Source organism: Pseudonocardia sp. 2-7, assembly GCF_056341085.1.
In genome coordinates this window covers 4,264,101-4,494,786 of the sequence record NZ_CP094507.1, presented here as the reverse complement: position 1 = coordinate 4,494,786, position 230,686 = coordinate 4,264,101, and the positions used below count along the sequence as shown (strand labels likewise).

The window sequence follows — 230,686 nt, the reverse complement described above, 5'->3', positions numbered from 1 at the left end:
CGGAGGGCATCGAGGTCGGCATCCGCGGCCGCGACGGGAAGAACTACACCGGACGGGTCGCCTACAACTCCTGGGCGGTCATGCAGGACCGCGGCGAGACCGACCCGCAGCTGTGCCTCTACAACGACCTCTCGCTGATCCAGCTGAGCCCGGCGGCCGTCGCCGTCGCCGACCCGACGGTCCCCGGCTTCGGCGGCCCGACCGGGCTCGACACGGACGGCACCGAGCAGGGGGAGAAGGTCTACAGCTTCCAGCCCAACCAGCTCGTGGCGACGCCGTACAAGCAGGGCCTGAGCCTCGGGCAGCCGGAGGGGCCGCGCACGCACGTCGTCTCCACCACGCCGCCGGGGGTACCGGGCGACTCGGGCTCGGGCTACCTCGACGCGCGCGGCCGGGCGTTCGGGCTGCTGTCGAGCCTGATGCTGCCGACCAACACCAACGGGGTCACCGACATCGCCCGGGCACTGGCCTACGCCCAGCGCTACGGCGAGGTCGGCGCCCTGGAGGTCGTCCCCGGCCGGGTCCCGTTCACACCCGGTGTGCTGCCGCTGACCGAGCTGCCCAGCGGCCCGTCGCTGCCCGCGCTCCCGCTGCCCGACCTCACCCCGGCGCCGCTGCGCTGACCCGCTGACACGGCTCCCGGGACGGGCGTGCGGTGATCCGTACGCCCGTCGGTGTGCGGGTGGCCACTCCGGACGCGCCGGGTGACCGGTTCCCGGCGTCCACCCGGTTAGACTCCTCGCCAGATCCGACAGCTCGTCCCGGCTCGGCGCCCCTATCCCGGCGCTGCGCGCGGGATGGCCGTCCGGCACCGCGAGCAGGTCGACGTCAACCCGCGACGCCCGGTGCAACGGCAGGCGCGTCCGTGCGCCGCTCTCGTACCGCACCACCCGTGGAGTCTTCCCATGACGCTCGCCCAGGACCCGACCACCCGTTCCGCCCCCGACCGGCACGAGGTGTTCGGCGCGCACGAGGGCGGCAAGCTCGCGACCGGCCTGACCGCGCCGCTGGCCGACGAGCGCGACCTGTCGATCGCCTACACCCCCGGTGTCGCCGACGTCTGCCGGGCCATCGCCGACGACGCCTCGCTCGCCGCCCGTTACACCTGGGCGCACCGGCTGGTCGCCGTCGTCAGCGACGGCACCGCGGTGCTCGGTCTCGGCGACATCGGGCCGCGCGCGTCGCTGCCGGTGATGGAGGGCAAGTCGGCGCTGTTCAAGTCCTTCGCCGGGCTCGACTCGATCCCGCTCGTGCTCGACACCACGGATGTCGACGAGATCGTGGAGACCCTGGTCCGGCTGCGCCCGACCTTCGGCGCGGTCAACCTCGAGGACGTCGCCGCGCCGCGCTGCTTCGAGCTGGAGCGCCGCCTGGTCGAGGCGCTCGACTGCCCGGTCATGCACGACGACCAGCACGGCACCGCCGTCGTGCTGCTCGCCGCCCTCGACGGCGCCTGCCGGGTGCAGGGCCGCTCGCTGTCGGACCTGCGCATCGTGATCTCCGGGGCCGGCGCGGCGGGCATCGCCTGCGCACGCATCCTGCTGACCGCGGGTGCCTCGGACGTCGTGCTGCTCGACTCGCGCGGGGTCGTCGACGCCGGCCGCGGCGGGGAGAAGGCCGCGCTGGCCGCCGTCACCAACCCGCGCGCGGTCACCGGCGGGATCGCCGAGGCCCTGGCCGGTGCGGACGTGTTCGTCGGGCTCTCCAGCGCCACGCTGCCCGAGGAGCTGCTGGCCACGATGGCCCCGGAGTGCATGGTCTTCGCGCTGTCCAACCCCGACCCCGAGGTGCACCCGGACGTCGCGGCCCGGCACGCCGCGATCGTCGCGACCGGCCGCAGCGACTTCCCGAACCAGATCAACAACGTGCTGGCCTTCCCGGGGATCTTCCGCGGCGCGCTGGACGCGCACGCCCGCCGCATCACCGACGACATGAAGGTCGCGGCGGCCCGCGCCATCGCCGACGTCGTCGCCGACGAGCTGTCCCCGCAGAAGATCGTGCCCGGCCCGTTCGACCCGCGGGTGGCACCGGCCGTCGCCGCGGCGGTGGCCCGCGCCGCGGGCGACGCCGGCGTGACCGCAGGCTGACGAACGGCCATAACCCCGGTTACGAAACGTGTGCGACCGGGGTCTGCGCCGAACGGCACGGCGCGCTGTGAGCGGTCGAACACACACGGTCGGATCGGTTGCCACCGCTCGCCGAGCACGTCACACCCTTCACCCTCCGGCGACTACCTGTCACCACCCGTGAGTGACGGGCAGAGCAACGGCGTTGGGCCGAACGGTCCCGTCACTCGCTGTATCGGGTGGCTCGATCGGTCTACCCGCCCGGATCGCCCGGCACGGTGGCTCGTTGTTCCCCACGGAGCTGCCGAACGGAACGGAGGCGGGCGTGTCGGAGCAGGAATCGCGGGCGGGACACCGTCCGGGTGCATCGGTCGGGGACCCGGCCGGTGGACGCGCGGAGCAGGCACCGGGTGCCCGCCGTGACAGGGACCGGGACCCCGGTCTCGCCGGTGACCTCGCCCGGGCCTTCGCCGGTCCCGGTGGCACCCCGGCGGGCCGCGCCCGGCCCGCTCCCGAGAACGAGCCGCTCCTCGGCCGGGCGGAGGCCCTGAACCTCGCCGCCGCGCCGGACGCCGAGATCTCCGGCGCGGGCTTCGGGGAGCCGCCGTTCGGCAGCGCCCGCCGCCTCCCCGGTGCGCCACGCCCGGCCGGCCCGGCCCCGTCGGTCGCCGAGGCGGCCCCCGGCCCGGGGACCCCCGGGTCCGGGGCCGCGGGTGCCGACGGTGCCGACCACTCCGCGGTGCAGCTCCCGCCCTCGCCCGCGATGGTCTGCGACGCCGGGGGCGTCGTCGTCCACACCAACGCCGCGCTCCGCCGCCTCGCCGGCTCCGCCGACCCGACCGGCATGCGGCTCCCGCAGCTGCTCGTCGGCCCGGACTCCGACGCCCGTCTGGTCCGTGCCGACCGCCGCCTGGCCCGGGTCAAGGTCGTCCGCTGGAACCAGCCGGGTGACCGCACCGTCGTGCTGCTCACCCCGTTCCCCGACGCCGCGCCCGCGCCGTCGGACGAGGCCCCCGCGCTCGACCTCGAGCGCGCCACCCGCTCCGGCACCTGGACCTTCGACCTGCAGGCCGGGACGCTGACCCGCAGCGAGGGGCTCGTCGAGCTCTACCGCGCGCTCGGCGTGCGCCCCGACGGCCCCGACGGCCCCATCGAGGGCGAGCAGGTCGAGCGGGTCTGCCGGATGCTGCGCCGCGGCCCGGACGCCGCGCCGGAGCCCACCACCGCGCACAGCTCCGAGATCCGCCCCGAGGGCGGCGCGGTGCTGTCGTGCCGCACCCGGATCGACCGCACCCCCGGTGGTGCCCCGCTGCGCCTGATCGGGACCGTGCAGGACGTGTCCGACCGGCGCCGGGCAGAGTCCCGCGCGCAGCGCTCCGGGCAGCGGTTCGCCGACCTCGTCGCCACCATCACCACCGGCGTCGCGATGCTCGACGGCCGCGGCCGGATCGTCGACGCCAACCCGGCGCTCTGCCAGCTGCTCGACGCCGACCTGGAGACCCTGCGCGGCGTCCCGGCACGCAGCCTGTCCGCCGAGCCACAGTCCGACGGTCGCGGCGGCCTGCCGGACTGGCTGCGCGACCCGTCGCACCCCGAGCCGACCTACCGGATCGAGTCGCTGCCGCTGCTGCGCGCCGACGGGACCCGGGTCGACTGCGAGGTCGTGGTCAACGCCGCGCCCTCCGACGACGGCCGCCCCTTCTGGCTGCTCGTCGTCACCGACGTGGGGGAGCGCCGCCGCGCCGCCGACGTGCTCCGCGAGGCCGACACCGTCGACCCGCTGACCCGGCTGCCCAACCGGGCCGGGCTGCTGGAGCTCGCCGACCGGCTGCTGGCCGGGCCGGACGCCGGCCGGGTCGCCGTGGTCTGCGGCGACGTCGACGACTTCGCCCGCGTCAACACCGGCCTCGGCCACGACGCCGGCGACACCCTGCTCGTCGAGCTGGCCGGGCGGCTGCAGCGTGAGCTGCCGTACCACTGCACGGCCGGGCGGCTGTCGGCCGACGAGTTCGCGGTGGTCTGCGCCGACGTCGACGAGGTCGGCGGACCGCAGGCGCTCGCCGCCGTCGTCGCCGGGCTGCTGCGCGGCGACGTCACCGTGGCCGGCAGCCCGATCACGCTGACCGCCTCGGTCGGCGTCGCCGGTCGGGACGCCGCCGTGGCCGGCCCGCAGGCCGACGCCCGCGGCCCCCGCGGCGACGATCTGCTGCGCTCGGCCGAGGTCGCGGTGCGCGAGGCCAAGCAGCGCGGACGCGGCACGGTCGCCGTCGCCGAGCGGGGCGCCGTCGCCCCGGCGCGCCGCCAGCTGGAACTGGAGGCCGAGCTGCGCGCCGCGATCGAGGGCGACGCGCTGCGCCTGGAGTACCAGCCGGTCGTCGCGCCGGACGGCACCGTGCTGTCCGCCGAGGCGCTGCTGCGCTGGTCGCACCCGGTGCACGGCGAGGTCTCGCCCGGCGAGTTCCTGCCGGTCGCCCAGCGCGGCGGCCTGCAGCGCGAACTGGACCTGTGGGTGCTGCGCACCGCGGCCACCGAGGCCGCGACCTGGCCCCGTGCCGGACAGGCCGTCGCCGTCGCCGTGAACCTGGCCGGGCTGCTGCCGGCCGACCCGTCGTTCCTGGCCGACGTCACCGCCGTCGTCGAGGGCGCCGGGCTGCCGTGGAACCAGCTGGTGCTCGAGCTCGTCGAGACCAGCCTGGTCGCGCTGCCGCGCCCCGCGCTGGACGCGATGAGCGAGCTCGTGCACCGCGGCGTCCGCTTCGCCGTCGACGACTTCGGCACCGGCTACTCGTCGCTGGCCCGGCTCAAGGAGCTCCCGGCGCAGACGGTCAAGGTCGACCGCGCCTTCGTCACCGGCGTCGGCACCGACCCGGCCGACTTCGCGCTGGCCCGCGCCGTCGTCGAGGTCGCGCGCGCGATGGGCCGCAAGACCGTCGCCGAGGGCGTCGAGACCGCCGAGCAGTTCCACGTCCTGCGGGGCCTCGGGGTCGACGCGTTCCAGGGCTGGCTGTTCGCCCGCTCGCTGCGCCCCGACGACCTGCACCGGGTGCTGCGCGGCGGCGGCCTGCCCACCCCGGCGACGAGCGCGACCCCGGCCGACGGGACCCCGGGCGTCTGGTGAGCCGGTCGCGCCCGCCCGCCGCGGGCGCGACCGCCGTCGTCACCGCACGAACGCGCTCTGCCCCGTGATCGCCTTCCCGACGATCAGCGTGTTCATCTCCCGGGTGCCCTCGAAGGAGAACATCGCCTCGGCGTCGGCGAAGTACTTCGCGATCCGGTTCTCCAGCACCACCCCGTTGCCGCCCACGAGCTGACGCCCGAGCGCGACGGTCTCGCGCATCCGGGTCGCGCAGAACTCCTTCACCAGCGACGAGTGCGCGTCCGAGCCCCGGCCCTCGTCGAGCAGCTGGGCGTTGCGGACCGCCATCCCCAGCGAGGCGCTCACGTTGCCGAGCATCCGCACCAGCAGGTCCTGCATCAGCTGGAACCCGCCGATCGGGCGGCCGAACTGCTCCCGCTGGGCGGCGTAGGACAGCGCCAGCTCGTAGGCGGCCATCTGCACCCCGACCGCACCCCAGGCGGCGTTGGCCCGGGTGCGCTGCAGGACCAGGCCGGCGTCGCGGAAGGTGCCCGAGCCGCCGGAGAGCCGGTGCGACTCCGGCACCCGGACCCGGTCGAGCAGGATGTCGGCGTTCTGCACGATCCGCAGCGACTGCTTGCCCTCGATCTTCGTGATCGTCATGCCCTCCGACGGCGACGGCACGACGAACCCGCGGACCGCGCCGCCGGCGTCCGGGTCGGTGTCGCGGGCCCACACGATGATCAGGTCGGCGAAGGTGGCGTTGCCGATCCAGCGCTTCTCGCCGTCGAGGACCCACTCGTCGCCGTCGCGGGTGGCGGTGGTCTCCATGCCACCGGCCACGTCGGACCCGCCGTGCGGCTCGGTCAGCCCGAACGCACCGATCGAGTCCATCCGGGACATCGCGGGCAGCCAGCGCTCGCGCTGCTCGGGCGTGCCGCCGGCGTGGATCGAGCCCATCGCGAGGCCTGTGTGGACGCCGTAGAAGCTGTTGACCGACGGGTCCACCCGGGAGATCTCCGCGTGCAGGAACCCCAGGAACAGCCGCGACGCCGGCGGGTCGGCGTAGCCGGCCCCCGCGAGGTCGAGGCCCGCGAAGCCCTTCACGAGCTGCATCGGGAACTCGGCGCGGTCCCAGGCGTCGAGCACGACGGGGGCGACCTCGGCACGCAGGAACTCCCGCACCCGGCGCAGGTCGGCGCGCTCGGCGTCGGTGAGCAGGTCGGCGTAGTGGAACCAGTCCGCGACGTGCGGGTGGTCCGGGTCGAGGTCCAGTTCGGGCTTCGGCAGGCGCGTGGGCTCCTTCGGCATGGCCCCACTGTTGCGCCGCGGCGCACCCGCCGCACGGCAGAGCGGGCCCGCGGCAGTGGTCAGGGTCATGCCCGCGGCGTCGGTGCCGAACCGGACCGCAGGTCACGCGTGAGGGGGTCCCGTGACCTGCGGCCGACCGCTCGCCCGTCGCGCACGACCGGGTTAGTGTGCTGCGACCAAGCGGGGAGCAGGGGTCCCGCGCGACGGCAGGGGGAACCGCCGATGATCGAGTTCCGGGGCGTCACGAAGCGCTTCCCGGACGGGACGGTCGCGGTCGACGAGCTCGACCTCGTCGCCGAGCAGGGGCGGATCACGGTCTTCGTGGGACCGTCCGGCTGCGGCAAGACGACCTCCCTCCGCATGATCAACAGGATGATCGAGCCGACCGGCGGCGAGCTGCACGTCGACGGCCGGGACGTCCTGGCCGCCGACCCGGCGGAGCTGCGCCGCGGCATCGGCTACGTCATCCAACAGGCCGGGCTGTTCCCGCACCGCACGATCGTCGACAACATCGCGACCGTGCCGATGCTCGTCGGGAGCAGCAAGAAGGCCGCGCGGGACCGGGCGATGGAGCTGATGGAGATCGTCGGCCTCGACACCTCGATGGCCAGGCGCTACCCGGCGCAGCTGTCCGGCGGCCAGCAGCAGCGGGTCGGCGTCGCCCGTGCGCTCGCCGCGGACCCGCCGGTGCTGCTGATGGACGAGCCGTTCTCCGCGGTGGACCCGATCGTGCGGGAGAGCCTGCAGGACGAGCTGCTGCGGCTGCAGTCCGAGCTGGGCAAGACGATCGTGTTCGTCACCCACGACATCGACGAGGCGATCAAGCTCGGCGACCGGGTCGCGGTGTTCCGGGTCGGCGGGAAGCTGGCCCAGTACGACGAGCCGGGCGTGCTGCTGTCCCGCCCGGTCGACGACTTCGTGGACTCCTTCGTCGGGCGCGACCGCGGCTACCGCGGCCTCGGCTTCCTGAGCTCCGACGACATCCCGCTCGGCCCGCTGCCGGTGCTCTCGGTCGGCGACCCCCTGCCCGACGACGGCTGGTCGCTCGTCGTCGACGGCACCGGCCGGCCGCTGGGCTGGGTCGCCGCCGGCGACGGCCCGATCGGCGAGGACGACGTCGTCCCCGGCGGCTCGCTCTACACCGTCGGCTCCGGCTCGCTGCGCGGCGCGCTCGACGCGGCGCTGTCGTCGCCGTCCGGGCAGGGCGTCGCCGTCGACGCCGACGGCCGGGTCGCCGGGGCGGTCACCGCGGACGCCGTGCTGGCCGCCCTGCCCGCCGCCCGCGACGCCGCGTGAGGCCGCCGTCGTGACCTGGGTGCTCGGCAACCTCGACCCGGTGCTGCGCGCGCTGCGCCAGCACGTCGTCTACGCGCTCGTCCCGGTGCTGCTCGGGCTGGTGCTGGCGATCCCGCTGGGGCGGCTCGCCAACCTGAACCCGACCGTCCGCGCGGTCCTGACCAACGCCGCCGGGCTGCTCTACACGGTGCCGTCGCTCGCACTGTTCGTGTTCATGCCGGCCGTCCTCGGCACCCAGATCCTCGACCCGGTCAACGTCGTGGTCGCGCTGACGATCTACACCGTCGCGCTGCTCGTCCGCACCGTGTCCGACGCGCTGACCGCGGTCCCCGGCAACGTCGTCGACGCCGCGAACGCCATGGGCTACACGCCGCTGCGCCGCTTCGTCGGCGTCGAGCTGCCGCTCGCCGTCCCGGTGATCGTGGCCGGGCTGCGGGTGGCCGCGGTGTCCACGATCAGCCTGGTCACCGTCGGCGCCGTGATCGGCTTCGGCGGGCTCGGCCTGCTGTTCACCGAGGGCTTCAACCGCAGCAACGACGCCCAGATCGTCACCGGCATCGTGCTCGTCCTGCTGCTGGCGCTGGTCGTCGACTCCGCGCTGCTGCTCGCGGGGCGGCTGCTCACCCCGTGGCAGCGGGCCCGGACCCGGAAGGCGGGCGCGACCACGTGAACCTCTTCGGATGGCTGTTCACGCCCGAGAACTGGACCATGACCGGCGGCATCCTGGCGCGGCTCGCCGAGCACCTCGGCTACACCGCGCTGACCCTGCTGGTCTCGGTCGTCGTCGCGGTCCCGCTCGGCGCCTGGATCGGGCACACCGGCCGCGGCGGGTTCCTCGTCGTCGGGCTCGCGAACGGGCTGCGCGCGCTGCCCACGCTCGGGCTGCTCGTGCTGCTCGCGACGTTCCTGGGGCTGTCGCTGCTCGGCCCGCTCATCACACTGATCGTGCTGGCCGTCCCCGCCGTGCTCGCCGGCACCTACGCCGGGATCCGCAACGTCGACCCGGCCGTCGTCGACGCGGCCAGGGGGATGGGCATGCGCGGCCCCGAGGTGCTGTGGAAGGTCGAGCTGCCCAACGCCCTGCCGCTCATCATCGGCGGGCTGCGCAGCGCGACCCTGCAGGTCATCGCGACGGCGACGATCGCCGCCTACGTCTCCCTCGGCGGCCTCGGCCGGTTCATCATCGACGGCCTCGGCCAGCGCGACTTCTCAGTGATGATCGGCGGCTCGATCCTGGTGGCGCTGCTCGCGATCATCGCCGACCTGCTGCTCGGCGGGCTGCAGAAGCTGATCGTCTCGCCCGGCCTGCAGGCCACCGGCCGGACCGCCGCCCCGCGCCGGTTGCGCGCGGTCCCCACCCGACCCGAACCGGTCCGCGAAGCGGCCTGACCCTCCCCGAGAGGACCCACCATGAGACGCACCCGACTGCTCGCCGCCGTCGCGGCGACCGTCACCGCCGCGTTCGCGCTCTCCGCCTGCGGCGGCGGCTCCGACCCGCTCGCCGGCGGCGGGCAGCCCGCCGACACCGACCAGAACACGGTCGTCGTCGGTGCCGCGAACTTCACCGAGAGCCAGATCCTCGCGTCGGTGTTCGCCCAGGCGCTGCAGGCCAAGGGCGTCACCGTCGAGACCCGCCCGCCGATCGGGTCCCGCGAGGCCTACATCCCGGCGCTCAAGGACGGCTCGATCGACCTCATCCCCGAGTACTCCGGCACCCTGCTGCAGTACCTGGACAAGGCGGCGACCCAGACCGAGCCGGACCAGGTCTACACCGCCCTGCAGTCGACGCTCGGCACCGCCGACCCGAACCTCATCGTGCTCGACAAGGCCGAGGCCGAGAACAAGGACGCCGTCGTCGTCACGAAGGAGACCGCGGCGCAGCTGTCGGCCCCGACCATCGACGCGCTCGCCGCCCGCTGCGGCGAGCTCGTCTTCGGCGGGCCGCCGGAGTTCCAGACCCGCCCGGACGGCATCCCCGGCATCGAGAAGACCTACAACTGCACGTTCAAGAGCTACCGTTCGCTCGACGCCGGCGGCACTCTGACGGTCACGGCGCTCAAGAACGGTGACGTCCAGGCCGCCGACCTGTTCACCACCGACCCGGCGATCCCGGCGAACGAATTCGTGGTCCTTGACGATCCAAAGAGCAATTTTGCTGCGCAGAATGTTGTTCCGTTGATCAATAAGGCGAAGGCGACTCCGCAGGTAGTTGATGCACTTAATGCCGTGACGGCAAAACTGACAACGCAGGAGTTACTTGGGATGGGGGAGGCGGCGGGAGCGTCTGACAAGCCGTCAGTGGAAACTATTGCCCGGGACTGGCTCAAGCGGCAGGGACTCGTCTGACCGAGCCTCTCACTACGGAAGTCCCCGTACGGAGCTGGTGTTCCCTCGTTCGGGAACGTTGTAGTTGTAACCGCATCGACAGCGGCCTGGAAGGCTGCCACACGAGGTAGGTGATGTGATGTCAGCCTGAGATGTTCGTCCGCGAGGCCGACCGGGATGAGGCTCGACGCCTGGTAAGGACTACCACGACGGCGAAGTACCTGATCCCATTACGGCGGGTGGAGATCGTGCTCGCATCGCCGCAGCGCGACCGACGCCGTCGCGATTTCCGTTGCGAAGCCGCAATGCGGGGGGGGGCCTCCACCCAGCCGAGCACAGCTGATTCCGCTGAGCAGCAACGAGATCCGACGACTCTCGCCACCCTCGCCTCCGCACCGCTGACCTGCACGGACCGGGTCATGCACTGGTCGCGCTGGCGGCGGATACGCCAGCACCAAGCCCGCGCCTGCCAGTACCGGCGCCGCGGCGAACGACCACCAGACTGAACAACTGCCGTTGCAGTACTAGGCCAACCGCAACGCCCCCCCCGAAAGGATGCTTCGGCCCCGGAAGTCAAGTCTGTGGGTGCCGAACGTTGATTGAAAAGGAACTGACCACTCCTTCGGGGATGAATCGTGTTCGACGGTCCATCTCGGGTGCTAGGCTGATCAACATCAACCATGGGGGGCGACGATGAATCGTTGGGTAAGACACTTCACCGCGTTTGCGGTAGTTGCGATGTCACTTGTCGGCGCCTCCTTGATGTTGGCTCCCCCGGCGGAGGCAGCGCCCTGGGGGGCCTGCGGCGCAAGCACTCCAGAGTCCAAGTTGGTGCGGCAGTTCGCCGTGAATGCCCGCAGCAACTACTATCTTCGCTGCGGAAACGCTAATGTGGGCTACCGACACATCGTAGCCAGGCACCGAGTGGACTTCGAAAAGTTGGCGGCCGGGACATATATGAACTGGCGAGATGTCGCTGATCTTGCGATGGAGTCGATCGCGCGAGACCCTGATGTTGCTCGGCCGGCAGGAGATGGAAAGGGGTGCTTGAACCGAGTGATCTACCTCAAGAATCTTCGTACGAACCAAGTTGTCCGCCAGCAGAACTTTCGAATGTTCGTGGTCCTCTCCACTGGAGACGTCATTACTGCGTATCCTGATGTAAGGAACTGTCCTTGATGGTTGACGGGATCAGTGGGGTGGTAATTGCTGGACTGGAGTCCGATGGATTCGAGGTGGAGGCCGAGGGTGACGCTGGAGTCTTCAGCGTTATAGGGCGAGACGATCTCGCGTATCGTCGACCCGTGCAGCTCATTGTCCACGAGTCCGACATCTCGGAGTACTGCAGCTGCATGGTGCGGGATGGCTCGTATCCGTCCTCAGTGGAGGAGGCGGCGGGGTTGGCGGCACTGCACGTCCAGGAGATGTTGGGTGCGGGCCATGACAGAAACCGCAATACAGTGCGTCGCACGGGGTTCCGGCGGACTGGAGGCACCGTTGAATTGTTTGTCGATTCGGAGCCTGTGGAAATTGAATCGGATCAGTCTCTAGGTGTCAATACATGGGTGGCTGAACGCCCTGAGCGTACTTGAGTAGAAGCAGACTGTCTCGCCACTGTGGGAGATCAGGATGAATGTCACGAGCCTGCACCGCTACCCGGTCAAGTCGATGCTGGGGGAGGACCTCGCCGCGCTCGACCTGGACACCCACGGCGTCGTCGGCGACCGGGCGCTCGCGCTCACCGACCCCGACTCCGGTCTGGTGGCCACTGCCAAGCAGCCCCGGCACTGGCGGGCCCTGCTGCGCTGCGCCTCGTCCGGCGTCGGCGACGACGTCCGGGTCACCCTCCCCGACGGCCGCACCGTGGCCGCCGGGGCCGCCGCCGGGCCGCTGGCCGAGCTGCTCGGCCGCCCGGTCGTCGTCGCGCAGCAGCGGGCCGACGGCGCCGTCGTCGAACGGCCGGACCCGGAGGACGTGCTCGCGCACGGCCTCGACGCCGAGGTCGACGCGCCGACCCTGGAGATCGCCCAGGGCACACCCGGCGGCCGGTTCGTCGACCACTCACCGGTGCACCTGATCACCACGGCGACGCTCGACGCGCTCGGCGTCGAGGCGCTGCGCTACCGGCCCAACGTCGTGGTCGCGACGCCGCCGGGCACCGAGCCGTTCGTGGAGAACACCTGGCTCGGGCGACGGCTGACCCTCGGCGACGTCGTGCTGGTCGCGACGCTGCCGACCCCGCGCTGCTCGGTGCCGACGCTGGAGCACGGCGACCTGCCGCGCGCCCCGCACGCCCTGCGCGGCCCGGCCGACCGCAACCGCGTCGAGGTCGAGGGCTTCGGTGTCCTGCCCTGCGCGGGGCTCTACGCCCGCGTCGAGCACACCGGCACCCTGCGCACCGGGGACCGGCTCGAGATCTCCTGACCGCCCGGCCCCGTCCCACCCGTTCGTGAGGAGGGACGGGGCCGTGAGGCGGGGGGTCAGGTCAGGCGGCCGTAGACGTCGGTGACCAGCAGGACCGCGAACAGGACCGACGAGATCCCCAGGATCGCGTTCGACAGCCACCGCGAGCGCGCCTCGGGCGCCACCATGCGGGTGTTGAGCAGCAGGAGCAGCGTGACCGCCAGGAACGGCATGAAGAACGAGCCCAGCACGCCGTAGACCAGGGTCAGCGCGAACGGCCGCCCGATGAGCAGCAGCGCCATCGGCGGGAACGTCAGCCACAGCAGGTACCCGCGGAAGGGCAGCGAGCGCTCGGCGCGGGCCGCCTCGTAGGCCCCGGGCCGCCCGGGCCCGTCGCCGCGCTCGGGTCCCTCTCCGTCGCCGCGCCCGGGCGTCGCGACGGCGGCGTCCTCCTCCCCGGTGACGACGGCGTTCGTCACCTCCGGCCCGATCGCGGCCTTCTTCCCGTGCGGCAGCCGGATCGCCCGCACCCAGTCGGTGAACAGCAGTGACACGCCGTTCCACACGCCGAGCAGCGAGGTGAAGGTGACCGAGAGGAAGCCGACCAGGAACAGGATCCGCACCGGCTCGCCGTAGAGGGCGCCGAGCCGGTCGGCGAGGGTGAGCAGCCCGCTGTCGGACTCGGTGAGGTTCTCCCCGAACAGGATCGTGGACCCGACGACGAGCATCGAGACCACGAAGATGCCGGTCATGATGTAGCCGGTCGCGTTGTCCAGGCGCATCATCGACAGCCACTTCGGGCCCTTCCAGCCCTTCGCGAACAGCCAGTAGCCGTAGGCGGCCATGGTGATCGTCCCGCCGACGCCGCCGATCAGGCCGAGCACGTAGACCGTGGACCCCTCGGGCAGCCGCGGGACGAGCCCGTTCGCCAGCGCGGGCAGGTCCGGGCCGACCAGGATCGCGACGAACACGACCGTCGCGAACTTGATCAGCACGAGCACGGTCATGAACTTCTCGAACGCGTGGTAGCGCTGCACCCACACCAGCGCGAGCCCGACGACGCCCGCGATCGCCGCCCACCCGCCGACCGGCAGCCCGCCGAACAGCGCGTTCAGCGGCAGCCCGACCGCCGACATCGCGGTGGCGCCGTAGACGAAGCCCCACACCACGATGTAGACGCCGAAGAAGCCGGTCGCCCAGTAGCCCAGCCGCCGCCAGCCGTCGAGCATGGTCGCGCCGGAGCCGAGGTGCCAGCGGCCGACGGCCTCGCCGAGCGCGAGCTTGACCAGCGTGCCGACGACGGCGGCCCACAGCAGCACCGTCCCGAACGACGCCCCCGCCACCATCGTCGCGACGAGGTCGCCCGCGCCGACGCCGGTGGCCGCCGCGAGCAGGCCCGGCCCGATCGAGCGGATCCGCGCCGCGCCGGTGGGGGGTTCCAGGAAGTCCGTCTGCGGTCCGGGGGAGGCCATCGTCACAGTCTCCGATCACGACGTCGTGGGGGGATCGTGCGGGTTCGCCGAGCACGCTAGGCGAGCGGAGCAGCGCATTCCAGCGCGGAAGGGTCACGAACGGACGTATCGGACCCCCCGATCGCGGTGACGGGCTACGGCGCACGGCGCACCCGCCGTTGCAGGCGGTGCACGCCCGGCGCACCATGAACGGGTACCGGGACCGGCCGATAGATTGACCGCGGCGTCGGCCGGGTCACGGTCGCCGCACGCGCACGCACGGAGGGTGGGCATGGCGAACATCGACGAGATCCGGGCCGGGATCGGGCGGGCCAACCAGCAGGCCACCGAGAGCCTCGGCGCGCTGCGGCACGCCCGCCAGGCCATCGAGGAGGCCGGCGCCGCGTTCTCCCAGAACATCTACGGCACCGCCCAGAACGACGCCGACGACGCCCGCGCCCGCTTCGCCGCCGCGTCGGAGAAGATCGACGAGGTCGAGCAGGCCCTGCACATCGCCATGCAGTCCGCCGACGACGTCGCCTCGCGGCTCTGACCGCGCCCGCCCGCCCCTGATGGCACGTCGTCCGAACCGTCGCGAGCGGATCCGGTCCGCCTTCGACGGGTTCCACCGGGCGGCGTCGCGGGCCCTGGGTGCGGCGGAGGGCCGCCGCGACCGGGCTGCGGCCCGGCACGCCGAGGTCATGGCGGAGCTGTGGCTGCGCGAGACCGGGCACGACGCCGCGCGCCGCGACCCGGGGCTGGCCCGGGTGCTCGGCAACCCGCGGCTCGCGGGCGTCCTCGCCCGGGTCGCCGAGGACCGGGCGCACGTGTTCGACCGCTGGCAGGGCGACTCGCCGCAGACACTGTCGGAGATCGTCGCCGACGCCACCCCCGGCGCCGCCGGGGACGCCCCGGCGGACTGGAGGCCGGTCGCGGGCGCCGTCGAGCCGACCGGCCCGGTCCCGGAGATGTGGGTGCTGGGCACCGGCTCGGTGGAGGGCGGTGCCCCGTTCCGGGTCGCGGTCCCGCTGCTCGACGGCGCGCACCTGCAGGTGGTGTCGACGCCACGCTCCCGCGACCGGGCCGAGGCGATGGTCGAGCAGCTGGTCCTGCGCACCGTGCGGTACTTCCGGCCCGGCGCGGTGAACGTGCACGTCTGGGACGTCGGCCAGCTCGCAGGCGCCCTGCCGGGGCTGTACCCGCTGACCCGCACCGGGCTGCTGACCGTGCACGACCCGACCCGGCTGGGGCGGCTGCTGGACCAGCTCGCGGACCGGATCCGCCGGGTGCAGACCCGGGTGCTCGCCGACGGCGCCACCTCGCTGCGCGAGCTCGCCGACCGCACGGGGGAGCGGCCCGAGGCGTGGCTGGTGGCGGTGCTCGTCGGCAACGGCCGCGAGCTGCCCGAGGCCGAGCTGCGCCAGCTGCAGCGGGTGGCGCGCGGCGGTGTCGCGGCCGGGGTGCAGCTGGTGCTGCTCGACGTGCCGGCGGCCCTGCCGCGTCCGGTGGAGACCGTCGACTTCGGGGACCCGCCGGGCGTCGACCCGGCCGACGACCGGTCGCCGGTCCCGGTGCGGACCTCGGTGACCGGGCCGCACGTGCTCGTCGAGCCGGACCCGCCGGTACCGGCCGACGACGTCACCGCGGTGTGCGAGGCGATCGCCGCCGGGCACGAGCAGTGGCGCGGACGGCTGGGCGCGTTCAAGGACATGCTGCCCCGGCGGCGCGGCGAGGGCCGCTCGCACGACGGGCTCAAGGTCGTCGTCGGGCACGAGGACGGCATCCCCGCCGAGCTGAGCCTCGACGACCACTCCCCGCACGCGCTCGTCGGTGGGCCCAGCGGGTCGGGCAAGACGAACCTGCTGCTGGCCTGGATCGCCGGTCTCGCCGCGCACTACGGCCCGGACGAGGTCGAGCTGTACCTGCTCGACTTCAAGGAGGGGGTGTCGTTCACCCCGTTCGCCCCGGACCCCGACGGCCACCGCGCCGACCGGCTCCCGCAGGCCCGGCTGATCGGCGTCAACATCAACACCGACCGGGAGTTCGGGCTGGCACTGCTGCGCCACCTGTCCGAGGTCATGCGCAGCCGCGCCGAGGCCGCCCGCCGGCACGGCGCGACCAAGCTGGCCGAGCTCCGGGTGGAACGTCCCGACCTGCGGCTGCCGCGGATCGTCGCGGTCATCGACGAGTTCCAGTTCCTGTTCACCGGTCGCGACGCCGTCAGCGCCGAGGCGACCGCGCTGCTGGAGGACGTCGCCCGGCGCGGCCGCTCGCAGGGCGTGCACCTGGTCCTGGCCAGCCAGGACGTCTCCGGCATCGACGCGCTGTGGGGCCGCTCGGCGATCTTCGAGCAGTTCGTGCTGCGGATCGCGCTGCCCCGCGCGCGGCGGATCCTCGCCCAGGACAACGAGGCCGCGCTGGCGCTCCCGCGCTGGCACGCGATCGTCAACCACGACTCGGGCGTCGCGCACGGCAACCACGTGGTCCGGCTGCCCGAGGCGGGCGGTCCGGTGGTCCGCGACGTCCAGGTCACCGCGTTCACCGACTTCCCCGACACCCCGGAGCCGGTCGTCTTCGACGGCGCCCGCGCCCCCTCCCACGACGCACTGGCCGCCCGGCTGCCCGCCGACGGCGTGCCCCGCGCGCTGGTCGGGCAGTTCGTCGACGTGCACGGCAGCCCCGCGGCCGCCGAGCTGTCCGACGGCCCCGGCCGCAACCTCGGGGTGATCGGGCCCGACGCCCGCGTCGCGGTCCCGCTGCTGTGCTCGGCCGTCCGCTCGGTGGCGGCGTCGCTGCCCGACCCGGCCGGCGCGCAGATCCTGCTCGTGCCGCTGGCCCCGGACGCGGCGGCGGCCGCGGGCGCGCTCGCCCCGGACCTGCCCGGCACGGTGGAGAAGGTGTCCGCCGACGGGTTCGCCGCCCGCGTCGCCGAGCTGGCGGCGACGGTCCGCGCCCGGGCCGCGTCGGGCGGCGGTGGGGGACACGCGTCGCTGCTGGTCGTGGTGTTCGGCGCCGACGCGGCGGAGTCGATGCTGGACCGCACCGGCACCGAGGACCTGCGGGCGCTGCTGCGCCACGGGCCCGGGGTCGGGGTGCACGTGCTGGGCTGGTGGCAGGGCGCGCAGCGGCTGAAGACGCTGCTGGCCCCGCCGGGTGCGGCGATCGACGACCTGGGCGCCTGGGTGGCGACCGGCGTGCAGGGCACCGACCTGGTGCCGCTGCTGGGCGGACAGCCGCTGGACTGGACGCCGACGCCGGGGCGCGCGCTGTTCCTCGACCGCTCCCGGCACGGCCGCCCGCAGCTGGTCATCCTGACCGACGCGGGCGGGGGCGGCCCGGACAGCGTCGCCGGAGGTGGGGTGTGAGTGCCGTGGAGCGCTACCGCGCGGTGGTGGCCGAGCTGGCCGGCGCCGTCGTCGACCTGCGGGAACGCGACGCCCGGCGGGCCGAGGAGCTGCGCCGCGAGCTGCGCGGCACCGAGCGGGAGCTGCGCGACGCCGCGGACCGGCTCACCCTGGCCCGCGGCATGTTCGAGCTGCGCTGGGAGGCGGCGTTGCAGCTGATGTGGTCGGCCGAGGAGCCGGGGCGGCCCCGGCCGCGGCCCGACCTGCGGGCCGACCCCGACGAGCACGCCGCGCTGGAGGAGGCCGCCGACGAGGCCCTGCGCGAGCTGCGCTCCTCGGGCGACCGGCGGCTGTTCCGCCTGCGCCGCGACGACGACTGACCCCGCCCCGCACGCCGCACCCGTCCGGCCCGGCCCGGCCCGGCCGCGGGCCGGATACGCCGAGATGCAGCCCGGGGCCGCCCCGCGGGTGGCGGGCAGCCCCGAGCTGCATCTCGACGGTCGTGCCGGGGGTCCGGGGCCGGTGGTAGCCGTCCGCCCCTCCCCGGCGTACCGCGTGGGCGGCACCGGATGGTGGGCGGGCGGTCAGCCCAGCGGGACGACGCCCAGCAGCAGCGCGACCCCGAGCATCACCAGCGAGCAGAGCGCGGCCCGCCAGATCACCCTGCGGTGGTGGTCGGCCAGGTCGACCTTCGCGAGCGAGACGAGCAGCAGCAGCGCCGGGACCAGCGGGCTGGTCATGTGCACCGGCTGGCCGATGATCGAGGCGCGGGCCATCTCCACCGGGGCGATGCCGTAGTGGCCCGCGGCCTCGGTGAGGATGGGCAGGATGCCGAAGTAGAACGCGTCGTTGGTGAGGAAGAACGTCAGCGGCATGCTCAGCACACCGGTGATCACCGCGAACCAGGAGCCGACCGACGGCGGTACGGCCGAGACGATCCCGTTCGCCATCGCCGTCACCATGCCGGTGCCCGACAGGACCCCGACCAGGACCGCGGCGGCGAACACCATGGACACGACGCCGACGATCGAGGTGGCGTGCGAGGTCACCGCCCGGAGCTGGTCCTCGGGCTTCGGGAAGTTCACGACCAGGGCGATCGCGGCGGCCGCGACGAACACCAGCGACAGCGGCAGGACGTCCATGCCCAGCAGCACCAGCAGCGCGACGGTGAGCCCGAGGTTGAACCAGATCAGCTTCGGCCGCAACGTCGGACGGTTCGGGTCCAGCGTGCCCTCCAGCGCGCCCCCGGCGTCGGCTCCGTCGGCGGGGCCTCCGCCCGAACCGGTGGCCGGGCCGTCGGTGGCGGTGCCCCCGCCGACCAGGGCGGGCTCGCGCACCGCCACCATCTCGTCGGCGACGACCGACAGCGTGCGGCCCGAGACCAGCAGCCGCTTGCGCTCGGAACGGCCCAGCTGCCAGGCCAGCAGCAGCACGGTGGCGATGCCGGCCACCATGCCCGGGACCATCGGGTTGAACAGCTCCGAGGGCGACACGTTCAGCACCGTCGCGGCGCGGATCGTGGGGCCGCCCCAGGGCAGGATGTTGAGCACGCCGTTCGCGAGGTTGGCGACGACGGTCAGCACCACCGGGCTCAGCCCGAGCCGCAGGTAGATCGGCAGCAGCGCGGACACCGTGATGATGAAGGTGGTCGAGCCGTCGCCGTCGAGGGAGACGACACCGGCGAGCACCGCGGTCAGCACGACCAGGCGCACCGGGTCGTTGTCCACCGTGCGCAGCACGAAGCGGATGAGCGGGTCGAACAGCCCGACGTCGATCATCGTGCCGAAGAAGATGATCGCGAAGAACAGCAGCACGGCCGTCGGCGCGAAGTCGGAGAACGCCGACGAGATCGAGTCGACGACGCCGTCCTCACCCGGCTCGGACAGGCCGGTGCCGGTCGCCACGAGGGCGAAGGTCAGGGGGACGAGTACCAGCGCCAGCGTCGGCGCGAGCCGCTTCGCCAGGATCAGGTACATGAAGACCGCGATCATCGCGGACCCGAGAACGATGAGCATCGGTGCTCCTCCTCGACGGATGTGTCGAGGAGCAACGCTAGGTCCGGGGCCCGGCCCCGGTCCCGCTTGCGGACACAGCCCACGTAGTGGTCGCTGCGTGCCCTGTGGTCGTTGTGGTCACGGGGCTACTCGTCGTCGGCGTCGTCGCGCGCGAGGAAGCTCGACAGCCGCTCGACGGCGGTCTCGAACTGCGGGTTCGCGTCGACGAAGGCGCGGAGCCGGTCGGCCAGCCACTCGACGCTGACCTGCTCGTCGCCGCGCCGGTCGACGAGCTCCTCGATGCCGCGGTCGGTGAAGTACATGCCGGCGAGGATACGGCGGCCGCCGCTTGACCCGGACGCGACGGCATCGTTTCCGATGGGTCTCCCACCGCCCCGTGAGGAGATCCCATGTCCACCGCGCCGCCCGCCGCGACCGTCGCCCCGACCCCGGTGAGCGACCGCGCGCTCGCCCCCGACCTCGCCCGGGGCGCGATGCTGCTGCTGATCGCACTGGCCCACGCGCCCTGGTTCGCCTACACCTCCGAGCTGGGGGCCACGCTGCTCCACGCCGCGGACGGCGGACCCGCCGACCGGATCGCCCAGGTCGTGACCATCACCGCCGTCGACGGCCGCGCCTGGACGCTGTTCGGGTTCCTGTTCGCCTACGGCATCGGGCAGCTCCACGCCCGCCGGATCGCCGGCGGCGGCACCGACGCGCAGGCGCGGCGGCTGCTGCGCACCCGGCACTGGTGGCTGCTCGCCTTCGGCCTGCTGCACGCGGCCCTGCTGTGGCAGGGCGACATCCTCGGCACCTACGGCGTCCTGGGCCTGGTGCTGGTGCCGCTGTTCCTGCACCGCAGCGACCGCACCCTGCGGATCGGGGCCGGGGTCCTGGTCGGTCTCGCCGTGGCCGTCCCCGCGGTGACGGGCGTGCTGGCGCAGTTCACGGGTGGCGCGACGCCGACGTCCGCCGCGCAGCAGCTCGCCCTCGCCACCCCGGACTGGTTCGCGACGCTGCCGCTGCGGCTCGCGCTGTGGGTGTCGGCGATCCCCGGGGCGTTCGTGACGCTGGTGATGCCCGCCGCGGTGCTGCTCGGGCTGCTCGCCGCGCGGCACCGCGTGCTGGAGGAACCGGGCGCGCACCTGCCCCTGCTGCGCCGCACGGCCGTCGCCGGCATCGCCGTCGGCTGGTCGGCCGGGCTGGCCCAGGCCCTCGTGCACGTCGGCGTCGTCGCGCTGCCGGACCCGGGTGCGTTCGCCGGCCTGCACATCGCCACCGGGATCGTCGCCGCGCTCGGCTACGCGGCGGTGTTCGGCCTCGTCGCGCACCGGCTGGGAACCCGTCCGACGGCACCGCTGCCGGTCCGGGCCCTGGTCGCGCTCGGCCGTCGCTCGCTGAGCGGCTACCTGGCGCAGTCGCTGCTGTTCGTGCCGCTGCTCGCCGCGTGGGGCCTCGGGCTGGGCGCGCACCTGTCGGGCTGGTCGGCGTCGCTGGTCGCGGTCGGGGTGTGGCTGCTGACCGTCGTCGTCGCCTACCGGCTCGACCGGGCCGGCGTGCGGGGGCCCGCCGAGACGCTGCTGCGCCGCCTGACCTACGGGCCGTCGCCGCGGAGCGCTCGGTAGCGTCGACGGACCGCCGCGCCCGCGGCCCCGCCGTCCCCCGATCCGGAGTTCTCATGGCACTCACCCCTCCCGTGGCCCGCACCCTGCACGACGTCGGCCTGGCCGCCTGGTTCGGCGGCTCGCTGATGGGCGTCACCGGCCTCAACGGCGCACTGGACGCGGTCGGCGACCCGGCCGAGCGCGAACGGCTCGCCGGCGCGGGCTGGGGCGGGTGGGGCCGGATCGGCACCGCCGCGACGGCGGCGCACCTGCTGGGCGGGGCGGGCCTGCTGGCGCGCGACGCGGTCCGGCGGCGTGAGCCGGGGGTCGCGGCCGCGGCGGCGACCCGGACGGCGCTGACCGGTGCCGCGCTCGCCGCGAGCGCCTGGGCCGGGGCGCTGGGCCGCCGCGCCGCGACGCCGGAGGGCCCGGACGCCGCGCTGCGCCGCCGGATCCGGGTGGCGGAGTGGGCCGTGCCGGTCGTGACCGGCGCCGCGGTCGTCGCCGGGGCGCTGCGCCGCTCCTGACCCGTGGGACACGGACGGCCCGGCCGGGGAGATCCCCGACCGGGCCGTCGTCGTGCGTGGTGTTACCGGGCGAACGCCTTGTCGATCAGCTCGGCCTGCTCGACCTCGTGCACCTTCGACGAGCCGGCGGCCGGGGCCGCCATCCGGCGCCGGGACACCCGGGTGAAGCTGCCCTGCAGCTGGGGCAGCTTCTGCGGCAGCTCCAGGCCGTAGTACGGCCACGAGCCCTGGTTGGCCGGCTCCTCCTGGACCCAGCGGACGTCACCGGCGGCCTCGGGGTAGCGCTCGAGGACGGCGGCGATCTCCTCGGCCGGCATCGGGTAGAGCCGCTCGACGCGGACCAGCGCGGCCTCGTCCACCGTGGTGTCGCCGTTCTTGCGGCGCTTGTCGCGGGCCGCGGCCAGCTCCCAGTAGATCTTGCCGGAGCAGAACAGCACCCGCTTCACACCGGAGACGGTGTCGCCCTTGCCGGCGTGCTCCGGGTCGTCGATGACCGGGCGGAACCGGCCCTCGGTGAAGTCGGACAGCGGGCTGACGACCTGCTTGGCTCGCAGCATCCACTTCGGCGTGAAGACCACCAGCGGCCGGCGCACCCCGTCGAGGGTGTGCTGGCGCAGCAGGTGGAAGTAGTTCGCCGGGTCCGACGGCAGCGCGACGGTCATCGAGCCCTCGGCGCACAGCTGCAGGAAGCGCTCGATGCGCCCGGAGCTGTGGTCGGGGCCCTGGCCCTCCAGGCCGTGCGGCAGCAGCAGCGCGACGTCGGAGAGCTGGCCCCACTTTGCCTCGCCGGAGGAGATGAACTCGTCGATGATCGACTGGGCGCCGTTGACGAAGTCGCCGAACTGGCCCTCCCACATGACGAGCGCGTCGGAGTTGGCGACCGAGTAGCCGTACTCGAAGCCGACCGCGGCGAACTCCGAGAGCGCCGAGTCGTAGGGCAGGAACCGGCCCTGCCCCTCGGCCAGGTTGCGCAGCGGGAAGTACTCCGCACCGGTGTGCCGGTCGATCAGGACCGAGTGCCGCTGCACGAAGGTGCCGCGACGCGAGTCCTGACCGGACAGCCGGACCAGCCGGCCGTCCATCGCCAGCGAGCCGATGGCGAGCAGCTCGGCGAAGGCCCAGTCGACGTCGCCCTCGCGGGACATCTTCTCGCGCTTGCGCAGCACGGGCTCGACCCGCTTGTGCACGGCGAACCCCTCGGGGAGGTTGGCGTGCACGTCGCCGATCCGGTGGACGACCTCGAGCGGGACCGAGGTGTCGAGGTCGGACGGGACGAGCTGCTCGGACTCGATCGACGGCGAGATCACCGGCGGGGTCTTCTCGAGCTCGCGCACCTCGTTGAAGACGTGCTCGAGCTGGTTGGAGAAGTCCTTGAGCGCCTGCTCGGCCTCCTCCATGGTGATGTCACCACGGCCGATCAGCGACTCGGTGTAGATCTTCCGGACGCTTCGCTTGGCGTCGATGATGTCGTACATCGACGGCTGGGTCATCGAGGGATCGTCGCCCTCGTTGTGGCCCCGGCGCCGGTAGCAGATCATGTCGATCACGACGTCGTTGTTCCAGCGCTGGCGGTACTCCACGGCCAGCTTGGCGACCCAGACGCAGGCCTCCGGGTCGTCGCCGTTCACGTGGAAGACCGGCGCGCCGATCATCTTCGCGACGTCGGTGCAGTACTGCGAGGACCGCGAGTGCTCCGGCGCGGTGGTGAACCCGACCTGGTTGTTGACGACGACGTGCACGGTCCCGCCGGTGCGGTACCCGCGCAGCAGCGCGAGGTTCAGCGTCTCGGCCACGACGCCCTGACCGGCGAAGGCCGCGTCGCCGTGCATCAGCACCGGCAGCACGGTGAAGCCGCCGTCGCCCTTGTCGAGCAGGTCCTGCTTCGCGCGGACGATGCCCTCCAGCACCGGGTCCACGGCCTCCAGGTGCGACGGGTTCGCGGTCAGCGAGACCGCGGTCTCGCCGTCGCCGAACATGCGGAAGTACTTGCCCTCGGCACCGAGGTGGTACTTCACGTCGCCGGAACCGTGCGCCTGGCCCGGGTCGAGGTTGCCCTCGAACTCGCGGAAGATCTGGCTGATCGGCTTGCCGACGATGTTGGCCAGCACGTTGAGCCGGCCACGGTGCGGCATGCCGATGACGACCTCGTCGAGCTCGCGCTCGGCGGCCTTGTCCAGCACGGCGTCGAGCAGCGGGATGACGGTCTCGCCGCCCTCCAGCGAGAACCGCTTCTGCCCGACGTACTTGGTCTGCAGGAAGGTCTCGAAGGCCTCGGCCGCGTTCAGCCGGGACAGGATGTACTTCTGCTCCGAGGAGTCCGGCTTGACGTGCGCGACCTCGATGCGTTCCTCGAGCCACTTGCGCTGCTCGGGGTCGGCGATGTGCATGTACTCCGTGCCGATGGTGCGGCAGTAGGAGTTGCGCAGCAGGCCGAGCACGTCGCGCAGCTTCATGTGGCTCTGCCCGCCGAACCCGCCGACCGCGAAGTCGCGGTCGAGGTCCCACAGGGTCAGGCCGTGGCTGAGGACGTCGAGATCGGGGTGCCGGCGCTGGCGGTAGTTCAGCGGGTCCGTGTCGGCCATCAGGTGGCCACGGGTCCGGTAGGACTCGATCAGCTCCAGCACGCGGGCGGTCTTGTCGACCTCGCCCTCGGGGAAGTCCTGCACCCAGCGGACCGGCTCGTACGGCACCCGCAGCGAGGCGAAGATGTCGTCGTAGAAGCCGTCCTCGCCGAGGAGCAGCTGGTGGATCCGGCGCAGGAAGTCGCCGGACTCGGCGCCCTGGATGATCCGGTGGTCGTAGGTCGAGGTCAGCGTGATGATCTTGGAGATGCCGAGCTCGACGAGCCGCTCCTCCGACGCGCCCTGGAAGGCGGCCGGGTACTCCATCGCGCCGACGCCGACGATCGCGCCCTGGCCCACCGACAGCCGCGGCACCGAGTGGTTGGTGCCCAGCGTGCCGGGGTTGGTCAGGCTGATCGTGGTGCCCGCGAAGTCGTCGGCGGTCAGCTTGCCGTCACGGGCCTTGCGGACCATGCCCTCGTAGGCCTGCCAGAACTGCGCGAACGACATGTTCTCGCAGCCCTTGATCGACACGACGATCAGCGAGCGGCTGCCGTCCTTGCCCGGCATGTCCATCGCCAGGCCCAGGTTCACGTGCTCCGGCGTCGCGACCGAGGGCTTGCCGTCGGTCTCGGCGAAGTGCCGGTTCATGTTCGGGAAGTCGGTCAGCGCCCGGACCAGCGCGTAGCCGATCAGGTGGGTGAACGACAGCTTCCCGCCGCGGGTCCGCTTGAGGTGGTTGTTGATGACGATGCGGTTGTCGGCCAGCAGCTTGGCCGGGACCGCACGGACGCTGGTCGCGGTCGGCAGCGTGAGCGACGACGTCATGTTCTTGGCGATGGCGTTCGCGGCACCGCGCAGCGGGGTGGTGGTCGCGCCACCCCCGTCCTGCGCCGGCTTCGCGGCCTTGGAACCGCTGCCCGCGGCGGGCTTGGCCGATGTCCCGTTCGACGACGCCGGGGCCGGTGCGCTCGCGGTGCGCAGGCGCTCCTCGGCGGGCGGCGGCTCGGCCTTCGGGGTGACCGGCGGCGGGACGTCGCGGGAGGTGGCGGTGCCCTTGCCGCCTGCCTTCCCGCCGTTCGTCACGGCCTTCTGGGCCGGGGCGTCGCCGGAGCCGGCCGCGCCGGTCTCCGTGCCGCTCCCGCTGCCCTGGTCGTCCTCGGTGGCCGCGCCCCGGGTGACCCCACCCGAGGAGGCCGCCGGGGCGGACCCGTTGCCGGCGGAGGTGTCGGCCGGCACCTCGTTCCCGACGGACGACGAGGAGGCCTTCTCACCGTCCTTGCCGTAGTCGGCGAAGAACTCGTGCCAGGCCGGGTCCACGGCCGACGGGTCCTCCTGGAAGCGCTGGTACATCTCCTCGACGAGCCACTCGTTCGGACCGAAGTCGCTCGCCTGATGGGAGGTACTGCTCGATGACACTCTGCGTCAACCGCCTTGATAGCTGCTCGATTTGTCGCGACCGGCTACCAGGTTAGTCCCCTCGGCGCGAGACCGGGCAGTGTGCCGGGTCCCACTTCGTGATCGTTTCGTGATCGACCGCACGCGGACGGCGAGCGGCACGATTCAGAAGCCGGGCGGGGACCCGAGGACGCCGACCACCGCGGTCTGCGTCGCCGTCTCGGCGACGACCGTCCCGACCGGCGGGCCGACGCGGGCCGGGCGGCGGACGGTGTCGCGCTCGCCGGCGTACTGCCCGTCGACGGGGGAGATCAGCAGCTCGGTGCGGACCGGCCCGTCGTCGTGGACGAGGGTGGGGTGCCGCTCGCCGTCGAGGTTGTCGGTCTCGCCGAGGGAGACGGCCGGCATCCGGCGCAGCGCGGCGTAGAGCACCGCGCGCAGTTCGGCGGGGACCCGGCAGGTCCGCAGCGCGTCGACCGCGCTGGGGAACGGGCCGGTGTAGCCGCGGCCCGGCGGGCTGTCGGCGATCAGCCGGTCCAGCATCGCGGCCGGGTCGCGGGGCAGGCCCGCGAGGAACGCCTCGGTGGGGTTGGCCCACGAGCCGACCTTCGCGGCGGGCCGGTGGCCGTGGAGCGCGGCGTAGAAGTCGCCGTGCGGGGCGCGGAAGCGGCCGGTGGGCCACTGGTCGGCGATGTCGAAGCCGTCCTCGATCGCGGCGGCGCCGTCGCCGGACAGCCAGTGCACGCGGCCGGTCAGCTCGCGGTCGAGCAGCCAGTCCTGGGCCGGGTCGAGCGGGGTCCACTGCTGGAGCAGGTGCTCGCTGTAGTGGACGCAGAGCTCGTCGCGGGCGAAGCAGGTCCCCATCCACCAGGCGTGCGTCGCCGTGTGCCGGTACTGACCGGGGGAGATCGGCTCGTCGGAGGTCCGGATGGCGAGCTCCAGCAAGTCGGGCTCCTCGTCATGTCGCGAGTCCTGTCGCGGGTGCCCCGGCAGGGGTTGCCCGGGGCGCCGTGAACCGTGGATGACGTCACACATTCTCTACGCCCTGCCTACGAGCCGTGACGCGACCCCCCGGTACTGGGCCGAACGGCGCAATGCCGCAGGTCCCCTCGTCGGGGGGTGACGTGGTGCTCACGCGGCCGGGCCGCGGCCGGACAGCCGGAACCCGCGGTAGCCGTCGGCGGCGACGTCGGCGCAGGTCGCGGCGTAGCGGGCGAACCCGCCGGCGTAGGGCATGAACACGCTCGGCTTGCCCGGCACGTTCGCGCCCAGGTACCAGGACGACGCGGCCCGCGGCAGCAGTGTCGCGTCGGCGGCGGCCCGGTTGTGCTCGCCCCAGTCGCGCTCGGCGGCCGGGTCGGCCTCGATCCGGTCCCGGCCGGTCGCGCGCAGGTGTGCCAGGCAGCCGGCGATCCAGTCGACGTGCTGCTCGATCGAGGTCGGCATGTTCGTGAGCACCGACGGGCTGAACGGCCCGGTGACGGTGAACAGGTTCGGGAAGCCGGACACGGCCAGTCCCAGGTAGGTCCGGGGGCCCTCGCGCCAGGCGTCGCTCAGCGCGGTGCCGTCCGGGCCGACCGGGTCCAGCCGCAGCAGCGGACCGGTCAGCGCGTCGAAGCCGGTGGCGAACACCAGGTCGTCCAGCTCGTGCAGCGCGCCCGAACGCAGCCGCAGGCCACCCGGCTCGACGGCCTCGACCGGGTCGGCCCGGACGTCGACGAGCGTCACGTCGTCGCGGTTGTAGGTCTCGAAGTAGTGGGTGTCGATCGGCGGGCGCTTGGTGGCGAAGCCGTGGTCGTGCGGGAGCAGCGCCTCGGCGGTGGCCGGGTCCTCGACGACCTCCCGGATCCGGTCGCGGATGAACTCCGAGGCGGTGGCGTTGGCGGCCTCGTCGGCGAGCAGGTCCCGGTAGGCCGCGCGGAACCGCAGCCCGCCGCGCTCCCAGGCGGCCCGGTAGACGCGCTCGCGCTCGTCGTCGGGGTCGTCGAGGGCGGAGCGGTCGTCGATCGTGAACGGGTGCCCGTTGGTGGATCCGGCCTGGATCTCGCGGATGTGGTCGTAGTCGGCCTTGTAGGCGCGCGACTCGTCCTCGGTCAGCGGGCCGTTGCGGGCCGGGATCGAGTAGTTCGGGGTGCGCTGGAAGACGGTCAGGTGCGCGGCCTGCTCGGCCAGCACCGGGATCGCCTGGATCCCGGTCGAGCCGGTGCCGACGACGCCGACCCGCCGCCCGGCGACGTCGACGCCGCCGTGCGGCCAGCTGCCGGTGTGGAACCAGCGCCCGGCGAAGTCGTCCAGGCCCGGCAGGTCCGGCACGTTCGCCGCGGACAGGCAGCCGACCGCGGTGACGAGGAACCGGCAGCGCAGGTCGGGGCCGTCCTCGACGGACACGGTCCAGCCCCGGCCGTCGGCGTCGGCGCGGGCCCCGGTGACGGTGGTCGAGAGCCGGATGTCACGGCGGAGGTCGAACCGGTCGGCGACGTGGTCGAGGTAGGCCCTGATCTCCGGCTGGCGCGGGTAGCGCTCGGTCCAGGTCCACTCCTGCTCCAGTGCGGAGTCGAAGGAGTAGCAGTAGTAGTAGCTCTCCGAGTCGCACCGCGCGCCCGGGTAGCGGTTCCAGTACCAGGTCCCGCCGACGCCGTCGGCGCGTTCCAGCACGACGGCGGACATCCCGAGCCCGCGCAGACGGTGCAGCATGTAGAGCCCGGCGAACCCGGCTCCGACCACGACCGCGTCGAACTCCTCGGGGGCGACGTCCTGACCAACAGCGCTGTCGACCATGTCACCCAGATGAGCACGCCCGCGCGGGCCCGGCAAGCCCGGACCTAGGACATCCAGGTCTTGAGCTTCTCGAACGTGTGGTTCACGTCGTCGGTCATCGGGTTCACGTGCAGGTGGGTGATCCCGTTCTCCTGCAGCGCCGCGATCCGCTCGCGGACGTGGCCCTCGGAGCCGATCAGGGTGACCTTGTCGATGAAGTCGTCCGGGAGCGCGGCCATGGCCTCCTCCTTCTTCCCGTCCAGGTAGAGGTCCTGCACGGTCTTCGCCGCGTCGGCGTAGCCCTGCTTGGCGAAGACGGTGTTGTAGAAGTTCTTGCCGCGCGCGCCCATGCCGCCGATGTAGAGCGCGTAGAGGCCGCGGGCGGCCTGGCGGGCCGGTTCGAAGAACTCCTCCTCGAGCGCGACGATCCCGCCGCCGGTGATCTGCAGGGGGCCCAGCTCGGGGGCGCGCTTGGCGTAGCCGGCCTCGAGGGCGGGCCCGAAGACCTCCTGGATCTTCTCCGGCAGCACGACGTGCGGCAGCCAGCCGTTCGCGAGTTCGGCGGTCATCTGCAGGTTCTTCTCGCCCAGCGCGGCCACCCAGATCGGGATGTCGGCGCGCTTGGGGTGGTTGATGATCTTCAGCGGTTTGCCGAGGCCGGTTCCTCCGGGCAGCGGGATCGGGTAGAGCCCGTCGTTGGTGAGCTTCTCCTCCCGCTTCCAGACCTTGCGGCAGATCTCGATGATCTCCCGGGTGCGCCCGATCGGCTTGTCGTAGGCGACGCCGTGGAAGCCTTCGATGACCTGCGGGCCGGATGCGCCGAGGCCGAGGCTGAACCGGCCGTCGGACAGGGCGTCGAGGCCGGCCGCGGTCATCGCGGTCAGGGTCGGGGTGCGCGAGTAGATGGGCAGGATCGCCGAGCCGATCTCGAGCCGCTCGGTGCGTGCGGCGAGGTAGCCGAGCACGGAGACGGCGTCGAAGGAGTAGGCCTCGGCGGCCCAGACGACGTCGAGGCCGGCGCGTTCCATGTCGGTGACGGCGTCCGCGTTGCGGATCGGGTCGTCGCCGTAGGGGAGGACGGTGGAGAGCTTCACTCCCCGTTCAGTACTCACAAGTTACTCGTCGGTCAAGCCCGGACCGGGGCGGAACCCGAATCCCAACAGGGGGGTTAACCGCACTGCCCGCGGGGTACGGGTTCCGCGACAGTGGGACGCATGACGCTCGAGGCCGCACCCCCCCGCAGCACGTCCGCGAAGCGGACGCCCGCGCCGATCGTCGACGGGCAGCGCCCGCCCGGCGCGATGTTCCTGGTCGGACTGTTCGTCGTCCTCCCGACGCTCGCGCTGTTCGCTGCCGTCCCGCTCGCGTGGGGCTGGGGCCTCGGATGGGTCGACGTCGCGCTGTTCGTGGTGTTCTACCTGGTCAGCGGCCTGGGCGTGACGGTCGGTTTCCACCGCTACTTCACCCACGGCTCGTTCAAGGCGAACCGGCCGCTGCGGATCGCGCTGGCGATCGCCGGCAGCATCTCGCTGCAGGGCAGCGTGCTCGACTGGGTCGGCGACCACCGCCGGCACCACGCGTTCTCCGACAAGGAGGGCGACCCGCACTCGCCGTGGCTCTACGGCACCGGCGCGAAGGCGCTGGTCAAGGGCTTCTGGCACTCGCACATGGGCTGGATCTTCAACCGCGACCTCACGAACATGAAGCGGTTCGCCCCGGACCTGCTCACCGACCGCGACATGATGCGCGTGGAGAAGGCGTTCCCGTTGATCGTCGTGTTCAGCCTGGCGGGCCCGGCGCTCGTCGGCGGCCTGGTCACCATGTCCTGGTGGGGCGCGTTCACCGCGTTCTTCTGGGCCGGCCTGGTTCGCGTCGCGGTGCTGCACCACGTCACCTGGTCGATCAACTCGATCTGCCACATCTGGGGCGAGCGCCCCTTCGCCTCCCGTGACAAGTCCGCCAACGTCTGGTGGCTGGCGGTCCTGTCCTTCGGCGAGTCCTGGCACAACCTGCACCACGCCGACCCGACCTGCGCCCGGCACGGTGTGAAGAAGGGCCAGATCGACATCTCGGCCGTCGTCATCCGGGGCTTCGAGAAGCTCGGCTGGGCGACCGCGGTCCGCTGGCCCACCACGCGCCGCCTCGAGAAGCTCTCGAAGAAGCCGGCCGCCACCGCGGCCTGACCCCTCCGCGTCATACGTCCGACGCCCCCGGTGCCCCGTGCACCGGGGGCGTCGTCGTGTCCGGGGCCCTAGCGGCGACGCCGGGCCGGTCGCCGCCTCCCCGCCGTCGACGGGGGGCGCGGTGCCGGCGCGGCCGGGGGCTCGCTGCGGCGGGTCCGGGTGCTGTGCGCCGAGCGGCCGCGCACGATCCCGATGAACTCCTCCATGAGGTCGCTGTTCTCCGCGTCCGGCCAGGTCAGCGCGACGCCGGACCCCGGGGCGTCGACCAGCGGCCGGTAGGTGAGGTCCCGGCGGTGGTGCAGCCGGGCCAGCGACTGCGGGACGACCAGCACCCCGACCCCCGCGGCGACGATCTCGACCGCCTCGGCCGTCGTCGGCGGGGCGTACTCCGCGGCCCGGCCGGGCGGCCCGTCGGGCCAGTCGAGCGTGTCGTCGCCGGTGCGCAGGACGATCTCGTCGGTCAGGTCGGCGACGGTCACCTCGTCGGCCGCGGTCACCACGTGCTCCTTCGGGACGACCACCACGGTGGTCTCGGTGTAGAGCGGGATCGCGTGCAGCCCGGTCCGGTCGATCGGCAGCCGGGCGACGGCGGCGTCCACCGTGCCCGCGCGGACCAGGTCCGCGGCCTCGGCGGCGGTCACCGTGTGCAGCTCCAGGGGGACCCCGGGGCGGCGCTCGGCCCACATCCGGGTCCACTTGCCGGGCGTGACGCCCGGGACGTAGCCGAGGTGGAAGGACGTGGCGGTCACCGGTCGAGGCTAGCCGCATAGCCTGGTGACATGACGCGCCAGAGGTCCGCACAGACGATGAAGCCCGCGACCGCGGCGAAGAAGCTCGGCGTGCTCCTCGACGCCACCCCGGCCGACTTCCGTGAGGGGGTCGTCTCGCGCGACGAGCTCGACGCCCTGCAGGCCGACCCGCCGGAGTGGCTGCGCGAGCTGCGTACCACCGGGCCGCACCCGCGCCCGGTCGTCGCGGACCGGCTCGGGGTGTCGATCTCGGGGCTGGCCCGCGCCGGGATCACCGAGCCGCTGACCACCGAGCAGATCGCCGCGATCAAGTCCGAGGAGCCCGAGTGGCTCGCGCGCGAGCGCGCCACCCGCGCCGAGAGCCAGCGCGAGGCCGCGCGGTTGAAGGCGCAGCAGCAGAAGAAGTAGGTCGAGGACCGGAACCGTCCTCGTCCGCCGCCAGGCTCGCGGTATGACGAGCTACCTCCTGGTCCCCGGTTTCTGGATCGACGCGACGGTGTGGGACGCGGTCGCGGGCACGACGTGGCCGCGCTCGACCTCGGCCACGATCCCGGTGCGACCGCGGAGACCCGCGTCGACGAGGTGCTCACCGCACTCGGGGACGCGGGCGACCCGGTCGTCCTGGTCGCCCACAGCGGTGCAGGCCCCGTCTGCGCCGCGGTGGCCGAGCGCGCCCGGGGCCGGCTCGCGCACCTCGTGTTCGTCGACACCGGACCGCTGCCCGACGGTGTCGCACAGATCGACTTCACCCCGCCCGACGCGCAGGCCGCGACCCGGGCGACCCTCGCCGGGCACGGCGCGCTGCCGATGCCGGCCCGTGCCGAGCTCGACGCCGCCGGCAGCAGCACCGCCGGCGTCCCGGACGCCGTGTTCGACGACGTCCGTGCCCGCTCGGTGGCCGAGCCGCCGGGGGTGGTGCTCACCGGCGCGCGTCGCGGGACGCCCGACCCCTCGCTGCCCAAGACCGTCGTGGCCTGCAGCTTCGCTCCCGACGACGTCCGGGAGCTGATCGACGCGGGCGCACCCGGGTTCGCGGAGATGGGCGGTCCGGAGTGGACGATCGTCGCGCTCCCGACGGGGCACTGGCCGATGCTGTCCGAGCCCTCGGGGCTCGCGGGAGTGCTCGACGGGCTGGGGTGACCCGCTGCCTCGGTGCGTGCCGCCGGCACTCTGCCAGGGGTGCCGGGCCGCGGGTCGAACGCCGAGATGCAGCTCAGCGGGAGTTGTGGATCTCCCCAGCCCGCTGAGCTGCATCTCGGCGTCCGGAAAGCGTCGATAGGCGACTCAGGGTCGTGCGGGGGCGCGCCGCAAGCCTTCAGCTGCGTCTCGACGGAGGTGTGCGGCGAGGGCCCGGACACGACGACGCCCGGACCGGTGACCCGGCCCGGGCGTCGTGACGCGCTGCTACGCGACGATCAGACGTCGTAGCGGTCGGCCATCATGACCTTGTCCCACGCGGCGACGAAGTCACGGACGAACTTCTCCTTCGCGTCGTCGGAGGCGTAGACCTCGGCGACGGCGCGCAGCTCGGAGTTCGACCCGAAGACCAGGTCGGCACGGGTGCCGGTCCACTTCACGTTCCCGGAGGCGTCGACGGCCTCGAAGGAGTCGTCGTCACCGGCGACCGAACGCCACTGGACGTCGGAGCCCAGCAGGTTGGTGAAGAAGTCGTTGGTCAGCGTGCCGACCTTGTCGGTGAACACGCCGGCCGTCGACCCGCCGGTGTTGGCGCCCAGCACACGCAGGCCGCCGACCAGCACGGTCATCTCCGGGGCGGAGACGCCGAGCAGGTTCGCGCGGTCGACGAGCAGGAACTCGCCGGGCAGGGTGTGGCCCTTGCCGCGGTAGTTGCGGAAGCCGTCGGCGGTGGGCTCCAGGTAGGAGAACGACTCGACGTCGGTCTTCTCCTGGGTGGCGTCGGTGCGGCCCGGGACGAACGGGACGGTGATGTCGTGCCCGGCGTCCTTGGCGGCCTTCTCCACCGCGGCGGCACCGGCCAGCACGACCAGGTCCGCGAAGGAGATCTTCTTGCCGCCGGTGAGCGAGCCGTTGACGTCGGACCGGAGCGACTCCAGCGTCGAGACGACCTGGCGCAGCGTGTCGGGGTCGTTGACCTCCCACTGCAGCTGCGGCTCCAGGCGGATGCGGCCGCCGTTGGCGCCACCGCGCTTGTCGGACTGGCGGAACGACGAGGCCGCGGCCCAGGCGGTCTTGACCAGGTCGGTGACCGACAGACCGGACTCGAGGACCTTCGCCTTGATCGACGCGACGTCGTCGGCGTCCACCAGCGGGTGGTCGACGGCCGGGACCGGGTCCTGCCACAGGAGCTCCTCCTGCGGCACCCAGGCGCCGATGTAGCGCTCCTTCGGGCCCATGTCGCGGTGGGTCAGCTTGTACCAGGCGCGACGGTAGGTGTCCTCGAACTCGGACGGGTTGTCCAGCCAGCGGCGGGTGATCTCGCCGTAGGACGGGTCGACCCGCATCGCGACGTCGGTGACCAGCATCGTCGGCTTGCGGTTCGGGTAGCCGGGCTCCGGGTCGGGGATGATCTCCGGGGCGTCCTTGGCGATGAACTGCTTGGCACCCGCCGGGGACTCGGTCAGCTCCCACTCGTAGGCGTAGAGGTGCTTGAGGTAGTCGTGGCTCCACCGGTTCGGGGTCCGGGTCCAGATGACCTCGAGCCCGGAGGTGATGGCGTCACGGCCCTTGCCGGACCGGAAGTTCTGCTTCCAGCCCAGGCCCTGCTCGGTGATGTCGGCGGCCTCCGGCTCGGGGCCGACGTTGCCGTTCTCGTCCGGGTTGGCGGCGCCGTGGGTCTTGCCGAGGGTGTGGCCGCCGACGATCAGCGCGGCGGTCTCCTCGTCGTTCATCGCCATCCGGCCGAAGGTCTCGCGGATGTCGCGGGCCGCGGCGATCGGGTCACCGCTGGCGTCGGGGCCCTCCGGGTTGACGTAGATCAGACCCATGTGCGACGCGCCGAGCGGCTTCTCCAGCTCGCGGTGGGCGAAGTCCTTGCTGCCGCCGTAGCGCGCCTCGTTGCCCAGCCAGACGTTCTCCGAGCCCCAGTAGACGTCCTCGTCGGGCTCCCACACGTCGGCGCGGCCGCCGGCGAAGCCGAACATCGGGAAGCCGGAGATCTCGTGGGCGCGGTTGCCCGCGAAGACCATCAGGTCGGCCCAGGAGACCTTGCGGCCCCACTTCTGCTTGACCGGCCACAGCAGCCGGCGGGCCTTGTCGAGGTTGCCGTTGTCGGGCCAGCTGTTCAGCGGGGCGAAGCGCTGCATGCCGGCGCCGGCGCCGCCGCGGCCGTCGTAGGTCCGGTAGGTGCCGGCCGAGTGCCAGGCCATCCGGATGAAGAACCCGGCGTAGCTGCCGTGGTCGGCGGGCCACCAGTCCTGCGAGGTGGTGATGACGGCGTCGACGTCGCGGGCGAGCTCGTCCAGGTCGACGGTCGCGAACTCCTTCGCGTAGTCGAAGCCCTCGTCCATCGGGTCCGCGGCGGGAGCGTGCTTGCGGAGGATCTTCAGGTTGAGCTGGTTCGGCCACCAGCTCTGGTTGCCGCCACCCTCGGTGGGGTGCGCGATGCGGCCGGCGGCGACGGGGCAACCGCCGTCCTGCTCGCGGTTCATCTCGCTCTCGACGGTGGGGTGCTCGTCAGACACGGGACATCCTCTCGGGATCAGTGGATGAGCAGTCGGGGCACCGGCCCCAGTAGACGACCTCGGCCTCGTCGATCACGAAGCCGTTGTCGTCGGAGGCGGTGAGACAGGGTGCGGCGCCGACGGCGCAGTCGACGTCGGCGATGGCGCCACAGGACCGGCACACCACGTGGTGGTGGTTGTCGCCGACCCGCGCCTCGTACCGCGCGACGGAACCGGTGGGCTGGATCCTGCGGACCAGCCCGGAGGAGTGCAGCGCACGCAGGACGTCGTAGACGGCCTGGTGGGACACCTCCCCGAGGTCCTCCCGCACGACACGGATGATCGACTCCGTGTCCGCGTGCTGGTGGGAGTGCACCGCCTGCAGCACGGCCAGGCGAGGACGCGTCACGCGCAGCGACGCCGCGCGCAGCATGCCCTCGTAGTCCGATGCGTTCGACACGACGGCGAGACTGCCTGCTTTTCTTGAGTCGGTCAAGTTTCGGCGTGTCTCAGTATGAGACCGGCGCCACGTCAGACGGTGCTGCGCTCCCGGCCCGCCCAGAACGGTGCCCGGAGATCCTTCTTGAGGATCTTGCCGGTCGGGTTGCGGGGGAGCTCCGGCAGGACGTCGACGGTCTTCGGACACTTGAACGACGCCAGGTGGGCGCGCGCGTGAACGAGCAGCTCCTCGGGGTCGACGGTCGCCCCCGGCGCAGCCACCACGCAGGCCTTCGGGACCTCGCCCCACCGGTCGTCGGGCACTCCGATGACGGCGACGTCGCCGACGGTCGGGTGCTCGGCGAGCACCCGCTCGATCTCGGCCGGGTACACGTTCTCGCCGCCCGAGACGATCATGTCCTTGATCCGGTCGGTGACGTAGACGTAGCCGTCGGCGTCGATGTGGCCGCCGTCGCCGGACCGCAGCCATCCGTCCGGGGTGATCGCCGCCGCCGTCGCCTCCGGCTTGTCCCAGTAGCCGCTCATCAGCTGGTCGGTCCGCACCCAGATCTCCCCGGGCTCGTCCGTGCCGAGCCGCTCGCCCGTCGCCGGGTCGCGCACCTCGATCGTGCAGCCGGTGATCGGCCTGCCCGCCGACACCAGCCGGTGCTCGACGGCCGGGTCCCCGTGGTCCTCCGGGCCCAGTGAGCTGACCACGCCGCAGGCCTCGGTCATCCCGTAGACCTGGTGCAGCTTCGGGCCGAACAGCGCCAGCGACGCCCGCATCACCGGCAGCGGCATCGGCGAGGCGCCGTAGGAGATGGCCCGCAGCGACGTGTAGTCGCGGTCGGCCGCGCCCGGCACCTGCGTCATCGCGCCCATCAGCGCGGGCACCCAGAACGTGTGCGTGATGCCCTCTGCGGCGACCATGTCCAGCAGCGCCGCCGGGTCGGGCATCCGGGCCATCACGATCCGCGCGCCCTGGGCGAGCGCGAGGAAGGCGTAGCTGGTCCCGCCGACGTGGAACAGCGGCATCGCGACCTGCACGACGTCGGTCGGCGTCAGCTCGAAGTCCGCGGCGACGTGCGCGGCGTGCGCCAGCATCGCGCCGTGGGTGAGCATCGCGCCCTTCGGGAACCCGGTGGTGCCCGAGGTGTAGAGCTGTACGAAGCAGTCGCCGGGGCCGGCGTCGTAGGGGTCGGTGTCCGGCTCGTGCGCGGCGAGGAACGCCTCGTACTCGTCGGCGTCCCCGCCCACGTGGAGCACCCGCTCCACCGCGGTGAGCTTCTCCCGCAGCTGCCCGACCGCCCCGGCGAACTCCGGGCCGACCAGCAGCAGCCGCGCCCGGGCGTCGCCGATCACGTAGACGATCTCCGGCGGGGCGAGCCGGAAGTTCACGACCGCGTTCGCCGCCCCGATCCACGCGCACGCCAGCGACAGCTCCAGGCACGACGGGTGGTTGAGGTCCAGCACCGCGACCCGGTCGCCCGGGCCGATGCCCTCCGCGCGCAGGGCCGCCGCGAGCCTGCGCACCCGGACGTCGAGCTCGGACCAGGTGCGGCGGACGTCGCCGAAGCGCAGGGCCTCGTCGTCCGGGCGCCCGGTGGCGTGGGTGCGCAGCAGGGAGGACACGGTGCTGGTCGGGTCGATCACGGGGTGGCTCCTCGGGGCTCGTCGCTGAGCGTGTGACGCACGCCATTCAAGTCCGTTTCGTCGGTCTCGCGCCAGTGCCGACCGGATCGGTCCGATCCCGGGACCCCAGGTGCGCGCGGGAAGGCCGGGCGCAGGTCGAGGGGGCCGATGTCGTCGCGGTGGCGCACGACGAGGTCGCCACCGCGACGGAGGAGATCGCGGCCGGGGTGCCGTCGGCGACGTGGCCGGTCGACGACCAGTCGCCGGAACGCACGCGTTCCGTCGGTCGCTAGGGTGAGGGTGTGACCGTCCGACGAGCCACCACCGGCGGAGCGGTGCTGCGCCCCCGCGTCACCGAGGCGATCGTGTCCGCGACCTTCGCCGAGCTGGCCGCGTGCGGGTACGCCCGCCTGTCGATGGAGGCCGTCGCCCGGCGTGCGGGGGTGGGCAAGGCCGCGCTGTACCGCCGCTGGTCGTCGAAGCAGGAGATGCTGGCCGACCTGGTCCGTCAGGCCGTCGCCGACACGTTGCCCCCCGCTCCGTCGACCGGCGCGTTCCGCAGCGACCTGCGGGAGCTGCTCGGGGAGCTGCGTGACCAGGTGGCCGCCCCGGTGGTGGCGGACGTGGTCCCGACGCTGCTGGCCGAACTCCGCCACACCCCGGCCCTCGCCGAGGTGGTGCAGGCGGACGTGGCCGGCCCCCGGCGGGAGGTCGGCGTGGAGATGCTGCGGGCGGCGGTCGAGCGGGGGGACCTCCCGCCGTCGGTGGACGTCGATCTCGCGGTCGACCTCCTGATCGCTCCGCTGCTGTTCCGGGTGCTGGTCACCGGGGCGGCGTGCGACGACGCGTACCTGGACACCCTCGCCGCGGCGGTCGAGGCGGCGGTGCGCGCCACCGCGTAGCGGTCGTGGTCCCGGCCGCCGCCGTCGGGCCGGTCCCGCGCCGGGGCCGCCTCCCGGCGGGATCCCGGGCTGGGCGAGGATGGCCGGCAGGCGACGCCCCGGTGCGAACCGGGGCGCGACGCGAGAACGGCGGGAGGCCGGAGTGCAGGAGACCGCGTCCACGGACCCGGCGACGGCGGCCGGGAGCGGGCGGATCGTCGTCGAGGGTCTGGGCAAGAGGTTCGGCCCGGTCGAGGCCGTGCACGACCTGTCGTTCACCGTCGAGCCCGGCTCGGTGACCGGGTTCCTCGGACCCAACGGCTCGGGCAAGACGACGACGCTGCGGATGATCCTCGGCCTGGTCGTGCCCAGCACCGGGCGCGCGCTCGTCGACGGCGTCCCGTTCTCCGCGCTGACCTCGCCCGGCCGCGTCGTCGGCGCGGTCCTGGAGGTCCAGGGCGTGCACCCGCGGCGCACCGCGCGTGCGCACCTGCGCGCCGCGGCCGCCGCGATCGGCGTCCCCGACTCGCGGGTCGACGAGGTCCTCACGCTGGTCGGCCTGGCCGCCGCCGCGGACCGCTCGGCGGGCGGGTTCTCGCTCGGCATGAACCAGCGCCTGGCCCTGGCCGTCGCGCTGCTCGGCGACCCGCGCATCCTCGTGCTCGACGAGCCGGGCAACGGCCTCGACCCCGACGGCATCGCCTGGCTGCGCTCGTTCCTGCAGGCCTTCGCCGCGTCCGGGCGCAGTGTGCTCGTCTCCTCCCACCAGCTGGCCGAGATGGAGCTGACCGCGCAGCGCCTGGTCGTCATCGACCGTGGTGCCTGCCGGTTCGACGGCACCGTCGCCGAGCTGCGCGCCGGCCACGGCTCGCGGGTGCTCGTGCGCGCCGCGGACCCGGCCCGGCTGGCCGAGGCGCTCGCCACGGACGGGATCACCGAGATCGACCGCGTCGACGACGGCGTGCTGGCCGTCGGCGGGGCCGACGCGGTCCGCGTCGGGGACCTGGCGCTCGCCGCGGGCGTCGCCGTGTACGGCATGAGCGAGGAGCGGGCCGGGCTGGAACAGATGTTCCTGCGCCTGCTCGCCGGGGAGGAGCAGCGCTGATGGCGACCGTGAGCCTCGACCGCTTCCGCGCGGTCCTGACCGCCGAGGTCCGCAAGACCCTGTCCACCCGGGTGTGGTGGCTGCTGTTCCTGCCGGTGCTGCTGCTCGCGCTGGCCCAGAGCCTGCTCGGCAGCATCCTGCAGCTGCTCGTGCCGCAGGCCACCGAGACCTCGTCGATCCTGATGCTCGCCGGGCTGGCGTCGGCGCTGACCATGACCGCGATCGTCGGCGGCGCCTTCGGGACGCTGCTGGGCACCGGCGACTTCCGGCACCGCACCGTCACGCTGGCCTACCTGACCGGGTCCCGTGGCCAGGTGCTCGCGGCCAAGGCGCTGATCGCTGCCGTCGTCGCCGGGCTGTACGCGCTGTTCCTCGTCGTGGTCGGTCCGCTGCTCGGCGGTGCGGCGCTCGGCGGCCAGCAGCTGCCCGACCTCGGGCGGCTCGCCGGGCTGGGCGCGATCGGCATCCTGGTGTGCGCGCTGTGGGGGGTCCTCGGCGTCGCCGTCGGGACCCTGGTGACCAACCAGGCCGGGGCGATCGCGCTCACCGTCGGCTACCTGCTCATCGGGGAGAACCTGATCGCCGGGGCACTGCGCGCGGGCGACGGGTCCTCGCTCGGCGACCCGTCGGTGTTCGCCCGGCTGACGCCGTTCCTGCCCGGCAACGCCGGTGACCTCGCGATCTGGGAGCCGGTCGTGAGTTCGGCCGGGCTGGGGGCGCAGTCGCAGTTCGTCCTGGAGTTCCTGGCCGGGGTCAGCGCCCCGCCGCCCGGCTGGGTCGGGCTGCTGGTCCTGGCGGTCTGGACGGCCGCGGGGATCGCACTGGCCGCCGTCGTCGGGGCGCGGCGGGACATCACCTGAGACGAGCCGGCGGCCCCGGGCCCGGCGCTGCCGTGCGTAGGGGACGCCGCTCCCGAGCCGCCTCGCGCGGTGAGCACCGCCGTAGCCCTGTCGATCAGCGCATGAGCGTCGTCCTCCCGGCTCCCGGCCGCGCTCGTGTACTGATCGACGGCGCGGGTCCGGAGCGACGAGGTGGCGGCGCAGCGGCGGCGGTGGCCGGGAGTCCGGTGGGCGGTGCGGGGGAGGCCGTCGTCGACGGCGGGTGTCCGCCGGCCCCGCGCCGGGCGGCGTCGCCGGGCCGGTTGTCGGGGGGCGGGCATAGCCTGGCGACGTGCCCTCTCCCCACCCCTCCGCACGCCCCGGCTGGATCCGCAGACTGTCCACGGCATGCATGCGGCACCGCCGCGTCACCGTCGGTGCGCTCGTCGCGTCGATGCTCGGCGTCGGGCTGGAGGCGATCGGTCCGCTGCTGATCCGCGAGGGCGTGAACGGCGCGATCGGCGGGGACACCGGCGTGCTCGCGCCGGTCGTCGGCGGGCTCCTGGTGCTGGGCGTGCTGAAGTTCGTCGGTGCGTTCGTGCGCCGCTACCTCGGCGGCAAGATGGCGCTGAACGTGCAGCACGACCTGCGGCGCGCGGTGTTCGGCGCGGTACAGCGTATGGACGGCGTCCGCCAGGACCGGCTGCGCACCGGCCAGGTCGCCTCGCGGGCCATCTCCGACCTGCAGCTGGTGCAGGGCTTCCTGTCGATGGTGCCGCTGTCGGCGGGCACCGTCGTGCTGGTGGTCGTCGCGATCGTCGCGATGCTGTACCTGTCGCCGCTGCTCACCGTGGTCGCGCTGGTCATGCTGCCGCTGGCGTTCCTGGCCACCAACAGCATCCGGCGCAGGCTGTTCCCGGCCACCTGGTCCGCGCAGCAACGGGCCGCCGAGATCGCGCAGCAGGTCGAGGAGACCGTCACCGGCGTGCGCGTGGTGAAGGGATTCGGGCAGGAGGCCCGCGAGACCGCCACGCTGGAAGGACGGGCCCGCCGGCTCTACGGCGAGCGGCTGCGGGCCGCCGGGCTGACCGCGCGGCTCAACCCGATGCTGCTCGCGCTGCCCGGCCTGGGACAGGTCGCGGTGATCGGCGTCGGTGGCTGGATGGCCGCCCGCGGCACGATCGACCTCGGCACGTTCCTGGCGTTCACCACCTACGTCGGGATGCTCGTCGGGCCCGCCCGGCTGATCGGCGCGCTCGTGGTCACCGCGCAGCTGACCCGGGCCGGGGCGGAGCGTGTCTTCGAGATCGTCGACGCCGCACCGGGGATCGTCGACCCGGAGCGTCCGGCCGCGCTGCCCGAGGGCCCGCTGACCGTCGAGCTGGACGACGTCCGGTTCGGCTACGAGCCCGCGGGTTCCGGCCCGGACGGCGACGCCGCCCCCGATCCGGTCCTGGACGGGCTCTCCCTGCGCGTCGAACCCGGCGAGACCCTCGCCCTGGTCGGTCCGCCCGGCTCGGGCAAGTCGACGGTGGCCCTGCTGCTGCCCCGCTTCTACGACCCGCAGGCCGGGCGTCTCGCGATCGGCGGGGTGGACCTGCGCGACCTGCGGCTGCACGACCTGCGCGCCGAGCTGGGGGTGGTGTTCGAGGAGGCGTTCCTGTTCTCCGACAGCATCCGCAACAACATCGCCTACGGCCGGCCCGACGCCGGCGAGGACGAGATCCGCGCCGCCGCCGAGGCCGCGCAGGTGGCGTCGTTCGTGGAGGACCTGCCCGACGGCTACGACACCGAGGTCGGCGAGCGCGGCCTGACCCTGTCCGGCGGTCAGCGGCAGCGGATCGCGCTGGCCCGGGCGATGCTGACCCGGCCGCGGGTGCTCGTGCTCGACGACGCGACCTCCGCGGTCGACACCGCGACCGAGGCCGCGATCCACGAGACCCTGCACGAGCTGACCGCCGAGCGGACCACGCTGCTGGTCGCGCACCGGCGGTCCACCCTGGCGCTGGCCGACCGGATCGCGGTGCTGGACAAGGGCCGGGTCGTCGACACCGGCACCGAGGACGAGCTGCGCGGCCGGTGCGCGCTGTTCCGGGAGCTGCTCGCCACCGGCCCCGCCGACGAGCTCGGCGGCGGTACCCGCGAGCCCGCCGCCCACGAGGCGGCACCCGGCACCGGCACCGGCACCGGCACCGGCACCGGCACCGGCGTACTCGCCGATGCAGCGGCGGGCCCGGCCGTCACCCCGGAGCTGTGGCCGCGGGTCAGCATCGAGGAGGACCCGGACCGGGCCCTGACCCGCGACGGCGGCGGCGGCGCGGCCGGCTGGGCCGGTGGGATCAGCGCGACCCCCGAGCTGCTCGAGTCCGTCGCGAAGCTGCCCCCGGCGAAGGAGTCCCCCCGGCTGCGCGGCGACGACGACCCGACCGCCCCCGATCCCGCGTTCCGGCTGTCCTCGCTGCTGCGCCCCGTGCGGTGGCTGCTGGTGCTCGGCGTCGCGCTGATGACCGCGGACGCGCTGGCGACCCTGGCCCTGCCCAGCATCGCCCGGATCGCCGTCGACGACGGCATCGCCGACGGCGCCACCCGGGTCCTGCTGCTGGCGGCGCTGGCCGGGCTGCTGATCGTCGTGCTGGACGCGGTCGTCGTCGGGTTCCAGACGCTGGTCACCGCCCGGGCCGGGGAGAGCCTGCTCTACCTGCTGCGGCTGCGCAGCTACGCGCACCTGCAGCGGCTCGGCCTCGACTTCTACGAGCGCGAGCTGTCCGGCCGGATCATGACCCGGATGACCACCGACGTGGACGCGCTGTCCACGTTCCTGCAGACCGGGCTGGCGCAGGCGGTCGTCAGCCTCCTGACGATCGGCGGGGTCGCGACCGCGCTGGTGCTCACCGACCCGCAGCTCGCGCTGTACGCGCTGGGCTGGCTGCTGCCGCTGCTCGCGGTCGGCACCGTGGTGTTCCGCCGGTTCTCCTCCCGCGCCTACGCCGAGGCCCGCGAGCGGGTCAGCGTGGTCAACGCCGACCTGCAGGAGAACGTGTCCGGGGTGCGCATCGCGCAGGCCTACGTCCGCGAGGAGCTGAGCTACGACCGCTTCGGCGAGCGCTCCGACGCCTACCGCCGGTCGCGGCTGCGCGCGCAGCGCTACATCGCCACCTACTTCCCGTTCGTGGCGTTCCTGTCCGACATCGCCACGGCGGTCGTGCTGTTCGTCGGCGGGACCCGCATCGTCGGCGGGGACATCACCCCGGGCGTGCTCACCGCGTTCCTGCTGTACCTGACCCTGTTCTTCGGCCCGGTGCAGCAGCTGTCGCAGGTGTTCGACGGCTACCAGCAGGCCCGGGTCGGCCTGAACCGGATCTCGGAGCTGCTGCGCACGCCCACCTCCGTCCCGGACGAGCCCGAGCGGCCGGCCCCCGTGCCGCCGCGACTGCGCGGCGAGGTCGAGCTGGACCACGTGACGTTCCGCTACCCGGGGGTGGACGCCCCCGCCCTCGACGACGTGTCGCTGCGCGTCGGGGCGGGCGAGACCGTCGCGCTGGTGGGCGCGACCGGAGCCGGCAAGTCGACGCTGATCAAGCTGATCGCCCGGTTCTACGACACCGGCGACGGCCAGGTCCGCGTCGACGGCGTCGACGTGCGCCGCTTCCCGCTGGCCGGGTACCGCGCGCGGCTCGGGGTGGTCCCGCAGGAGGCGCACCTGTTCACCGGTGACGTCGCCTCGAACATCGCCTACGGCCGACCGGACGCCCCGCCGGAGCGGATCGAGGCCGCGGCCCGCGCGGTCGGGGCGCTGGGCCTGGTGCGGTCGCTGCCGCAGGGGTTCCGCACCCCGGTGGGGGAGCGGGGGCAGGGCCTGTCGGCGGGGCAGCGGCAGCTCGTCGCGCTGGCGCGGGCCGAGCTGGTCGACCCGGACGTCCTGATCTTCGACGAGGCGACCGCGGCACTGGACCCGGCCACCGAGGCCACCGTGCTGGCGGCGGGGGAACGGGTAGCGTCGCGGCGGACCGCGTTCGTCGTCGCCCACCGGCTGCAGACCGCGCGGCGGGCGGACCGGATCGTGGTGCTGTCCGGCGGTCGGATCGCCGAGGAGGGCACGCACGACGAGCTGGTCCGCGCGGGCGGTCGCTACGCGGCCCTGTGGCGCGCGGGAGAGCTGGAGCCCGAGCCGGACAGCCCGCTGGCCGCACAGACCTGAGCGCGGCCCGGGGGTCAGTCCCGCAGGTGCTCGGCCCGTGCGGCGACCGCGGCGCGGCGCGGGTCGTCCCGGTCCAGCAGGTCCAGCAGCAGCTCGTGCGCCTCCAGGTCGTCGGTCCCCAACGGGTGCACGACGAAGCGGTGCAGGAGCGCGACGTCGTCCGAGGCGAGCACGGCGTGCCGCAGCCCGACCGCGAGCTCGTCGCGCAGCTCGCGCACGGCGGGCGCGTCGGAGCGGGGCAGCAGCTCGCCGTGGCAGGAGTCGAGCGCGTCGGAGACCCGGCCGTCGCGCAGCGCCGCGCGGACCCGCAGGAAGTCGGCCTGGGGCCCGGCCGCCAGCCGGTAGGGGCGGGTGAGCAGCAGCTCCGCGCCCAGCGACGACCGCAGCCGGTGGATCTCGCCGCGGACGGTGGTCGGGTTGCCGTCCTCGCCGTAGAGCATCAGGGTCAGCTGCTCGCCGGAGAGCCCGTCGGGGTGCAGCGCCAGCGCGGTGAGGATCTCCGCCGGGCGCAGGGTGGCGGCGAACTCCTCGCCGTCGAGGGTGACGCGCGGACCGGCCCCGCCGGTGAAGCGCAGCTCCAGCGGGCGGGGCGCACCGGTCGGCGCCGTCGGGACGACGCGCCCGCGCCGCCGCGACGGCGGCACCAGCAGGTAGCCCTCGGTCAGCCTCTCGACGGCCATCTCCCGGCCGTCGCCGAGCTGCACCCGGTCGACGCCGTCGTCGAGCCGGATCCGCTCGGGGAACAGGCCGTAGGGCTCGCTGGCGATGACCCGGCCGCTCGCGGACAGCAGGGCGCCCTCGGAGCCGCGCAGCGCCGCGAGGTGCGGCATGTTCTTGACCCGCAGCCGCTCGTCGGCGATCGCCAGCCGCACCCGCAGCTGGTTCTCCGCGAGGTGCGCGGTCGCCGTCACCAGCTGCACCAGCGCGGGGTGCACGGTGTGCAGCGGCCCGGAGATGTCGATCGCGCCGATGGTGTCGCCGGTGTCGGGGTCGTGCACGGGGGCCGCGACGCAGGTCCAGTCGTGGTAGGTGCGGACGAGATGCTCGGCGGAGTGGATCCGGACCGGCTCGTCGACGGCCAGCGCCGTCCCCATCGCGTTGGTGCCGATCGTCTCCTCGGCCCAGCGGGTGCCCTCGACGAGTCCGACGTCGTCGGCGGAGTGCAGCAGGCCGTGCGCGCCGTCGCGCCACAGGACGGTGCCGTCGGCGTCGGTCACGAGCATCACGTGCATCGCCTCGTCGGCGATGCTCACGAGGGTGGAACGGAGCAGCGGCATCACCGCGTGCAGCGGGTGGCCGGTCCGGACCTCCTTCAGCTCGTCGGCGAGATAGATGAGCGGGGGGAGTCGGCCCTCCGGGTCGACGTGCGCGGCCAGGCTGCGCTGCCACGAGTCCGAGACGACCGGGCGGGGGGTGCCCGCCGAACCGCCGGCGCCGAGACCGTCGTCGTAGATGCGCCGCAGGCGATGTGCGTCGGCGACCATCTCCTCGGGGGACGTCCCGCCCTCGGCTCCGCTCACGTCGCCTCCCGTCACGGCTGGGGGCACGTCGTGCCCTGCTCCCACGTGATGTCCCGCGCCGGCGCGGGACCGTCCCGGAATCGGTGGACCGTCCCGGGGTCGTGAGCATACCCGCTGCTCGGGGGCTCGACCCCTCGTGACCGGGGCGGGATGCGACGTCGCTCGATCGCGCGCAACGCGGGGGCAACGTGGCGCTCCCTACGGTTTGCCGCATCGGGACGCCGGGTGGCGTTCCTGCGATGACGCAACAGATCCACCGGAGGACAGCGATGACGCTCGAAGCCGTTCGTGAGGCCACCGATCTGCGTGCCGGCCGCGGGGCCGACGGCGCGGATGTGATCCGCCGCGCGGCCCGGGTACTCGTCGTCGACTCCGAGCCGGTCGTCCGGCACGGGCTGCGCGCCCTGCTGACCGCCGAGCCCGACCTGGCTCCGGCCGGCGAGGCCGCCTCCCCGCGCGACGCCCTGATGGCCGCCGAGCGCGCCCGCCCCGACGCGATCATCGTCGACATCGAGTTCGCCCGCGACGAGCGGCCCGGCCTCGACCTGGTGCGCGCGCTGCTGGAGCGCTGCCGCGGGGTGAAGATCCTCGTGCTGACCGGCTGCCGTGACCGCGACTCGATGATGCGCACCGTCCGCCTGGGTGTCCACGGCTACCTGCGCAAGGGTGCCGACACCGCCGAGATCGTGCGGGCGCTGCGCACGGTCCTGCGCGGCGAGGGTGTCTTCGACCCGGGCACCGCGAGCGCCGGCCCGCTGCAGGTGCTGCGCGACACCGACCCGGCGCCGTCGCCCACGCCGGACCTCTGCAAGACCTCGCTGCTGACCGACCGCGAGAACCAGGTCCTGCGGCTGCTCGCCGTCGGCCTGTCCAACCGCGAGATCGGGACCCGGCTGCGGATCTCCGAGGCCACCGTGAAGTTCCACGTGCGGAACCTGCGCGACAAGCTCGAGGTCCGTCGTCGCACCGAGATCGTCTACACCGCCGCCCGCCAGGGCATCGTCTGATCCCGCCGGGCCGGGGCGAGGCACGCGCCCGCCCCGGTCCGTGCCCTCGGCCAGCGCACGCGCGACCGGCGCGGTCACCCGACGGGTGACCGCGCCGGTCGCGTTGCGTGGTCGACACCACCCCTTCCGGGGATGCGTTCACCCGGCGGCCACCTTCTCCTCACCCCACGGGAGAACGGGGGTGCTGGGATGCGGAGGAAACGGACGGTTCCGAACGGACCGGACCGGACCGCGTCATCCCACCACGACCCCAGGAGGACGACCGTGGCCCACAGCTGCCCCGGCGACGCCCCCCAGGCCGGCCCCCGCCGTGCCCTCCCGCTCCTCGACCGCGTGCGGCACGGACGTCAGGGCCTCACCTGCCGCTACCGGTGCGGCGACGCCTGCTCCCGGCCCGAGCCCAACCCGTCGTCGAACGCCTACTTCGGTGACGTCATGCAGGCCGTGCTCGACCGGCGCGGGATGCTCCGCGCCGGTGCGGTGATCGGCCTGGGCGCCGGGGCCGGTGTGGCCCTGGCCGGCACCGCCTCGGCGGCCGAGCCCGTCCCGGCCGCGCCGGCCCACCCGCTCGGTGCCGACGTGGCCGCGCCGGCGCAGGCCCGGCCCCCGCGCGGGCTGCAGTACGAGACGGTCGCGCCGAACCTCGACGACGCGATCCGCGTGCCGGTCGACTACGCGAGCAACGTCGTGATCCGCTGGGGCGACCCGATGTTCCCGGACGCGCCGGAGTTCGACTTCGAGAACCAGACCGCCGCCGCGCAGGCCCGCCAGTTCGGCTACAACAACGACTTCTGCGGGATCCTGCCGATCGACGGCCCCGGCCGCCGCTACGTCATGTTCTCCAACCACGAGTACACGCTCGAGCCGCTGATGTTCCGCGGGTACGACGAGGACGCCCCCACCCCCGAGCAGATCCGGATCGGCATGGCCGCGCACGGCGGCGGCGTCGTCGAGGTGACCCGCGACCTGCGCACCGGCGAGCTGCGCTACGACCGCGACGGGAAGCTCAACCGGCGCATCACCGCCGACACCGAGATGGTGCTCGACGGCCCGGCCGCCGGTGCCGAGGTGCTGCGCACGAAGGCCGACCCGACCGGGCGCAGCGTGAAGGGCATGATCGGCAACTGCGCCGGCGGCACCACCCCGTGGGGCACCTTCCTGTCCGGCGAGGAGAACTTCGACGGCTACTTCGCCTCCGGCCCGGTCACCGACGAGCGCGCGAAGCGCTACGGCATCTCCGAGGGGTCCTCGGAGCGCCGGTGGGAGACCGTCGACCCGCGCTGGGACCTCGCGCAGGAGCCGAACGAGGCCAACCGGTTCGGCTACATCGTCGAGATCGACCCGCACGACCCGCGCTCGAAGCCGGTCAAGCACACCGCGCTCGGCCGCTTCAAGCACGAGGGCGCCACCGTCGCGCTCACCCGGGACGGGCGCCCCGTCGTCTACATGGGCGACGACGAGCGCTTCGACTACGTCTACAAGTTCGTGTCGGACAAGCGGATGCGCCGTGGTCACAGCCGGGCCGCCCGCGAGCACAACGCCACCCTGCTGTCGTCGGGCACGCTCTACGTCGCGACGTTCACCGGGGACAGCCCGGCCGCGGAGATCACCGGCACCGGGGCGCTGCCGCGCGACGGCCGCTTCGACGGCTCCGGGCAGTGGAAGCCGCTGGCGTCGACCACGAAGTCCTACGTGGACGGCATGAGCGTCGCCGACGTCTTCGTGTTCACCCGGCTCGCCGCGGACAAGGTCGGCGCGACGAAGATGGACCGCCCGGAGGACGTGGAGCCCAACCCGCGCACCGGGAAGGTCTACATCGCCTGCACCAACAACTCCGACCGCGGCAAGGCGGGCGCCAAGGCCGGTCCGGACGAGGCGAACCCGCGCAACGCCAACCAGCACGGCCACGTCATCGAGCTGACCGAGACGCGCGACGACCCGGCGGCGACGACGTTCGCCTGGAACATCCTGCTGGTCTGCGGGAACCCCGACGACCCGTCGACCTACTTCGGCGGGTTCGACAAGTCCCAGGTCAGCCCGATCACCTCGCCGGACAACGTGGCGTTCGACCCCTACGGCAACCTGTGGGTCTCGACCGACTCCACCCAGGCACTGGAGATCAACGACGGCCTCTACGGCGTCGTGCTGGAGGGGCCGCAGCGCGGCTCGACCCGGCTGTTCGCCAGCGTCCCGGTCGGCTCGGAGTGCTGCGGGCCGGTCGTCACCGAGAACTTCGTGCTGGTCTCGGTGCAGCACCCGGGCGACGTCGACGACGCCTCACCAGAGAGGCCCGCGTCGCACTGGCCCGACGGCGGCGCCGCGCAGCCGCGTCCGGCCGTCGCCGCGATCCGGCACCTGAAGGACGGACGCCCGGCGAAGATCGGCGTCTGAGGCCACCGCCGCCCGGTCCGTGCTCCGCCGCGGACCGGGCTGCGGGTCAGGCGCAGCGGCCGAGGTCCGGCTCGCCGGACCCGGCGCGCTTGTCGAACGAGATGTGCACGTGGTCGTAGTGGTTCGCGGTGTCGCCCCCGCGGTCCTCCATCGTCGACCACCCGGAGCCGTCGTTCATGCGCTGCTCCCAGATCACGTACTTCACGCCGAGCTCGTCGGCGTTGGCCAGGGCGCAGTCGGCGATGCGGTCGCCCTTCTGCCCGCGCACCATGATGTCCAGGGCGTGTCCGGTCGGATGGTCGGAGGCGTTCGCCCGGTTCGCGACGCCGATCAGGTCGGTCTCGCCGTAGGCGCAGCCGAGGAACTCCGCGGCGTCGGACACCCAGTCCTTCACCCGGCCCAGGTCGTCGAGGTCGAGCCCGCACGACGGGTCGTTCAGCCCGCGGGCGGCGAGCTCGGCGGCGGCCCTGGCCTGCTCGGCGGCCTCCTGCGCCAGGCCCTGGGCCTTGCGGGCCGCGGCGAGGCTCGCGTCCGCGGCCGGGTCGAGCAGGCCCGCGTCGCGGACGATCTCGGCGCCGAACACGGGCGCGGAGCGGGGAGCGTCCGCGGCGGCCGCGGCCTCGGCGAACGGGCTACCGAGGTCGCCCTCGGACACGTCCTGTGCGGCCAGGCGCAGGTCGGCCTCGGCCGACCCGAGGCCGAGCCCGGTCACGGGCGTGACGACGGCGAGCGTGCCGCTCGCGACGGCGGCCGCGGTAGCGACGTGACGCAGACCGGGCCCCAGCCCGGCCTGCGCCCGATGTCGGTGTCGGGGCACGACGGTCTCTCCTCCGGCACGCGGACCGGCCGGGCTGCGGGGGAGCGTCGGGATCGGGGGATCCCGGCCCGTCGGGGGGTACCGGACCGCGTGTTCAGTGACAGGACGGTAGCGAATGTCCCGTGATGTCCGATCTTCGCGGACCGTTCGTGGCGGCGACCGCACCCGGCCGTGCGACGAGTGGCGCGGATCGGGCACCCCGGACGTCTTTACCCGACCGGACGTTCGGTGCAAAAGTAGCGCGGTCCGGGACACCGCCGTCCCGGGTCAGGGGAGGACGCATGACCGAGCAGCAGGCCGGGCCCGGCGCGGGCCCGACGAGTGCCGCCGACACGACCGGCTCCGCGCCCGCGCAGGTGCGCCGGGTCGCCGCGACGAGCGCGATCGGCACGACGATCGAGTGGTACGACTTCTTCATCTACGCCACGGCCGCGGCCCTGGTGTTCAACAGCCAGTTCTTCACCACGATGTCCGCGGCCTCGGGCACCCTGGCCGCGTTCGCGACCCTCGGGGTCGGCCTGGTGGCGCGTCCGCTCGGCGGCATCGTGTGGGGGCACTTCGGCGACCGCCTCGGCCGCAAGAAGATGCTGGTCTTCTCGCTGCTGCTGATGGGCGTGGCCACCGTCGGCGTCGGCCTGCTGCCCACCTACGGCCAGATCGGCGTCGCGGCGCCGGTGCTGCTCGTCGTGCTGCGCCTGCTGCAGGGCCTCTCGGCGGGCGGTGAGTGGGGCGGCGCCGCGCTGATGGCGGTCGAGCACGCCCCGCCCGGCAGGCGCGGGCGCTACGGCTCGTTCCCGCAGATCGGGGTGCCCGCCGGGCTGATCCTGGCCCAGCTGGTGTTCCTCGTCGTGTCCAACCTGACCACCCCCGAGCAGTTCGCCGCGTGGGGCTGGCGGATCCCGTTCCTGCTCTCGATCCTGCTGGTCGTCGTCGGGCTCGTGATCCGGCTGCGGGTCGAGGAGAGCCCGGTGTTCGCGATGTTGCGGCAGAACCGCGGCCGCAGCCGCGCCCCGATCCTGGAGGTGTTCCGGCACCGCCCGCGCGAGCTGGTGCTGGCCTCGGTCAGCTTCATCGCGAACAACGCGATCGGCTACATCTTCCTGGCCTACCTGCTCTCCTACGGCACCCAGGTGCTCGAGGTCCCGCGGAACACCATGATCGTCGTCGTGATCATCGGCTCGCTGAGCTGGCTGGTCAGCATCGTCGCCGGCGCGATCTGGTCCGACCGGGTGGGCCGCAAGCGCGCCTACCTGGTGGGCTCGGTGCTGCTCGTGGTGTGGCCGGTGCCGTTCTTCCTGCTGCTCGACACCACCGGGTTCGCCGCGATGGTCGTCGCGGTCGTCGTGCTCACGGTGGGGCTGGGCCTGTCCTACGGCCCGCAGTCCGCGTTGTTCGCGGAGATGTTCGAGGCCCGCTTCCGCTACAGCGGCGCCTCGTTCTCCTACGCCGTCGGCGCCGTGCTGGGCGGCGGGTTCGCACCGCTGATCGCCGCCGCGCTGCAGCAGGGCTACGGGACGTCGATGGCGGTCGCGGCGTACATGGTCGTCGTCGCCGTGATCTCGCTGGTCGCGGTGCTGCTCATCCGGGAGACGCACCGCCCGGACGCGCCGGCCCGGCTGTCCTGACGACGACGGCGCCCCGGACGTGGTGTCCGGGGCGCCGGGGCGGCCTAGATCGAGCGGTGCCGGCCGTTGCCGAGCGGGGCCGAGAGGTCCCGGGCCCGGCGACGCCCGGCCACGGTGCCCTCGGCGGGCCGCTCGTCGACGGTGCCGGGGCCGTCGGAGGACATCGAGCGGGCCTGCTCGGCCAGCTCGCGGGTCACGCAGGGCCAGGTGGCGCTGACTCCCGTCGCGTCCCGGCACTCACGGCAGAAGCCCTGCGCGTCGGGGGTGTGTTCCGCCAGGGTCCGCTCCAGCAGATCCGGCATCTCGGACAGGATGTTCGCGAGCGCCACGACTCACCTCCAGGTCGAATGCAGGCGACAGTAGTGGTCGGGTTCACCCGCCCCCGGCGGGGCGGGGGGCCCGTCGGCCGGTGTCCGCCGGTCCACTCAGGACCCGGCGTTCCCGCTGCTCGCGAGGAGTGTGCGGGATCGAGCCGAGGACCTCCGGCGGTCCAGTCGCCCGGTGTGACGCCGCCCCGTCGGCACAGGACTGCCCCGTCCGCTCGGTGAACCGTGTCACCGATCGGCGACCGGTTCCGGCGACACGACGACACGCACCACCGCTGCGCCGGACGTGTGATCGGGTCACTCCTCGGCGCCGCCGGAGGGCCCAGTGGGTCACCCCCGTCCGGACCCGAGGCGCTGCGGCGTCCGCGTCGCGCCCCGCGGCCGGCCCGCCCTCAGCCTGCCGGGACCTCCCGTTCGATCTCGTCGAGCCAGATCGTCGCCGACAGGTCCGAGGGTGCCCGCCAGTCCCCGCGGGGTGACAGCGCGCCGCCCGCGGACACCTTCGGCCCGTTCGGCAGCGCGGAGCGCTTGAACTGCGCGAACTGGAAGAACCGTCGCGCGAAGACCTGCAGCCAGCGCCGGATCTCGGCGGGGGAGTAGGCGGGCCGCTCGTCGTCGGGGAACCCGGGCGGCCACTGGCCCGCGGCGGCGTCGGACCAGGCGTGCCCGGCCAGGAACGCGATCTTCGACGGCCGGAAGCCGTGCCGCAGCGTGTACCAGAGCGTGAAGTCCTGCAGCGCGTACGGACCGACGGTGGCCTGGCTGGACTGCACCTCGGTCGTCCCGTCCGAGGGCACCAGCTCCGGGGTGATCTCGGTGTCGAGCACCGAGCGCAGCACCGCCGACACCCCGGGCGGGAACTGCTCGGAGGAGACCACCCAGCGGATGAGGTGCTGCATCAGCGTCTTCGGGACGCCGCCGTTGACGTTGTAGTGCGACATCTGGTCGCCGACGCCGTAGGTGGACCAGCCGAGCGCGATCTCCGACAGGTCCCCGGTGCCGAGCACGACCCCGCCGCGCTGGTTCGCCAGCCGGAACAGGTAGTCGGTGCGCAGCCCGGCCTGGACGTTCTCGAAGGTGACGTCGTAGACGGGCTCGCCCCGGCCGAAGGGGTGGTCGATCTCCGCCAGCATCGTCCGCGCGGTGCCGGTGATGTCGATCGTGGCGAAGGTGACGCCGAGGGCTTCGGACAGCGCGACGGCGTTGTTGCGGGTGTGGTCGGAGGTGGCGAAGCCGGGCATGGTGAAGGCGAGGATGTCGGTACGCGGGCGGCCGAGCCGGTCCATCGCCCGCGCCGCGACGATCAGGGCGTGGGTGGAGTCGAGCCCGCCGGACACGCCGATCACGACCTTCGGCTGGCCGATCGCCCGCAGTCGCTGCTCCAGCCCGGCGACCTGGATCGAGTAGGCCTCGAAGCAGTCCTGCTCCAGCCGCGCCGGGTCGGCGGGCACGAACGGGAAACGCTCCACGGTGCGGCGCAGGCCGATGTCGTGGCCGGGCGGGTCGAGCCGGAACGCCACCGTGCGGAAGGCGTCGGTGCGGGCGGCGTGGGTGCGGCGGTTGTCGTCGAAGGTGCCCTGGCGGCGGCGCTCGCCGGCGATCAGGTCCAGGTCGACGTCGGCGACCGCGTGCCGCGCGCCCTGCGGGAAGCGCCCGGACTCCGCGAGCAGCACACCGTTCTCGTAGATCATGGTCTGGCCGTCCCACGAGACGTCCGTGGTCGACTCGCCCTCACCCGCGGCGGCGTAGACGTAGGCGGCCAGGCAGCGCGCCGACGCCGAGCGCGACAGCAGGTGCCGGGTGTCGGCCCGGCCGACCGTGATCGGTGAGCCGGACAGGTTCGCCAGCACCGTCGCCCCGGCCAGCGCCGCCTCCGCCGACGGCGGGATCGGCACCCAGTAGTCCTCGCAGACCTCGGCGTGGAGCACGAAGCCGGGCAGGTCCTCGGCGGCGAAGAGCAGGTCCGTACCGAAGGGGACGTCGGTGGCGCCGAGCCGGATCGAGGCGCCGCGGACGTCGTCCCCGGGGGCGGTCTGGCGACGCTCGTAGAACTCGCGGTAGGTCGGCAGGTAGGACTTCGGGGCGACGCCCAGGATCCGGCCCCGGTGGATCACGATCGCGCAGTTGTAGAGGCGGTGGCGGTACCGCAGCGGTGCCCCGACCACGAGGACCGGCAGCAGGTCCGCGGTCGCCTCGACGAGGGAGAGCAGTCCGGTCTCGACGGTCTCCAGCAGCGTGTCCTGCATCAGGACGTCCTCGATGGAGTAGCCCGAGAGCGTCAGCTCGGGGAACACCACCAGCCCGACGCCGTCGTCGGCGCAGGTCCGGGCGGTCTCCAGCACGGCGGCGACGTTCGCGGCCGGGTCGGCCATCATGGTGTGCAGGGTCGCCGCGGCGGTGCGCAGGAAGTGGTGGCGGTAGACGGAGCGGAAGTCCACGCCGTCATTCTGACCGGTGGGTGCTCAGCTCCGCCGACCCGCCAGCATCCGCGCCGCCGCGCAGGCGACCCCGGTGGCGACGAGCAGCCCGAGCAGCACCGCCCAGCCCGCCCCGACCGACCCGCCGGCCAGCACGACCCCGAGCGAGCCCAGCCACGCCAGCGGCACCAGCAGCCACAGCGCCAGGCCGTGCAGCACCTTCGGGATCTCCCCGACGCCGGCCGCGATCACGATCCACACCACCCCGGCGAGCAGCCCGCCGACGAGCAGCAGGGTGCCGACTCCCTCCCAGACCACGTGTGTCTCCTTCCTAGGGGTCGGGCACCGGCAGCACGCGCTGCGGCACACCGGGCCCGTCGTCGATCGTGACACCCGCCGGCGTCGCGGGCGGGACCAGCGGCCCCAGCAGGTGCGCACCCAGCCAGTCCACCAGGTCCGGCAGCTGCGCGCGGACGGCGTTCTGGTTGTGTCCGCCACCCGGGTAGAGCCGGGTGTCGACGGTCACCGGTGGCGCGGCGGCCGCGCGGATCCGGTCCGCGGCGGCCCGCTCCTCGGGCTCGTCGGAGCCCGCGGTGACCAGCATCGCCAGGGGCGCGGGCCGCTCGCCCAGCAGCGCGACGACGTCGTTGGCCGCGGCGAGGTCGGGCCGCCCGGCGAACAGATCCCCGGTGACGACGTCGTCGGGGGTGCGGTCGTAGCCGCTCTGGCTGACCGCGAGCGCGTAGGTGCGCGGGTGGCGCAGCGCCAGGTTCATCGCGCAGTAGCCGCCCGAGGACCAGCCGGCCAGCGCCCAGGCGCCGCGGTCGGGCCGCACCCGCAGGTGCCGGGTCGTCCAGTCGACGAGGTCGGTGGTCAGGTAGGTGTCGTCGGCCGCGCCGTGCTGGGCGTCGACGCACTCCTGGTCGTGGCCGAACCGGGGTTCGCCGTTGATGTCGGGGACCACCAGCACGACCGGCGGGATGCGGTGCGCCGCGATCGCGGCGTCGAGCACGTCGGGCACCGTGAACAGCGCGGCCACCTCGCGGGGCTCTCCGGGGAACCCGGGCAGCCACTCGACGACCGGGAAGCGGGCCCGCGGGTGCTCGGTGTAGCCGGGCGGGAGGTAGACGTCGGCGTCGCGGTCGATGCCGGACACGGCCCCGTGCAGGGTCATGTGCAGCGTGGAGCCCAGCCCCTGCGCCGAGCGGGCGGCGACCAGCGGCATCGCCGCGTCGAGGCCCGCACCGTCCGGGCCGATGTCGGCGACCGAGCCCTCGCCGGGGTCGGGGGAGGACCCGATCAGCGAGCCGACGGTGGGGAAGAAGCCGCCGAGCAGGTTCGCCCCGGCCCCGGCGGCCGCGAGCACGGCCACGGCCGAGACGGCCACGAGCAGCGTCCGGGCCACCCGGCGCAGCCGGTGCCACACCCCACCGGTGAGGGCGAGCAGCAGCACCGCCGCCACCGTCGGCACGACCACCGCGGCGACGACGTCGAGGCGCAGCTCGGAGGCGTGGATCACGGCGCCGCCCCCGCGCGGACCCGGCTCACCGGCGCAGCAGCCGCAGCAGCGCCGGCGGGCGGCCGCCGAAGCCCTCGGCCTCGAGTACGACGAACAGCACCCGCGGCAGGTCGCGGACGGCGGGGAACAGCACGTAGCGCGGGTACCAGCTCGGGCGGAACTTCGCGTTGAACCGGTAGAGCGAGTCGATCTGCCACCAACGCGACGCGATCCGCAGTACCCGGGCCCAGCCGCGGGCGACCGGTCCGGCGCCGATCCGCTCGCCGCGCTCCAGGGCGGAGCGGAACATCGCGAAGTTCAGCGACACCCGCTTCACACCATGGTCCTTCGCGGCCGCCATCAGCTCGGCGATCATCAGCTCGTTGACGCCGTTGTCGGCGTCGGCGTCGCGGACCATGAGGTCCAGCGAGAGACCGTCGCGGCCCCAGGGGACCAGCTGCAGCATCCCGGACGGCTCGCCGTCCCGGAGCGCGGTGACGATCACCGCGTCCGGGTCGGAGGGGTCCGCGACCCGCGAGGACGCCATCGAGAATCCGCGCTCGTCCTCGGCGCCGCGCCAGCGGTGCGCGCGCTCGGCGACCCGCATCCGTGCGGTCTCGTCGAGGTCCCGCAGCCGCGTCACCTCGACGGTGTGCCCGCTGCGCTGCATCCGGTTGACGGTCTGGCGGACCCCGCGCATGGGGCGTCCGTCCAGGCTGAACGACGCCGTCTCCAGTACCGCCTCGTCGCCGAGCTCGAGGGCGTCGAGACCGGCCTTGGACCAGGCGGTCGCGCCGCGCTCGGAGCAGCCCAGCACCGCGGGCGACCAGCCGTAGCGGGTGCAGATGCCGAGGAAGGCCTCGATCGCGCCGGGCCAGGCGCCGACGTCGCCGACGGGGTCGCCCGAGGCCAGTGCGACCCCGGCGAGCACCCGGTAGGACACCGCGGACTTGCCGCCGTGGGCGAACACCGCGGCCTTGTCCCGGCGCAGGGCGAAGTAGCCCAGCGAGTCGCCGTCGCGCTGGTCGAGCAGGGCGCGCAGGCGCTGCTCGTCGTCGGGGTCGAGCGACGGGCGCGGCTCCGGCGAGCGCAGGAGGTGGTACCCGGCGACGACGAGCGCGACCACCCCGAAGGTCAGCCCGATCGCCGAGGTCAGGTCGTCGAGCCACACGGCGCGCTGCTGGAACTCGACCGGTCCGGTCACCCCGATCAGCGACAGCGCCGCGTGCGCGGCCTGCGCGGCGATCGACGGGTCGCCGACGAGCCGGCGCGGGTTGAGCGCGAGCAGCACCCAGACGATGAGGAAGCCGGACAGCCCGAACTGCAGCAGCGACCGGACCGACCGGCCGAGCCCTCCCGGGTCCTGCCGGGCGACGAAGTAGCGGCGCGTCGCGATCAGCGCCGCCAGCAGCGCGACGACCAGCACCGCGGGCCCGATGCCGCGCCGCTGGTCCAGCACGTGCAGCAGGTTGACCACGACGAGGAACGTCGTCGTCGCGGTCGCCACCCACCAGGCGCGCTGCTTGCGCCGGCGCAGCCCGGTGGCCAGCAGCAGCAGGCCGACCCCGGCGAGCGCGGTCACGACCAGCGACGCCAGCCCCAGACCCGCGGGCAGGCCCAGGGTGCTGCGCAGCTCGCTGCCGATGACCCGGCGCGGCGCGGGCAGCACCGCCGCGACGACGGTCAGCGCACCGACGATCCGGGCCGCCCAGACCACGGCGCGGACGACGGCGGCCTCGGACAACCGTCGTCTGCGGGCCTCCGGGTCCGGCGCCGGGGCCGCTCCGCGCGTGCGGACGTCCCCGTGCTCGTCCCGGTGCTCGTCCCCGGCGGTCCCGGGCGGGCCGGAGCCCTCAGAGCCCGTCACGCGTTCCTCCTGTCGATCCCGTCGCCGGTGGCGGACCACCGGCGACGCCCGAGCGGGCCACCGGACCCGGCAGCCGGGCGCCGAGCGCGTCCAGCTCCGCGGCGACGACGTCGGCCGCCGGTGTCCCGGGCGCCGCGGTCACCGACCCCGACGCTAGCGCCGGGCCCGGCGGTGGCGCGCCCGGCACCGGGTCATCCTGCGTCGCCGCGGTGCGCACGACGACCAGGTCCAACGGATCGGGCGAACCGGACGCGGGGGCGGGGCAGCCGTCGCCGCCGGGCGGCCCGGCCGCCGTCGCGACGTCGGCGCGCTCGGCGAGCGCCCGGCCCAGCGGGCACCCGGGGCCCTCGGGCGGACCGGCGAGGGCCCACGCGGCCCGGTCGGTCCGCAGCACCGGCGAGCCGGCCGCGACGGCGGCGACGCGCAGCCGGGACACCGGCACCCGGTCGGTCCACAGCACCACCACGGCCGGCATCCGGCCCGCGGTGACCGCGGCGTCGACCGCGGCGTCGACCGCGGCCGATCCGTCCGCGGGCCCGGTCCACACCAGGACGGGGTGGGCGAGGTGCTCGTCGTAGCCGGGCGGCAGGTGCGCGGGCACGTCGACGCCGTCGACGGTCAGCACGGTGTCCCGGCCGGGACCGGTGACCGGCGGGGCGGGTGGCGCGGGCAGCCCGCCGCGGTCCGGTCCGGCGGCCAGCGAGGCGGGCGTCGGGTAGAAGCCGAACCAGGCGTTCGTCCCCACCGCGAGGGCGAGCACGACGAGCGCGACCACGGCCGGCAGCGCGGCCGCCCGCACCGCGGGCCGCCGGCGGGACCAGCCGCGCACGAGCAGTACGAGGGTGAGCGCGGCCGTGCCCGCGACGGCGGTGACGGTGACGGCCGACCCGAGCGGGAGCAGTGCGGTCCCGGCGAGCACGTCACCACGATTCCACGCCGGTTCCGGGGACCCGGCGGCGGGATGATCCGTCCCCGTCGTCGGGAACGTCCGAGGTCAAGTCCAGAACAGACCGTCCCAAACATGCCGTCCGGGGTCGCCCGCGACGAGAACGCGCTACACCCAGCGTTGTCGCACAAGCGATCCCGTGGGGCGGGTGGATGACGACGGTCACACGGACGACGGGGAACGCGGCGTCCGCCGCATGCCGGGGCGGTTCCGGGTCGACCCCACCGGTGTTCGACAGCATTCGCACCGAGCCACGGAGGACAGCAGCATGATCACGGAGGACATGACCCGGGAGCTCATCGGTCGTCAGGTCGTCGACAACCACGGCGAGAAGGTCGGCAAGATCGGCCAGATCTACCTGGACGAGCGCAGCGGTGACCCGACCTGGGCCACGGTCAACACCGGGCTGTTCGGTACCAAGGAGAGCTTCGTGCCGCTGCAGAACGCCGACGTGCACGACCGCGACGTCGCGCTGGGGTGGAGAAGAAGGCAGTCAAGGACTGCCCGCACGTGGGCCGCTCCGACGAGCGCCTGACCGGGTCGGAGGAGGACGAGCTCTACCGCCACTACGGCATCGGGCACGGTAACGGCAACGGCCGCACCGACGCCCGCCACGCCACCGGTGAGCGCACCGACCGCGACCGCACCGACCGCACCGACCGCACCGGCGACGACGCGATGGTCCGCCACGAGGAGAACCTGCGCGTCGGCACCGAGACCGAGGAGACCGGCCGCGTCGCGCTGCGCAAGTACGTCGTGACCGAGGACCAGACCGTCACCGTCCCGGTGTCGCACGAGGAGGTCCGCCTCGAGCGCGAGCCGATCGACGGCACCGAGGCGACGGCCCGCCCGGGCGCCATGGGCGAGGCCGAGCACGAGGTGACCCTGCACCGCGAGCGCCCGGTCGTCGACAAGACCACCGAGGCCGTCGAGAAGGTGCGCCTCGGCACCCGCACCGTCACCGAGGACGAGAAGGTCTCCGACACCGTGCGCAAGGAGCGCATCGAGGTCGACGACCCGCAGCACGCCCTGCCCCGCGACGAGCGCCGCAGCTGAGCGACGCACCGCGCCACCGGCGCGTCACCGGAGCCCGCACCTCGGGCCCGGTGACGCGCCGGGCCCATGTCGGGGGTCGGTCAGGTCGCGCCGAGCAGGGCGAACGCCGTCCGTAGCGCCCCGGCGGCCTCGGCGACGGCCTGGCGGGGCCGCACCCCGATCCCGAGCGAGGTCGCGAAGCCGTGCACGAGGTCGGGGTGGCGGCGCAGCGTCGCCGGGACGCCCGCCTCCCGCATGTGGGTGACCAGGTGCTCGCCCTCGTCGCGCAGCGGGTCGAACCCGGCGGTCGCGACGTAGGCGGGCGGCATCCCGGACAGGTCGCCCTCGGCGATCCGCAGCCGCGGGTCGTCGCGCATCGCCTCGGGCACGTACCAGCCCGCCATCGCCTCGATCGCCTCGCCGGTGAGCAGGAACCCGTCGCCGAACAGCTCGCGTGAGCGGGTGTGCCCGTCGAGCGCGGTGACCGGGAAGAACGCCAGGCAGAACACCGGACGCCCGGCCGGGTCGGCGCCGTCGCGGCTGGTCTCGCGGGCCACCGTCAGCGCCAGGCTGGCCCCGGCGGAGTCCCCGCCGACCGCGATCCGGCCCGGGGCCGCCCCGAACTCCTCCGGGTGCGCCGTGACGTGCGCGAACGCGGCCAGACAGTCGTCGACGGCGGCCGGGAACGGGTGCTCGGGCGCCAGCCGGTAGTCCACCGACAGCACCCGGGCGCCGGACTCGGCGGCCAGCGTCGCAGACAGCTCGTCATGGGTGTCCAGGTCACCGGCGACGAAACCGCCGCCGTGCACGTAGACGAGCAGCGCGCCGTCGACGACGTCGGGTCCCGGCGGCGGTACGTACAGCCGCGCCCGCAGGTCGGCGACCGCACCGGGGACCGTGCGGTCCTCGCGGCGCACCCCCGGCTCCTCGGGCCCGGCGACGACACGGTCGACGAACGACTGGCCCGCCCGCATCTGCTCCGGCGGCGGGACGGGCTGCGGCCGGCGCGGGGTGAGCAGTCGCAGCAGGAGCTGGATGTCGAGGTCGAGCTGCTGGCCGTCGCGCCGGACGGGCGGGCCGGCGATCGCCCGCTTCACCGGCTTCGGCAGGGCCAGCACACCGCGCAGCGCTCCTCGTGCGACACGTACCCGATGATCCACGGTGGCCTCCCGCGTCTACCCGATCGTCACCGTCGATTGTGGCACCGGGTGCCGTTGCGTGCCGCTCGTCGCGGCACGGATCACCGGCGGAGCGGCGCCGGGGAGCGGGACGAGGCGCCGCACGCCGCGCCGCAGCGTCGGGTCGCAGCGACGAGCCCGTCGACAGTGACGGAACGGCGCCCGCCGCGACCGTGTCGCAACGTCCGGTCGCGGTGCCGCCCGTTCCCCGGCGGACGGGTGCTCGTTCAGTCCAGTGGAGATCATCTGCGGAGGGGGACGGCATGAGGACGAGGCTGCGCGCGACGGTCGTGGCGGGGGTGGTGGCGGTCGTCGCGGCGGTGGTCGCGGTGCCGCAGGCACTGGCATCGCCGGACGGGCCGGGGGGGCGAAGGTGCTCCGGGTGACGTCGTGTCCGCGGAGCGGGTCCTCACTCCGACGGTGCCCGCCGCGACGGCGACCCGGATCCTCTACCGCAGCCTCGACACCGACGACCGCCCGGTCACGGTGAGCGGGATCGTCCTCACCCCGCTCGTCCCGGCGCCCGGGCCGACCCGGGTCGTCGGCTTCGCCGCGGGGACCCAGGGGCTCGCCGATCGCTGCGCGCCGTCGCGGCAGCTGCAGGCCGGCACCGAGTACGAGGCCCCGGCGATCGGTGCGCTGCTGACCAGCGGCTACACCGTGGCCGTCACCGACTACGAGGGCCTGGGCACGCCCGGCGAGCACACCTACGTCAACCGCGCGGCGCAGGCGCACGCCCTGCTCGACGTGGCGCGCGCCGCCCAGCGGGCCGGCGTCGGCGTGCCGGAGGACGCCCCGACCGCGCTCTACGGCTACTCCCAGGGCGGTGGCGCGTCGGCGGCCGCGGTCGAGCTGGCCCCGGAGTACGCCCCCGAGCTGGACCTCGTCGGCGCCTACGCGGGCGCGCCTCCCGCCGACCTGCGCGCCACCGGCCGGGCCCTCGACGGCGGCCCGTCCGTCGCGCTGCTCGGCTACGCCGTCTCCGGGTTCGACGCCGCCTACCCCGACCTGGGGGTGCAGGACCTGCTCAACGACCGCGGCCGGCAGGTGGTCGCCGAGCTGCGCGAGCAGTGCACCCAGGACTCCGCGCTGCGCTACCCGGGCCTGCGCTCGGAGACGCTGTCCGCCGACGGACGCCCGATCTCGGCGTTCCTCGACGAGGAGCCCTTCGCGAGCCGGGTCGACGAGCAGCTGATCGGGCGTCGCACGCCCGGGGCGCCGGTGCTGATCGTGCACAGCGTCGCCGACGACATCGTGCCGTTCGGCCAGGGCGAGGAGCTCGCCGAGCGCTGGTGCGCCCGCGGCGCCGACGTCGAGTTCCGGCCGTCGCCCGTCCCCGGTCACCTCGGCGGGTACCCCGACGGCCAGACCCGCGCGCTGGCGTTCCTGCAGGCCCGTTTCGCCGATCTGCCGACCACGCCCACCTGCGGCTGACAACCACGGCGGGAGTCCCTCCCGCCATGGTCAACGTATAACGCACCGGGGGACTTGCGGCAAGACCCGGGGACCGCGCCAGACTCTGCGCCCGGCGCCGTGACCTGCAGCGTCGTGGTGACACGGGGGTGGGAGTGCACGAGGTGCTGCTGCAGTTGGGCGAGGTCGGCCGGGACCGGCTCGGCGTCGTCGGGGGGAAGGCCGCGCACCTGGGGGAGCTGACCCGGACGGCGGGGGTCGCGGTCCCGGGCGGCTGGTGCGTGACCACCGGCGCCTACCGGGCCGTCGTGGGGGGCGCGCCCGGGTTCGACGCGTTGCTGGACCGCCTGGCCGGACTGCCCGCCGACGACGCCGACGGGCTCGCCGCGGTCGCCGCCGAGCTCCGCGGGCTGGTGGCGTCCCGGCCGGTCCCCGACGACGTCGCGGCGGCGGTCACCGCGGCGGTCGGCCGGGCCCCGGCCGGGACGGCGTGGGCGGTGCGCTCCAGCGCGACCGCCGAGGACCTGCCGACGGCGTCGTTCGCCGGGCAGCAGGACTCGTACCTGAACGTGGTCGGCGCCGACGCGGTCCTCGACCGGATGCGGGACTGCTGGGCGTCGCTGTTCACCGACCGCGCCGTGGCCTACCGCCGGCGCCGCGGCCTGGACCACCGCGCCGTCGCGATGGCGGTGGTGATCCAGGAGATGGTCGTCCCGGATGTGTCCGGGGTGCTGTTCACCGCCGACCCGGTGACCTCCGACCGGACCGTGACCGTCGTCGAGGCGGTGCCCGGGCTGGGGGAGGCGCTGGTGTCCGGCCTGGTCGCCGCGGACGCGTGGACGGTCCGTGCCGACACCGTCGTCGACACGCGGATCGCACCGCGGACGGTCGCGGTGCAGCCTGCGCCGGGCGGCGGCACCCGCACCGAGCGGCTCGACCCGGACGGCCCGCCCCTGCTCACCGAGGACCGGGTACGGGAGCTGGTCCGGCTCGGCCGGACGGTCGAGGCCGGGCTGGGGAGCCCGCAGGACATCGAGTGGTGCCTGTCCGGCGGCCGGTTCCAGGTCGTCCAGAGCCGCCCGATCACCACGCTGTTCCCGGTCCCCGACACCGGCGACGACCGCCTCCACGTCTACCTGTCGGTCGGCTACCAGCAGATGATGACCGACGCGATGCGTCCGCTCGGGCTGTCGTTCTGGCAGATGACGACGCCGCGCCCGATGGCCGAGGCCGGCGGGCGGCTGTTCGTCGACGTCACCGCCGCGCTGGGCACCCCCTCCGGACGGGCCGGCCTCCTCGCGGTGATGGGCCGGTCGGACCCGCTGATGACCGACGCGCTGCGCACCGTGCTCGACCGCGGCGCGGTCCCGCTCGGGGAGGATCCGGCGACGCCCGCCCCGGTGCACGGCGCGCCGACCACCGAGCCGCTGGACCCGGACCCGGCACTGGTCGCCGAGCTGGTCGCCGAGGGACGGGCGTCGGTGGCCGACGCGGCGCGACGGATCCACGGCCGCGTCGGACCGGAGCTGTTCGTCGCGATCCGCGAGGACATCCCCGAGCTGCGGGCGCGGCTGAGCAACCCGCGCAGCACCCGGGTGTTCATGACGGCGATGGACGCGGCGTACTGGATCGACGAGCACGTCGGTGAGTGGCTGGGGGAGCGGCCGTCGGACGTGCTGACCCGGTCGGTGCCCGACAACGTGACCTCGCAGATGGGTCTCGCGCTGCTCGACGTCGCCGACGCGGTCCGCCCGCACCCGGCGGCGGTGGCGCTGCTGCGCGAGGCCGGGGACGACGTGCTCGACGCGCTGGGGTCGGTGGAGGGCGGCGCGGTGGCCCGCGACGCGATCGTCGGCTGGCTCGACGCCTACGGGGCCCGCTGCGTCGGCGAGATCGACATCAGCCGGCCGCGGTGGCACGAGCGCCCGGCCGCGCTCGTGCCGCTGATCCTCGGCCACGTCGACGGCGAGGAGCCCGGCGTCGGGCGCCGCCGGTTCGAGGAGGGGCGCCGCGCCGCCGAGGCGACCCGCGACGACCTGCTGGCCCGGCTGCGGGCCGGGGCCGACGGCGAGGCACGGGCCGCGCGGACGGCGCTGATGATCGACCGGCTGCGGACCTTCATCGGCTACCGCGAGTTCCCCAAGTTCGGCATGGTCTCGCGCTACGCGGTCTACCGGGCCGCGCTGCTCGCCGAGGCCGACCGGCTCGTCGCCGCACGCGTGCTCGACGACCGCACCGACGCCTACTACCTGCGGTTCGACGAGCTGGAGCAGGTCTCGCGCACCGGGCACGCCGACCTCGCGCTGGTGCGCGCCCGGCGGGCGGAGTTCGCCGCGTACGAGGCGCTGACCCCGCCGCGGGTGCTGACCTCCGACGGCGAGTGCCTGCAGGGCTCCTACCACCGCGACGACGTGCCGCCCAGAGCACTCGCCGGGCTCGCGGTGTCGGCCGGGACGGTCGAGGGCCGCGCCCGCGTCGTCGCCGACCTGTCCGGGGCCGCGCTCGAACCCGGGGACGTGCTGGTCACCGCCTACACCGACCCCAGCTGGACGCCGGCGTTCGTCACGGTCGCGGGGCTGGTCACCGAGGTGGGCGGGCGGATGACCCACGGCGCCGTCGTCGCCCGCGAGTACGGCCTGCCCGCCGTGGTCGGGGTGGAGGGCGCGACCCGGCTGATCCGGGACGGTCAGCGGGTCCGGGTGGACGGCGGGAGCGGGCTGGTCGAGATCCTCGGCTGACACATGTCGAGAACCGAGGACCGGCTCCGTCCCCGGGGCGGACGCGGCCACCGGGGCCGCGCGGTCGGAGGATGTCATGAGCGTGCTGCGGATGGACAACGTCGGCGTCGTCGTCACCGACCTCGACGAGGCGGTCGCGTTCTTCGGTGCGCTCGGCCTGGAGGAGGAGGGCCGGGCGACGGTGGCGGGTCCGGACGTGGACCGGCTGGTCGGGCTCGACGGCGTGCGGTGCGACATGGCCGTCGTGCGGACGCCCGACGGCTACGGCCGGCTGGAGCTGATGCGGTTCGAGTCGCCGTCGTCGCCGGTGGGTGATCCGGGCGCCGCGGTGAACGTGCTCGGCATCCGGCGGGTCATGTTCGCCGTCACCGACCTGGCGGAGACCGTGGAGCGGCTGCGTGGCCACGGTGCCGAGCCGGTCGGCGACGTCGTGACGTTCGGCGCGCACACCCTGGCCTACCTGCGCGGGCCGGGCGGGATCCTCGTCGCGCTGGCCCAGGAGGGCGGCTGACCGCGGGCCTCCTCAGCCCTGGGGGTCCGGGCCCGGCGCACCGGGGCACCGCTCGACGGGGAGGGCCTCGCCACGGTCCGCGACGCCGCTGACCGGTGCCGATCGGCGCCATCACGGTGGTCGCCGAACCGGTCGCACCGACGGCGACCCCTCAGCCGTGGTGTCCGGCACCGGTCGCACCCCGGCCGAGGTGGGCGTGTTCCCCCTGCAGGCTGAACAGCGCGAGTGTCTCGGCGGGCCGGTCGTCGGCGCTGCCGATCCAGTGCGGTGTGCCGGTGTCGAACTCGACCACCTCGCCGGGGTCGAGGAGGTGCTCGGTGTCGTCGAGGACCAGCCGCACCCGGCCGTCGAGGACGTAGAACCACTCGTAGCCCTCGTGGGTCTGCAGGGCGGTCGTCGGCGACGCGGCGGCCGGCGGGTAGACCACCTTGTAGGCCTGGACCCCGCCGCCGCGACGGGTCAGCGGGACGAACACCAGCCCGCGGTGGCGCACCGGGCGCAGGTGGATGCGGGGGTCACCGGTCGGCGGTGCCTGCACGAGGTCGTCGAGCGGGACCCCGTGCGCCCGGGCCAGCGGCAGCAGCTGCTCCAGTGTCGGCCGCAGCTTCCCGGTCTCCAGCCGGGACAGGGTGCTCGCGGTCAGGGCGGTCTCCGCCGCGAGCTGGTCGAGGGTGGCGCCGCGGCGACGGCGCAGGTCCCGCAACCTCGGGCCCACGCCGGCGAGCACGTCGTGTCCGGTGTCGTCCACCTCGCCAGATTGCCGATCGGCAAGATTCCTTGCAACCCGGGACGGCGGGTGTCGATGCTGCGGAGGAACCGACGTCGGCGACGCCGATGACGCCGCACCCACACCTCCCGGAGGAACCACCGATGGAGCCCATGCCGACCGCGTCCGACCCCGCGACCTTCTGGGACGAGCTCTACCGCCGCCGCGGTGGGGGAGAGGCCCGCGCCAACCCCCTGCTCACCGAGGTCGCCGGCCCGCTGACACCGGGCACGGCCCTGGACCTCGGATGCGGTGCCGGGGGCGACACGATCTGGCTGGCCCGGCACGGCTGGCACGTCACGGCGGTGGACATCTCCGCCGCCGCCGTGGACGGGCTCGCGCGTCGCGGCCGCGCCGAGGGGCTCGCGCCGCGGATCCGCGCCGAGCGCCACGACCTCGCGACGACGTTCCCGGACGGGACGTTCGACCTGGTCTCCGCCCAGTACCTGCAGACCCCGTTCACGCTGGACCGCGACGCGGTGCTGCGGACCGCCGCGGGCGCACTGCGCCCGGGCGGGCTGCTCCTCGTCGTGGACCACGGGTCCGTCGCCCCGTGGTCGTGGAACCAGGACCCGGACGCCCGCCACCCCACCGCCGCCGAGATCGCCGCCGGGCTCGGCCTCGATCCCGACGGATGGGCCGTCGAGCGCGCCGACGAGCCCCGGCGCCTCGCGACCGGCCCCGACGGCCGTACCGCCACGGTCGTCGACACCGTCCTGGTCCTGCGCCGCGCCGGCGCCACCCACCGGAGCTGACCCGTGCCCCGCCGCGACACCGCCCTCCCGCCCGACGCCGCGGACGAGAAGAGCGTCCTGACCGGGTTCCTGGGCCACCTCCGCGGCGCGGTCGCGGCCAAGGTCCTCGGCGTCCCGGACGCCGCCGCCCGCGAGCCCGGGGTCCCCTCGGGGACCAGCCTGCTCGGCCTGGTCGCGCACCTGACGCACGTCGAGCGTCACTACTTCCTCGGTGAGGCCGTCCGGGACTGGCCCGCGACCTTCCGGCCGCGGGCGGAGGACACCGCCGAGGACGTCGTGGCGGCCTACCGGGAGGCCACCGCCCGGGCCGACGCCGTCGTCGACACGTGGTCCGGCCTGGACCGGGCTGCGCCGGTACCCGCGGGACGGAGGTCGGCCCCGTCGAGGCGGTGGCTGCTGGTGCACATGATCGAGGAGACCGGGCGCCACGCCGGGCACGCCGACATCCTCCGCGAGCGCATCGACGGCCGTACCGGGCGCTGAGGAGCGAGCCATCGCCGACCTGTCGGCAGAATGACCCGCCATGGCGGACGCTCTCACGTCGCTCGCCCCGGCACCCGGGCTGTCACCGGTGCTCGTGCAGTTCGGAGGGCTCGCGGTGACGTGGTGACAGGACGTACGTGGGTGACCCGACATCGCTCTTCCCGGCCGAGAAGTGTGCGGCTCCAGCTGAGCATCGTGCCGGCCGCGGGGCGCTCCCCGGCGAGTCCACTGTTGACATCACGTCCGGTGTGAGCCGAGCATGCCCCCACCCCGGGAGCCCGAGAGGGACCAGCCGCCGGAGGAAGGACAGAGCTGACGGGGAATCGAGGACATGGGGACGTCACGCCTGCGAGATCATCCTGACTTCGCCTACACGATCAGCGACTTCGATGCGCTCTACCGGTTCGGCTCCGCCGGGGGGAGCCGGCCGATCCGCACGCACATGCGGCAGGTGCGTGAGGCGATCGCCGACGTGTTCGAGGACAACCCGGAGGTCGTCGGCCGCGAACCCACCCGACTTCCGGTGGTCGACCATCTCGGTCGCGCACTGGATCTGGGCTCGCGTGGCGACCTGGGCGTACTCAGCGACTCGCTGCGAAGGATCTCCGACCGGCTGACGTGGGAGCACGGGTACGAGAAGGTTCCGCGGGGGCTGGTGAAGAAGTACGGCTACTGCGAGATCGTCGGCCCGAAGGGGCCGGTGGTGTCCGACCGCGTCATTCTGGGACTGGTTCTCTTCGCCCCGGAGACCGTCTATCCCCAGCATCACCACCGGGGGATCCAGGAATCCTACGTCGCGATCGCCGGAGAATGGTCGGAGAACGACGGTGCAGTGCATGCTCCGGGCTCGCTGATTCTCAACGAGGCCGGGCACGAACACCGCATCACGACCGGACGACAGTCCCCGTGTCTGCTCGCCTACTCCTGGATCGGTTCGCCCGAACGGCTCCTGACGCCGGCAATGCGTTTCTCCGCACCGCGCCGCCGCGTTCGATAGGCGATCCCGAGGAGGGGCCCGGGGCTGATGGCGTAGGTCCGGGCGTGTCGGACCTCCCACGAGGGGCCGGTGTCCGACGCTCGACGGAGGATCGGCCGGTGACCGGGCACTCGGTGGCGGTGCTGCCGAAGGTCCACGTACCGACGATCGACGGCCGGCAGGACGCCACACGTCGGCGCATCGACGCTGCGTCGGGCGGATCGGCGGGCTGAGCCGACTTCGGGGCGCGGTCGGGAGAACACCCGCAACGGGCCATCCACGGCTGGTGGCGGCCGGACACGACGAACGCGGCCCCTCACCCTGTTCCAGCAGGTGAGGGGCCGCGTTCTGTCGAGCTGTGACGTGCCCCCGGCAGGATTCGAACCTGCGCTCCCGCCTCCGGAGGGCGGTGCTCTATCCCCTGAGCTACGGGGGCCGTGCGATGGGAGAACAGTACCGCACCGTGCGCGACCCCCCGACACGGGGGCCCGTGCGTGATCAGCTCAGCGGCAGCGGGGCGGCGCCCCGCTCGGCGAGCAGCCCGCGCATCAGGTCCGCCTCGGAGTTCTGCGAGAAGAGCATCTGCCCGGCGAGGTTGCGGACCTCGGCGGTGTCGGCGTGGTCGCGGGCGTACTCCAGCATCGACACGCCTCCCTGGTGGTGGCGCAGCATGAGCTGGAGGAACTCGACGTCCAGGGCGGCGCCGGGCGGGGTGGCCCGCAGCCGCGCGAGGTCGGCGGTGCTCGCCATGCCCGGCATCGTCGCGACGCTGCCGGACATGCCGGACATGCCGGCGTGCGCGGAGTCGTCCATCCAGGCCATGTGGCCGCCGCTGGGCAGGCTCGGCGCGTCCCACAGGCCGAGCCAGCCCTGCATCCGGCCGACCTGCTGGTTCTGGGTGGTCTCGATGTCGAACGCCAGCTGCCGCACCCGCGGGTCGGTGGCGCGGTCGCGCTCCCAGGACGCCATCTCGACGGCCTGACGGTGGTGCACGGTCATGTCCTGGGCGAACCCGACGTCGACCGAGCCCGGCTCGGGCACGAACGGGCCGAACGCGCCGCGTACCGCGAACCCGGCGACGAGCACCGCGACCAGCGCGATCACGCCGAGCGCGATCGTGATCGGGTTCCGCCAGAGCGGGGTCTCGTCGGCCGGGGTCGTCATCGGGGCCTCACTGCCCGGGGGCCGGTGCCGGCGCCGGGGCCTGCTGCCCGGGTGCGGGCTGCCCGGGGACGGTGGGGTCGGGGGCCGGGGCGCCGCCGGGGGTCGCGCCCTGGTTCTCGGGCAGGATCGTCTGCCCGTCGACGGCGGACTGCTCCGGGATCGGCTGGAAGGCCGGCGGGTTGTCCTGGTCGAAGCCCTGCGCGCCGAGGGCGTCGCAGGAGGCGCCGACCTCGGGGTGGGTGAAGCGGTTGAGCCGCAGCGCGCGGATGAACTGGTCGATCCGCTCGTCGTCGGCGCTCTGGACCTTCAGCTGGTTGCCCCAGGACTGCAGCGAGATCGGGGCGTCGAGGCCCGGGTAGGGCGACATCACCGTGTACGGCTGTCCCTCGACCCGCTGGGACAGTGCGGCCTTGCCCGCCTCGTCGAGGGTGTCGGGGTTGTAGGCGATCCACACGGCGCCGTGCTCCAGGGAGTGCACGAGGTTCTCCGAGCGGACCGGGTTCGGGTAGACCACGCCGTTGCACGCGGCCCAGAAGCCGTCGTGCGCGCCGCCGAAGGGCGGGCTGTGGGTGTAGGCGACCCGCTGGAAGCCGAGCACGTGCTGCAGGCCCGGGTAGTCCTGGCTGACGATGCCGGGGATCGCGAGCGCCGGGTTGCGGTTGTCGTCGGTGGGCTCCCAGGCCCGGTTCTGGTTGCGCTGCACCAGCGGGTAGACGATGAACGCCCCCGCGAGCAGCACCAGCACGGTGATCGCGGCGACCATGCCCCAGGGGAACTGGCGCCGGCCGACCGAGCTCGGCATCGACGGTCGCTTCTTGCCGGACTTGCCGCTGGCCATGGGGGAGTCCTGTTCGTGGTCGGCGGGCGGGTTCGCCCGAGTCTAGGAAGACGCCGTCAGCGGCTCGCCCACCACCCGTAGGAGCGGTAGTCGGGGTAGGGCGCGAGCAGCGGTGCGACCGGACGGGTGGTCACCGTGACGCGGTCACCGGTCACGAGCTCCCCGGGCACCGTGAACGACGCCTGCGCCCACGGCTGCGCGTCCGGCAGCGTCCACTCCCCGGCGGGGCGGCCGTCGACGTCGACGGCGACCACCCGGGTCCGCTCGCCGGGCAGCGCGGGCCCGGCGCCGATCCGCCCGGTCAGGGTGAGCGGCCGTCCGGGGACGGTGCCGCCGAGGGTGAAGGTCTCGCCCCCGACGACGTGCCGGCCGCTGTCGGCGACGAGCCGCCCCGGCGCGACGACGGCCCGGTCCAGCACCGAGTCCGGCTGCACGCCGAGCACCGGCGGGTCGGTCGTCCAGCCGTGCGCGGCCTCGTCGGCGGTGTCCCCGACGTTCAGGTGGTCCACGATCCGGCCGGGCACGGGTGCGTCCGGTGCCTGCGCGGAGTCCGCGGCGGACCAGTCCGCGCGCCAGATGCTCACCCGGTCGCAGCTGCGGTCGATCTGGCAGGTCTGCGGTGCGGACGCCGAGATCGGCCGGGCCGGCCCGGCGAGCCCGAAGGTGATGACCGGCTCGGTGCCGAGCAGCCCGGCGCGGCCGAGGTCGGCGACGGGCACCCCGCCCCACCGGTCGAACACCGCGAACCACTGCGGCCGCTCGTCCGGCGGCAGCGCGCGCAGCGCCTCGTAGAGCGTCCCCGGCCCGTTCAGCGACGGCGAGGCCATCCCGTTCGTGGTCAGGCCGACCAGGTCGACGGTGCGGTGACCGCCGAACCAGGCCGCGGCGCCGACGTCGTTGACGGCCACGGCGTCGCCCGGCGGGACGTTCCCGGCGATCCACTGCGCGACGCTCACCGGCCCCTCGCGCATCGCCGAGGCCTGCTGGCCCAGCCGCAGCGCCCAGGCGGGCGTCGCGGCGACGGTGAACAGCAGCACCACCGCGAGCAGCCCGCCGCGCGCCGCCCGGTGCGGCACGAGACCGGCGCCGAGCACCACGAGCAGGAGCAGCAGCGGCAGGAACGGCTGCAGGTAGCGCAGGTCCTGCCACATCGCCGTCGTCAGCGTGGCGACCGCCGCCACCACCAGCACCAGCCCGCCGCCGAGCGCGACCGCGAGGGTCCGCTCCCGGCGCGCGGCGAGCGCGGCGACCCCCAGCACCGCGACGACGAGCGCGAGCGGCGCCAGCACGTCCTGCCCCGACAGCCCGGCCAGCGAGGCGAGCAGCGCCGCGACGTTGCGCTGCACGTGGTCGGCGATCTCCAGCGGCTGGTGCAGGAACCCGGTGTGCAGCCACGACTTCGCGAGCACCCCGTTGGCCTGGGAGGTCCCGGTGAGCACCCGGAACAGCAGCAGCTGTGCCGCGAACACCACCACCGGCGCCGCGACGAGCAGCCCCCGCGCCGCCGCGCGCCCCGAGGGGAACCCTCGTTGCCACCTAAGCCACGAGAGTTCCCCTGGGGGCGTCCCGGGGCAGGACCGCAGCAGCGTCCACGCCATCGCGGCGGTGAACGCGGCGGCCAGCAGGAAGCCCTCGGGGCGGGTGAGGGCCATCAGCGCCGCGACCACCGGCGTCCACAGGAAACGGGGACGTTCGCGAAGGTAGGACAGCAGGGTGCCGGTGACCAGGGCCGCGAGCAGGCCCACCTCCATCCCGCTGGCCCCGCCCCACAGCAGCGGCCCGCACAGCGCGGTGAGCAGTCCCGCCCACCATCCCGCGGCACGCCCGCCCAGCCGGGTCGCGGCGGCCGAGGTGAACGCCGCGGCGAGGGCGACGCCGACGACCCCGCCCGCGACGGCGACGGCGAGCAGCCACCGGCCGTCGAACCCGACCGCGTGCGCGGCGCCGAGCAGGACCATCCAGAGCAGGCTCGACGCGCCCGTCGCGATCTCCGCACCCGGCTGGTAGCGCAGCGGCTCGCCGTCGCCGAACTGCCGGGCGTACTGCAGGTGGATGTAGACGTCGTCGAGCGGCGGGACCAGGCTCCCGCGGTTGTAGGCCAGCGACACCGCGACGAACCCCGCCCCGAGCAGCAGCGCCACCGCCCCGGAGACGACGGGCGTGCGGGTACTCCGGTCGGTGGAGGGGGGCGTCACGCCCCGCATCGTCGCCGGTCGGGGTGCGGATACCTGCATGAGGGTGCCGGGGGTCCCTCCGTAGAATCCGGGTGGTGAATCCCGACGTGCTCGCCGACCTGGTCCGTGACGTCGCGCGGGACGTGCTGCTCCGACGCGACCTGGACGTCTCCGCGCTGCCGGCCGATGCGGGTGTCGAGCGTCCCCGCAACCCCGACCACGGCGACTACGCGACCAACATCGCGCTGCGCACCGCCAAGAAGGCCGGCGTGAACCCGCGCGAGCTCGCGACCTGGCTGGCCGAGGAGCTCGCGACCCGTGACGGCGTCGCCAGCGCCGAGATCGCCGGGCCCGGCTTCATCAACCTGCGCCTGGCCGCCGACGCCCAGGGCGCGATCGTCGGGGAGGTCCTCGCCGCGGGCGCGGGCTACGGCACCGGCGACGAGCTGGCCGGGCGCAACGTGAACCTCGAGTTCGTCTCCGCCAACCCGACCGGCCCGCTGCACCTGGGCGGCACCCGGTGGGCCGCGGTCGGCGACGCGCTGGGCCGGGTGCTGTCCGCGCGTGGCGCGAAGGTCACCCGCGAGTACTACTTCAACGACGCCGGCGCCCAGATCGACCGGTTCGTCGGCTCCCTGGTCGCGGCCGCGCAGGGCGAGCCCGCCCCGGAGAACGGCTACGGCGGGGACTACATCGCCGAGATCGCCCAGCGCGTCGTCGCGGCCGAGCCCGGCGTGCTGGACCTGTCCGACGCCGAGCGGGACGAGGTGTTCCGCCGGGTCGGTGTCGGCTTCATGTTCACCGAGATCAAGCAGAAGCTGGGGGAGTTCCGCGTCGAGTTCGACGTGTGGTTCCACGAGCAGTCGCTGCACGACTCGGGTGCGGTGGAGACCGCCGTCGCCGCGCTCAAGGAGAAGGGCTCGCTCTACGAGTCCGACGGCGCCTGGTGGCTGCGCTCGACCGACCACGGCGACGACAAGGACCGCGTCGTCATCAAGTCCGACGGCCGCCCCGCCTACATCGCCGGCGACATCGCCTACCTGCGCGACAAGCGGGCCCGCGGCTTCGACCTGTGCATCTACATGCTCGGCGCCGACCACCACGGCTACGTCGCCCGGCTCAAGGCCGCGGCGGCCGCGTTCGGCGACGACCCGGCCGTGGTCGAGGTGCTGATCGGACAGCTGGTCAACCTGGTCAAGGACGGCACCCCGGTCCGGATGAGCAAGCGCGCCGGCACCGTCGTGACGATGGACGACTTGGTCGGGGCCGTCGGCGTCGACGCCGCCCGGTACTCCCTCGTGCGGTCCTCGGTGGACTCGGGCCTGGACATCGACCTGGACCTGCTGGCCAGCCGGACCAGCGAGAACCCGGTGTTCTACGTCCAGTACGCGCACGCCCGGCTGTCCTCGCTGGCCCGCAACGCCGCCGACCTCGGCATCACCCCCGGCGAGGACTACGGCCTGTTGTCCCACCCGCGCGAGGGCGACCTGATCCGCACCCTCGGCGAGTTCGGCGACGTCGTGCGCACCGCCGCCGAGCTGCGCGAGCCGCACCGGGTCGCCCGCTACCTGGAGTCGCTCGCCGGCGCCTACCACAAGTTCTACGACTCCTGCCGCGTCCTGCCCCAGGGCGACGAGGAGGTCTCCGACCTGCACCGCGCGCGCCTCGCGCTCTGCGTCGCCGCCCGCACGGTGCTCGCCAACGGCCTGGCGCTGCTCGGCGTCGACGCCCCGGAACGGATGTGACATGAGGGCACACCCCGCAGGCCCGATGCACGCGGGCCTCACCCCCGCGCCCGAGTCGGCCGGGCCCCGCCCGGAGAGCGCCGCGGCGCTCGACGAGCTGGCGCCCGCGGTCTGGCCGCGGCACGCCGCCCGCGGCGCCGACGGCGCGCTGCGCCTGGCCGGGGCCGACGTCCGCGACCTCGCCGCGGCCCACGGCACCCCGCTGTTCGTGCTCGACGAGGACGACTTCCGCGGCCGCTGCAGCGAGTTCGCCGCCGCGTTCGGGGCCGAGGCCGTGCACTACGCGGCGAAGGCGTTCCTGTGCACCGAGATCGCCCGCTGGGTCGCGCAGGAGGGCCTGTCGCTGGACGTGTGCTCCGGCGGCGAGCTGGCCGTGGCGCTGCGCGCGGACTTCCCGCCCGAGCGGATCGCGCTGCACGGCAACAACAAGTCCCTCGCCGAGCTGGAGGCCGCGGTCGAGGCGGGGGTCGGCGGGATCGTCGTCGACTCCTTCGACGAGATCGCCCGGCTCGCCGACGTCGCCGCCGCGCGGGACACCGTCGCGCCGGTGCTGATCCGGCTCACCGTCGGCGTCGAGGCGCACACCCACGAGTACATCGCCACCGCGCACGAGGACCAGAAGTTCGGGTTCTCCATCGCCGGGTCCGACACGAAGGACTCCGCGGCGCTGGAGGCCGCCCGCCGTGTGCTCGCCGCGAGCCACCTGAGCCTGGTCGGGCTGCACAGCCACATCGGCTCGCAGATCTTCGAGACCGAGGGCTTCGAGGCGGCCGCCCGCCGCGTGGTGAAGGTGCTCGCCGACCTGCACGCCGAGCACGGCGGCGAGAACCTGACCGCGCTGCGCACCCTGGACCTCGGCGGCGGCATCGGCATCGCCTACCGGCCGGGGGACACCCCGCTGTCGATGCCGGCGCTGGCCGAGGAGCTGCGCGCGATCGTCAAGCGCGAGTGCGCCGCCTCCGGGCTGGACGTGCCGGCGATCGCCGTCGAGCCGGGCCGGGCCATCGCCGGGCCGGGCACCGTCACCGTCTACGAGGTCGGCACCGTCAAGGACGTCCCGCTCGGCGGGTACTCCCGGCGCTACGTCAGCGTCGACGGCGGGATGAGCGACAACATCCGCACGTCCCTCTACGACGCCGAGTACGACGTACGGCTGGTGTCCCGCGCCAGCGGGCACGACTCGGTCCCCGGCGGGGACGTCCCCGTGCTGTCCCGGGTGGTCGGCAAGCACTGCGAGTCGGGTGACATCGTGGTGCGCGACTGCTGGCTGCCGGCCGATCTCGCGCCGGGCGACCTGCTGGCCGTCGCGGCGACGGGGGCCTACTGCTATGCCATGGCGTCGGGGTACAACCGGCTGCCGCGCCCTGCTGTCGTCGCGGTCCGTGACGGGGTCGACCGGACCCTGTTGCGTCGCGAGACACTGGAGGACCAGTTCCGTTTCGAGGTGTGAGCGCACCCGGGTGAGAACCGCCACCCGGACCTGTCCGCACCCGCCCGACCAGGAATGATCGGCGCGCGCCCGAGGGGTGCGCGCACGCGAGGAGGACACGTGGCGAGCGAGACCGGCGCCGTCCGGGTGGCACTGCTGGGCTGCGGCACCGTCGGCACCGAGGTGGTCCGGCTCATCACCGAGCAGGCCGACGAGCTGGCCGCGCGGGTGGGAGCCCGCATCGAGCTGGCCGGGGTCGCCGTGCGGCGACCGCACCGGCACCCCTGGCTGACCGAGAACTTCCCGGACCTGGTGACCACCGATGCCGGCGAGCTCGTGACCCGCGACGACGTCGACGTCGTCGTCGAGGTCATCGGCGGGATCGAGCCGGTCCGCGGCTGGCTGCTGGAGGCGCTCAAGTCCGGCCGCTCGGTCGTGACGGCGAACAAGGCGCTGCTCGCCGAGGACGGCCCGACGCTGGCCGAGGCCGCCGACGCCTCCGGCGCCGACCTCTACTACGAGGCCGCCGTCGCCGGGGCGATCCCGCTGCTGCGCCCGCTGCGCGAGTCCCTGGCCGGGGACCGCATCACCCGGGTCGCCGGCATCGTCAACGGCACCTCGAACTTCATCCTCTCCGCCATGTTCTCGGGCGGGACGTCCTACGCCGACGCGCTGGAGGAGGCGACCCGGCTGGGCTACGCCGAGGCCGACCCGAGCGCCGACGTCGACGGCTACGACGCCGCCTCGAAGGCCGCGATCCTGGCCTCGCTGGCGTTCCACACCCGCTTCACCGCCTCCGACGTGCACCGCGAGGGCATGCGCGAGGTCAGCTCGGCCGACGTCGCCGCCGCCCGCAGGCTCGGCTGCACGATCAAGCTGCTCGCCATCTGCGAGCGCGTGGTGGCCACGGACGGGACCGAGTCGGTCTCGGCGCGCGTCTACCCGGCGATGGTCCCCGACTCGCACCCGCTGGCGGGCGTCGACGGCGCGTTCAACGCGGTGTTCGTCGAGGCCGAGGCCGCCGGCCAGCTGATGTTCTACGGCCAGGGTGCAGGCGGCGCGCCGACCGCCTCCGCGGTGCTCGGCGACCTCGTGGCGGTGGCCCGCAACCGGGTCGGCGGCGGCCGCGGGCCGCGCGAGTCGGCCTACGCCAGCCTGCCGGTGCGCCCGATCGGCGAGGTGCCGACGCGCTACCACGTCGACCTCGAGGTGGCCGACCGTGAGGGCGTGCTCGCCGCCATCGCGAGCGAGTTCGCCCGGCACGGCGTCTCGATCGCCGCGGTCCGCCAGACCGGCGGTGTGAACGGCTCGGTGGACCGGGCCGACGGCTCGGACCGCAGCCAGGCCCGGCTGACGGTCGTCACGCACTCGGCGCCGGAGGCCGCGCTGTCGGCCACGGTGTCGGCGCTGCTGGACCTCGACCACGTGCTCGGCGTCGCGGGCGTGTTGCGGGTGGAGGGCCTGGGCCGCGCGGTGAGCGCACTGGGTATGGGCGAATGACCACAGGTGGGGGATCAGGGAGTGGACCGGTCGTGACGGACAGCGTGCGAGGAGTCCGGGGGCCGGCCTCCGGTCCCTTCGGCCCCGTGACCCAGGTCGCCGGTGCGGTCGCGCCGCCGCCGCCCGGCCAGTGGCCGGGTGTCATCGAGGCCTACCGCGACCGGATGCCCGTGCATCCGGACTGGACCGTGGTGACGCTCGGGGAGGGCGGCACGCCGCTGCTGCCGGCCCCCCGGCTGTCGGAGCTGACCGGCTGCCAGGTCTACCTGAAGGTCGACGGCGCCAACCCGACCGGCTCGTTCAAGGACCGCGGCATGACGATGGCGGTCACCGCCGCGCTCGCCGACGGCAAGTCCAGCGTGCTGTGCGCCTCCACCGGCAACACCTCGGCGTCGGCGGCCGCCTACGCCACCCGTGCCGGGATGACCTGCGCGGTGCTCGTGCCGACTGGGAAGATCGCGCTGGGCAAGCTCGCCCAGGCCGTCGCGCACGGCGCCCGGATCCTGCAGATCGACGGCAACTTCGACGACTGCCTGGAGCTGGCCCGCAAGACGACCGCCGACTACCCGGCGATCGCGCTGGTCAACTCGGTGAACCCGACCCGGATCGCCGGCCAGGCCTCCGCCGCCTACGAGATCTGCGACCAGCTGGGCCGTGCCCCGGACGTGCACTGCCTGCCGGTCGGCAACGCCGGCAACATCACCGCGTACTGGCACGGCTACCGCGGCTACCACGCCGACGGCGTCATCCCCGCGCTGCCGCGGATGTTCGGGTTTCAGGCCGCCGGCGCCGCACCGCTGGTGCACGGCGCCCCGGTGAGCGACCCCGAGACGATCGCGACCGCCATCCGGATCGGTGCCCCCGCCTCGTGGAAGGGCGCGACCACCGCGCGCGACGAGTCGAACGGGAAGTTCGCGGCCGTCACCGACGACGAGATCCTCGCCGCCTACCGGATGCTGTCCGCGCAGGAGGGCGTGTTCGTCGAGCCCGCATCGGCGTCCAGCGTCGCCGGGCTGCTGCAGAGCCACGCCGACGGATCGCTGCCCACCGGCTCCCTCGTGGTGTGCACGGTGACCGGGCACGGCCTGAAGGACCCCGACACCGCCCTGCTCACCGCGCCGGACCCGGAGATCGTCCCGATCGACCCCGGGGCGGTCGCGGCGGCGCTCGAGCTGGCCTGATGGGGCGCCCGACGCGCGTACTGGTGCGGGTCCCGGGGTCGACGGCCAACATCGGCCCCGGCTTCGACTCCCTCGGCATGGCCCTGGCGCTGTACGACGAGATCGAGGTCGAGACCTTCGAGACGCCGGGGTTGTTCGTCGACGTCGTGGGGCAGGGCTGCCGGCACGTCCCGCGCGACGAGCGGCACCTGGTCCTGCGGGCGATGCGCCTGGCCTTCGAGACGTTCGGCGGGGCGCCCGCGGGGCTGCGGCTGCGCTGCCTCAACGCGGTGCCGCACTCACGCGGCCTCGGCAGCTCCGCGGCGGCCGCCGTCGCCGGGGTGACGGCCGCCGCCGTGCTGGCCGGGCGGGACCCGGAGCTGGAGCGCGACGCGCTGCTGCAGCTCTCCGCCGGTATGGAGGGCCACGCCGACAACGCCGCGGCCAGTCTGCTCGGCGGGTTCGTGGTGGCCTGGGAGGCGGCGGGCTCGGCCCGGCGCTTCCACGCCGAGAAGCTGGAGGTGCACCCCGACGTGCACCCGGTCGCCTGTGTGCCCGACGTCGAGTCCTCGACCAAGACCACCCGGGGGCTGCTGCCCGAGCAGGTCCCGCTGGCCGACGCCGCGTTCACCGGCAGCCGCTGCGCGCTGGCGGTGCTGGCGATGACCCGGCGGCCGGACCTGCTCATGGCGGCCACCGAGGACCGGCTGCACCAGCCCTACCGGCGGCCGGCGTACCCGTCGTCGCTGCGGCTGGTCGAGGCGCTGCGGGAGCACGGCGTACCCGCCGCGATCTCCGGCGCCGGGCCGACGGTGCTGGCCCTGACCGGCGACGGCGCGCTGCCCGACGGCGTCGACACCGACGGTTTCGCGGTGCAGCGGCTGCCGGTCGACACCACCGGTGTGCAGGTCGAGGTCCGCTGAGCACCGGTGCCCGCCGGGAACGTGAGGTACGCGACCCCGTGCGTCGGCGCGTCGCCCGAGGGGGTTGTTGCCGCCCCGGGGTGTACGGACTAGTCTCGCCCGTGCATGGCGATCCACGCGACATCGGCGTAGTCTTGCGGCCGGGCCCGCTCGCCCGATCTCCTTTCTGAACTGGACTCGGAATCCCGAACGGGCGGCCTGACTCCCGCGACGTCGTCGTGGGACTCCATCTGTGAATGCTGCCGATACGGGGTCTCCGTATCGGCCGAGCGTGTGACATCCCCTGACCTGGACAGGTAACCGGGTCGGTCAGGAAGGAACTCTGTGAGCGAGACCGATCTCGCCGGTACCGGGACCGCGTCGGCCGAGGCGGCGCCCCGCCGACGCGGCGGCCTGTCCGGCATGGTGCTGGCCGAGCTGCGCCAGCTGGCCACCGAGCTGAACGTCCCGGACATCTCCGGCATGCGGAAGGGCGACCTGATCGCGGCCATCAAGGAGCGTCAGGGCGGAGCGGCGGCGGCCCCCGCGAAGAAGCCGAAGGCGAAGGCGGACCCCGCCACCACCGGCTCCGACGGTGCGGACGCGCCGCAGCTCGCCCTCGGCGACACCGCCGCGGCCCCCGCCGGCAACGGCTCCGCCGCGCCGGCCGCCCCTCAGGCACCCGCCGAGCAGGCCGGTGACCAGGGCGGACAGGCCGGGCAGGTCGAGGCCCCCGCGCCGCGCACCCGTCGTCGCCGTGCTGCGACCCGTCCGGCCGGCGCTCCCGACGCCATCGCGACCGACGCCGCCGCCGACGACCCCGGTACCTCCGCCGGCAACGGTGCGGCCCCGGCCGCCGCCGAGAGCGCCCCGGCCGCCGCGCCCGAGCAGGCCGCCCCCGCCGCGAGCGCGCCGGAGCAGGCCGACAGCACCCCGGCCCCGGCCGAGGAGCGTCGTGAGGACGCCGACGGTGCCGGTCGTCGTGGCCGGACCCGCCGCCGCGGGCAGGGCGACGACAACGGCCAGAAGGACACCGCCCCCCAGGGCGCCCCGAAGGACACCGCCACGGACGCGGGCCAGCAGGACGCGGGCCAGAAGGACGCCCGTCGCGACGCCGACGGCGACGACCCCGGCACCGACGGCGACCGCCGTCGCGGCCGTGGCGCCGACCGCAACGCCGAGCGCGGTGCCGAGCGCGGTGCCGACCGCAACGGTGGCGACCGCACCGGTGAGGGCCGCGACGACAACGGCCGCGGCAACGGCGACAACGGCCGTGGCGGGCGCAACCGCGACGGCGACGACTCCGGCCGCGGCAACCGCGGGAACCGCAACAACGACCGGACCGGCGACCGCGGCGACAACCGCGGCGAGCGGAACGGTGACCGGAACAACGACCGCAACGGTGAGCGGAACGGCGACCGGAACAACGACCGCGGTACCGACCGGAACGACTTCCGCGACGACGACGGTGACGACGGTGACGGCCGCGGCCGCCGCGGCCGCCGCTTCCGCGACCGCCGTCGCGGCCGGGACCGCGAGCGCACCGGTGGCGGCGCCACCGGCGGTGGCGTGGACACCGAGATCCGCGACGACGACGTCCTGCTGCCGGTCGCCGGCATCGTGGACATCCTCGACAACTACGCGTTCGTCCGGACCACCGGCTACCTGTCCGGCCCGACCGACGTCTACGTGTCGATGTCGATGGTCCGCAAGAACGGACTGCGGCGCGGCGACGCCATCACCGGCGCCGTCCGTCAGCCCCGCGAGGGCGAGCAGCAGCGGCAGAAGTTCAACCCGCTGGTGCGCGTCGACTCGATCAACGGGCGGGACCCGGAGGCCGCACGCAACCGGCCCGAGTTCACCAAGCTGACCCCGCTCTACCCCAACGAGCGGCTCCGCCTGGAGACCGACCCGACGCAGCTGACCACCCGCGTGATCGACCTGATCATGCCGGTCGGCAAGGGGCAGCGTGCGCTGATCGTCTCCCCGCCCAAGGCGGGCAAGACGACGATCATGCAGAACATCGCGAACGCGATCACCACGAACAACCCCGAGTGCCACCTCATGGTCGTCCTCGTCGACGAGCGGCCCGAGGAGGTCACCGACATGCAGCGGTCGGTGAAGGGCGAGGTCATCGCCTCGACCTTCGACCGCCCGCCTGCAGACCACACCGCCGTCGCCGAGCTGTCCATCGAGCGGGCCAAGCGCCTGGTCGAGATGGGGCACGACGTCGTCGTCCTGCTGGACAACATCACCCGCCTCGGCCGCGCCTACAACCTGGCGGCGCCCGCGTCGGGCCGGATCCTGTCCGGTGGTGTCGATTCCACGGCGCTGTACCCGCCGAAGCGCTTCCTCGGCGCCGCGCGCAACATCGAGGACGGTGGCTCGCTCACCATCTTCGCGACCGCGCTGGTCGAGACCGGGTCCACGATGGACACGGTGATCTTCGAGGAGTTCAAGGGCACCGGCAACGCCGAGCTCAAGCTGGACCGGAAGATCGCCGACAAGCGGATCTTCCCGGCCATCGACGTCGGCGACTCGAGCACCCGCAAGGAGGAGCTCCTGATGTCGCCCGACGAGCACGCGGTGATGGTGAAGCTCCGCCGCGTCCTCGCCGCGCTCGACGACCAGCAGGCGCTCGACCTGGTGCTCGGCCGGCTCAAGAAGACCAAGACCAACATCGAGTTCCTGATGCAGGTCGCCAAGAACGCCCCCGGCAACGACGAGGACTAGTCCGAGCCGTGCCGTCCGGGCCCCGGTGGGAATTCCGCCGGGGCCCGGATGGTTGAATGGACCGTCAGCTTCCCGGCACCGGTTCACCCTGGTCGTACCAGGGACCCGGCGGCCAACGATGAGGAGAGAGCCATGCGCGAGGGAATTCACCCTCAGTACGTCGACACCCAGGTCACCTGCGGTTGCGGCAACCAGTTCACCACCCGCAGCACCAAGAACAGCGGCGCCATCAGCGTCGAGGTCTGCTCCGCCTGCCACCCGTTCTACACCGGCAAGCAGAAGATCCTGGACTCCGGTGGCCGCGTGGCCCGCTTCGAGGCCCGCTACGGGAAGCGCGAGCGCGCCGCCAAGTAGCTCCCGACACGGCGCCCGTCGCCTCGCCGCACGCGAGGAGGCGGGCGCCGTTTCGCGTTCCCGCCCCAGCGCCTCGAAGGAATCCCCGATGAGCACGCAGTCGGTCGACGCCCTGCTCGACGAGCACGCCGAGCTGGAGCAGCGCCTCGCCGACGCGGGCGTCCTCTCCGACCAGGCGCAGGCCCGCAAGCTGGGCCGTCGCTACGCCGAGCTCGGCCCGGTCGTGCGCTGCGCCCGCGAGCTCGCCCAGGTCCGCGACGACCGCGACGCCGCCCGTGAGCTCGCCGCCGAGGACCGCGCCTTCGCCGTCGAGGCCGACGCCCTGGACACCCGCATCGTCGAGCTCGAGACCGAGCTGACCGAGCTGCTGCGCCCGCGTGACCCGCACGACGGCGACGACGTCCTGATGGAGGTCAAGTCCGGCGAGGGCGGCGAGGAGTCCGCGCTGTTCGCCGGCGACCTCGTGCGCATGTACAGCCGCTACGCCGAGAGCCGCGGCTGGAAGGTCGAGGTCCTCGGCGCGACCCCGTCCGATCTGGGCGGGTACAAGGACATCACGCTGTCCCTGCGCAGCAAGGACCCGGTCGACGGGGTGTGGGCCGCCTTGAAGTTCGAGGGCGGCGTGCACCGCGTCCAGCGCGTCCCGGTCACCGAGTCGCAGGGCCGCATCCACACCTCCGCGGCCGGCGTCCTGGTCTTCCCCGACGCCGACGACACACCCGACGTCGAGATCCACGACGCCGACATCCGGGTCGACGTCTACCGGGCCTCGGGCCACGGCGGGCAGAGCGTCAACACCACCGACTCCGCCGTGCGGATCACGCACCTGCCGACCGGCATCGTCGTGACCTGCCAGAACGAGCGCTCCCAGCTGCAGAACAAGGCCCGTGCGATGGACGTGCTGCGGGTCCGGCTGCACGCGAAGGCCGAGGCCGAGGCGGCCGAGGCGGCGTCGGAACAGCGTCGCTCGCAGGTCCGCACGGTGGACCGCTCGGAGCGGATCCGTACCTACAACTACCCGGAGAACCGGATCTCCGACCACCGTGTCGGGTTCAAGGCCTACAACCTGTCCGCGGTGCTCGACGGCCACCTCGTCGACGTCCTCGCCGCCCTGACCGCGGCCGAGCGCGCCGAGGCCATGGCGGGGGAGCAGGAGCAGGAATGATCCCCCGCTCAGGTGATGCTCCGGTCACCTGCGGTGTCCCCGCGCCCCGCAGCCGGGACACTGGAGCCGTGACCGAGACGACGGCGAGCCCCACGACCGGCAGCCGGCTGCCGCTCCGGGTGGCGATCGCGGAGGCCGAGCGCACCCTGGCCGCCGCCGGCGTCGCGTCCCCGCGCGTCGACGCCGAGCTGCTCGCCGCGCACGTGCTCGGCTCGTCGCGGTCCACACTGCTGATGACCCCGCTGGTGGACCCACCGGTCGTCGAACGGCTGCAGGCCCTCGTGGCCCGCCGCGCCACCCGCGAACCGTTGCAGCACATCCTCGGCACCGCGGTACTCGGCCCGGTCGAGGTCGCCGTCGGACCAGGGGTGTTCACCCCGCGCCCGGAGACCGAGCTGCTGCTGGAGTGGGGCCTCGCCGCGATCCGCGACGTGAGCCGCCCCCGGGTGCTCGACCTCTGCACCGGCTCCGGCGCGCTCGCGCTGGCCTTCGCAGTGTCCCGGCCCGACGCCGAGGTGCACGCTCTCGAGGCCGACCCGTCGGCACTGTCCTGGACCCGGCGCAACCTCGACGCGCACGTCGCCGCGGGCGGGCGCCCGGTGACCCTGCACGTCGCCGACGTCCGGTGGACCGACCTGCTCATCGAGCTGGAGGGTGCGGTCGACCTGGTCGTCTGCAACCCGCCCTACGTCCCGGACGGGACGCCGGTGCCGCCCGAGGTGGAGCGGTGGGACCCGCCCGGCGCCGTGTTCGGCGGGCCCGACGGCACCCAGATCATCCAGGCCGTCGTACGCGGGGCCAGCGGATGGCTGCGGCACGGCGGGCACCTCGCGATCGAGCACGACGACACCCACGGCGAGACGGTCCCGGCACTGCTGCGTCGCCGGCGCACGCTGGGTGAGGTCACCGAGCACGACGACCTCACCGGCCGCCCGCGCTTCGTCACCGCCCGCCGCGTCCCCTGCCCCTGACGCCCGTCCCACCCAGCGGGGAGCGGTCGTCCGGACGTCCCGCCGGCGCCGCGGATGTGAGCCGCCCCGCACCCCCGCGCGGCACGGTCGTATCCTCGCGGATCGTGAGTGCACCGCAGACCCAGCCGCTGTTCGACTGCAGCGTCCCCGCCGAGCGCGCACGCGGTCTGACCGCCGCCGCGCGCGCCGTCCGGGCGGGTGAGCTGGTCGTCCTGCCCACCGACACCGTCTACGGCATCGGCTGCGACGCGTTCAACGGCACCGCCGTGCGCGCGCTGCTCGCCGCCAAGCGGCGCGGCCCGGACATGCCGGTCGGCGTGCTCGTCGGTTCCTGGACCACCATCGACGGCCTCGTCTCAGGAGTCCCGCAGTCCGCCCGGGCGCTGATCGAGGCGTTCTGGCCGGGCGAGGTGTCGCTGGTGCTGGAGCACGCGCCGTCGCTGGCCTGGGACCTGGGCAGCACCCGCGGGACGGTGATGCTGCGCATGCCGCTGCACCCGGTCGCGCTGGAGCTGCTGCGCGAGGTCGGGCCGATGGCGGTGTCGAGCGCGAACACCTCGGGCAACCCGCCGGCGTCGAACGTGACCGAGGCGATCACCCAGCTGGCCTCGAGCGCGCAGGTCTACCTCGACGGCGGCCCGTCCGGTGACCCGGTCGCCTCCACGATCGTCGACCTCACCGGCGCCCGGCCGCGCATGCTGCGCGAGGGCGGGGTGACCGCCGAACAGGTCGAGGAGGTCGTCGGCCAGGAGGTCGACCGGGTCTGAGGGGGCCACCCGCGGGTGTGATCACGCCTGCACGGCCGCGGCCTGCGGGGATGGCAGCGGGTAGCGTGTCCCGGCGTGAGCGAGCAGACCTTCTGGGGACCGGACTTCCACGCACTGCAGCAGCAGGACCCCGAGATCGCGGGCGTCGTGCTGGACGAGCTCGAGCGCCTGCGCGGCGGACTGCAGCTCATCGCGAGCGAGAACCTGACCAGCCCCGCGGTGCTGGCGGCGCTCGGGTCGACGCTGTCGAACAAGTACGCCGAGGGCTACCCCGGCCGCCGCTACTACGGCGGCTGCGGGGTCGTCGACGTCGCCGAGAACATCGGCAACGCGCGGACCAAGGAGCTCTTCGGCGCCGAGCACGTCAACCTCCAGCCGCACTCCGGTGCGAGCGCGAACCTCGCGGCCTACGCCGCGTTCGCCAAGCCCGGCGACACCGTGCTGGCCATGGACCTCAAGCAGGGCGGCCACCTCACGCACGGCAGCAAGGTCAACTTCTCCGGCCTGTGGTTCAACGCGGTGTCCTACACCGTCCGTGAGGACACCGAGGTCATCGACTACGACCAGGTCCGCGACCTGGCCAAGCAGCACCAGCCGAAGATCATCATTGCCGGTGCGACCGCGTACCCGCGCCTGATCGACTTCGCGGTGTTCCGCGAGATCGCCGACGAGGTCGGCGCCAAGCTCATGGTCGACGCCGCGCACTTCATCGGCCTGGTCGCCGGCAAGGCGATCCCGTCGCCGGTGCCCTACGCCGACGTCGTCACCGCCACCACGCACAAGGTTCTGCGCGGCCCGCGCGGCGGCATGGTGCTGTGCCGCGAGGAGCACGCCAAGGCCATCGACAAGGCGGTCTTCCCGTTCTCCCAGGGGGGCCCGCTGATGCACGCGGTCGCCGCGAAGGCCGTCGCGATGAAGGAGGCGGCGCAGCCGGAGTACCAGGCCTACGCCCGCCAGGTCATCGCGAACGCCCAGGCGCTGACGACGAGCCTGGAGTCCGAGGGCATGCGCGCCGTCTCCGGCGGCACCGACAACCACCTCGCGCTGCTGGACCTGCGTCCGATCGGCGTCACCGGGTCGGAGGCGGAGACCCGCTGCGACCGCGCCGGCATCACGCTGAACAAGAACGCCATCCCCTACGACCCGGCGCCGCCGATGAAGCCGTCCGGCATCCGGGTCGGCTCGCCCAGCGTCACCACGCAGGGGATGACCGAGGCCGACATGGCCGAGGTCGGCGCGCTGCTGGCCCGCGCGGTCAAGGCCGAGCACGACACCACGGCCGGCGACGCCGAGCTCGCCGACGTCGCGAAGGCGGTCACCGCGCTCGTCTCGAAGGCACCGGCCTACCCTCGGGGGTGACCTGAGACCCACGGCGGAGGCGGAGAGGCGCTCGCGACGTGCCCACTGACCAGTTCACGTACGGACTCCCCATCCGGGAGCTCCTGCTCGTCGGGCTGGTCGCCGCCGTCGTCACGCTGCTGCTGACCGGGCCGGTCCGGATGCTGGCGCTGAAGGTCGGCGCGGTCGCCTGGCCGCGGGGACGGGACGTGCACGTCACCCCGACCCCGCGGTGGGGCGGCCTCGCGATGTTCGGCGGGGTGCTGGCCGGGCTGCTGCTGTCGCTGCAGCTCCCGGCCCTGCGGCTGGCCTACTTCGAGCAGAGCACCGAGGTCGTCGGGGTCGTCGTCGCGACCGGGCTGCTGGTCGGCGTCGGGATGCTCGACGACCGCTACGACCTCGACGCCCTCACCAAGTTCGCCGCGCAGGTCACCGCGGCCGGGCTGCTGGTGCTCTACGGCGTGCAGTGGGTGACGGTATGGATCCCCATCGGAGGGGAGTCGTTCCTCAGCGGCTCGCTGTTGTTGTTGGGGCAGGGGCAATCGGTGCTCATGACGGTGCTGGTCACCGTGGTGCTGGTAAACGCGATGAACTTCGTCGACGGCCTCGACGGGCTCGCCGCCGGCATCGGGCTGATCACCACGCTGGCGACCGCGGTCTTCTGCATCGGCCTCATCAGCAAGAACGGCAACGACCCGGCCGCTTTCGTGCCCTCGCTGATCGCGGTGGTGCTCGCCGGGTCCTGCCTGGGGTTCCTGCCGCACAACTTCCACCCGGCCCGGATCTTCATGGGCGACACCGGCTCGATGATGGTCGGGGTCATGCTCTCCGCGGCGATCACGACCGCCTCGGGCCGGATCCCGCCCGACGACACGGCGGCCGGGAACATCCTGGCCCTGGTCTCCCCGGTCATCGTGCTGGTCGGGATCGTCTTCATCCCGTCGCTGGACCTGCTCATGGCGGTCGTGCGCCGGACCCGCGCCGGGACCAGCCCGTTCAGCCCGGACAAGATGCACCTGCACCACCGCCTGCTCCAGGTCGGGCACAGCCACCGGCGCGCGGTGCTGCTGGTCTACCTGTGGGTCGCGGTGATCGCCTTCGGCGCGGTCGCGCTCGCCCTGGTCCCGCGCACCGGGCTGGTGCTCGCCGCGACCGGGATCGCACTGGTCGTGGCGTTCGTGGCCTCGGCCGTGCCGCACCGGTCGCGGATGCGCACCGCCGCCTCCGCGGCACCGGCCGCCGCGGGGGAGACGGCGATCGCCTCGACCGACGACCTCCCGGACGCCGGGCCCGGGCGCGCGGCGCCCCCCGCCCGGCCGTCCGCCGGCGGTCCGGTCGAGGACGGCCCCGGACCGCCGGGCCCCGCCGCGGCGGCACCGGTGCCGGGCCGGGTCGTGCCGGGCGGGGACACGTCCGGTCGGGACCCGTCACGGCGGGACACATCGGGTCGGGACGCACCCGGGGGGCCTGCGCCGTGGACGCGGGGCGCGCACCGGCCGAGCGGCGGGCGTGGCCCGTCGCGGACCGGGACGCGACGCGCGCCCGCCGGCACCGGGGGACCGCTGGTCGCCGGTACTGCGGGACCTGCGCCCGCCGGACCCGGACCCGCCCGGCTCGCGGGCACCCCGACCGGGGGGCCGGAACACGTCGGCCCGATGACGTCCGCCGATGCCGGGCCGCCCACACCACCGACCCCGTCCCGGCCCGTCGCCGCCCGTCCGCGGATGCCACGCGGCACGGCCGCCGGACCGCCGACGCCGGCCCCGACCGACCCCGGGCCGGTCCCACCCCGCCCGCAGCACCCGCGCGGCACCGGCCACCGCGCCCACCCCGCCGCGACACCGGGGCCGGACCAGCCGACCGTCCCCACCCCCGCGCACCACCCCGCCCGGGACCGCGACGCCTGACCGGCGCCGGTCCTGGCCCTGGGGAGAGGTGTCCGCGCTCACGGATCAGGCCCGCCCGGCCCCGTACGCCGCCCGGTCCCGGGGCCGTCGAGCGCGTCGAGAAGCACCTGGGTGCCGCCCGACGGCGGTTCGACGACGCTCAGGAGCTTCTCGACGCGGGCCGGGCGGCACGGGACACCGCGGGGGACGGCGCCGGTCGGGGCGCCGGACCCGCCGGTTACCGTGTGCGCGGAGCCGTACCCGCTGGTGGGGCGGCCGGTGAGCCGGGAGGCGGACGCACCGTGTGGCGATGGGACCGCTGGGGGACCGTGGAGTACGACGGTCCCGCGCTCGGCCAGGCGCAGGTCGTGCGGCGGCTGTCGGGGTCGATGGCCCGCGGCGCCGCCCTGGTCGGCGCGGCCACCACGGTGGTCTGCGCCGTCGGCGGGGTCGTCGCGGCCGGGGTCCCGGGCCTGTCCGCCGCGGCCCTCGGTGGCCTGCTGGCCACAGGCTCGGCCCTGCTCACGCCGGTGCTGATGCTGCGTACGACCCATCTCGAGCCGGGCGCTGTGATGCTGGCCGCATTCGGCGGCCTCGCGATGAAGGCCATCATCCTCCTGCTCGCCCTGTTCACCCTCGGGGATGCGCCGGGTCTGCACCGCATGTCACTGGCCGTCACCATGCTCGTCGTCTTCATCACGACGACGGCGGCGGAGGCCTGGGCAGGGCAGAAGCTCCAGATCCTGATCGGCACCGATCCGGGGTCCACGAATGCCTGACCTGGGGTTCGACGACCGTTTCGTCCGTTCCTGCGGCGCCCTCGCGGGCGTCCGCGGGGGCTGTCGAGGGCGTCGGGCGGATGGCCGGGCGGCGACCGCCGGGGGAGTTAACGGTGAATCACCCGACGCGACCCACCGGACCCGATCAAGATCGTTTCGTCGGACGAACGCGCAGGTGAGGTGCGTACGAGCCCCCGACATCGTGTAGAAGTACGGCTGATAGCATCCGCCACGTAGGCGATGTGGGTGACTTCCGGTGTTTCGACCCGGCCGCCCGGAAACACATCGCGCCACGAGGCACCTTGCAGGCGATCCCCCGTTCCGCGTGGATGCGGAACGGGAGCACCGGAAGGACCCCCATTGGGCACGTTGGTACTGGCGGCCGAGGAGTTCACTCCGCCCGGCGCAGGTCTGTTCGAGTACCCGCCGATCTTCGGCGCCGTCACCAAGCCGATGGTGCTGGCGGTCCTGTCGCTGATCATCGTCGCGGCCGTCTTCACGCTGGGCACGCGCAAGCTGTCCATCGTGCCGAGCCGATTCCAGTTCGGACTGGAGTCCTTCTACAACATCCCGCGCAACACGATGGCGCGTGACCAGATCGGCTCCGAGGACTTCAAGCGGTACATCCCGCTGATCCTCGGCCTGTTCAGCTTCATCCTGGTCAACAACATCTTCGCGATCATCCCGGTGATCCAGTTCCCGACGCTGTCGCGGATCGGGTTCCCCATCGCGCTGGCGTTGTTCGTCTACGTCTTCTACCACTACGCCGGGTTCAAGAAGCACGGGTTCTTCGGCTACATCAAGCACGCCGCGCTGCCGCCGGGCGTCCCGGTCTTCATCGCGCCGCTGATCATCGTGATCGAGCTGCTGCAGAAGTTCCTGGTGCAGCCGCTCTCGCTGGCACTGCGTGTGTTCGCCGCGATGTTCGCAGGCCACCTCATCCTCGCCCTGACCGCCGTGGGTGCGGCGTTCCTGGTGTCGGCGGGCTCCGCGCTCGTCATCGCGTCCCCGGTGGTGTTCGCCGCCGGGATCGCGTTCACGTTCCTGGAGGCGCTGGTCCAGGTCATCCAGGCCTACGTCTTCGCCCTGCTGGCAGCCGTGTTCATCGGCGCGGCGATCTCCGAGGACCACTGACAGCACCACCGAGACCCCGGTGCCGCCGGCACCGCGCTCGCACCACCTGCTTCATCCGCCGGCCCGTCCGGGCCGATACACCGAACGACCCGCATCCCGCGGACCCGACGGAAGGAAACCCGAAGTGAACGTCACCCAGGTTCTGGCCCAGGAAGCCGCCAACATCAACCCGGGCCTCGCGGCCATCGGGTTCGGCGCCTCGGCCATCGGCGCCGGTATCGGCGTCGGCCTGATCTGGTCGGCCGTCATCAGCGGCACCGCCCGCCAGCCGGAGGCCCGCGGCCAGCTGATGGGTATCGGCTGGACCACCTTCGTCCTCGCCGAGCTGGTCATGCTGATCGGCCTGGTGCTCTTCTTCATCGCGCAGTAAGAGCCGGCAGATCACTCTCATGCCGGTCCCGGTACCGGCGGCCATGTCAGGGAAGGACACACGGTGGAACTGATTCTCGCCGCCGAACAGCCGCTTCCGATTCTCCCGCACCTCGATGAGCTCGTGCTCGGTGTGGTCGCGTTCGCGATCCTGCTGTTCCTGCTCTGGAAGTTCGCGGTCCCGCGCTTCGAGACGCTCTACGAGGAGCGGACCGACGCGATCGAGGGCGGCCTCAAGCGTGCTCAGGAGACCCAGGAGCAGGCGGACCGGCTGAAGAAGGAGTACGAGGAGCAGCTCGCCGGCCTCCGGGCCGAGGCGGCGCGCATCCGCGACGACGCCCGGGCCGAGGGCCAGCAGATCAAGGCCGAGCTCCGCGAGGAGGCCGAGGCCGAGGCCGCGCGCATCAAGGCCCGTGGCGAGGAGCAGGTGGCCGCGTCACGCGACGCCGCCCAGCGTGCTCTGCGCAGCGAGGTCGGGGGCCTGTCGGTCCAGCTGGCCGAGCGCCTGCTGCGCGAGCAGCTGGCCGACGACTCGCGTCGTTCCGCGACGATCGACTCGTTCCTCGGTGAGCTCGACCAGCAGGGCGTGGCCCAGCGGAGCGGGGCGAACTGATGGCGGCTGTCCTGCAGCCCGCCAGCCGTGAGTCCCTCGCGGCGCTGACCGAGCGGCTGGACTCCTGGACCGACTCCGCGTCGGCCCGGGACCTGACCACGACCGCGGACGAGCTGTTCGCGGTGGCCCGGTTCCTGGATTCCGAGCGCTCCGTCCGGCGCCTGCTGGCCGACGCGTCCTCCCCCGAGGACGCCCGCGCGGACCTGGTCCGCCGGCTGTTCGGGTCCCAGCTCTCGCAGCCGACCGTGGACCTCGTCTCCGAGCTGGCGGGCAAGCGCTGGTCCACCCCCCGCGACATCGTCACCGGCGCGGAGGGCCTGGCCCGCCGCACGGCCATCGCGATCGCGGACCGCAACGGCTCCCTCGACGAGGTCGAGGACCAGCTGTTCCGGTTCGGCCGGGTCGTCGCCCGCGAACCGCAGCTGGCGAGCCTGCTCGGCGACGCCGCCCGGCCCGTCGAGGGTCGCGTCCAGCTCCTGGACTCGGTGCTCGGCGAGAAGGTCTACCCGGTGACGGCGACGCTGCTCCGCGAAGCGGTCCGGCTGCCCCGCAGCCGGCACCTCGACGTCGTCGCCGAGGAGCTCGCCGAGCTCGCGGCGGCCCGCCGGGACCGCTCGGTCGCCAAGGTGCGCACACCCGTCGAGCTCTCCTCCGAGCAGGAGACCACGCTCGCCGAGACCCTGGGCCGTATGTACGGCCGCACGATCTCCCTGCAGGTCGAGCTCGACCGGAGCCTCCTCGGAGGCCTGGTCGTGCAGGTCGGCGGCGAGGTCATTGACGGCAGCGTGGCGGGTCGACTCGCCGCAGCTCGCCGATCCCTGCCCAGCTGACCTGCTTCGGACGCGATCGCCGGACCCCGGCGGAACGACCCGAAGACCCCGTTCGAGAGAAGGAACGACGCAGCCATGACAGAGCTGACGATCTCCTCCGAGGAGATCCGGAGTGCGATCTCCAGCTACGTCTCGTCGCTGGAGAGCGGCACGTCCCGCCGTGAGGTCGGGACCGTCGCCGACACCGGTGACGGCATCGCCCACGTCGAGGGTCTGCCCTCGGCCATGACCAACGAGCTGCTCGAGTTCGAGGGCGGCGTCCGCGGCGTCGCGCTGAACCTCGAGCAGAACGAGATCGGTGCGGTCGTCCTGGGCGACTACACCGGCCTCGAGGAGGGCCAGCAGGTCACCCGTACCGGCGAGGTCCTGTCCGTGCCGGTCGGCGAGGGCTACCTGGGCCGGGTCGTCGACCCGCTGGGCAACCCGATCGACGGCCTCGGCGACGTCGAGAGCGACGCCCGCCGCGTGCTCGAGCTCCAGGCGGCCGGCGTGATGGACCGCCAGTCCGTCGGCGAGCCGCTGCAGACCGGGATCAAGGCCATCGACGCCATGACCCCGATCGGCCGCGGCCAGCGCCAGCTGGTGATCGGCGACCGCAAGACCGGCAAGACCGCGGTCTGCGTCGACACGATCATCAACCAGAAGGAGAACTGGGAGTCGGGCGACCCGAAGAAGCAGGTCCGCTGCATCTACGTCGCCATCGGCCAGAAGGGCTCCACGATCGCCGGTGTCCGGCAGTCCCTCGAGGACGCCGGTGCGCTGGAGTACACGACGATCGTCGCGGCCCCCGCGTCCGACCCGGCCGGCTTCAAGTGGCTCGCGCCCTACACCGGCTCGGCCATCGGCCAGCACTGGATGTACCAGGGCAAGCACGTCCTCATCGTGTTCGACGACCTGTCGAAGCAGGCCGAGGCCTACCGCGCGATCTCGCTGCTGCTGCGCCGCCCGCCGGGCCGTGAGGCCTACCCGGGCGACGTCTTCTACCTGCACTCGCGTCTGCTGGAGCGCTGCGCGAAGCTCTCCGACGAGCTCGGCGCGGGGTCGATGACCGGTCTGCCGATCATCGAGACCAAGGCGAACGACGTGTCGGCCTACATCCCGACCAACGTCATCTCGATCACCGACGGCCAGGTCTTCCTCGAGTCCGACCTGTTCAACCAGGGTGTCCGGCCGGCGATCAACGTCGGTATCTCGGTCTCCCGGGTCGGTGGCTCGGCGCAGATCAAGGCCATGAAGACGGTCTCGGGCTCGCTGCGTCTGGACCTGTCGCAGTACCGCGAGCTGGAGGCGTTCGCCGCCTTCGGTTCCGACCTCGACGCCGCCTCGGCCGCCGCCCTGGGCCGTGGCGAGCGACTGGTCGAGCTGCTGAAGCAGGCGCAGTACGCGCCGGTCTCGGTGCAGGACCAGGTCGTCTCGATCTGGCTGGGCACCTCCGGCAAGCTCGACTCGGTGCCCGTCGCCGACGTGCAGCGCTTCGAGTCGGAGTTCCGCGAGTACTCGCGTCGCCACGCCTCCGGCGCCCTGAACGAGATCACCGACACCGGGAAGCTCTCCGACGACGCCGTCGAGACGCTGACCAAGGCGGTCGACGAGTTCAAGCGCAACGAGTTCACCGCGTCCGACGGTTCCTCGGTCGTCCCCAAGGAGAAGGCCGAGAAGGCCCTCGACGAGGACGATGTCGAGCAGGAGACCGTCACGGTCAAGAAGAACTGAGGCTGATACCCGATGGCGGCACAGATCCGGGTGCTGCGCCGGCGTATCCGGTCGACGCAGTCCATCAAGAAGATCACCCGTTCCCAGGAGCTGATCGCGACCTCACGGATCGCGAAGGCCCGGGCGCGGGTGGACGAGGCATGTCCGTACGCCGAGCTGATGACGAGCACCCTGTCGGAGCTCGCGTCGAACTCGGCGCTGGACCACCCGCTGCTCGTCGAGCGGGAGCAGCCGAAGCGGGCCGCGGTCCTGGTCGTCACCAGTGACCGTGGTCAGTGCGGCGGCTACAACGCCAACGTCCTCAAGGAGGCCGAGCAGCTCCAGGCCCTGCTCCGGGAGCAGGGCAAAGAGCCGGTCCTCTACGTGATCGGCCGCAAGGGCGTCTCGTACTACCGGTTCCGCAACCGGGAGATCGAGGAGTCGTGGACCGGATTCTCCGAGCAGCCGGGCTACGAGCACGCGGCCGAGGCGGCGAAGACCCTGGTCGACGCGTTCATGGCCGGTGAGGACGACCACGACGGCAACACCGACGGTGTGACCGGCGTGGACGAGCTGCACCTCGTCTACACCAGCTTCAAGAACATGATCACCCAGGTGCCGCAGGCCCGGCGGATGGCTCCGCTCGAGGTCGAGTACGCGGCCGACAGCGCCTCCTCGAGGCCGGTCGGTGCCGGGTCGGAGCTGCCCTCGGTCGCCCGCGACGCCGACGCCGACACGGCCGAGAGCCAGCGGGACCACCCGGAGACCAAGGGTCTCCAGCCGCTCTACGAGTTCGAGCCGGACCCGGACACGCTCTTCGACGCGCTGCTGCCGAAGTACATCGGGGCCCGCCTCTACGCGGCCCTGCTGGAGTCGGCGGCGTCGGAGTCGGCGAACCGGCAGCGGGCCATGAAGGCCGCGACGGACAACGCCAACGAACTGATCCGTAGCCTGACCCTGGAGGCCAACCAGGCTCGCCAGGCACAGATCACCCAGGAGATCAGCGAGATCGTCGGTGGGGTCGACGCTCTCGCCAGCGCAGGAAGTGAGAGCTGATGACCACGACCGCCGAAACTTCGGCCGGCCCGATCACCGGGCGCGTCGTCCAGGTGACCGGCCCGGTCGTCGACGTCGAGTTCCCGCGTGACCAGGTCCCGAACCTGCTCAACGCCCTCACGCTGGAGGTGGACCTCTCCGGCGACAAGCGCAAGCTGACGCTGGAGATCGCCACGCACCTGGGTGACAACCTGGTCCGGGCCATCTCCATGCAGCCGACCGACGGCGTCGTGCGCGGCCAGGAGGTCACCGACCTCGGCCGCCCGATCTCCGTGCCGGTGGGCGACCAGGTCAAGGGCCACGTGTTCAACGCCCTCGGCGACTGCCTGGACGACCCGTCCATCCAGTTCACCGGTGACCTCCGGTCGATCCACCAGAAGGCCCCGCGCTTCGACGAGCTCGAGGGCAAGACCGAGATGCTGGAGACCGGCATCAAGGTCCTGGACCTGATGACGCCCTACGTCGTCGGCGGCAAGATCGGTCTGTTCGGTGGTGCCGGTGTCGGCAAGACCGTGCTGATCCAGGAGATGATCCAGCGTGTCGCGCTGAACTTCGGTGGCACCTCGGTGTTCGCCGGCGTCGGTGAGCGCACCCGTGAGGGCAACGACCTCATCACGGAGATGACCGAGTCGGGCGTCATGAAGAACACCGCCCTGGTGTTCGGTCAGATGGACGAGCCGCCGGGCACCCGTATGCGCGTCGCGCTCTCCGCGCTGACCATGGCGGAGTACTTCCGTGACGTGCAGGAGCAGGACGTGCTCCTGTTCATCGACAACATCTTCCGGTTCACCCAGGCCGGCCAGGAGGTCTCGACCCTCCTCGGCCGCATGCCGTCCGCGGTGGGCTACCAGCCCACCCTGGCCGACGAGATGGGCGAGCTGCAGGAGCGGATCACCTCGACCCGCGGTCGTTCGATCACCTCGATGCAGGCGATCTACGTCCCCGCGGACGACTACACCGACCCGGCTCCGGCGACGACGTTCGCGCACCTCGACGCCACCACCGAGCTCTCCCGGCCGATCTCCCAGAAGGGGATCTACCCGGCGGTGGACCCGCTGACCTCGACCTCGCGGATTCTGGACCCGCAGTACGTCGGTGACGAGCACTTCCGCGTCGCCAACGAGGTCAAGCGGATCCTGCAGAAGTACAACGACCTGCAGGACATCATCGCCATCCTCGGTATCGACGAGCTGTCCGAGGAGGACAAGCAGCTCGTCGGCCGGGCGCGTCGCATCGAGCGCTTCCTGTCGCAGAACCTCCTGGTCGCCGAGCAGTTCACCGGCCAGCCGGGCTCGACGGTCCCGCTCAAGGAGACCATCGAGGCGTTCGACAAGATCGCCAAGGGCGAGTTCGACGACGTCCCCGAGCAGGCGTTCTTCCTCTGCGGCGGTCTCGACGACCTGGAGAAGAACCGCAAGAAGCTCGAAGGCTGAGCGACGCTTGCGGAGCGAAGAGACAGCGGAGTTCGACTATGCCTGCTGAGATGACTGTGGAGCTCGTGTCGGTCGAGCGCCGGCTGTGGTCGGGCGACGCACGCTTCGTGCTCGCCCGGACCACGGTCGGCGAGGTCGGCATCCTGCCCGGCCACCAGCCGATGCTGGCCCAGCTGGAAGAGGCCGGGGTCGTCCGCATCGACTCCACCGACGGCTCGAAGCGCACCATCGCGGTGCACGGCGGGTTCCTGTCGGTGTCGGCGGAGCGGGTGTCCATCCTGGCCGAGTTCGCCGAGCAGGCGGACGAGATCGACGTCGAGCGGGCCCGGCGGGCGCGCGACGGCGCCGACTCGTCCACCGACGAGGGCAAATCGGCGATCGCCCGGGCCGAGGCCCGCCTTCGGGCGGCCGAGGCGAACTAGCACGGGGACCGGGCACGGCAGTGGAGCTCATCGCGGCGTTCGTCGGAGTTCTGCTGCTGTGTCTGGTCGTCCCCCTGGTCTGGCTCGCCGTACGGCGGGTACGACTCATGCGCAACGGCGGTGTGGACCTGTGTCTGCGCCGCCGTTTCGCTGTCACGGACTGGCACTTCGGCGTCGGGCGCTACGAGGGCGAGCGGTTCGCCTGGTACCGCCTGACCAGCTTCCGGATCGGTGCGACCGTCGTGATGGACCGGGCCGACCTGGAGATCGTGGACCGGCGGCCGCCGCACCGGTCGGAGGAGTTCGCGATCCCGATGGCGGTCGAGGTGCTGCGCTGCCGCGGCCGCGACGCCGCAGGCCGGGGCATCGACGTCGAGCTGGCGATGTCGGCGGGCGTCCGCACCGGCTTCATGGCCTGGCTGGAGTCCACCCCGCCGGGGCAGGGGCACGGCTACCGCGAGGCGTCCTGACCTCGCCGGATCGGTAGCTCTACGGACCTGTCGTCCGTTCTGTCCGTTCTATGCTGCCGTCGTGGATCTGGTCTTCCTGGCGTTCGCGGGCATTCTCGGCTGGCTGGCGTGGACGTCGTTCCGCGAGGCCCGCGACGGGCACGCCCGCTGGACGCGCGGCCTGGCCGCGACCCCGGTGACGGTCGCGGAGCTCGTCGCCATGGCCGGGTCCGTCCGTGACGAGCTCGACGCCCCGGCGTTCCGCCAGGTGGTGTCGCTGTCCGGCACCGTCGAGCCGCTCGACGACGAGGCCCGTCCGGCCCCGCTGACCGGGGTCGACTCGGTCTGGTTCCGGTTCGTCGAGGAGGCGCTCTCCCGCGGCCGGGACGACCGGGAGGAACGGCAGGTCGTCGCCGAGCAGCGGCGGGAGCGGCCGTTCCGGCTGACCGACGGCGGCGCGGAGGTCGTGGTCGACCCCCGTGACGCGCACACCGAGATCCCGGTCGCCGAGCGCCGCCGGGTCACCGACGACGGCGGGGGCCGCGAGTTCGGCCTGTTCCGCCTCGTCGACCCGACGGTGGCCCGTGAGCGCACCGAGTGGCGGATCGAGCCGGGCTCCCGGCTCACCGTGGTGGGGGAGGCCCGGCTGTCCGGGGACCGGGTACGGCTGTCCGCCGCGGCCGGCCACCCGCTCACGCTCACCGTCGCCGAGCGCGGCGACCACCTGGAGCGCAGCCGGAGCCGCAGCGGCGCCGCGATGCGGCGTGCCGTGGCGTTCGGCTGCGGCGCCGTCGTCGCGCTGCTGGTGGCCGTGCTGTCCTGAGCGGGCCGACCTGAGCGGGCTGACCTGAGCGGGTCCGGTCAGGCGTCCGCGGTCGGGGCGCCGTGCGGGCCGCCCGGCTGCCACAGGACGTCGCCGTCGGGGTTCGCGACCCGGCCGAGAATGAACAGCAGGTCCGAGAGCCGGTTGAGGTACTGCGCGGTCAGCGGGTTGGTGTGCTCCCGGTCGACCTCCAGCAGGCCCCACACCGACCGCTCGGCACGCCGGGTGACGGTCCGGGCGACGTGCAGGTACGCCGCGCCCGGGGTGCCGCCGGGGAGGATGAAGGAGCTGAGCTTGGGCAGCTCGGGGTTGAACTCGTCGCACCAGCCCTCGAGCCGGGTCACATAGCCCTCGGTGACCCGCAGCGGCGGGTACTCGGGGTTCTCGAGGATCGGGGTGCACAGGTCGGCACCGACGTCGAACAGGTCGTTCTGGATCTGCCGCAGCGGGTCGACGATCCGCTCCGGGAGTCCCCCGACGGTCACGGCGACCCCGATCGCGGCGTTCGCCTCGTCGGTGTCGGCGTAGGCCGCCAGCCGGGCGTCGGTCTTCCGGACCCGGCTGAAGTCGCCCAGGGCCGTCGTACCGTCGTCGCCGGTCTTCGTGTAGATCCGCGTGAGATGCACCGCCACCCCGACAGGCTAGGGGCGCCGGTGCCTCGGCGACCAGATGCGGGGGTGCGCCGGACGGTCCGAAGGGTCAGGACCGTCCGGGGCGGGCATCCGGCGCGGTGACGGTCCCGTTACCGTTCCGGGCGTGGTGGAGCATTTCGCGGTCAACGGCGGGGCCCGGCTGAGCGGGTCCGTCGACGTCGTCGGGGCGAAGAACAGCGTGCTCAAGCTCATGGCGGCGGCGCTGCTGGCCGAGGGACGGACGACGCTCGAGAACTGCCCGGAGATCCTGGACGTGCCGCTGATGGCCGACGTCCTGCGAAGCCTGGGCTGCACGGTCGCGATCGAGGGGTCGACCGTGCACATCGACGTGCCCGCCGACCCCGGGGCGGAGGCCGACTACCGGTCGGTGTCCAAGCTGCGCGCGTCGGTGTGCGTGCTCGGGCCGCTGGTCGCGCGCTGCCGGCGGGCGGTCGTCCCGCTCCCCGGGGGGGACGCGATCGGTTCGCGGCCGCTGGACATGCACCAGAACGGGCTGCGCAAGCTCGGCGCGACCACCGACATCGTGCACGGCAGCGTCACCGCGACGGCGGGCGACCTGCACGGCGCGCAGATCTGGCTGGACTTCCCGAGCGTCGGCGCGACCGAGAACATCCTGATGGCCGCGGTGCTCGCCGAGGGCACGACCGTGATCGACAACGCGGCCCGCGAGCCGGAGATCGTCGACCTCTGCGTGATGCTGCAGCAGATGGGCGCGAAGCTCGAGGGCGTCGGGAGCTCCACGCTGACCGTGCACGGCGTCGCGGGGCTGCAGCCGACCACGCACCGCGTCATCGGGGACCGGATCGTCGGCGCGACCTGGGCGTTCGCGGCCGCCATGACCCGGGGCGAGGTCACCGTGCGCGGCGTCGACCCGCACCACATCGACCTGGTCCTCGACAAGCTCCGCAGCGCGGGCGCCGAGATCACCACCGCCGAGCAGGAGTTCTCGGTCGCGATGCCCGGCCGCCCGGAGGCGGTCGACTTCGTGACGCTGCCCTACCCGGGCTTCGCCACGGACCTGCAGCCGATGGCGATCGCGCTGTCCGCCGTCGCCGAGGGCACGTCGATGATCACCGAGAACGTGTTCGAGGCGCGCTTCCGCTTCGTCGACGAGATGGTGCGCCTGGGTGCGGACGCCCGCACCGACGGGCACCACGCCGTCGTACGGGGGCGGCCGGAGCTGTCCAGCGCGCCGGTGTGGGCCAGCGACATCCGGGCCGGCGCCGGGCTGGTACTGGCCGGGCTGTGCGCACGGGGCACGACCGAGGTCTGGGACGTCGCGCACATCGACCGCGGCTACCCGCGGTTCGTGGAGAACCTGTCCGCGCTCGGCGCCGACATCCGGCGGGTCGCGGGTGAGCCGGAGCGGTAGGCGCTCGGCCCCGCAGGGGCGCCGACGGCGGCTCGCCGTGGCGGCGCCGGTACCCGGCGGCGATCCGGCCGGGGTGGGCGATAACCCTCGGCGCGACACGGCCCGGGGGCCGCCTCGCCGTTGCTCCGAACGGCCCATCAGCCCGGCGGACCGGTCCGCGCCGTGCCACCCTTCGCGTCGACTCGACGAGGAGGACCGTCATGGTGAGCACCCCCGATGCCGCGGACGTCTCGCAGGCCGGCCGCAAGGCGGGCCGCGGGGCGCGGGACGCCGCGCACTCGACACCGGTGCGCGTCGCCGCCCGGGTCGGCATCGCCGCGAACGGGGTGCTGCACCTGCTGATCGGGTGGCTCGCCGTCCAGATCGCGCTCGGCTCGGGCGGGCAGGCCGACCAGAACGGCGCCCTCGGGGCGATCGCCGCCGAGCCGGCCGGCCGGGTGTTGCTGTGGGTGCTGGTGGTCGGGTTCGCCGCGGTCGTCCTGTGGCGGACGGTCTCGGCGGTGTGGGGCTTCCACTACGTCGGCGACAGCACGAAGCGGACGGCGAAGCGGGTCGTCGCCGGTGGACAGGCGGTCGTCTACGCCGTGCTGGCCGTCACCGCGGCGACCACCGCGGTCAGCGGGCGCGCCTCGAGCGGCGGCGGCGGGCGGGCGACCGCCGGACTGCTCGGCCTGCCGGGCGGCCAGATCCTCACCGCGCTGATCGGGCTGGGTGTGCTGGTCGGCGGCGGCGTGCTGGCCTGGAACGGCTACCGGAAGAAGTTCACCGAGGACCAGGACCTCGGCGGCGCCGACACCCGGCTGCGGCGGATCAACGCCCGTACCGGGCAGGCCGGGTACATCGCCAAGGGGATCGCGATCGGTGTGCTGGGCATCCTGCTGGGCGTCGCCGCGCTGACCTTCGACCCGCAGCGCGCGAACGGGCTGGACTCGGCGCTCAAGACGCTGCGCGAACAGCCCTACGGGGTGTTCCTGCTGGTCGCGGTGGGCGTCGGGATCGCCTGTTACGGGGTGTTCTGCTTCCTCGACGCCCGCTACCACCGGGTGGACTGAGCGCTCAGTCCAGGGAGCGGCGGCTCAGCACCACGCGGGCGTCCTTCACGTCGCGGGGGAAGACGAGCAGCGCCCAGCCGCCGCCGTCGGCGCGCGAGGTCGTCGCGCGGATGCCCTCGGTGCGGAGCCGGTCGCGCAGCACGCGGGCGGCCTCCTGGCCCGGTACCCGGGAGACCTCGGTGAGCAGCCCGGTGGCCACCGGGTCGTCCGGGTCGTCGGTGGGCAGCGCGTGGTGCTTCTGGTGGCCGTAGGTCCAGCGCAGCAGCAGCCCGAGCACCAGCAGCACCACCGCCAGGCCGATGACGGCGCCGAGCCGCGGGACCAGGTCGAGCTCCATCCGCCGATGGTCGCACCCGGACGGGCGACGCGCCCTGTCCGAGGGGTCGGGTGGTGAACCGATCCAGCGCTCGGTTTCCCGCGCGCGTCGCGTACTTTGCCGAACGCAGGACTGTGACGAGGGACGACTCCGTGCCCGTCGCCGGCTACTGACGAGTAGTCTCAGTCCGCATCACAGGCAGTGCCGACTGTGCTCCCGCGACGACACGGAGGTTCCGGTGCCGTACCCCACCGATCGTGAGCGCGACCGTCCGTGGGTGATCCGCACCTACGCCGGTCACTCCTCGGCGGAGAAGACCAACGAGCTCTACCGCCGCAACCTGGCCAAGGGGCAGACGGGCCTGTCCGTGGCCTTCGACCTCCCGACCCAGACCGGCTACGACCCGGACGACGAGCTCGCCAAGGGCGAGGTCGGCAAGGTCGGCGTGCCGGTCAGCCACATCGGTGACATGCGCACGCTCTTCGAGGGGATCCCGGTCGCCGAGGCCAACACCTCGATGACGATCAACGCCCCGGCGATGTGGCTGCTCGCGCTGTACGTGGCCGTCGCCGAGGAGCAGGCGGAGCAGTCGGGTCTGGACTACGCCGAGGTCCGCGCGAAGCTGGCCGGGACGACCCAGAACGACATCGTCAAGGAGTACCTGTCGCGGGGCACCTACGTGTTCCCGCCCGGGCCCAGCCTGCGGCTGATCACCGACATGGTCGCCTGGTCGGTCGGCGAGATCCCCAAGTGGAACCCGATCAACATCTGCAGCTACCACCTGCAGGAGGCCGGGGCCACGCCGACGCAGGAGCTGGCCTACGCGCTGTCCACGGCGATCGCCGTCCTCGACTCGGTGCGCGACTCCGGGCAGGTGCCGCCGGAGAAGTTCGGCGACGTCGTCGGGCGCATCTCGTTCTTCGTCAACGCCGGCATCCGGTTCGTCGAGGAGATGTGCAAGCTCCGCGCGCTGGGCCGGCTCTGGGACGAGATCACCCTCGAGCGCTACGGCGTGCAGAACCCCAAGCAGCGACGCCTGCGCTACGGCGTGCAGGTCAACTCGCTGGGGCTGACCGAGGCGCAGCCGGAGAACAACGTCCAGCGCATCGTGCTGGAGATGCTCGCCGTCACCCTGTCCAAGGACGCCCGGGCCCGTGCGGTCCAGCTGCCCGCCTGGAACGAGGCGCTCGGCCTGCCGCGGCCCTGGGACCAGCAGTGGGCGCTGCGGATGCAGCAGGTGCTGGCCTACGAGACCGACCTGCTGGAGTACGAGGACATCTTCGACGGCTCCCGCGTCGTCGAGGCCAAGGTGTCCGAGCTCGTCGAGGGCGCCCGCGCCGAGATCGACCGGGTGCAGGAGATGGGCGGCGCGGTCGCGGCCGTCGAGTCCGGCTACATGAAGGGCGAGCTGGTCAACTCCCTCGCCGCCCGCCGTCGACGGCTGGAGTCCGGCGACGAGGTCGTGGTCGGGGTCAACAAGTTCGACACGACCGAGCCGAGCCCGCTGCAGGCCGAGGGCGCCGACGCGATCTTCACCGTCGACCCGGCGACCGAGCGGTCCGCGGTCGAGGCGATCCGCGAGTGGCGCGCCGCGCGGGACCAGGACGCCGTCGACGAGGCGCTGCGGGCGCTGCGCGACGCGGCCAAGACCGAGCAGAACCTCATGCAGGTCTCGATCGACTGCGCGAAGGCGGGCGTCACCACCGGCGAGTGGTCCGGTGCGCTGCGCGAGGTGTTCGGGGAGTTCCGGGCCCCGACCGGAGTGGCGGGGGCGAGCATGTCCGGCGAGGGCGCCACCGAGATCTCCGAGGTCCGCGAGCGGGTCCGCGCCACCGGCGACGAGCTGGGGCAGCGGCTGCGGATGCTGGTCGGCAAGCCCGGCCTCGACGGCCACTCCAACGGCGCCGAGCAGGTCGCCGTGCGCGCCCGCGACGTCGGGTTCGAGGTGGTCTACCAGGGGATCCGGCTGACGCCGTCGCAGATCGTGGCGGCGGCGGTCCAGGAGGGCGTGCACGCCGTCGGGCTGTCGGTGCTGTCCGGGTCACACCTGGAGGTCGTGCCCGCGGTCGTGCGGGGGCTGCGCGAGGCCGGGGCCGGGGAGGTGCCGGTCGTCGTCGGCGGGATCATCCCGCCCGAGGACGAGAAGCGGCTGCGCGAGGGCGGGGTCGCGGCGGTCTTCACGCCGAAGAACTTCCGGCTGACCGGGATGATGGACGAGATCGTCACCCTGATCCGGCGGTCCCAGGGTCTGGACTGAGTCAGCCCAGCCGCGTGCGCGCGGTACCGGCGAGGCGGGCGGCCAGGTCGCACAGCTCGCCGGTACCGAGGCCGCCCTCGGCGGTCTTGACCCGCAACACCTCCGACATGGGCCGCCCGTTGGTGCCGACGAAGTCCCGGACGGGCACCTCGGCGTTGCAGGCGGTGTCGCCGTCGGCGCGTGTCCAGGTGTCGGTGCCCGGGCCCCGGCGGGCGTCGGTGTCCCGCGGGTCGTCGTAGCGGTCGAAGGACAGGGTGATCTGCAGGGCGTCGACGGCGTCGCCCGCGTCCCAGTCGCACCGCCAGCCCGCCACGTCGCGGAAGAACTCCGAGCGGTTCGGCCCGGGTAGCACGGTCAGGTCCTCCGGACGCAGCAGGGTGCACGCGTCCGCGGCCCACAGTGCGCTCGACGTGGGCGGGGTGCGGCGGGGCACACCGCGGGCCAGGGTGGCCGCCGCCGACGCCGCGGCCGCCTCGGCGGGGGCGCACGGGTCCGGGGCCGCCTGTGCCGCGGCCGACGGGGCGAACCCGCTCTGCACCTGCACCACGGTGCCGTTGGCCAGCCACAGGTAGCGCTCGCAGTCGGTGCCCTCGGCGGGGCGCCGGATCACGGTGAGCTCGCCGCGGCGTTCCCGTGCGCCGTCGGGCGGGTCGTCGGTGCGCTGCTGGTAGCGGACCGACACCCCCACGGTGTCGGTGCCCTCGCGGAAGGCGTCGACGTCGCAGGAGGCGAAGCCGCCGTGGTCGGGGACGGTCTGCGGCGCACCCCACGGCGCCAGCACGGCCGGGTCCACCAGGCAGGGATCGGCGGTGCGCTGGTCGCCGACGGCCAGGGCCGGTACGGCCTCCGGGAACCCGCCGGGTGCGGCGGTGGTGTCCGGCCGGTCGCCGGGGAACACCAGGGTCGTGCCGACGACCGCGGCCCCGGCGAGCACCACGGCCGCGCCGACCAGCAGGGCCCCGCGTCGTCGCGGCCGCGGGTCCGCGACGCCGTGATCGGGCCCGGCGGTGACGTCGTCGGGACGGGTCGGGGACCCGTCGCCCGGCGCGGGTGCGGCCGGTACCGGCTCGGGCCGGTCGGCGAGCGCCCACAGCGCCCGTGCCGCCTCGGCCGCGGTCGGCCGGGCCGCGGGGTCGGTGGCCGTCATCGTGGTCAGCAGCTCCGGTACCGGCCCCCGGCCCGACGGGGCCGGTACCGGCTCCTCGGCGATCCGCCGGATGAGCGCGAGCGGGCTGTCCTCGGCCCAGCCGTAGGGTGGCTCGCCCTCGGTCAGCACCCGGAGCGTGGCCCCGAGGGAGTAGACGTCGGCGGGCGGGGCGGGGTCCGCGCCGCGGGCGGTCTCGGGTGCGAAGTACGCGGGGGTGCCCAGGGCTCCGACCGTGTGCGCGTGCCGGGTGGGGATCAGCGCGATCCCGAAGTCGGTGAGCTTCACCGGGCCGTCGGCGGAGACCAGGACGTTCGCGGGCTTGACGTCGCGGTGCACGATCCCGTTCTCGTGCAGTGCCGCGAGTGCCTCGGCCACCTGCGCCCCGATCCGGGCGGCGACGCCGGACGGCAGCGGTCCGGATCGGAGGAGCAGCGCCGCGAGGCTCTCCGCGGGCACGTACTCCATGACCAGCAGCGGGCCGCCGTCGAGCTCCAGGACGTCGAAGACGGTGACGATCCGGCCGTGGTGCAGCTGCGCGGCGACCGCGGCCTCCCGGCGCAGCCGCCGGGTCGCCGCCGGACCGGCCCCGTCGGACCCGCCCGGGTCGCCGTCGTCGGGCAGCAGGACCTGCTTGAGCGCGACGTCGCGCTGCAGCACGGTGTCCCGGGCCCGGTGCACGACGCCCATCCCGCCGGCGCCGAGCCGCTCGCCGACGGTGTAGCGCCCGGCGACGACGGCGCCCGGGACCAGGACCGTGCTCACGGCGTCTCCCGGTCCAATGCGTCGAGGTCGGCCGCGGTGATTGAGCGGCTGCGGACGAGCTCGGCGACGAGGTTCTCGTTCAGCGCGTTGCCGACCGGCGGCTCCACCTCCTCGGCGAGCAGCCCGGCGACACCCGCGGCGGAGAGCCGCTCGCGGACCGCACGCACGGTGTGCTCGGCCCGTCGGTGGGTCCAGCCCGCCTCCGGGTCCAGCGCCTGCATGCCCTCCCCGACCTGCCGCCAGCTCTGGGGCGTGGGGCGGGAGTCGCCCTGCAGATAGCGCCGGGCCAGCAGTACGACGACCCGGCGCTCGTCGGGGTCCAGCGGCCAGACCGGGGGCTCGTAGGTGTGCGCGTCGGGTGGGAGGGCGCCGGTGCCACCCGGTTCCGGGCCGCTCACCCGGACCTCCAGGGCGTGCTCGCGCCCGGGGGAGCCGAGCACGGTCAGCAGCGTGTAGCCGGCCGCCAGCGGCACGGGGGATCGCCCGGGCGCAGCTCCGTGCCCGAGGGCAGCCGGATCGCGGTCCGGCCGCCGTTGTGCACCCACCACCGGCCGTCGTCGAAGCGCAGGAGGCCGTGCTCACGGCTGATCCGCAGGTCGTCGACGCCGAGCGCCAGGTGCACCAGCGGCCGGTTGCGGCCGAAGACGCCCTCACGGCCCTGGCGCGGACCGAACGTCGCGCTGCTCTCGAGGGTCCGTGCGTACAACGTCTGCTCGCCGCAGGTCCGGTCCACGCCCCGTCCTCCCGATGGGTCAGCTCTCGTCCTTCTCACTGCCCCGGCGGCTCAGCAGCTTGAAGCCGGGGATCCCGATGATCGCCTGCCGGACCTCCTTGAGCACGTCCAGGAGCTCGTGCACGTCCGGCCCGACACGGTCGAGCGTCGTGAGGATCGGCATGATGTCCTCCTCCATGTGCTCGGTGAACTTCGGCAGCTGGTCCACCAGCCGGATCGCGGCGCGCACCTCCTCCTCGGAGAGCTCGTCGACGAAGCGCTGGGCCAGCGGGGCCGCCCGGCGGGCCAGCGGGCCGTAGAGGTCCAGCAGCTCACCGGCCTGCTCGCTGGCGCCTGCGGCCTGCCCGACGACCTCGCCCGCCTGGTCGGACACCGCCTTCGCCGCGGTGACGACACCGGTCGCGTCGGTGGTGACGGTCTCGACCTGCCCGATGAGGCCGCCGGCGCGCTCGCTGATCTCGCCGACGGTCCGGATGAGCCCGCCCGCCTCGCCGGTGACGGTGTCGACCCGCGCGAGCAGCCCGCTCGCGTTCCCGGTGACCACCGACACCTGCTCGACGATGCCCTCGGCGTTCTGCGAGACCGTGGTGACCCGCCGGACCAGGTCGCCCGCCTCCTCGGACACCGTGGTGACGCGCCGGACCAGCTCGCCCGCCTCGTCGGAGACGGTGGTGACCCGGCGGACCAGGCCGTCGGCCTGCTCGGACACGGTGGTGACCTTGCGGACCAGGGTGTCGGCCTCGTCGGCGACCCCGCCGACCCGCGCGACCAGCTCCTCGGCGTTCCCGGCGACGCCGGTGACCCGCCCGACCAGCTCCTCCGCGTTCCCGGCGACGCCGGTGACCCGGGCGACGAGCGCCTCGGCCTGCTCCGCGACCGGGCGGACCCGGGCCACGAGCCCGGTCGCCTCCCCGGCGACGGTGTCGACGGTCCCGATCAGCCCCTCGGCCCGGTCGACGACGCCGTCCACCCGGTCGAGCAGCTGCTCGGCGCGGGTCGCGATCGTGCCGATCCGGCCGACCAGCGAGCCGACCTCCTCCAGCAGCTCCCCGGCCCGGGCGGGCAGCCCGGCGACGGTCCCGGCGAGGTCGCCGGTCGCCTCGACCACGGAGGCCGCGCCGGAGAGCAGGTCGGACGGGCCGGGAACGTCGATACCCGCGATGCGCAGCGCCATGGCCCGGATCATTCCAGTCCGGCGGCCGCGCGGCTCAGGAGTCGGGGGTGCGGGCGCAGAGCTCGTCGACGGTGAGGTCGCGTGGCGGCAGGTTCGCCGCGGTGAACCCGAACGGCGCGGCGAGCTCCAGCCAGCGCCCGGAGTCCTGCAGCGCGGTGAGCCCGCGGTCGAACTCGTCGCGGAAGGCACCGTCGGCGGGGCGGAACGCGAACGCCCCTGCCCCGACGACCGGTCGTCCCGCCACCTCGGGGGCGAACGCGGCGGTTACCTCCAGACCGATGCCCGCGTTGCGGCGGACCTCGTCGAGCAGCGAGATGCGGGTGAGCGCCCCCACCTGCGCACCGCCGTTCGCGACCTCGCGCACCAGCGCGCCCTGCGAGTCGACGGTGACGATGTGCTCGGCCCGGATGCCGGCCGCGAGCGCGTACTCCTGCTCGGCACTGCCGTCGAGCACCGCCAGCGTCGCCCCGGACCGGCGGACCCCGGCCAGTGTCGCGACGCCCAGCGGGTTCCCGGCCGGGACCACCAGGCCGGTACCCGCCACGTAGTCGGGGCGGGAGAACGCGACCTGCTGGCAGCGCAGCGCGGTGATCGTCAGCCCGACCGCGATGACGTCGAAGCGGCCGTCGAGCAGGCCGGGGACGAGCTGGTCGAACCTCGTCTGGACCGCGGCCAGGCCGCTGCCGCCGAGGCCGGTGACCACCGCGCGGGCCACCTCCGGGCTCTCCCCGGTGGCCCGGCCGGAGCCGTCGGTGTAGCCGAACGGGCGCTCCCCGGACAGCCCGACGACGACGTCGCCGCCGGCTCGGAGCCGGGACAGCGGGTCCGACGGCCCCCCGCAGCCGCCCACGAGCGGCCCGGCCAGCGCCGTCCCGCCGAGGGCGGCGGCCGCCCCCAGCAGGCGTCGCCGGCTCAGCCGGGTGGTGGTGCGGATCTGCATGGTCCCGCGAGCCTAGGTGTCGATCAGTCGGTCCACTCCGGGGCCCGCTTCTCCAGGAACGATGCCATGCCCTCGCGGGCGCCCCCGGACTGCGACATCGACGCCATGACCTCGGCCGCGACACTGTAGGCGTCGGCCTCGGGACGGTCGAGCTGGGCGTAGAGGGTCTGCTTGCCGACGGCCTTGGACAGCCGGCTCCCGCGGGTCGCGCGGGCGAGCAGCTCGTCCACGCGGGCGTCGAGGTCGTGGTCGGGGACGGCGTAGTTGACCAGGCCCCAGTCGGCGGCGGTCGCCGCGTCGATCGGGTCCCCGGTCAGGGCCAGCTCCATCAGCCGCTTGCGGCCGATGTTCCGCGCGACCGGGACGGCCGGGGTGTGGCAGAACCAGCCGCCCTTGCCGCCGGGCAGCGCGAACGTCGCGGACTCCGCGGCGACGGCGAGGTCGCAGGACGCGACGAGCTGGCAGCCCGCGGCCCAGGCCGTCGCGTGGACCCGGGCGATCACGACCTGCGGCACCTCCTGCACGGTGCGCATGACCGTCGTGCACAGCCGCAGCAGGGAGCGGACCCCCGCCAGGTCGCGGGCGGCGACGTCGCCGAAGTCGTGGCCCGAGGAGAAGGCCTTGCCCTCCCCGGCGAGCACGATCCCGGTCGCGTCGCTGCGTCCGGCGCTCTCGAAGGCGTCCAGCAGCTCGCGCAGGTGGTCCTCGGTGAGGGAGTTGCGTCGCTGCGGGCGGTTCATCGTGATCCGGACCGTGTCGCCGTCCTGCTTGACCAGCAGGTGCTCGTAGTCGGGCATGGGTCGACGGTAGCCCGGAAAACCCTCGACGCCGAGACCCGTCGGGGCTAGCCTGACCGCATGACCGGATTCGTAGATCCGGTCACAAGGTCGGGAGGTGGCGTGACGGCAGTGGTGCCGGCCGGGGACGGGGCGGACCTGGCGCGGATGGAACGGGTGCTCGACGCGGCGGCCGAGCTGCTGGTCCGCCAGGGCTACCGGCGGGTCACGGTGGAGGACGTCGCGCGCCGCGCCGGCGTCGGGAAGGGCACCGTCTACCTGCACGTCCGCAGCAAGGACGCGCTGTTCCTCACCGTGCTGCTGCGGTCGCAGCGGCGGCTGTTCGCCGAGCTGGCCGACCGGATGCTCGCCGAGCACGTCGTCGCCCTGCCCTGGGGGATGTCGCGCGTGCTCTACGAGCGGCTGCGCGCCGACGAGGTCGCCCGGGTGCTCTACCTCGGCGACACCGAGGTGCTCGGCCGGCTCGCGCACGAGGCCGCGGGGACCCTCGGGGAGCTCGGGCGCCGCCGCGACGCCGTGGTGCGCGAGCACTTCCGGCTGCTGCGCGCGGCCCGCCTGGTCGACGACGACATCGCCGCCGACGAGCAGATCCACGCCTGGGGCGCGGTGACCTGGGGGTACTTCCTCGCCGAGGGCACCGGGAGCGCGTTCGCCCCGGCCGGCCCGGCGCGCACCGCCGCACTGATCGAGCACGGCCTGGCCCGGCAGCTCGCCGGGCCCGCCCCCGCGTCCCGCGCCGCGGACCTCGCGGGGGAGGTCGCCGCCCTGTACCGGCCACTGGTCGCCCACATCGACGACGAGTGGAGACGTCGCGTCCGCTGACCCGGGCGCGCGAGGAGAGGATCCCCGAGATGGCCGCACCGAGTGCCGTGGACCTGATGGACCCGGCCGTCACCGCCGACCCGTACACCGCCTACGGGCGGATGCGCGAGCAGGCGCCCACCACCACCGTGACGATGCTGGGCAGCCCGCCCGCCGTGCTCGTCACCCGCTACGACGACGTCCGCACGGTCCTGACCGACCCGCGGTTCGTGACCGATCCGGCGCTCGCGGGCGGGCCGGACATCCGCGAGAAGATCATGGCGACGATGGGGGTGCCCGACGACGTCGCGGGCTACCTGGTGCGCACCATCCTCACCGTCGACGGCGACGAGCACACCCGGCTGCGCAAGCTCGTGTCGCGCGCGTTCACGGTGAAGCGGGTGGCGGCGCTGCGCCCGCGGGTGGAGGAGATCACCGCCGCCCTGATCGACGACGTGGCCGCCGCCGGGGCCGGTGGCGCGCCGGTGGACCTGGTGGAGGCGCTGGCCTACCCGCTGCCGATCACCGTGATCTGCGAGCTCGTCGGGGTGCCCGGGCCCGAGCGCCCGCAGTGGCACGAATGGGGCGCGGTGCTGACCACGATGGACCGCGAGCGGACCGGGCCCGCGCTGCGGGCGGCGATCGCCCACGTGCACGCCCTCATCGACGCCCGCCGGGCCGAGCCCGCCGACGACCTGGTCAGCGCCCTGATCTCCGCCCAGGACGACGACGGCGACCGCCTCTCGGACCGCGAGATGGTCACGATGATCTTCGCGATCGTCATGGCCGGGCACGAGACGACGGCGCACCTGGTCACCAACGGCGTGCTGGCGCTGCTGGGCGCCCCGGACCAGCTCGCCGCGCTGCGGGCCGACCCGGCGGGCTGGCCGGGCGCGGTGCACGAGCTGATGCGCGCCCGCGGCCCGGTGCAGTTCACCCAGTTCCGGTACCCGACCGTCGACGTCGAGCTGGGCGGCACCGTCGTGCCCGCCGGGACCCCGGTCATCGCCGGGCTGCTGCCGGCCAACCACGACCCGCGCGCCTACGACCGGCCCGACGAGCTCGACGTCGCCCGGGAGACCGGGCGGGGCGACGGACACCTCGGGTTCGGGCAGGGCGCGCACTACTGCCTGGGTGCCGCGCTGGCCCGGCAGGAGGGCGAGGTGGCCTTCCGGATGCTGTTCGAACGCTTCCCCGGCCTGCGGCTCGCCGTGCCGGCCGCGGAGGTCACCTGGCTGCCCCGTCCCGGGTTCAGCCGGGTGGCGGCGCTGCCGGTGCTCACCGGGTGATCGCCGGGAGTGGAGCGTCGAGGGCAGTGCACTGCGTCCTGCGCTCCTCTCCCGCCGATCATGCCCGCGCGTCGTGCAGGATCAGCAGCGCCCAGGCGGCGAGCGACTGGGCGTCGGTCAGCTCGCCGCGGCGGACCATCGCCTCGAACCCGTCCGGGGTGAACCAGGCGGCGCGCATGTCCTGCTCGGAGTGCTCGCGGCGCGGCGGGCCCGCGGTCAGCCCGGTCGCGAGGTAGACGTGACCGCGCTGGCTGGACATGCCCGGCGCGCAGTCCAGCGTGCCGAGCAGGGTCATCCGCGCCGCGGCCAGCCCGGTCTCCTCGACGAGCTCGCGCACCGCCAGCTCGGCCGGGTCCACGTCGGCCCGGTCGGGCGCGGTGCCCGCCGGGAACTCCCAGCGGCGGCCGCCCACCGGGTAGCGGTACTGCTCGACCAGGTGCAGACGGCCGTCGTCGTCGCGGGGGATCACCAGGGCGTAGGTGGGCTTGTCGACGACGCCGTAGATCCCCCGGGTGCCGTCGGCACGCCGGATGCCGTCCTCCCGGACGGTCATCCAGTCGTTGGCGTACACCCGGCGGCTCGAGGTCTGCTCGATCACCCGCCCAGGATGATCCATCCACCCGGCCTTACAGTGAGCCGGGTGCGTCTCGTCATCGCCCGCTGCCAGGTGGACTACGTCGGACGGCTGACCGCCCACCTGCCCATGGCCCTCCGTCTGCTGCTGGTCAAGCGGGACGGCTCGGTGAGCATCCACGCCGACGACCGCGCCTACAAGCCGCTCAACTGGATGTCGCCACCGTGCTGGCTCACCGAGGAGCCCGGCGTGTGGACGGTGCGGAACAAGGCCGACGAGTCGCTGGTCATCACCATCGACGAGGTGCTGCACGACTCCAGCCACGAGCTCGGTGTCGATCCCGGCCTGGTCAAGGACGGCGTCGAGGCGCACCTGCAGGAGCTGCTCGCCGCGCACCCGGAGACCTTCGGGGAGGGCCACACGCTGGTCCGCCGCGAGTACATGACCGCCGTCGGCCCGGTCGACCTGCTGCTGCGCGACGGGAACGGCGCGCACGTCGCGGTCGAGGTGAAGCGCCGCGGCGAGATCGACGGCGTCGAGCAGCTCACCCGGTACCTGGAGCTGATGAACCGCGACCCGCTGCTCGCGCCGGTGCACGGGGTGTTCGCGGCCCAGCAGATCAAGCCGCAGGCCCGCACGCTGGCCGTCGACCGCGGGATCCGCTGCGTGACCGTCGACTACGACGCGCTGCGCGGGATGGCGCGCGACGACCTGCTCCTGTTCTGAGGCGGCCCCGCCGGGCCAGCGCAGGCCCGGCCGGGCCCTGCCACGGCGTCTAGCCTGACCGCGTGAGTGCCACCGCCGCTGACTCCGCCCGCACGACCGCCGCCGTGCCCGCCTCGGGGGACTTCGCGTCCCTCTCCCCGCGCACCGGGGAGGAGCTCGCCCGCTACCCCGTCCACGACGGCGAGCACGTGCGTGCCGCCGTCCGCGACGCCGGCGAGGCCGGGGTGTGGTGGGACGGGCTCGGGTTCGCCGAGCGCCGTCGCCGGCTCGCGGCCTGGAAGAAGGTGCTGGTCGCGCAGCTCGACCGGGTTGCCGGTGTCGTCGCCGCCGAGACCGGCAAGCCGCTCGACGACGCCCGCCTCGAGGTCGTGCTCGCCATCGACCACCTGGACTGGGCCTCGGCCAACGCCGCGAAGGTGCTCGGGAAGCGTTCGGTGTCCCCGGGCCTGCTGATGGCGAATCAGGCGGCGTCGGTGGCGTACCGGCCGCTGGGCGTCGTCGGCGTCATCGGGCCGTGGAACTACCCGATCTTCACCCCGATGGGCTCGATCGCCTACGCGCTGGCCGCCGGCAACACCGTGGTGTTCAAGCCCTCGGAGCTGACCCCGGGCGTCGGGCACGAGATCGCCCGCACGCTCGCCGAGGCCGTTCCCGAGGTGGGCCGCCACCCGCTGCTGACCGTCGTCACCGGGTTCGGGCCGACCGGCGCCGAGCTGTGCCGCGCCCCCGGCGTCGGCAAGATCGCGTTCACCGGGTCCGCCGCGACCGGCCGCCGGGTGATGGCCTCCTGCGCGGAGAACCTGGTTCCGGTGCTCATGGAGTGCGGCGGCAAGGACCCGCTGATCGTCGACGCCGACGCCGACCTCGACGCCGCCGCGGACGCCGCCGTCTGGGGCGGGATGTCCAACGCGGGCCAGACCTGCGTCGGGGTGGAGCGGGTCTACGTCGTCGAGTCCGTCGCGGGCCGGTTCCTGGAGAAGGTGCGGGCCTCGGCGTCGAAGCTGCAGGTCGGCACGGCCACGAACGAGGGTGACCTCGGGCCGATGACGATGCCGTCGCAGACCGAGATCGTGCGCCGGCACGTCACCGACGCCCTGGAGCGCGGTGGCCGCGCGATCGTCGGCGGCGCCGAGTCGGTGCCCGCCCAGGGCGGGTCGATCTCGCCGGTCGTCATCGCCGACGTGCCCGAGGACTCCGTCGCGGTCACCGAGGAGACCTTCGGCCCGCTGGTCGTGGTCAACCGGGTGCCCGACGTCGACGAGGCGGTCCGCCGCGCCAACGCCACCGGCTACGGCCTCGGCGCGACCGTGTTCTCCGCGAAGCACGGCGAGCAGATCGCCGAGCGGCTCCGCTGCGGGATGGTCTCGATCAACGGCGTGATCTCCTTCGCCGGGATCCCGTCGCTGCCCTTCGGCGGGGTGGGGGAGTCCGGCTTCGGACGCATCCACGGCGCCGACGGCCTGCGCGAGTTCACCCGCGCCCAGTCGATCGCCCGGCAGCGGTTCGGGATGCCGATCGTCGTCACCAGCTTCCGGCGGACCGCGCGCACGATGCAGACGCTGGTCGGGATCGTCAAGGCCCGCCACGGGCGCTGAGGGACCCCCTCACCCGACGACCAGGACCGTTCCCGCACGTCGGGGTGGTCCTGGTCGCATGTTACCCACTGGTAGCACCGCTGGATGACAGGATGCGCGACGACGCGGAAGACAGGGTTGTCGAACCAGGAGGTTGCAGCGTGACACGTGAGTTCCGGACCGTCGGAGTGGTCGGCCTCGGCACGATGGGGGCGGGCATCGTCGAGGTCTTCGCCCGCAACGGTCTCGACGTGGTCGCCGTCGAGGTGGACGAGGCGTCGGGAGAGCGCGGCCGGGCCCACCTGACGGCCTCGACCGACCGCGCCATCGAGCGCGGCAAGCTCACCCGGGAGCAGGCGGACGAGCTCCTCGGTCGCATCACCGTCACCACCACCCTGGCCGACCTGGCGCCGGCGCAGCTGGTCGTCGAGGCCATCCCGGAGAGCCTGGACGCCAAGACCGCGCTGCTGGCCGAGGTCGACAAGGTCGTCGCCGAGGACACCATCCTCGCCTCGAACACCTCGTCGCTGTCGGTCACCGAGCTGGCCGTGCGCACCACCCGCCCCGGCAAGGTCGTCGGGATGCACTTCTTCAACCCGGCACCGGTGCAGAAGCTGGTCGAGGTCGTGCGGACCGTCGTCACCGAGCCCGACGTCATCTCCGACGTCCAGGCGTTCGCCGACTCCCTCGGCAAGGTCCCGGTCGTCATCGGCGACCGCGCCGGCTTCATCGCCAACGCGCTGCTGTTCGGCTACCTGAACCACGCGGCGAAGATGTACGCCGAGCGCTACGCCAGCCGCGAGGACCTCGACGCCGGCATGCGCTACGGCTGCGGCTACCCGATGGGTCCGCTGGCCCTGCTCGACCTCATCGGCCTGGACACCGCCTACGAGATCCTCGAGACGATGTACGGCGAGTCGCGCAACCTGATGCACGCGCCGAACCCGGTGTTCAAGCAGATGATCACCGCCGGGCTGCTCGGCCGGAAGACCGGGCGCGGCTTCTACACCTACTCCGCCCCGCACAGCTCCACCGTCGTCGCCGACGGCGAGACCCCCGCCTCGGCCGTGCCCGACGACGTGACCCTGCGCGACGTGCAGCGGGTCGGCGTGATCGGCACCGGCACCATGGCCTCGGGCATCGTCGAGGTGTTCGCCAAGGCCGGCTACGACGTCGTCGTCCGCGGGCGCAGCGACTCCAAGGTCGAGGGCTCGGTCGCGCTGGTGCGCAAGTCCCTGGACAAGGCGGTCGCCCGCGGCAAGCTGGACGAGGCGGGTCGCGACGCCGTCCTCGCCCGGATCAGCGGCACCACCGCGCTGGAGGACATGGCCGAGGTCGACCTCGTCGTCGAGGCCGTCGCCGAGGAGCTCGACGTCAAGCGGGCGATGTTCGGCGCGCTCGACGAGATCTGCAAGCCGGGCGCGATCCTGGCGACGACGACGTCCTCGCTGCCCGTCGTCGAGTGCGCCGCGGTCACGAGCCGCCCCGGCGACGTGATCGGCATGCACTTCTTCAACCCCGCACCGGTGATGAAGCTGGTCGAGGTGGTGTCCACGATCGGCACCTCGCGCGATGTGGCCGCCACGATCCTCGACGTGTGCCAGAAGCTGAAGAAGGTCCCGGTCAGCTGCGGTGACCGGGCCGGGTTCATCGTCAACGCGCTGCTGTTCCCGTACCTGAACGACGCGGTCAAGATGCTGGAGGCGCACTACGCGACCGCCGACGACATCGACGCCGCCATGAAGACCGGCTGCGCGCTGCCGATGGGCCCGTTCGAGCTGCTCGACGTCGTCGGGCTCGACGTGTCGCTGGCGATCGAGAAGTCCCTCTACGCCGAGTTCCACCAGGCCGGGTTCGCCCCCGCGCCGCTGCTGGAGCACCTGGTCACCGCGGGCCGGCTCGGGCGCAAGACCGGTCACGGGTTCCGGGACTACACCAAGCGCTGAGGGATCCCGGCACCCCTGGGACACTGGGGGGCATGGCAGGACGGCGTGCGCGACGGCCCCGCCCCTCGGAACGGGGGCGGGGCCGTCCCGTCGCGCCACCGCTGGGCAGCGGCATGACGACCGACCTGGAGAGCGGCCGCGACGGCGAGCACTACGTCCGCCGGGTGCCGGGCGGCACCACCGTGAAGCACTACCGGTGCCCCGGCTGCGACCAGCTGCTGCCCTCGGGGATGCCGCACGTGGTGACCTGGCCCGCCGAGGACGGCCGCGGGGTCGAGGAGCGGCGGCACTGGCACCTGCCGTGCTGGAACGCGCGCGACCGTCGGCGGGCGGGCTTCCGGCGGCACTGAGCGGCGCGGTGCCGGTTCCCGGCGGTACCGAACGGCACGGTGCCGGTTCCCGGTGGTACCGAGCGGCGCGGTGCGGTTCCCGGCGGCTCCGCGCCGCGCGGGGCCGGTTCCCGGCCGTACCGCGCCGCGCGGACGGGTCCCGCTCAGCGGGTGCGTGCGGTGCGCTTGCTGCCGCCGTAGCTGCTGCGGGCCCGCGGCGAGGGCCGGGGGCGGTCGGACCCGGAGCTCCCGCTGCCCGTCGGCCCGGCCGGGGGCTCCGGCTCGCTCCCCGCGGCGGCGGGCTGGCGCTCCGTCGCCGCGACGGCCTCCTCGACCGTGCGGGGCGTGCTCGGGGGGGTGTCGGCCGCGCCCGGCGCCGTGGGAGCCACGGTGGTCGGCGGCTCGGCGGTCCCGGCCGCGGGCTGCTCGACGGGGGCCTGCCCCGCGGGCGGCCCGTCGGCGGGCAGGTCGGCCAGGGCCGGGCCCGCATCGAGGTCGTCGACGCCGGACTCGATGAGCGACCGCGCGCCACGCAGCTGCTCGGCGACCCGGGCGCGCAGCCCGATGAGCTGCTCGACGCGGCGCTGGGCGGCGGAGGTGGTCTCCTCCGCGTCCCGGCGGGCGTCGGACCGGATCTTCTCGCCGTCGGTGCGGGCCTGGTCCAGGTCACGGCGGATCCGCTCGGCGGCCTCGCGCTCACGGCGCGAGATGTCGGCCTCGAGCGCGTCGCGCTCGGCGAACAGCGAGGTCAGCGCCTCGGCACGGCGCTGGTCCATCGCGATCCGGAAGTCGTGCTCGACCTGCTCGCGGTTCTCCCGGGCCTCGGTGTCGGCGCGGGTGATCCGGGCGGTGACGGTGCGCTCGGCCTCGGTGAGCTCGCGCTCGGTGGTGCTGCGCTGCTCGGCGAGGTCGCGCTCGGTCGTCGTGCGCTGCTCGGCCAGTTCGGCCTCGGTGACGCGCCGCCGCTCGGCGAGCTCGGCCTCGGTGCGCTCACGCAGCGCCGCCAGCTCCCGCTCGACGCGGGACTGCTTCTCCTCGGCGGCGCGCTCCCGCTCGGCGGTCCGGTGCGCGGCCTCCGCGGCCGTGGCCTCGGCCTGTGCGACCGTCTGCTCGGCCCGGACGCGCGCGTCCTCGACGACGGCGCGGGCGTGCTCCTCGGCCCGGCGGCGCTGCTCGGCGATCTCGCGGTTCGCCGCGGCGTGCATCTCGGCGACCTCGTCCTCGGCGAGACGCAGCATCGACCGGAGCCGCTCGCTCATGCCCTGCACGCTCTGCGGCGGGCCGGCGAGCCGGTTGACCTGCTGCTGCATGGCCTCGGCGCGGGTACGGGCGTCGTCGAGCTCGCGGCTCAGCCGGGTGTTCTGGGCGACCGCCGCGTCACGGTCGGCCGCCAGCATGCGTACCTCGGCGTCGAGCCGGCGCAGGTGGCTGTCGACCTGCGCCTGGTCGTAGCCGCGGCGCGCGATCGAGAAACCGGTCCGGGGTACGGGCACATCGTGGTCACCGGCCATGTCGTTCACCGTACCGTCGCCGACGTTCCACAGACGTGAGTTCGCACCGAGGGTCACGGGGTTCACCCCGCTATGGACAGAGGCCCCGTCCGTGTGACACGGACGGGGCCTCCGGACGACCGATCGGGGGTCAGACGCCGCGGAACCGGTTGATGCCGGACAGGTGCTTCTCGCGCTTCTCCGGGTTCGTGACACCGAGTCCCTCCTCGGGAGCCAGCGCGAGCACGCCGACCTTGCCCTGGTGGAGGTTCTGCTTGACGTCGTTGGCGGCCTGGCCGGTCTCGGTCAGCGGGTACACCCGCGACAGCGTCGGGTGGATCATGCCCTTGGCGACGAGCCGGTTGGCCTCGTAGGCCTCGCGGTAGTTCGCGAAGTGCGAGCCGACGATCCGCTTGAGGTTCATCCACAGGTAGCGGTTGTCGAACTCGTGCATGTAGCCCGAGGTCGAGGCGCAGGTGACGATCTGGCCGCCCTTGCGGGTGACGTAGACCGAGGCGCCGAAGGTCTCGCGGCCCGGGTGCTCGAAGACGATGTCAGGGTCCTCGCCGCCGGTGAGCTCGCGGATCTTCGCGCCGAGCCGCTTCCACTCCTTCGGGTCCTGGGTGGTCTCGTCCTTCCAGAACTTGTAGCCCTCGGCGTTGCGGTCGATGACCAGCTCCGCGCCCATGTCGCGGCAGATCTGGGCCTTCTCCTCCGAGGAGACGACGCAGATCGGGGTGGCGCCGCCGTTGAGGGCGAACTGGGTGGCGTAGGAGCCGAGGCCGCCGGAGGCGCCCCAGATCAGCACGACGTCGCCCTGCTTCATGTCGGCGCCGTTCTTCGACACCAGCTGGCGGTAGGCGGTGGAGTTGACCAGGCCCGGGGACGCGGCCTCCTCCCAGGTGAGGTGGTCCGGCTTCGGCATCAGCTGGTTGGACTTGACCAGGGCCAGCTCGGCGAGGCCGCCGAAGTTGGTCTCGAAGCCCCAGATGCGCTGCTCCGGGTCCATCATCGTGTCGGAGTGCCCGTCCGGGCTCTCCAGCTCGACCGAGAGGCAGTGCGCGACGACCTGGTCGCCCGGCTTCCAGCTGTTCACGCCCGGCCCGGTCCGCACGACGACGCCGGCGAGGTCGGAGCCGACCACGTGGTAGGGCAGGTCGTGCCGCTTGGCCAGCGGCGAGAGCTTGCCGTAGCGCTTGAGGAAGCTGAACGTCGAGACCGGCTCGAAGATCGAGGTCCAGACGGTGTTGTAGTTGATCGCGCTGGCCATGACGGCCACGAGCGCCTCACCGGGGCCGAGCTCGGGGACCGGGACGTCCTCGACGCGCAGGCTCTTGCGCGGGTCCTTCTCCTTGGTGGTCAGACCCTCGAACATGTCCGCGTCCTCGGCGCGGACGGTGACGCCCTGGTAGTGCTCGGGCACCTCCAGGCCTCCGACGTCGGTGAACCGTCCGGCGAGGATGGCGTCGCGGATGTCCTTCACTGCTGGCCTCCGATGGCGACGTTGTCAGGGGAGTCGGGTGGGCTCACCCGATGATGCTTGGGATACCGCAAGTTACTGCGTAGTATCTTAACCGTAGGTCGCCGGTGAGGGTGATACCCGAAGTGCGCTTCGTGATGCACCCCACCGGACGTCCGTACTGTCCTTCGGGACGGGGTCGTGCGTCGTCCGTCAGTGCGCGTCCGCGGCCGGCTCGACGAGCTCGACCAGCACCCCGCCGGCGTCCTTCGGGTGCACGAAGTTGACCTTCGAGTTCGACGTGCCGCGGCGGGGGGCGTCGTAGAGCAGGCGCAGGCCCTTCGCCCGCAGCGCGTCCGCCGCGGCGGCGACGTCGGTGACCCGGTAGGCGACCTGCTGCAGCCCCGGGCCGTTGCGGCCGATGAACTTCGCGATCGTCGAGTCCTCGTTCAGCGGGGCGAGCAGCTGCACCTTCGTGGCGCCGGCCGCCTCGCCGGGCGCCCCGAGCATGGCCTCGCGCACGCCCTGCTCGGTGTTGGTCTCGGTGTGCACCGCGACCAGGCCCAGGTTCTCCGCGTACCAGCGGATGGCCTCGTCCAGGTCGGGCACCGCGATGCCCACGTGGTCCACGGCCACGACCAGCGGCGACAGGGCGTCCTCGGTTGTCGTCATGGGGGCAGAAGCTACCGGTTCTACTCGTCGGTAGGTGCCTGTGCCACTGGTCACCCCCACCGTTCGGTGCGTCCGGACGGGTCGTGGCCGTGGGTATGGTGGCGGCCCACCTGACAACGAAGCCTGATGGAGGACCCCGTGTCCGGAACCGTGATCGTCGCCGGCGCCCGCACCCCGATGGGCCGTCTGCTCGGCTCCCTGAAGGGCTTCTCCGGGGCCCAGCTGGGCGGCGTGGCCATCAAGGCCGCGCTCGAGCGCGCCGGTGTGGCCCCCGACCAGGTCCAGTACACGATCATGGGGCAGGTCCTCACCGCCGGCGCGGGACAGATCCCGGCGCGTCAGGCCGCCGTCGAGGCCGGCATCCCGATGGACGTCCCGGCGCTGACCATCAACAAGGTCTGCCTGTCCGGTGTCGACGCCATCGCGCTGGCCGACCAGCTCATCCGCGCCGGCGAGTTCGACATCGTCGTCGCCGGTGGCCAGGAGTCGATGACCCAGGCCCCGCACCTGCTCACCAAGTCCCGCGAGGGCACCAAGTTCGGTGACGCCACCCTCACCGACCACATGGCCTACGACGGTCTGTTCTGCGCGTTCGACCAGGTCGCGATGGGCGCCTCCACCGAGAAGTACAACGAGCGCTACGGCCTGACCCGCGAGGAGCAGGACGCCTTCTCCGCCCGCTCGCACCAGCGCGCAGCCCGCGCCGCGCAGGACGGCACGTTCGACCAGGAGATCGCCCCGGTCGAGATCCCGCAGCGCAAGGGCGACCCGGTCGTCTTCTCGACCGACGAGGGCGTGCGCGGCGACACCACCGCCGAGGGCCTCGGCAAGCTCCGCCCCGCCTTCGCCGCCGACGGCACCATCACCGCGGGGTCGGCCTCGCAGATCTCCGACGGCGCGGCCGCCGTGGTCGTGATGAGCAAGGCCAAGGCCGAGGAGCTGGGCCTGGACTGGATCGCCGAGATCGGCGCGCACGGCGTCGTCGCCGGTCCGGACGCCTCGCTGCACGAGCAGCCCGCGAACGCGATCGCCAAGGCGTGCGAGAAGGAGGGCATCCAGCCCGCCGACCTCGACCTCATCGAGATCAACGAGGCGTTCGCCGCGGTCGGCATCGTCTCCGCCCGCAAGCTCGGCATCGACGAGGAGAAGGTGAACGTCGACGGCGGCGCCATCGCCCTCGGCCACCCGATCGGCATGTCCGGCGCGCGGATCGCGCTGCACCTGGCGCTCGCGCTCAAGGCGCGCGGTGGCGGCGTCGGTGCGGCCGCGCTGTGCGGCGGCGGTGGCCAGGGCGACGCGCTGATCGTGCGCGTCCCCAAGGCCTGATCTCCGTGTAGTCCGCGTCGGCCCCCGCCTCGGCGGGGGCCGACGTGCATCCGCCCCCCGACAAGGAGGCCGACCGTGCCCGGACCGCCGGACCCCCGCGACCTGGTGGAACGCGCCCGCCGCGGCGAACAGCTCGCCGTCGCCCGGCTCATCTCGATGGTGGAGAACGCCGGCCCGCAGCTGCGGGAGGTGTCGGCGGCGCTGTCGCCGCACACCGGGCGCGCGCACGTCGTCGGGCTGACCGGGTCCCCGGGGGTGGGCAAGTCGACGTCGACGTCGGCGCTGGTCACCGAGCTGCGGACGCGCGGACGCCGGGTCGGGGTGCTGGCGGTGGACCCGTCCTCACCGTTCAGCGGCGGGGCGCTGCTGGGCGACCGGGTGCGGATGGGCGACCACGCCGACGACGACGGCGTCTTCATCCGGTCGATGGCCACCCGCGGGCACCTGGGCGGGCTGTCCTGGGCGACGCCGCAGGCCCTGCGGGTACTCGACGCGGCGGGCTGCGACGTCGTGCTGATCGAGACCGTCGGTGTCGGGCAGTCCGAGGTGGAGATCGTCGGGCTCGCCGACAGCACCGTCGTGCTGCTCGCGCCCGGGATGGGCGACGGCATCCAGGCGGCCAAGGCCGGGATCCTGGAGATCGGCGACGTCTTCGTGGTCAACAAGGCCGACCGCGAGGGGGCCCGCCGCACGGTGCGCGAGCTGCGGAACATGCTGCACCTGCGCACGCCGGACGGTGCCGAGAGGAGCGCAGGCGGAACGAGCATCGGCGCCGAGCCGTGGGAGCCGCCGGTGCTCTCGACGGTCGCGTCCCGCTCGGAGGGGATCGGGGCCGTCGCCGACGCCCTCGACGAGCACCTCGCCTGGGCCGAGAAGTCCGGTGAACGGGAACGGCGGCGCCGCGAGCGGGCGCGCCGCGAGATCGAGGGCATCGGGATGGAACAGGTCCGGGCCCGGATGGAACGGGTGCGTGGCGGCGACGCGCTCGACACCCTCACCGAGCGGGTGCTGGGCGGCGAGCTGGACCCGTGGGCCGCCGCCGACGAGCTGCTGGAACAGTCGGGCTGAGCCGGTACCCCGGTCAGGGGGGCGTGGCCCCGGGCAGCGTCGCGAGCCGGTCGAGGACGCGCTGCGACCCGCTGCGCAGGGCGAGTGCCCGGGCCCGGGCGTGGGCGGCCCGCGCGGCGGGGCCGTCGCCGTCGCGCAGGGCGGTGAGCACCTCGTCCAGGGCGAGGTCGGTGCGCTCGCGGACCGGCCTCTGCGGCGGGCCGTCGGCGACGGTGAGCCACCCGGGCGCGGTGTGGACGTCGACGGTCGGGCAGGGCCCGGGGCCGGCCCGTCCGGTCCCGCCGCTGTCCCCGGTCCCGCCGCTGTGCCCGGTCTCGCCGCTGTGCCCGGTCTCGTCCCCGGTCTCGTCCCCGGGCCCGGCGGCGCCCGTCGAGGTGGCCGCGCGCCGTCCGGTGGCGCCGTGCGGTCCGGCCGGATCCGGAGCACCGTCCTGCGCGTCGACGGCCGGCAGCTCGGCCAGCAGCCGCTCCCGCCGGTGCCGGGCCTCGTCCGCGGTCCCCGGGTCACCGGCTCGCAGGGCGGCGGACTCCGCCTCGACGTAGGCCGCCCACGCCCGGTCCGGGGCGGCACGGTCGCGTTCCTGGTCCCCGAGCCGCAGCGCGGCCGCGGCCAGCAGCCCGGTGAGCGCCCGCACCCGGCGCGGGTCCCGCGCGTGCGCGGCCGGCTCGCGCAGCTGGGCGACCACGGCGGCCACCGCGTCGTGGGCGGCGGCCGTGCCCAACCGGTCGTCCAGCGCGGTGGTGGCGGCCCACTGGGCGCGCAGCAGGTCCAGCTCCTCCTCCCCGACGGCGGCGGCCCGCTCCAGCGCCGCGCGCAGCCGCGCCGCCCCGTCGAGGGGGTCCGGCCCGGTCGCGTCGGCGAGGCCGAGCCCGGCGGGGGTGCTGTCGTACAGCTCGGCGAGGAGGGCGCGGTGCGCGGCGTCCGGGACGGCGTGGCCGTTCTCCCAGCGCGACAGCTGGGTCTTCAGGCTCGCGGCCCGCGCGGTGCCGCCGCTCCCGGCGACGAGCTCGGCCAGCGCGCGGGCCGCCTCGGACTGGGACCAGCCCCGCCGGTCGCGCGCCGCCCGCAGCGCCGCGCCGGTACCGGGCCGGGCGGGGGAGGGCCGGTCGGCAGAGGGCGGTGGAGCGTGCACGCGACCGATTCTGTCGGTGCCCCGTCGTAGGGTCAACACCGTTGACGCAACCCGTGTCACCACCACCCCCGAATCCTCCGGAGCGTGCCCGTGGACCTCATCGACTACCTGGCGTGCGTGGGTCTGTCCGGCCTCAGCGGAGCGCTGGCCGGGCGGGCCGCGGTGCGGCGGATGCTGTGGCCCCGGCCGCCCCGCGGATCGGTGATGCGCAGCTGGCGCGGCCCGGGACACGGCGGTCCGCCACCGGGCGGGCCGGGACGGCGGAGACGGGCCGGCTGAGGTGCGCGGATCAGGCGAAGTCGCCGGCGGCGCGGCGCACCGAGCGCAGCAGCGCGGTCAGCTGCTCCTCCTCCGCCGGGTCCAGCCCGGACAGGCCGAAGTCGATGCCGGTCACCGCGGCCGTGGCCTTCTCCAGCCGGGCGCGCCCCTCGGTGGTCAGCTCGACCAGGGTGGCGCGGCGGTCGGTGGGGTGCGGCATCCGCCGGACGAGGTCGTCGCCCTGCAGGCGGTCGACGATGTTGGTCACGCTCGTCGGGTGCAGCTGCAGGCGCTCGCCCATCACCCGCATCGGGAGGCTGCCGCGGCGCGCGAAGTCCAGCAGCACCAGGGCCTCGTAGCGGGCGAAGGTCAGCCCGTGCGGCCGCAGCGCCGTGTCGACGGCGGAGAGCAGGATCTGCTGCACCCGCATCACGCTGGTGACCGTCGCCATCGTGCGCGCGGGGCCGACCCGCTCCTCCCAGAGCTCGGCCGCACGCTGGATCGGGTCGAAGGGGAGCGACCCGCGGGATGCCATGGCCCGACGCTAGCAAGTGCCGTGACCGGATCCGTTCCGTACGCCGGGCGTGGCACGGTGTCGGCATGCTCTTCGCCTTCAGCATCGCCCCGTCCGGATCGGACTCCGGGGACGGCAGCGTCGGTGCGGCCGTCGCCGAGGCCGTCCGGGTGGTCCGCGAGTCCGGCCTGCCGAACGAGACCACCTCGATGTTCACCACGATCGAGTCCGAGACCTGGGACGAGGGGATGGCGGTGGTCAAGCGCGCCGTCGAGGCCGTCACCGCCGTGTCGCCGCGGGTCAGCCTGGTCCTCAAGGCCGACATCCGGCCCGGGTACCAGGGGCAGCTGCGGGCCAAGGTGGAGCGGGTCGAGGAGCACCTGCGCGGGGGCGGCGCGTGAGCGCCCCGGCCGGACCGGGGGCCGGGGGACCCGGTCCGGCACGGGTCGTGCTGGTCCACGGCGCCTGGCACCGCGGGGTGTCGTGGGCGCCGGTGGCCGAGGCACTGGCGGCCCGGGGTGTGGCGGCGGTCGCGCCGGACCTCCCGTCCGACGAGCCGGGGGTCGGCCACGCCGAGCTCGTCGGCGCGGTCCTGTCCGGGGCCGGCGACGGGCCGGGCGGGCCCGGTCACCGGGGCGACGGTCCGCCGCTCGTGCTGGTCGGCCACTCGCTCGGCGGCCTCGTGGCCACCGCGGCCGCCGGCCGGATCGCCGACCGCGTCCGGGCGCTGGTCCTGGTCGCGGCGCTCGTCCCCGAGCCGGGTCGTCCCTACCGGGACCGGATGCGTGCCGAGCGCGACCTGATGGTCGCCGGCTACGACGCGGAGGTCCGTCGCGGCCCGGGGGTCAGCACGTACTGGCCGGACGCACGGACCGTCGCCGACGGGCTCTACCGGGGCGTCGCCGACGAGCTCGACGCGGCGGGACGCGACGGGCGGGCCGTGGTCGCGGACGCGGCGGCGGAGCTGCGCCTGCAGGACTGGTCGCTGCTCGCCGAGCCGTGCCCGGTGTCGTCGTGGCCCGCGGTGCCGACGGTGTCGGTGGTGTGCGCGGAGGACCGGGTCGTCAGCCCCGTCGCGGGACGGCGGGAGGCGGACCGGGTCGGCGCGCGGCTCGTGGAGCTCGCGGGCGGGCACTTCCCGATGCTCACCCGGCCGGAGGAGACGGCGGAGCTGCTGGCCGGGCTCGCCGCGCCGGCCTGACGACGGGCCCTGCCGGCCGACGCGCACCGGGGCGGGGTCACCGGAGCGCCGGTGGCCGGGACGACGACGGCCGGTGACGGGAGACCCGTCACCGGCCGTCGGGCGCCCGGACCGGGTCCGGAGGCCGTGTCGTCGTCGCGGCGTACCGCGAGGAGGGCCGTCGTCAGCCCGCCATGATCGTCGAGAAGTAGTACACGCCGGCGAGGATCCCGACGAAGCTGACGGTCATGCCGATCTGGGCGAGCTTGGCCATGCCCGGCTTACGGTAGGCGAGGAAGCCGGTGACCAGGCCCGCGGCACCCAGGATCCAGGCGGCGATCGGGACGAGGAACGCGGCGATCGCGATGATGCCCAGCGCCAGCGACGCGTAGGCCAGGGTCGGCTTGTCGGTCGTCTGCATGTTGCTCATCGGGTTGGAGCCCTCCGTTGTGCGCCGGGGTGCCGGCGGTCGTTCTGTCGGGGAAGGGAACCGCGGGGTGGGGCAACCGGGGGAACGCCCCGCCGCGGTCACGCAGAGTCAGCATCGAGTCCCTGCAGGGTGTTCAACGAGTGACGACGCCCGGTGTTGCTCCGCCGGTCCGGTGATCGTGGGAGCGCCGTCGTCCCCGCCGTCGGCCGTGCGGCCCGGTACCGGGGGCCGGGCCGGCGACCGAACGGCGCAGGGGCGGCCGGACGGAGCAGCGTTGTCCGGGGTGGGGAGGGGACGGGCCGGGAGCGGACGAGGGCCCGAGCCGGCGAGGGGATGACGCCGACCGGCCGGTGGCGCACGCGTCGCGCGGGGGCGCGTGTCACCGGGCGGGGCGTGTCACGCCGGACACCCGGACGTGCCAGGATGGACGGCGTGTCTCGCCCAGATCCTCGTCAGGCGGCCCAGCGTGCGGCGATGTCCTCGGCCATGGCCGGGGCAGTCGACCTCTCCGGGCTGAAGGCCCGTGCCGATGCGGCGAACCGTCCCGCCCCGTCCGGCGGCGGCGCGGGTGCTCCGCCCGCGCCCGGCGGGGGCGAGGGCTCCTGGGTCGTCGACGCGACCGAGCAGGGCTTCCAGAACGAGGTCCTCGAGCCGTCGCTGCAGGTCCCGGTCGTCGTCGAGCTGTGGGCCAGCCGTTATCCGCGCGAGGAGCAGCTGTCGGCCGAGCTGGAGCGGCTCGCCTCGACCGGCGGCGGCGCCTGGCGCTTGGCCCGGGTCGACATCGACACCCAGCCCCGGGTCGCCCAGGCCTTCGGCGTGCAGCAGGTCCCGATGCTGGTCGTGCTCGTCGGCGGTCAGCCGGTCGACGCGGTCAACGGCGCGATCCCCGAGGACCGGGTCGCCGAGTGGGTGACGTCCCTGCTCGACGCGCTGCGCGACCGGATGCCCGCCATCGCCGAGGGGGAGCGCCGGGCGGCCGCGGCCGGTTCGGACGAGCCTGTCGAGGAGCCCGAGGACCCGCGCTTCACCGCCGCCGAGGACGCCCTGGAACAGGGTGACTACGCCGCCGCCGAGGCCGCCTACACCGCGATCCTCGACACCGAGCCCGCCAACGAGCAGGCGAAGGCGGCGCTGGCGCAGGTCCGCTTCCTCGCCCGCGCCGAGCAGGCCGACCCGTCGTCGATCGAGCGGGCGGACGCCGCGCCCGACGACGTCGACGCCCAGCTCGCCGCGGCCGACGCCGAGCTGGCCGCCGACCGGGTCGAGGCCGCCTTCACCCGGCTGGTCGCCACCGTCGCCCGGACCGGGGGCGAGGACCGTGACCGGGCCCGCGGGCACCTCGTCGGGCTCTTCGAGCTCTTCCCGGCCGACGACCCGCGGGTCGCCACGGCCCGGCGCGCGCTCGCCCGCGCCCTGTTCTGAGCCGGACCCCGCCCCGATGACCCACCGGCCGCCGGAGGTCCGCCTGCGGACCCCGCGGCCGCCGGAGACGGTGCCCACGAGGACCGGGTCGGCATCGGCCGGTCGGCGGGACACGCAATGACCGCGGACCTCCGGTCGGGCCCCGCCGCGGCGGACCCCGTGCGCACGGGGTGGACCGGGCGGACGGCGCGGCGGGCGCGCACGGTGCGCGACGCCGTGCACCGCCTCGCCCGGCCGGTGGCGCCGGTCGTCGCCGTCGCCGCGCTGGTGACCGCGGCACTGCTCTTCCTGCTGGGCGGCCCGCCGTTGCTGCGCTGGATCCCGGCGACCGACATCGCGCGGATGCACGTCGACTTCGACACCTTCCGCGCCTCCGCGTACGCGCTGGTCCGGCACGGCCCGGGCAGCGCCGCGATCTACGACACCGGCGCCCGCCTGCACAACCTCAACCCGCCGCTGCTGTCGGTGCTGCTCGCGCCGCTGGCCCTGCCCGACCCGGTCACCGGCTACCGGCTGCTGACGGCGCTGTCGGTGCTGCTCGTCGCCGGGTCGGTGCTGCTGGTCTGCCGGGAGCTGCGGCTGGGCCGCCGCTGGACGACCGGCGCGCTCGTGGTGGTGCTGGCGTCGTCGCCGCTGCACGGGACGCTGCTGCTGGGCCAGATCTATCCGCTGCTGCTGGCCGGGCTGACCGCGGGCTGGGTCGCCGAACGGCGCGGGCACCCGCTGCTGGCCGCCGCCTGCTACGGCGTGACGGTCGCCCTCAAGCCCTCGCTCGCGCCGGTGCTGCTGCTCCCCGCCGTGCAGGCCCGGTGGCGGCCGTTCGCGGCCGGGATCGCCGCCGCGGCGGTCGCGACGCTCGTCGGCGTCGCCGTCGCCGGGTGGCCGACGGCGTTCCAGTGGCTGGCGATGGCGCTGGCCGAGCCGGTCGGCCCCACCCCGGACAACGCGTCGCTCCCGGGCCAGGCGCTGCGCTGGGGGATCCCGACCGTCGTCGGGACCCTCGTGGGCGCGGGGGTCGCGGTCGGCACGCTCGTCCACCTCGGGCGGCGTACCCGCCGGTACGGAGCGGGCCCGGCCGCGGGCACCGACCCGGGCGGGACGGCGCTGTTCGCGGTGCTCGCCACCGGTCTGCTGGCCGCGCCGATCGCCTGGCACAACTACCTGCTGCTGCTCGTGCCCGGGCTGCTGGCGCTCGTCGCGTCCGGGGAGGCGGGGGACACCCGCCGCCGGGTCGTCGTCGCGGTCGGGTGTCTCGCCGTCGTCCCGGTGAGCTGGTCGGACCTGTGGGCCGACGGCGGCTGGGCGACCCCGCTCGGGCGGGCGCTCTACACGGCGGTGCTCCTGGTGACCTGGTGGTCGCTGCTGCGTCCGGCGACCGGACCGGTTCCCGGCGGGTCCTTCCGCTCTGCGGAAGAGTCGGCCCGCGCACCGGCCTGACGGTCCAGACTCCGCGCCACCCGAGACGCAAGGAGGCTCCCGGATGGCGCAGACGTCACGGCCCGACCCCGCCCGCGGACCCACCACCGCCCCCGACGCCGTCCGCCACGGGGGCTGGGTGGCCCCACTGTGCTGGGCGGCGGTGGCGCTCGAGGGCTTCGACCTGGTGGTGCTCGGCGTCGTGCTGCCGTCGCTGCTGGAGGAGCCCGCCTGGGGCCTGACCCCGGCGACGGCGTCGCTGGTGTCCACCGCCGGGCTGCTCGGTGTGATGGCCGGCGCCCTCTCGGCGGGCCCGCTCGCCGACCTCGTCGGACGGCGCCGGGCGATGCTGGCGACCGTCGTCGCGTTCTCCGTGCTGACGCTGCTGTGCGCGGTCGCGACCGGTCCGTGGACGTTCGGCGCGCTGCGCTTCCTGGCCGGGCTCGGCCTCGGCGGGGTGCTGCCGGTGGCGCTGGCGATGGTGAACGAGCACAGCAGGCCCGGGCGCGGCGGCAGCGCGACCACGACCCTGATGACCGGCTACCACGTCGGCGCCGTCGCGACCTCGCTGCTCGGGATCCTGGTCATCCCGGTCTGGGGCTGGCGGCCCATGTTCGTGCTCGGCGCGCTCCCGGCGATCGTGCTGGTCCCGCTGCTGGCCCGGTACCTGCCGGACACGCTGCCCGCCGAGGCCCGCGCGACGGCCGCACCGGCCGGGCCGCGGTCGCGCAACCCGGTCGCCCAGCTCGTCCGCGACGGCTACCTGCGCTCGTCGGTGGCGTTCTGGGTCGCCTCGTTCATGGGGCTGCTGCTGGTCTACGGCCTCAACACCTGGCTGCCGCAGATCATGCGGGTCGCCGGGTACGGGCTCGACGCGGCGCTGGCCCAGCTGCTCGTACTGAACGTCGGCGCGATCGTCGGTCTGCTCGTCGCGGGCCGGGTCGCCGACCGGATCGGGCTGCGCACGGCGACGGTCGGCTGGTTCGCCGCGGGCGCGGTCTTCCTGGCGCTGCTCGCGGTTCCGCTGCCCGGCGGCGGGATCTACGTCAGCGTCCTGCTCGCGGGCGTGTTCGTGTTCAGCTCGCAGGTGCTCGTCTACGCGTTCGTCAGCCGGCACTACCCGGACCACGCCCGGGCCTCGGCGCTCGGGGCAGCCAGCGGGATCGGCCGGCTCGGCGCGATCTGCGGGCCGCTCCTCGGCGGTGTGCTGCTCACCGCGGGCCTCGCCTACCCGTGGGGCTTCTTCGCGTTCGGGGCGGTCGCCGCGCTGGGGGCCCTGGCGGTACTGGCGGTACCCGGCGACCGGCGCATGACGGGGTGAGCCGATGGCACGCGTGTGGATCGGCCCCGACGACGAACCGTCCCGCAGGTCGCCGGCCCGGGGCGACCGTCCGTCGGTGGACGACACGGTGACGCGACGACCGGGCCCGGTGCGGCCGACCCCGGCCGCCCCCGACCGCTCCGGTGCGGAGGTGCGCCACACCCGCCACCGTGCCGACCCGTACCGGACCGGCGGGGGACCCCGCACGACCGACCGCTGACCGCGACCGGCCCGGCGAGGGGCCGGTCGCGGTCAGCGGAGGTCAGTCGCCTGCGGTGGTCCCGGTGTCCGACGCGCCCGTCCCGGAGCTCCCGTTGACGAACGTGCCGGTGCGCACCGCCCGGACACCGACGGTGCCGGGCGCGGGCGCGACCGAGGTGGAGACCGGATCGGCGCCCGGGACGTCCTGCGAGTCGTCCGGCCCCGGGTCGACGAGGCCGGCCGGGTCCGCCGGGGCGGCGGAGACCCGCAGGTCGTCGTCCGGGGTCACCGGTGCCTCGACGTCGGTGTCCTCCGGCTCGTCGGGCAGCGCGGCGGCCGGCAGCGCCGGCGGGACCGTCGCGGCCGGGGCCGTCTCCTGCGCCGGGGCGGACAGCACCGGGCCGCCGGTCTCCTCCGGCACGAGCCACAGCACACCCGACGGCGGGAGCCGCAGCACCGCCGACGCGGGCTGGCCGTGCCACATGACCTGCTCGCCCCTGACCCGCCCGAGGTTGCCCACCCCGGACCCGCCGTAGGCCGACGCGTCGGTGTTGACGACCTCGGTCCAGTTCCCGGCGAACGGCAGCCCCACCCGGTAGTCCTCGCGGGGGGAGCCGGAGAAGTTCGCGACGCAGGCCAGCACGGTGGCGCGGCCCTCGGCGTCGACGCCGTGGCGCAGGAACGAGAACACGTTGCCCTGCGCGTCGTTGGCGTCGATCCAGCCGAAGCCGTCCGGGGTGGTGTCGCGCGACCACAGCGCGGACTGCGCGCGGTAGGTCCGGTTCAGGTCCCCGACGAGGGTGGTGATCCCGCCGTGCAGCGGGTCGTCGCTCTGCAGGTGCCAGTCCAGCGACCGCTGCTCGGACCACTCGCGCGGTTGCCCGAACTCGCCGCCCATGAACAGCAGCTGCTTGCCCGGGTGCGCCCACATGTAGGCCAGCAGTGCGCGGACCCCGGCGGCCTTGTTCCAGTCGTCGCCGGGCATCCGGGTCCACAGCGACCCCTTGCCGTGCACGACCTCGTCGTGGCTGATCGGCAGCACGTAGTTCTCGCTGAACGCGTACATCAGCGAGAAGGTCATCTGGTTGTGGTGGTAGCTGCGGTGGATGGGGTCGCGCCCGGTGTAGTCGAGCGTGTCGTGCATCCAGCCCATGTTCCACTTGAGCCCGAACCCGAGACCGCCCATGTAGGTGGGCCGGGTGACGCCCGGCCAGGCGGTGGACTCCTCGGCGATCGTGACGACACCCGGGTGCTCCCGGTAGACGGTCGCGTTCATCTCCTGCAGGAACGCCACCGCGTCGAGGTTCTCCCGGCCACCGTGCACGTTGGGCAGCCACTGGCCGTCGGCGCGGGAGTAGTCCAGGTAGAGCATCGAGGCGACGGCGTCGACGCGCAGGCCGTCGATGTGGAACGACTCGAGCCAGTACAGCGCGTTCGCGACGAGGAAGTTGCGGACCTCGTTGCGGCCGAAGTCGAACACGAGCGTGCCCCAGTCGGGCTGCTCGCCGCGGCGCGGGTCGGCGTGTTCGTAGCAGGCCGTGCCGTCGAAGCGGGCCAGCGCCCACTCGTCGCGCGGGAAGTGCGCGGGCACCCAGTCGACGATCACGCCGTAGCCCGCGCGGTGCAGCCGGTCGACGAAGTACCGGAAGTCGTCGGGCGTGCCGAACCGCGAGGTCGGGGCGAAGTACGAGGTCACCTGGTAGCCCCAGGACCCGCCGAACGGGTGCTCGGCCACCGGTAGCAGCTCGACGTGGGTGAACCCGGTGGTGTCCAGGTAGGCCACCAGCCGCTCGGCGATCTCGCGGTAGTCCAGCCCCGGCACCCAGGAGCCGAGGTGCATCTCGTAGACGCTCATCGGTTCCGCGTGCGGGCGGCGCCGGGCGCGGTCGGCCATCCACGCGTCGTCGGTCCACTCGTGGACGTCACGGGTCACGACCGACGCCGTCTGCGGCGGGATCTCGGTGGCGAAGGCCATCGGGTCGGCCTTGTCCCGCCACCGGCCGTCGGGGCCCAGGATGCGGAACTTGTAGCGGTCGCCGACGGCGACGCCGGGCAGGAACACCTCCCAGACGCCGGAGCTGCCCAGCGAGCGCATCGGCAGCGCCCAACCGGCCCAGCCGTCGAAGTCACCGGTGACCCGCACACCGCGGGCGTTCGGCGCCCAGACGGCGAAGCTGGTCCCGGAGACCGGGCCGGAGGGGGTGTCGTAGTCCCGGACGTGTGCGCCGAGGACGTCCCACAGGCGTTCGTGCCGTCCCTCGCCGATGAGGTGCAGGTCCATGTCGCCGAGCGTCGGCAGCCAGCGGTACGGGTCGTCGACGGTCTGCTCGGTCGTGCCGCCGGCGCCGTCGCCGTAGGTCACGAGCAGCCGGTAGTCGCCGCCGGAGCCGGGGACGAGGCCGGAGAACAGTCCGGCGTCGTGCACCCTGGTCAGCTCGCAGGCCTGCGCGCGGTCACCGTTGGGCAGCACCGTCACCGAGACGGCGTGCGGCCGCAGGACACGGACCACGGTGCCGTCGACGTGCGGATGCGCGCCGAGCACCGAGTGGGGGTCGTGGTGGGCACCGCCCAGGAGCCGGTCGGTCGTCGCCTGGTCCGGTGCGTACGCATCGGTCTCGGAGCGGGTCGCTCGGGTCTCCTCGGAGGTCACTGCGGAACCGTACTGCGGGTGACGAACGCCCGCCGCGTGCGGTCGCACAGTGTTGCCGGATCGCAGTCGAGCGTGAGCGGGGGTGCGTCATCCCCGCCCGCGCCGGCGCCGGTGACGGGCCAGCGCCCGTTCCAGGACCGCCTGCAGCGCGCCGGCGGCGCCGTCCCAGGTCTGCTCGGCGGCCCGGGCGCGCACCGCGTCGGAGCGCTGCGTCCATGTCGTGTCCAGCGCGCGCACGGCGGCGGCGAACCCGGCGTCGTCGCCCGGCGCGACGAACACCCCGGCGTCGCCCGCGACCTCGCGGAAGGCCGGGATGTCGGTGACGACGACGGGGCAGCCCCGCGCCATGGCCTCCAGCACCGGGAGCCCGAACCCCTCGTCGCGGGAGGCGGAGACCAGCGCGGTGGCGCCGTCGAGCAGGGCGCGGTAGTCGTCGTCGTCGACGCCGTCGTGGAACACCGGCCGGGCCGGCGCGGCGAGCCGCGCCAGCTCCGCGCGCACCCCGGTCGGGACGGGGGAGATCAGGTGGAGCTCGTGGCCGGGCAACCGGGCCGCGGCCCGGGCCAGGGTCGCGACGTCCTTGTAGGGCATGAACGACCCGGCGTAGACGATCCGGTTCCCCGGCGGCCGGGACCGCGTCGGCGTGCCGGGCGGCAGGTGGAAGTCGGTGGCGTCCGGGACGACGGCGACCTCGCGGCGGGACAGCCGGTGCGCCGCGACCAGGCCCGCGGTCGCGCCGGACACGCATGCGACGGCGTCGGCGCCGGCGAGCAGCAGCCGCTGCGGCCACCACGACAGGTGGTAGGCCCGCCACACGGCCCGCACCGTCGCGGGCAGCCACGGCGGCGGCGCCGGGTGCCGGTAGTAGATGAGGTCGTGCACGGTGAGCACCACCGCGTAGCGGCGTCCGAGCGTGCCCATCGTCTGCATCGGGCTGAAGACGACCGCATCGGGTGACCCGGCGACGATCCGGTTCACCCGCCGCGCGACCAGCGGCTCCCCGGCCCCGGTCGGGGCGGGCAGGGTGTGCGCGGGCCGGTCGGGCAGCCCGTCGCGCTGGCGCGGGTCGGACACCAGCAGCTCCACCGGGGCGATCCGGTCCAGCGCGCGGACCAGCCCGGTGGTGTAGCGGCCGATGCCGTCCGGGCGTCCGGGACGGATGTAGCGGCAGTCGACGAGCACCCTCACCGCGCCACGAAACCTCGGATCTCGCGGGCCGCCCACGCCGGGGCCTCGTAGTGCACGAGGTGGCCGGTGCGCGGCAGCAGGACCAGCCGGGCGTCGGGGAAGGCGGCGGCGAGCGCGTGCTGCCCGGCCGGTGGGGCGACCCGGTCGCGGGCCCCGGCCAGCAGCAGTGTCGGCACCGTGATCCGGGGCGCCCAGGGCCGCACCGAGCCGGAACCGGCGGCGCGGAGGCACTCCAGCAGCGACGCCGTCGTGGCGAAGGTGCCGAAGTGGGCGCGGTGCTCGTCGGAGATCCAGTGACGCAGCAGCGGGTCGCGGGTGGTGGTCATGGAGACGGTCGCGGCGTCGGCGAGCAGCCGGTGGCGCAGCAGGCCGTCGAGGCCGAGCCGGGCGGCACCGGAGTGCAGCAGCGCGGTGGCGGCCGTCCCGAGGCCGGTGACGCCGCCGGCGTCCGAGGCGGGCTCGGCGATCGGGTTGACCAGGACCAGCGCCCGCGGGGTGATCGCAGCGCCGGCGCAGACGGCCGCGGCCACGATCGACCCGAACGAGTGCCCCAGCAGCACCGTGTCCGGGCCGAGGTCGGCGAGCAGCGCCGAGGCCCAGCGGGCGTAGCCGTCGACGTCGTGGGTGCGGTCGGTGAACGCAGGCGACGCCCCGAACCCGGGCAGGTCCGGCACGACGACGCGGTACCCGGCCAGTCGCGACGCCAGCGGCGCGAGCCCGTGGTGGCTGCCGCGCAGCCCGTGCAGCGCCAGCACCGGCGCCCCGTCCGGGTCCCCGAGGGTGTGCACGACGGTGGGCGCGCCGTCGACGACGTGCACGGGAGAGGCCACCGCGAGGGCGGGCGACGGCGTCGCGGTCACCGCCGGGTGTCCGCGTGCCGGCGGGCGCGGCGTGCCGAGCGGAACGCGCGCACCGGCACGACCGGGCGGGCCTTCGTCCGGTACAGCTCCTCGAAGGTGTCCACCGTCGCCGCCAGCGAGTGCTCGGAGGCGATCTGCAGGCTCGCGGCCCCCAGCTCGGCCGCGCCGTCGGGGTCGTCGAGCACCCGGGCCAGCCGGTCGGCGAGCGCGGCGACGTCGCCGTGCGGGTAGCGCCAGCCGTTCACCCCGGGGCGGGCCAGGTGCGGCAGCGCACCCGCGTCGACGGCGACGACCGGCTTCCCGGTCGCCATCGCCTCCAGCGTCACCAGGCTCTGCAGCTCGGCGGTGCCGGCGTTCACGAACACGTCCAGGGCCGGGTAGACGTCGGGGATCTCGTCGTCGGTGAGCCGGCCGGTGAAGGTGATCGCGTGCTCCAGGTGCTCGGCGCGGACCAGGGCGCCCAGCCGGGCCCGCTCCTCGCCGTCGCCGACGACGACCAGCTGCGCGTCGGGCACGGCACCGGCGCGCAGCAGCGCGGTGGCGCGGACCAGCTCGTCGACGTGCTTCTCCCGGTCCAGCCGCCCGACGAAGCCGACCAGCGGCACGCCCTCGGCGATGCCGTGCCGGGCGCGGAACGCGGGCCCGCGACCGGTGGTGTCGGGCCGGAAGCGGCCCAGGTCCAGGCCGTTGGACACGGGCAGCACCGGGCCGGGGACGCCGCCCTGCTCGGCCATCGACGCGGCCAGCGGGGTGGGCGCGGTGACCAGTCCGGCCCGGCTGAGCACGCGCACCGCGTCCCACCAGAACAGCTTCTTGAGCCCGGACTCCGGCAGGTGCAGGAAGCTGATCGCCGGGATGATGTTCTCCGGGATCATGTGCGTGGTCGCCATCGACGGGACGCCGAGGTCGGCGGCCGCGGTGAGCAGCATCCGGCCCAGCACCATGTGGCTCTGCACGTGCACGACGTCGGGCCGGACCCGGCGCAGGATCGCGCGGCAGGTCCGGCGCAGCCCGGGCGGCGGGCAGAGCCGGAAGTCCGGCGGCTTGGGGACGCGGCAGGAGCGGACCCGGTGCTCGGTCACCGGCCCGACCCGGCGCGGCGGGAGGCTGCGCAGGCCGCGCGACGGTGCGACCACGTGCACCTCGTGCCCGCGGGCGGCGAGCTCGGCCGCCAGCCGCTGTCCGGCGTAGCTGGCCCCGTTGACGTCCGGTGCCCAGGTGTCGGCCCCGATCAGGACGCGCACACGTTCTCCTTCCGCGAGGTCCTGGCACGCACCCACAGCGCGCGCCCGGCCACGAGCACCAGGCCCACGCCCAGCCCCACCGCCACGATGATCCACGGCCGGTCGGCCAGCTCCGCGGCGAACCGGCCCCCGACCACCCAGCCGATCCCGACCAGCAGTGCCGAACGCACCGCCGTCAGCGGGACCACCCAGGCCACGAATCGCCGGTACGACACCCCGGCCAGGCCGATGGCCAGGAACGCGGGGATCGCGCCGACGTCCACCAGTTTCGCGCCCAGCACCAACCGGCCCGGACGGCCCCCCACCTTCGCGCGCAGTGCGTCCCAGCGACGCTCGGTCAGACCCAGCCGGACCAGCAGCGGAGCGATGGCAGGTCGGCGCCCGCCGCGCCCGAGGACGTAGAAGGCGGTGTCGGCGACGACGTCGGCGGCGAACGCCACCAGCCACACCACCCACCAGTCGAGCAGCCCGGCGCCCGCGAGCGAGCCCGCGACGACGCTGACGACCGGCCCCTCCACCAGCACACCGAGGAAGAGCACGGCCAGCGTCACGCCGAGCGTGGGCCCGTCGGGGCGCTGGACGAGGCCCAGGACGCCGTCCAGACCGTCCGCACCGAGCAGACCGGCCGGGGTCACGAGAGGTCCTCGGGCCGGGTGGGGGGTGGTCGTCTCACGGTGGGTGTCCTCCTGGTCGGGGAGGATTCCACGATCCCGCGCCAGGCCGCCCGGGGAGTCGGGCGTCGCCCCGGCGTCGTCGGCGGGAAGGTCCGGTGACCACCGGGTGTCGCCGACGGCCCGGACGTGCTAAGCGGTGCCGCGCGCGATCGCGGTGAGCGGGATCGGCAGCCAGGTCGGACGGCTGCGGGTCTCGTAGAGCACCTGGTAGACGGCCTTGTCCAGCTCGTAGGCGCGCAGCAGCGCGGCGTGCGCGCGCGGGTCCTCACCGGCGCGCGCGGCGTAGCCGGCGCAGAACGCGTCACGGTTCGCGGCCGACCAGTCGTGAGCGAGGCGTGCCTCGGTGGTGTCCGAACCGAGACCTGCCCCGGGCGTGTCGGACCGGGTCAGCAGGTGGTGGAAGGCGGCGTAGTCGAAGGAGAACAGCATCCCGACGACGTCGCGCACCGCGGAGTCCGGCGCGCGGCGCTCCTCGGGCGAGGCGGCCGGCTCGCCCTCGAAGTCGATGACCAGCCAGCGGCCGTCCGGGCGGCGCAGCGTCTGCCCGAGGTGCAGGTCGCCGTGCACCCGCTGCACGACGACGGGCGCGCCCAGCGCGGCCACCTCGTCGTAGACGGCGCGGATCGCGGGCACGTGCGGGGCGAGCACCGGCACCTGGTCGGCGACCTCGGCGCACCGCCGGGTCCAGTACGCCGCCAGCTCGCGCGGGTCGGCCTCGGAGGTGCCGAGCTCGGCGCGCAGCGCGACGTGCACGTCGGCGAGCGCCTCACCGAGCGCGCGGGCGTCGCCGGTGAAGTCGGTCCGGTCGCGGACGGCCGCGGTGGCCCGCTCCCAGCCGTCGTGCGAGCCGGCCGCGAACTCCTGCAGCAGCGCGTAGGTGGCGGGCTCGCCGTCGAGGACACCCTCGATCCCGCCCTGCAGCGCCGCGACCGACGTCGACCCGGCCGCGCGCAGCGCCCGGTGCAGCTCCAGGTCGGGGTTCAGACCGGGGGACAGGCGCCGGTAGACCTTGAGGATGGAGCGCTCGCCCCAGCGGACGGAGGTGTTGGACTGCTCGGCGTCGACGACGCGGCCGGTCTCGGTCAGCGGCAGGTCCGCGCCCGGCTCGGGCACGAACGACAGGTCACCGACGGCCGCGCCCTCGGCGATCAGCCGCAGCAGCAGCGCGGTGACGCGCCCGTCGTGCAGGCCGTCGTAGAGGACCTGCCCGTCGTGGTCGCCGATCGGGGCGGCCCCGGCCGGGGCGTGCGGGGCGCGGGCCAGGAGCAGCTGGTAGTGCCGGTCCGGACCGTCGGCGAAGGACACCGCGAGGACCAGCACCTCGAGCCCGGTGACACCCTCGGCGGCGGGCAGCGGGTGCCGCGACGCGACGGCGACACCGGTCAGCGGGCGCCCCTTCTCCGCGAACCAGCGACGCCCGGGCAGCCAGTCGCGCAACAGGCCCGGGAGCGCCGTCAGGTCCTCGGAAGCTCCGGTCGGCCGCACGCGTCGTCCCCCTCCTGCCGGGCGTCCGCCCGGCCTGTGAACACCACCGCGGACCGGTCGCGGCCACCGCCCGCACCACGTCGGGGTACCGGTCGGTGCCACCCGGGCCCGCAGGCGAAAACCCTAACCGGGACAGGCCGACCCGGCCGGGTCAGGAGGTCGGGTGGGCGGTACTGTCCGTGTCGGATCGACCACCCGTTGGTCACGGGCGGTGATCACGCTTCTGTCCGGCATCCCCGTGCCGGGAAACCCATACTGGACGTGGTGCCCGCGGGTACCCCGCGACGGTGCGCACGCGCCCGCGTGCGGATCGCCGTCACAGGGCGCACCGTGGGCCGGACATGCCCAGAACCTGCCCTGACCTGCCCCCCACAGCGACCGGAGGACCGGCGGCGTGACCGAGCGAGAGCCGAAGGCCGACATCCCCCCGACGATCCCGGAGACCCAGGCCCGGATCGCACCGGCCGATCCGCTCGCCGCCGTCGAACCGGTGCCCGCCGAGGCCGAGCACGTCCCGGAGCCACCGGACGTGAACTTCGCCGAGTACTACCACGAGGCGCGTCCGCGCACGCTGCGTCACCGCGCCCGGGTGCGGTCCACGGTGCGGCGCCGGTCGGTGTCGCAGGACGGTCCGGCGTCGGGGGAGAACCCGGTCTACGTGTCGTGGCTGCTGTCCCAGTCGATGCTCGGCCACGCCGACGAGCTGGCCCGCCAGTTCTCCGGGCAGGGCTCGATGTGGCAGAACCCCTACGCCAGCCCCGGCCCGCGGCACGCGGTCGAGACGGCGTCGGTGTGGTTCACCGCCTACCCGATCTCGCTGATCACCGCCTCCGGCGAGTCGTTCCTGGCGGCGCTGGGCGACGAGGCGCTGTGGCAGGCGTTCGAGACGATCGGCATCGAGGGTGTCCACACCGGGCCGGTGAAGAAGGCGGGCGGACTCTCGGGCTGGCAGCCCACCCCGAGCGTCGACGGCCACTTCGACCGCATCTCCAACGAGCTCGACCCGGCCTTCGGCACCGAGGACGAGTTCCGCGCGATGTGCGCGACCGCCACCTGGCACGGCGGCACGATCATCGACGACATCGTCCCCGGCCACACCGGCAAGGGCCCGGACTTCCGGCTCGCCGAGCTCGCCTACGGCGACTACCCGGGCATCTACCACATGGTCGAGATCGAGCAGTCCGACTGGGGGATGCTGCCGGACGTACCGCCGGGGAAGGACTCGGCCAACCTCGACGCCGCGACCGAGGAGGCACTGGAGAAGGCCGGCTACATCGTCGGCCGGCTGCAGCGGGTCATCTTCTACCGCGAGGGCGTGAAGGAGACCAACTGGTCGGCGACCGGCGAGGTCACCGGCGTCGACGGCGTCGTGCGGCGCTGGGTGTACCTGCACTACTTCAAGGACGGCCAGCCGTCGGTCAACTGGCTGGACCCGACCTTCGCGGGCATGCGGATGGTCATCGGCGACGCCCTGCACTCGCTGGCCGACCTCGGCTCGGGTGCGCTGCGCCTGGACGCGAACGGCTTCCTCGGCGTGGAGAAGGCGGGCTCCGGGAACCCCGGCTGGTCCGAGGGGCACCCGCTGTCGGAGGCCGCGAACCACCTCATCGCGAGCATGGTGCGCAAGGTCGGCGGGTTCACCTTCCAGGAACTGAACCTGACCGTCGACGACATCAAGGTCACCTCCGAGGCGGGCGCGGACCTGTCCTACGACTTCATCAACCGCCCCGCCTACCACCACGCGCTCGCGACCTCCGACACCGAGTTCCTGCGGCTGACCCTGCGCACCGCGCTGGATCTGGGCGTCGACCCGGCGTCGCTGGTGCACGCGCTGCAGAACCACGACGAGCTGACCTACGAGCTCGTGCACTGGACCGCGGGCCACACCGACGAGCTCTTCCACTTCCGCGGCGAGGACATGCGCGGCGGGGATCTGGCCGACACGATCCGCCGCGACCTGTGCGACGTCCTCACCGGACCGGACGCGCCCTACAACCTGATCTTCACGACGAACGGGATCGCCTGCACCACCGCGACCGTCATCGCCGCCTCGCTCGGCATCTCCGCGCTCGACGACATCGGCCCCGACGACGTCGAGCGCATCCGGCGGGTGCACCTGCTGCTGGTCATGTTCAACGCCTTCCAGCCCGGGGTGTTCGCGCTGTCGGGCTGGGACCTGCTGGGCATGCTGACGCTGCCGCCGGACTCGGTCTCGGACCTGCTGAACTCCGGGGACACCCGGTGGATCTCGCGGCCGGCGCACGACCTGATGGGGCACCGGCCGGACGCCGAGCGCTCCTCGTCGGGGATGCCCCGCGGGCGCAGCCTCTACGGGTCGCTGCCCGACCAGCTGACCGAGGAGACCAGCTTCGTCCGCCAGATGCAGGCGATCCTGGCCGTGCGCAAGCGCTCCGGGGTGGCGACGGCCCGCCAGGTCGACGTGCCGGACGTGTCGCACCGCGGCCTGCTGGTGATGGTGCACCTGCTCGACGACGACCGGACCAGCGTGACCGTCCTGAACTTCGCCGACGAGCAGGTGGACGCGTTCGTGCGGTCCGAGCACCTGGCGCCGGGCGCGACGGTCACCGACCTGTTCTCCGGCGAGACCGTCGGCACCGTCGACGACCTCAACGGGTTCCGGATCGGGATGGCCCCGTTCCGGGCGACCGCCGTGGTCCTGGAGCCCCCGGCCGAGGACGCGGGAGCCGCCTGAGCCCTACCGCATGAACGGGCCCCTCGTACGAGGGGCCCGTTCGTGCGACGAGGGGTGGGGCTCAGAGCAGCGGGGGCTGCGCCGGCAGCGCGATCACGTGCGCGACGTGGTCGGTCGGAACCAGCCGCACGAAGTTGTACTCGCCCCAGCGGTAGGACTCGCCCGACACCTCGTCGTGCACCTCGACGACGTCGGTGTAGCGCAGCCCCAGCGCCGGCATGTCCAGCTTCAGGGTGCCCTGCTGCGGCGCGTGCGAGTCCAGCGTGCACACCACGAGCACCTGGTCGCCGGTGGACGGGTCCACCTTGGAGAAGGCGATGATGTGCTCGTTGTCCACCTCGTGGAAGTGGATCTCGCGCAGCTGCTGGAGCGCCGGGTGGGCGCGGCGGATCTCGTTGAGCCGGGTCATGTACGGCTCCAGCGAGCGCCCCTGGTTCAGGGCGGACTCGAAGTCCCGCGGACGCAGCTCGTACTTCTCCGAGTCCAGGTACTCCTCGCTGCCCGGCTTGACCGGGGTGCCCTCGTACAGCTCGAAGCCGGAGTAGACGCCCCAGGTGGGCGACATCGTCGCGGCCAGGGTGGCCCGGATCGCGAACATCGCCGGGCCGCCGGTCTGCAGCGACTCGTGCAGGATGTCCGGGGTGTTGGTGAACAGGTTCGGACGGCACTCGTCGGCGTGCTCGGCGTGCATCGTCGCGAAGTCGGCGAGCTCCTCCTTCTCCGTCCGCCACGTGAAGTACGTGTAGGACTGGGTGAAGCCCAGCCGCGCGAGCCCGAACAGCCGGGCCGGGCGGGTGAACGCCTCGGCCAGGAACAGCACCTCCGGGTGGGTCCGCTTGACCTCCCAGATCAGCCAGTGCCAGAAGTTCGGCGGCTTGGTGTGCGGGTTGTCGACGCGGAAGATCGTCACCCCGTGCTCGACCCACTTCAGCACCACGCGCAGGCACTCGGCGTAGATGCCCGCCGGGTCGCGGTCGAAGTTCAGCGGGTAGATGTCCTGGTAGCGCTTCGGCGGGTTCTCCGCGTAGGCGATGGTGCCGTCCGGGCGGACGGTGAACCACTCCGGGTGCTCGGTGACCCACGGGTGGTCCGGGGCGCACTGCAGCGCCAGGTCGAGTGCGACCTCCATGCCCAGCTCGTTCGCCCGCGCGACGAACGCGTCGAAGTCGTCGAAGTCGCCCAGCTCGGGGTCGATCGCGTCGTGCCCGCCCGCGGCCGAGCCGATCGCCCACGGGGAGCCGACGTCGCCCGGCTCGGCGTGGGTGGAGTTGTTGCGGCCCTTGCGGTGCACCGTGCCGACCGGGTGGATCGGCGGCAGGTAGACGACGTCGAAGCCCATCCGCGCGACGCGGTCGAGCTCCTTCGACGACGTCGCGAACGTGCCGTGCACCGGCCGGCCGGTCTCGTCCCGCCCGCCGGTGGAGCGCGGGAAGAACTCGTACCAGGAGCCGTACAGCGCGCGGGGCCGGTCGACGAAGATCGTCCGCTCCGGGCCGCGGGTGATGAGCTCCCGGACGGGACGCTCGGTCATGATCGCGACGACGGCGTCGAACAGGGCGGGGGCGACCCGCGCGCGCAGCGGCAGCGCGGTGTCCCGCAGCGTGTTCGCGGCGCCGAGCAGCAGGTCGCGGCTGTCCTTCTCGGCCGGGCGACGCCCGACCCTGGCGAGCAGCCGGGCGCCGACCTCGAGGTCGTTGGCCAGCTCCTCGGCCGTCTGTCCCGCGGCGATCTTCTTCTCCACGCCCGAGCGCCAGGTCGCCCACGGGTCGCTCCACGCGTCGACGCGGAAGGTCCAGCGACCCTCGGCGTCGGGGCGGACCCAGGCCACGAAGCGGTCGGTGCCCACCCCGTCGGGCTGCATCCGCACGTACTGCGCGTCGCCCGGCGTCCCGTCGGCCGACAGCGGCGTGAACACGACGTTCGCCGCGACGGCGTCGTGTCCCTCCCGCCACACGGTCGCCCGGATCGGGACGACCTCGCCGACCACGGCCTTGGCCGGGTCTCCGCTCTCCACGAACGGGGTCACGTCGTCGATTCCGAGCCGACCGGTCATCGGCTGCACCCCCAGGAAATTGTCACCGTCGGTAGAAGTCCCACCAGAGTCGAGACGGTCAGTCTGACGCCGCCACGTCACCTGTCGCCACACCCGCGGGACCATCGGCGTGAACGGATCGGAACGGATGTGGACGGAACCGATTCGACGTGCACGGACCCACCGGTCCCGCGGCAGTGCGACCCTACCGGTGGGACCCCGTCCCGGCCGGGCGGGACACCGCGTGCGTGTCGGTGTTCCCGGCTACCCTCGCGGCCGTGAGAGCCCTCCGTCGTTTCACCGTCCGTGCCCAGCTCCCCGCTCCGCTCGCGCCGCTGCAGACACTGGCGACGAACCTGCGGTGGACCTGGCACGCGCCGACCCGGGACCTGTTCGCCTCCCTGGACCCCGACGCCTGGGACGCCAGCGGGCAGGACCCGGTCCGCCTGCTCGGCGAGATCCCCACCGGTCGGCTGGCCGAGCTCGCCGCGGACGATGCGGTCGCGGCCGAGGTCGCCGAGCGGGCCGCGGAGCTGGAGACCTACCTGTCCGAGCCGCGCTGGTACGACGAGGCCGACGGCGCCGGCAGGCCGTCGGCCGTCGCGTACTTCTCGATGGAGTTCGGCGTCTCGGAGGTGCTGCCCAACTACTCCGGCGGTCTCGGCGTGCTCGCCGGCGACCACCTGAAGGCCGCCTCGGACCTGGGTGTTCCGCTCGTCGCGGTGGGGCTGCTGTACCGGTCGGGGTACTTCCGTCAGTCCCTGTCGCTCGACGGCTGGCAGCTCGAGCACTATCCGGCGATCGACCCACAGGGGTTGCCGCTGCAGCTGCTCACCGACGCCTCCGGCGCGCCGGAGCTCGTCGAGGTCGCGATGCCGGGGGACCGCACGCTGCACGCGCGGATCTGGCAGGCCGCGGTCGGGCGGGTCCCGCTGCTGCTGCTCGACACCGACATCGCCGAGAACGCCGCGGAGAACTCCGAGTCCGGTGGCGGGGCCGACCTGCGCGGGGTCACCGACCGGCTCTACGGCGGCGACCAGAACCACCGCATCCAGCAGGAGATCCTGATCGGTGTCGGCGGGGTCCGCGCGGTCCGCGCGTTCTGCCGGCTCACCGGGCACCCGACGCCGGAGGTCTTCCACACCAACGAGGGCCACGCCGGGTTCCTCGGCTGCGAGCGGATCCGCGAGCTGTGCACCGGCTCGGCGGTGTCGTCCAACGGCGCGGGACCGGCGACGGCGTCCGCGTCGTCCGGCGGGCTGGACTTCGACGAGGCGCTCGCCGCCGTCCGCGCGGGCACGGTGTTCACCACCCACACCCCGGTGCCCGCCGGGATCGACCGGTTCGGCCTGGACCTCGTGCGGCACTACCTCACCGACCGGCTGCTGCCCGGCCTGCCGACCGACCGGCTCCTCGCGCTCGGCGCCGAGGAGGATCCGGAGACGTTCAACATGGCGCACATGGGTCTGCGCCTGGCCCAGCGCGCCAACGGTGTCTCCCGGCTGCACGGGACGGTGTCGCGGGAGATGTTCGGCGGGCTGTGGGCCGGGTTCGACCGCGAGGAGGTGCCGATCGGCTCGGTCACCAACGGCGTGCACGGCCCCACCTGGGAGGCCCACCAGGTCACCGAGCTGCTCGGGGAGCCCGGCAGCAGCACCGCCGAGGTGCCCGACGCCGACGTGTGGGGCCTGCGCAACACGCTGCGGTCCCGGCTGGTCGACGAGGTCCGCCGCCGGGTGCGCGCCGCGTGGCTGGAGCGGGGTGCGTCCGAGCCGGAGCTGGGCTGGACCGACCACGTCTTCGACCGCGACGTGCTCACGGTCGGCTTCGCCCGCCGGGTCCCGACCTACAAGCGGCTCACGCTGATGCTGCGCGACGCCGACCGGCTCCGCAGCCTGCTGCTCGACCCGCACCGGCCGGTGCAGCTCGTCGTCGCGGGGAAGTCGCACCCCGCCGACGACGGCGGCAAGGCGCTCATCCAGCAGATCGTGCGCTTCGCCGACGACGCCGGCGTGCGCCACCGCATCGTCTTCCTGCCCGACTACGACATGTCGATGGCCCGCTACCTCTACTGGGGCTGCGACGTCTGGCTGAACAACCCGCTGCGCCCGCTGGAGGCCTGCGGCACCTCCGGCATGAAGTCCGCGCTCAACGGCGGGTTGAACCTGTCCATCCGCGACGGCTGGTGGGACGAGTTCTACGACGGCGCCAACGGCTGGGCCATCCCCACCGCCGACGGCGTCGAGGACCCGACCCGGCGTGACGACCTCGAGGCCAACGCCCTCTACGAGCTCATCGCCACCCAGGTCGGCCCGGCGTTCTACGACCGCGTCGACGGTGTCCCGCACCGCTGGGTCGAGATGGTCCGCCACACCCTCACCACCCTGCGGCCGAAGGTGCAGGCCACCCGGATGGTGCGGGAGTACGTGCAGGACTGGTACACCCCGGCGGCCCGCGCCGCCGCGGACGCGGCCGCGTCGGACTACGCCGTCGCCCGCGACATCGCGCAGTTCCGGGCCCGGCTGAACAAGGCGTGGAACCACGTCCGGATCACCGGTGTGGACGCGTCCGGGCTGCCCGACACCCCGGTCGTGGGGTCGCCGATAACGGTCCGGGCGGGGGTGGACCTGGCCGGGCTGGACCCGTCGGACGTGACGGTCGAGGCCGTCGTCGGGCGGGTCGACTCCTCCGACGAGCTGGCGGACCCCGTGACCGTCGCGATGGAGCACCGCGGCGACGGGTCCTGGGAGGTCGCCGTGCCGCTGCCGCACGCGGGGCTGACCGGGTACACGGTGCGGGTGCTGCCGCACCACCCGCACCTGGCGTCCTCGGTCGAGCTGGGGCGGATCGTCCTGGCGGGCTAGCGCAGCGTGGTCCGGCTCGTGGTGTGCTCACCCCGCGGGGCGACGGTGGTCAGCGCGAGCTCCCGCGGTCCCGGGGGCAGCGCGCCGACCACGATGTCCCGGGTGGTGGCGTAGCCGCCGCAGGTGCCCGACCAGAGCACCCGGCCGGCCGTCGCGAGCGTGCAGGGCCCGGAGACGTACGGGTCGACCGGGGCCTCGCGGTCGGCGCGCACGTGCACGGTGCCGTCGGCGGCGCGGGCCGCGGTGATCGACATCGTGAGGGCGCACGGGGCCTGCTCGCCGAACGTGGTGAGGACGGCGGGCCCCGGCTCGGACCGGCTCTCGTCGACGTCGCGGGTCACCGCGCGCACCGACACCGTGAACGGCGCGAGGCAGTAGTCGCCGTACACCGGGGCGCTGGTGGTGGTCTCGGTCGAGGCGGAGTGGAGGACGGCGCCCGCGTGGTCGCGGACCTCGACGTCGTAGTGGGTGCGCAGGGCGCCCTCGTTCCGGACGGGCGGCGACCAGGACACCTGCAGGCCGAGGCCGCGGGCGCCGCCGCCGGGCACGGGGGAGACCTGCAGGGCCTGCACCGGGCCGGGCGCCGGGAGCGCCTCGGCCGGCGGCGACGGCGGGGCGGGGGTCGCCGCCGTCGTGAGCAGGGTGGTGGTGGCCACGGCGGCGACGACGGTGGCGGCACGGAGGAGACGGGGGAACGCTCGGGGCACGTGGACTCCCGTTCCACGGGGACAGATGCTCTCGGCGTATCGGAGCAGTGTTGACGTGCGTCACACGATGGAGCGGAATACGCCCGTTCGGCCCAGCAATGGTGTGGCGGTCAGTCGCCGCAGACGGGCAGCGGGGTGTGGGCACCGGGGACCTCGCGAGCACCACGCGCCGGGCCGCCCGTGACGTCCCACCGCCCGCCGGACCACCGCCCGTCGGACCACCGCCCGCCGGACCGCGGTCCGAGGGGGCGGGACCCGTCCTCGGCACGGGTCAGCCGCCGCAGCACCCGCCGCCGCAGCAGCCACCGCCGCCACCGGCCGGGGCCATCGCGGGTGCACCGCCGCCGGAGCGGCCGCCGAGCGCGATCGTCGAGAGCAGCTTGACGGTGTCCGCGTGCCCGTGCGGGCAGTCCGCCGGGTCCGACGACGCGGCCATCGGCCGGTCGACCTCGAACGTCGTGGCGCACTCGCGGCAGCGGAACTCGTAGCGCGGCATGCGCGGAGCCTACGCCGCCCGGCCCGCCGGACCCAGCTCCCGGAACCCGGCGGGATGGGGCCGGTCAGCGGCTGCGCAGCAGGTGTACCGAGCGGGGCGGCAGGACGACCGTCGCCCCGGCGTCGAGCGGGGTGGTGTCGGCGGGGGTGCCGTCGGGCGCGGTCGAGTCCAGGACCGGGTCGAATCCGTGGTCGCTGGGCAGCACGCAGTCGGCGGGCTCGTCGCCGGCGTGCAGGACCAGCAGCCAGTAGTCGGCCAGCAGCAGCGCGAGGGTGCGGCGGCCGCCGTCGTGCCAGTCCCCGGGCTCCATCGGCCGCCCGGACGGGTCCCACCAGAGGACCTCGCCGTCGACGTAGAACTGGTCGCGGTGCAGCACCGGTGACTCGTGGCGCAGCGCGGCGACCTTGGCGGTGAACGCCTCCATCGCCGTGGTCTCGTCCGTGCGGGTCCAGTCCACCCAGGAGGTCTCGTCGTCGCGGCAGTAGGCGTTGTTGTTGCCGCCCTGGGTGCGCCAGCGCTCGTCGCCGCCGGTGATCATCGGGGTGCCGATCGACAGCAGCAGCGTCGCCATCATCGCCCGGGCCGTGGCCTGCCGGGCGGCGCGGATGCCGGCGTCGTCGGTCGGGCCCTCGGCGCCGTGGTTCTGCGAGCGGTTGTCGTCGGTGCCGTCGCGGTTGTTCTCGCCGTTGCCCTCGTTGTGCTTGCGCTCGTAGGACACGAGGTCGCGCAGGGTGAAGCCGTCGTGGGCGGTGACGAAGTTGACCGAGGCCCACGGGCGACGCCCGGAGAGCTGGTAGATGTCGGAGCTGCCGGTCAGCCGCGACGCCAGCTCGGCGACGCCGCCGTAGCCGCGCCAGAAGTCGCGCACCGCGTCGCGGTAACGGCCGTTCCACTCCGACCACGCCACACCGAACCCGCCGACGCGGTAGCCCTCGCCGGTCGCGTCCCACGGCTCGGCGATCAACTTGGTCGTCGACAGGGTCGGGTCCTGGGCGATCGCGGTGAGCAGCGCGGAGTCCGGGGAGAACGGGCCCGACCGCGGGCGGCCGAGCACCGAGGCGAGGTCGATCCGGAACCCGTCGACGCCGTAGGCGTGCACCCAGTGCCGCATGGCGTCGCAGACCAACCGGATCACCGTGGGGGAGCCGGCGTCGAGGGTGTTGCCGGTGCCGGTGATGTCGGCGTCGTGCCCGGACCCGCCGAGCGAGTAGTACGCCGGCGCGTCGAGGCCGCGGTAGGACAGGGTGGTGCCGCCGACCCCGCCCTCGCAGGTGTGGTTGGGGACGATGTCGAGGATGACCTCGATCCCGGCCGCGTGCAGGGTGTCGACGAGGTAGCGGAACTCCGCGACCTCGTTGCCGGGGTCCGAGGCGTAGCCGGCGTGCGGGGCGAGGAAGCCCAGCGTGGCGTAGCCCCAGTAGTTCGACGCGCCGCGCTCCAGCAGCGGCGGCTCGGGGGCGTTGGCCTGCACCGGGAGCAGCTCGACGGCCGTCACCCCGGTCCGCTGCAGCTGCGCGATCACCGCCGGGTGGGCCAGCCCCAGGTAGGTGCCACGGTGCGCCTCGGGCACCTCGGGGTGGAGCTTCGTCCAGCCGCGCACGTGGATCTCCGAGATCACCGTCTCCGACCACGGCACGTCCGGGCGGGGCGGGCGCGGCGCGGCGTCGGTGGCGGTGACGACCGACAGCGGCACCGAGCCGAGCGAGTCGACGGTGCTGGGCCGCCCGGACATCGGGTCGCCGTCCCACCCGCGGGCGGCGACGACGTCGGTCACCAGGCCGGTGATCCGGGCCGCGTAGGGGTCGACGAGGATCTTGTGCGGGTTCGCGCGGAGTCCCTCGAACGGCCGGTAGGGGCCGTGTACCCGGTAGCCGTAGCGCTGCCCGGGCCGCACCCCGGGCACGTGGCCGTGCCACACGCCGAAGGTGTGCTCGCGCAGCTCGACGCGCCGCTCGGTGAGACCACCGCCCTCACCGTCGGCGGCGCCGTCGATCAGGCACACCTCGACGGTCTCGGCGCTGGTGGTGGCGACCGCGAAGCGGGTCCCGTGGTCGTCGGGGTGGGCACCGAGGGGGAAGACAGGCACGATCGGCCAGGATAGGGGGGTGACTTCGCCCCGAACCCCGTCCGCGCCCGGTGTCACACCCGTTTCCACCCCGATCGACGACGAGGACGTGGTCGTCGGGATGGACGGCGCCACCGTCCGCCGCGGCGACACCATCCTGCTCGATGCCGTCGACTGGCGGGTGGAACTCGACGAGCGCTGGGTCGTCCTCGGCCCGAACGGCGCCGGCAAGACGACCCTGCTCCGCCTCGCCGGTGCCGAGCTGCACCCGACCTCCGGCACCGTCCACGTGCTCGGTGAGCGCATGGGCCGGGTCAACGTCTTCGAGCTCCGCACCCGGATCGGTCTCACCTCGGCGAACCTGGGCGTCCGGATCCCGGGCGACGAGATCGTCTCCGACGTCGTCGTCTCCGCGGGCTACGCGGTCCTCGGGCGCTGGCGCGAGGAGTACGAGCGCGACGACACCGGCCGCGCCGAGCAGCTGCTGGGCCAGCTCGGCATGGCGGGGTTCGCCGGGCGCGCGTACGGCACGCTGTCCGAGGGCGAGCGCAAGCGGACCCTGATCGCCCGCGCGCTGATGACCGACCCGGAGCTGCTGCTGCTCGACGAGCCCGCCGCCGGGCTGGACCTCGGCGGCCGCGAGGACCTCGTCACCCGGCTCGCCGACCTCGCCGACGACCCGTACGCCCCGGCGTCGGTGCTGGTCACCCACCACGTCGAGGAGATCCCGCCGAACTACAGCCACGGGCTGCTGCTGCGTGAGGGGCGTGTGGTCGCCGCGGGGCTCCTGGACGAGGTCATGACCTCCGAGCCGCTGTCGGAGACGTTCGGGCTGCCGCTGACCGTCGAGCGCCGCGGCAACGGACGGTTCACCGCCCACCGGCGCGACTGATCCGCCGCCGGGCGCCGGTGCCCGCACCCGCGTGGGGCGACCGTCGCGCGGGTCGCCGCGAACCGGGACGGGACGCCACGCCGGCCGAGGCGGCCGGGTCGGATCACTGCGCGCTCCGGGGCGCCGGAGGCGACTAGGGTCCGCAGACGTGACCGAATTCGTGAGCCTGTCCGTGGACGAGGGCGTCGGGACGATCCGGATCGACCGCCCGCCGATGAACGCCCTGAACCGCCAGATCCAGGGTGAGCTGCTGGAGGTGGCCGACGAGGCCGCCACCCGCGCCGACGTGCGTGCGGTCGTCGTGTACGGCGGGGAGAAGACCTTCGCCGCGGGTGCGGACGTCAAGGAGATGGCGTCGATGTCCTACTCGGACATGGCGCCGCAGGCGCGGCGGCTGTCCGCCGGGCTGGGTGCGATCTCCACCATCCCCAAGCCGACCGTCGCCGCGGTGACCGGGTACGCCCTCGGCGGCGGCCTGGAGGTCGTGCTCGGGGCCGACCGGCGCATCGCCGGCGACAACGTCAAGCTCGGCTTCCCCGAGATTCTGCTCGGCATCTTCCCGGGTGGCGGCGGCACCCAGCGCGCCGCGCGGCTGATCGGGCCGTCGCGCACCAAGGACCTGATCTACACCGGCCGCATGGTGAAGGCCGACGAGGCGCTGGCGATCGGGCTGGTCGACGAGGTCGTCCCGGCCGACGAGGTCTACACCCGCGCCGTCGCCTGGGCGCAGCAGTTCACCGCGGGCCCCGCCCTGGCCTACGCCGCCGCCAAGAAGGCGATCGACAACGGCCTCGACACCGACCTGCGCACCGGCCTGGACATCGAGTCCGAGCTGTTCGCGGGCGTGTTCGCCACCGACGACGCGAAGGCCGGCATGGCCAGCTTCGTCGAGAACGGCCCCGGCAAGGCCACCTTCACCGGCCGCTGAGCCGTCCCGCCCCCGCCCGGCCGCGCGACGCGCCCGGGCGGGGAGCAGGTCGGCGGCCGTGTTCTGCGAAACTCCTACTCATGAGTTCGGACCCGGCGCCCACCCCGCACGCCACCGCCGAGCAGGTCGAGGCGGCCTGGCACGACCCGAAGCTCGCCAACGTGCTCTACCACGACTGGGAGGCGGGCACCTACGACGAGAAGTGGTCGATCAGCTACGACGAGCGCTGCATCGACTACGCCGCGGGCCGCTTCCGCGCCGCGGCCCCGTGGGACGGCCGCCCCTACCTGCGCGCCCTGGAGCTGGGCAGCGGCACCGGGTTCTTCCTGCTGAACCTGATGCAGGCCGGCGTCGCCGAGCGGGGCGTCGTCACCGACCTGTCCCCGGGCATGGTCGCCGCCGCCACCCGCAACGCCGAGCACCTCGGGCTGGAGGTGGAGGGCGCCGTCGTCGACGGCGAGCACATCCCGTTCCCCGACGACAGCTTCGACCTCGTCGTCGGGCACGCGGTGCTGCACCACATCCCCGACGTCGAGGCCGCGTTCCGTGAGGTCCTGCGGGTGCTGGAGCCGGGCGGGCGGTTCGTGTTCGCGGGCGAGCCCACCACCGTCGGCGACGCCTACGCCCGCAAGCTCGGGCAGTGGACGTGGAAGGCCACCACCACCCTGACGCGGCTCGGCCCGCTGCAGGGCTGGCGCCGCCCCCAGCACGAGCTCGACGAGTCCTCCCGCGCCGCCGCGCTGGAGTCGGTCGTCGACATCCACACCTTCGACCCGGCCGACCTGGAGCACACCGCGACCCGGGCCGGGGCCGAGGGGGTGCGGGCCTCCACCGAGGAGTTCGCCGCCGCCATGCTGGGCTGGCCGGTGCGGACCTTCGAGGCCGCCGTCCCGCCCGGCAAGCTCGGCTGGAACTGGGCGATGTTCGCCTACCACGGCTGGCAGCGGCTGTCCTGGCTCGACGAGCACGTCCTGAACCGGGTCGTGCCGCGCAGCTGGTTCTACAACGCCCTGATCACCGGTACCAAGCCGAGATGAGCGATCGGCCCCGGCGCGGCGCGCTGTCGGTCAGCATGGACGACGTGGAGCACCCGCTGGAGCCGTTCTGGCGCGGCGTCATCGCCTACCGCCTGCTCACGCTGCTGACCGTCGTCGGCGTGACGCTCTACCACCTGCGCACCGGCTACGAACGTCCGCCGGCCGCGGTCGGCGTGCTCGTCGTGATGGCGGTGTGGACGGCCGTGACGTCCTGGGGCTACCTCGGCGGGCTGCCCGGCGCCCCGGACCGCCGCGGCCTGCTCGCCCTGGCCGACCTCGGCGTCTGCGTCGCGATCATGGCGACCACGCCGCTGGTCGTCCGGGTCACCCACCTCGACGAGGGCGGCCCCGGCATGGGGTCGATCTGGACCTCCGGCGCGGTGCTGGCCTGCGCGGTCGCGTTCCGGATCACCGGCGGGGTGCTCGCCGCGGCCGTGATCTCGGCGGCGCTGGTGCTGTCCAAGCAGCGGTTCGGGGTGCTGGAGCTGGGCGACATGCAGCTGCTCGGACTGGCCGGGCTGACCGTCGGGTTCGCCGCGCACGTGCTCGACCGCACCGCCGCCCGGCTGCGCCGCCTCGTCGCCGAACAGGCCGCCGCCGCCGAACGCGAGCGGCTCACCCGGGCCGTGCACGACGGAGTCCTGCAGGTGCTGGCGCACGTCCAGCGCCGCGGCGCCGAGCTGGGCGGCGGGGCGACCGAGCTCGGCGTACTCGCCGGAGAGCAGGAGACCGCGCTGCGTGCGCTGCTGTCCGGGCCGGGGACCACCGACGCGTCCGGGTACCGCGACCTCGCCGCCGCGCTGTGGATCCTCGCCTCGGACCGGGTCACCGTCTCGGCCCCCGGACGTCCGGTCGAGCTGGGCGGGCCGGTCGTCGACGAGGTGGAGGGCGCGGTGCGGGCCGCGCTCGCGAACGTCGCGCTGCACGCCGGCCCGGACGCGCGCGCGTGGGTGCTGGTCGAGGAGCTGCCCGGGGCGGTCGAGGTCAGCGTCCGCGACGACGGCCCCGGCATCCCCGAGGGCCGCCTCGCCGAGGCCGAGGCGCAGGGCCGGATGGGGGTGTCCCGCTCCATCCGTGGCCGCGTCGGCGACGTCGGCGGGACACTGACGCTGGACACCGGACCGGACATCGGGACCGAATGGGTCATCCGGGTCCCCAGGGAGGACACATGAGCATCCGGGTGATGGTCGTCGACGACCACCCGATCTGGCGCGAGGGCGTGGCCCGCGACCTCGCCGAGCGTGGCCTCGACGTCGTCGCGACGGCCCCCGACGCGCCCGCGGCCGTCCGGATCGCGACGGCCGTGCGACCGGACGTGATCCTCATGGACCTCAACCTGGGCGTGACCTCCGGCGTGGACGCGATCGCCGCGATCGGGCAGCAGAGCCCGGACAGCCGCGTACTGGTGCTGTCGGCCTCCGGTGAGCACGCCGACGTCCTGGAGGCGGTCAAGGCCGGTGCGCTCGGCTACCTGGTGAAGTCCGCCGGGGTCGACGAGCTGCTGGAGGCGATCCGGCGCACCGCCGACGGCGTCGCCGTGTTCACCCCGGGGCTGGCCGGGCTGGTGCTGGGGGAGTACCGGCGGCTCGCCGACGCCCCGCGTCCCGCCGACGGCGCGCCCGCCGTCCCGGCACTCACCGACCGCGAGACCGAGGTGCTGCGCCTGGTCGCGAAGGGCATGACGGCCAAGCAGATCGCGGCGAAGCTCGTCGTCTCGCACCGGACCGTCGAGAGCCATGTGCAGAACACCCTGCGCAAGCTGCAGCTGCACAACCGCAGCCAGCTCGTCCGGTACGCCATCGAGCAGGGCCTCGCGGACTGAGCAGGCGGGGCGGTGCGTTCCCTGCGGTGAGCGGAGTGAACCCGTAACGGGGGCCACCCCCATCACGAACAGGTCACGGGACCGGGCAGACTCGGCTCCGCCCCCGCCGCTCGACCTCCGGAGAGCCCGTGACCGACCCGAGCGCCCTGATCGGGTCCCTCCTCCAGAGCCCCTGGCTGGTGCCCCTGCTCGCCGTCGCCGTGATGTGCGACGGGCCGTTCCCGTTCCTGCCGAGCGAGCCGGTGCTGTTCAGTGCCACGGCCGCCGCGCTGGCGGACGGCGACCGGTGGCGGATCGTGGCCCTGTTCGGTGCCGCGGTGGTCGGGTCCCTGCTCGGCGACGCGATGCTCTACGGCGCCGGACGCAGCTCCCACTCGGTCGTCCGGGGCACCCGTCGCAGTGACGGGACCGGCGCCTGGGTCCGCCGCCACCTGCACCGCCGACCGGTCGCCGCGCTGGTCGCGACCCGGCTGCTGCCCGGCGGACGGCTGGCGAGCGTGTCCGCGGCCGGCCGGGTCCGGCTGCCGCTGCGCGCGTTCCTGCCCGCGACCGTCGCGAGCGCCCTGGTGTGGAGCACCTGGATGACCGGCATCGGCGTCCTGGTCGGGCCGATCACGCACGGCGACCCGCTGATGTCGGTGCTCGCCGGGTTCGTCCTCGCGGCGCTCGTCGCCTCCGCGGCGGCCGCGGCCAGGGCGCTGCTGCGGCTGCGCCGCCCCGTCGTCGCGGTCTGAGCCCGCCCGGCCCGTTCGCGCCGAACCGGAGGGTTCCGCGCCGTTCGGACGGCCTACTGTGCTGCGGCACATGGCAAGCTGGGCCGTCCGGACGAACGGGGCGGGGAGAACTGAGGACGTGCACGACGACGGCGACCGGGTCTCGGCGGTGGCGGTGGGGCGGCCGGTGGTGCCGCCGGGGGTCGAGGTCGTGGCCCACGTGCCGCCCGTGCCCGCGGAGGGGGCCGCGGCCGCGGTCGACCGCGCCCGGCCCGGTCTGGTCCTGGTCGACCTGACCGGCCCCGAGGGTGTGGCGCCCGCGGTGATCGCCGCCGTGCTCGCCCGCGTGCCGGACGCGGCGGTGCTCGCGGTCGCCGGTGCGGTCGCCGACCACACCCGGGTCCTCGACGCGGTACGGGCCGGGGCGACCGGCGTCGCGACCGGTGCGGACCCCCGGGAGCTGGCCGCCGTCGCCGCCGCGGCCGCCGCCGGGCGTCCCGCGTTCTCCCCGGGGCTGGCCGACGTCGTCCTGGAGTCGGTCGCGGCCCCCACGCACGCGGTACCGGAGCTCAGCCCGCGCGAGTCCGAGGTGCTGCGGCTGGTGGTCGAGGGGCTCACCGCCAGGCAGATCGCAGCCCGCCTCGTGCTGTCCCCGCGCACGGTCGAGAACCACGTGCAGCGGCTGCTGCGCAAGTTCGAGGTGCCCGGCCGTGCGGCCCTCGTCCGGCACGCCATCGAGTACGGACTCGCCTGAACGTCGTTTGTGCGTTTTCACGTACTTCCGTACTTTGGGTGCGTGAGCGAGATCGAGGAGCGGCTGCGCGCCGTCGAACAGGCCGTCGTGGAGCTGCAGGAGGCCCGGCGGGCCGCCGCCCGGCCGGACGCCGTCGGGTCCGCGGACACCGCCGTCCCCGACGACGACGCGCTGTGGGCGCTGACCGGGCTGGAGGCCCGCAGCCCCGGCGCGGTGCTGATGGCCGGCAGCGTGGGGCTCCCCGGCGACGAGGGCACCGTCCGCTGGCAGTACGCCCGCCCGGGCGAGGTCCTGCTCGACGCCGACTGGCCCGAGCTGAGCGCGACCCTCGACGCGCTCGCCCACCCCGCGCGGCTCGCGATCCTGCAGCACGTGCTGGGTGGCGTGCACAGCACCGCCGAGCTGCTGGATCAGCCCTCGGTGGGCACGACCGGGCAGCTGCACCACCACCTGCGCCAGCTCGTCGCCGCCGGGTGGCTGGCCTCGACCCGGCGCGGCCACTACGAGGTCCCGGCCGCCCGGGTCGTCCCGCTGCTGGTCACCGTCCTGGCCGCGCACCGCTGAGAGGACCCGCCATGACCGCCACCACCTCCGCGACCGCCGGGGTCGGACGCCGCATCGGGACCGTCGCCGCTGTCGCCGCCGTGTTGGCGGTGCTCGTCGGCCTGGTCGCCGGCCCCGAGCACCGACGGCTCGGGCCGCAGACCACCGGCGATCCGGCCCTGGCCGAGCGGATCCGGGCTGCTGCGGGCGGGCACGGCGGCTACCGGTCGCTCGCCGTCGCCGAGGTCACGCCGACGACGGTCACCACCTCCGGGCTCGGCCCCGCGGACATCGGGGCCCCCTTCGAGATCGGGTCGGTCACCAAGACGTTCACGGCCGCGTTGTTCGCCGACGCGGTGACCCGCGGCGAGGTCCGCCCCGACGACCCGCTCGAGCGCGCACTGCCGGAGCTGACGGGCACCCCGGCGGGCGCGGTCACGCTCGCCTCGCTCGCCCAGCACCGCTCCGGGCTGCCGGCGCTGGGGGCGACCGCCGCCGCCCGGGCCCTGGCCACGACGGTGAACCTGAACCCGTACGCGTCGACGACCACCGCGCAGCTCCTCGACGACGCCCGCACCGCCGCGGTCGACCCGCAGCAGCCGCCGACGTACTCCAACTTCGGCGTCGCGCTGCTCGGGACCGCGGTCGTCCGCGCCGCCGGCGCCGACGGGTACCCGCAGCTGGTCGCGGACCGGATCACGGGCCCCCTCGGCATGACCTCGACGAGCTTCGCCGCCACCGGCGCGCAGGTCCCGGACACCGCGGTCCCCGGGCACCGCGACAACGGCCGCCCCGCGCCCCGCTGGGCCGGCGAGGGCTACCTGCCCGCCGGGAGCTCCACGTTCTCGACCGTCGAGGACCTCGCGCGTTGGGCCGCGGCCCAGCTCACCGGCGCCGCACCCGGCACCGGCGCGCTGGTCCCGACCGCGCAGGACGACCCCGGCACGTCGATCGGCTGGATCTGGGTCACCAGCGCGGCCACCGGCGCCGACGGCGCCCGGTACCCCTACGTCTGGCACAACGGAGGCACCGCCGGGTTCAGCAGCATGCTGGCCCTCGACCGCGAGGGCGGGCGGGCGGTCGTCGTGCTCGGCGACACCACCGCCGGGGTCGAACCCGTCGCCCGCACCCGGCTGTTCGGCACACCCCCGTCCGACGACGGCGCGGACCTGTTCGCGTGGGCGCCGGCCGCGATCGCGGCACTGTTCTCGCTGCTCGCGCTGCGCCGTGCGCTGCGGGAAGGTGCGCTGCTGCCGATCGCCGACGGCCTGCTGACCGCGGTGTTCGGGCTGGTGCTGCTGTGGAACCGGGGCCCGTGGTCCTCGGTCGGCGGCTGGGTGTGGGGGCTCGCGCTCGCACCGGCCGCCGCAGCGCTGGCGGTCGCGGTGCTGCGGGGCCGGGGGCTGCCGCTGCACCCGGCCGGGCGCACCGTCACGGCCTGGGCCGGGCCCGGTGTCTCGGCACTGCTGGTCGCCGTGGTGGTGTGGGCCGGCTGAGCTGCGGGCGCGCGCTCCACGGAGGCGAGAGGCGCGCCGCGCAGTGCTGCCGCCGCACCGACCCGCGGGTGCCGGGTGCGGGGACACACCGCGTCGGGCCGTCGCCGCGCCGGCTACGGGCGCGCGGTGAGCCGGGCCAGCGCCGCGTCGAGGACGGCCGGCACGTCCGGCGCGGACAGCACGTCCACCGGGCGGGTGCCGGGTCCGGCGGGCACGGTCGCCCCGCGGGCGGGGCCGAACCCGGTGTCCACGGTCAGCGCCGTCGGCGTCGGCGTCAGCGACCCGGGTACGACGCACTCCAGCAGCGCCGTCGCGTCGTGCAGGGCGACCGCGTCGCGGCCGTAGCGTTCCCGGTAGAACCGCATGTACGGGGCGATCATCGCGGCCAGCTCGGCGCCGACCGGGTCGGCGTCGCCCAGTACGGCGACCCACTCCGGGCCCGCGGCACAGCCCAGCGTGGTCTCCAGGGGCACCAGCGCGACCGGCACGGAGCCCTCGCCGGGGTCCTGGGCCAGGACACGGTGCGCGGCCTCCGGGTCGGCGTGGACGTTGAACTCGGCGGCACCGGTGACGTTCCCGCCACCGATCGCCCCGCCCATGACGACGACCCGCTCGATCCGGCCCACCAGATCCGGGCGCGCGGCCAGCAGGATCGCGGTGTCGGTGAGCGGGCCGATCGAGGCGATCGTGACCGGCTCGGTCGCCTCCTCCAGCACCCGCGCCATGAGGGCGACCCCGGCCCCGGCCACCGGCACGACCGGCTCCGGCAGCGCCGCGGCGCGCCCGCCGAGCCCGTCGGAGCCGTGCACGTGCCCGGCCCGCCGCTCGCGCCGGTGCACCAGCGGCCGGGCGGCGCCGACCCCCAGCGGGACGTCCGGGCGTCCGGCCAGGGCGAGCAACCGTCCGGCGTTGGGCAGGGTGGCGTCCAGGCCGACGTTGCCGAACGTGGCGACGACGGCCCGGACGTCCACCTCGGGACTGCGCAGGGCCAGCACGAGCGCGACGGCGTCGTCGACACCGGGGTCGGTGGAGATGATCAACGGGCGGGGCACACCGGCGAGCCTACGACCGGCCCGCCGGGGAGCTCACTCGCTTCGGGTGGGCTCGTCCTCGTGCTCGGCCTCGACCTCGCGGGCGGCCGCTCCGGTGGCCCCGGAGTCGTCGGTCGTCGCGTCGGGGCGGGGGTTGCCCGCCTTGTCGGTGTCGGCGCGGGAGGTGCCGCCGCCTCCGGAGGTCAGTTCGTCGGTACCGACGTCGGTGCCGTCGTCGGGCTGGCGGTGGTCGCTCACGGGCGGACCTCTCGGGTGGGGGACGTGGTCCCCGGGAGGTACCCGCCGTCCGAGGGGTGCACACGCCTAGGGTCTGACGGGTGCGACGTCCGCCGATCCCCGACGCCGACCCGGAGCAGGCGAAGCTGTTCGGCCTCACCTCGCTGCGCTGGATCCTGCGCCACCGCGCGTACAGCCCGTGGTACCTGCGGCGGTACTGGCGGCTGGCGAAGCTCCGGCTGCGGCACCCGCACGTCGTGCTGCGCGGGATGGTGTTCCTCGGCAAGGACGTGACGATCGAGGCCCGCCCCGGGTTCGGCCGGCTCGAGATCGGCCGCTGGGTGCACATCGGCGACGGCACCGCCCTGCGCTGCCACGAGGGCTCGATGCGGATCGGCGACAAGGTCGTGTTCGGCCGGGACAACACCGTCAACTGCTACCTCGACGTCGAGATCGGCGCGACGACGCTCGTCGCCGACTGGGTCTACGTCACCGACTTCGACCACCGCACGGAGGATGTCCGGCGACCGATCAAGGACCAGGGCATCGTGAAGTCGCCGGTCCGGATCGGCGAGGGCTGCTGGCTCGGGGTGAAGACCTCGGTGCTGCGCGGCACCCGGATCGGCCCGGGCAGCGTGCTCGGGGCGCACGCGGTCGCGCGGGGGGAAATCCCCGCGGAGTCGATCGCCGTCGGGACCCCGGCCCGGGTGGTGCGCGACCGGCGGGCCGACTACGAGGCCGCGGCCGCCGAGCGCGCCGCGGTCGCGGACATGGCACGCAAGGCCGACCGGGCCCTGCAGGCCCGGCTCGACCGGGCCTGAGCCGGCGGCTCAGGCGTCGAACAGGTTCCCGGTGGGGATCTTGGGGCGGGGGAGCTCCCGGGGCCCGGCCGCGGTGGCGCCGGCGTAGATGCGGGCGGTGTGCCCGGCGATGACCGGCCAGGCGAAGTCGGTGCGCAGCCGGGCCCGGGCCGCGCGGGCCCGGCGGCGGGCGGCGGCCGGGTCGGCCAGCGCGCGGTCGACGGCGTCGGCGATCCCGGGGACGTCGCCGGGGGCGAACCCGAGGCCGGTCTCGCCGTCGCGGACCAGCTCGCCGAGCCCGCCCGCGGTCGAGGCGACGAGGGTCGCTCCCACCGCGGCGGCCTCCAGCGCGACGATCCCGAACGGCTCGTAGCGGCTCGGCAGCACGACGGCGTCCGCGCCGCGCAGCAGGGCGGTCAGCTCGGCGTCGGGCAGGTGGCCGAGGAAGGTCACCGAGCGCGTCACCCGGTGCCGCGCCGCGCGCTCGGCCAGCATCTCCTGCTGCGTCCCGCTCCCGGCGACGAGCAGCCGGGTCCCGCGGTGCCGCCGCCGGATCCGGGGCAGTGCCGCGATCAGGTCCTGGACGCCCTTCTCGTACTCCAGGCGTCCGAAGTAGACGATCCGCGGCCCGTCGCCGGCGTGCGCGGGAGCGGCGGCGCGGGACCGCCAGCGACGCGGGTCGATGCCGTTGTGCACCACGTGGACGGCGGCCGGGTCGAGGTCGTGCAGCGCCGACACCTCGGCGCGCATCGCGCCGGAGCAGGTGATGACCTCGTCCGCGCGCTGCGCGAGCCACCACTCGGTGGAGTGCACCTGCCGGTTCAGCGGCCCCGGCAGCCAGCCGGAGTGCCGGCCCGCCTCGGTGGCGTGCACGGTCGCGACCAGCGGGACCCCGAGGACGTCGGCGAGCGCGATCGACGGGTGCGCGACGAGCCAGTCGTGGGCGTGCACGACGTCCGGCCGCCAGCCCGGCAGCAGCGCGGTCAGCGCGTGGCGCAGCATCGCGTGCCCCATCGCGAGCGTCCACGCGACCAGGTCGGTGCCGAACTCCAGCTCCGGCGGGTCCTCGGCCACCCGCAGCACCCGCACCCCGTCGACGGTCCCGGTGCGGGTCGGGTGGGTCTCGGCGTCGGTGCCGGTGGGGGCCCGGGACAGCACGACGACCTCGTGCCCGGCCGCGACGAGCTCGCGGGACAGCGCGTGCACGTGCCGGCCCAGCCCGCCGACGACGACCGGCGGGAACTCCCAGCTGACCATCAGCACCCGCATCGCTAGATCCTGACAAACACCGGACCGGCGGTAACCCCCGGGGCACCGTGCCCACCGTGCCCACCGTGCCCACCGTGCCCACCGCGTCGACCTCCGCCCCGCCGTGCCCGATCCCTGTCGCGCGCCGGTGTCCCGCGCCGAACCGGCGACGCGCGGGGGTCGGGAGAACGCGCGTCCGATCGGGAGCGCGTTCTCCGGACGCGGACGCGTCCATCGGCCGGTCGGTGGGACGTGGCACGGGGCGTGGGTGGGGTCCGTCGCGTGGCTACCCGCCACGTCGCGCGGCACCCCGCCCCGTTGCGCGGCACCCCGCGCGGCGATCGTCGCGCCGGGCGACAGGTCGCCACACCGTGCGATCGCTGCGCCGCGCCCGGCGGAACAGGATCGGTGGCCCGGGCGGCCGGGGCCCGAGGCGTCCGGGCCGGTGCCCCACCGACCCCGACCCCGCCGAATCCGCTTACCCGGTAAGGGAGTTCGCGGTCAGACCCGTCCCAGGTCCCGGGCGTCCACGTGCCCGAAGGTCGGCAGCGGCGCGTCCGCCCAGGCCGCGACCCGGCGCTGTGCGGCCCGCCGTCGCCCGGCGCGCAGCAGCCCGGACAGCTCCGCCACCCGTCCGGCGTGCAGGTCGGCGCGGGAGCGGGCGTACCCGGCGGCGGAGTCCTTGCTGACCATGAACGCCCAGTCGCTGGACAGGGCGTGCAGCGCCTGGTCGGCGAGCAGGTCGGCCAGCGGGTCCCGGAGGGGGCCGGGCAGCGGGGCGGCGAGCAGGTCGGACTGGACCTCGGCGTTCCGCGCGACCAGGTCGGCGACCTGCGGCCCGGCCCAGACCCGCCAGTCCTTGCCCGAGCCCCAGGACGACTCCCGCAGGTCGACGGGGTCGCCGACCAGACCGTCGTCGACGGCGTCGCCGAGGGTGCGCACGGCGACCCCGGCCTCGGGCAGCCTGCGCAGCACCGCCGCCAGCCAGGCGGGTCCCTCGTGCCACCAGTGCCCGAACAGCTCGGTGTCGAACGCGGCGACGGTCAGCGCCGGGCGGCCGCGCTCGGCGCGCAGCGCGGTCAGCCGTGCGACCACGGTGTCGACGAAGTCGTCGGCGTCGCGGGAGACGGCGCGGGCGGCGAGCGCGGGGTCGTAGGGCCTCTTCCGCTCGGTCGGTACCCGCCGTCCGGTGACCCGCGCCGGCTTGAGGCCGGACTCGTGGTCCCAGGTGTGGAAGTCGCGGTACTCGGCCGAGCCGGGGTAGCCCTTGCGGGGCGACCACACCCGGTAGGTGACCTCCAGGTCGCGGCCGACGCACACGACGTCGGAGGTCCCGACCGGCCGGGCGAACGCGGTGTCGCCGCGCAGCGCGGGACCGTCGACGAGGAAGCGGCGCACCCCGGCGGCGGCGTAGCCGTGCTCCATCCCGGGGGCGAAGCCGCACTCGGGCGCCCAGATCCCGGCCGGCCGGGCGCCCAGTCGCAGGGCGTGGTCGTCGAGCCCGGCGCGCAGCGAGAACGCCCGCACCCGCGGGTCGAGCAGCGGCTGGAACGGGTGCGCGGCCGGCCCGCCCAGCAGCTCGACGGCGCCGGAGTCGCGCAGACCGCGCAGCGCGGGCGACCCGCCGTGGCGCCAGTGCCGCTCGAACTCGGCCGTCGCCGCCGTCGACACCCGGTGCTCGTGTGCGGCCAGGTCCGGCAGCCGGCCCGCCGCCGAGTGCGCGCGCAGCGTCCACCCGCCGAGCCAGTCGTGCACCCCGCGCAGGCAGTGCGGGTCGTCGAGCTGTGCGGCCAGCACCGGCGTCACCCCGAGGGTGGCCAGGCCGGTGCGGCCCTCCTCGGCCAGCTCCCGCAGCGTCGCGACGACGGGCAGGTAGGAGTGCGCCCAGGACTGGTAGAGCCATTCCTCGCCGACCGGCCACCGGCCGTGCCGGGCCAGCAGCGGCAGGTGCGAGTGCAGGACGAGGCAGAACGTCCCGACGGGCGCGCCGCTCACGGCCGGGTCGCCGTGACCAGCAGGTCGAGCGAGGCGTCGAGGTCGGTGTGGTCGCCGGTGCGCAGCACGAAGTCCGAGCACCGCACCCCGGCGACGTCGACGGCCAGCGCCTGCGGCCACGGCTCCCCGGACAGCGCCAGCCGGGTCTGCGCCTCGATCAGGCCACCGTGGCGGGCGTCGAGCTCGCGCAGCCGCGGACCGTGGTGCAGCCCCTGCACGACGACACGGCCGAACCCGGCGTCGTCGACCAGGCCGGCCAGCTCGCGCGGGTCGAGCTCACGGGTGTGGAACGGGTTGAGCGGGGTGTCCCGACCGGGGGAGAAGGTGATCCGGTTCGGCGTCGACACCATGAGCCGCCCGCCGGGACGCAGCACCCGCCTGCACTCGCGCAGGAAGCGCTCCTGCTCCCACAGGTGCTCGATGACCTGCAACGACACGACGACGTCGACGCTCCCGTCGGGCACCGGCAGCGCCACCAGGTTGGCCCGGGCCACGTCCACCCGCGGGTAGCGGGCCCGGACGTGGGCCACCGTCGTCGCGTCGTAGTCCAGCGCCAGCACCGAGCGGGCGGCCCCGGCGAGCAGGTCGGCGCCGTAGCCCTCGCCGCAGCCGGCCTCCAGCACGGCGACGCCCGAGCAGTCGGCGGCGATGGCCGCGTAGACCACCTCGTGGCGGCGGAACCAGTAGTTCTCGTGGCTGATGCCCGGGACGGTGCGCTCTCCGGTGAGGGGCAGGCTGCTGGTCACCCACCGACTTCACCACGCCCGTCGGGGGGAGTTCGCACCGGTCCCCTCGCGTGCGCTACCGCTCGTCGACGCGGAGCAACGCAGTGTCACCACGGACGTCTGACGACGTGGAGCCCGACCGACATCCCGCCAGGCACGACGGAGGGGGACACATGACCGACATCGCGACCGACGAGGACACGGTGACGCTGACCATCACCGGCCGTAGCGGATCCTGGCTGGTGTCGGGTGTGCTCGGCCGGGAACCGCTGCCGCTCAAGGGGTTGGACGACGGCGCGCTCGCCGAGATGCTGTGGGCGATGCTGCCGGTGGCACCGTCGGCGGCGCACGGGCCCGCGTACCCGGCCCCCGCGCCCGGTCGCCGTCACCCGGGCTGAGCCGCGGTCCGGTCGCGCACGTCCGGTTCGCGGTCGGCGCACGGTTCGTGCCGGTCGGCGTGCGGTCGGTCCCCGGACGGGTATCAACCGCCCACCGACGGGTATCCGCCGTACCCCGGGCCCGTGCGGGCCAGGGATGACGCCGACGGCGTCGTGCCGAGAGGAGCCCAGGATGAACGATCCGGCGGACGAGAACGAGACGCTGTCGCTCACCATCACCGGGCGGTCCGGGTCCTGGGTGGTGTCGGGTGTGCTCGGCGACGAGCCGGTCGAGCCGCGCGCGATGGACGACGAGGCACTCGGCGAGGTGCTGTCGATGGTCGTGCCCGAGGAGGACCGCGTCCACGCCGAGCCCCCGCCCGGCCGCCGCGTGAGCTGAGCGGAGGCGGCGGGACTGCAGTCGTCCCCGCAGCAGCGACGACGCCGGCGGCAGGCTCGTCCTCGACGGCGGCCTCGACGCGTCGCTGCTCCGACCCGGTACCCCAGGAGGACGCCATGACCACCGCGACCGTCGTCGGATCCGGGCCGAACGGGCTCGTGGCCGCGGCCCTGCTGGCCCGCGCCGGGGTGGCGGTCACCGTGCTGGAGGCCGCCGACGAGATCGGTGGCGGCACCCGCACGGTGGAGGCGATCGTCCCGGGGCTGCTGGTCGACCACTGCTCGGCGGTGCACCCGATGGCCGTCGGCTCGCCGGTGCTCGAGGAGCTGGGCCTGGACCGGTACGGGCTGCGGTGGCGGCTGCCGGAGGTCGACTGCGCCCACCCGCTGGACGGCGGCGACGCCGGCGTCCTGGTCCGCTCGGTCGCCGGCACCGCGGCCGGCCTCGGGGCCGACGGCGCACTGTGGCGTGCGCTGTTCACCGGACCGGTGCGCGACTACGACACCTTCTCCCCGGACTTCCTCGGCCCGCTGGTGCGGATCCCGCGCCACCCGCTGCTGCTGGCCCGGTTCGGTGCTCCCACCGTGCTCCCGGCGGAGGTGCTGGCCAGGGCGTTCCGCACCGAGCGCGGACGGGCGCTGTTCCTGGGGTCGGCGTCGCACGCGTTCCGGCCGCTGAACCGGCCGCTGTCCTCGGCGATCGGGCTCGGCCTGTTCACCGCCGGGCACCGACACGGCTGGGGCGTCGCCGAGGGCGGGTCGCGGGCGATCTCCGACGCGCTCGCCGCGGTGCTCGCCGAGCACGGGGCGAAGGTCGAGACCGGGGTGCACGTGCGGACGGCGGACGAGCTGCCGCCGTCGGACGTCGTGGTGTGGGACGTCGGCCCGGACCGGCTGCCCGCCCTGCTGGGGGACCGGCTGCCGGCACGGGTCGCGCGGGCCTACCGGCGCTTCCGTCACGGCCCGGCCGCGTTCAAGGTCGACTACGCGGTGGCGGGCGGCGTGCCCTGGACGCATCCCGACGCGCGACGGGCCGGGACGCTGCACGTCGTCGGGTCGGCGGCGGAGAACGCACTCGTCGAGCGCGAGGTGCACGCGGGCCGGATGCCGGAGCGGCCGTTCGTCCTGGTCGGGCAGCAGTACCTGGCCGACCCGTCCCGGTCGGCGGGCGACGTCCACCCCGTGTGGGCCTACGCGCACGTCCCCCGCGGGTACACCGGCGACGCCACCGAGGCGGTCACCGCGCAGATCGAACGGTTCGCGCCCGGGTTCCGGGAGCGGGTCGTGGGCACGATGGTCACCGACCCGGCCGCGTTCGCGGGCAACCCGAACTTCGTCGGCGGGAACATCCTGACCGGGTCCAAGGACCTGCGGCAGCTGCTGCTCGGGCCGCGCACGACGCTGCAGCCCTACGACACGGGGGCGCCGGGCCACTTCCTCTGCTCGGCCGCGACGCCACCCGGCCCGGGTGCGCACGGGATGTGCGGCGCGCACGCCGCGCGTCGCGCGCTCGCCCACCTGGGCCGCTGAGGGCGGCTCAGACGGGTTCGGGCTCCCCGCTGACGGCCACCACCCCGCCGATGTCCTGGCGCAGCCACGCCAGCAGCGTCGCGTCGTCCAGGGTCAGCGGGACCTCCGGCCCGCCCCACCCCAGACGTGTGGTCGGCCGGTGGACCAGCGCGTCCTCCAGCATCGCGGCCAGACCGTCGGTGGCCCGGACGGTGCGACCGCCGTGCTCGACGGTCCGGCTGCCCGGTACGTCCTCGTCGGCGTGCGGCCCCGTGCTGAGCACGTAGCCGGTCCCCAGACGGTCGTCGAACCCCGTCACCTGCACGACGGCTCCCTCCTGCCGAGTGCGCGAGGTGCCGACGGTAGCGAAACCGGACCCCCGATCAGGGGTTGCGGCGTGTGACCTCGTGCGCGCACCAGGTGAGGAGGGCCGCGCGTGAGTACGGTCACGACCTGCCCCGGTTTGCCGGGACGCTACTCGCTGGTAACAATGAACGTCACAGTGGCACGGCGTGCCGTTACGGCACGAGCAATGGCAGAGTCACCGGCTACGACGGGCGCGACGCCGCGGCCCACCCCCGCTCCGACCGAGAGCGCGCGGCGCAGCACCGTCACGGTGACGCGAGACGATCCGGACCCGGGACGACCGGGACCGGAACGCGACGAAGGACGACGCGGTGTGCGCGTGGGCGCAGGCCGCCGCGGCAGGAGGTCGAAGAGGTCCTATGAAGATCGTGACCCTGGTGAAGCAGGTGGCCGACACCTACTCGGAGCGGAAGCTGTCCGACTCCGACCACACCCTCGACCGTGAGGGTGCCGAGGCGGTGATCGACGAGATCAACGAGCGCGCGGTGGAGCAGGCTCTGCTGCTGAAGGAGGCGCACGACGGCTCCGAGGTCGTCGTCGTGTGCATGGGCCCGGACCGGGCCACCGACGCGATCCGCAAGGCCCTGTCGATGGGCGCGGACTCCGCGGTGCACCTGTCGGACGAGGCCGTCCACGGATCGTGCGCGGTGCAGACCGCGAAGGCGCTGACGAAGCTGATCGGCACCGTGGACGGCTGGGACATGGTCATCGCGGGCAACTCGGCGTCCGACGGCCAGATCGGCGCGGTCCCGGCGATGATCGCCGAGCTGCTCGGTGTGCCGTCGCTGACCCACGCCAACGAGCTCTCGGTCGAGGGCACCACGGTGAAGGCCAAGCGGGAGACCGACGAGGGCGTCACCCACCTGACCGCGGAGCTTCCGGTCGTGGTGTCGATCGGGGAGAAGTCCAACGAGCCGCGCTACCCCTCGTTCAAGGGGATCATGGCGGCGAAGAAGAAGCCGGTGCAGACCCTGGACCTGGCCGGCGCCGGGATCGACGCCTCCGAGGTCGGTCTGGCCAACGCCCTGACCTCGGTCGTCTCCGCGTCGCCGAAGCCGCCGAAGCAGGCCGGCGAGAAGGTCACCGACGAGGGCGACGGCGGCGCGAAGATCGCCGAGTTCCTGGTCGGCCAGAAGCTGATCTGACCCCGGTTCTTCCTGGCTTCCCTCTTCGTTTGGAGATAGAGAATCATGGCTGAGGTTCTGGTCCTCGTCGACCACGTCGACGGCGACATCAAGAAGACCACCTACGAGCTGCTGACCGCCGCCCGCGCGCTGGGTGAGCCGTCGGCGGTCGTCGTCGGTCCCGCGGGCACCGCGGACAAGCTGGCCGACGGCCTGACCGAGCACGGCGCCGAGAAGATCTACGTCGCCGAGACCGACTCCACCGACTTCCTCTCCCCGGAGACGACGGTCCTGGAGTCGCTCATCGGGTCGGCGTCCCCGGCCGCGGTGCTGCTCGCGGCCACCGGCAACGGCAAGGAGGTCGCCGGTCGGCTCGCCGTCCGGACGAACTCCGGGCTGCTGTCCGACGTCGTCGGCGTCTCGGCCGACGGTGTGTCGCACTCGATCTTCGGTGGTGCCTACACCGCCGAGGCGAAGTCGAACACCGAGCACCCGGTCATCACCGTGCGTCCGGGCTCGATCGAGATCGAGGCCGCCGCCGGTGCGGGTGCCCGCGAGACCGTCGAGGTCCCGGCCCCGTCCGGGCGTGCCGCGACCGTGACCGGCCGCGAGCCGATCCAGGGCGGGTCCCGTCCGGAGCTGACCGAGGCGACCGTGATCGTCTCCGGTGGGCGCGGCGTGGGCTCGGCCGACGACTTCACCGTCGTCGAGGGACTGGCGGACTCCCTCGGTGCCGCCGTCGGTGCCTCGCGCGCCGCGGTCGACTCCGGCTACTACCCGCCGCAGTTCCAGGTCGGCCAGACCGGCAAGTCGGTCTCGCCGCAGCTCTACATCGCCCTCGGCATCTCCGGCGCGATCCAGCACCGCGCCGGCATGCAGACGTCGAAGACGATCGTCGCGGTGAACAAGGACGAGGAGGCGCCGATCTTCGAGATCGCCGACTTCGGCATCGTCGGCGACCTGTTCAAGGTCGCGCCGCAGCTGCAGGAGGAAGTGGCCAAGCGCAAGGGCTGAACCCTTCCGGTCCTCCACCGCGTCGACGCCCGGGTGCCGCCCGCACCCGGGCGTCGTCGTGTGTGCGGGGCCTGTTCACCCGCTCCTGCCTGCGACGACACCTGTCCGGGTCCGTTCACCCCGACGCCACCGGCGTGTCGGTCCGCAACCGCCCGGGTGTCGCACCCGGCCGGTACCAAGCCGGGTGTGAACCAGGTGATCGTCTCGACCCCGGAGACCGCGGCCCGGCGGTACTCCCTGCTCCTCACGACCGACGACGGCGACGTCGCCGCGGCGCAGGCGCTGCGGCACCGGGTGTTCGCGGGTGAGCTGGGCGCCCGGCTCGACAGCCCCGTCCCCGGCCGCGACGTCGACCGCTTCGACGCCCACTGCGACCACCTCGTGGTCCGCGAGGACGCCACCGGCGAGATCGTCGGCACCTACCGGATGCTCCCGCCGCAGCGGGCGCGCGCCGCGGGCGGCCTCTACGCCGACGGCGAGTTCGACCTCACCAACCTCGACCCGCTGCGCCCCGGCATCGTCGAGACCGGGCGCTCCTGCGTGCACCCCGACCACCGCGGCGGCGCCGTCGTCGGGCTGGTGTGGGCCGGGCTCGCCCGCTACATGCTGCTCACCGGGCACCGCTGGCTGATCGGCTGCGCCAGCGTCTCCCTCGCCGACGGCGGCACCCGGGCCGCCGCGGTCTGGGACCGGGTCCGCGCGAAGCACCTCGCGCCCGAGGAGTACCGCACCGTCCCGCACCGCCCCTGGGACCCGACCGGCGCCCCCGCGGGCCGGGGCGGCGGCATCCCGCCGCTGCTGCGCGGCTACCTGCGCCTGAACACCTGGGTGTGCGGGCCGCCCGCGCACGACCCGGACTTCGGTGTCGCGGACTTCCCGGTGCTGCTGGGGATGGACCACATCGACCAGCGCTACCTGCGCTTCTTCCTGGGCGAGGACGCCGCCGGGGTGACGGCCGCATGACCGTCGCCGCCGGGCCGGAGGGCGACGCCGGCGCGCCCCTCCGCCCGCGCCGCCGGTTCCGGCCGCGCGGCCGTGCCTCCACCGTCCCCGCCCCGTCCGCCGGGGCCGCGGTGCTGTCGTCCGCTCCACCAGGAGCCCCGGCCGCCCCGGTCGTCCCGCCGGCCCCGGCTGTCGTGGGGGACCCCCGTGGCGCCGTGCACCACCCGGCCCGCGCCGCCCTGCGGACCCCGGTGCACCCGCTCGTCGACCACCCCACGCACCCGCCGGCACCGCCCGCGTCGCGGCGTCCCGGCGGGCCGTGGGCGGCCTGGTCGCCGTGCACCCCGCAGGAGTGCCTGCCCCCGCGCGCGAGGACCGGCACGCTGCGCCTGGCCCGCCGTACCGCGGCGCTGCTCTCGGTGCTGGCGGTGGCCGTGACCGTCGTCCCGGCCGCCGCGCTGCTCGGCGCCCGGGCACTGGACCCGGTCCTGCGGGCGCTGCACCGCGCGGTGCTCCGCGCCGCCGGGGTCCGGCTCGTCGTGCGCGGCGGGCCGCTCGCGCCCGCGGACGGGCGGGGCGCGCTGGTCGTGGCCGACCACACGTCGTGGATCGACATCCCGGCGCTCGGTGCGATCGGCCCGGTCACCATGCTCGCCAAGCGGGAGGTCCGGGACTGGCCGCTGATCGGCGCGCTCGCGGCCCGCATCGGGACCCTGTTCGTGCACCGCGAGGGCCTGTCCCGACTCCCCGGCACCGTCGCGACCTGCGCCGACGCGCTGCGGGACGGCACGCTGGTCGGTGTCTTCCCCGAGGCGACGACGTGGTGCGGCGCGATCTCCGGGGACTATCGACGGGCCCCGTTCCAGGCCGCGATCGACGCGGGTGCCCCGGTCCGTCCGGTCACCGTCGCGATCACCACCCCGGACGGGCGGCCGACGACGGCCGCCGCGTTCGTCGGCGAGCAGACCCTCGGCGACACCGTCGGCCGGGTGCTGCGGCTGCCCGGCCTGGTCTGCGAGGTCACCGTGGGCGAGCTCGTCGAGCCGGGCCCGCACACCGACCGGCGCGCGCTGGCCGCCCGTGCCCGCGACCGGGTCCGTCACCCGCGACCGGCCGCGCCCGCCACGGCCGTGTGAGACGGACGGTCGTCCACGACGGGTTCGGCACGCACCGCTGTCACGACGGGGTCTACCCTGGAGGCCGATGACGTACCTGGACCACGCGGCGACCACACCGATGCTGCCGGCTGCCGTCGCCGCCATGAGCGACGCGCTCGGCCGCACCGGCAACGCGTCGTCGCTGCACTCGTCGGGCCGCCGCGCCCGGCGCGCGGTCGAGGAGGGGCGCGAGCGGATCGCCGAGGCGGTCGGCGCGCGCCCGTCCGAGGTCGTGTTCACGACCGGCGGCACCGAGAGCGACAACCTCGCGGTCAAGGGCCTGTTCTGGGCCCGCCGGGCCGCGGACCCGCGCCGCACCCGGGTGCTGGTCTCGGCCGTCGAGCACCACGCGGTCGTCGACGCGGCGGAGTGGCTGGCCACCCACGAGGGCGCCCGGCTGCGGATGCTCGAGGTCGACGCGACCGGCCGCGTCCACCCGGAGACGCTGCGCGCCGCGCTCGCCGAGGACCCGGACGGGAACGCCCTGGTCTCGGTCATGTGGGCCAACAACGAGGTCGGCACCGTCAACCCGGTGCGCGAGCTCGCCGCCGTCGCCCACGAGTTCGGGGTGCCGTTCCACACCGACGCCGTGCAGGCCGTCGGCGTCCTCGACGTCGACTTCGCCGCGAGCGGCGCCGACGCCCTCACCCTCACCGGGCACAAGCTCGGCGGCCCCTACGGCGCGGGCGCGCTGCTGCTCGGCCGCGAGGTCACCTGCACCCCGCTGCTGCACGGCGGCGGCCAGGAGCGCGACGTCCGCTCCGGCACCCTGGACGTGCCGTCGCTGGCCGGGCTGGCGACGGCCGTCGTCGAGTCGGTGGCCGCCGCGCCGCGCCGCCGCGTGCACCTGGCCGGGCTGCGCGACGAGCTGGTCCGCGTCGTGCGCACCGAGGTGCCCGACGCGGTCCTGAACGGCGACACCACCGACTCCCGGGTCGACGGCGGTCCCGGCAGGCTGCCCGGCAACGCGCACCTGTCGTTCCCCGGCTGCGAGGGCGACAGCCTGCTCATGCTGCTCGACGCCCACGGCATCGACTGCTCGACCGGGTCGGCCTGCACCGCGGGCGTCGCCCAGCCCAGCCACGTGCTGCTGGCGATGGGCGCCGACGAGTGCACCGCCCGCGGGTCGCTGCGCTTCTCCCTGGGGCACACCAGCACCTCCGCCGACGTGGCGGCGGTCGCCGGGGCCATCGGGTCGGTCGTGGAGCGCGCCCGCAACGCGAGCCGTCGCACCCCCGCCTCGGTCACGGGCTGAGCCGTGCGGGTCCTCGCTGCGATGAGCGGCGGCGTCGACTCCGCGGTGGCCGCCGCGCGGGCGGTCGCCGCCGGACACGACGTCGTCGGGGTGCACCTCGCGTTGTCGCGCACCCGGGACGCCATGCGCTCCGGGTCACGGGGCTGCTGTTCCAAGGAGGACGCGGGCGACGCCGCCCGCGCCGCGGACGTCCTCGGCATCCCGTACTACGTCTGGGACCTGTCCGAGGAGTTCACCCGCGACGTCGTGGACGACTTCGTCGCCGCCTACGCCGCCGGGGAGACCCCGAACCCCTGCCTGCGCTGCAACGAGAAGATCAAGTTCGCGGCCGTGCTGGACCGGGCGCTCGCCCTCGGCTTCGACGCCGTCTGCACCGGCCACTACGCGCGGCTGGACCCGGCCGGGCCGGTACTGCGCCGCTCGGCCGACGCGGGCAAGGACCAGTCCTACGTCCTGGCGGTGCTGCGCGCCGACCAGCTGCGGCACGCGATGTTCCCGGTCGGCGACACCCCCAAGCCGGAGATCCGGGCCGAGGCCGCCCGGCTCGGGCTGCGCGTCGCCGGGAAGCCCGACAGCCACGACATCTGCTTCATCCCCACCGGCGACACCCGCGGCTTCCTGGCCGACCGCCTGGGCACCACTCCCGGCGCGCTGGTCGACGCCGCCTCCGGCGAGACCCTCGGCACCCACGACGGCGTGCACGGCTTCACCGTCGGGCAGCGCAAGGGCCTCGGGATCGACCGGCCGGCCGCCGACGGCCGCCCCCGCTACGTGCTCGGCATCGAGCCGGTCAGCGGCACCGTGCGGGTCGGGCCGGAGGCCGCGCTCGACGTCACCGCGATCACCGCGCGCACCCCCGTGTGGACCTCGGGCGCGGCGCCGGACGCACCGTTCGGCTGCGTCGTGCAGGTCCGTGCGCACGGCGGCACCGCACCCGCCACCGTCACCCCGCTCGACTCCGCCGTGCAGGTGGAGCTGTCCGAACCGCTGCGCGGTGTCGCCCCGGGGCAGGCCGTCGCCTTCTACCGCCCCGACGACGACGGCGACGTCGTCCTGGGGTCGGCGACGATCACCGGGACGGCCTGACCGAGGTCACCCGGCGGCGCCTGACCGGCCCCGGGCCCGTCCGGTCGCGGCCTTCCCGACCCGCCTCCGCCTGATCGCGTCAGCCCGGGCCGGGACCGCGTGAACGGGGACCGGGCCCGGCCGGCCGCGGCCGCCTGCCCCGGAGCACACCGCGCCCGCCGGCGCCGCGAGCGGCCTGGTCCGGCATCGCCTCTGCGCCGAGATGCACCCCAGCGGGCTGCGCGGAGCCGTTCGAGCCCGCTGACCTGCATCTCGGTGCAACCTGCCCGCCGCACCGACCCCGATGAGAGCAGTGCTCTTGCTTTCGTGCGACGGATAGTGAACACTGCTCTCATGACGAACCAGCGCTCTCAGTCCCACTACCTCGCCCCCGGCCGCATCACCCGCCGGCTGATGAACCCCCTGGTCGCCGGGCTGACCCGGCTCGGCCTCCCGCTCGCCGGCTCCGCGGTGCTCGGCGTCCGCGGCCGCCGCTCCGGCGAGGTCCGCACCACGCCGGTCAACCCGCTGCGCCACGACGGCGCCCGCTACCTCGTCGCCGCGCGCGGTGAGACCCAGTGGGTGCGCAACCTGCGCGTCGCGGGGGAGGCGGAGCTGACCGTCGGCCGTCGCACCGAGCGGGTGGCCGCGACCGAGCTGACCGAGCCGGCCGCCGTCGTCCCGGTGCTGCGGGAGTACCTGCGTCGCTGGGCCTGGGAGGTCGGGGCGTTCTTCGACGGTGTCGACGCCTCCTCGTCCGACGCCGAGCTCGCCGCCGTCGCCCACCGCCACCCCATCTTCGTCCTGGCCGCATGATCCTTCTCCGCGGAGCCGGGAGCGCCCCCCCTCGGTCGCCGTGGGCTCCGGGAGGAGGGATCACCGGAGCGACGGACGACGTGATCGGTGAGAGGCTGTCGCGATGAGCGACCGTGACTACCGAGCACCCGGCATGCTGGTGCGCCGGGTCCTCAACCCACTGGTCGGGGCCCTGGCCCAGCGGGGCATCACCCCGGGTGACACCGCCGTGCTCGCCGTCCGCGGCCGGCGCAGCGGCACGGTCCGCACCGTCCCGCTGACCCCGGTCCTGCTCGGCGGGACCCGCCACCTCATCTCGCCGCGCGGTGAGACCGACTGGGTCCTCAACCTGCGCGCGGCCGGCGGGAGCGCCGAGCTGCGCGGTCGTGGGGGAGCGGAGCCGGTGTCGGCCACCGAGCTCGACGCCGCGGCGGCCGTCCCCGTGCTGCGCGCCTACGTGCGCGGACTCGGCCGGGTCGCCGGGATGCTGTTCGACGACGTCGGTCCCGCCTCCACCGACGCCGAGTTCGCCGTCGCGGCTCGGCGGCACCCTGTCTTCGCGCTGCACCGGCCGCCTGAGCTCTGACCTCGCGGCCCGACGGCCCTGTTCCGGCCCCTGCGGACCGACCGCCCGCAGCGCCGGCCCCGTGCCGCCCGTGCGGTGTCCATCCTGTGGTCCCCGTCCGGCGCCGCCCCGGTGGTGATCGCCGAAAGTGGAGCGTGGAGTGCAGAGCACTGTGTCCTGCACTCCACTCCCGCCGATCATGTCCGCCCATCCTGCGCCGCCCCGCGGGCCCGGGGTCGGCCGCGGCGGTCCGGAGTGACGGGGGGAGACTGGGGGGTGTGACCGTCCCGGACCCCACCGACCCGCTGGCCGCCGCGCTCGCCGCCGCCGGACTCGGCGACGTGCGTCCCGGTGAGACCCTCCCGCCCCCGCCGCGCATCGAGGTCGTCGACGACGCCCCTGCCGAGCCCGCCGCGCCCCGCGCCCTGTGGCCCGCGGGCGTCGGCACCGGCATCGGCTCGCTGCCCGGCACCGACGTCCGCGAGGCGTGTGCGCTGGTCACCGGCGAGACCCCGGAGTTCCCGGCGCTGCCCGAGCTGCCCGCCCGCGGTGTCGGCGCGGACATCGTCGGCCGCACGGCCGGGCTGCTCGTGGACCTGGCCGTCGAGGTCGTGCCGACCGGCTGGCGGGTCGCCGCCCACCCCGGGCGCGACCTGCGCCGGGCCCGCGACCTGATGTCCGGCGACCTGGACGCCTTCGACGACGCCTGCGACCGCATCCGCCCGTCCTGGGTGAAGGTGCAGGTCGCCGGCCCGTGGACGCTCGCCGCCTCGGTCGAGCTCGCCGCCGGGCACCGGGTGCTCACCGACCGCGGCGCCGTCCGCGAGTTCGCCGCCAGCCTGACCGAGGGGCTGCGCGCCCACGTCGCCGAGGTGGCGCAGCGGACCGGGGCGACGGTCGTCGTCCAGCTCGACGAGCCCGGCCTGCCCGCCGTGCTCGCCGGGACGCTGCCGACCGCGTCCGGCTACGGCACCGTCCGCTCGATCGCCGCGCCGGACGCCCAGGACCTGCTCCGGGACCTGATCGCCGGCATCGACGCCCCGGTCGTCGTGCACTGCTGCGCGGACCGCCCGCCGATCCGGCTGCTCGCCGGGACCGGTGCGGCCGCGGTCGGGATCGACGCGACCCGGCCGGCGTTCGCCGGGGCCACCGCCGAGCCGCGCGCGCTCGACGCGATCGGCGAGACCTGGGACAGCGGTGTCCCGCTGTTCCTCGGGCTGCTGCCCGGCACCGCGCCGGCCCGCGAACCGGCGGTCGGCGATCTCGCCCGCATCGGCTACGACCTCGCCGACCGGCTGGGCTTCGACCGTCCGCGGCTGGCCCGGCTCGCCGTCCCGACGCCCGCCTGCGGGCTCGCCGGGGCGACCCCGGCCTGGGCGCACCGCGCCCTCGCCCTGTCCCGGGAGCTGGGGAAGGCCTTCGCCGACCCCGACGAGGTCCCGCCCGCCGACGAGCGCTGAGCCCTCGTACGCGCTGCCCGCCCTGCGATGCACCGACCCCCGCGAGCTGACCCACTCCGCGCGAGCTGATCCACTCGGCGCGCAGTGATCCGCGCCGCGCGCGTGTCCGGACGCGCGCGTCCCACGGATCAGCGCGCGCCCAACGGATCACGGCGCGCCGAGTGGATCACCGCGCGGCGGAGGGGTCACTGCGCGGCGGGGAGGGACCCGCGGGCGCAGCGTGGCGCCGGCCCGGTCGCCGCTCAGTTCAGCTTGCGGGTGCCCTCGGGCAGGCCACCACCGGCGTAGACGTCGGTGGCGAGGTCCTCCAGCGCGGTCAGCGCCACGTTCTGGCTCCACGGCCCGTAGGACACGCGGGCGACGCCCAGCTCCTGCGCGCGCTTCAGCGGGATCGACCCGGGGATGCCGATCAGGTTGACCCGGCGCTCACCGAGCGCCTCGACCAGGCGTCCGACCTGGGTCTCGTCGAGCTTGCCCGGCACGAAGAAGTTCGACGCGCCGGCGTCGAGGTAGGCCTTCCCGCGCTCGATCGCGTCCGCCAGCACCGCCTCGGGGTCCTTGTCGCCGGCCTTGAGGAACGCGTCGGTGCGGGCGTTCAGCACGAAGTCCACGCCCGCCGACTCCGCCGCGGCGACGGCCGCCTCGACCGCCTTCACGGCGTCGGCGAGCGGCTTGACCTGGTCCTCCAGGTTCGCTCCGACGATGCCGACGTCGATCGCGCGGGCCACGGTGCCGCCCGGGTCGCCGTAGCCGGCCTCCAGGTCCGCGGTGACCGGCAGGTCGCCCGCGACCTTCGCGATCAGCCCGACCTCAGCGATCATCAGGTCGCGCGGGATGTTCTCGCCGTCCTCGTAGCCGCGGGAGGCGGCGATGCCGTGGCTGGCGGTGGCCAGGGCCTTCGTGCCCGGCGTCTCGGCGACGACCTTCGCGGTGATCGCGTCCCAGACGTTGACGACGAGCAGCAGCTCGGGCGCGGCGTGCAGTTCCTGCAGCTTCGTGGCCTTCTCGGCGGTGGAGGTCATGGGGTCACCGTAGGGCGGTTCCGGGACCGCCGCCGCGTACCCAGAACTGGGGATCTGTCGTGTCCCTGACAGCGGTGGGGCCGTCCGACCCCGATTCTGGTGCCGTGCTCCGAGACCGGCCCGATACCCGACACCCGACCGCCCCGCGGGGTGGCCTCGGGTCGTCCGCGCTCGTCCTGGGAGCACTGGGCTCGGTGTTCGTCGCCGCCGCCATCGCGCTGTCCGCGGTGTCGCCGCTGACCGTCGCCGGTCTCGCCCTCGCCTCCGCCGGGGTGGTCCTGACGATCGGCGGTCTGGTGCTCGGCACCCTGGGCGCGGTCCGCGCCTGCCCGGGCCGGTCCCGCACCGCGATCTCCGCCGCGGGGCTGTCGATCGCCGGGCTGGCCGGCGGGCTGATCTGGCTGGCCGCCTTCGTGATCCTCGCCGTCACCGGGCCGGGCCCCGCCCCGCTCGACGGTCCCGACACCACACCGGCCTGTGCGCCGGACGTCTGCCACGTCCACTGACATGCGGGCCGACCGCCCGGCCCGATCACCGCGGGGCCCGCGCGGCACGGTCGGCAGGGGGCGTCGCCCGGCGGAGGTGAGGGCCTCGATGCGCGAGCACGGCGCCGAGCTCGCCCTCGCGCTATCGTCGGTGGCCGGCGACGACGTGACGGGCCGCCCGTGCCGGTGCCGGGGGATGGGCGACCTGATCACGGGGTAACCGGTGGTGTGCCACCGATTCCCTGCACCGACGCCGTCGCACGGCGGCAGCCCGACGTGCCCGGGCCGGGCGCCTCCGGCGCGTCCGCGACCACTGTCACCGTCGCGACGCCGACGTTCCTGCCGCAGCACGCCCATGCGCCGTCGCGCCGGGTACCCGCCGACGACCCGATCGCGTTCCGGCCGTGGCACGGGTTCGCCGCGCACCGCCCGACGGGACCGGTGGACCGGCTCCGCCGCCGCGCCTGCGACGAGCTCGGCGCGCGGTGCGGCGGTGCGGACCCGGTCGCGGTGACCGGGATGCGGTCCGCCTCGGAACTGCCCGACTGATGGCCGCCGTGTTCGTCGTCGGCGCGGGGCCGGGCATCGGCCGCTCCGTCGCCCGCCGCTTCGCCGGCTCCGGGCACCCGGTCGGGGTGCTCGCCCGCTCGTCGTCCACCGTCGACGGTCTGCTCGCCGACCTGCCCGACGGGGCGGCCGGCGCCACCGCCGACGTCGCCGACGAGGCCGCGCTGCGCGCCGCCCTCGGCGGCCTGGTCGAGCGGCTCGGGGTGCCCGAGGTCGTCGTCTACAACGCCGGGGTGATCCGCACCGACACCGTCACCGGGCTCGATGCGGCCACGCTGCTCGACACCTGGGCGGTCAACGTCGGCGGCGCGGTCACCACCGCCGCGGCGCTGCTGCCGGCGATGGCCGACGGGGACGGCGGCAGCTACCTGATGACGGCCGGCATGCCGCACCCGCTCCCGCAGCTGACGAGCCTGTCGCTGGGCAAGGCCGGGCTGCGCGCGCTGGCCGAGCTGCTCGACGCCGAGTTCGGGCCGCGGGGGGTGCGGTCGGCGACCGTGACCGTGTGCGGGCCGGTCGCGCCGGGAACCGCCTACGACCCGGACGACATCGCCGAGCACTACGCCCGGCTGCACCGGCTGCCCGCCGGGGCGTGGCCGGTGGACGTGCGCCACGGCGACCCGGCCGACGCTGCGGGCTGACCCCCTCCCCGCCCTGTGGCGTCCGGCTCTGTCGTACCCGCCCGCCGTACCCCGCCGCGTCGGGTGGCGCAGAACGGTCGTGCACGATTGATCATCGGGTGGAACGGGAACCCAGGACATGCACGTCCCGCCATGCGATCCGGAGGTCGTCCCGTGCCCGAGTTCCCCGCCATCCACCACCTCGCCCTCTCGGTCACCGACCTGGAGGTCAGCGAGCCCTGGTACTCGAAGCTGATCGGCTCGGAGCCGGCGATGACGTTGTCCGACGGGCCGTTCCACCGCCGCGTGTTCGCGCTGCCCTCGGGCCAGTTGCTGGGCCTGACCCGGCACGACTCCGTCTACACCGGTGACGCGTTCGCCCCGGACCGGCCGGGCATGGACCACGTCGGGTTCGGCGTCGCGGACCGGGCGGAGATCGAGCAGTGGCGCGACCACCTGGATTCGGTCGGGATCGCCCACGACGGGATCGTCGAGGCCGACTACGGCCTGGCCCTGTCGTTCAAGGACCCCGACGGCAACGCGCTGGAGTTCTTCCACCTCGCCTCGTAGCCCCGCTACGACGCCCGCCCGCCGGGCCCGTGGGTGAGCGCGGGGTCCTCGGCGGAGCCGGATGTGCCCGAACAGGGCTTGACCTCGAGCGGGGTTCAGCTCCGAGCATGGGCCCATGACCACCGAACCGGCCCGCTGGGCCTACCTGTTCGAGCACCCCGGCGCCGACCCCGACCGTGACCGCCTCGTGCTCGAGTCCGGTGGGCAGCGCTCGATGGTCGTCGCCGTCGCGTCGACCGCGGACGCGCCCGTCGTCGCCGCCGGCCTGGTCCGCGACGAGCGGGTCACCCTGGTCGAGCTGTGCGGCGGCTTCGGCAGCGGTGACGTCGCCGCCGTCGCTGCGGCCGTCGGGGACCGCGCCGCCGTCGGGCACGTCGTGTTCGGCGCCGACCAGATCCCGGCCGCCGCGGCCTACGCGAGCGCCGCGGCCGTCGCGGCGGCCGGTGCCGCGCCCGCGGGGTGAGGGTCCCGAGAGCCGGCCGGGCGGGCCGGCGCACCTGCGGCAGGTCGGCGTGTGCGGCGGCAGCAGCCCCACCGTCGGCGGGCAGCTCACCTGCTCGAACCGCGCGCTGCGGGCAGCACGACCACCGCGGGCCAGCTGACGACGGTCCGGCCGGCGCCGTAGCGGCGATGGGCCCCGATCGCGTGCTCGTGGCTCGCCAGGTGGCGTCACGACCGCTCGCAGGCGGGTCGGGTCGCGCGGCCGGTCTCGACGAGCGCACGGAGCCGGTCGAGGTCGCCGCACAGCCCGCGGGCGAGCAGCCACCGCAGCGGGCCGGGGACGAGCCGCAGCAGACCCGGCGGCCGGACGCGCAGCTCCAGCCGGACCCGGCACGAGCCGTCCGGCAGCGGCTCGACCTCGCGCGACCCGTCGGCGTCGACGCCGGACGTGGTCCGCCAGGCGAACCTGCGGCCGGGGGTCACGTCGGTGACCACGCCGTCGTTGCGGGTGGTCCGGCCTGCGGCCCGCAGCACCTCCCGGGTGGTCGAACCCGGCCCCACCGGGCCCGGTGGGGTGGGGACCATCGAGCGCACCCCCGCCCGCCACTGCCGGTCGCAGGCGTAGTCGGCGAGCACGGTCCAGGCGTCGGCCGCCGGTGCGGCGACGGTCGTGGCGGCGGAGACGGTGAGTGTCGTCATGCTCGAACAGTACGACGTCGAAATATTTGAGCACAATGTTTTCGACGTCGACCTACGATCGGGGTGTGCCCGAACGCGATGCCGTCGACGACCTCGTCGACCAGTGGCGACACGAGCGCCCCGACCTCTCCCCGGACGGCCTGGCGGCGATGGCGACCATCGCCCGGCTCGGCCGGTTCGCCGCACTCGTCGCACCCCGGGTCGAGCGGGTGTTCGCCGCGCACGGGCTGCGGACCGGGGAGTTCGACGTGCTCGCCGCGCTGCGCCGGGCCGGTGCGCCGTACGTGCTGACCCCCACCCGGCTCAGCCGCGCGCTCATGCTGTCCCCGGCCGCGACGACCCACCGGCTCGACCGGCTCGACGACGCGGGCTGGGTGGAGCGCAACCTCGACCCGGAGAACCGCCGCAGCATCCTGGTCCGTCTCACCGACCCCGGCCGCGAGCTCGTCGACCGGGCCGTCGCCGACCACGTCGACAACGAGCGGCGGATCCTCGGCCCGCTCGGCCCGGACGACCGCGCCCTCCTCGACGGGCTGCTACGACGCCTGCTCGCCGGTGTCGAGGACCCCTGACCGCTCGCCGGGTTCGACGCTCGCCCGCGCCAGCGCGACCGTCGCCACCACGAGCACGACCACCAGGACCGCGACGAGCAGGCACCCCGCCCCGCCGGTGGCCAGCCGCTCGTCGAGCACGGTCACCCCGACGACCGCCGCGACCACCGGTTCCCCGACGACCACCGCCGGCAGCGAGGCCCCGAGCGCGCCGGCCTGGAACGCGGTCTGCTGCAGCAGCGTGCCCCCGACGACGGCGACCGCGAGCGCCCAGCTCTCCCACGACGTCAGCAGTGCGACGAGCCCGTCGGACAGCGTGTCGACCACACCGAGGGTGAGTGCGGCGACGACGCCGTAGGCGATCCCGGTCGCCGCGGCGAGCAGCAGCGCCCGGGCGGTGCCGGTCGCACTCCGGGCCGCGACGAGGCACGCGGCGAACAGCACGAGCAGCACCGACCCGGTCGGCGCCCAGGCCGCGAGGCCCGCCCGGTCGACCCCGGCGGTCGGCTCGCCGACGGTCACGAACAGCACCAGCGCCACCACCAGGACCGCGGCCCAGACCAGCTCGCGGCGCGACGGGCGCCGCCCGGCCCACCACGCGGCCAGCGGCAGCGCGAACACCAGCTGGGTCACGATGAGCGGCTGCACCAGCAGCAGCGACCCGAACCCGAGCGCGACGGCCTGCATCGCGAACGCGGCGGTGTCGCCGAGCGACCCGGCCAGCCAGCGCGGGTCGCGGACCAGCCGGGCGAGCATCGCCGTGCCGCGGTCGTGCGGGTCCGCCGCCGCCGAGGTCTGCTGGGCGACGGCGGCGAGCGCGAAGAGCAGCGCCGACAGCAGCGCGGCGCCGACCGCGGCGATGGTGCTCAGCGGATCAGGAGATCGACGATCCGGCGGGCATGGCCTCGAACCGCATGTCCGGGAACTTGCGCTGGATGATGTCCATCCGCCACTTGTTGGTGAACAGCGCGAGGTGCTCGCCGTCGGCGTCGCGGCGCAGGACCTCGCACTCGGACTGCCCGGCCAGCTTCTCGACCGCCTCGGCGTCGACCAGGCGCGCGATCTGGTACGGCAGCCGGTCCAGGGTGACCGGGGCGTTGAACTCGGTCTCCAGCCGTGTGGTGACGACGTCGAACTGCAGCGGCCCGACCGCGGCGAGCACCGGCGCCTGGTCGCCGCGCAGGTCCGAGCGCAGGATCTGGATGACCGCCTCGTTGCCGAGCTGCTCGATACCCTTGCGGAACTGCTTGTACTTGCCCGCGTCCTTCGCGCGGATCACCGCGAAGTGCTCGGGGGCGAACGCCGGGATCGACGGGAACTCGACCGGGTCGGCGGCGTAGAGGGTGTCGCCGGGGCGCAGCGCGGAGGCGTTGACCAGGCCGACGATGTCGCCGGGGAACGCCTCCTCGACGGTCTTGCGCTCGGCGCCGAACACCGACTGGGCGTACTTGGTGGCGAACGGCTTGCCGGTCGCGGCGTGGGTGAGCACCATGCCGCGCTCGAACCGGCCCGAGCAGATCCGCAGGAACGCCATCCGGTCGCGGTGCGCCTTGTCCATGCCGGCCTGGACCTTGAAGATCAGTCCGGAGGTGGGCGCCTCGAGCGGGCGGTCGTCGCCCTTCACGTCCGGGCGGGGGGCGGGCGGCGGGGCCAGGTCGACCAGGGAGTCGAGCAGCCGGGCGACGCCGATGTTCGACAGCGCCGACCCGAACAGCACCGGGGTCGCCTTGCCGGAGCGGAAGCCCTCCTCGTCGAACCCGGCGCCGATCTCGTCGAGCAGGCCCAGCTCGTCCTGCGCGTTCTGCCAGTACTCCGGCTCCTGCGCGGCGATGGTCTCGGCGTCGACGACCTGCGCGGTGGCCTTGGTGGCGCCGCCGGCGGCCCGGGTGAACGCGGTGTACTCGCCGGTGGTGCGCTCGATGAGGCCCTTGAACTGTCCGGCGATGCCCAGCGGCCAGGTCAGCGGCATCGGGCGCAGGCCGATGGTCTGCTCGACCTCGTCGAGCAGCTCCAGGGCCTCGCGGCCGGGCCGGTCCCACTTGTTGACGAAGGTGACGATCGGGACGCCGCGCGAGCGGCAGACGTCGAAGAGCTTGAGGGTCTGCGGCTCGAGGCCCTTCGCGGCGTCGAGCAGCATCACCGCGGCGTCGACGGCGGCGAGCACCCGGTAGGTGTCCTCGGAGAAGTCGCCGTGGCCGGGGGTGTCGAGCAGGTTGATCACGCAGTCGCGGTAGGCGAACTGCAGCACCGCCGAGGACACCGAGATGCCGCGGGCGCGCTCCATCTCCATCCAGTCCGAGGTGACGCCCTTCCGGCCGGACTTGCCGTGCACCGCACCGGCGGAGTCGATGACCTCGGCGTGCAGCGCCAGCGCCTCGGTCAGGGTCGACTTGCCCGCGTCGGGGTGGGAGATCACCGCGAACGTGCGCCGGCGGGCGGTCTCGCCGACGACGCGTGCGTCGGTGGCGGATCCGGGCTGCCGGGCTTCGCTCTCGGTGGTGCTCACACCCGCATTCTAGGCGCCGCCACCGACAGCCCCCGACGACGGCGCCCGGCTCAGGTCGACCACGCAGAACACGTTGCCGTCGGGGTCGGCCAGGACGACGAAGTCGGGCTCGGCGGGGTAGCCGTCCCAGTCGGGCAGGGTCGCCCCCAGCGATCCGAGCCGCGCGACCTCGGCCTCCTGCTCGTCGGTGGTGTCGACCAGGAGGTCCAGGTGCAGGCGGGGCCTGGGCTCGGGTGGGGAGGCACTGCGCATCAGGCCGAGTACCCGGTCGCCGCCGGGGCCGGTCAGGGTGCGCCAGGACGGGCTCGCCCACTCCTCGGAGACCTGCAGGTGCAGCGCGGCGGCCCAGAACGCGGCGGCCCGGTCGAGGTCGGCGACGCCGACGACCGGGAACCCCAGCCGCAGCACGGCTCAGGCCCCCGCTTCCAGCAGCGCCCGCATGTCGGGCAGGTCGAAGTGCTCGACGGTCGCCCACGCCGACGGGCTGCCGTGGTGCGGGTCGGCCCCCGCGGCGAGCAGCGCGGTCACCGACGGCGCCGACCGGGCGAACAGCGCGGCGGCGAGCGCGGTCTGGCCGCGGTCGTTGGTGTGGTCCGGCGCCGCGCCGCGGGCCAGCAGGTCGGCGACGACGGCGTCGTGGCCGTAGTAGGCGGCGAGGATCAGCAGGGTGTCGCCCTTGGGGTCGGTCAGGCCGACCGGGACGCCCGCGTCGAGGTAGGCGGCCAGCTGCTCCGCCGCACCCTCACGGGCCAGGTCGAACATCCGGTGCGCGAGTTCCACGGCGGCCTGGTCCACCCCGCCACGGTAGGGGTGCCGCGGCCACCCCGCCGGGCGGCGGCCGCGGTACCGGACCCGGCCCGCCACCCGTCCGGGAACCCTCGGCGCCGGGTGGCTGTCGGGGGTCGCCGCTAACCTGCGCGTCGTGAGCTCCCAGTCCGACGCCCCGCAGGCCCGCGAGCGCCACGCGCAGCTGGCGGCCGAGGTGGCCGACCACCAGTTCCGGTACTACGTGCTGGACGCGCCGGTCGTCTCCGACGGCCAGTTCGACGAGCTGTGGCACGAGCTGCTCGCGCTGGAGGAGGCGCACCCCGAGCTGGTCACGCCGGACTCGCCGAGCCAGCGCGTCGGCGGCACGTTCTCCACCGACTTCACCGCCCACGACCATCTCGAGCGGATGCTGTCGCTGGACAACGCCTTCTCGCCCGAGGACCTGCGCACCTGGCAGGAGCGGGTGACGAAGGAGGTCGGCGAGGACCTGCACTACCTGTGCGAGCTCAAGATCGACGGACTGGCGGTGAACCTGCTCTACACCGACGGGCGGCTCACCCGCGCGCTGACCCGCGGTGACGGGCGCACCGGCGAGGACATCACGCTCAACATGCGCACCCTCGCCGAGGTGCCCGAGCAGCTCACCGGTACCGACGAGTTCCCGGTGCCGGGGCTCGTCGAGGTCCGGGGCGAGGTCTACTTCCGGCTGGAGGACTTCGAGCGGCTCAACGCCTCGCTGGTCGAGGCGGGCAAGGAACCGTTCGCGAACCCCCGCAACACCGCGGCCGGCTCACTGCGGCAGAAGGACCCGCGGGTCACCGGCTCGCGCAACCTGCGGCTGATCTGCCACGGCCTGGGCAAGCGGGAGGGGTTCACCCCCGACACCCAGTCCCACGCCTACGACGCGCTGGTCGCCTGGGGCCTGCCGATCTCCCCGCGCACGACCGTGCTGCAGGGCATCGAGAAGGTGATCGAGTACGTCGAGCACTGGGGCGAGCACCGGCACGACGTCGAGCACGAGATCGACGGCGTCGTCGTGAAGGTCGACGAGGTGGCGCTGCAGCGCAGACTCGGTGCGACCTCCCGGTTCCCGCGCTGGGCGATCGCCTACAAGTACCCGCCGGAGCAGGCCACCACGCGGCTGCTCGACATCCGGGTCAACGTCGGGCGCACCGGCCGGGTCACCCCGTTCGCGGTGATGGAGCCGGTGAAGGTCGCCGGGTCCACGGTCGAGATGGCGACCCTGCACAACGCCGACGAGGTGCGCCGCAAGGGTGTGCTGATCGGCGACCGGGTGGTCATCCGCAAGGCGGGCGACGTGATCCCCGAGGTGCTGGGTCCGGTCACCGACGTGCGCGACGGTTCCGAGCGCGAGTTCGTGATGCCGACGCACTGTCCCGAGTGCGGCACCGCGCTCGTGCAGCAGAAGGCGGGCGACGTCGACCGGCGCTGTCCGAACGCCCGCTCCTGCCCGGCTCAGCTGCGGGAGCGGTTGTTCCACGTCGCGGGCCGCGGCGCGTTCGACATCGAGGGGCTCGGCTACGAGGCCGCGGTGGCGCTCCTGACCTCGGGCGTGCTGACCGACGAGGGTGACGTGTTCGCCCTGACCGAGGACGACCTGCTGCGGACCGAGCTGTTCCGCAACCAGAAGGGCGAGCTGACGGTCAACGGCCGCAAGCTGCTCACGAACCTGGAGGCGGCGAAGGACCGGCCGCTGTGGCGGGTGCTGGTGGGACTGTCGATCCGCCACGTCGGGCCGACCGCCGCACAGGCGCTGGGCCGCGAGTTCGGGTCGATGGAGGCCCTGGAACGCGCCGCGGCGCAGGCGAGGGCGGACACCGAGGCGGCCGGGGTCGCGATCGTCTCCGACGGGACGGCGGGGGAGGACGACGCCGCGGCCGAGGCCGCGGCGCCGACGGTCGAGGGCGCCGCCGCCGAGGCGGCCGGCGACGTCGAGACCGCGGAGGCGGAGGCTGCGACCGCCGCCGGGGCGGCGGACTCCCCACAGGCCGTGGACGGCGCCACGGGTGTGGACGGCGCGGAGAACGCCGACGAGAACGCCGACGAGAACGCCGCGGCCGCCGAGGCCGCGAAGCAGGAGCGGGCGGCCGCGCGCGCCCGGGCGAAGGCGGTGGCCGAGGCACTCGCCCCGATCGCCGGGGTCGACGGCGTGGGCCCGACCATCGCGGCGGCGGTGCGGGACTGGTTCTCCGTCGACTGGCACCGCGAGGTCGTGCAGAAGTGGCGGGCGGCGGGCGTCGCGATGGAGGACGAGGTCGACGACTCGGTGCCCCGCTTCCTGGAGGGCCTCTCGATCGTGATCACCGGCTCGATGGAGAACTGGTCCCGCGACGAGGCCAAGGAGGCGATCATGGCCCGCGGCGGGCGCGCGGCCGGGTCGGTGTCGAAGAAGACGGCGTTCGTCGTCGCGGGGGAGGCGCCCGGCTCGAAGTACGACAAGGCCGTCGAGCTCGGGGTGCCGGTGCTGGACGAGGCCGGGTTCTCGGTCCTGCTCGACCGCGGTCCCGATGCGGCGCGCGAGCAGGCCGCCGACGCCTGACCGCAGGGCCGCCGCCGTCCGGTCCACGCCGTCCGGCGACACGACGTGCGCCACGCCGACGGTGAGCGACCGTTGACCGGGCGTGTTCGTCGTCCGGCGCGGCCCGGTGGCCGGACGTCGACGTCCCCCGGGCGCGCCCGCGCCCGGCCGCGGGCGCGGGTCGATCACCGCCTACTCTCGGTTGCACGGCGGGGTCCTCCCGCGGGAGCACGACCACTCGGATCGGGGAACACACGGTGTTGCAGGCGGCGCTCAACGGCTCACGACCGGCGGACGCGCACCCGGCGCTGCCGACCCTGGCCCGCCACCTCGCCCGCGACGCCCGGGCCGTCGCCCGGCTCGGCGTCACCTCGGTGCACGTGCACCCGCGCGACGACAGCGGTGCCGAGTCGATCGAGCCCGCCGTGGTCGGCGACGTCGTCTCGCTGATCCGCCAGGAGGCCCCGGGCATCGAGATCGGGGTCCCGACCGGGCGCTGGATCCAGCCCGACCCGAAGGACCGTGTCGAGACCGTCCTGTCCTGGGGCCGGCTCGGCTCCGGCAAGCCCGACGTGTGCGGCGTCAACGTGCACGAGCTCGGCTGGACCGAGGTCTGCCACGCCGCGTGGTCGGTCGGCATCGCCGTCGAGCTCGGCGTCTGGACCAGCGGCGACGCCGTCACCCTCCGCCAGAACGGGCTGCCCCCGGGGACCCGGCGGGTGATCGCGGAGTCGACGGTGATCGACCCCGAGACCGCCGTCGCCGAGGGCATCCGGATCCTGCGCGCCCTTGGTCAGCCCCCCGTCCCCGTGCTGCTGCACGGCGAGGAGGAGGGCGCCTGGCCGGTGCTGGAGTACGCGACCCGGGTCAACATCGACACCCGGATCGGCTTCGAGGACGTCCTGGTCCGCCCCGACGGCTGGCTCGCGACCGGCAACGACGACCTCGTCCGCACCGCCCTGTCGATCCGGGTCTGACCCGCCGGGCCGTCGCCCCGGCCGCTCGTCCACTCCCGGCGCTGCCCCCAGGGGAACTCTCGTGGCTTAGAGCGCTACGAACGTTCCCCTGGGGGCAGCCCCGGGCCTGGGGGAGGGGGGCGGTGGCGCGGCGGGTCAGGCCTTCAGGACCGTCGCGACGATCCCGGCCAGGTGCGCCAGCCGCGCCAGCTCCGACGGCCGGAACACCGGCCCACCCGGCCGCCCGACCACCAGGGTCTTCGGTGGCGCCCCGGTCCCGAACGGCGCGGCGGCCAGCTCGGTGTCCATCGCCCGCCAGGGCTCGGGCACCCAGTGGCTCTCGTCGAGGGCGATCGCCCGGTCCAGCGGCAGCCAGGGCAGGTCCCCGGACCGGGTCTCGGGCGCCGCGGAGCTCTCCGCGATCCGGTAGGAGCGGCCGTGCTCGCTGACCGCGACGAGCGCCCACCCTGCGCGGAACAGCCTCGGCACCTCGGCGGCGAGCAGGTCGAGCCCGTGCGCGTGGTCGCCGGCGATCTCGTCGAGCAGCTCCAGCTCGCGGTGGGTGTCCAGCTGCCCGGTGTGCGGGCGCACCGACTCCACCGACACCCCGGGCACCGACTCGGCAGCGGTGATGAGCACGTCCGGCGGCCGGTTGGTCGGCAGCTCGACGGCGATGTCGTCGACCGCCTGGCCGTCGCCACGCTCCACGACGTCCACGCTCAGGATGTCCGCCCCGGCCCCGCCGAGTGCGGACGCGACGGCGCCGAGATTGCCGGGCTTGTCCGGGAGGACGACCCGGAGCAGGAACGACACGGAGTGGATCCTCTCCCTCGACAGCGGGCGCCTCGTCGGCACGCGCATGCACCCCACCGGAGCGGCGGGGAGCGGTTCCGGGCGGGAACGATGATCCTGCCACCCACGGGTCCCTCGGTCACCCGCCACCCGCAGCGGGGTGTGCGCGCCCGGTCACCGGGGGGCGATCGGCCGGTGGACCGGCGGGAATAGACTCGGCGGGTAGACCGGCGCGCGCGGGAGCGACCGGGTCGTGTCGGCAGCCGGACCGGCGGTCGCACCGTCGTCGCCGCTGCCACGGCACCGCCACGACCGTCCACCCGCCGTCGTCATCATCGGACACCATCTCGAGGAGGGGCATGACCGCCGATTCCGCGGAGCGGACGGGCGGGGTCATCACCCGGGACGAGGTCGCACACCTCGCCCGGCTGGCCCGCCTGGCCGTCACCGACTCCGAGCTGGACACCTTCGCGTCCCAGCTCGACGTCATCATCGGGTCGGTGGCCCGGGTCGGGGAGGTCGCCGCCGACGACATCCCGCCGACCTCGCACGCCGTCCCGCTGGAGAACGTCTTCCGCCCGGACGAGCGCCGCCCCGGCCTGAGCCAGGAGCAGGCGCTCGCCGGCGCCCCGGCCGCCGAGGACGGGCGCTTCCGCGTCCCGCGGATCCTGGGGGAGGAGCAGTGAGCGACCTGATCCGGCTGACCGCCGCCGAGCTCGCCGAGAAGATCCACTCCCGTGAGGTCTCCGCCGTGGAGGCCGCGCAGGCCCACCTCGACCGGATCGCCGCCGTCGACGGTGAGGTGCACGCGTTCCTGCACGTCGGAGCCGAGTCCGCGCTGGCCGGCGCCGCGCTGGTCGACGAGCGGATCGCCGCGGGCGAGGCGCCGGAGTCCCCGCTGGCCGGGGTGCCGCTGGCGCTCAAGGACGTGTTCACCACCTCCGACATGCCCACCACCTGCGGCTCGCGGATCCTCGAGGGCTGGCAGCCGCCCTACGACGCGACGGTCACCGCGCGCCTGCGCGCCGCCGGGATCACGATCCTGGGCAAGACCAACATGGACGAGTTCGCGATGGGCTCGTCCACCGAGCACTCCGCGTACGGCGTCACCCGCAACCCGTGGGACACCTCCCGGGTGCCGGGCGGCTCCGGCGGCGGCTCGGCGGCGGCGCTGGCCGCGTTCGAGGCGCCGCTGGCGATCGGCACCGACACCGGTGGCTCGATCCGCCAGCCCGCCGCGTTCACCGGCACCGTCGGCGTCAAGCCCACCTACGGCCAGGTCTCCCGCTATGGGCTGGTCGCCTGCGCGTCGTCGCTGGACCAGGGCGGGCCGTGCGCGCGCACCGTGCTGGACGCGGCGCTGCTGCACGAGGTCATCGGCGGCCACGACCCGCGCGACTCGACCTCGATCGACCGGCCGGTCCCGGCCGTCGTCGAGGCGGCGCGCCAGGGCGCGACCGGGGACCTGTCCGGGCTGAAGGTCGGCGTCGTGCGTGAGCTGGGGGGCGAGGGCTACCAGCCCGGCGTCCGGTCGGCGTTCGACGCGTCGCTGCGCAGCCTGGAGAAGCTGGGCGCCGAGATCGTCGAGGTCGGGTGCCCGCACTTCGAGTACGGCATGGCCGCGTACTACCTGATCCTGCCGAGCGAGGTGTCGTCGAACCTCGCCCGGTTCGACGCCATGCGCTACGGCCTGCGCGCGGCGCAGGGCCGCTCCGCGGAGGAGGTCATGGCCAACACCCGCGAGCAGGGCTTCGGGCCCGAGGTCAAGCGGCGGATCATGCTCGGCACCTACGCGCTGTCCAGCGGCTACTACGACGCCTACTACGGGCAGGCGCAGAAGGTCCGCACGCTGATCAGCCGGGACTTCGACGCGGCGTTCGCCCAGGCCGACGTGCTCGTGTCGCCGACCGCGCCGACCGTGCCGTTCCCGATCGGGGACAAGGTCGACGACCCGCTGGCCATGTACCTGAACGACCTGGCCACCATCCCGACCAACCTGGCCGGGGTCGCCGGCATGTCGGTGCCCAACGGGATCTCCGAGGGGCTGCCGACCGGTCTGCAGATCATGGCGCCCGCGCTCGGCGAGGCCGTCATGTACCGCGTCGGGGCGGCGTTCGAGGCCGCCCGCGACGCCGACGAGGGCGGTCCGCTGATCGCCCGTGTCCCGGAGGTTGCTGGGGTGAGGGCATGACCACGTCCGTGGAGCTGGTCGACTTCGACGACGTCGTCGCCCGTTACGACCCGGTGCTGGGCATCGAGGTGCACGTCGAGCTGTCGACGAACACCAAGATGTTCTGCGGCTGCCCGACGGAGTTCGGCGCCGAGCCGAACACCCAGGTCTGCCCGGTCTGCCTGGGCCTGCCCGGCGCGCTGCCGGTGGTCAACCGGGCCGCGGTGGAGTCGGCGATCCGGATCGGCCTGGCGCTGAACTGCTCGATCGCGCCGTGGGGCCGGTTCGCCCGGAAGAACTACTTCTACCCGGACATGCCGAAGAACTTCCAGACCTCCCAGTACGACGAGCCGATCGCCGTCGACGGGTTCCTGGACCTGACCCTGGACGACGGCGAGGTCGTCCGGATCGGCATCGAGCGCGCGCACATGGAGGAGGACACCGGCAAGTCGCTGCACGTGGGCGGCTCCGACGGTCGCATCCACGGCGCGGACCACTCGCTGCTGGACTACAACCGGGCGGGCGTCCCGCTGATCGAGATCGTCACGAAGATGATCCCGGACACCGGGGCACGCGCCCCGGAGGTGGCCCGCGCCTACGTCACCGCGCTGCGCGACCTGATCCAGTCCCTGGGCGTCTCCGACGTCCGGATGGACCAGGGCTCGATGCGTGCCGACGTGAACCTGTCGCTCTCGCCGAAGGGCGGCGCGCTGGGCACCCGCACCGAGACGAAGAACGTCAACTCGCTGCGGTCGGTCGAGCGCGCGGTCCGGCACGAGATGGGCCGCCAGGCCGGCGTGCTGGACGCGGGCGGCGAGATCGTGCAGGAGACCCGGCACTTCGACGAGTCCACCGGCCACACCCGCGCCGGGCGGCGCAAGGAGACCTCGGAGGACTACCGGTACTTCCCGGAGCCCGACCTGGTCCCGATCGCGCCCTCGGCCGAGTGGGTCGAGGAGCTGCGCGGCACCCTGCCCGAGCTGCCGTGGGAGCGCCGCAAGCGCATCCAGACCGAGTGGGGGATCTCCGACGAGGAGATCCGCGACCTGGTCAACGGCGGGGCGCTGGAGCTGGTCGAGGCCACCGTGGCGGCGGGTGCGCCGTCGCAGGAGGCCCGCTCGTGGTGGGTGTCCTACCTCGCCCAGCAGGCCAACACCCGTTCCGTCGAGCTCGTCGACCTCGCGATCACGCCGGAGCAGGTCGCCCGGGTGGTCGAGCTGGTCGCCACGGGGGAGCTGACGAACAAGCTCGCCCGCCAGGTCGTCGACGGCGTGCTCGACGGTGAGGGCGGCCCGGACGAGGTCGTCGCGGCCCGCGGGCTGAAGGTCGTCTCCGACGAGGGCGCGCTGATCGCCGCCGTCGACGCGGCGCTGGCCGAGCAGCCCGACGTCGCGGAGAAGATCCGCGGCGGCAAGGTCCAGGCCGCCGGGGCGATCGTCGGTGCGGTCATGAAGGCGACGAAGGGCCAGGCCGACGCCAAGCGGGTCCGGGAGCTGATCGTCGAGCGGGTCGGGGCCTGACCCCTCCTGCGCCACACGCACGGGCCCCGGCCGGACACCGTCCGCCCGGGGCCCGTGCGTCGAGAACGCCACCCGCCGTCGGTTCCTCACCGCGGTCGGCACGGCGGGCCTGCTCGCCGCGTGCGGCTGCTCCGCGGCCACCGTCACGCTGCTCGGCCGGGCGGCCGGGCCGCTCAACCGGAGGCGCGGGTCGCCGTCGCGTCGGGGCCGGCGGCGCCCGGGTCCCCGCCCGGCGCCTCGGGCACGTCCCCGGCGAACTCCAGCGGCGCGGCGCCCGGCAGCGGCCTCCCGGCGGGCTCGACGAGGAACCACACGCTGACCAGCCCGACCAGCCCGGCGCCGATCAGGTAGTAGCCCGGCCAGTCCAGGTTCCCGGTGGCGGTCACCGCGGCCTCGATCACCGCGGGCGCCGTCCCGGCGAACAGCGACACCGCCAGGTTGAACGTCAGCCCGAGGCCGGCGTAGCGGACCAGGGTGGGGAACTGGGCGGGCAGCGTCGACGGGCAGACGCCCGCGAAGCAGACCAGGACCGCGGCCAGCAGTACCAGGCCGGTGGCCTGCCCGGCGAGCCCGAGCTGCAGCAGCCACACGATCGGCAGGCCGAGCACGACCAGCCCGATGCTCCCGGCCGCCAGCAGCGGGCGCCGTCCGATCCGGTCGCTCCAGCGCCCGACGACGACCACCGCGGCCAGCGCGAGCACGGTGACCCCGACCTGCAGCAGGGTCGCGACCTCCCGGCTGGTACCGGCCGCGCCGGAGCGGGGCAGGGTGCCGGTGAGGTAGGTCGGCACGTACGCGGTCAGCACGTAGTTGGTGACGTTCCAGGCGATCACCAGACCGGCGGTGACCAGCGCCGCGGAGCGGTAGCGCTTCACCAGGATCCCGAACGCGCGGCCGTGGGTCATCGTGGCCAGCGCGGGGGAGCGCTCCATGAGCTGGCGGAACGCCGGCGTGTCCTCCAGCCGCAGCCGCAGGTAGACGCCGGCGATGCCGAGCGGGAGCGCCAGCAGGAACGGGATCCGCCAGCCCCAGGCGAGCAGGTCGTCGTCGGGCATCAGGGTCACCAGCGCCGCGGTGACGCCGGCACCGAGGGAGTAGCCGACGATCGTGCCGAACTCCAGCCAGCTGCCGAAGAAGCCGCGCCGCCGGTCGGGGGCGTACTCGGCGACCAACGTGAGCGCGCCGGTGTACTCGCCGCCCGCGGAGAAGCCCTGCAGCATCCGGATGAGCACGACCAGGACCGGCGCCGCGACGCCGATCGTGCCGTGCGACGGGACGAGCCCGAGCAGTACCGTCGCGACGGTCATCAGCAGCACCGTGGCGGCCAGCACCCGCGGCCTGCCCACCCGGTCGCCGAGGTGGCCGAACACGAACCCGCCGAACGGGCGGGCGACGAACGCCGCCGCGAACGCGGCGAGGGTCAGCACCAGCGACCACCGGCCCGCGTCCGGGAAGAACACCCGGTTCAGCACCACCGCGGCCAGGTAGGAGTAGATCCCGAAGTCGTACCACTCGGCGACGTTGCCCACCGACGCCGCGGTGGCGGCCCGGCGGACGGTGGCCTCGTCCTCGACCGCGGTGTCGCGGATCCGGCGACGGCTCCTGCGCGGCTTCTCGATCATGTGGCCCCTTCGCCGTCCGGGCGCGTGCCGGGACGGCCCGGCACGCGGTGCGGCGCCGGTTCTAACAGTGATATATTAGACCGCGCAACAGTGGGCGACAGGTGGATGCAGGATCGGTACCGGGCGGCGTCAGATGGCGCTGGCGCCGCCGCCGGTCGGCGGCTGGATGCGTACGACCCGGTCGTCGGTGGCGCCGGGGGCGCCGCCGTCGCGGTTGACCGTCCCCAGCCACAGCAGGCCGTCCGGGGCGAGGGTGACCGGGCCGATCCGGCCGTAGGTGCCCTCCAGGACCGGCTTCGGGTCGCCGGTGAAGGTGCCCTCGGCGCCCGGGTTGAGCACGAACAGCGCTGTGCCGGTGCTCTGCGCGACGACGACCGCGCCCGGCAGCACCGTGCACCCGGCGACGCCCGGGCGGTCCGGCCAGGTCCAGGCGGGCGCGCCGAGCGTGCCCGGCGTGACGCGGTGCAGGACGTCGCGGCCCGGGGTGCGGTCGGTGACCCAGGTGGTCCGCGCCGCGGGGTCGACGCACACCCCGCCCGGCGCGGTGAGTCCGCGGGCCAGGACCGGCGAGGCACGGTCGGGGTTGCCCGGGGCCGGACGGCCCAGGGTGTCGATTCGCAGCACCGCCCCGGCGAGCGGTCCCGCCCCGGCGGGCGTGGCGACGAGCAGCGAGGAGCCGTCGGCGTCGACGGCCAGCGCCCCGCCCGGCGGCAACCCCTCCAGCACCGGCTTCGGCGCCTCACCGGATGCGATCCGCCAGACCCGTCCCTCGGAGAGGGCGTAGAGCAGGCGGTCCTCGGCGTAGCCGGGGGACAGGACCAGCCCGGTCAGCCCGCCGGCCGGGTCGACCGGCACGGTCGCGACCGGCTGCGGGGTGGCGTTGCGGCGGACCTCGAGGACCCGCCCGGTCCGCCGCTCGGCGACGAGTGCGCGGTCGCCCTGCGGGAGCACCGCCACCGCCCCGACCGGGCCCAGACATGACGCGACGACCTGCGGGTCCGGGTCGACGCACGGCTGCGGCGCCGGCGCGGACCCCTGCTGCTGCGGCGACGGCGCCCCGCTCGGCGGCGGTGTCCGCTCCTCCGGCGCCATCTGCGGCGGCCCGCCGAGCTCGCCCTCTCCCTCGGCCTGCGGGCGCCAGTCGCGGGAGCCCGCGTCGGGGAAGGTGGCGCAGCCGCCCAGCAGCACGACGAGCGTCGCGACGATCAGCAGCAGCCGGGCGGTCACGAGGAACCAGGCTAGGCCCCGCGAGGTGAGTGCCCGGTGAGTACGGTCGGGCGTCATGAGCAGCCCCGTGACCGTCCTGGTGCCGCACACCGTCGGCGCCGAGATCCTGTCCGGTGTGGACGGACTGGACCCGGTTGTCTACGACCCGGAGAAGCCGCTGCCCGACGAGGCCGCCCACGCCCGCGTGCTGGTCGCGCCGTTCCTGGCGGGCTCCGACGCCGTCGGGATCGTCGAGCAGGTCCCGAACCTGGAGCTGGTGCAACTGCTCACCGCGGGCGCCGAGACGTGGATCGGGCGGCTGCCGGAGGGCGTCGGCCTCTCCGACGGACGCGGCGCGCACGGCGGCGCCACCGCCGAGTGGGTGGTGTCGGTGCTGTTGGCCGTCTACCGGCACCTGGACCGCTTCGTGCGTGCCCAGGACCGCGGCGAGTGGGACTACCACCAGACCGAGGAGCTGGCCGGCAAGAAGATCCTCATCGTCGGCGCGGGCGATGTCGGGCAGAGGACCCGGGCCCGTCTGGAGCCCTTCGAGGTGGAGACCACGCTGGTCGGGCGCACCGCCCGCGACGACGTCCACGGCTGGGACGAGCTGCCCGCGCTGCTGCCGCACCACGACGCGACCGTGCTGATCGTGCCGCTCACCGACGAGACCCGCGGCATGGTCGACGCCGGCTTCCTGGCCGCCATGCCCGACGGATCGCTGCTCGTCAACGGCGCCCGCGGGCCGGTCGTGGACACCGACGCGCTGGTCGCGGAGCTGACCTCGGGACGGATCCGGGCCGCCGTCGACGTCACCGACCCCGAGCCGCTCCCCGCGGGCCACCCCCTGTGGTCGGCGCCCGGGCTGCTGCTCACCCCGCACGTCGGCGGCAGCGTGCCGCTGGCGATGCGTCGCGCCTACGGCGTCGCGGCCGAGCAGCTCGCGGCGTTCGCCGCCGGTGACGCGCCGCCGAACCTCGTGACCGGCGCCTACTAGGCGCGCGCCGGTACTGTCGCCGACCATGAGCGGGCCCACGCAGCAGTACGACTGGGGCAACATCTCCGGCGACGAACCGGCGGAGAGGACCCGCCCGGAGCGCATGCCGGTCCCCGCCCACCTCTCCTCCGACATCGGGCTGCTCGTGCTACGGCTGGTCGTCGGGGCGTCCTTCGCCGCGGCGGGCGCCCGCACGCTGTTCGGCGTCGCGGGCGGGATCGGCCTCGACGCCAGCGCGACCGCGCTCGCCGACGCCGGGTTCACGTCCTTCGCCGGCCCGCTGGCCTGGGTGCTCGCGGTCGGCCAGCTGGTCCTCGGCGTGCTGCTCGTGCTGGGGCTGCTGACGCCCTTCGCCGCGGCGGGCCTGCTCGCGACGAAGGGCGTCGCCGTGGTGGTGGCGCTGGTGCCGGCCCTGTCGGTGCCGCTGTTCGCCTCGGACGGCGTGAACTCCCTGGAGCTGGACCTGCTGCTCGGTGCCGGGGCCGCGGCGCTGGTGTTCGCCGGGGCCGGGCGGATCGCCCTCGACGCCGGGCGTACCTACCAGCGACGCCCGCTGCCGTGGTCGGTGCTGTCGCTGCTGGTCGCGGTCGCGGTGGCGCTGCTGGTCCTGTTCGTGCTGCGCCGGTGACCCCTGCCGACGACGCCTGGCTGCGCCCGCTCGCCCGTCGCCGCCGTCGCGACCTCGCGGTGCGGTCACGTACGCCGCTGACCGGCGGGTACGCCTCCGGCGGGGCCGAGCGGATCGACCTCGACGACGGCACCGCGGTCGTCCTGAAGCGGACCGGTGCGGTGGAGACGGCCGCGCTGCGTGCGGTCGCGGTGGTGAACGGACCCGTCCGGCTGCCCCGGATGCTCGGCTCCGGCGACGGCTGGGTGCTGCTCGACCACGAGCCCGGCGCGCTGCTGCGGGTCGGGGCCCCGGTACCCGACGACGTGTGGCGCACCCTCGCGCTGGTCCACGCGCACTGGCGGCGCAACCGGCCGCGCGGCGTCCCCGTCGTCGACGACGCCTGGTGGGCGCGGCTGTGCGGGCACGCCGCGGACCGGCTGAGGGCGGCCGGGCACGACACCGCGGCCGCGTCCGTCGTGGCCTGGGCCGGGGACGACCGCGCCCGCACCGCGCTGCGCGCCCTGCCCCGCACCCTGTGCCACGGCGACGCCCACCGCGGCAACGTCGTCGCCGGTCCGGCCGGTGCGGTGCTGCTGGACTGGGGCAACGCCCGCGTCGCGGTGGGGTCGCTCGACGTCGTGGTGCTGGCCGCGCCCCCGTCCGACGGCCCGGCCGACGCGCCGTCGGCGCCGGTGCCCGCGGTCTACCGGGACACCCTGTCCGGCGCGCTCGGCGCGCCGGACCCGCCCGCCATGGTCGCGGTGGAGACGGCGTGGGCGCGGGCGGCGGCGCACGTGCAGTACCTGCCGTTCGCCGCCGACCACCAGCACCCCGACCGCGTCGCCTCGATGGTCCGGGTCGCCGCCGCGGCCCTCGACGAGCTGGGCGACCTGCTCGTCACCGCCCGCCGCGGCTGATCCCGCCACGGGCGGTGGCCGGGCCCTCGGCTCAGCCCTTCGGCTCGGCCGTGCGACGCAGCCGGGTGTTGACGAACTCGCCCATGCCCCAGCGGCCCAGCTCGCGACCGAAGCCGGAGCGCTTCACCCCGCCGAAGGGCAGCCCGGGCAGCGTCGTGCCGTGCTCGTTGACGTAGGCCATGCCCACCTCGAGCCGGTCGGCGATCTCCTGCGCGCGCTCGATGTCACCGCTCCACACCGACCCGCTGAGCCCGTAGCTCACGTCGTTGGCCAGCGTGACCGCCTCGTCGACCGAGTCGACGCCGTACACCACGGCCACCGGCCCGAAGATCTCCTCGGAGTAGGCGTCCATGTCCTTCGTGACGCCGGTCAGCACGGCCGGTCGGAGGAACGCGCCGTCGCCGTCGGGCACCTCGCCGCCGGTGTGCAGGGTGGCGCCCTGCTCGACGGCGCGACGCACCTGCTCGGCGACGCCGTCGCGCGCCGCGACCGAGGACAGCGGGCCGAGCCGGGTGCCGGAGTCGGTCGGGTCGCCGTGCTCGGTGGCCTCGAACGTCGAGACCAGCACCGACACGAACTCCTCGACCTTGTCGGTCGGCACGATCATCCGCTTCGGGGAGTTGCAGGCCTGGCCGCCGTTCATCAGGCGGGCCCGGGCGGCGACCTTCGCGGTGCGGGCGACGTCGGCGTCGTCGAGGACGATGAACGCGTCCGACCCGCCCAGCTCCAGGACGGCCTTCTTCAGGTTGCGCCCCGCCGTCTCGGCGACCGACGCACCGGCCCGCTCGCTGCCGGTCAGCGAGATCCCCTGGATCCGCGGGTCGGCGATCATGTCGGCGATCTGCTCGTTGGTCGCGTAGACGTTGACGTAGACGTCGTCGGGCACGCCCGCGGTGTGGAAGATCTCGTCCATCACCTCGGCCGAGGCGGCACAGATCGGGGCGTGCTTGAGGACGATCGTGTTCCCGACGACCAGGTTCGGCGCAACGAACCGCGCCACCTGGTAGTACGGGAAGTTCCACGGCATGACCCCGACCAGCGGTCCGATCGGTTCGGTCTGCACCACCGACTCCTGCGCGCCCTGCGGGTCCAGGGTCTCCCGGGTCAGCAGGTCCGGGCCGTGCTCGGCGTACCAGCGGTAGATCGACGCGGCCAGTGCGACCTCGCCCGCGGCCTCCTTGACGGGCTTGCCCATCTCGGTCGCGATCAACGCGGCCAGCTCGTCGCTGCGGGCCTCGTAGGCCTCGGCCACCCGGACCAGGATCTGTGCCCGGTCGGCGGCCGGGGTCGCGCGCCACCCGGGGTAGGCGTCGGTGACGCGGCCCAGGACGTCGGAGACCGCCGCGTCGTCGAGCTCGGGGAACGTCCTCTCGGTCTTCCCGGTGGCGGGGTTCGTGGTCACGTAGGCGGTCATGGTGTCCTTCCGTCGCGGGGTGGCGCGGGTCGCGCTCCTGTCCGACGGATATCCGGCGCGGGGGGACCGGCAAACATCGGGTCCGCCTCGTCACTCCACGCCGGCCGCGGGGCACCGCCGCGCCGCGGCCACCGCCTCCGGCTGAGACGGCGGCCGGGAGCGCTGCTCAGCGGCCGACGTTGCGCTGCAGGTGCGCCGGGTAGCGCTCCCCGGCCACCGCGGACGCCGGTGCGGCCGCCTCGATCTCGGCCATCTCGTCCGCTGACAGCTCCAGCGCGGCGGCCTCGACGTTCTGCTCCAGGTAGGTCCGCCGCTTGGTCCCCGGGATCGGTACGACGTGCTCCCCGCGGCTCTGCACCCAGGCCAGCGCGAGCTGCCCGGCGGTGACCCCGCGGCGCTGCGCGATGGCGGTCAGCGCCTCGACGATGGCCAGGTTCGCGGCCATGTTCTCGTCGGAGAAGCGGGGCAGGCCGCGGCGCATGTCGCCCTCGCCGAGCTGCCCGGTCGAGGTGATCGCGCCGGTCAGGAAGCCGCGCCCGAGCGGGGAGAACGGCACGACGCCGACGCCCAGCTCGGCGCACGTCGGAGCGACCGACTCCTCGATGTCGCGTGTCCACAGCGACCACTCCGACTGCACCGCGGCGGGCGGGTGCACGGCGTGGGCGCGGCGGACGGTGTCCGCGCCGCACTCGGAGAGCCCGTAGTGGCGGATCTTCCCCTCCTCGATCAGCCCGGCGAGCGCGCCGACGGTCTCCTCGATCGGCGTGTCCGGGTCGACGCGGTGCTGGTAGTAGAGGTCGATGTGGTCGACGCCCAGGCGCTGCAGCGACTCCTCGGCGCACCGCCGCACGTAGGCCGGGTCGCCCTGCGCGCCCTGGTTGCCCTGCGCGTCGCGCACGATGCCGAACTTCGTCGCCAGGACCACGCGGTCGCGGCGGTCGGCGATCGCGGCGCCCACGAGCTCCTCGTTGGCGCCGTCGCCGTAGACGTTCGCGGTGTCGAGCAGGGTGACGCCCAGGTCGAGGGCGCGGTGGATGGTCGCGATCGACTCGGCACGGTCGGAGGTGTCGCCGTAGGCCTGGCTCATGCCCATGCAGCCCAGGCCCTGGGCGGAGACGGTGAGATCGCCGAGTCGACGGGTTCCGAGGCCGGTTCCGGTAGCCATGACAACCAACCTAGACGCGAACGGCCCCGGTCCGCAGGAGGGCGGACCGGGGCCGTCGTGCGTGCCGGGTCAGGGGATGCGGCGGACCGCTCCGGTGTCGGCGCTGGTCGCCATGTGGGCGTAGGCGCGCAGCGCCTTCGACACGACGCGCTGCCGGTCGACGGGCTGCCACGGCCGCTCCGAGGACTCCATCTTGGCGCGCCGGTCGGCGAGCGTCTCGGCGTCGACGAGCAGCTCCAGCGACCGGGCGCGGACGTCGAGCCGGATCCGGTCGCCGTTCTCCACCAGGCCGATCGTGCCGCCGGCGGCCGCCTCGGGGGAGATGTGGCCGACCGAGATGCCCGACGAGCCGCCGGAGAAGCGGCCGTCGGTGATCAGGGCGCAGACCTTGCCCAGCCCGGCGCCCTTGAGGAACGCGGTCGGGTGCAGCATCTCCTGCATGCCCGGCCCGCCCGAGGGGCCCTCGTAGCGGATGACCAGCACGTCGCCGGGCTTGATCTCCTTCTTCAGGATCGCCGAGACGGCGTCCTCCTGGCTCTCCAGGACGACGGCCGGGCCCTCGAACTCCCAGATGTCCTCCGGGATGCCGGCGGTCTTGATCACGGCGCCGTCGATCGACAGGTTGCCGCGCAGCACGGCGAGGCCGCCGTCGGCGGAGTAGGCGTGCTCCAGGTCGCGGATGCAGCCGCCTGCGGCGTCGGTGTCCAGGCTCGACCAGCGGTTCTCCGTCGAGAACGCCTGCGTGGTCCGGACCCCGCCCGGCGCGGCGTGGTAGAGCTCGACCGCGGTCTCCGACGGGGCCGACGACCGGATGTCCCACTCGGTGAGCCACTGCTCCAGCGACGGCGAGTGCACCGTGTGCACCCCGGTGTTGAGCAGCCCGGCCCGCCACAGCTCGCCCAGCAGCGCGGGGATGCCACCGGCCCGGTGGACGTCCTCCATGTGGTAGTCCGAGTTCGGCGCGACCTTGCTCAGGCACGGCACCCGGCGGGAGACCGCGTCGATCGCGGCGAGGTCGAAGTCGATCTCGCCCTCCTGCGCGGCGGCCAGGATGTGCAGCACCGTGTTCGTGGAGCCGCCCATCGCGACGTCGAGCGCCATCGCGTTCTCGAACGCCTCGCGGGTGGCGATGTTGCGGGGCAGCGCGGACGCGTCGTCGTCGCGGTACCAGCGGGTGGCCAGGTCCATCACGGTGCGCCCGGCGTTCAGGAACAGCTCGCGGCGCGCGGCGTGCGTGGCCAGGGTGGAGCCGTTGCCCGGCAGGGACAGCCCGAGCGCCTCGGTGAGGCAGTTCATCGAGTTCGCGGTGAACATCCCGGAGCAGGACCCGCAGGTCGGGCAGGCCGAACGCTCGACCTCGGCGAGGCCCGCGTCGTCCACCTCGGACGACGCCGACGCCGAGATCGCGGTGATCAGGTCGGTGGGTGCCTGCGCGACCCCGCCGACGACGACCGCCTTGCCGGCCTCCATCGGCCCGCCGGAGACGAACACGGTCGGGATGTTCAGCCGCATCGCGGCGTTCAGCATGCCCGGCGTGATCTTGTCGCAGTTGGAGATGCACACCAGGGCGTCGGCCGCGTGGCCGTTGACCATGTACTCCACCGCGTCGGCGATGATCTCGCGGCTGGGCAGCGAGTAGAGCATCCCGCCGTGGCCCATCGCGATGCCGTCGTCGACGGCGATCGTGTTGAACTCCTTGGCGACCCCGCCCGCCTCCTTGATCGCGCCCGCGACGAGGTCACCCATGTCCTTGAGGTGCACGTGGCCGGGCACGAACTGGGTGTAGGAGTTGGCGATCGCGACGATCGGCTTGCCGAAGTCGTCGTCGCCCATGCCGGTCGCGCGCCAGAGCGAACGCGCTCCGGCGGCGTTGCGACCGTGGGTGGTGACGCGGGAACGCAGGGCGGGCATCGGTCTTCTCCAGCCGGGTCTTCCGTGGTGGTTCCTGAGGGACCCCGGTGGGCGCGTCGCGGAGCGTGGGCACGAGCCGCCCGGGGGGTGCGGCGCGACGGCGGCGGGGCGGGTCGCGTCCCGCCGGCCGGCGGGCCGATCGCCCGCAACCGTACGCCCCGCGACGGGGGTCAGTGATCCTCGGCCGGATCCTCCGCGTCGCCCACCGCGGCCGGGTCGGCGAACCGGCCGCCGCTGGCGACCGAGAGCGCGGGCAGGTCGCGCGCGTGCACCGCGGGCAGGACGAGGTCGTCGTCCTCGCCCAGCACCGCGCTGACCCGCGAGCGCGAGCCGATCCGCAGACCGCGCACGTCGTCCCAGTCCACGGTGCGGGAGGAGAACGCGCCGCGGACGGTCAGCGTGTCCGGGTCCACGGTGGTGCGGACCCGCAGGATCCAGGCGATCGCCGCGACCGGGGCCACCAGCACGACCCAGAACCACGGCAGGCTGAACACCAGCGGCGTCGACCCGACGACCGCGACCAGGATGGCGAAGATGGTCAGCCGGCTGGGCTTGAACACCAGCGCGCGCGAGCCCACGCGGAGCTTGCGGCCCTCGTCGCGGACCCGGGGGGTCCACGCCAGCTCGCCGTCCACCTGCTGGGACGCCCCCGGGGCCGACTGCGGGTCGGCAGAGGTGGGGTCGGCGGGGACGGCGCGGTCGTCGGTGCTGCTCACGACCCCAGTGTGACAAATCCGGACCGTGACCCCACGGCCCGGACGGGTGGGGTCGTTTGACTCCGTCCGTGGGACGCGTGCTAGCGTCGATGCATGTTCGCCGTTCGAATTCTCGTACTTCTTGGGCGCGTCGTCGCCTGAGTTCGACCTTCTCGAACGACGACGCGCTCACCCTCGCAGCGCCCGGAGTACCGGGCGGCGGGGGTTTTTTCATGTCCAGCTCCGAGTTCAGCCCATGTCCGGCATCTGATCGACACGATCTCCAGCGAGGCAGACCCAGATGACCACCGTCCCCGCCAAGCCCGGCTCGTCCGGCCCGAAGCCGGGCCCGCCGCCCGGCCGGTCCGCGGCCCCCGGCACGTCCCGCAGCGCGGCCCCGGCACCCGGTGAGACCACCGTGCCCGGTCCGCGCATCGTGGACGAGCCCATGACCGGCGCCCAGTCCCTGGTGCGTTCGCTCGAGGAGATCGGCTGCGAGGTCGTCTTCGGACTGCCCGGCGGGACGATCCTGCCCGCCTACGACCCGCTCCTGGACTCGACGAGGGTGCGCCACATCCTCGTCCGCCACGAGCAGGGCGCCGGACACGCGGCGACCGGCTACGCGCAGGCCACCGGCAGGGTCGGGGTCTGCATGGCGACGTCCGGGCCGGGGGCCACGAACCTGGTCACCCCGATCGCGGACGCGCACATGGACTCGGTGCCGCTGGTGGCCATCACGGGGCAGCAGACCCGGCCGCTGATCGGTACCGACGCCTTCCAGGAGGCCGACATCACCGGCATCACCATGCCGGTGACCAAGCACAACATGCTGGTGACCGACGCGTCGGAGATCCCGCGCGCGATCGCCGAGGCCTTCCACCTGGCGTCCACCGGCCGGCCCGGCCCGGTCCTGGTGGACATCCCGAAGGACGTGCTGCAGGAGCAGACCACGTTCTCCTGGCCCCCGGAGCTGCAGCTGCCCGGCTACCGGCCGACGACCCGGCCGCACGGCAAGCAGATCCGCGAGGCCGCCCGGCTCATCCGCGAGTCGGCCAAGCCGGTGCTCTACGTCGGCGGCGGTGTCCTCAAGGCCGAGGCCGCCGAGGAGCTCAGGGAGCTGGCCGAGCTGACCGGGGCGCCCGTCGTCACCACCCTGATGGCGCGCGGTGTGTTCCCCGACAGCCACCCGCTGCACCTGGGCATGCCCGGGATGCACGGCACCGTCGCCGCGGTCGCGGCGATGCAGCGGTCCGACCTGCTGGTCGCGCTCGGCTCCCGGTTCGACGACCGGGTCACCGGCAAGCTGGAGAGCTTCGCCCCCGGGGCGAAGATCATCCACGCCGACATCGACCCGGCGGAGATCTCCAAGAACCGGCGCGCCGACGTGCCGATCGTCGGGGACTGCAAGGAGGTCCTGGCCGACCTGGTCGAGGCCGTCCGTGCGGATCGGGCCGAGCACGGTGAGCCGGACCTGTCGTCCTGGTGGAAGCAGGTCGGCGGCCTGCGCGACCGCTACCCGCTCGGCTACGACGAGCCGACCGACGGCGCGCTCTCGCCGCAGTACGTGATCGAGCGGATCGGCGCGATCGCCGGGCCGGACGCGATCTACACCGCGGGCGTCGGCCAGCACCAGATGTGGGCCGCGCAGTTCGTCAAGTACGAGAAGCCGCGGACCTGGCTGAACTCCGGCGGGCTCGGGACCATGGGCTACGCGGTCCCGGCCGCGATGGGCGCCAAGGTCGGCGAGCCGGATGCCGTCGTCTGGTGCATCGACGGCGACGGCTGCTTCCAGATGACCAACCAGGAGCTCGCCACCTGCGCGATCGAGGGCATCCCGATCAAGGTCGCCGTCATCAACAACGGCAACCTCGGCATGGTCCGCCAGTGGCAGAACCTGTTCTACGGCGAGCGGTACTCCAACACCGACCTCAACACCCACAAGCTGCGCATCCCGGACTTCCCGATGCTCGCGCAGGCGATGGGCTGCGAGGGACTGCGGGTCGAGTCCAAGGAGGACGTCGACCGGGTCATCCACCAGGCGATGGAGATCAACGACCGGCCGGTCGTCGTGGAGTTCGTCGTCGGTGCCGACGCCCAGGTGTGGCCGATGGTCGCCGCGGGCACGAGCAACGACGAGATCAACGTCCGGCGCGACATCCGGCCGGAGTTCGAGCACGACGAGCTGGCCGCGTCGGTCGACGCGGTCGCCGACGTCACCGAGCAGGCCCTGGAGGGCGAGAAGTGAGCGAGCTCCACACCCTCTCGGTCCTGGTCGAGGACAAGCCGGGTGTCCTGGCCCGGGTCTCCGGGCTGTTCTCGCGGCGCGGGTTCAACATCAACTCGCTCGCGGTCGGTCCGACCGAGCACCCCGACGTCTCCCGCATGACGATCGTCGTCGAGGTGGACGAGCTCCCGATGGAGCAGGTCACCAAGCAGCTCAACAAGCTTGTGCACGTCATCAAGATCGTCGAGCTGGAGCCGGACGCCTCGGTGCAGCGCGAGCTGCTGCTGGTCAAGGTCCGGGCCGACGCCACGGTGCGCAGCCAGGTCGTCGAGACCGTGCAGCTGTTCCGCGCCAAGGTCGTCGACGTCTCCCCGGAGGCGGTCACGGTCGAGGCCACCGGGTCGGCCGACAAGCTCAACGCGCTCCTGCGCATGCTGGAGCCCTACGGGATCCGCGAGATGGTGAAGTCCGGGATGGTGGCCGTCGGCCGCGGCCCCCGGTCCATCACCGCCGCGGCCGTCCGCTAGACAGTCGTCGCTACACAACCTCCGAGAGGAACCGTCCCAGAGCCATGAGTGTCAACATCTACTACGACGCCGACGCCGACCTGTCGATCATCCAGGGCCGCAAGGTCGCCGTGATCGGCTACGGCTCCCAGGGGCACGCGCACTCGCTGTCCCTGCGTGACTCCGGGGTCGAGGTGAAGATCGGTCTGCCGGAGGGTTCCAAGTCCCGGCAGAAGGCCGCCGACGAGGGCCTCGAGGTCGGCACGCCGGCCGAGGTCTCCGCCTGGGCCGACGTGATCATGGTCCTGGCGCCCGACACCAAGCAGCGCTTCATCTACTCCCAGGACATCGAGCCGAACCTCAAGGACGGCGACGCGCTGTTCTTCGGCCACGGCTTCAACATCCGCTACGAGCTGATCAAGCCCCCGGCGAACGTCGACGTGGCCATGGTCGCGCCGAAGGGCCCGGGCCACCTGGTCCGCCGCCAGTTCGTCGACGGGAAGGGCGTCCCCGCCCTGATCGCCGTCGAGCAGGACGCCTCGGGCAACGCCAAGGCGCTCGCGCTCTCCTACGCGGCCGGGATCGGCGGCGCCCGCGCGGGCGTCATCGAGACCACCTTCACGGAGGAGACCGAGACCGACCTGTTCGGTGAGCAGGCCGTCCTCTGCGGCGGTGCCGCCGCGCTGGTCCAGACCGGCTTCGAGGTGCTGACCGAGGCGGGCTACGCCCCGGAGATCGCCTACTTCGAGTGCCTGCACGAGCTCAAGCTGATCGTCGACCTCATGTACGAGGGCGGCATCGCCAACGAGCGCTTCTCCATCTCCGACACCGCCGAGTACGGCGACCTCACCCGCGGCCCGCGCGTCATCACGCCCGCGGTCAAGGCCGAGATGCAGAAGATCCTGGGCGAGATCCAGGACGGCACCTTCGCCCGCGAGTGGGTGGCCGAGGACGAGGCCGGCCGCGGCAACTACACCAAGCTGCAGCAGCAGGGCGCCGAGCACCCGATCGAGCAGGTCGGCGAGAAGCTCCGCGGCCTGATGAGCTGGGTCGGCGAGAAGGCCAAGTGATCCACTGCCGGATGCGTCCGGCAGGATGAATCGCGCGGGCCCCAGACGGCCCGCGGATGCCCGGGCCCGGACGCACCCATCCGGACCAGGCGACGTGGAACCCCCGTACCGGCGACACCGGGCGGGGGTTTCGCGCGTCCGGTGGGGGTGCCGCGCGGCGACCCGTCCGCCCGTCCGGGTCCACGAGGGCCCCCACGGTCCTAGGATGGTCGACGTTCGCGCACCGACCTCGGGGAGCACTCGCACACCGTGAGCACCGCAGCCACCGACCACCGTCCCGTCGTCCTGCTCGCGGAGACGCTCGCGCCCTCCGCCGTCGAGCTGCTCGGCGACGGCGTCGAGATCCGCCACGTCGACGGCACCGACCGCCCCGCCCTGCTGGCGGCGCTCGCCGACGCCGACGCGCTGCTGGTCCGGTCCGCCACCCGGGTCGACGCCGAGGCGCTGGCCGCGGCATGCCGCCTCAAGGTCGTCGCCCGCGCCGGGGTCGGCCTGGACAACGTCGACGTCCCCGCCGCCACCGCGCGCGGGGTGATGGTCGTCAACGCCCCGACCTCGAACATCGTCTCCGCCGCCGAGCACGCCATCGCGCTGCTGCTCGCGACCGCGCGCCACATCCCGCCGGCGGACGCCGCGCTGCGCTCCGGGGCGTGGAAGCGCTCGTCCTACGGCGGCGTCGAGCTGAGCGGCAAGACCGTCGGCATCGTCGGGCTCGGCAAGATCGGGCAGCTCGTCGCGCAGCGCCTCGCCGCGTTCGGCATGACGCTGGTCGCCTACGACCCCTACATCGCGCCGTCGCGCGCCGCGCAGCTCGGCATCGAGCTGATGGGCCTCGACGACCTGCTCCGTACGGCGGACATGATCACCGTGCACCTGCCGAAGACCCCGGAGACCCTCGGGCTGATCGGCAAGGACCAGCTCGCGCTCACGAAGCCGGGGGTGCTCGTCGTCAACGCCGCCCGCGGCGGCCTGATCGACGAGGACGCCCTGGCCGAGGCGGTCCGCTCCGGGCACGTCGGCGGCGCCGGGATCGACGTCTACGTCACCGAGCCGACCACGTCGAGCCCGCTGTTCGAGCTGGAGAACGTCGTCGTCACCCCGCACCTGGGCGCGTCCACCGCCGAGGCGCAGGACCGGGCCGGGACCGACGTGGCCCGCTCGGTGCAGCTGGCCCTGGCCGGGGAGTTCGTGCCGGACGCGGTCAACGTTCAGATCCACGGCGCCGTCGGCGAGGAGGTCCGGCCCTGGCTGCCGCTGGTGCAGAAGCTCGGCACCACCCTGCACGCCGTCGCCGGGCGCACCCCGACCTCGGTCACCGTCGACGTCGCGGGCGAGCTGGCCACCGAGGACGTCCAGGTCCTCGGCCTGGCCGCGCTGCGCGGGGTGTTCACCCACGTCGTCGAGGACCAGGTGACGTTCGTGAACGTGCCGCAGCTCGCCGAGGAGCGCGGGGTCACCGTGGAGATCACCACCAGCCCGGAGAGCGCCAACCACCGCAGCGTGGTGCAGCTGCGCGGCGCCATGCCCGACGGGGAGAAGGTCACCGTGTCCGGCACCCTGACCGGCCGTGCCGAGGTCGAGAAGCTCGTCGAGATCAACGGACGGCACTTCGACCTGCGTGCCGAGGGCGAGGTCGTTCTGCTGGAGTACGCCGACCGCCCCGGCGTGATGGGCCGGGTCGGGTCGCTGCTGGGGGAGGCCGCGGTCAACATCGAGGCCGCCCAGATCTCGCAGACCACCGACGGCACCGACGCCGTCATGCTCCTGCGGGTGGACCGCCAGATCGACCCGGCGGTGCTGGAGCCGATCGGCGCCTCGGTCGGCGCCCGGACGATCCGGCTCATCTCCTTCGACGACTGAGCGACCGGGCCCGTCCCGCACTGCGGGAAACGGCTGCGCGGACCCGGCCGGTCGTGGGATCGTGTCTGCTCGCCACGAGCGGAGGGGGACCCGGTGAGCTGGCTGCGGGCACTGGTACTGGCGGGCACGACGGTCGGTGTGGGGTGCCTGGTGCTGCTCGGCGTCGGCTTCGTCACCGGGCTGTCGCTGACCGTGCCCTATGTCGTGTCGGTGATGGCGATCGTGACCGGGCCGCCGTCGGCGACGATGACGATCGGCCCCGGCATGCTCGTGGTCCTCGCCGCGCTCGTCGCGATGATCGAGGCCCCGGGCCGGGTGCGGGCCCGCCGGGCGCTGCCCCGCACCGGCCACTGAGCCCGGGGCGGCCGCGCCGCGGGGGCCGGGTCAGCCGCGCGGCGCCCAGCCCAGCGCGGGTCCGAGCGTGCCGGCGATGTCGGTGACGATCTGGACGTAGTCGTCGTGCGGGAAGCCGAACGGCAGCGCGAACACCGCCTCGTCGACCTCGCGGAACCCGGCGTCGGCCCACAGCCGTTCGGCGATCTCGGCGGAGGTGCCGACCAGGTCGCGGGCGAACAGCAGACCGGCCGGGCCCTGCGGGACGCCGACCCGGGCGTCGCGCTCGCGGGCGTAGGTGGCGTAGCGCTCGCGCTGGGCGGGCGTCGCCGAGTCGGTCGGGACGACGACCAGGCCCTGCGACACGCGCCCGGCGGGGTTCGCCTCGCGGTACGCCCGGATCTGCCGGGACTGGATCGCGGCGAAGTCGGTCTCCCCGCCGGAGCGCACCACGTTGCTCGTCAGCAGGTTCAGGCCCTGCCCCGCGGCCCAGACGGCGGAGGAGTCGCTGCCCGCGCCGTACCACATGCGCCCGGCCAGACCGGGGGAGTGCGGCTGCACCCGCTCGGAGAACGACTCGATCCCGACCGTCCCGGAGAAGGTGCTCGCCCGCTCCCCGCGCACCAGGCGCAGCAGCCGCGACACCCGCTCACGGCCGAAGTCCTCGACGTCGGCGGTGTCCGGGTAGAGCGCGTCCCGCACGTGCTCCCACTGCATCGGCGGCCCGACCGAGACGCCCGGGTTCAGCCGGCCGCCGGAGAGCACGTCGACCGTCGCGAGATCCTCGGCGAGGCGCAGCGGGTTCTCCCAGCCCAGCGGGACCACGGCCGTCCCGAGCTCGATCCGCGTGGTCCGCTGGGTCGCCGCGGCGAGCACCGCGACCGGCGAGGAGATGCCGAACTGCAGGTGGCGGTGCCTTACGAAGGCCGAGTCGAAGCCCAGACGCTCGCCGAGGGCGATCATCTCCAGGGTCGTCTCGTGTCCGGGGCGGGGGTCGTCGCCGTCGAACGAACCGATGGTGAGGAAGCCGAGGCGACGCAGCGGGCGGTCGGGCGTGGGCACATCCGGGGCAACGACGCCGTCGTCGCGCTTCTTCCCCACCGCCCTCCGGACGGGTGACGGCCGCGGCGGCCGTCCCACCCCTCGGAACGGACCGGAGTCCCCGGAACGGCCGCGTGTCGCGGGTACTCCGACCGCGTGCGGCGCACGCGTCACCCGGACGGGACCACCCCACCGGGTGGCCGAACGATGACCCTGCGTCGGCAGGCGGTAGCGTGCGGCCAGCAGTACGACGAGAGGACGAGGTCATGCGCCTTGCGGTCATCCCCGGTGACGGCATCGGCCCGGAAGTGATCAACGAGGCACTCAAGGTCCTGGGCGAGGTCGCCCGCGACGTGGAGACGACCGAGTACGACCTCGGTGCCGCCCGCTGGCACTCCACGGGCGAGCTGCTCCCGGAGACGGTGCTGACCGAGATCAAGCAGCACGACGCGATCCTGCTGGGCGCGGTCGGCGACCCGTCGGTGCCCAGCGGCATCCTCGAGCGCGGCCTGCTCCTGCGTCTGCGCTTCGAGCTGGACCACCACGTGAACCTGCGCCCCGCGCGGCTCTACCCGGGGGTGCGCGGCCCGCTGGCCGGCAACCCGGAGATCGACCTGGTGGTCGTGCGTGAGGGGACCGAGGGGCCGTACGTCGGCACCGGCGGCCTGCTCCGCAAGGACACCCCGCACGAGATCGCGACCGAGGTCAGCCAGAACACCGCGTTCGGCATCGACCGTGTCGTGCGCGACGCGTTCGCCCGTGCCCAGCGGCGGCCGAAGAAGCACCTGACGCTGGTCCACAAGACCAACGTCCTGACCTTCGCCGGTGCGCTGTGGTCGCGGATCGTCGAGGAGGTGTCGCTGGAGTACCCCGAGGTCTCGGTGGCCTACCAGCACGTCGACTCGACCACGATCCACCTGGTCACCGACCCGGGCCGGTACGACGTGATCGTCACCGACAACCTGTTCGGCGACATCCTCACCGACCTCGCGGCGGCGGTCACCGGCGGCATCGGCCTGGCGGCCAGCGGCAACATCGACGCCAGCCGTACCAACCCGTCGATGTTCGAGCCGGTGCACGGCTCCGCCCCGGACATCGCGGGCCAGGGCATCGCCGACCCGACGGCCGCCGTGCTCTCGGTCGCGCTGCTGCTCGACCACATGGGCCAGCGTGACTCGGCCCGCCGGATCGAGGCCGCGGTCGCGTTCGACCTGGCCACCCGGGACCACGCGGCGACGGGCAACACCTCGTCGATCGGGGACCGGCTCGCCGCGCTCGTGTCGAGCCGTGAGGTCGCCACCAACTGACCCACGCACACACCGACGGGGTGGCACCGGATCTCCGGGGCCACCCCGTCGTCGTGTGCGGGCGGGTCAGACCTGGTTCGACGGACCGGTCAGCAGGGTCACCCCGGCGCCGGCGAAGTTGTCGAGGTCGGCCACGGCGGCCTGTCCCTCGGCGCCGCCCATCCCGGACTGGAACGCCGCCGCGTCGGGAAACTCCAGCACCGCCACGAGGTGGTACGGCGGCTGCGCTCCGTCCGGTCCCGGCGCGGGCCGGGAGACGGTGAACCGCTGCACACCGGGGATCTTCTTCGCCAGCGGGGCGTGCACGGTGTCGTAGTGCCGGTCGAACGCGGCGGCGTCCTCGGGGTGGTTGTACAGAGCGGTCAGCTGGAACACGGGGTTCCTCCTCGCCTCGTCCCGCGACGCTCCGGTGCGTCGCGACTGCCGTCCACCATGGTCCATCCGGCGCCCGCGTGCACCACCCCTCCGTACGGGGTCGATACGCTGGACCGACCATGAGTACTCCAGCCCAGGTCCGGGTGCGGTTCTCCCCGTCGCCCACCGGTACCCCGCACGTCGGCCTCATCCGCACCGCCCTGTTCAACTGGGCCCACGCCCGCCACCACGGCGGGGCCCTGGTGTTCCGGATCGAGGACACCGACGCCTCCCGCGACTCCGACGAGTCCTACCGGGCCCTGCTCGACGCGCTGGAGTGGCTCGGCCTCGACTGGGACGAGGGCGTCGAGAAGGGCGGCCCGCACGGGCCGTACCGGCAGAGCGAACGCGGCGAGGTCTACGCCGACGCCCTGCGCCGGCTGATCGACGCCGGCGAGGTCTACGAGTCGTTCTCCAGCGCCGAGGAGATCGAGGCCCGGCACCGCGCCGCGGGCCGCGACCCCAAGCTCGGCTACGACAACGCCGACCGCGACCTCACCGAGGACCAGCGCGCCGCGTTCCGGGCCGAGGGCCGCGCCCCGGTCTACCGGCTGCGCATGCCCGACCACGACATCACCTTCACCGACCTCGTCCGCGGCGAGATCACGTTCCGGGCCGGGCAGGTGCCCGACTTCGTGCTGGCCCGCGGCGACGGCACCCCGCTCTACCCGCTGACCAACCCGGTCGACGACGCGCTGATGGAGATCACGCACGTCCTGCGCGGGGAGGACCTGCTGGCCTCCACCCCGCGGCAGATCGCCCTGCTGGAGGCGCTGGCCCGGGTCGGCATCGGCCACGGCCCCTTCACCTACGCCCACCTCCCGCTGGTCACCGGTGAGGGCAACCGCAAGCTCTCCAAGCGGGACCCGCAGTCGAACCTGTTCCACTACCGCGACCGCGGGTTCGTGCCGGAGGGACTGCTCAACTACCTCGCGCTGCTCGGCTGGTCGATCGCCGAGGACCGCGACGTGTTCTCCCTCGACGAGATGGTCGCCGCCTTCGACGTGTCCCGGGTGTCGAGCAACGCCGCCCGCTTCGACCTGAAGAAGGCCGAGGCGATCAACGCCGCACACCTGCGCCTGCTCGCCCCCGACGACTTCGCCGAGCGCGTCGTGCCCCACCTCGCCGCCGAGGGGATCACCGACCCCGACCGCTCGGTGCTCGCCGCCGCCGCGCTGCTGGTGCAGGAGCGCAGCCAGGTGCTGTCGGACGCGGCCCGGATGCTGGCCTTCCTCTTCCGCGACGAGGACACCTTCACCCCCGACGACGACGCCGCCGCGAAGAACCTGGGCGCCGACGCGGCCCCGGTGCTGGAGGCCGCCGTCGCCGGGCTCACGGACCTGCCGGAGTGGTCGGCCGCCGCGATCGAGGAGTCGCTCAAGACCTCGCTCGTGGACGGTCTGGAGCTCAAGCCGCGGAAGGCGTTCGCGCCCGTCCGCGTCGCCATCAGCGGCCGCACGGTGTCCCCGCCGCTCTACGAGAGCATGGAGCTACTGGGCCGCGAGCGGTCGCTCGCCCGCCTGGGGGCCGGTGTCAGACGCTCCCAGGGCATGGGTTAGAGTACCTACATCAACGGAGAGCGGGCCTCGCTCCGGAACGGGGCCCGCTTTTCGATGGGGTATGGTGTAATTGGCAGCACGACTGATTCTGGTTCAGTTAGTCTAGGTTCGAGTCCTGGTACCCCAGCGGAAATCACGAGTTCCTCGGAATGATGATTTCTGACAATCGGCACGGTCTCGTCCAAGGTCCCGTCGTCTAGCGGCCTAGGACGCCGCCCTCTCAAGGCGGTAGCGCGGGTTCAAATCCCGTCGGGACTACCACGGACTCCCTCACAGGGTGTCCGCAATCGAGACCGAGCCGAATGTCCTGGTCCCGTCGTCTAGCGGCCTAGGACGCCGCCCTCTCAAGGCGGTAGCGCGGGTTCAAATCCCGTCGGGACTACTCCACGAAGGCCCCGCTCCACGGAGCGGGGCCTTCGTCGTGTCCGAGGATCCTCCGTGCACGGGCCGGATGCGCCCCCCCCGGGGGGCCTTCTTCCGGCCTTCTCGGCGCGATCCGGTGATCGCCTCGGGAGAGGGCTCCGGTGCCACATCCGGCACCGGAGCCCTCAGCCGTGGTGATCATGCTCGTAGCCCGGGCCAGAGCAGTGGGCCACCGATGCGCCGTCGTGTGTACGACGGCGCGACGATCCGGGTCGACTCGCGGATCTTCGGGTCAGGTGCCTGCCGGCGGTTCCGAGGGCGGCGAGCTCGGCGGTTCCGAGGGCGGGGAGCTCGGCGGACTCGACGGTGGCGAGCTCGGCGGGCTGCTCGGCGGGTCGCTGGGTGTGGTCACGACCGGCGGCGGCACGGGGACCGGGGCCTCGGTCGTCGTCGGGACGGCCTCGGTGGTGCGTTCCCGGGTCCGCTCCGGCTGGCGGACCGGCTGCTCCTCGACGGTCGTTGGGGGCGGGGCCTCGGTGGTCGTCGGCGTCGCGGGAAGGTTGGGGATCGCGTTGCCGATCGAGTGGTCCTGCGGCCAGAGGAACACCGTGCCCAGCACGGCCAGCGCCGCGACGACCCCGCCGGCGCCGATGAGCAGCGCGGGGGAGCGGCGGACGGGTGCGGGCCCGGGGGCGACGGTGGTCTCCCCGTCGTCGTAGCCGCCGTACCCGCCGTAGCCGTGCACGGCGGTCTGGTCGTAGCCCATCGGCGGCACGACGGGGATGCGGTCGGTGGGCGGGTCGGCGCGGGCGCCCTCGAGGTAGGCGGTGCGGTCGCCGTCGAGCTGGGTCGTGCCGCCGGTCGGCATCCGATCGGTGACCGGGTCCGGGTTCTCCCAGGGCAGCGGGCCGGGGTCGGGGGCGAGCGCGGGACCGCTGCTCGCCGCCACCGCGCCGAACCCGCCCGAGCCGGTGCCGGGGACCGGGTCGGCCGGCCCGAGCGCGACGACGGCGCCCTTCGCGATGGTGTTCTTCGGGTCCGCGTCGACCTGCACGGGACGCCCGAGCCCGGTGGAGACGAGCTCGGCGACCAGCGGGACCCGCGAGGACCCGCCCACGAGCAGCACCACCGACGGCCCGGACGCGGCCAGCCCGGCCGAGGCGATCGCCCGCTGCAGCGCCTCGACCGACTCCTCCAGCCGGGGCCGGATGCGCTCCTCGAAGTCGCTGCGGTGCAGGCGCACCGTCGTGCGGACCTCGCCGAGCCACACCGGGATCGAGACCTCGGTGTCGGCCGACAGGCCCTCCTTGGCCTCGCGGCAGTCGCGGCGCAGCCGGGCCATCGCGGACAGGACGTTCGGGTCGGTCTCGTCGAGCCCCTCGAAGGCGGCCGGGACGGCGTCGCGCACGTGGTCGACGACGGCCTGGTCGAAGTCGGCGCCACCGAGCTGCTCGACGCCCTCGGGCCTGCCGAGCAGTGTGAACCCGCCGCCCGCGGCCTCCTTGCGCACGACGGCGGCGTCGAAGGTCCCGCCGCCCAGGTCGTAGACGGCGACGGTCGCGCCGGGCTCGACCCGCTCGTTCGTCGCGTAGTGCAGCGCGGCGGCCTGCGGCTCGGTGAGGAAGGTGACGGTCAGGCCGCGCTCGGCGAGGGCCGCGGCGAACAGGTCGCACTTGTGCGTGCCCCAGGACGCCGGGTGGGTCACCGCGATGCGCTCGGGCGCGCCGCCCTCGGTGCGCGCGACGACGTCGACGACGTGCTCGGCCAGCAGCGCGGACAGCTGCTCGGGGGCGAAGGACTGCTCGCCGAGCGGGATCGGCGTGGGGTCGCCGATGCGGCGCTTGAACTCGCGGGCGACGCGGTCCGGCTCGGTCAGCGCGCGGCGCTCGGCGGCCTCGCCGAACAGCAGACCGCCGTCGGGCGCCACGTACACCACGGACGGGATGTCGACCGAGTGATCACCGAGTGTGACCATCTCCACGGTGCCGGAGCCGATGACCGCAGCCGCGGTGCGGGTGGTGCCGACGTCGATGCCCAGCAGGTAACCCATCGTCTCCCCGGTGTGCCGACCATGTCCGAAGGGTCCGGCCCGGTGCCGGACATCCACACGGTAGTGGAGCCCGGAACCGTCACCTCAGTCGCGTCGGTACCGCAGGCAGGGGCCGATCAGGCGAGCCGGTGCTGCAACGCGTCGGCCGCGGCGAGCAGGTCGGCGGCCCAGCGGACCCCCGGACGGCGCCCGATCCGGTCCACCGGTCCGGACACCGAGACGGCGGCGACGACCTGGCCCGCCGCGTCGCGCACCGGGGCCGACACCGACGCCACCCCGGCCTCACGTTCGGCGACGCTCTGTGCCCAGCCGCGGCGGCGGACGTCGACGAGCACGCGCTCGGAGAAGCTCGCGTCGGCGAGGACGAGCCGCTGCGTGGCCGGGTCGCACCAGGCGGCGAGCACCTTCGCCCCGGAGCCCGCGGTCATCGGCAGCCGGGACCCGACGGGCACGGTGTCCCGCAGGCCGGACGGCGGCTCGGCGTGCGCGATGCAGATCCGGTGGATCCCGTCGCGCCGGTAGAGCTGGACGCTCTCGCCGGTGATGTCGCGCAGCCGGGGCAGGACGGCGGCCGCGGCGTCGAGCAGCGGGTCCGGCCGCCCGCCCGCGAGCTGGCCGAGGGTCGGGCCCGGGTGCCAGCGCCCGTCCGGGGTGCGCAGCAGCATCCCGTGCGCCTCGAGCCCGACGGCGAGCCGGTGGGCCGTGGCCCGGGGCAGGCCGGTGCGCTCACAGAGCTCCGCCAGGCCGCACGGCCCCTCCGCCGTCGCCCGGAGAACCCCCACGGCCTTGTCGAGCACGCCGATCCCGCTAGACTGTCCCACGTTCCGATACTAACTTCCCACGATCTGGGAAGGCCACCGCGATCAGATCACAGAGGAGGCGGGCGTGACCACCGCAGAGAAGCCGCGCACGCTGGCCGAGAAGGTCTGGGACCGGCACCTCGTCCGCAAGGGCGAGGGCGACGAGCCCGACCTGCTCTACATCGACCTGCACCTGGTGCACGAGGTCACGAGCCCGCAGGCGTTCGACGGGCTCCGGCTCGCGGGCCGTCCGGTGCGCCGTCCGGACCTCACCATCGCCACCGAGGACCACAACGTCCCGACCCTCGACGTCCTCGCCCCGATCGCGGACGAGGTCTCGCGGACCCAGGTGGAGACCCTACGTCGCAACTGTGAGGAGTTCGGCGTCCGCCTGCACCCGATGAACGACCCCGAGCAGGGGATCGTGCACGTGGTCGGGCCGCAGCTGGGGCTGACCCAGCCGGGTACCACGGTGGTCTGCGGGGACTCCCACACCTCCACCCACGGCGCGTTCGGCGCGATGGCGTTCGGCATCGGCACCTCCGAGGTCGAGCACGTGCTCGCCACCCAGACGCTGCCGCTCAAGCCGTTCCGGACGATGGCGATCGAGGTGACCAGCGCCGACGGCACGCTGCGTCCGGGCGTCACCTCCAAGGACGTCATCCTCGCCGTGATCGCGCGGATCGGGACCGGCGGCGGGCAGGGCCACGTGCTGGAGTACCGGGGCAACGTCATCGAGAACCTCTCGATGGAGGCCCGGATGACGGTCTGCAACATGTCGATCGAGGCCGGTGCCCGTGCGGGCATGATCGCCCCGGACGAGACGACTTTCGCCTACCTCAAGGGCCGCGACCACGCCCCGGCCGGCGACGACTGGGACGCCGCCGTCGCCGACTGGCGGTCCCTGCGCACCGACGACGGCGCCGAGTTCGACCGGGTCGTGCGGATCGACGCCGACGAGCTCACCCCGTTCGTCACCTGGGGCACCAACCCCGGTCAGGGCCTGCCGCTGGGCGAGTCCGTGCCCGACCCGGCCGCCATCTCCGACGACGGCGAGCGCGCCGCCGTGGAGAAGGCTCTGTCCTACATGGGCCTCACCGGTGGGACCCCGCTGCGGGAGGTGCCCGTCGACGCGGTGTTCGTCGGCTCCTGTACCAACGGCCGGATCGAGGACCTGCGCTCGGTCGCGGAGGTGCTCGACGGGCGCTCGGTCGCGAAGGGCGTGCGGATGCTCGTCGTCCCGGGGTCGATGCGGGTGCGCTTCCAGGCCGAGGAGGAGGGCCTGGACAAGGTCTTCACCTCCGCGGGTGCCGAGTGGCGCTCCGCGGGCTGCTCGATGTGCCTGGGGATGAACCCCGACCAGCTCGCGCCCGGTGAGCGCTGCGCGTCCACCTCGAACCGCAACTTCGAGGGGCGGCAGGGCAAGGGCGGCCGTACCCACCTGGTGTCGCCGCTGGTCGCCGCCGCGACCGCCGTGCGCGGCACGCTGAGCAGCCCGGAGGACCTGGACTGATGGAGAAGTTCGACACCCACACCGGGATCGGCGTGCCGCTGCGCTGGTCCAACGTGGACACCGACCAGATCATCCCGGCCGTCTACCTCAAGCGGGTCACCCGCACCGGCTTCGAGGACGGCCTGTTCTCCGCCTGGCGCGACGACCCGTCCTTCGTGCTCAACAACGAGCCCTTCGACCGGGGGTCGGTGCTCGTCGCGGGCCCGGACTTCGGCACCGGCTCCTCGCGCGAGCACGCGGTCTGGGCACTGATGGACTACGGCTTCCGGGTCGTCATCTCGTCGCGGTTCGCCGACATCTTCCGCGGCAACTCGGCGAAGGCGGGGCTGGTGGCCGCCGAGGTCGCCCAGCCCGACGTCGAGCTGATCTGGAAGAAGCTCGAGACCGAGCCCGGCACCGAGATCACCGTGGACCTGGGTGAGAAGACCGTGCAGGCCGGCGATCTGACCGTGCCGTTCGAGATCGACGACTACGCCCGGTGGCGGCTGCGCGAGGGTCTCGACGACATCGGACTGACCCTGCGGCACGAGGGCGACATCACCGCGTTCGAGGGAACCCGGCCCGCCCGGATGCCACGCACTCTGGCCTGATCCGAACACGGGTGGTCACCATGCTCCGACAGATGTCGTGGTGATCACCCGTTCGGACCTGTACTGACGGACGGTATGCGACCTGGACTCGCGTCGGGATCTGGTGCGCGGCAGGGGCGCAGCCTTACCTTTCGTGACCATGAACAAGGCTCAGCTCGTCGATGCGCTGACCGCCCGGCTCGGAGACCGTCGTGCCGCCACGTCGGCCGTCGACGCGATGGTCGAGGTGATCGTGGACGCCGTCGGCCGTGGTGAGACCGTCACCCTGACCGGGTTCGGGGTGTTCGAGCCGCGACGACGCGCGCCGCGCACCGCCCGTAACCCGCGGACAGGGGAGACGGTGCCCGTCGGGGAGACCGTGGTGCCGTCGTTCCGGCCCGGCGCCGCCTTCAAGGAGCGGGTGGCCGCCAGCGAGGCCGCCGCCGCGAACGCGACCAGCGCCCCCCGCCGTACCGAGCGAGCCGCGACGGGCACCGGTCGCAGCACCGCGACCCGCAAGACGATCCCGCCGGACACCGCGGGCGCTCCGGCCGCCGGGGCCGCTCCGGAGAAGAAGGCGGCTGCCCCGAAGAAGGCGGCCGCCTCGGCGAAGAAGCCGGCCCGACGGAAGGCCGCTGCGGAGAAGTAGCCGCGCCACCGCGGTCTGCCCTGCCCCGCGGTGCCGTGCCGCCCCGCGCCCGTGCCCCCTCTCCCTCCCTGCCACGCAGTCCTGTGCTCGCCGTCCATCGCCGTCCACGAGTGCGTCGATCAGTACATGACTGCTTCCCGAGCGGAGGTGGACAGCGCTCACGTACTGATCGACGGTCCTCCGCCCGGTGTGCACCCTGGCCCGGTGCGGCCCGCCGAGCGCGGCGGGCGTGGGGCCGCGCCTCGCTGGACTGCCCGCTCTGCGCTGCCTCCCCGGGGCGCGCCGCGCCGTCCGAGCCCCTCACGCGTCGATCAGTACGTGAGTGCTTGTCCGACCCGAACGCAGCGACGCTCACGTACTGATCGACGGGGGCCGTGGACGAGAGCGGGGACGCGGCGCCGGTGCGGGTCGGGGCGAGGTGAGGTGGGTCCGTTGGGCGAGCAGGGCGCGGATCGTCCCGACGGTGCGGCGGGCGTTGCGGGTGAGGCCGTCGGCGGTGAGCCGGAGGGTCTGCCATCCCAGCGCCGCGGTGCGGGTGTCGCGGATGCGGTCGAGCGGGTCGTCGTGGTGGGCGCCGTCGTACTCGATCGCGAGCAGGGCGTCGGGGTAGGCGAGGTCGAACCGCGCCCAGGGGTGGCCGCGGGCGTCGTACAACGGGAACTGGACCTGCGGGACCGGGAGCCCGGAGAGCACGAGCAACAGCCGTAGCCGGGTCTCGGGTGGGGATTCCGCCCGGGGGTCGGCGAGTGCGACGACCCGGTCCAGCCGGGCCGAGCCCCGCACGTGCGGGTACCGCGACCGCAGGACCAGGAGGTCGGCGGGGTCGAAGCCGGGGCACGGCGCCGTCATCCTGGACAGTCTCCGCTGCTCGGGTGCCGGTGTGCCCTGTACCGGTACGAACACCGGCCGATCCCGTCTCCGGGCGGCGAGTGCGTCGAGGGCGACGACGGCGTCGACGAGCTCGAGCCGCCGGCACAGCGCCCATGCCGTGGCGCGGGGTGAGGTGACCCGGACGCCGTCGCAGAGACCGGGTTCGAGCGGGACGCCCTGGTGGGCGAGCAGGTCCGGGCGGGGCCGGATCCGCCGTGGCGCGACGAGCTCGGCGGGCGCCGTCCACGGCCCGCAGGACGCGCCGAGGATCTCGGCCGCCGAGTAGGCCGACGCCGCGCCGAGGGGCCCGGCGTGGACCGATGCGGCCCGGGCCCGGAGCGCCGGGGTCATGGGGACCGCTGCTGACACGTACACGTCGGGGAACAGACGCACGAACCGTGGCCCGCGCAGCCGCGCCGGCGTGACGATCCCGCGCGCGACGGCCTCCGACCCCCGGAACGGCTCCTCCACCCGCGCACCCTGCATCCCGGCCCGCGCCCGGCGGGCCGGAACCGGTGGGTCCGTTCGCGATCGCACACGCCGCTGCAGGGAGGGCGCCTCCGAGGACAGGTCGATCAGTGCACCAGTGCTGCCGACCCGGGGCCGGACAGCTCTCAGGCACTGATCGACGATCGGACCGGGACCGGGACCCGGGACGTCGGGTGCGGGGCGCGGGGAGTGGTGTGCGGACGGCGTCCGAGGTGCGGCGCGGGCGGGTCGGTGGGCGCGGCAGGGAGGCGCCGAGCGGCGAGGCGGGTCAGGAGGGCGGGCGGCGGTAGTAGTCGGCCGACAGCAGGGCGCCGTCGTCGCCGAAGCCCAGGACCCAGGTGCTGGCCTTGTGCGAGGGCAGGTCGGGGTCGGGGGACCGGCCCGCGGCGGCGAGCAGGTGCCCGACGACGTCCGGGATGACCCCGCCCTGGCTGCACAGCAGCGTCACGCCGGGCTGCGCCGCGAGGGTGCGGAAGCGGGCCAGGCCGTCGGCGGGGGAGACCCAGTAGCCGTGCTCGCCGAGCAGCGGTTCCACGTCCGGTTCGCCCGCGCCGGACGCGTGGGCGTACGGCTCGATCGTCTGGCCGCAGCGCAACGGCGGGGCGGTCGCGAGCCGGTCCGGGCCGAAGCGGTCGAGGAAGTCCGCGAGCCGGTCGGCCTGGGTGAACCCGGTACCGGACAGGGGGCGCAGGTCGTCGTCGCCCTCCCAGGCGGTCCGGCTCCCCGCCTTGGCGTGCCGCACGAGCACCACCGTCGACGACGGCGGCCCCACCCGGTCGAGCCGGTCCAGCAGGTCGGCGTCGGTCGGGCGGGTGAGGAGCGCGGCGGCCTCGTCGCGCGGCAGCCAGCGCAGGTCGTCGGTCTCGTCGGTGACGGAGAAGCCGTGGTCGCGGACGGCCTCGGCGGCCCAGTAGTGCACGACCTTCTGGCCCTTGCCGGGCACGGCGTACGCGGTGTGGCCGAGCCGGGCGCCGAGGCGGCACCCCAGGTGCGCCTCCTCGGCGGTCTCGCGCAGCGCGGTCAGGGTCAGCGCCTCGCCCGGGTCCTGGTGCCCCTTGGGCCAGGACCAGTCGTCGTAGCGGGGGCGGTGGACCAGGGCCACCTCGACGGTGCCGTCGTCCGCGCGGCGCCACGGCACCGTCCCGGCCGCGACGACGTCGGCGATGCCCGCCGGATCGACCTCGGCACCGTCGGTCCGGAGCTGTGCGGACAGCATCAGTCCTCGCTGCTGCCGCGGCGGGAGTTCATCATCTCGACCTGGTGGTCGCGGACCCGGATGTTCTCCGAGCCCGGCGCGGGCGACGGCGACCAGGTCCCGTCCGGCCCGAGCGTCCAGCAGCGCGTCGCCGGGTCCAGGCAGGAGTCGAACATCGCGCCGAGCTGGTCGGCCAGCTTCGGGTCGGCGACCCGCAGCATGACCTCGACCCGGCGGTCCAGGTTGCGGTGCATCATGTCCGCCGAGCCGATCCAGTACTCGTCGGCCGAGCCGAAGTGCAGCACCCGGGAGTGCTCCAGGAACGGCCCGAGGATCGACCGGACGGTGATGTTCTCGCTCAGCCCGGGGCGGCCGGGGACGATCGCGCAGATGCCGCGCACCACGATGTCGACCGGCACGCCCGCCTGCGACGCCCGGTAGCAGGCGTCGATGATGGCCTCGTCGACCAGCGAGTTCGCCTTGATCTGCACCCGCGCGCCGGACTCGCCGGACAGGTGCGCCTCGATCTCGTCGTCGATGCGGCGGACGATGCCGCGGCGGATCCCGTACGGCGCGACGAGCAGGCTCCGGTAGGAGGTCTGCCGCGAGTAGCCGGTGAGGGAGTTGAACAGGTCGGTGAGGTCCGCGCCGATGGTCGGGTCGGCGGTGAGCACGCCGACGTCCTCGTAGAGCCGCGCGGTCTTCGGGTTGTAGTTGCCGGTGCCGATGTGGCAGTAGCGGCGGATCTCCGACCCCTCCTGGCGCACGACCAGGCAGGTCTTGCAGTGCGTCTTGAGCCCCACCAGGCCGTAGACGACGTGCACGCCGGCCTTCTCCAGCTCGCGTGCCCAGCGGATGTTGGCCTGCTCGTCGAACCGGGCCTTGATCTCGACCAGGGCGACGACCTGCTTGCCCGCCTCGGCGGCGTCGATCAGGGCGTTGACGATCGGGGAGTCGCCGGAGGTGCGGTAGAGGGTCTGCTTGATCGCGAGCACGTTCGGGTCGGCGGCGGCCTGCTCGATGAAGCGCTGCACCGACGTCGAGAACGAGTCGTACGGGTGGTGCACCAGCACGTCGCCCTCGCGCAGGGTCGCGAACACGCTGCGCGGGGTCTCCCGCTCGGCGAAGGCCGGGTGCGTGGCGGGGCGGAACGGCTCGTCCTTCAGGTCGGGACGGTTGACCCCGTGCACCTGCCACAGGCCGGTGAGGTCGAGCAGCCCGGGGACGGTGACGACGTCGTTCGGGTCGACGTCGAGCTCGCGCAGCAGCAGCTCCAGCACGTGCTCGGACATCGTGTCGAGCACCTCGAGGCGGACCGGCGGACCGAACCGGCGCCGGGCCAGCTCGCGCTCCAGGGCCTGCAGGAGGTCCTCGTCGCGGTCCTCCTCGACCTCGAGGTCGGCGTTGCGGGTGACGCGGAACGGGTGGACCTCGGTGACCTCCATTCCGTTGAACAGGTCCCCGAGGTGCGCGGAGATGAGGTCCTCGATCGGCAGGAACGTGCACTGCCGGTTCCCGGCGCGGGTGTCGGTGTCCGGCGGGTCCACCGACACCAGCCGCGGCACGTTGTTCGGCACCTTGACCCGGGCGAACCGCTCGGTCCTGCCCTCCGGGTCGCGGACGGTCACCGCGAGGTTGAGCGACAGCCCGGAGATGTAGGGGAACGGGTGCGCCGGGTCCACCGCGAGCGGGGTGAGCACCGGGAACACCGTCTCGGTGAAGTAGTCCGACAGCCGCAGGCGCTCGGCGTCGGTCAGGTCCTCCCAGCTGCGCAGGTGGACGCCGGCCGCGTCGAGCTCGGGGAGCAGCTCGTCCATGAACACCTCGGCGTGCGCCCGCGACAGCGCGCGGCTCCGCTCGGTGATCCGGGCCAGCTGCTGGCGCGGGGTCAGCCCGTCGGCGCTGCGCACCGACAGGCCGGTCTCGTCGCGGCGCTTCAGACCCGCGACCCGGACCATGTAGAACTCGTCGAGGTTGGAGGCGAAGATCGCGAGGAACTTCGCGCGCTCCAGCAGCGGCTGGCTGGAGTCCTCGGCCAGGGCCAGCACCCGGGCGTTGAAGTCGAGCCAGGACAGCTCGCGGTTGAGGTAGCGGTCCTCGGGGAGCAGCTCGGCCATCGTCGACGCCGGGGTGGTCGCCCCCGCGGGCGGTGCGATCGGAGCGGCCCCCTGGACCTGCGACGGCGCGGCGGCCGGCGGCGCGGGCGGCGCCGCGGGACCCGGCGGCACGTGCTGCTGGGACGGGATCTCCGCGGCCGGTGCCTGGTCGGCGACGCTGCGGCTCGCGGTGTGCAGCCGCCGCGATGCCGGACGCGGGGCACGGCGCGACGCCGTCCGGGGACGGCCCCCCGGGTGCGCGGAGGTGCCGTTCCGTCCGTCCGGGGTCGCCGAGTCGTCACTCACGTCGCAATTGTTTCGTACCGCTCCGCAACCGTCCACGCGGACACGGCCCCGTCCGGCGATGTCACGTACGTGGTGTGCCACACCGTCGGGCGACGGCGTCACCGGGCGGGGGACATCCGGGTGGGTGAGATGTGGCGGGCGGCCCGTGCCGGGCGTCGACCACGGCCCGGGTCCACACCCCCACCCCGAGGGCGACGGCGTCGTCGAGGTCGGCGGCGGTGTCGACGTCGCGGCGCAGGCCGGGACGGACACCGGGCAGCGGGCGTGCCCCGGAGGCGCTGTGCCGGGCCGCCGAGCCGCGGCCGAAGTGCGGGTCGAGGTCGTGGCCCGGTGCGACGAGCAGCAGCGTGGTGCCCTCGCCGGGGGCGTCGGGCTGGAAGGCGCGGGTCGCGCCGGCGGCGAACAGCACGGCGGCCGCGGCGACGGCGTCGTCGAGCTCGGCCGGGCGCAGCGCGGGCAGGTCGGCCTGCAGCGCCCCCAGCGCGGCGTGCGGGTCGCGCGAGCGCAGCAGCGCGGCACCGTGGCGCAGCGCGCCGTTGAGCCGGCGGCCGGGGTCGGTGACGACCTCCGCGCCGAGCGCGCCGACCTCCATCGCCACCGCCGGGTCCGAGGAGATCACCAGCACGTGCCGGACCGCCGTCGCGGCGACGGCGGCGGCCACCGTGTCGCGGGCCAGGGCCAGCGCGAGCCGCTGGTGCGCGTCGAGATCGCCCACCCCGCCGTCGGCGGCACCGCGCAGCCGGGTCTTGGCGCGGGGCAGCGGTTTCACCGGTACGACCAGGTCCACCCGCAGGGTCACGGCCCCAGTCTGGCACCCCGCGTGACACCGTGGGGCCTCTGTGGGGAGACTCCACGGACGAGATCGCCGATCATCCCGATCCGCGACGACCCCACGACCCGCCACGGGGGCGGGCAGGAGGAGGCCGCCGGTGGCACGCGAGAAGGGCGGATTCTGGGTCGGTTTCGCCGTCCCGTTCTTCTACTCGATCGGCTGGCTCACCGGCCGGCCGCGCTACCAGGGCCGTGAGCACCTCCCGGCCCGCGGCGGCGCGCTGCTGGTCGGCAACCACATCTCCCACCTGGACCCGATCCACACCGGGACCTACGTGCACAGCGCGGGGCGGGTGCCCCGGTTCCTGGCCAAGAGCAGCCTGTGGCAGGTGCCGGTGCTCGGGCAGGTGCTGCGCGGCTCGGGGCAGATCCCGGTCTACCGCGACTCCGCCGACGCCCAGCAGAGCCTGGCCGCCGGGACGCAGGCCCTGGCCGACGGCAAGATCGTCATCATCTACCCGGAGGGCACCATCACCCGCGACCCCGACGGGTGGCCGATGCGCTCGCGCACCGGCGTCGCGCGGATGGCGCTGGCCTCGGACGTGCCGGTCATCCCGATGGTGCACTGGGGGACCCGCGAGGTCCTGAACGGCTACGAGAAGAAGTTCCGCCCGCTGCCGCGCACCGACGTCGTGCTGCGCGCGGGGGACCCGGTGGACCTCAGCGCCTACCGCGGGCGCCCGCTGGACGCCCACGTCCTGCGCGAGGTCACCGACCTGATCATGGGCCGGGTGCGGGAGCTCCTCGCCGATGTCCGCGAGGAGGACGCGCCGGAGGAGTTCTACCGCCGCCGCCCGGAGAGCGAGGCGGGCCGATGAGCGTCCCCCCGGCCCCGTCGTTCGGGGAGCGGCCGGTCAACGAGCCCGTGCACTCGATCCACCGCGTCGCCGTGCTCGGCGCGGGCAGCTGGGGCACCGCGTTCGCGAAGGTCCTCGGCGACGCCGGCCGCGACGTGCGGCTGTGGGCCCGCCGGGTGGAGGTGGCCGAGGCGATCAACGCCGACCGGCGCAACCCCGACTACCTGTCCGACGTCGCGCTGCCGGACACGCTGCGGGCCACCCACGACGCGGCCGAGGCCCTCGACGGGGCCGACGCGGTGATCCTCGCAGTGCCGTCGCAGTCGCTGCGCGACAACCTGGAGCGCTGGCGCGACCTGGTCCCGGCCGGGGTCACCCTCACCAGCCTGGCCAAGGGTGTCGAGCTGGGGACGCTCAAGCGGATGACCGAGGTCATCGACGACGTCACCGGCGTCGGTGTGGACCGGCTCGCCGTCGTGTCCGGGCCGAACCTCGCCGCGGAGATCGCCCACGAGCAGCCGACGGCCACCGTCATCGCGTGTGAGGACCACGACCGCGCCGTGGCGCTGCAGACCGCCTGCGCGACCGGGTACTTCCGCGCCTACACCAACACCGACGTCGTCGGGGCGGAGCTGGGCGGGGCGGGCAAGAACGTCATCGCGCTGGCCGTCGGCGTCGCGTCCGGGATGGGGCTGGGCGACAACTCGCGGGCGTCGCTGATCACCCGCGGGCTGGCCGAGATGTCCCGGCTCGGGATGGCGCTCGGTGCCTCGCCGCTGACCTTCGCCGGCCTGGCCGGCATGGGCGACCTGGTGGCGACGTGCAGCTCCCCGCTGTCGCGCAACCGCACCTTCGGCGAGCAGCTCGGCCGCGGCGCGAGTCTCGCCGAGGCGGAGAAGGCCAACCACGGCCAGGTCGCCGAGGGCGTGAAGTCCTGCCTGTCGATCTGCGAGCTCGGTGAGCGCGCCGGGGTGGAGCTGCCCATCGCCGACGCGGTGCGCCGGGTCTGCCACGAGGGCATGACCGCCCACCAGATGGCCAAGGAACTGATCTCCCGGGCCCCGAAGCCGGAGTGAACCCCATGCTCGGAGACGGCACCCGCTGCGTGCGCGGCGGGGAGCACGACGCCCACGCCGTCGGCGATCCGGTGCACCGAGGGCCGGTGCTGACCAGCACCTACCACCTCGGCCGCCCGGAGGAGGCCGACCAGGGCGCGGACTTCTACGCCCGCGCGGACAACCCGACGTGGCGGGAGTTCGAGGCCGCCGTCGGCGAGCTCGACGGCGGGCCGTGCACGGTGTTCCCGTCCGGGATGGCCGCGATCGCCGCGGTCCTGCGTGCGTTCACCGGCGCCGGGCGCGGCGTGCTGCTGCCCAGCGACGGCTACTACGTCGCGCGCCTGCTCGCCGACGAGGAGCTCGCCCCGCTCGGGGTGCCGGTCGCGTACTGTGCGACCGCGGGCGACTGGGCCTCGGCGATCGCCCGGCACCAGCCCGCACTGGTGATGCTGGAGACGCCGTCGAACCCCGGCCTGGAGGTCTGCGACGTCGCCGCGGTCGCCGCCGCCGCGCACGCGGCCGGCGCGGTCGTCGCCGTCGACAACACCACGTGCACCCCGCTCGGGCAGCAGCCGCTCGCGCTCGGGGCGGACCTCGTCGTCGCCAGCGACACCAAGGCGCTGTCCGGGCACGGGGACCTGCTGCTCGGGCACGTGTCCGCGGCCGACCCGGTGCACCACGAGCGGGTCTGCGCCTTCCGCACCCGCGGCGGCGCGATCGCCGGGCCGATGGAGACCTGGCTGGCGCTGCGCGGGCTCGGCACCCTGGACCTGCGGCTGGCCCGGCAGGCCGAGAACGCCCGCGCGCTCGCCGTCGCGCTGCGGGAGACCCCGGGCGTGCACGACGTGCGCTGGCCAGGGCTGGCCGACGACCCGTCGCACGTGCTCGCCCGGACCCAGATGCGGCGCTGGAACGGGATCCTGCGGTTCACCCTGGCCGACACCCGCGCCGTCTCGGACTTCCTGGCCCGCACGACGCTGGTCGACTCGGCGACGAGCTTCGGCGGTCTGCGCACCGCCGCGGACCGGCGGGCGCGCTGGGGCGACGCGGTGCCGGACGGTCTGGTGCGGCTGTCCTGCGGGGTCGAGGACACCGACGACCTCCTCGCCGACGTGATCGGCGCACTCGGGGGCTGATCCGCGCCGCGGAACCGACGGGACACCCGGCGTCGGTCCGTCTATCACACTCGCGTAACCCGGCTTCCGTATGGTCGACTACATCCGGACCTCGAGCGTTCGCGGAGGTGGTCGCGTGCCGTACCGACAACCCGTCCCCGGTGGTGCCGAGATGATCTCGGGTGGAGATCTGCGGATGGTCGATCCGCTCCCCGACGATCCCGTCCCGGCACCCGGGACCGAGCCGCCGACCACGGCTCACGTCCCGGTGGGGTCCCGGGTCCTGCTCCTCAACGCCAGCTTCGAACCGCTGGCCGTGGTGACGTCCAAACGTGCCATCTGCCTGCTGCTCTCCGGCAAGGCGGAATGCCTCCAGGAAGCTCTGGAGGGTGCCGAGTTCCGCTCGGAGAACCTCGCGCTCCCCGCACCCTCGGTCCTGCGCCTGTCGCGCTACGTCCGGGTGCCCTACCGCCGTTCGGTCCCGATGACCCGGGCCGGGGTGCTGCGGCGCGACTGCCGCCGCTGCGCCTACTGCGGCAAGCGGGCCGACACGATCGACCACGTGGTCCCGCGCAGCCGCGGCGGCGCGCACACCTGGGAGAACTGCGTCGCCGCCTGCAAGGCCTGCAACTCGCGCAAGGCGGACCGGCTGATCGAGGAGATCGGCTGGACACTGGGGACGACACCGGCGCCACCGCCCCGTACGGGTGCCGGGGTGCTGGTGCTGGCGGTGGAGCCGTTGCCCGCGTGGGAGCCGTGGTTGGCCTCGGTCGCATGACATGACCGCGCACAACTGAATACGGGCTGTCACGCCCCTGGGGATCCGTTCACCATTCTGGGTAACCTGCCATCGCCAAGATCGTTGATCTCAGGAGCGAAGCAGCCGGGGCCCGGATACCGGCCTGGACGGAGGAGCCCTCGATGGACGGGCGGAGGCGGCGCGCACGGATCGCCGTGTTGGTCGGATCCCTGCTGTTCGCGACGGCCGTGGCGCTGTCCGTCGTGCCGGTGGCGAACGCGTCGCCACCGGCCGGTCGGCTGCGGCTCGGCCACCTCGCGCCGTCGGTCGGCGCCGTCGAGGCCCGGATCGAGGGCCCGGACGGTGCCGCATCGTCGCCGCGCCTGGCGGCGCCGGACGTGCGCTACGGGACCGTCTCGGGCTACCTCGACCTCGCCGCCGGGCAGTACACGGTGTCGATGCACGCGGTCGGGAGCGGTCCGGACTCTCCGGCCCTGATCTCGGCACCGGTCCGCGTCGACACCGGAGCCTCGCGGTCGTTGTTCTTCTTCGACAGTGCGCCGGAGGGACGGCCGAAGGGGCGGGTCGTCGACGACGACGTGGCGGCCCCGGGTGCGGGTCTCGGCCGGGTGAGGCTCGTCCAGGCCGCCCACGCCGGGTCCCTGCTGGAGGCGCAGGCGGTGGGTGGTCCCCGTCTCGCCACCGATCTCGGCTACGGGACGGTGACCGGGTACGCGACCGTCGACGCGCGGACCTGGGACGTGCGTCTGGCCAGCGATGGCAGGACCGAGGACGCCACGCTCCCCGTCGGGCCGGGCTCGGTGAGCACCGTGGTCGTGACGTCCGCCGCCGACGGCGCCCTGACGGTGCAGTCGCTCGTCGACCGGCCAGGTGTCACCGCGGCCACCGGAGGGAGCGCGGCGGCGCCGGTGATCCCGCGGGGCGGTGTGCCCGCGGGTGCCGGCGGCGCGTCGGACGGGCCGGGTGTCCTCCCGCTGCTCCTGGCCCTGCTGGCGGCCCCGGTGCTGGCCTACGGGATGACCGTCCTGGGTGCGGCCCGCCGCCGGAGGTGACCGGTGTCCCCCGAGCACTCCCGTCCGGCCGGTCCGCCGCCGGCCGACCCGGTCCACCTCGACGCCGACGGTGCGCCGTGGCGCGCCCCGATGCGGACCCCGGTCGGACCTGCGTGGAGTCCGCCACTGGTCACGCGGCCCGGCCCCGTCGAGCGCGCGCGCCGGCTCGTGGCCGTGGTCCGTCCCGAACCGGTGCCGTCCGGCCCCGCGGCGCGCGCGGCGGCCGTGGCTGCCCTGCTCGCCCTCCCGCTGCTGCCCGTCCTGCTCGGAGATCCCGATCCGCCCGTCGCCCCGGCCGGGGAGGCGGTGCGTGTCGCCGGCCCGCCGGCCGCCCCGGTCGGCCGGGTCGCGGCGTCGTCGCCGCCGTCGTCCGCGCCGCGCGCCCGACCGGTCGCGCCGCCGTCCGGGCTCGTGGTGCCCGCGATCGGGCTGCGCGCGGGGTCTCCGGAGCAGTTGACGATCGGACCGGACGGTGCGCTCGGTGCGCCCGCCGATTTCGACCGCATCGGTTTCTGGACCGGTGGGCCGACCCCGGGGCAGGCGGGACCGGCGGTGATCGTCGGCCACGTCGACTCGTTCCGCGGGCCCGCGGTGTTCTGGCGGCTGCAGGAGATCCCGGTCGGCGCGACGGTCACCGTTCCCCGGACCGACGGGCGGTCGACGACGTTCACGGTCGACCGGATCGAGGTCTACCCGAAGGACCGGTTCCCGTCCGACGAGGTGTACGGACCGACGGCGAACGCGCAGCTGCGTCTCATCACCTGTGGCGGATCGTTCGACCGGGCCGCGCGTTCCTACCGGGAGAACGTCGTGGTCTTCGCGTCGGTGCACTGACCGGTATCCGCACCGGCCGGCGCACCCGGACGTACAGGAGCCCCTGCCGTTCCGAACGGCAGGGGCTCCCGTGTGCGTCCCGCGGGCGGACCGTCCGCGGGACGGCGGCCGCGGGTCAGCGGCGACGCAGCAGCGCCGAGGTGAGGCGGGCGGCCCGGCCGGCAGCACGCCCGGCACCGGCACCTGTGCGTGCGCGGAAGGCCCGGCAGGTGGCGCCGCAGACTCCGCAGTCGGTGCCGGCGCGATAGTGCTCGTGTGCGTCGCGCTCGTGGCCGCAGCGGCAGAGCCCGGTGTCGGCCGGGACGGTGGCGACGGGCGGCGGCCCGGCGTCCTCGGCGGCGGCGCGGGGCGTCGGGATCGCCGCGGCGGTGGCGGCCGGGATGACGGCGGGGGTGTCGGGCGTGACGCTCATCGGGTCTCCTGTTCGGTCCGCGACGGCCGTGCGGCCGTTCTGTCCCTGGATTCGCCTGGGCCGTGCGGACCATTAGCGTGAGGGCCACCGGTTCCACAGATGTGATGAGGTCTGGCGTATCCGACGTTGCGCTGAGTGCCTTCCGAGGCCTTGAGCTGCAGCGATTCATCACGTTGCGTACAGCCGACGGGGTGGCCGCGTGGTCCGCGGTAACGCCGGTCGCCGCCGGACGACGAACCGGGTGAACCGATCCGGATCATCCAGGAGACCTGATGCGCGACGCCGTACCCCCGACCCGGCACGACGACGTCGTGCCCGGCCTGCAGACGGGGCGACCCGGCCGCCGTGGCCGTCGCGTGCTCGTGGCGTTGCTCGCCGTCGTACTGGTACTGCTGCTCGCCGTGGCGGGCACCGTCGCGTACCTGACCTCCAGCATCGGCGGAGGCATCTCCCGCATCCCCGACGCGTTCCGCGGCATCGACGCGGGAAGCCGCCCGGCGTCGTTCGGCGGCACGGCGTTCCTGCTCGTCGGGACGGACTCGCGCTCCTCGGAGCCCAC

At 74.2% G+C, this 230,686-nt stretch carries 204 protein-coding genes and 4 tRNA genes (2 of these 208 only partly in view); 129 read left to right on the top strand and 79 right to left on the bottom strand.

Annotated features, from left to right (window positions below; all coding sequences use genetic code 11):
* From MTO91_RS21545 to MTO91_RS21535, 3 genes are all read left to right on the top strand, one after another.
* Positions 1 to 623: the 3' portion of a serine protease gene (locus MTO91_RS21545; RefSeq protein ID WP_476652517.1), read on the top strand. The gene continues 424 nt to the left of window position 1, outside the view; 623 of the gene's 1,047 nt are visible here — the last part of the coding sequence; its start codon lies beyond the left edge, outside the window; the stop codon is at positions 621 to 623.
* Positions 624 to 905: 282 nt separating this feature from the next.
* Positions 906 to 2,087, top strand: coding sequence for an NAD(P)-dependent malic enzyme (locus tag MTO91_RS21540; protein ID WP_251784247.1), 1,182 nt, complete (start codon positions 906 to 908; stop codon positions 2,085 to 2,087).
* 304 nt (positions 2,088 to 2,391) lie between these two features.
* The gene (locus MTO91_RS21535) at positions 2,392 to 5,184 is read left to right on the top strand and encodes a putative bifunctional diguanylate cyclase/phosphodiesterase (RefSeq protein ID WP_476652515.1); all 2,793 of its coding nucleotides are present in this window, start codon (positions 2,392 to 2,394) and stop codon (positions 5,182 to 5,184) included.
* Positions 5,185 to 5,223: 39 nt separating this feature from the next.
* On the opposite strand, the gene MTO91_RS21530 is transcribed toward MTO91_RS21535, so the two are convergent.
* Positions 5,224 to 6,453 (bottom strand): acyl-CoA dehydrogenase family protein, encoded by a 1,230-nt coding sequence (locus MTO91_RS21530; protein ID WP_208824153.1) that lies wholly within the window; start codon positions 6,451 to 6,453, stop codon positions 5,224 to 5,226.
* 222 nt (positions 6,454 to 6,675) lie between these two features.
* On the opposite strand from MTO91_RS21530, the gene MTO91_RS21525 reads away from it, so the two are divergent.
* The 5 genes from MTO91_RS21525 (at position 6,676) to MTO91_RS21505 (ending at position 12,498) form a co-directional block, all read left to right on the top strand.
* Positions 6,676 to 7,749 carry an ABC transporter ATP-binding protein gene (locus MTO91_RS21525; protein ID WP_345646497.1) on the top strand — a complete coding sequence of 358 codons (1,074 nt, stop codon included), beginning with the start codon at positions 6,676 to 6,678 and terminating at the stop codon, positions 7,747 to 7,749.
* A gap of 10 nt (positions 7,750 to 7,759) precedes the next feature.
* On the top strand, positions 7,760 to 8,419 hold the full coding sequence (locus MTO91_RS21520; protein ID WP_345646494.1) for an ABC transporter permease: 660 nt from the start codon (positions 7,760 to 7,762) through the stop codon (positions 8,417 to 8,419).
* Complete coding sequence (locus tag MTO91_RS21515) at positions 8,416 to 9,138, top strand: ABC transporter permease (RefSeq protein ID WP_345646491.1); 723 nt, start codon at positions 8,416 to 8,418, stop codon at positions 9,136 to 9,138. Before MTO91_RS21520 ends, MTO91_RS21515 begins: the two co-directional genes overlap by 4 nt.
* 21 nt (positions 9,139 to 9,159) lie before the next feature.
* Positions 9,160 to 10,095, top strand: coding sequence for an ABC transporter substrate-binding protein (locus MTO91_RS21510; RefSeq protein WP_345646489.1), 936 nt, complete (start codon positions 9,160 to 9,162; stop codon positions 10,093 to 10,095).
* A gap of 1,608 nt (positions 10,096 to 11,703) precedes the next feature.
* A complete protein-coding gene (locus MTO91_RS21505; protein ID WP_345649930.1) occupies positions 11,704 to 12,498 on the top strand; it encodes an MOSC domain-containing protein in 795 nt (264 codons plus the stop codon).
* 56 nt (positions 12,499 to 12,554) lie between these two features.
* Here MTO91_RS21505 and MTO91_RS21500 read toward each other — a convergent pair whose 3' ends face one another.
* Positions 12,555 to 13,949 (bottom strand): Nramp family divalent metal transporter, encoded by a 1,395-nt coding sequence (locus MTO91_RS21500; protein WP_345649933.1) that lies wholly within the window; start codon positions 13,947 to 13,949, stop codon positions 12,555 to 12,557.
* Between the two features lie 271 nt (positions 13,950 to 14,220).
* Here MTO91_RS21500 and MTO91_RS21495 point away from each other — a divergent pair, with 271 nt between their 5' ends.
* Genes MTO91_RS21495 through MTO91_RS21485 form a run of 3 tightly spaced genes read left to right on the top strand, consistent with a single transcriptional unit; the run spans position 14,221 to position 17,652 of the window.
* On the top strand, positions 14,221 to 14,481 hold the full coding sequence (locus MTO91_RS21495) for a hypothetical protein (protein ID WP_020623160.1): 261 nt from the start codon (positions 14,221 to 14,223) through the stop codon (positions 14,479 to 14,481).
* A 19-nt stretch (positions 14,482 to 14,500) separates the two neighbouring features.
* The gene (locus MTO91_RS21490; RefSeq protein WP_476652513.1) at positions 14,501 to 17,293 is read left to right on the top strand and encodes an FtsK/SpoIIIE domain-containing protein; all 2,793 of its coding nucleotides are present in this window, start codon (positions 14,501 to 14,503) and stop codon (positions 17,291 to 17,293) included.
* Entirely contained in the window at positions 17,290 to 17,652 is a 363-nt protein-coding gene (locus MTO91_RS21485) for a hypothetical protein (RefSeq protein WP_139283056.1), read from the top strand. The genes MTO91_RS21490 and MTO91_RS21485 overlap by 4 nt, the downstream gene beginning before the upstream one ends.
* A 204-nt stretch (positions 17,653 to 17,856) precedes the next feature.
* Here MTO91_RS21485 and MTO91_RS21480 read toward each other — a convergent pair whose 3' ends face one another.
* Positions 17,857 to 19,287, bottom strand: coding sequence for a CitMHS family transporter (locus tag MTO91_RS21480; protein WP_476652512.1), 1,431 nt, complete (start codon positions 19,285 to 19,287; stop codon positions 17,857 to 17,859).
* Positions 19,288 to 19,412: 125 nt separating this feature from the next.
* Entirely contained in the window at positions 19,413 to 19,589 is a 177-nt protein-coding gene (locus tag MTO91_RS21475) for a DUF6104 family protein (protein WP_020623156.1), read from the bottom strand.
* Between the two features lie 87 nt (positions 19,590 to 19,676).
* Here MTO91_RS21475 and MTO91_RS21470 point away from each other — a divergent pair, with 87 nt between their 5' ends.
* Both MTO91_RS21470 and MTO91_RS21465 read left to right on the top strand, forming a co-directional pair.
* Positions 19,677 to 20,891: a DUF418 domain-containing protein gene (locus tag MTO91_RS21470; RefSeq protein ID WP_476652510.1), complete on the top strand. Its 1,215-nt coding sequence runs from the start codon at positions 19,677 to 19,679 to the stop codon at positions 20,889 to 20,891.
* A 53-nt stretch (positions 20,892 to 20,944) separates the two neighbouring features.
* Positions 20,945 to 21,397: a hypothetical protein gene (locus tag MTO91_RS21465; RefSeq protein ID WP_224401521.1), complete on the top strand. Its 453-nt coding sequence runs from the start codon at positions 20,945 to 20,947 to the stop codon at positions 21,395 to 21,397.
* Positions 21,398 to 21,459: 62 nt separating this feature from the next.
* Here the strand turns inward: MTO91_RS21465 and MTO91_RS21460 are convergent, their stop codons facing one another.
* The 4 genes from MTO91_RS21460 to MTO91_RS21445 all read right to left on the bottom strand — a co-directional run bounded on the left by MTO91_RS21460 (position 21,460) and on the right by MTO91_RS21445 (position 29,207).
* A complete protein-coding gene (locus MTO91_RS21460) occupies positions 21,460 to 25,377 on the bottom strand; it encodes a multifunctional oxoglutarate decarboxylase/oxoglutarate dehydrogenase thiamine pyrophosphate-binding subunit/dihydrolipoyllysine-residue succinyltransferase subunit (protein WP_476652508.1) in 3,918 nt (1,305 codons plus the stop codon).
* Between the two features lie 144 nt (positions 25,378 to 25,521).
* On the bottom strand, positions 25,522 to 26,301 hold the full coding sequence (locus tag MTO91_RS21455) for a hypothetical protein (protein ID WP_062397463.1): 780 nt from the start codon (positions 26,299 to 26,301) through the stop codon (positions 25,522 to 25,524).
* Positions 26,302 to 26,487: 186 nt separating this feature from the next.
* Complete coding sequence (locus MTO91_RS21450) at positions 26,488 to 28,134, bottom strand: flavin-containing monooxygenase (RefSeq protein WP_405415298.1); 1,647 nt, start codon at positions 28,132 to 28,134, stop codon at positions 26,488 to 26,490.
* A gap of 44 nt (positions 28,135 to 28,178) precedes the next feature.
* Positions 28,179 to 29,207 (bottom strand): LLM class F420-dependent oxidoreductase, encoded by a 1,029-nt coding sequence (locus MTO91_RS21445; protein WP_179761914.1) that lies wholly within the window; start codon positions 29,205 to 29,207, stop codon positions 28,179 to 28,181.
* Positions 29,208 to 29,327: 120 nt separating this feature from the next.
* Between MTO91_RS21445 and MTO91_RS21440 the strand changes: the two genes are divergently transcribed.
* Positions 29,328 to 30,296, top strand: coding sequence for an acyl-CoA desaturase (locus MTO91_RS21440; protein ID WP_073578549.1), 969 nt, complete (start codon positions 29,328 to 29,330; stop codon positions 30,294 to 30,296).
* 68 nt (positions 30,297 to 30,364) lie between these two features.
* Here MTO91_RS21440 and MTO91_RS21435 read toward each other — a convergent pair whose 3' ends face one another.
* Positions 30,365 to 31,045: a LysR substrate-binding domain-containing protein gene (locus MTO91_RS21435; RefSeq protein WP_405415302.1), complete on the bottom strand. Its 681-nt coding sequence runs from the start codon at positions 31,043 to 31,045 to the stop codon at positions 30,365 to 30,367.
* A gap of 30 nt (positions 31,046 to 31,075) precedes the next feature.
* Here MTO91_RS21435 and MTO91_RS21430 point away from each other — a divergent pair, with 30 nt between their 5' ends.
* Both MTO91_RS21430 and MTO91_RS21425 read left to right on the top strand, forming a co-directional pair.
* Positions 31,076 to 31,453 carry a DUF5997 family protein gene (locus tag MTO91_RS21430; RefSeq protein ID WP_062397456.1) on the top strand — a complete coding sequence of 126 codons (378 nt, stop codon included), beginning with the start codon at positions 31,076 to 31,078 and terminating at the stop codon, positions 31,451 to 31,453.
* 90 nt (positions 31,454 to 31,543) lie between these two features.
* On the top strand, positions 31,544 to 32,185 hold the full coding sequence (locus tag MTO91_RS21425; RefSeq protein WP_476652506.1) for an alpha/beta fold hydrolase: 642 nt from the start codon (positions 31,544 to 31,546) through the stop codon (positions 32,183 to 32,185).
* 275 nt (positions 32,186 to 32,460) lie between these two features.
* Here MTO91_RS21425 and katG read toward each other — a convergent pair whose 3' ends face one another.
* The 3 genes from katG to MTO91_RS21410 form a co-directional block, all read right to left on the bottom strand.
* A complete protein-coding gene (katG, locus tag MTO91_RS21420; RefSeq protein WP_179763037.1) occupies positions 32,461 to 34,674 on the bottom strand; it encodes a catalase/peroxidase HPI in 2,214 nt (737 codons plus the stop codon).
* Positions 34,675 to 34,699: 25 nt separating this feature from the next.
* Positions 34,700 to 35,119, bottom strand: coding sequence for a Fur family transcriptional regulator (locus MTO91_RS21415; protein WP_218913547.1), 420 nt, complete (start codon positions 35,117 to 35,119; stop codon positions 34,700 to 34,702).
* 98 nt (positions 35,120 to 35,217) lie between these two features.
* Positions 35,218 to 36,777, bottom strand: coding sequence for a long-chain-fatty-acid--CoA ligase (locus tag MTO91_RS21410; protein WP_179761918.1), 1,560 nt, complete (start codon positions 36,775 to 36,777; stop codon positions 35,218 to 35,220).
* Positions 36,778 to 37,058: 281 nt separating this feature from the next.
* Here MTO91_RS21410 and MTO91_RS21405 point away from each other — a divergent pair, with 281 nt between their 5' ends.
* The 4 genes from MTO91_RS21405 to MTO91_RS21390 all read left to right on the top strand — a co-directional run bounded on the left by MTO91_RS21405 (position 37,059) and on the right by MTO91_RS21390 (position 43,758).
* The gene (locus tag MTO91_RS21405; protein WP_405415307.1) at positions 37,059 to 37,658 is read left to right on the top strand and encodes a TetR/AcrR family transcriptional regulator; all 600 of its coding nucleotides are present in this window, start codon (positions 37,059 to 37,061) and stop codon (positions 37,656 to 37,658) included.
* Positions 37,659 to 37,800: 142 nt separating this feature from the next.
* Positions 37,801 to 38,742: an ATP-binding cassette domain-containing protein gene (locus MTO91_RS21400; protein ID WP_226369656.1), complete on the top strand. Its 942-nt coding sequence runs from the start codon at positions 37,801 to 37,803 to the stop codon at positions 38,740 to 38,742.
* On the top strand, positions 38,742 to 39,602 hold the full coding sequence (locus tag MTO91_RS21395; protein ID WP_179761921.1) for an ABC transporter permease: 861 nt from the start codon (positions 38,742 to 38,744) through the stop codon (positions 39,600 to 39,602). The genes MTO91_RS21400 and MTO91_RS21395 overlap by 1 nt, the downstream gene beginning before the upstream one ends.
* 370 nt (positions 39,603 to 39,972) lie before the next feature.
* On the top strand, positions 39,973 to 43,758 hold the full coding sequence (locus tag MTO91_RS21390) for an ABC transporter ATP-binding protein (protein WP_476652498.1): 3,786 nt from the start codon (positions 39,973 to 39,975) through the stop codon (positions 43,756 to 43,758).
* 14 nt (positions 43,759 to 43,772) lie between these two features.
* Here the strand turns inward: MTO91_RS21390 and MTO91_RS21385 are convergent, their stop codons facing one another.
* Positions 43,773 to 45,278 (bottom strand): GAF domain-containing protein, encoded by a 1,506-nt coding sequence (locus MTO91_RS21385; RefSeq protein WP_476652496.1) that lies wholly within the window; start codon positions 45,276 to 45,278, stop codon positions 43,773 to 43,775.
* A 269-nt stretch (positions 45,279 to 45,547) separates the two neighbouring features.
* On the opposite strand from MTO91_RS21385, the gene MTO91_RS21380 reads away from it, so the two are divergent.
* Positions 45,548 to 46,285 carry a LuxR C-terminal-related transcriptional regulator gene (locus tag MTO91_RS21380; RefSeq protein WP_062397435.1) on the top strand — a complete coding sequence of 246 codons (738 nt, stop codon included), beginning with the start codon at positions 45,548 to 45,550 and terminating at the stop codon, positions 46,283 to 46,285.
* 264 nt (positions 46,286 to 46,549) lie between these two features.
* Complete coding sequence (locus MTO91_RS21375; protein ID WP_476652495.1) at positions 46,550 to 48,676, top strand: PhoX family protein; 2,127 nt, start codon at positions 46,550 to 46,552, stop codon at positions 48,674 to 48,676.
* 46 nt (positions 48,677 to 48,722) lie between these two features.
* On the opposite strand, the gene MTO91_RS21370 is transcribed toward MTO91_RS21375, so the two are convergent.
* On the bottom strand, positions 48,723 to 49,493 hold the full coding sequence (locus MTO91_RS21370) for a VldE C-terminal domain-containing protein (RefSeq protein ID WP_312888796.1): 771 nt from the start codon (positions 49,491 to 49,493) through the stop codon (positions 48,723 to 48,725).
* 281 nt (positions 49,494 to 49,774) lie between these two features.
* Between MTO91_RS21370 and MTO91_RS21365 the strand changes: the two genes are divergently transcribed.
* Complete coding sequence (locus MTO91_RS21365) at positions 49,775 to 51,118, top strand: MFS transporter (RefSeq protein WP_476652493.1); 1,344 nt, start codon at positions 49,775 to 49,777, stop codon at positions 51,116 to 51,118.
* A 44-nt stretch (positions 51,119 to 51,162) separates the two neighbouring features.
* Here MTO91_RS21365 and MTO91_RS21360 read toward each other — a convergent pair whose 3' ends face one another.
* The 6 genes from MTO91_RS21360 to MTO91_RS21335 form a co-directional block, all read right to left on the bottom strand.
* Complete coding sequence (locus MTO91_RS21360) at positions 51,163 to 51,447, bottom strand: hypothetical protein (RefSeq protein WP_253068830.1); 285 nt, start codon at positions 51,445 to 51,447, stop codon at positions 51,163 to 51,165.
* A 389-nt stretch (positions 51,448 to 51,836) separates the two neighbouring features.
* Positions 51,837 to 53,882 carry an NAD(+) synthase gene (locus MTO91_RS21355; RefSeq protein ID WP_476652491.1) on the bottom strand — a complete coding sequence of 682 codons (2,046 nt, stop codon included), beginning with the start codon at positions 53,880 to 53,882 and terminating at the stop codon, positions 51,837 to 51,839.
* A 24-nt stretch (positions 53,883 to 53,906) separates the two neighbouring features.
* Positions 53,907 to 54,179, bottom strand: a complete 273-nt coding sequence (locus tag MTO91_RS21350; RefSeq protein ID WP_073578537.1) for a hypothetical protein — start codon at positions 54,177 to 54,179, stop codon at positions 53,907 to 53,909.
* A 13-nt stretch (positions 54,180 to 54,192) separates the two neighbouring features.
* On the bottom strand, positions 54,193 to 55,380 hold the full coding sequence (locus tag MTO91_RS21345; RefSeq protein ID WP_179761925.1) for an alpha/beta hydrolase: 1,188 nt from the start codon (positions 55,378 to 55,380) through the stop codon (positions 54,193 to 54,195).
* A gap of 25 nt (positions 55,381 to 55,405) precedes the next feature.
* Positions 55,406 to 57,103, bottom strand: a complete 1,698-nt coding sequence (locus tag MTO91_RS21340) for a phosphatidylglycerol lysyltransferase domain-containing protein (protein ID WP_285898583.1) — start codon at positions 57,101 to 57,103, stop codon at positions 55,406 to 55,408.
* Between the two features lie 109 nt (positions 57,104 to 57,212).
* The gene (locus MTO91_RS21335; protein ID WP_179761926.1) at positions 57,213 to 58,145 is read right to left on the bottom strand and encodes a hypothetical protein; all 933 of its coding nucleotides are present in this window, start codon (positions 58,143 to 58,145) and stop codon (positions 57,213 to 57,215) included.
* Between the two features lie 295 nt (positions 58,146 to 58,440).
* On the opposite strand from MTO91_RS21335, the gene MTO91_RS21330 reads away from it, so the two are divergent.
* Both MTO91_RS21330 and MTO91_RS21325 read left to right on the top strand, forming a co-directional pair.
* Positions 58,441 to 58,707 (top strand): PRC-barrel domain-containing protein, encoded by a 267-nt coding sequence (locus tag MTO91_RS21330; RefSeq protein ID WP_345641900.1) that lies wholly within the window; start codon positions 58,441 to 58,443, stop codon positions 58,705 to 58,707.
* Positions 58,650 to 59,228, top strand: coding sequence for a YsnF/AvaK domain-containing protein (locus MTO91_RS21325; RefSeq protein ID WP_476652489.1), 579 nt, complete (start codon positions 58,650 to 58,652; stop codon positions 59,226 to 59,228). Before MTO91_RS21330 ends, MTO91_RS21325 begins: the two co-directional genes overlap by 58 nt.
* 80 nt (positions 59,229 to 59,308) lie before the next feature.
* Here MTO91_RS21325 and MTO91_RS21320 read toward each other — a convergent pair whose 3' ends face one another.
* Positions 59,309 to 60,325, bottom strand: coding sequence for an alpha/beta hydrolase (locus MTO91_RS21320; RefSeq protein WP_476652488.1), 1,017 nt, complete (start codon positions 60,323 to 60,325; stop codon positions 59,309 to 59,311).
* Positions 60,326 to 60,775: 450 nt separating this feature from the next.
* Here MTO91_RS21320 and MTO91_RS21315 point away from each other — a divergent pair, with 450 nt between their 5' ends.
* The 3 genes from MTO91_RS21315 (at position 60,776) to MTO91_RS21305 (ending at position 65,047) form a co-directional block, all read left to right on the top strand.
* Positions 60,776 to 61,819 carry a lipase family protein gene (locus tag MTO91_RS21315; protein ID WP_476652487.1) on the top strand — a complete coding sequence of 348 codons (1,044 nt, stop codon included), beginning with the start codon at positions 60,776 to 60,778 and terminating at the stop codon, positions 61,817 to 61,819.
* A gap of 128 nt (positions 61,820 to 61,947) precedes the next feature.
* On the top strand, positions 61,948 to 64,536 hold the full coding sequence (gene rph, locus MTO91_RS21310) for a rifamycin-inactivating phosphotransferase (protein ID WP_476652485.1): 2,589 nt from the start codon (positions 61,948 to 61,950) through the stop codon (positions 64,534 to 64,536).
* A gap of 76 nt (positions 64,537 to 64,612) precedes the next feature.
* Positions 64,613 to 65,047 carry a VOC family protein gene (locus tag MTO91_RS21305; protein ID WP_179761929.1) on the top strand — a complete coding sequence of 145 codons (435 nt, stop codon included), beginning with the start codon at positions 64,613 to 64,615 and terminating at the stop codon, positions 65,045 to 65,047.
* A 151-nt stretch (positions 65,048 to 65,198) separates the two neighbouring features.
* On the opposite strand, the gene MTO91_RS21300 is transcribed toward MTO91_RS21305, so the two are convergent.
* Entirely contained in the window at positions 65,199 to 65,795 is a 597-nt protein-coding gene (locus MTO91_RS21300; protein WP_476652483.1) for a helix-turn-helix domain-containing protein, read from the bottom strand.
* A gap of 122 nt (positions 65,796 to 65,917) precedes the next feature.
* Between MTO91_RS21300 and MTO91_RS21295 the strand changes: the two genes are divergently transcribed.
* The 3 genes from MTO91_RS21295 (at position 65,918) to MTO91_RS21285 (ending at position 68,048) form a co-directional block, all read left to right on the top strand.
* Positions 65,918 to 66,568 (top strand): SAM-dependent methyltransferase, encoded by a 651-nt coding sequence (locus MTO91_RS21295; RefSeq protein WP_376772638.1) that lies wholly within the window; start codon positions 65,918 to 65,920, stop codon positions 66,566 to 66,568.
* A 3-nt stretch (positions 66,569 to 66,571) separates the two neighbouring features.
* On the top strand, positions 66,572 to 67,051 hold the full coding sequence (locus MTO91_RS21290) for a DinB family protein (protein WP_476652482.1): 480 nt from the start codon (positions 66,572 to 66,574) through the stop codon (positions 67,049 to 67,051).
* Between the two features lie 331 nt (positions 67,052 to 67,382).
* Positions 67,383 to 68,048, top strand: coding sequence for a dimethylsulfonioproprionate lyase family protein (locus MTO91_RS21285; protein ID WP_476652481.1), 666 nt, complete (start codon positions 67,383 to 67,385; stop codon positions 68,046 to 68,048).
* A gap of 343 nt (positions 68,049 to 68,391) precedes the next feature.
* Here the strand turns inward: MTO91_RS21285 and MTO91_RS21280 are convergent.
* The 4 genes from MTO91_RS21280 to MTO91_RS21265 form a co-directional block, all read right to left on the bottom strand.
* Positions 68,392 to 68,463 (bottom strand) — tRNA-Arg (locus MTO91_RS21280).
* 62 nt (positions 68,464 to 68,525) lie between these two features.
* The gene (locus tag MTO91_RS21275) at positions 68,526 to 69,191 is read right to left on the bottom strand and encodes a DUF305 domain-containing protein (RefSeq protein ID WP_405415343.1); all 666 of its coding nucleotides are present in this window, start codon (positions 69,189 to 69,191) and stop codon (positions 68,526 to 68,528) included.
* Between the two features lie 7 nt (positions 69,192 to 69,198).
* Complete coding sequence (locus MTO91_RS21270) at positions 69,199 to 70,029, bottom strand: DUF3105 domain-containing protein (RefSeq protein WP_208820538.1); 831 nt, start codon at positions 70,027 to 70,029, stop codon at positions 69,199 to 69,201.
* Positions 70,030 to 70,085: 56 nt separating this feature from the next.
* Complete coding sequence (locus tag MTO91_RS21265) at positions 70,086 to 72,224, bottom strand: hypothetical protein (protein ID WP_476652479.1); 2,139 nt, start codon at positions 72,222 to 72,224, stop codon at positions 70,086 to 70,088.
* A 74-nt stretch (positions 72,225 to 72,298) separates the two neighbouring features.
* On the opposite strand from MTO91_RS21265, the gene argS reads away from it, so the two are divergent.
* From argS to MTO91_RS21150, 23 genes are all read left to right on the top strand, one after another.
* Positions 72,299 to 73,948 carry an arginine--tRNA ligase gene (argS, locus tag MTO91_RS21260; RefSeq protein WP_224401550.1) on the top strand — a complete coding sequence of 550 codons (1,650 nt, stop codon included), beginning with the start codon at positions 72,299 to 72,301 and terminating at the stop codon, positions 73,946 to 73,948.
* 1 nt (position 73,949) lies between these two features.
* Positions 73,950 to 75,398, top strand: coding sequence for a diaminopimelate decarboxylase (lysA, locus tag MTO91_RS21255; RefSeq protein WP_224401551.1), 1,449 nt, complete (start codon positions 73,950 to 73,952; stop codon positions 75,396 to 75,398).
* A gap of 54 nt (positions 75,399 to 75,452) precedes the next feature.
* The gene (locus MTO91_RS21250) at positions 75,453 to 76,877 is read left to right on the top strand and encodes a homoserine dehydrogenase (RefSeq protein WP_476652478.1); all 1,425 of its coding nucleotides are present in this window, start codon (positions 75,453 to 75,455) and stop codon (positions 76,875 to 76,877) included.
* A 164-nt stretch (positions 76,878 to 77,041) separates the two neighbouring features.
* Positions 77,042 to 78,058, top strand: coding sequence for a threonine synthase (gene thrC / locus MTO91_RS21245; RefSeq protein WP_476654941.1), 1,017 nt, complete (start codon positions 77,042 to 77,044; stop codon positions 78,056 to 78,058).
* Positions 78,058 to 78,960 carry a homoserine kinase gene (thrB, locus tag MTO91_RS21240; protein ID WP_476652476.1) on the top strand — a complete coding sequence of 301 codons (903 nt, stop codon included), beginning with the start codon at positions 78,058 to 78,060 and terminating at the stop codon, positions 78,958 to 78,960. The genes thrC and thrB overlap by 1 nt, the downstream gene beginning before the upstream one ends.
* 324 nt (positions 78,961 to 79,284) lie before the next feature.
* The gene (gene rho, locus MTO91_RS21235; protein WP_476652474.1) at positions 79,285 to 81,672 is read left to right on the top strand and encodes a transcription termination factor Rho; all 2,388 of its coding nucleotides are present in this window, start codon (positions 79,285 to 79,287) and stop codon (positions 81,670 to 81,672) included.
* Positions 81,673 to 81,804: 132 nt separating this feature from the next.
* Positions 81,805 to 82,026 (top strand): 50S ribosomal protein L31, encoded by a 222-nt coding sequence (rpmE, locus tag MTO91_RS21230; RefSeq protein WP_062397374.1) that lies wholly within the window; start codon positions 81,805 to 81,807, stop codon positions 82,024 to 82,026.
* 88 nt (positions 82,027 to 82,114) lie between these two features.
* A complete protein-coding gene (gene prfA, locus MTO91_RS21225) occupies positions 82,115 to 83,191 on the top strand; it encodes a peptide chain release factor 1 (RefSeq protein WP_476652473.1) in 1,077 nt (358 codons plus the stop codon).
* A 68-nt stretch (positions 83,192 to 83,259) separates the two neighbouring features.
* The gene (gene prmC / locus MTO91_RS21220) at positions 83,260 to 84,162 is read left to right on the top strand and encodes a peptide chain release factor N(5)-glutamine methyltransferase (protein ID WP_073578517.1); all 903 of its coding nucleotides are present in this window, start codon (positions 83,260 to 83,262) and stop codon (positions 84,160 to 84,162) included.
* Positions 84,163 to 84,266: 104 nt separating this feature from the next.
* Positions 84,267 to 84,929, top strand: a complete 663-nt coding sequence (locus tag MTO91_RS21215) for an L-threonylcarbamoyladenylate synthase (RefSeq protein ID WP_476652472.1) — start codon at positions 84,267 to 84,269, stop codon at positions 84,927 to 84,929.
* A gap of 75 nt (positions 84,930 to 85,004) precedes the next feature.
* Entirely contained in the window at positions 85,005 to 86,288 is a 1,284-nt protein-coding gene (locus MTO91_RS21210; RefSeq protein WP_476652471.1) for a serine hydroxymethyltransferase, read from the top strand.
* A gap of 38 nt (positions 86,289 to 86,326) precedes the next feature.
* The gene (locus tag MTO91_RS21205; RefSeq protein WP_476652470.1) at positions 86,327 to 88,174 is read left to right on the top strand and encodes a glycosyltransferase family 4 protein; all 1,848 of its coding nucleotides are present in this window, start codon (positions 86,327 to 86,329) and stop codon (positions 88,172 to 88,174) included.
* Between the two features lie 281 nt (positions 88,175 to 88,455).
* Positions 88,456 to 88,932, top strand: a complete 477-nt coding sequence (locus tag MTO91_RS21200; protein ID WP_405415367.1) for a Cg1360 family ATP-synthase-associated protein — start codon at positions 88,456 to 88,458, stop codon at positions 88,930 to 88,932.
* A 360-nt stretch (positions 88,933 to 89,292) separates the two neighbouring features.
* Positions 89,293 to 90,066, top strand: coding sequence for a F0F1 ATP synthase subunit A (atpB, locus tag MTO91_RS21195; protein WP_062397367.1), 774 nt, complete (start codon positions 89,293 to 89,295; stop codon positions 90,064 to 90,066).
* 124 nt (positions 90,067 to 90,190) lie between these two features.
* Entirely contained in the window at positions 90,191 to 90,436 is a 246-nt protein-coding gene (locus MTO91_RS21190) for an ATP synthase subunit c family protein (protein ID WP_020621511.1), read from the top strand.
* Positions 90,437 to 90,499: 63 nt separating this feature from the next.
* The gene (locus MTO91_RS21185) at positions 90,500 to 91,048 is read left to right on the top strand and encodes a F0F1 ATP synthase subunit B (protein WP_179761945.1); all 549 of its coding nucleotides are present in this window, start codon (positions 90,500 to 90,502) and stop codon (positions 91,046 to 91,048) included.
* Positions 91,048 to 91,878, top strand: a complete 831-nt coding sequence (locus MTO91_RS21180) for a F0F1 ATP synthase subunit delta (RefSeq protein WP_073578514.1) — start codon at positions 91,048 to 91,050, stop codon at positions 91,876 to 91,878. The genes MTO91_RS21185 and MTO91_RS21180 overlap by 1 nt, the downstream gene beginning before the upstream one ends.
* A gap of 75 nt (positions 91,879 to 91,953) precedes the next feature.
* Positions 91,954 to 93,591: a F0F1 ATP synthase subunit alpha gene (gene atpA / locus MTO91_RS21175; RefSeq protein ID WP_476652468.1), complete on the top strand. Its 1,638-nt coding sequence runs from the start codon at positions 91,954 to 91,956 to the stop codon at positions 93,589 to 93,591.
* 12 nt (positions 93,592 to 93,603) lie between these two features.
* Positions 93,604 to 94,626, top strand: coding sequence for a F0F1 ATP synthase subunit gamma (locus MTO91_RS21170; protein WP_476652467.1), 1,023 nt, complete (start codon positions 93,604 to 93,606; stop codon positions 94,624 to 94,626).
* Complete coding sequence (atpD, locus tag MTO91_RS21165) at positions 94,626 to 96,059, top strand: F0F1 ATP synthase subunit beta (protein WP_062397356.1); 1,434 nt, start codon at positions 94,626 to 94,628, stop codon at positions 96,057 to 96,059. The genes MTO91_RS21170 and atpD overlap by 1 nt, the downstream gene beginning before the upstream one ends.
* Positions 96,060 to 96,109: 50 nt before the next feature.
* Positions 96,110 to 96,481 carry a F0F1 ATP synthase subunit epsilon gene (locus MTO91_RS21160; protein ID WP_020621465.1) on the top strand — a complete coding sequence of 124 codons (372 nt, stop codon included), beginning with the start codon at positions 96,110 to 96,112 and terminating at the stop codon, positions 96,479 to 96,481.
* A gap of 20 nt (positions 96,482 to 96,501) precedes the next feature.
* A complete protein-coding gene (locus MTO91_RS21155) occupies positions 96,502 to 96,951 on the top strand; it encodes a DUF2550 domain-containing protein (RefSeq protein WP_062397354.1) in 450 nt (149 codons plus the stop codon).
* Positions 96,952 to 97,012: 61 nt separating this feature from the next.
* A complete protein-coding gene (locus tag MTO91_RS21150; RefSeq protein WP_476652466.1) occupies positions 97,013 to 97,753 on the top strand; it encodes a GIDE domain-containing protein in 741 nt (246 codons plus the stop codon).
* 38 nt (positions 97,754 to 97,791) lie between these two features.
* Here the strand turns inward: MTO91_RS21150 and MTO91_RS21145 are convergent, their stop codons facing one another.
* Positions 97,792 to 98,385: a cob(I)yrinic acid a,c-diamide adenosyltransferase gene (locus MTO91_RS21145; protein ID WP_405415377.1), complete on the bottom strand. Its 594-nt coding sequence runs from the start codon at positions 98,383 to 98,385 to the stop codon at positions 97,792 to 97,794.
* Between the two features lie 124 nt (positions 98,386 to 98,509).
* Between MTO91_RS21145 and murA the strand changes: the two genes are divergently transcribed.
* Positions 98,510 to 99,778, top strand: a complete 1,269-nt coding sequence (gene murA / locus MTO91_RS21140) for a UDP-N-acetylglucosamine 1-carboxyvinyltransferase (RefSeq protein WP_062397349.1) — start codon at positions 98,510 to 98,512, stop codon at positions 99,776 to 99,778.
* A gap of 203 nt (positions 99,779 to 99,981) precedes the next feature.
* Complete coding sequence (locus MTO91_RS21135) at positions 99,982 to 100,830, top strand: DUF1206 domain-containing protein (RefSeq protein WP_476652464.1); 849 nt, start codon at positions 99,982 to 99,984, stop codon at positions 100,828 to 100,830.
* 4 nt (positions 100,831 to 100,834) lie between these two features.
* Here the strand turns inward: MTO91_RS21135 and MTO91_RS21130 are convergent, their stop codons facing one another.
* Positions 100,835 to 101,167, bottom strand: a complete 333-nt coding sequence (locus tag MTO91_RS21130) for a hypothetical protein (protein WP_476652463.1) — start codon at positions 101,165 to 101,167, stop codon at positions 100,835 to 100,837.
* 217 nt (positions 101,168 to 101,384) lie between these two features.
* Between MTO91_RS21130 and MTO91_RS21125 the strand changes: the two genes are divergently transcribed.
* On the top strand, positions 101,385 to 103,403 hold the full coding sequence (locus tag MTO91_RS21125; protein WP_062397343.1) for a protein meaA: 2,019 nt from the start codon (positions 101,385 to 101,387) through the stop codon (positions 103,401 to 103,403).
* 1 nt (position 103,404) lies between these two features.
* Here the strand turns inward: MTO91_RS21125 and MTO91_RS21120 are convergent, their stop codons facing one another.
* The 6 genes from MTO91_RS21120 to MTO91_RS21095 are packed head-to-tail and all read right to left on the bottom strand — an operon-like array spanning position 103,405 to position 108,956.
* The gene (locus MTO91_RS21120; RefSeq protein ID WP_476652461.1) at positions 103,405 to 105,312 is read right to left on the bottom strand and encodes a serine/threonine-protein kinase; all 1,908 of its coding nucleotides are present in this window, start codon (positions 105,310 to 105,312) and stop codon (positions 103,405 to 103,407) included.
* Entirely contained in the window at positions 105,309 to 105,785 is a 477-nt protein-coding gene (locus MTO91_RS21115; protein ID WP_476652459.1) for a hypothetical protein, read from the bottom strand. The genes MTO91_RS21120 and MTO91_RS21115 overlap by 4 nt, the downstream gene beginning before the upstream one ends.
* Positions 105,755 to 106,045 (bottom strand): FHA domain-containing protein, encoded by a 291-nt coding sequence (locus MTO91_RS21110; RefSeq protein ID WP_476652457.1) that lies wholly within the window; start codon positions 106,043 to 106,045, stop codon positions 105,755 to 105,757. Before MTO91_RS21110 ends, MTO91_RS21115 begins: the two co-directional genes overlap by 31 nt.
* A gap of 19 nt (positions 106,046 to 106,064) precedes the next feature.
* Positions 106,065 to 107,219 (bottom strand): hypothetical protein, encoded by a 1,155-nt coding sequence (locus tag MTO91_RS21105; RefSeq protein ID WP_476652456.1) that lies wholly within the window; start codon positions 107,217 to 107,219, stop codon positions 106,065 to 106,067.
* Between the two features lie 34 nt (positions 107,220 to 107,253).
* Positions 107,254 to 108,159 carry a transporter substrate-binding domain-containing protein gene (locus MTO91_RS21100; RefSeq protein ID WP_308816822.1) on the bottom strand — a complete coding sequence of 302 codons (906 nt, stop codon included), beginning with the start codon at positions 108,157 to 108,159 and terminating at the stop codon, positions 107,254 to 107,256.
* A 23-nt stretch (positions 108,160 to 108,182) separates the two neighbouring features.
* A complete protein-coding gene (locus MTO91_RS21095; protein WP_476652454.1) occupies positions 108,183 to 108,956 on the bottom strand; it encodes an enoyl-CoA hydratase-related protein in 774 nt (257 codons plus the stop codon).
* A 102-nt stretch (positions 108,957 to 109,058) separates the two neighbouring features.
* Between MTO91_RS21095 and MTO91_RS21090 the strand changes: the two genes are divergently transcribed.
* Both MTO91_RS21090 and MTO91_RS21085 read left to right on the top strand, forming a co-directional pair.
* Entirely contained in the window at positions 109,059 to 109,778 is a 720-nt protein-coding gene (locus MTO91_RS21090) for a TetR/AcrR family transcriptional regulator (protein WP_346105469.1), read from the top strand.
* A gap of 29 nt (positions 109,779 to 109,807) precedes the next feature.
* Positions 109,808 to 111,046: a cytochrome P450 family protein gene (locus MTO91_RS21085; RefSeq protein WP_476652452.1), complete on the top strand. Its 1,239-nt coding sequence runs from the start codon at positions 109,808 to 109,810 to the stop codon at positions 111,044 to 111,046.
* A 58-nt stretch (positions 111,047 to 111,104) separates the two neighbouring features.
* Here the strand turns inward: MTO91_RS21085 and MTO91_RS21080 are convergent, their stop codons facing one another.
* Positions 111,105 to 111,641, bottom strand: coding sequence for an NUDIX domain-containing protein (locus MTO91_RS21080; RefSeq protein WP_455752482.1), 537 nt, complete (start codon positions 111,639 to 111,641; stop codon positions 111,105 to 111,107).
* A gap of 45 nt (positions 111,642 to 111,686) precedes the next feature.
* Between MTO91_RS21080 and nucS the strand changes: the two genes are divergently transcribed.
* The 4 genes from nucS to MTO91_RS21060 all read left to right on the top strand — a co-directional run bounded on the left by nucS (position 111,687) and on the right by MTO91_RS21060 (position 116,216).
* Positions 111,687 to 112,346, top strand: a complete 660-nt coding sequence (gene nucS / locus MTO91_RS21075; RefSeq protein ID WP_251784096.1) for an endonuclease NucS — start codon at positions 111,687 to 111,689, stop codon at positions 112,344 to 112,346.
* Between the two features lie 62 nt (positions 112,347 to 112,408).
* Positions 112,409 to 113,941 (top strand): aldehyde dehydrogenase family protein, encoded by a 1,533-nt coding sequence (locus MTO91_RS21070; protein WP_476652451.1) that lies wholly within the window; start codon positions 112,409 to 112,411, stop codon positions 113,939 to 113,941.
* Between the two features lie 140 nt (positions 113,942 to 114,081).
* Positions 114,082 to 115,866 carry a 3-hydroxyacyl-CoA dehydrogenase family protein gene (locus MTO91_RS21065; RefSeq protein ID WP_405415401.1) on the top strand — a complete coding sequence of 595 codons (1,785 nt, stop codon included), beginning with the start codon at positions 114,082 to 114,084 and terminating at the stop codon, positions 115,864 to 115,866.
* A 32-nt stretch (positions 115,867 to 115,898) separates the two neighbouring features.
* The gene (locus tag MTO91_RS21060) at positions 115,899 to 116,216 is read left to right on the top strand and encodes a hypothetical protein (RefSeq protein ID WP_062397326.1); all 318 of its coding nucleotides are present in this window, start codon (positions 115,899 to 115,901) and stop codon (positions 116,214 to 116,216) included.
* A gap of 143 nt (positions 116,217 to 116,359) precedes the next feature.
* On the opposite strand, the gene MTO91_RS21055 is transcribed toward MTO91_RS21060, so the two are convergent.
* The 3 genes from MTO91_RS21055 to mce all read right to left on the bottom strand — a co-directional run bounded on the left by MTO91_RS21055 (position 116,360) and on the right by mce (position 119,816).
* The gene (locus tag MTO91_RS21055; protein ID WP_476652449.1) at positions 116,360 to 117,706 is read right to left on the bottom strand and encodes a hypothetical protein; all 1,347 of its coding nucleotides are present in this window, start codon (positions 117,704 to 117,706) and stop codon (positions 116,360 to 116,362) included.
* Between the two features lie 130 nt (positions 117,707 to 117,836).
* Positions 117,837 to 119,168, bottom strand: coding sequence for a crotonyl-CoA carboxylase/reductase (ccrA, locus tag MTO91_RS21050; RefSeq protein ID WP_062397321.1), 1,332 nt, complete (start codon positions 119,166 to 119,168; stop codon positions 117,837 to 117,839).
* A 189-nt stretch (positions 119,169 to 119,357) separates the two neighbouring features.
* On the bottom strand, positions 119,358 to 119,816 hold the full coding sequence (mce, locus tag MTO91_RS21045; RefSeq protein ID WP_062397320.1) for a methylmalonyl-CoA epimerase: 459 nt from the start codon (positions 119,814 to 119,816) through the stop codon (positions 119,358 to 119,360).
* A gap of 138 nt (positions 119,817 to 119,954) precedes the next feature.
* Between mce and MTO91_RS21040 the strand changes: the two genes are divergently transcribed.
* Both MTO91_RS21040 and meaB read left to right on the top strand, forming a co-directional pair.
* Positions 119,955 to 121,142, top strand: coding sequence for an acetyl-CoA C-acetyltransferase (locus tag MTO91_RS21040; RefSeq protein WP_208824852.1), 1,188 nt, complete (start codon positions 119,955 to 119,957; stop codon positions 121,140 to 121,142).
* Positions 121,143 to 121,217: 75 nt separating this feature from the next.
* On the top strand, positions 121,218 to 122,210 hold the full coding sequence (meaB, locus tag MTO91_RS21035; protein ID WP_405415408.1) for a methylmalonyl Co-A mutase-associated GTPase MeaB: 993 nt from the start codon (positions 121,218 to 121,220) through the stop codon (positions 122,208 to 122,210).
* 13 nt (positions 122,211 to 122,223) lie between these two features.
* Here meaB and MTO91_RS21030 read toward each other — a convergent pair whose 3' ends face one another.
* The gene (locus MTO91_RS21030) at positions 122,224 to 123,342 is read right to left on the bottom strand and encodes a helix-turn-helix domain-containing protein (protein WP_476652448.1); all 1,119 of its coding nucleotides are present in this window, start codon (positions 123,340 to 123,342) and stop codon (positions 122,224 to 122,226) included.
* 84 nt (positions 123,343 to 123,426) lie between these two features.
* Here MTO91_RS21030 and MTO91_RS21025 point away from each other — a divergent pair, with 84 nt between their 5' ends.
* Positions 123,427 to 123,621 (top strand): hypothetical protein, encoded by a 195-nt coding sequence (locus tag MTO91_RS21025; protein ID WP_357436724.1) that lies wholly within the window; start codon positions 123,427 to 123,429, stop codon positions 123,619 to 123,621.
* Positions 123,622 to 123,631: 10 nt separating this feature from the next.
* Here the strand turns inward: MTO91_RS21025 and MTO91_RS21020 are convergent, their stop codons facing one another.
* Positions 123,632 to 124,135 (bottom strand): MarR family winged helix-turn-helix transcriptional regulator, encoded by a 504-nt coding sequence (locus MTO91_RS21020; RefSeq protein ID WP_357436720.1) that lies wholly within the window; start codon positions 124,133 to 124,135, stop codon positions 123,632 to 123,634.
* 65 nt (positions 124,136 to 124,200) lie between these two features.
* On the opposite strand from MTO91_RS21020, the gene MTO91_RS21015 reads away from it, so the two are divergent.
* Positions 124,201 to 124,515 carry a thiamine-binding protein gene (locus MTO91_RS21015; protein ID WP_357436714.1) on the top strand — a complete coding sequence of 105 codons (315 nt, stop codon included), beginning with the start codon at positions 124,201 to 124,203 and terminating at the stop codon, positions 124,513 to 124,515.
* A complete protein-coding gene (locus MTO91_RS21010) occupies positions 124,512 to 125,315 on the top strand; it encodes an alpha/beta fold hydrolase (RefSeq protein WP_476652447.1) in 804 nt (267 codons plus the stop codon). The genes MTO91_RS21015 and MTO91_RS21010 overlap by 4 nt, the downstream gene beginning before the upstream one ends.
* A 163-nt stretch (positions 125,316 to 125,478) precedes the next feature.
* On the opposite strand, the gene MTO91_RS21005 is transcribed toward MTO91_RS21010, so the two are convergent.
* Positions 125,479 to 125,724 carry a hypothetical protein gene (locus MTO91_RS21005; protein WP_062397308.1) on the bottom strand — a complete coding sequence of 82 codons (246 nt, stop codon included), beginning with the start codon at positions 125,722 to 125,724 and terminating at the stop codon, positions 125,479 to 125,481.
* Between the two features lie 474 nt (positions 125,725 to 126,198).
* Between MTO91_RS21005 and MTO91_RS21000 the strand changes: the two genes are divergently transcribed.
* The 3 genes from MTO91_RS21000 to MTO91_RS20990 all read left to right on the top strand — a co-directional run bounded on the left by MTO91_RS21000 (position 126,199) and on the right by MTO91_RS20990 (position 129,883).
* Positions 126,199 to 127,146 carry a tetratricopeptide repeat protein gene (locus MTO91_RS21000; RefSeq protein WP_476652445.1) on the top strand — a complete coding sequence of 316 codons (948 nt, stop codon included), beginning with the start codon at positions 126,199 to 126,201 and terminating at the stop codon, positions 127,144 to 127,146.
* Positions 127,147 to 127,263: 117 nt separating this feature from the next.
* The gene (locus MTO91_RS20995; RefSeq protein ID WP_476652443.1) at positions 127,264 to 128,583 is read left to right on the top strand and encodes a glycosyltransferase family 87 protein; all 1,320 of its coding nucleotides are present in this window, start codon (positions 127,264 to 127,266) and stop codon (positions 128,581 to 128,583) included.
* Between the two features lie 43 nt (positions 128,584 to 128,626).
* The gene (locus MTO91_RS20990) at positions 128,627 to 129,883 is read left to right on the top strand and encodes an MFS transporter (protein WP_476652442.1); all 1,257 of its coding nucleotides are present in this window, start codon (positions 128,627 to 128,629) and stop codon (positions 129,881 to 129,883) included.
* Positions 129,884 to 130,145: 262 nt separating this feature from the next.
* Here the strand turns inward: MTO91_RS20990 and glgB are convergent, their stop codons facing one another.
* The 6 genes from glgB to MTO91_RS20960 all read right to left on the bottom strand — a co-directional run bounded on the left by glgB (position 130,146) and on the right by MTO91_RS20960 (position 138,185).
* Positions 130,146 to 132,734, bottom strand: a complete 2,589-nt coding sequence (gene glgB, locus MTO91_RS20985) for a 1,4-alpha-glucan branching protein GlgB (protein WP_476652440.1) — start codon at positions 132,732 to 132,734, stop codon at positions 130,146 to 130,148.
* An 87-nt stretch (positions 132,735 to 132,821) separates the two neighbouring features.
* Positions 132,822 to 133,922 (bottom strand): glycosyltransferase family 4 protein, encoded by a 1,101-nt coding sequence (locus tag MTO91_RS20980; RefSeq protein ID WP_357436697.1) that lies wholly within the window; start codon positions 133,920 to 133,922, stop codon positions 132,822 to 132,824.
* Complete coding sequence (locus MTO91_RS20975) at positions 133,919 to 134,782, bottom strand: alpha/beta fold hydrolase (RefSeq protein ID WP_476652437.1); 864 nt, start codon at positions 134,780 to 134,782, stop codon at positions 133,919 to 133,921. Before MTO91_RS20975 ends, MTO91_RS20980 begins: the two co-directional genes overlap by 4 nt.
* Entirely contained in the window at positions 134,779 to 136,026 is a 1,248-nt protein-coding gene (locus MTO91_RS20970; protein WP_357436694.1) for a glycosyltransferase, read from the bottom strand. Before MTO91_RS20970 ends, MTO91_RS20975 begins: the two co-directional genes overlap by 4 nt.
* Complete coding sequence (locus MTO91_RS20965) at positions 136,014 to 136,661, bottom strand: DedA family protein (protein ID WP_073578481.1); 648 nt, start codon at positions 136,659 to 136,661, stop codon at positions 136,014 to 136,016. Before MTO91_RS20965 ends, MTO91_RS20970 begins: the two co-directional genes overlap by 13 nt.
* A 168-nt stretch (positions 136,662 to 136,829) precedes the next feature.
* Complete coding sequence (locus MTO91_RS20960) at positions 136,830 to 138,185, bottom strand: maltokinase N-terminal cap-like domain-containing protein (protein WP_476652435.1); 1,356 nt, start codon at positions 138,183 to 138,185, stop codon at positions 136,830 to 136,832.
* Positions 138,186 to 138,579: 394 nt separating this feature from the next.
* Here MTO91_RS20960 and treS point away from each other — a divergent pair, with 394 nt between their 5' ends.
* The gene (treS, locus tag MTO91_RS20955; protein ID WP_346105505.1) at positions 138,580 to 140,898 is read left to right on the top strand and encodes a maltose alpha-D-glucosyltransferase; all 2,319 of its coding nucleotides are present in this window, start codon (positions 138,580 to 138,582) and stop codon (positions 140,896 to 140,898) included.
* Between the two features lie 61 nt (positions 140,899 to 140,959).
* Here the strand turns inward: treS and MTO91_RS20950 are convergent, their stop codons facing one another.
* Positions 140,960 to 142,951 carry an alpha-1,4-glucan--maltose-1-phosphate maltosyltransferase gene (locus MTO91_RS20950; protein ID WP_476652434.1) on the bottom strand — a complete coding sequence of 664 codons (1,992 nt, stop codon included), beginning with the start codon at positions 142,949 to 142,951 and terminating at the stop codon, positions 140,960 to 140,962.
* Between the two features lie 257 nt (positions 142,952 to 143,208).
* On the opposite strand from MTO91_RS20950, the gene glgP reads away from it, so the two are divergent.
* On the top strand, positions 143,209 to 145,794 hold the full coding sequence (glgP, locus tag MTO91_RS20945; protein ID WP_476652433.1) for an alpha-glucan family phosphorylase: 2,586 nt from the start codon (positions 143,209 to 143,211) through the stop codon (positions 145,792 to 145,794).
* On the opposite strand, the gene MTO91_RS20940 is transcribed toward glgP, so the two are convergent.
* From MTO91_RS20940 to glgX, 3 genes are all read right to left on the bottom strand, one after another.
* Positions 145,791 to 146,501 carry a fibronectin type III domain-containing protein gene (locus MTO91_RS20940; RefSeq protein WP_476652431.1) on the bottom strand — a complete coding sequence of 237 codons (711 nt, stop codon included), beginning with the start codon at positions 146,499 to 146,501 and terminating at the stop codon, positions 145,791 to 145,793. The genes glgP and MTO91_RS20940 overlap by 4 nt on opposite strands.
* 271 nt (positions 146,502 to 146,772) lie before the next feature.
* A complete protein-coding gene (locus tag MTO91_RS20935) occupies positions 146,773 to 146,997 on the bottom strand; it encodes a zinc ribbon domain-containing protein (protein WP_476652430.1) in 225 nt (74 codons plus the stop codon).
* A 64-nt stretch (positions 146,998 to 147,061) separates the two neighbouring features.
* Positions 147,062 to 149,083 (bottom strand): glycogen debranching protein GlgX, encoded by a 2,022-nt coding sequence (glgX, locus tag MTO91_RS20930; protein ID WP_405415442.1) that lies wholly within the window; start codon positions 149,081 to 149,083, stop codon positions 147,062 to 147,064.
* A 100-nt stretch (positions 149,084 to 149,183) separates the two neighbouring features.
* On the opposite strand from glgX, the gene MTO91_RS20925 reads away from it, so the two are divergent.
* From MTO91_RS20925 to MTO91_RS20885, 9 genes are all read left to right on the top strand, one after another.
* On the top strand, positions 149,184 to 149,954 hold the full coding sequence (locus MTO91_RS20925; RefSeq protein WP_476654940.1) for an ABC transporter ATP-binding protein: 771 nt from the start codon (positions 149,184 to 149,186) through the stop codon (positions 149,952 to 149,954).
* Positions 149,955 to 150,102: 148 nt separating this feature from the next.
* Positions 150,103 to 150,882, top strand: a complete 780-nt coding sequence (locus MTO91_RS20920; protein WP_062397269.1) for an enoyl-CoA hydratase/isomerase family protein — start codon at positions 150,103 to 150,105, stop codon at positions 150,880 to 150,882.
* Between the two features lie 80 nt (positions 150,883 to 150,962).
* Positions 150,963 to 151,919, top strand: a complete 957-nt coding sequence (locus MTO91_RS20915; protein WP_405415445.1) for a class I SAM-dependent methyltransferase — start codon at positions 150,963 to 150,965, stop codon at positions 151,917 to 151,919.
* The gene (gene macS, locus MTO91_RS20910; RefSeq protein ID WP_476652427.1) at positions 151,916 to 153,091 is read left to right on the top strand and encodes a MacS family sensor histidine kinase; all 1,176 of its coding nucleotides are present in this window, start codon (positions 151,916 to 151,918) and stop codon (positions 153,089 to 153,091) included. The genes MTO91_RS20915 and macS overlap by 4 nt, the downstream gene beginning before the upstream one ends.
* On the top strand, positions 153,088 to 153,741 hold the full coding sequence (locus MTO91_RS20905) for a response regulator (RefSeq protein ID WP_179761971.1): 654 nt from the start codon (positions 153,088 to 153,090) through the stop codon (positions 153,739 to 153,741). The genes macS and MTO91_RS20905 overlap by 4 nt, the downstream gene beginning before the upstream one ends.
* A 128-nt stretch (positions 153,742 to 153,869) precedes the next feature.
* Positions 153,870 to 154,475 (top strand): DedA family protein, encoded by a 606-nt coding sequence (locus tag MTO91_RS20900; protein ID WP_476652426.1) that lies wholly within the window; start codon positions 153,870 to 153,872, stop codon positions 154,473 to 154,475.
* Positions 154,476 to 154,545: 70 nt separating this feature from the next.
* On the top strand, positions 154,546 to 155,208 hold the full coding sequence (locus tag MTO91_RS20895) for a response regulator transcription factor (RefSeq protein WP_476652425.1): 663 nt from the start codon (positions 154,546 to 154,548) through the stop codon (positions 155,206 to 155,208).
* A 42-nt stretch (positions 155,209 to 155,250) separates the two neighbouring features.
* Complete coding sequence (locus MTO91_RS20890) at positions 155,251 to 155,772, top strand: ArsR/SmtB family transcription factor (protein ID WP_476652424.1); 522 nt, start codon at positions 155,251 to 155,253, stop codon at positions 155,770 to 155,772.
* An 11-nt stretch (positions 155,773 to 155,783) separates the two neighbouring features.
* On the top strand, positions 155,784 to 157,247 hold the full coding sequence (locus MTO91_RS20885) for a serine hydrolase domain-containing protein (protein WP_476652423.1): 1,464 nt from the start codon (positions 155,784 to 155,786) through the stop codon (positions 157,245 to 157,247).
* Between the two features lie 113 nt (positions 157,248 to 157,360).
* Here the strand turns inward: MTO91_RS20885 and MTO91_RS20880 are convergent, their stop codons facing one another.
* On the bottom strand, positions 157,361 to 158,299 hold the full coding sequence (locus MTO91_RS20880) for a nucleoside hydrolase (RefSeq protein ID WP_476652422.1): 939 nt from the start codon (positions 158,297 to 158,299) through the stop codon (positions 157,361 to 157,363).
* A 33-nt stretch (positions 158,300 to 158,332) separates the two neighbouring features.
* On the bottom strand, positions 158,333 to 158,536 hold the full coding sequence (locus MTO91_RS20875; protein ID WP_062397246.1) for a hypothetical protein: 204 nt from the start codon (positions 158,534 to 158,536) through the stop codon (positions 158,333 to 158,335).
* A gap of 80 nt (positions 158,537 to 158,616) precedes the next feature.
* On the opposite strand from MTO91_RS20875, the gene MTO91_RS20870 reads away from it, so the two are divergent.
* On the top strand, positions 158,617 to 159,336 hold the full coding sequence (locus MTO91_RS20870) for an acyltransferase (protein WP_476652420.1): 720 nt from the start codon (positions 158,617 to 158,619) through the stop codon (positions 159,334 to 159,336).
* 9 nt (positions 159,337 to 159,345) lie between these two features.
* Here the strand turns inward: MTO91_RS20870 and MTO91_RS20865 are convergent, their stop codons facing one another.
* From MTO91_RS20865 to MTO91_RS20855, 3 genes are all read right to left on the bottom strand, one after another.
* A complete protein-coding gene (locus MTO91_RS20865) occupies positions 159,346 to 160,584 on the bottom strand; it encodes a glycosyltransferase family 4 protein (protein WP_476652418.1) in 1,239 nt (412 codons plus the stop codon).
* Between the two features lie 480 nt (positions 160,585 to 161,064).
* Entirely contained in the window at positions 161,065 to 162,558 is a 1,494-nt protein-coding gene (locus tag MTO91_RS20860; RefSeq protein ID WP_476652417.1) for a 1,4-alpha-glucan branching protein domain-containing protein, read from the bottom strand.
* Complete coding sequence (locus MTO91_RS20855) at positions 162,555 to 163,304, bottom strand: class I SAM-dependent methyltransferase (protein WP_062397239.1); 750 nt, start codon at positions 163,302 to 163,304, stop codon at positions 162,555 to 162,557. Before MTO91_RS20855 ends, MTO91_RS20860 begins: the two co-directional genes overlap by 4 nt.
* A gap of 152 nt (positions 163,305 to 163,456) precedes the next feature.
* On the opposite strand from MTO91_RS20855, the gene MTO91_RS20850 reads away from it, so the two are divergent.
* From MTO91_RS20850 to MTO91_RS20840, 3 genes are all read left to right on the top strand, one after another.
* On the top strand, positions 163,457 to 163,681 hold the full coding sequence (locus MTO91_RS20850) for a hypothetical protein (protein WP_062397238.1): 225 nt from the start codon (positions 163,457 to 163,459) through the stop codon (positions 163,679 to 163,681).
* Positions 163,682 to 163,853: 172 nt separating this feature from the next.
* On the top strand, positions 163,854 to 164,060 hold the full coding sequence (locus tag MTO91_RS20845) for a hypothetical protein (protein ID WP_062397236.1): 207 nt from the start codon (positions 163,854 to 163,856) through the stop codon (positions 164,058 to 164,060).
* A 116-nt stretch (positions 164,061 to 164,176) separates the two neighbouring features.
* On the top strand, positions 164,177 to 165,589 hold the full coding sequence (locus MTO91_RS20840; protein WP_251784018.1) for a phytoene desaturase family protein: 1,413 nt from the start codon (positions 164,177 to 164,179) through the stop codon (positions 165,587 to 165,589).
* 7 nt (positions 165,590 to 165,596) lie between these two features.
* Here MTO91_RS20840 and MTO91_RS20835 read toward each other — a convergent pair whose 3' ends face one another.
* A complete protein-coding gene (locus MTO91_RS20835) occupies positions 165,597 to 165,893 on the bottom strand; it encodes a hypothetical protein (RefSeq protein WP_161152870.1) in 297 nt (98 codons plus the stop codon).
* Between the two features lie 400 nt (positions 165,894 to 166,293).
* Between MTO91_RS20835 and MTO91_RS20830 the strand changes: the two genes are divergently transcribed.
* The 9 genes from MTO91_RS20830 (at position 166,294) to MTO91_RS20790 (ending at position 175,311) form a co-directional block, all read left to right on the top strand.
* Positions 166,294 to 167,079, top strand: coding sequence for an electron transfer flavoprotein subunit beta/FixA family protein (locus tag MTO91_RS20830; protein ID WP_476652415.1), 786 nt, complete (start codon positions 166,294 to 166,296; stop codon positions 167,077 to 167,079).
* A 45-nt stretch (positions 167,080 to 167,124) separates the two neighbouring features.
* On the top strand, positions 167,125 to 168,072 hold the full coding sequence (locus tag MTO91_RS20825; RefSeq protein WP_224401611.1) for an electron transfer flavoprotein subunit alpha/FixB family protein: 948 nt from the start codon (positions 167,125 to 167,127) through the stop codon (positions 168,070 to 168,072).
* A 186-nt stretch (positions 168,073 to 168,258) separates the two neighbouring features.
* Positions 168,259 to 169,035, top strand: coding sequence for a GNAT family N-acetyltransferase (locus MTO91_RS20820; protein ID WP_476652413.1), 777 nt, complete (start codon positions 168,259 to 168,261; stop codon positions 169,033 to 169,035).
* Positions 169,032 to 170,150: a lysophospholipid acyltransferase family protein gene (locus MTO91_RS20815; protein WP_476652412.1), complete on the top strand. Its 1,119-nt coding sequence runs from the start codon at positions 169,032 to 169,034 to the stop codon at positions 170,148 to 170,150. Before MTO91_RS20820 ends, MTO91_RS20815 begins: the two co-directional genes overlap by 4 nt.
* A gap of 67 nt (positions 170,151 to 170,217) precedes the next feature.
* On the top strand, positions 170,218 to 171,426 hold the full coding sequence (locus tag MTO91_RS20810) for a cysteine desulfurase family protein (protein ID WP_251784014.1): 1,209 nt from the start codon (positions 170,218 to 170,220) through the stop codon (positions 171,424 to 171,426).
* 3 nt (positions 171,427 to 171,429) lie between these two features.
* Positions 171,430 to 172,512 carry a tRNA 2-thiouridine(34) synthase MnmA gene (gene mnmA, locus MTO91_RS20805; protein WP_226350163.1) on the top strand — a complete coding sequence of 361 codons (1,083 nt, stop codon included), beginning with the start codon at positions 171,430 to 171,432 and terminating at the stop codon, positions 172,510 to 172,512.
* A gap of 333 nt (positions 172,513 to 172,845) precedes the next feature.
* Positions 172,846 to 173,307 carry a nitroreductase family deazaflavin-dependent oxidoreductase gene (locus MTO91_RS20800; RefSeq protein ID WP_405415482.1) on the top strand — a complete coding sequence of 154 codons (462 nt, stop codon included), beginning with the start codon at positions 172,846 to 172,848 and terminating at the stop codon, positions 173,305 to 173,307.
* 103 nt (positions 173,308 to 173,410) lie between these two features.
* Positions 173,411 to 173,872 carry a nitroreductase/quinone reductase family protein gene (locus MTO91_RS20795; RefSeq protein ID WP_476652411.1) on the top strand — a complete coding sequence of 154 codons (462 nt, stop codon included), beginning with the start codon at positions 173,411 to 173,413 and terminating at the stop codon, positions 173,870 to 173,872.
* A gap of 404 nt (positions 173,873 to 174,276) precedes the next feature.
* Positions 174,277 to 175,311 (top strand): uroporphyrinogen decarboxylase/cobalamine-independent methonine synthase family protein, encoded by a 1,035-nt coding sequence (locus MTO91_RS20790; RefSeq protein WP_476654938.1) that lies wholly within the window; start codon positions 174,277 to 174,279, stop codon positions 175,309 to 175,311.
* 242 nt (positions 175,312 to 175,553) lie between these two features.
* Here the strand turns inward: MTO91_RS20790 and MTO91_RS20785 are convergent, their stop codons facing one another.
* Positions 175,554 to 176,333 (bottom strand): isocitrate lyase/PEP mutase family protein, encoded by a 780-nt coding sequence (locus tag MTO91_RS20785; RefSeq protein WP_476652410.1) that lies wholly within the window; start codon positions 176,331 to 176,333, stop codon positions 175,554 to 175,556.
* A gap of 104 nt (positions 176,334 to 176,437) precedes the next feature.
* Between MTO91_RS20785 and MTO91_RS20780 the strand changes: the two genes are divergently transcribed.
* From MTO91_RS20780 to MTO91_RS20760, 5 genes are all read left to right on the top strand, one after another.
* Positions 176,438 to 176,839, top strand: coding sequence for a hypothetical protein (locus tag MTO91_RS20780; protein WP_476652409.1), 402 nt, complete (start codon positions 176,438 to 176,440; stop codon positions 176,837 to 176,839).
* A 207-nt stretch (positions 176,840 to 177,046) separates the two neighbouring features.
* Positions 177,047 to 177,367, top strand: coding sequence for a hypothetical protein (locus tag MTO91_RS20775; RefSeq protein ID WP_476652407.1), 321 nt, complete (start codon positions 177,047 to 177,049; stop codon positions 177,365 to 177,367).
* Complete coding sequence (locus MTO91_RS20770) at positions 177,367 to 178,026, top strand: SDR family oxidoreductase (protein ID WP_208822589.1); 660 nt, start codon at positions 177,367 to 177,369, stop codon at positions 178,024 to 178,026. Before MTO91_RS20775 ends, MTO91_RS20770 begins: the two co-directional genes overlap by 1 nt.
* 153 nt (positions 178,027 to 178,179) lie before the next feature.
* Complete coding sequence (locus tag MTO91_RS20765; protein WP_476652405.1) at positions 178,180 to 178,575, top strand: VOC family protein; 396 nt, start codon at positions 178,180 to 178,182, stop codon at positions 178,573 to 178,575.
* Positions 178,576 to 178,690: 115 nt separating this feature from the next.
* Positions 178,691 to 179,038, top strand: a complete 348-nt coding sequence (locus MTO91_RS20760) for a DUF6506 family protein (protein WP_224401622.1) — start codon at positions 178,691 to 178,693, stop codon at positions 179,036 to 179,038.
* A 206-nt stretch (positions 179,039 to 179,244) separates the two neighbouring features.
* Here MTO91_RS20760 and MTO91_RS20755 read toward each other — a convergent pair whose 3' ends face one another.
* A complete protein-coding gene (locus tag MTO91_RS20755) occupies positions 179,245 to 179,715 on the bottom strand; it encodes an SRPBCC family protein (protein WP_476652403.1) in 471 nt (156 codons plus the stop codon).
* 65 nt (positions 179,716 to 179,780) lie between these two features.
* Between MTO91_RS20755 and MTO91_RS20750 the strand changes: the two genes are divergently transcribed.
* Positions 179,781 to 180,287 (top strand): MarR family winged helix-turn-helix transcriptional regulator, encoded by a 507-nt coding sequence (locus MTO91_RS20750; RefSeq protein WP_476652402.1) that lies wholly within the window; start codon positions 179,781 to 179,783, stop codon positions 180,285 to 180,287.
* Here the strand turns inward: MTO91_RS20750 and MTO91_RS20745 are convergent.
* From MTO91_RS20745 to MTO91_RS20730, 4 genes are read right to left on the bottom strand one after another with little or no spacing between them, the layout of a single operon-like run.
* Positions 180,252 to 181,103, bottom strand: coding sequence for a DMT family transporter (locus MTO91_RS20745; RefSeq protein ID WP_476654937.1), 852 nt, complete (start codon positions 181,101 to 181,103; stop codon positions 180,252 to 180,254). The two genes, MTO91_RS20750 and MTO91_RS20745, sit on opposite strands and share 36 nt — an antisense overlap.
* Positions 181,104 to 181,140: 37 nt before the next feature.
* Positions 181,141 to 182,772 (bottom strand): peptide chain release factor 3, encoded by a 1,632-nt coding sequence (locus MTO91_RS20740; protein WP_476652400.1) that lies wholly within the window; start codon positions 182,770 to 182,772, stop codon positions 181,141 to 181,143.
* A 9-nt stretch (positions 182,773 to 182,781) separates the two neighbouring features.
* Positions 182,782 to 183,180 (bottom strand): VOC family protein, encoded by a 399-nt coding sequence (locus MTO91_RS20735; protein WP_208819663.1) that lies wholly within the window; start codon positions 183,178 to 183,180, stop codon positions 182,782 to 182,784.
* 3 nt (positions 183,181 to 183,183) lie between these two features.
* Positions 183,184 to 183,567 carry an ankyrin repeat domain-containing protein gene (locus MTO91_RS20730; protein ID WP_226369678.1) on the bottom strand — a complete coding sequence of 128 codons (384 nt, stop codon included), beginning with the start codon at positions 183,565 to 183,567 and terminating at the stop codon, positions 183,184 to 183,186.
* A gap of 97 nt (positions 183,568 to 183,664) precedes the next feature.
* On the opposite strand from MTO91_RS20730, the gene ligA reads away from it, so the two are divergent.
* Both ligA and MTO91_RS20720 read left to right on the top strand, forming a co-directional pair.
* Positions 183,665 to 186,100: an NAD-dependent DNA ligase LigA gene (ligA, locus tag MTO91_RS20725; protein WP_476654936.1), complete on the top strand. Its 2,436-nt coding sequence runs from the start codon at positions 183,665 to 183,667 to the stop codon at positions 186,098 to 186,100.
* A 236-nt stretch (positions 186,101 to 186,336) separates the two neighbouring features.
* On the top strand, positions 186,337 to 187,056 hold the full coding sequence (locus MTO91_RS20720; protein ID WP_062397181.1) for a 3-keto-5-aminohexanoate cleavage protein: 720 nt from the start codon (positions 186,337 to 186,339) through the stop codon (positions 187,054 to 187,056).
* Positions 187,057 to 187,191: 135 nt separating this feature from the next.
* On the opposite strand, the gene MTO91_RS20715 is transcribed toward MTO91_RS20720, so the two are convergent.
* Positions 187,192 to 187,848: an ACT domain-containing protein gene (locus MTO91_RS20715; RefSeq protein WP_251783996.1), complete on the bottom strand. Its 657-nt coding sequence runs from the start codon at positions 187,846 to 187,848 to the stop codon at positions 187,192 to 187,194.
* 338 nt (positions 187,849 to 188,186) lie between these two features.
* Here MTO91_RS20715 and gatC point away from each other — a divergent pair, with 338 nt between their 5' ends.
* Genes gatC through gatB form a run of 3 tightly spaced genes read left to right on the top strand, consistent with a single transcriptional unit; the run spans position 188,187 to position 191,517 of the window.
* Positions 188,187 to 188,513 carry an Asp-tRNA(Asn)/Glu-tRNA(Gln) amidotransferase subunit GatC gene (gene gatC / locus MTO91_RS20710; protein ID WP_020622204.1) on the top strand — a complete coding sequence of 109 codons (327 nt, stop codon included), beginning with the start codon at positions 188,187 to 188,189 and terminating at the stop codon, positions 188,511 to 188,513.
* Complete coding sequence (gene gatA / locus MTO91_RS20705; RefSeq protein WP_251783994.1) at positions 188,510 to 190,018, top strand: Asp-tRNA(Asn)/Glu-tRNA(Gln) amidotransferase subunit GatA; 1,509 nt, start codon at positions 188,510 to 188,512, stop codon at positions 190,016 to 190,018. Before gatC ends, gatA begins: the two co-directional genes overlap by 4 nt.
* Positions 190,015 to 191,517 carry an Asp-tRNA(Asn)/Glu-tRNA(Gln) amidotransferase subunit GatB gene (gene gatB / locus MTO91_RS20700; RefSeq protein WP_062397175.1) on the top strand — a complete coding sequence of 501 codons (1,503 nt, stop codon included), beginning with the start codon at positions 190,015 to 190,017 and terminating at the stop codon, positions 191,515 to 191,517. Before gatA ends, gatB begins: the two co-directional genes overlap by 4 nt.
* 173 nt (positions 191,518 to 191,690) lie before the next feature.
* Here gatB and MTO91_RS20695 read toward each other — a convergent pair whose 3' ends face one another.
* Both MTO91_RS20695 and MTO91_RS20690 read right to left on the bottom strand, forming a co-directional pair.
* On the bottom strand, positions 191,691 to 193,139 hold the full coding sequence (locus MTO91_RS20695; RefSeq protein WP_476652398.1) for an MFS transporter: 1,449 nt from the start codon (positions 193,137 to 193,139) through the stop codon (positions 191,691 to 191,693).
* 129 nt (positions 193,140 to 193,268) lie between these two features.
* Positions 193,269 to 194,366: a PQQ-dependent sugar dehydrogenase gene (locus MTO91_RS20690; RefSeq protein ID WP_476652397.1), complete on the bottom strand. Its 1,098-nt coding sequence runs from the start codon at positions 194,364 to 194,366 to the stop codon at positions 193,269 to 193,271.
* Positions 194,367 to 194,421: 55 nt separating this feature from the next.
* Between MTO91_RS20690 and MTO91_RS20685 the strand changes: the two genes are divergently transcribed.
* The 3 genes from MTO91_RS20685 to MTO91_RS20675 are packed head-to-tail and all read left to right on the top strand — an operon-like array spanning position 194,422 to position 196,869.
* Complete coding sequence (locus MTO91_RS20685; protein ID WP_405415512.1) at positions 194,422 to 195,342, top strand: 2-hydroxyacid dehydrogenase; 921 nt, start codon at positions 194,422 to 194,424, stop codon at positions 195,340 to 195,342.
* Positions 195,343 to 195,367: 25 nt separating this feature from the next.
* Positions 195,368 to 195,970 (top strand): DoxX family membrane protein, encoded by a 603-nt coding sequence (locus MTO91_RS20680; protein WP_251783973.1) that lies wholly within the window; start codon positions 195,368 to 195,370, stop codon positions 195,968 to 195,970.
* Positions 195,967 to 196,869 carry a phosphotransferase gene (locus MTO91_RS20675; RefSeq protein WP_476652395.1) on the top strand — a complete coding sequence of 301 codons (903 nt, stop codon included), beginning with the start codon at positions 195,967 to 195,969 and terminating at the stop codon, positions 196,867 to 196,869. The genes MTO91_RS20680 and MTO91_RS20675 overlap by 4 nt, the downstream gene beginning before the upstream one ends.
* Positions 196,870 to 196,900: 31 nt before the next feature.
* On the opposite strand, the gene MTO91_RS20670 is transcribed toward MTO91_RS20675, so the two are convergent.
* The 4 genes from MTO91_RS20670 to MTO91_RS20655 all read right to left on the bottom strand — a co-directional run bounded on the left by MTO91_RS20670 (position 196,901) and on the right by MTO91_RS20655 (position 202,075).
* Positions 196,901 to 198,283: an NAD-dependent succinate-semialdehyde dehydrogenase gene (locus tag MTO91_RS20670; RefSeq protein WP_476652394.1), complete on the bottom strand. Its 1,383-nt coding sequence runs from the start codon at positions 198,281 to 198,283 to the stop codon at positions 196,901 to 196,903.
* Positions 198,284 to 198,449: 166 nt separating this feature from the next.
* Positions 198,450 to 199,448 carry an aldo/keto reductase gene (locus MTO91_RS20665; RefSeq protein ID WP_476652393.1) on the bottom strand — a complete coding sequence of 333 codons (999 nt, stop codon included), beginning with the start codon at positions 199,446 to 199,448 and terminating at the stop codon, positions 198,450 to 198,452.
* A 69-nt stretch (positions 199,449 to 199,517) separates the two neighbouring features.
* Complete coding sequence (gene ilvD / locus MTO91_RS20660; protein ID WP_251783964.1) at positions 199,518 to 201,359, bottom strand: dihydroxy-acid dehydratase; 1,842 nt, start codon at positions 201,357 to 201,359, stop codon at positions 199,518 to 199,520.
* 170 nt (positions 201,360 to 201,529) lie between these two features.
* Positions 201,530 to 202,075, bottom strand: a complete 546-nt coding sequence (locus MTO91_RS20655; protein WP_346105585.1) for a PH domain-containing protein — start codon at positions 202,073 to 202,075, stop codon at positions 201,530 to 201,532.
* Between the two features lie 280 nt (positions 202,076 to 202,355).
* Between MTO91_RS20655 and MTO91_RS20650 the strand changes: the two genes are divergently transcribed.
* The 5 genes from MTO91_RS20650 (at position 202,356) to MTO91_RS20630 (ending at position 208,068) form a co-directional block, all read left to right on the top strand.
* Positions 202,356 to 204,299 carry an acetolactate synthase large subunit gene (locus MTO91_RS20650; protein ID WP_405415522.1) on the top strand — a complete coding sequence of 648 codons (1,944 nt, stop codon included), beginning with the start codon at positions 202,356 to 202,358 and terminating at the stop codon, positions 204,297 to 204,299.
* Complete coding sequence (ilvN, locus tag MTO91_RS20645; RefSeq protein ID WP_062397155.1) at positions 204,296 to 204,805, top strand: acetolactate synthase small subunit; 510 nt, start codon at positions 204,296 to 204,298, stop codon at positions 204,803 to 204,805. The genes MTO91_RS20650 and ilvN overlap by 4 nt, the downstream gene beginning before the upstream one ends.
* A gap of 44 nt (positions 204,806 to 204,849) precedes the next feature.
* Complete coding sequence (gene ilvC / locus MTO91_RS20640) at positions 204,850 to 205,854, top strand: ketol-acid reductoisomerase (protein ID WP_253067891.1); 1,005 nt, start codon at positions 204,850 to 204,852, stop codon at positions 205,852 to 205,854.
* Positions 205,855 to 206,103: 249 nt separating this feature from the next.
* Positions 206,104 to 207,714 carry a phosphoglycerate dehydrogenase gene (gene serA / locus MTO91_RS20635; RefSeq protein ID WP_476652390.1) on the top strand — a complete coding sequence of 537 codons (1,611 nt, stop codon included), beginning with the start codon at positions 206,104 to 206,106 and terminating at the stop codon, positions 207,712 to 207,714.
* 93 nt (positions 207,715 to 207,807) lie between these two features.
* Positions 207,808 to 208,068, top strand: coding sequence for a hypothetical protein (locus tag MTO91_RS20630; protein ID WP_251783961.1), 261 nt, complete (start codon positions 207,808 to 207,810; stop codon positions 208,066 to 208,068).
* Between the two features lie 30 nt (positions 208,069 to 208,098).
* On the opposite strand, the gene MTO91_RS20625 is transcribed toward MTO91_RS20630, so the two are convergent.
* On the bottom strand, positions 208,099 to 209,109 hold the full coding sequence (locus MTO91_RS20625) for an LLM class flavin-dependent oxidoreductase (RefSeq protein ID WP_405421714.1): 1,011 nt from the start codon (positions 209,107 to 209,109) through the stop codon (positions 208,099 to 208,101).
* 245 nt (positions 209,110 to 209,354) lie between these two features.
* Between MTO91_RS20625 and MTO91_RS20620 the strand changes: the two genes are divergently transcribed.
* A complete protein-coding gene (locus MTO91_RS20620) occupies positions 209,355 to 210,395 on the top strand; it encodes a 3-isopropylmalate dehydrogenase (protein WP_062397147.1) in 1,041 nt (346 codons plus the stop codon).
* Positions 210,396 to 210,461: 66 nt separating this feature from the next.
* Here the strand turns inward: MTO91_RS20620 and MTO91_RS20615 are convergent, their stop codons facing one another.
* Positions 210,462 to 210,770: an EthD family reductase gene (locus tag MTO91_RS20615; RefSeq protein WP_062397145.1), complete on the bottom strand. Its 309-nt coding sequence runs from the start codon at positions 210,768 to 210,770 to the stop codon at positions 210,462 to 210,464.
* Between the two features lie 119 nt (positions 210,771 to 210,889).
* Here MTO91_RS20615 and gltX point away from each other — a divergent pair, with 119 nt between their 5' ends.
* From gltX to MTO91_RS20595, 4 genes are all read left to right on the top strand, one after another.
* Positions 210,890 to 212,368 (top strand): glutamate--tRNA ligase, encoded by a 1,479-nt coding sequence (gltX, locus tag MTO91_RS20610; RefSeq protein ID WP_476652388.1) that lies wholly within the window; start codon positions 210,890 to 210,892, stop codon positions 212,366 to 212,368.
* Between the two features lie 55 nt (positions 212,369 to 212,423).
* Positions 212,424 to 212,495: transfer RNA gene (locus tag MTO91_RS20605), tRNA-Gln, on the top strand.
* A 58-nt stretch (positions 212,496 to 212,553) separates the two neighbouring features.
* Positions 212,554 to 212,629 (top strand) — tRNA-Glu (locus MTO91_RS20600).
* 48 nt (positions 212,630 to 212,677) lie between these two features.
* Positions 212,678 to 212,750, top strand: a tRNA-Glu gene (locus tag MTO91_RS20595).
* A gap of 273 nt (positions 212,751 to 213,023) precedes the next feature.
* On the opposite strand, the gene MTO91_RS20590 is transcribed toward MTO91_RS20595, so the two are convergent.
* Positions 213,024 to 214,781 carry an Hsp70 family protein gene (locus MTO91_RS20590; protein ID WP_476652387.1) on the bottom strand — a complete coding sequence of 586 codons (1,758 nt, stop codon included), beginning with the start codon at positions 214,779 to 214,781 and terminating at the stop codon, positions 213,024 to 213,026.
* Between the two features lie 116 nt (positions 214,782 to 214,897).
* Positions 214,898 to 215,602, bottom strand: coding sequence for an IclR family transcriptional regulator (locus MTO91_RS20585; RefSeq protein ID WP_100878534.1), 705 nt, complete (start codon positions 215,600 to 215,602; stop codon positions 214,898 to 214,900).
* Positions 215,603 to 215,666: 64 nt separating this feature from the next.
* Between MTO91_RS20585 and leuC the strand changes: the two genes are divergently transcribed.
* From leuC to MTO91_RS20570, 3 genes are all read left to right on the top strand, one after another.
* On the top strand, positions 215,667 to 217,094 hold the full coding sequence (leuC, locus tag MTO91_RS20580; RefSeq protein ID WP_405415533.1) for a 3-isopropylmalate dehydratase large subunit: 1,428 nt from the start codon (positions 215,667 to 215,669) through the stop codon (positions 217,092 to 217,094).
* A complete protein-coding gene (gene leuD, locus MTO91_RS20575) occupies positions 217,094 to 217,684 on the top strand; it encodes a 3-isopropylmalate dehydratase small subunit (protein ID WP_178376291.1) in 591 nt (196 codons plus the stop codon). The genes leuC and leuD overlap by 1 nt, the downstream gene beginning before the upstream one ends.
* Before the next feature lie 139 nt (positions 217,685 to 217,823).
* Complete coding sequence (locus MTO91_RS20570) at positions 217,824 to 218,312, top strand: HU family DNA-binding protein (protein ID WP_405415536.1); 489 nt, start codon at positions 217,824 to 217,826, stop codon at positions 218,310 to 218,312.
* A gap of 351 nt (positions 218,313 to 218,663) precedes the next feature.
* Here MTO91_RS20570 and MTO91_RS20565 read toward each other — a convergent pair whose 3' ends face one another.
* The 4 genes from MTO91_RS20565 to cofC form a co-directional block, all read right to left on the bottom strand.
* Positions 218,664 to 219,653, bottom strand: a complete 990-nt coding sequence (locus tag MTO91_RS20565; protein ID WP_476652386.1) for an endonuclease domain-containing protein — start codon at positions 219,651 to 219,653, stop codon at positions 218,664 to 218,666.
* 286 nt (positions 219,654 to 219,939) lie between these two features.
* Positions 219,940 to 220,887, bottom strand: a complete 948-nt coding sequence (locus MTO91_RS20560) for an NUDIX hydrolase (RefSeq protein WP_178376294.1) — start codon at positions 220,885 to 220,887, stop codon at positions 219,940 to 219,942.
* Positions 220,887 to 223,268, bottom strand: a complete 2,382-nt coding sequence (locus tag MTO91_RS20555; RefSeq protein WP_251783949.1) for an RNA degradosome polyphosphate kinase — start codon at positions 223,266 to 223,268, stop codon at positions 220,887 to 220,889. Before MTO91_RS20555 ends, MTO91_RS20560 begins: the two co-directional genes overlap by 1 nt.
* A 61-nt stretch (positions 223,269 to 223,329) precedes the next feature.
* Positions 223,330 to 224,061 carry a 2-phospho-L-lactate guanylyltransferase gene (gene cofC / locus MTO91_RS20550; RefSeq protein WP_476654935.1) on the bottom strand — a complete coding sequence of 244 codons (732 nt, stop codon included), beginning with the start codon at positions 224,059 to 224,061 and terminating at the stop codon, positions 223,330 to 223,332.
* 136 nt (positions 224,062 to 224,197) lie between these two features.
* On the opposite strand from cofC, the gene MTO91_RS20545 reads away from it, so the two are divergent.
* From MTO91_RS20545 to MTO91_RS20520, 6 genes are all read left to right on the top strand, one after another.
* A complete protein-coding gene (locus MTO91_RS20545; protein ID WP_476652384.1) occupies positions 224,198 to 224,917 on the top strand; it encodes a lysophospholipid acyltransferase family protein in 720 nt (239 codons plus the stop codon).
* Entirely contained in the window at positions 224,914 to 225,972 is a 1,059-nt protein-coding gene (locus tag MTO91_RS20540; RefSeq protein WP_178376295.1) for an NAD(P)H-dependent glycerol-3-phosphate dehydrogenase, read from the top strand. The genes MTO91_RS20545 and MTO91_RS20540 overlap by 4 nt, the downstream gene beginning before the upstream one ends.
* Before the next feature lie 5 nt (positions 225,973 to 225,977).
* A complete protein-coding gene (locus MTO91_RS20535) occupies positions 225,978 to 227,090 on the top strand; it encodes a cystathionine gamma-lyase (RefSeq protein ID WP_476652382.1) in 1,113 nt (370 codons plus the stop codon).
* A gap of 175 nt (positions 227,091 to 227,265) precedes the next feature.
* The gene (locus MTO91_RS20530; protein WP_476652381.1) at positions 227,266 to 227,847 is read left to right on the top strand and encodes an HNH endonuclease; all 582 of its coding nucleotides are present in this window, start codon (positions 227,266 to 227,268) and stop codon (positions 227,845 to 227,847) included.
* Positions 227,848 to 228,023: 176 nt separating this feature from the next.
* The gene (locus tag MTO91_RS20525) at positions 228,024 to 228,881 is read left to right on the top strand and encodes a DUF4397 domain-containing protein (protein ID WP_476652379.1); all 858 of its coding nucleotides are present in this window, start codon (positions 228,024 to 228,026) and stop codon (positions 228,879 to 228,881) included.
* A 3-nt stretch (positions 228,882 to 228,884) separates the two neighbouring features.
* A complete protein-coding gene (locus MTO91_RS20520) occupies positions 228,885 to 229,715 on the top strand; it encodes a class F sortase (protein ID WP_476652378.1) in 831 nt (276 codons plus the stop codon).
* A 115-nt stretch (positions 229,716 to 229,830) separates the two neighbouring features.
* On the opposite strand, the gene MTO91_RS20515 is transcribed toward MTO91_RS20520, so the two are convergent.
* Entirely contained in the window at positions 229,831 to 230,127 is a 297-nt protein-coding gene (locus MTO91_RS20515; RefSeq protein ID WP_346105620.1) for a hypothetical protein, read from the bottom strand.
* A 272-nt stretch (positions 230,128 to 230,399) separates the two neighbouring features.
* Between MTO91_RS20515 and MTO91_RS20510 the strand changes: the two genes are divergently transcribed.
* Positions 230,400 to 230,686, top strand: the 5' end (the start) of a protein-coding gene (locus MTO91_RS20510; RefSeq protein ID WP_476652376.1) for an LCP family protein. 781 nt of this gene lie beyond the right edge of the window; the window shows 287 of its 1,068 coding nt (coding positions 1-287); its start codon is at positions 230,400 to 230,402; its stop codon lies beyond the right edge, outside the window.

Bases quoted from the DNA above. Each gene is read 5' to 3' on its own strand.
- MTO91_RS21540 (WP_251784247.1), top strand. From the start codon at position 906: ATGACGCTCGCCCAGGACCCGACCACCCGTTCCGCCCCCGACCGGCAC.
- MTO91_RS21530 (WP_208824153.1), bottom strand. From the start codon at position 6,453: ATGCCGAAGGAGCCCACGCGCCTGCCGAAGCCCGAACTGGACCTCGAC.
- MTO91_RS21525 (WP_345646497.1), top strand. From the start codon at position 6,676: ATGATCGAGTTCCGGGGCGTCACGAAGCGCTTCCCGGACGGGACGGTC.
- MTO91_RS21510 (WP_345646489.1), top strand. From the start codon at position 9,160: ATGAGACGCACCCGACTGCTCGCCGCCGTCGCGGCGACCGTCACCGCC.
- MTO91_RS21505 (WP_345649930.1), top strand. From the start codon at position 11,704: ATGAATGTCACGAGCCTGCACCGCTACCCGGTCAAGTCGATGCTGGGG.
- MTO91_RS21500 (WP_345649933.1), bottom strand. From the start codon at position 13,949: ATGGCCTCCCCCGGACCGCAGACGGACTTCCTGGAACCCCCCACCGGC.
- MTO91_RS21495 (WP_020623160.1), top strand. From the start codon at position 14,221: ATGGCGAACATCGACGAGATCCGGGCCGGGATCGGGCGGGCCAACCAG.
- MTO91_RS21490 (WP_476652513.1), top strand. From the start codon at position 14,501: ATGGCACGTCGTCCGAACCGTCGCGAGCGGATCCGGTCCGCCTTCGAC.
- MTO91_RS21480 (WP_476652512.1), bottom strand. From the start codon at position 19,287: ATGCTCATCGTTCTCGGGTCCGCGATGATCGCGGTCTTCATGTACCTG.
- MTO91_RS21475 (WP_020623156.1), bottom strand. From the start codon at position 19,589: ATGTACTTCACCGACCGCGGCATCGAGGAGCTCGTCGACCGGCGCGGC.
- MTO91_RS21470 (WP_476652510.1), top strand. From the start codon at position 19,677: ATGTCCACCGCGCCGCCCGCCGCGACCGTCGCCCCGACCCCGGTGAGC.
- MTO91_RS21465 (WP_224401521.1), top strand. From the start codon at position 20,945: ATGGCACTCACCCCTCCCGTGGCCCGCACCCTGCACGACGTCGGCCTG.
- MTO91_RS21450 (WP_405415298.1), bottom strand. From the start codon at position 28,134: ATGGTCGACAGCGCTGTTGGTCAGGACGTCGCCCCCGAGGAGTTCGAC.
- MTO91_RS21440 (WP_073578549.1), top strand. From the start codon at position 29,328: ATGACGCTCGAGGCCGCACCCCCCCGCAGCACGTCCGCGAAGCGGACG.
- MTO91_RS21430 (WP_062397456.1), top strand. From the start codon at position 31,076: ATGACGCGCCAGAGGTCCGCACAGACGATGAAGCCCGCGACCGCGGCG.
- katG (WP_179763037.1), bottom strand. From the start codon at position 34,674: ATGAACCGCGAGCAGGACGGCGGTTGCCCCGTCGCCGCCGGCCGCATC.
- MTO91_RS21415 (WP_218913547.1), bottom strand. From the start codon at position 35,119: ATGCTGCGCGCGGCGTCGCTGCGCGTGACGCGTCCTCGCCTGGCCGTG.
- MTO91_RS21395 (WP_179761921.1), top strand. From the start codon at position 38,742: ATGGCGACCGTGAGCCTCGACCGCTTCCGCGCGGTCCTGACCGCCGAG.
- MTO91_RS21390 (WP_476652498.1), top strand. From the start codon at position 39,973: ATGCGGCACCGCCGCGTCACCGTCGGTGCGCTCGTCGCGTCGATGCTC.
- MTO91_RS21380 (WP_062397435.1), top strand. From the start codon at position 45,548: ATGACGCTCGAAGCCGTTCGTGAGGCCACCGATCTGCGTGCCGGCCGC.
- MTO91_RS21365 (WP_476652493.1), top strand. From the start codon at position 49,775: ATGACCGAGCAGCAGGCCGGGCCCGGCGCGGGCCCGACGAGTGCCGCC.
- MTO91_RS21330 (WP_345641900.1), top strand. From the start codon at position 58,441: ATGATCACGGAGGACATGACCCGGGAGCTCATCGGTCGTCAGGTCGTC.
- MTO91_RS21305 (WP_179761929.1), top strand. From the start codon at position 64,613: ATGAGCGTGCTGCGGATGGACAACGTCGGCGTCGTCGTCACCGACCTC.
- MTO91_RS21295 (WP_376772638.1), top strand. From the start codon at position 65,918: ATGGAGCCCATGCCGACCGCGTCCGACCCCGCGACCTTCTGGGACGAG.
- MTO91_RS21285 (WP_476652481.1), top strand. From the start codon at position 67,383: ATGGGGACGTCACGCCTGCGAGATCATCCTGACTTCGCCTACACGATC.
- MTO91_RS21275 (WP_405415343.1), bottom strand. From the start codon at position 69,191: ATGACGACCCCGGCCGACGAGACCCCGCTCTGGCGGAACCCGATCACG.
- MTO91_RS21270 (WP_208820538.1), bottom strand. From the start codon at position 70,029: ATGGCCAGCGGCAAGTCCGGCAAGAAGCGACCGTCGATGCCGAGCTCG.
- lysA (WP_224401551.1), top strand. From the start codon at position 73,950: ATGAGGGCACACCCCGCAGGCCCGATGCACGCGGGCCTCACCCCCGCG.
- MTO91_RS21250 (WP_476652478.1), top strand. From the start codon at position 75,453: ATGATCGGCGCGCGCCCGAGGGGTGCGCGCACGCGAGGAGGACACGTG.
- thrC (WP_476654941.1), top strand. From the start codon at position 77,042: ATGCCCGTGCATCCGGACTGGACCGTGGTGACGCTCGGGGAGGGCGGC.
- thrB (WP_476652476.1), top strand. From the start codon at position 78,058: ATGGGGCGCCCGACGCGCGTACTGGTGCGGGTCCCGGGGTCGACGGCC.
- rpmE (WP_062397374.1), top strand. From the start codon at position 81,805: ATGCGCGAGGGAATTCACCCTCAGTACGTCGACACCCAGGTCACCTGC.
- prfA (WP_476652473.1), top strand. From the start codon at position 82,115: ATGAGCACGCAGTCGGTCGACGCCCTGCTCGACGAGCACGCCGAGCTG.
- MTO91_RS21180 (WP_073578514.1), top strand. From the start codon at position 91,048: ATGGCGGCTGTCCTGCAGCCCGCCAGCCGTGAGTCCCTCGCGGCGCTG.
- atpA (WP_476652468.1), top strand. From the start codon at position 91,954: ATGACAGAGCTGACGATCTCCTCCGAGGAGATCCGGAGTGCGATCTCC.
- MTO91_RS21170 (WP_476652467.1), top strand. From the start codon at position 93,604: ATGGCGGCACAGATCCGGGTGCTGCGCCGGCGTATCCGGTCGACGCAG.
- atpD (WP_062397356.1), top strand. From the start codon at position 94,626: ATGACCACGACCGCCGAAACTTCGGCCGGCCCGATCACCGGGCGCGTC.
- MTO91_RS21160 (WP_020621465.1), top strand. From the start codon at position 96,110: ATGACTGTGGAGCTCGTGTCGGTCGAGCGCCGGCTGTGGTCGGGCGAC.
- MTO91_RS21130 (WP_476652463.1), bottom strand. From the start codon at position 101,167: ATGGAGCTCGACCTGGTCCCGCGGCTCGGCGCCGTCATCGGCCTGGCG.
- MTO91_RS21105 (WP_476652456.1), bottom strand. From the start codon at position 107,219: ATGGCGCTGCGCATCGCGGGTATCGACGTTCCCGGCCCGTCCGACCTG.
- MTO91_RS21100 (WP_308816822.1), bottom strand. From the start codon at position 108,159: ATGCAGATCCGCACCACCACCCGGCTGAGCCGGCGACGCCTGCTGGGG.
- MTO91_RS21095 (WP_476652454.1), bottom strand. From the start codon at position 108,956: ATGCCCGACTACGAGCACCTGCTGGTCAAGCAGGACGGCGACACGGTC.
- MTO91_RS21085 (WP_476652452.1), top strand. From the start codon at position 109,808: ATGGCCGCACCGAGTGCCGTGGACCTGATGGACCCGGCCGTCACCGCC.
- MTO91_RS21060 (WP_062397326.1), top strand. From the start codon at position 115,899: ATGGCAGGACGGCGTGCGCGACGGCCCCGCCCCTCGGAACGGGGGCGG.
- MTO91_RS21055 (WP_476652449.1), bottom strand. From the start codon at position 117,706: ATGGCCGGTGACCACGATGTGCCCGTACCCCGGACCGGTTTCTCGATC.
- mce (WP_062397320.1), bottom strand. From the start codon at position 119,816: ATGACGACAACCGAGGACGCCCTGTCGCCGCTGGTCGTGGCCGTGGAC.
- MTO91_RS21020 (WP_357436720.1), bottom strand. From the start codon at position 124,135: ATGGCATCCCGCGGGTCGCTCCCCTTCGACCCGATCCAGCGTGCGGCC.
- MTO91_RS21015 (WP_357436714.1), top strand. From the start codon at position 124,201: ATGCTCTTCGCCTTCAGCATCGCCCCGTCCGGATCGGACTCCGGGGAC.
- MTO91_RS21005 (WP_062397308.1), bottom strand. From the start codon at position 125,724: ATGAGCAACATGCAGACGACCGACAAGCCGACCCTGGCCTACGCGTCG.
- MTO91_RS21000 (WP_476652445.1), top strand. From the start codon at position 126,199: ATGTCCTCGGCCATGGCCGGGGCAGTCGACCTCTCCGGGCTGAAGGCC.
- MTO91_RS20995 (WP_476652443.1), top strand. From the start codon at position 127,264: ATGACCGCGGACCTCCGGTCGGGCCCCGCCGCGGCGGACCCCGTGCGC.
- MTO91_RS20990 (WP_476652442.1), top strand. From the start codon at position 128,627: ATGGCGCAGACGTCACGGCCCGACCCCGCCCGCGGACCCACCACCGCC.
- MTO91_RS20950 (WP_476652434.1), bottom strand. From the start codon at position 142,951: ATGACCGGTCGGCTCGGAATCGACGACGTGACCCCGTTCGTGGAGAGC.
- MTO91_RS20935 (WP_476652430.1), bottom strand. From the start codon at position 146,997: ATGCCGCGCTACGAGTTCCGCTGCCGCGAGTGCGCCACGACGTTCGAG.
- MTO91_RS20925 (WP_476654940.1), top strand. From the start codon at position 149,184: ATGGACGGCGCCACCGTCCGCCGCGGCGACACCATCCTGCTCGATGCC.
- MTO91_RS20915 (WP_405415445.1), top strand. From the start codon at position 150,963: ATGAGTTCGGACCCGGCGCCCACCCCGCACGCCACCGCCGAGCAGGTC.
- macS (WP_476652427.1), top strand. From the start codon at position 151,916: ATGAGCGATCGGCCCCGGCGCGGCGCGCTGTCGGTCAGCATGGACGAC.
- MTO91_RS20905 (WP_179761971.1), top strand. From the start codon at position 153,088: ATGAGCATCCGGGTGATGGTCGTCGACGACCACCCGATCTGGCGCGAG.
- MTO91_RS20895 (WP_476652425.1), top strand. From the start codon at position 154,546: ATGGCAAGCTGGGCCGTCCGGACGAACGGGGCGGGGAGAACTGAGGAC.
- MTO91_RS20885 (WP_476652423.1), top strand. From the start codon at position 155,784: ATGACCGCCACCACCTCCGCGACCGCCGGGGTCGGACGCCGCATCGGG.
- MTO91_RS20865 (WP_476652418.1), bottom strand. From the start codon at position 160,584: ATGCGGGTGCTGATGGTCAGCTGGGAGTTCCCGCCGGTCGTCGTCGGC.
- MTO91_RS20850 (WP_062397238.1), top strand. From the start codon at position 163,457: ATGACCGACATCGCGACCGACGAGGACACGGTGACGCTGACCATCACC.
- MTO91_RS20845 (WP_062397236.1), top strand. From the start codon at position 163,854: ATGAACGATCCGGCGGACGAGAACGAGACGCTGTCGCTCACCATCACC.
- MTO91_RS20840 (WP_251784018.1), top strand. From the start codon at position 164,177: ATGACCACCGCGACCGTCGTCGGATCCGGGCCGAACGGGCTCGTGGCC.
- MTO91_RS20830 (WP_476652415.1), top strand. From the start codon at position 166,294: ATGAAGATCGTGACCCTGGTGAAGCAGGTGGCCGACACCTACTCGGAG.
- MTO91_RS20825 (WP_224401611.1), top strand. From the start codon at position 167,125: ATGGCTGAGGTTCTGGTCCTCGTCGACCACGTCGACGGCGACATCAAG.
- MTO91_RS20815 (WP_476652412.1), top strand. From the start codon at position 169,032: ATGACCGTCGCCGCCGGGCCGGAGGGCGACGCCGGCGCGCCCCTCCGC.
- MTO91_RS20810 (WP_251784014.1), top strand. From the start codon at position 170,218: ATGACGTACCTGGACCACGCGGCGACCACACCGATGCTGCCGGCTGCC.
- MTO91_RS20800 (WP_405415482.1), top strand. From the start codon at position 172,846: ATGACGAACCAGCGCTCTCAGTCCCACTACCTCGCCCCCGGCCGCATC.
- MTO91_RS20795 (WP_476652411.1), top strand. From the start codon at position 173,411: ATGAGCGACCGTGACTACCGAGCACCCGGCATGCTGGTGCGCCGGGTC.
- MTO91_RS20785 (WP_476652410.1), bottom strand. From the start codon at position 176,333: ATGACCTCCACCGCCGAGAAGGCCACGAAGCTGCAGGAACTGCACGCC.
- MTO91_RS20770 (WP_208822589.1), top strand. From the start codon at position 177,367: ATGGCCGCCGTGTTCGTCGTCGGCGCGGGGCCGGGCATCGGCCGCTCC.
- MTO91_RS20760 (WP_224401622.1), top strand. From the start codon at position 178,691: ATGACCACCGAACCGGCCCGCTGGGCCTACCTGTTCGAGCACCCCGGC.
- MTO91_RS20755 (WP_476652403.1), bottom strand. From the start codon at position 179,715: ATGACGACACTCACCGTCTCCGCCGCCACGACCGTCGCCGCACCGGCG.
- gatC (WP_020622204.1), top strand. From the start codon at position 188,187: ATGACCGCCGATTCCGCGGAGCGGACGGGCGGGGTCATCACCCGGGAC.
- gatB (WP_062397175.1), top strand. From the start codon at position 190,015: ATGACCACGTCCGTGGAGCTGGTCGACTTCGACGACGTCGTCGCCCGT.
- MTO91_RS20695 (WP_476652398.1), bottom strand. From the start codon at position 193,139: ATGATCGAGAAGCCGCGCAGGAGCCGTCGCCGGATCCGCGACACCGCG.
- MTO91_RS20685 (WP_405415512.1), top strand. From the start codon at position 194,422: ATGAGCAGCCCCGTGACCGTCCTGGTGCCGCACACCGTCGGCGCCGAG.
- MTO91_RS20680 (WP_251783973.1), top strand. From the start codon at position 195,368: ATGAGCGGGCCCACGCAGCAGTACGACTGGGGCAACATCTCCGGCGAC.
- MTO91_RS20670 (WP_476652394.1), bottom strand. From the start codon at position 198,283: ATGACCGCCTACGTGACCACGAACCCCGCCACCGGGAAGACCGAGAGG.
- MTO91_RS20665 (WP_476652393.1), bottom strand. From the start codon at position 199,448: ATGGCTACCGGAACCGGCCTCGGAACCCGTCGACTCGGCGATCTCACC.
- ilvD (WP_251783964.1), bottom strand. From the start codon at position 201,359: ATGCCCGCCCTGCGTTCCCGCGTCACCACCCACGGTCGCAACGCCGCC.
- MTO91_RS20650 (WP_405415522.1), top strand. From the start codon at position 202,356: ATGACCACCGTCCCCGCCAAGCCCGGCTCGTCCGGCCCGAAGCCGGGC.
- ilvC (WP_253067891.1), top strand. From the start codon at position 204,850: ATGAGTGTCAACATCTACTACGACGCCGACGCCGACCTGTCGATCATC.
- MTO91_RS20620 (WP_062397147.1), top strand. From the start codon at position 209,355: ATGCGCCTTGCGGTCATCCCCGGTGACGGCATCGGCCCGGAAGTGATC.
- gltX (WP_476652388.1), top strand. From the start codon at position 210,890: ATGAGTACTCCAGCCCAGGTCCGGGTGCGGTTCTCCCCGTCGCCCACC.
- MTO91_RS20590 (WP_476652387.1), bottom strand. From the start codon at position 214,781: ATGGGTTACCTGCTGGGCATCGACGTCGGCACCACCCGCACCGCGGCT.
- leuD (WP_178376291.1), top strand. From the start codon at position 217,094: ATGGAGAAGTTCGACACCCACACCGGGATCGGCGTGCCGCTGCGCTGG.
- MTO91_RS20570 (WP_405415536.1), top strand. From the start codon at position 217,824: ATGAACAAGGCTCAGCTCGTCGATGCGCTGACCGCCCGGCTCGGAGAC.
- MTO91_RS20560 (WP_178376294.1), bottom strand. From the start codon at position 220,887: ATGCTGTCCGCACAGCTCCGGACCGACGGTGCCGAGGTCGATCCGGCG.
- MTO91_RS20540 (WP_178376295.1), top strand. From the start codon at position 224,914: ATGAGCGTCCCCCCGGCCCCGTCGTTCGGGGAGCGGCCGGTCAACGAG.
- MTO91_RS20535 (WP_476652382.1), top strand. From the start codon at position 225,978: ATGCTCGGAGACGGCACCCGCTGCGTGCGCGGCGGGGAGCACGACGCC.
- MTO91_RS20530 (WP_476652381.1), top strand. From the start codon at position 227,266: ATGGTCGATCCGCTCCCCGACGATCCCGTCCCGGCACCCGGGACCGAG.
- MTO91_RS20515 (WP_346105620.1), bottom strand. From the start codon at position 230,127: ATGAGCGTCACGCCCGACACCCCCGCCGTCATCCCGGCCGCCACCGCC.